The 227,149-nt window shown below is 69.9% G+C and carries 203 protein-coding genes and 13 pseudogenes (2 of these 216 only partly in view); 109 read left to right on the top strand and 107 right to left on the bottom strand.

Going from position 1 to position 227,149, the window contains the following annotated elements; translation table 11 throughout:
• Positions 1-797, bottom strand: a pseudogene (locus ACZ56E_RS05710) (LysR family transcriptional regulator) (it extends 122 nt beyond the left edge of the window).
• A 202-nt stretch (positions 798-999) separates the two neighbouring features.
• Here ACZ56E_RS05710 and ACZ56E_RS05705 point away from each other — a divergent pair.
• The 8 genes from ACZ56E_RS05705 to ACZ56E_RS05670 all read left to right on the top strand — a co-directional run bounded on the left by ACZ56E_RS05705 (position 1,000) and on the right by ACZ56E_RS05670 (position 8,519).
• Complete coding sequence (locus tag ACZ56E_RS05705; protein WP_471211375.1) at positions 1,000-1,995, top strand: fumarylacetoacetate hydrolase family protein; 996 nt, start codon at positions 1,000-1,002, stop codon at positions 1,993-1,995.
• Positions 1,992-2,957 carry a cyclase family protein gene (locus ACZ56E_RS05700; RefSeq protein ID WP_471211374.1) on the top strand — a complete coding sequence of 322 codons (966 nt, stop codon included), beginning with the start codon at positions 1,992-1,994 and terminating at the stop codon, positions 2,955-2,957. Before ACZ56E_RS05705 ends, ACZ56E_RS05700 begins: the two co-directional genes overlap by 4 nt.
• A 23-nt stretch (positions 2,958-2,980) precedes the next feature.
• Positions 2,981-4,108: an FAD-dependent oxidoreductase gene (locus ACZ56E_RS05695; protein ID WP_471211371.1), complete on the top strand. Its 1,128-nt coding sequence runs from the start codon at positions 2,981-2,983 to the stop codon at positions 4,106-4,108.
• On the top strand, positions 4,105-5,124 hold the full coding sequence (locus tag ACZ56E_RS05690) for an amidohydrolase family protein (protein WP_471211369.1): 1,020 nt from the start codon (positions 4,105-4,107) through the stop codon (positions 5,122-5,124). The genes ACZ56E_RS05695 and ACZ56E_RS05690 overlap by 4 nt, the downstream gene beginning before the upstream one ends.
• A 4-nt stretch (positions 5,125-5,128) precedes the next feature.
• Positions 5,129-6,061 carry a VOC family protein gene (locus ACZ56E_RS05685; protein WP_471211368.1) on the top strand — a complete coding sequence of 311 codons (933 nt, stop codon included), beginning with the start codon at positions 5,129-5,131 and terminating at the stop codon, positions 6,059-6,061.
• A gap of 52 nt (positions 6,062-6,113) precedes the next feature.
• A complete protein-coding gene (locus ACZ56E_RS05680; RefSeq protein WP_471211365.1) occupies positions 6,114-7,085 on the top strand; it encodes a fumarylacetoacetate hydrolase family protein in 972 nt (323 codons plus the stop codon).
• Between the two features lie 83 nt (positions 7,086-7,168).
• Positions 7,169-7,981: an SAM-dependent methyltransferase gene (locus ACZ56E_RS05675; RefSeq protein ID WP_471211363.1), complete on the top strand. Its 813-nt coding sequence runs from the start codon at positions 7,169-7,171 to the stop codon at positions 7,979-7,981.
• 4 nt (positions 7,982-7,985) lie between these two features.
• Complete coding sequence (locus tag ACZ56E_RS05670) at positions 7,986-8,519, top strand: isochorismatase family protein (protein WP_471211573.1); 534 nt, start codon at positions 7,986-7,988, stop codon at positions 8,517-8,519.
• Between the two features lie 63 nt (positions 8,520-8,582).
• Here ACZ56E_RS05670 and ACZ56E_RS05665 read toward each other — a convergent pair.
• Both ACZ56E_RS05665 and ACZ56E_RS05660 read right to left on the bottom strand, forming a co-directional pair.
• Positions 8,583-9,035, bottom strand: a pseudogene (locus ACZ56E_RS05665) (hemerythrin domain-containing protein); the annotation flags it as partial.
• Positions 9,036-9,256: 221 nt separating this feature from the next.
• Complete coding sequence (locus tag ACZ56E_RS05660; protein WP_471211361.1) at positions 9,257-10,357, bottom strand: glutamate--cysteine ligase 2; 1,101 nt, start codon at positions 10,355-10,357, stop codon at positions 9,257-9,259.
• Positions 10,358-10,450: 93 nt separating this feature from the next.
• On the opposite strand from ACZ56E_RS05660, the gene ACZ56E_RS05655 reads away from it, so the two are divergent.
• Positions 10,451-11,218 carry an IclR family transcriptional regulator gene (locus ACZ56E_RS05655; protein ID WP_471211358.1) on the top strand — a complete coding sequence of 256 codons (768 nt, stop codon included), beginning with the start codon at positions 10,451-10,453 and terminating at the stop codon, positions 11,216-11,218.
• Between the two features lie 104 nt (positions 11,219-11,322).
• A complete protein-coding gene (locus ACZ56E_RS05650; RefSeq protein ID WP_471211355.1) occupies positions 11,323-12,528 on the top strand; it encodes a 4-hydroxybenzoate 3-monooxygenase in 1,206 nt (401 codons plus the stop codon).
• On the opposite strand, the gene ACZ56E_RS05645 is transcribed toward ACZ56E_RS05650, so the two are convergent.
• Complete coding sequence (locus ACZ56E_RS05645; RefSeq protein ID WP_471211353.1) at positions 12,525-12,986, bottom strand: DUF3237 domain-containing protein; 462 nt, start codon at positions 12,984-12,986, stop codon at positions 12,525-12,527. The genes ACZ56E_RS05650 and ACZ56E_RS05645 overlap by 4 nt on opposite strands.
• Positions 12,987-13,252: 266 nt before the next feature.
• Between ACZ56E_RS05645 and ACZ56E_RS05640 the strand changes: the two genes are divergently transcribed.
• Together ACZ56E_RS05640 and ACZ56E_RS05635 are read left to right on the top strand one after the other, a co-directional pair.
• Positions 13,253-14,917, top strand: coding sequence for an ABC transporter substrate-binding protein (locus ACZ56E_RS05640; protein WP_471211350.1), 1,665 nt, complete (start codon positions 13,253-13,255; stop codon positions 14,915-14,917).
• 25 nt (positions 14,918-14,942) lie between these two features.
• Positions 14,943-16,373, top strand: coding sequence for an amidase (locus ACZ56E_RS05635; protein WP_471211348.1), 1,431 nt, complete (start codon positions 14,943-14,945; stop codon positions 16,371-16,373).
• A gap of 43 nt (positions 16,374-16,416) precedes the next feature.
• Here ACZ56E_RS05635 and ACZ56E_RS05630 read toward each other — a convergent pair whose 3' ends face one another.
• The 5 genes from ACZ56E_RS05630 to ACZ56E_RS05610 are packed head-to-tail and all read right to left on the bottom strand — an operon-like array spanning position 16,417 to position 21,688.
• A complete protein-coding gene (locus ACZ56E_RS05630; protein WP_471211346.1) occupies positions 16,417-17,205 on the bottom strand; it encodes an ABC transporter ATP-binding protein in 789 nt (262 codons plus the stop codon).
• A complete protein-coding gene (locus ACZ56E_RS05625; protein WP_471211343.1) occupies positions 17,198-18,190 on the bottom strand; it encodes an ABC transporter ATP-binding protein in 993 nt (330 codons plus the stop codon). Before ACZ56E_RS05625 ends, ACZ56E_RS05630 begins: the two co-directional genes overlap by 8 nt.
• The gene (locus ACZ56E_RS05620; protein WP_471211341.1) at positions 18,187-19,056 is read right to left on the bottom strand and encodes an ABC transporter permease; all 870 of its coding nucleotides are present in this window, start codon (positions 19,054-19,056) and stop codon (positions 18,187-18,189) included. The genes ACZ56E_RS05625 and ACZ56E_RS05620 overlap by 4 nt, the downstream gene beginning before the upstream one ends.
• Positions 19,053-20,003 carry an ABC transporter permease gene (locus tag ACZ56E_RS05615; protein WP_471211340.1) on the bottom strand — a complete coding sequence of 317 codons (951 nt, stop codon included), beginning with the start codon at positions 20,001-20,003 and terminating at the stop codon, positions 19,053-19,055. Before ACZ56E_RS05615 ends, ACZ56E_RS05620 begins: the two co-directional genes overlap by 4 nt.
• Positions 20,000-21,688, bottom strand: coding sequence for a CocE/NonD family hydrolase (locus ACZ56E_RS05610; protein ID WP_471211337.1), 1,689 nt, complete (start codon positions 21,686-21,688; stop codon positions 20,000-20,002). Before ACZ56E_RS05610 ends, ACZ56E_RS05615 begins: the two co-directional genes overlap by 4 nt.
• Positions 21,689-21,792: 104 nt before the next feature.
• Between ACZ56E_RS05610 and ACZ56E_RS05605 the strand changes: the two genes are divergently transcribed.
• The 7 genes from ACZ56E_RS05605 to ACZ56E_RS05575 all read left to right on the top strand — a co-directional run bounded on the left by ACZ56E_RS05605 (position 21,793) and on the right by ACZ56E_RS05575 (position 27,283).
• The gene (locus ACZ56E_RS05605; RefSeq protein WP_471211335.1) at positions 21,793-22,374 is read left to right on the top strand and encodes a TetR/AcrR family transcriptional regulator; all 582 of its coding nucleotides are present in this window, start codon (positions 21,793-21,795) and stop codon (positions 22,372-22,374) included.
• A 157-nt stretch (positions 22,375-22,531) separates the two neighbouring features.
• Positions 22,532-22,903, top strand: coding sequence for a cupin domain-containing protein (locus ACZ56E_RS05600; protein WP_471211333.1), 372 nt, complete (start codon positions 22,532-22,534; stop codon positions 22,901-22,903).
• A 255-nt stretch (positions 22,904-23,158) separates the two neighbouring features.
• The gene (locus ACZ56E_RS05595; protein WP_471211331.1) at positions 23,159-23,284 is read left to right on the top strand and encodes a hypothetical protein; all 126 of its coding nucleotides are present in this window, start codon (positions 23,159-23,161) and stop codon (positions 23,282-23,284) included.
• Complete coding sequence (locus ACZ56E_RS05590; RefSeq protein ID WP_471211328.1) at positions 23,281-24,222, top strand: type II secretion system protein GspG; 942 nt, start codon at positions 23,281-23,283, stop codon at positions 24,220-24,222. The genes ACZ56E_RS05595 and ACZ56E_RS05590 overlap by 4 nt, the downstream gene beginning before the upstream one ends.
• A gap of 281 nt (positions 24,223-24,503) precedes the next feature.
• The gene (locus ACZ56E_RS05585) at positions 24,504-24,818 is read left to right on the top strand and encodes a hypothetical protein (RefSeq protein ID WP_471211325.1); all 315 of its coding nucleotides are present in this window, start codon (positions 24,504-24,506) and stop codon (positions 24,816-24,818) included.
• A 45-nt stretch (positions 24,819-24,863) separates the two neighbouring features.
• Entirely contained in the window at positions 24,864-25,316 is a 453-nt protein-coding gene (locus ACZ56E_RS05580; protein WP_471211322.1) for a hypothetical protein, read from the top strand.
• A 95-nt stretch (positions 25,317-25,411) separates the two neighbouring features.
• Complete coding sequence (locus ACZ56E_RS05575) at positions 25,412-27,283, top strand: alkyl/aryl-sulfatase (protein WP_471211320.1); 1,872 nt, start codon at positions 25,412-25,414, stop codon at positions 27,281-27,283.
• On the opposite strand, the gene ACZ56E_RS05570 is transcribed toward ACZ56E_RS05575, so the two are convergent.
• Positions 27,273-28,502 (bottom strand): PucR family transcriptional regulator, encoded by a 1,230-nt coding sequence (locus tag ACZ56E_RS05570; protein WP_471211318.1) that lies wholly within the window; start codon positions 28,500-28,502, stop codon positions 27,273-27,275. The genes ACZ56E_RS05575 and ACZ56E_RS05570 overlap by 11 nt on opposite strands.
• A gap of 164 nt (positions 28,503-28,666) precedes the next feature.
• Here ACZ56E_RS05570 and ACZ56E_RS05565 point away from each other — a divergent pair, with 164 nt between their 5' ends.
• Together ACZ56E_RS05565 and ACZ56E_RS05560 are read left to right on the top strand one after the other, a co-directional pair.
• The gene (locus tag ACZ56E_RS05565) at positions 28,667-29,926 is read left to right on the top strand and encodes an MFS transporter (protein WP_471211316.1); all 1,260 of its coding nucleotides are present in this window, start codon (positions 28,667-28,669) and stop codon (positions 29,924-29,926) included.
• 38 nt (positions 29,927-29,964) lie between these two features.
• Positions 29,965-30,333, top strand: coding sequence for a hypothetical protein (locus ACZ56E_RS05560; protein WP_471211570.1), 369 nt, complete (start codon positions 29,965-29,967; stop codon positions 30,331-30,333).
• 13 nt (positions 30,334-30,346) lie between these two features.
• Here ACZ56E_RS05560 and ACZ56E_RS05555 read toward each other — a convergent pair whose 3' ends face one another.
• The 6 genes from ACZ56E_RS05555 to ACZ56E_RS05530 all read right to left on the bottom strand — a co-directional run bounded on the left by ACZ56E_RS05555 (position 30,347) and on the right by ACZ56E_RS05530 (position 37,392).
• Positions 30,347-31,186: a sulfotransferase family protein gene (locus ACZ56E_RS05555; protein ID WP_471211314.1), complete on the bottom strand. Its 840-nt coding sequence runs from the start codon at positions 31,184-31,186 to the stop codon at positions 30,347-30,349.
• Positions 31,187-31,216: 30 nt separating this feature from the next.
• Positions 31,217-33,103: an ATP-binding cassette domain-containing protein gene (locus ACZ56E_RS05550; protein ID WP_471211312.1), complete on the bottom strand. Its 1,887-nt coding sequence runs from the start codon at positions 33,101-33,103 to the stop codon at positions 31,217-31,219.
• Positions 33,104-33,192: 89 nt separating this feature from the next.
• Positions 33,193-34,605, bottom strand: a complete 1,413-nt coding sequence (locus ACZ56E_RS05545) for a sulfotransferase (RefSeq protein ID WP_471211310.1) — start codon at positions 34,603-34,605, stop codon at positions 33,193-33,195.
• Entirely contained in the window at positions 34,602-35,231 is a 630-nt protein-coding gene (locus ACZ56E_RS05540; RefSeq protein WP_471211308.1) for a sulfotransferase family protein, read from the bottom strand. The genes ACZ56E_RS05545 and ACZ56E_RS05540 overlap by 4 nt, the downstream gene beginning before the upstream one ends.
• The gene (locus ACZ56E_RS05535; protein WP_471211307.1) at positions 35,228-36,217 is read right to left on the bottom strand and encodes an NAD-dependent epimerase/dehydratase family protein; all 990 of its coding nucleotides are present in this window, start codon (positions 36,215-36,217) and stop codon (positions 35,228-35,230) included. The genes ACZ56E_RS05540 and ACZ56E_RS05535 overlap by 4 nt, the downstream gene beginning before the upstream one ends.
• The gene (locus tag ACZ56E_RS05530) at positions 36,217-37,392 is read right to left on the bottom strand and encodes a glycosyltransferase family 4 protein (protein WP_471211304.1); all 1,176 of its coding nucleotides are present in this window, start codon (positions 37,390-37,392) and stop codon (positions 36,217-36,219) included. Before ACZ56E_RS05530 ends, ACZ56E_RS05535 begins: the two co-directional genes overlap by 1 nt.
• Positions 37,393-38,203: 811 nt before the next feature.
• On the opposite strand from ACZ56E_RS05530, the gene ACZ56E_RS05525 reads away from it, so the two are divergent.
• From ACZ56E_RS05525 to ACZ56E_RS05505, 5 genes are read left to right on the top strand one after another with little or no spacing between them, the layout of a single operon-like run.
• Positions 38,204-38,938 carry an aKG-HExxH-type peptide beta-hydroxylase gene (locus ACZ56E_RS05525; RefSeq protein ID WP_471211302.1) on the top strand — a complete coding sequence of 245 codons (735 nt, stop codon included), beginning with the start codon at positions 38,204-38,206 and terminating at the stop codon, positions 38,936-38,938.
• A 23-nt stretch (positions 38,939-38,961) separates the two neighbouring features.
• Positions 38,962-40,191, top strand: coding sequence for a YcaO-like family protein (locus tag ACZ56E_RS05520; protein ID WP_471211300.1), 1,230 nt, complete (start codon positions 38,962-38,964; stop codon positions 40,189-40,191).
• Between the two features lie 20 nt (positions 40,192-40,211).
• Complete coding sequence (locus tag ACZ56E_RS05515) at positions 40,212-40,955, top strand: class I SAM-dependent DNA methyltransferase (RefSeq protein WP_471211296.1); 744 nt, start codon at positions 40,212-40,214, stop codon at positions 40,953-40,955.
• Positions 40,952-41,800, top strand: a complete 849-nt coding sequence (locus ACZ56E_RS05510) for a class I SAM-dependent methyltransferase (RefSeq protein WP_471211293.1) — start codon at positions 40,952-40,954, stop codon at positions 41,798-41,800. Before ACZ56E_RS05515 ends, ACZ56E_RS05510 begins: the two co-directional genes overlap by 4 nt.
• Before the next feature lie 37 nt (positions 41,801-41,837).
• The gene (locus tag ACZ56E_RS05505; protein ID WP_471211290.1) at positions 41,838-42,710 is read left to right on the top strand and encodes a phytanoyl-CoA dioxygenase family protein; all 873 of its coding nucleotides are present in this window, start codon (positions 41,838-41,840) and stop codon (positions 42,708-42,710) included.
• A gap of 43 nt (positions 42,711-42,753) precedes the next feature.
• Here ACZ56E_RS05505 and ACZ56E_RS05500 read toward each other — a convergent pair whose 3' ends face one another.
• From ACZ56E_RS05500 to ACZ56E_RS05485, 4 genes are all read right to left on the bottom strand, one after another.
• Entirely contained in the window at positions 42,754-48,417 is a 5,664-nt protein-coding gene (locus ACZ56E_RS05500; RefSeq protein WP_471211288.1) for a WD40 repeat domain-containing protein, read from the bottom strand.
• A gap of 127 nt (positions 48,418-48,544) precedes the next feature.
• A complete protein-coding gene (locus ACZ56E_RS05495; protein WP_471211285.1) occupies positions 48,545-49,453 on the bottom strand; it encodes a hypothetical protein in 909 nt (302 codons plus the stop codon).
• Positions 49,454-49,610: 157 nt separating this feature from the next.
• Positions 49,611-50,789 (bottom strand): S1 family peptidase, encoded by a 1,179-nt coding sequence (locus tag ACZ56E_RS05490; RefSeq protein ID WP_471211567.1) that lies wholly within the window; start codon positions 50,787-50,789, stop codon positions 49,611-49,613.
• 294 nt (positions 50,790-51,083) lie between these two features.
• On the bottom strand, positions 51,084-51,437 hold the full coding sequence (locus ACZ56E_RS05485) for a PRC-barrel domain-containing protein (RefSeq protein ID WP_471211283.1): 354 nt from the start codon (positions 51,435-51,437) through the stop codon (positions 51,084-51,086).
• 618 nt (positions 51,438-52,055) lie between these two features.
• Here ACZ56E_RS05485 and ACZ56E_RS05480 point away from each other — a divergent pair.
• The 4 genes from ACZ56E_RS05480 to ACZ56E_RS05465 all read left to right on the top strand — a co-directional run bounded on the left by ACZ56E_RS05480 (position 52,056) and on the right by ACZ56E_RS05465 (position 54,752).
• A complete protein-coding gene (locus tag ACZ56E_RS05480; protein WP_471211280.1) occupies positions 52,056-52,559 on the top strand; it encodes a nucleoside deaminase in 504 nt (167 codons plus the stop codon).
• Positions 52,560-52,591: 32 nt separating this feature from the next.
• Positions 52,592-53,209 (top strand): hypothetical protein, encoded by a 618-nt coding sequence (locus tag ACZ56E_RS05475; protein WP_471211278.1) that lies wholly within the window; start codon positions 52,592-52,594, stop codon positions 53,207-53,209.
• Between the two features lie 10 nt (positions 53,210-53,219).
• The gene (locus ACZ56E_RS05470; protein WP_471211276.1) at positions 53,220-54,161 is read left to right on the top strand and encodes a helix-turn-helix domain-containing protein; all 942 of its coding nucleotides are present in this window, start codon (positions 53,220-53,222) and stop codon (positions 54,159-54,161) included.
• A gap of 93 nt (positions 54,162-54,254) precedes the next feature.
• Entirely contained in the window at positions 54,255-54,752 is a 498-nt protein-coding gene (locus tag ACZ56E_RS05465) for an SRPBCC family protein (protein ID WP_471211273.1), read from the top strand.
• 58 nt (positions 54,753-54,810) lie between these two features.
• Here ACZ56E_RS05465 and ACZ56E_RS05460 read toward each other — a convergent pair whose 3' ends face one another.
• On the bottom strand, positions 54,811-56,073 hold the full coding sequence (locus ACZ56E_RS05460) for a serine hydrolase domain-containing protein (protein ID WP_471211272.1): 1,263 nt from the start codon (positions 56,071-56,073) through the stop codon (positions 54,811-54,813).
• Between the two features lie 158 nt (positions 56,074-56,231).
• Positions 56,232-56,972: a class I SAM-dependent methyltransferase gene (locus ACZ56E_RS05455; RefSeq protein ID WP_471211270.1), complete on the bottom strand. Its 741-nt coding sequence runs from the start codon at positions 56,970-56,972 to the stop codon at positions 56,232-56,234.
• A gap of 425 nt (positions 56,973-57,397) precedes the next feature.
• Between ACZ56E_RS05455 and ACZ56E_RS05450 the strand changes: the two genes are divergently transcribed.
• The 3 genes from ACZ56E_RS05450 (at position 57,398) to ACZ56E_RS05440 (ending at position 61,228) form a co-directional block, all read left to right on the top strand.
• Entirely contained in the window at positions 57,398-58,855 is a 1,458-nt protein-coding gene (locus ACZ56E_RS05450) for an MFS transporter (RefSeq protein WP_471211268.1), read from the top strand.
• 341 nt (positions 58,856-59,196) lie between these two features.
• Entirely contained in the window at positions 59,197-60,663 is a 1,467-nt protein-coding gene (locus ACZ56E_RS05445; protein ID WP_471211265.1) for an MFS transporter, read from the top strand.
• Positions 60,664-60,754: 91 nt separating this feature from the next.
• Positions 60,755-61,228 carry an ATP-binding protein gene (locus ACZ56E_RS05440; RefSeq protein ID WP_471211263.1) on the top strand — a complete coding sequence of 158 codons (474 nt, stop codon included), beginning with the start codon at positions 60,755-60,757 and terminating at the stop codon, positions 61,226-61,228.
• A gap of 136 nt (positions 61,229-61,364) precedes the next feature.
• On the opposite strand, the gene ACZ56E_RS05435 is transcribed toward ACZ56E_RS05440, so the two are convergent.
• On the bottom strand, positions 61,365-62,228 hold the full coding sequence (locus ACZ56E_RS05435; RefSeq protein ID WP_471211261.1) for a helix-turn-helix domain-containing protein: 864 nt from the start codon (positions 62,226-62,228) through the stop codon (positions 61,365-61,367).
• A gap of 146 nt (positions 62,229-62,374) precedes the next feature.
• Here ACZ56E_RS05435 and ACZ56E_RS05430 point away from each other — a divergent pair, with 146 nt between their 5' ends.
• Positions 62,375-63,262 (top strand): alpha/beta hydrolase, encoded by an 888-nt coding sequence (locus ACZ56E_RS05430; protein ID WP_471211258.1) that lies wholly within the window; start codon positions 62,375-62,377, stop codon positions 63,260-63,262.
• A gap of 134 nt (positions 63,263-63,396) precedes the next feature.
• On the opposite strand, the pseudogene ACZ56E_RS05425 reads toward ACZ56E_RS05430, so the two are convergent.
• Both ACZ56E_RS05425 and ACZ56E_RS05420 read right to left on the bottom strand, forming a co-directional pair.
• Positions 63,397-63,588: pseudogene (locus tag ACZ56E_RS05425) on the bottom strand (transposase); the annotation flags it as partial.
• Between the two features lie 150 nt (positions 63,589-63,738).
• Positions 63,739-64,596 (bottom strand): SigB/SigF/SigG family RNA polymerase sigma factor, encoded by an 858-nt coding sequence (locus tag ACZ56E_RS05420; protein ID WP_471211257.1) that lies wholly within the window; start codon positions 64,594-64,596, stop codon positions 63,739-63,741.
• 227 nt (positions 64,597-64,823) lie between these two features.
• Here ACZ56E_RS05420 and ACZ56E_RS05415 point away from each other — a divergent pair, with 227 nt between their 5' ends.
• Positions 64,824-66,308 (top strand): PP2C family protein-serine/threonine phosphatase, encoded by a 1,485-nt coding sequence (locus ACZ56E_RS05415; protein WP_471211254.1) that lies wholly within the window; start codon positions 64,824-64,826, stop codon positions 66,306-66,308.
• Between the two features lie 8 nt (positions 66,309-66,316).
• Positions 66,317-66,694 carry an STAS domain-containing protein gene (locus ACZ56E_RS05410; protein ID WP_471211252.1) on the top strand — a complete coding sequence of 126 codons (378 nt, stop codon included), beginning with the start codon at positions 66,317-66,319 and terminating at the stop codon, positions 66,692-66,694.
• 74 nt (positions 66,695-66,768) lie between these two features.
• On the opposite strand, the gene ACZ56E_RS05405 is transcribed toward ACZ56E_RS05410, so the two are convergent.
• The 5 genes from ACZ56E_RS05405 to ACZ56E_RS05385 form a co-directional block, all read right to left on the bottom strand.
• Entirely contained in the window at positions 66,769-67,419 is a 651-nt protein-coding gene (locus ACZ56E_RS05405; protein ID WP_468611174.1) for a fasciclin domain-containing protein, read from the bottom strand.
• Positions 67,420-67,564: 145 nt separating this feature from the next.
• Positions 67,565-69,259 carry a sulfite oxidase gene (locus ACZ56E_RS05400; protein ID WP_471211251.1) on the bottom strand — a complete coding sequence of 565 codons (1,695 nt, stop codon included), beginning with the start codon at positions 69,257-69,259 and terminating at the stop codon, positions 67,565-67,567.
• Between the two features lie 142 nt (positions 69,260-69,401).
• A complete protein-coding gene (locus ACZ56E_RS05395; RefSeq protein ID WP_471211249.1) occupies positions 69,402-69,983 on the bottom strand; it encodes a fasciclin domain-containing protein in 582 nt (193 codons plus the stop codon).
• Positions 69,984-70,231: 248 nt separating this feature from the next.
• On the bottom strand, positions 70,232-70,984 hold the full coding sequence (locus ACZ56E_RS05390; protein WP_471211246.1) for an anti-sigma factor: 753 nt from the start codon (positions 70,982-70,984) through the stop codon (positions 70,232-70,234).
• Complete coding sequence (locus ACZ56E_RS05385) at positions 70,981-71,565, bottom strand: sigma-70 family RNA polymerase sigma factor (protein ID WP_471211565.1); 585 nt, start codon at positions 71,563-71,565, stop codon at positions 70,981-70,983. Before ACZ56E_RS05385 ends, ACZ56E_RS05390 begins: the two co-directional genes overlap by 4 nt.
• A gap of 180 nt (positions 71,566-71,745) precedes the next feature.
• Here ACZ56E_RS05385 and ACZ56E_RS05380 point away from each other — a divergent pair, with 180 nt between their 5' ends.
• Positions 71,746-72,228 carry a MarR family winged helix-turn-helix transcriptional regulator gene (locus tag ACZ56E_RS05380; RefSeq protein WP_468611179.1) on the top strand — a complete coding sequence of 161 codons (483 nt, stop codon included), beginning with the start codon at positions 71,746-71,748 and terminating at the stop codon, positions 72,226-72,228.
• A 110-nt stretch (positions 72,229-72,338) separates the two neighbouring features.
• Complete coding sequence (locus tag ACZ56E_RS05375) at positions 72,339-74,441, top strand: MMPL family transporter (protein WP_471211244.1); 2,103 nt, start codon at positions 72,339-72,341, stop codon at positions 74,439-74,441.
• 37 nt (positions 74,442-74,478) lie between these two features.
• On the opposite strand, the gene ACZ56E_RS05370 is transcribed toward ACZ56E_RS05375, so the two are convergent.
• Genes ACZ56E_RS05370 through ACZ56E_RS05355 form a run of 4 tightly spaced genes read right to left on the bottom strand, consistent with a single transcriptional unit; the run spans position 74,479 to position 79,095 of the window.
• The gene (locus ACZ56E_RS05370; RefSeq protein ID WP_471211241.1) at positions 74,479-75,843 is read right to left on the bottom strand and encodes a GH1 family beta-glucosidase; all 1,365 of its coding nucleotides are present in this window, start codon (positions 75,841-75,843) and stop codon (positions 74,479-74,481) included.
• A gap of 57 nt (positions 75,844-75,900) precedes the next feature.
• Complete coding sequence (locus ACZ56E_RS05365) at positions 75,901-76,740, bottom strand: carbohydrate ABC transporter permease (protein ID WP_471211563.1); 840 nt, start codon at positions 76,738-76,740, stop codon at positions 75,901-75,903.
• Between the two features lie 28 nt (positions 76,741-76,768).
• The gene (locus tag ACZ56E_RS05360; protein WP_471211239.1) at positions 76,769-77,764 is read right to left on the bottom strand and encodes a carbohydrate ABC transporter permease; all 996 of its coding nucleotides are present in this window, start codon (positions 77,762-77,764) and stop codon (positions 76,769-76,771) included.
• A gap of 14 nt (positions 77,765-77,778) precedes the next feature.
• Positions 77,779-79,095: an ABC transporter substrate-binding protein gene (locus tag ACZ56E_RS05355; protein ID WP_471211237.1), complete on the bottom strand. Its 1,317-nt coding sequence runs from the start codon at positions 79,093-79,095 to the stop codon at positions 77,779-77,781.
• 183 nt (positions 79,096-79,278) lie between these two features.
• Here ACZ56E_RS05355 and ACZ56E_RS05350 point away from each other — a divergent pair, with 183 nt between their 5' ends.
• Positions 79,279-80,601: an ROK family protein gene (locus tag ACZ56E_RS05350; RefSeq protein ID WP_471211235.1), complete on the top strand. Its 1,323-nt coding sequence runs from the start codon at positions 79,279-79,281 to the stop codon at positions 80,599-80,601.
• A 54-nt stretch (positions 80,602-80,655) separates the two neighbouring features.
• Here ACZ56E_RS05350 and ACZ56E_RS05345 read toward each other — a convergent pair whose 3' ends face one another.
• The 3 genes from ACZ56E_RS05345 to ACZ56E_RS05335 all read right to left on the bottom strand — a co-directional run bounded on the left by ACZ56E_RS05345 (position 80,656) and on the right by ACZ56E_RS05335 (position 86,245).
• Positions 80,656-81,732: a DUF1996 domain-containing protein gene (locus ACZ56E_RS05345; RefSeq protein ID WP_471211232.1), complete on the bottom strand. Its 1,077-nt coding sequence runs from the start codon at positions 81,730-81,732 to the stop codon at positions 80,656-80,658.
• A gap of 64 nt (positions 81,733-81,796) precedes the next feature.
• Positions 81,797-83,965 carry a discoidin domain-containing protein gene (locus ACZ56E_RS05340; RefSeq protein ID WP_471211229.1) on the bottom strand — a complete coding sequence of 723 codons (2,169 nt, stop codon included), beginning with the start codon at positions 83,963-83,965 and terminating at the stop codon, positions 81,797-81,799.
• 78 nt (positions 83,966-84,043) lie between these two features.
• Entirely contained in the window at positions 84,044-86,245 is a 2,202-nt protein-coding gene (locus ACZ56E_RS05335) for a discoidin domain-containing protein (RefSeq protein WP_471211227.1), read from the bottom strand.
• A 331-nt stretch (positions 86,246-86,576) separates the two neighbouring features.
• On the opposite strand from ACZ56E_RS05335, the gene ACZ56E_RS05330 reads away from it, so the two are divergent.
• Complete coding sequence (locus ACZ56E_RS05330) at positions 86,577-88,568, top strand: ABC transporter ATP-binding protein (RefSeq protein WP_471211224.1); 1,992 nt, start codon at positions 86,577-86,579, stop codon at positions 88,566-88,568.
• The gene (locus tag ACZ56E_RS05325) at positions 88,565-89,698 is read left to right on the top strand and encodes an NUDIX hydrolase (protein ID WP_471211222.1); all 1,134 of its coding nucleotides are present in this window, start codon (positions 88,565-88,567) and stop codon (positions 89,696-89,698) included. Before ACZ56E_RS05330 ends, ACZ56E_RS05325 begins: the two co-directional genes overlap by 4 nt.
• A gap of 216 nt (positions 89,699-89,914) precedes the next feature.
• On the opposite strand, the gene ACZ56E_RS05320 is transcribed toward ACZ56E_RS05325, so the two are convergent.
• Both ACZ56E_RS05320 and ACZ56E_RS05315 read right to left on the bottom strand, forming a co-directional pair.
• Positions 89,915-90,205, bottom strand: coding sequence for a putative quinol monooxygenase (locus ACZ56E_RS05320; protein WP_471211219.1), 291 nt, complete (start codon positions 90,203-90,205; stop codon positions 89,915-89,917).
• A 139-nt stretch (positions 90,206-90,344) separates the two neighbouring features.
• Entirely contained in the window at positions 90,345-90,893 is a 549-nt protein-coding gene (locus tag ACZ56E_RS05315; RefSeq protein WP_471211217.1) for a hypothetical protein, read from the bottom strand.
• Positions 90,894-91,616: 723 nt separating this feature from the next.
• Between ACZ56E_RS05315 and ACZ56E_RS05310 the strand changes: the two genes are divergently transcribed.
• Positions 91,617-92,024, top strand: coding sequence for a hypothetical protein (locus ACZ56E_RS05310; protein ID WP_471211215.1), 408 nt, complete (start codon positions 91,617-91,619; stop codon positions 92,022-92,024).
• Between the two features lie 39 nt (positions 92,025-92,063).
• On the opposite strand, the gene ACZ56E_RS05305 is transcribed toward ACZ56E_RS05310, so the two are convergent.
• The 14 genes from ACZ56E_RS05305 to ACZ56E_RS05240 all read right to left on the bottom strand — a co-directional run bounded on the left by ACZ56E_RS05305 (position 92,064) and on the right by ACZ56E_RS05240 (position 105,426).
• Complete coding sequence (locus ACZ56E_RS05305; protein WP_471211213.1) at positions 92,064-92,915, bottom strand: helix-turn-helix domain-containing protein; 852 nt, start codon at positions 92,913-92,915, stop codon at positions 92,064-92,066.
• Between the two features lie 82 nt (positions 92,916-92,997).
• Positions 92,998-93,255: a hypothetical protein gene (locus ACZ56E_RS05300; protein ID WP_471211212.1), complete on the bottom strand. Its 258-nt coding sequence runs from the start codon at positions 93,253-93,255 to the stop codon at positions 92,998-93,000.
• Complete coding sequence (locus tag ACZ56E_RS05295; protein WP_471211210.1) at positions 93,252-94,811, bottom strand: acyl-CoA carboxylase subunit beta; 1,560 nt, start codon at positions 94,809-94,811, stop codon at positions 93,252-93,254. The genes ACZ56E_RS05300 and ACZ56E_RS05295 overlap by 4 nt, the downstream gene beginning before the upstream one ends.
• Before the next feature lie 48 nt (positions 94,812-94,859).
• Entirely contained in the window at positions 94,860-96,386 is a 1,527-nt protein-coding gene (locus ACZ56E_RS05290; RefSeq protein ID WP_471211207.1) for an FAD-binding oxidoreductase, read from the bottom strand.
• A gap of 62 nt (positions 96,387-96,448) precedes the next feature.
• Positions 96,449-97,153 (bottom strand): SDR family oxidoreductase, encoded by a 705-nt coding sequence (locus ACZ56E_RS05285; protein ID WP_471211205.1) that lies wholly within the window; start codon positions 97,151-97,153, stop codon positions 96,449-96,451.
• A 97-nt stretch (positions 97,154-97,250) separates the two neighbouring features.
• Complete coding sequence (locus tag ACZ56E_RS05280) at positions 97,251-97,961, bottom strand: HAD family hydrolase (protein WP_468611198.1); 711 nt, start codon at positions 97,959-97,961, stop codon at positions 97,251-97,253.
• Positions 97,962-98,043: 82 nt separating this feature from the next.
• On the bottom strand, positions 98,044-99,279 hold the full coding sequence (locus tag ACZ56E_RS05275) for a beta-ketoacyl-[acyl-carrier-protein] synthase family protein (RefSeq protein WP_471211203.1): 1,236 nt from the start codon (positions 99,277-99,279) through the stop codon (positions 98,044-98,046).
• Positions 99,279-99,518 carry an acyl carrier protein gene (locus tag ACZ56E_RS05270; protein ID WP_399534462.1) on the bottom strand — a complete coding sequence of 80 codons (240 nt, stop codon included), beginning with the start codon at positions 99,516-99,518 and terminating at the stop codon, positions 99,279-99,281. Before ACZ56E_RS05270 ends, ACZ56E_RS05275 begins: the two co-directional genes overlap by 1 nt.
• Positions 99,519-99,596: 78 nt before the next feature.
• Positions 99,597-100,598 (bottom strand): beta-ketoacyl-ACP synthase III, encoded by a 1,002-nt coding sequence (locus tag ACZ56E_RS05265; protein WP_471211201.1) that lies wholly within the window; start codon positions 100,596-100,598, stop codon positions 99,597-99,599.
• Positions 100,599-100,603: 5 nt separating this feature from the next.
• Entirely contained in the window at positions 100,604-101,602 is a 999-nt protein-coding gene (locus ACZ56E_RS05260) for an AfsA-related hotdog domain-containing protein (protein WP_471211199.1), read from the bottom strand.
• A gap of 607 nt (positions 101,603-102,209) precedes the next feature.
• The gene (locus tag ACZ56E_RS05255) at positions 102,210-103,184 is read right to left on the bottom strand and encodes a cyclase family protein (protein ID WP_471211197.1); all 975 of its coding nucleotides are present in this window, start codon (positions 103,182-103,184) and stop codon (positions 102,210-102,212) included.
• Positions 103,165-104,193 (bottom strand): dihydrodipicolinate synthase family protein, encoded by a 1,029-nt coding sequence (locus ACZ56E_RS05250; RefSeq protein ID WP_471211194.1) that lies wholly within the window; start codon positions 104,191-104,193, stop codon positions 103,165-103,167. Before ACZ56E_RS05250 ends, ACZ56E_RS05255 begins: the two co-directional genes overlap by 20 nt.
• 74 nt (positions 104,194-104,267) lie before the next feature.
• Positions 104,268-104,684 (bottom strand): GlcG/HbpS family heme-binding protein, encoded by a 417-nt coding sequence (locus ACZ56E_RS05245; protein ID WP_471211192.1) that lies wholly within the window; start codon positions 104,682-104,684, stop codon positions 104,268-104,270.
• Positions 104,685-104,808: 124 nt separating this feature from the next.
• Complete coding sequence (locus tag ACZ56E_RS05240; protein WP_471211189.1) at positions 104,809-105,426, bottom strand: TetR/AcrR family transcriptional regulator; 618 nt, start codon at positions 105,424-105,426, stop codon at positions 104,809-104,811.
• A gap of 84 nt (positions 105,427-105,510) precedes the next feature.
• Between ACZ56E_RS05240 and ACZ56E_RS05235 the strand changes: the two genes are divergently transcribed.
• Complete coding sequence (locus tag ACZ56E_RS05235; RefSeq protein ID WP_471211188.1) at positions 105,511-106,722, top strand: MFS transporter; 1,212 nt, start codon at positions 105,511-105,513, stop codon at positions 106,720-106,722.
• 113 nt (positions 106,723-106,835) lie between these two features.
• Positions 106,836-107,078 (top strand): tautomerase family protein, encoded by a 243-nt coding sequence (locus tag ACZ56E_RS05230; RefSeq protein ID WP_471211186.1) that lies wholly within the window; start codon positions 106,836-106,838, stop codon positions 107,076-107,078.
• Between the two features lie 74 nt (positions 107,079-107,152).
• On the opposite strand, the gene ACZ56E_RS05225 is transcribed toward ACZ56E_RS05230, so the two are convergent.
• Positions 107,153-107,374 carry a hypothetical protein gene (locus ACZ56E_RS05225; RefSeq protein ID WP_471211184.1) on the bottom strand — a complete coding sequence of 74 codons (222 nt, stop codon included), beginning with the start codon at positions 107,372-107,374 and terminating at the stop codon, positions 107,153-107,155.
• Positions 107,375-107,453: 79 nt separating this feature from the next.
• On the opposite strand from ACZ56E_RS05225, the gene ACZ56E_RS05220 reads away from it, so the two are divergent.
• Positions 107,454-108,080: a TetR/AcrR family transcriptional regulator gene (locus ACZ56E_RS05220; protein ID WP_471211180.1), complete on the top strand. Its 627-nt coding sequence runs from the start codon at positions 107,454-107,456 to the stop codon at positions 108,078-108,080.
• A gap of 148 nt (positions 108,081-108,228) precedes the next feature.
• On the opposite strand, the gene ACZ56E_RS05215 is transcribed toward ACZ56E_RS05220, so the two are convergent.
• Complete coding sequence (locus tag ACZ56E_RS05215) at positions 108,229-108,759, bottom strand: SMI1/KNR4 family protein (protein ID WP_471211178.1); 531 nt, start codon at positions 108,757-108,759, stop codon at positions 108,229-108,231.
• A gap of 373 nt (positions 108,760-109,132) precedes the next feature.
• Between ACZ56E_RS05215 and ACZ56E_RS05210 the strand changes: the two genes are divergently transcribed.
• Complete coding sequence (locus tag ACZ56E_RS05210) at positions 109,133-109,867, top strand: dienelactone hydrolase family protein (protein ID WP_471211175.1); 735 nt, start codon at positions 109,133-109,135, stop codon at positions 109,865-109,867.
• Positions 109,868-110,141: 274 nt separating this feature from the next.
• Here ACZ56E_RS05210 and ACZ56E_RS05205 read toward each other — a convergent pair whose 3' ends face one another.
• Positions 110,142-110,798, bottom strand: a complete 657-nt coding sequence (locus tag ACZ56E_RS05205; protein WP_471211174.1) for a LysE family translocator — start codon at positions 110,796-110,798, stop codon at positions 110,142-110,144.
• Positions 110,799-110,928: 130 nt separating this feature from the next.
• Here ACZ56E_RS05205 and ACZ56E_RS05200 point away from each other — a divergent pair, with 130 nt between their 5' ends.
• Positions 110,929-111,477: a CGNR zinc finger domain-containing protein gene (locus ACZ56E_RS05200; protein WP_471211171.1), complete on the top strand. Its 549-nt coding sequence runs from the start codon at positions 110,929-110,931 to the stop codon at positions 111,475-111,477.
• On the opposite strand, the gene ACZ56E_RS05195 is transcribed toward ACZ56E_RS05200, so the two are convergent.
• A complete protein-coding gene (locus ACZ56E_RS05195; protein ID WP_471211169.1) occupies positions 111,372-111,650 on the bottom strand; it encodes an acyl carrier protein in 279 nt (92 codons plus the stop codon). The genes ACZ56E_RS05200 and ACZ56E_RS05195 overlap by 106 nt on opposite strands.
• Before the next feature lie 218 nt (positions 111,651-111,868).
• Between ACZ56E_RS05195 and ACZ56E_RS05190 the strand changes: the two genes are divergently transcribed.
• Together ACZ56E_RS05190 and ACZ56E_RS05185 are read left to right on the top strand one after the other, a co-directional pair.
• On the top strand, positions 111,869-112,522 hold the full coding sequence (locus ACZ56E_RS05190) for a hypothetical protein (protein ID WP_471211166.1): 654 nt from the start codon (positions 111,869-111,871) through the stop codon (positions 112,520-112,522).
• A gap of 480 nt (positions 112,523-113,002) precedes the next feature.
• Positions 113,003-113,389, top strand: a complete 387-nt coding sequence (locus ACZ56E_RS05185; RefSeq protein WP_471211164.1) for a hypothetical protein — start codon at positions 113,003-113,005, stop codon at positions 113,387-113,389.
• 211 nt (positions 113,390-113,600) lie between these two features.
• On the opposite strand, the gene ACZ56E_RS05180 is transcribed toward ACZ56E_RS05185, so the two are convergent.
• The 3 genes and pseudogenes from ACZ56E_RS05180 to ACZ56E_RS05170 form a co-directional block, all read right to left on the bottom strand.
• On the bottom strand, positions 113,601-114,308 hold the full coding sequence (locus tag ACZ56E_RS05180) for a response regulator transcription factor (RefSeq protein ID WP_471211163.1): 708 nt from the start codon (positions 114,306-114,308) through the stop codon (positions 113,601-113,603).
• Entirely contained in the window at positions 114,305-115,321 is a 1,017-nt protein-coding gene (locus ACZ56E_RS05175) for a sensor histidine kinase (RefSeq protein WP_471211160.1), read from the bottom strand. The genes ACZ56E_RS05180 and ACZ56E_RS05175 overlap by 4 nt, the downstream gene beginning before the upstream one ends.
• 46 nt (positions 115,322-115,367) lie before the next feature.
• Positions 115,368-115,790, bottom strand: a pseudogene (locus ACZ56E_RS05170) (MMPL family transporter); the annotation flags it as partial.
• A gap of 87 nt (positions 115,791-115,877) precedes the next feature.
• Here ACZ56E_RS05170 and ACZ56E_RS05165 point away from each other — a divergent pair.
• Complete coding sequence (locus ACZ56E_RS05165) at positions 115,878-116,006, top strand: hypothetical protein (RefSeq protein WP_471211158.1); 129 nt, start codon at positions 115,878-115,880, stop codon at positions 116,004-116,006.
• Between the two features lie 91 nt (positions 116,007-116,097).
• On the opposite strand, the gene ACZ56E_RS05160 is transcribed toward ACZ56E_RS05165, so the two are convergent.
• Entirely contained in the window at positions 116,098-117,345 is a 1,248-nt protein-coding gene (locus tag ACZ56E_RS05160) for an FAD-dependent monooxygenase (RefSeq protein ID WP_471211156.1), read from the bottom strand.
• A gap of 80 nt (positions 117,346-117,425) precedes the next feature.
• On the opposite strand from ACZ56E_RS05160, the gene ACZ56E_RS05155 reads away from it, so the two are divergent.
• The 6 genes and pseudogenes from ACZ56E_RS05155 to ACZ56E_RS05130 all read left to right on the top strand — a co-directional run bounded on the left by ACZ56E_RS05155 (position 117,426) and on the right by ACZ56E_RS05130 (position 122,270).
• Positions 117,426-118,019, top strand: a complete 594-nt coding sequence (locus ACZ56E_RS05155; RefSeq protein ID WP_471211561.1) for a TetR/AcrR family transcriptional regulator C-terminal domain-containing protein — start codon at positions 117,426-117,428, stop codon at positions 118,017-118,019.
• A gap of 466 nt (positions 118,020-118,485) precedes the next feature.
• Positions 118,486-119,352, top strand: coding sequence for a hypothetical protein (locus ACZ56E_RS05150; protein ID WP_471211154.1), 867 nt, complete (start codon positions 118,486-118,488; stop codon positions 119,350-119,352).
• 23 nt (positions 119,353-119,375) lie between these two features.
• Positions 119,376-120,326, top strand: coding sequence for an RNA-binding protein (locus ACZ56E_RS05145; RefSeq protein ID WP_471211152.1), 951 nt, complete (start codon positions 119,376-119,378; stop codon positions 120,324-120,326).
• Positions 120,327-120,399: 73 nt separating this feature from the next.
• Positions 120,400-121,455, top strand: a complete 1,056-nt coding sequence (locus tag ACZ56E_RS05140; RefSeq protein ID WP_471211150.1) for a type II toxin-antitoxin system Phd/YefM family antitoxin — start codon at positions 120,400-120,402, stop codon at positions 121,453-121,455.
• Positions 121,456-121,503: 48 nt separating this feature from the next.
• Positions 121,504-121,818: pseudogene (locus tag ACZ56E_RS05135) on the top strand (gamma-butyrobetaine hydroxylase-like domain-containing protein); the annotation flags it as partial.
• Positions 121,794-122,270 carry an MFS transporter gene (locus ACZ56E_RS05130; protein ID WP_471211148.1) on the top strand — a complete coding sequence of 159 codons (477 nt, stop codon included), beginning with the start codon at positions 121,794-121,796 and terminating at the stop codon, positions 122,268-122,270. The pseudogene ACZ56E_RS05135 and the gene ACZ56E_RS05130, both read left to right, overlap by 25 nt.
• A gap of 69 nt (positions 122,271-122,339) precedes the next feature.
• Here ACZ56E_RS05130 and ACZ56E_RS05125 read toward each other — a convergent pair whose 3' ends face one another.
• The gene (locus ACZ56E_RS05125; protein WP_471211145.1) at positions 122,340-123,248 is read right to left on the bottom strand and encodes an SDR family oxidoreductase; all 909 of its coding nucleotides are present in this window, start codon (positions 123,246-123,248) and stop codon (positions 122,340-122,342) included.
• Positions 123,249-123,338: 90 nt separating this feature from the next.
• On the opposite strand from ACZ56E_RS05125, the gene ACZ56E_RS05120 reads away from it, so the two are divergent.
• Complete coding sequence (locus tag ACZ56E_RS05120) at positions 123,339-124,070, top strand: TetR/AcrR family transcriptional regulator (protein ID WP_471211143.1); 732 nt, start codon at positions 123,339-123,341, stop codon at positions 124,068-124,070.
• Positions 124,067-124,657: an RNA 2',3'-cyclic phosphodiesterase gene (gene thpR, locus ACZ56E_RS05115; protein WP_471211141.1), complete on the top strand. Its 591-nt coding sequence runs from the start codon at positions 124,067-124,069 to the stop codon at positions 124,655-124,657. The genes ACZ56E_RS05120 and thpR overlap by 4 nt, the downstream gene beginning before the upstream one ends.
• A gap of 217 nt (positions 124,658-124,874) precedes the next feature.
• On the opposite strand, the gene ACZ56E_RS05110 is transcribed toward thpR, so the two are convergent.
• On the bottom strand, positions 124,875-125,297 hold the full coding sequence (locus ACZ56E_RS05110) for an arsenate reductase ArsC (protein WP_471211138.1): 423 nt from the start codon (positions 125,295-125,297) through the stop codon (positions 124,875-124,877).
• 95 nt (positions 125,298-125,392) lie between these two features.
• Here ACZ56E_RS05110 and ACZ56E_RS05105 point away from each other — a divergent pair, with 95 nt between their 5' ends.
• From ACZ56E_RS05105 to ACZ56E_RS05095, 3 genes are read left to right on the top strand one after another with little or no spacing between them, the layout of a single operon-like run.
• Positions 125,393-125,701 carry an ArsR/SmtB family transcription factor gene (locus tag ACZ56E_RS05105; protein ID WP_471211136.1) on the top strand — a complete coding sequence of 103 codons (309 nt, stop codon included), beginning with the start codon at positions 125,393-125,395 and terminating at the stop codon, positions 125,699-125,701.
• Positions 125,698-126,816, top strand: a complete 1,119-nt coding sequence (gene arsB / locus ACZ56E_RS05100; RefSeq protein WP_471211133.1) for an ACR3 family arsenite efflux transporter — start codon at positions 125,698-125,700, stop codon at positions 126,814-126,816. Before ACZ56E_RS05105 ends, arsB begins: the two co-directional genes overlap by 4 nt.
• A 17-nt stretch (positions 126,817-126,833) precedes the next feature.
• Positions 126,834-127,898 (top strand): ArsO family NAD(P)H-dependent flavin-containing monooxygenase, encoded by a 1,065-nt coding sequence (locus ACZ56E_RS05095; protein ID WP_471211559.1) that lies wholly within the window; start codon positions 126,834-126,836, stop codon positions 127,896-127,898.
• 18 nt (positions 127,899-127,916) lie between these two features.
• Here ACZ56E_RS05095 and ACZ56E_RS05090 read toward each other — a convergent pair whose 3' ends face one another.
• Entirely contained in the window at positions 127,917-128,288 is a 372-nt protein-coding gene (locus tag ACZ56E_RS05090; protein ID WP_471211131.1) for an ArsR/SmtB family transcription factor, read from the bottom strand.
• 360 nt (positions 128,289-128,648) lie between these two features.
• Between ACZ56E_RS05090 and ACZ56E_RS05085 the strand changes: the two genes are divergently transcribed.
• Both ACZ56E_RS05085 and ACZ56E_RS05080 read left to right on the top strand, forming a co-directional pair.
• A complete protein-coding gene (locus ACZ56E_RS05085; RefSeq protein ID WP_471211130.1) occupies positions 128,649-130,052 on the top strand; it encodes an NAD(P)-binding domain-containing protein in 1,404 nt (467 codons plus the stop codon).
• A gap of 343 nt (positions 130,053-130,395) precedes the next feature.
• A complete protein-coding gene (locus ACZ56E_RS05080; protein WP_471211129.1) occupies positions 130,396-131,802 on the top strand; it encodes an erythromycin esterase family protein in 1,407 nt (468 codons plus the stop codon).
• A 145-nt stretch (positions 131,803-131,947) separates the two neighbouring features.
• Here the strand turns inward: ACZ56E_RS05080 and ACZ56E_RS05075 are convergent, their stop codons facing one another.
• The 7 genes from ACZ56E_RS05075 to ACZ56E_RS05045 form a co-directional block, all read right to left on the bottom strand.
• Positions 131,948-132,871 (bottom strand): acyl-ACP desaturase, encoded by a 924-nt coding sequence (locus tag ACZ56E_RS05075; RefSeq protein ID WP_471211127.1) that lies wholly within the window; start codon positions 132,869-132,871, stop codon positions 131,948-131,950.
• Between the two features lie 69 nt (positions 132,872-132,940).
• On the bottom strand, positions 132,941-134,062 hold the full coding sequence (locus ACZ56E_RS05070; RefSeq protein WP_471211125.1) for a type III polyketide synthase: 1,122 nt from the start codon (positions 134,060-134,062) through the stop codon (positions 132,941-132,943).
• Positions 134,062-136,176: an MMPL family transporter gene (locus ACZ56E_RS05065; protein ID WP_471211122.1), complete on the bottom strand. Its 2,115-nt coding sequence runs from the start codon at positions 136,174-136,176 to the stop codon at positions 134,062-134,064. The genes ACZ56E_RS05070 and ACZ56E_RS05065 overlap by 1 nt, the downstream gene beginning before the upstream one ends.
• The gene (locus tag ACZ56E_RS05060) at positions 136,177-137,400 is read right to left on the bottom strand and encodes a beta-ketoacyl-[acyl-carrier-protein] synthase family protein (protein ID WP_471211120.1); all 1,224 of its coding nucleotides are present in this window, start codon (positions 137,398-137,400) and stop codon (positions 136,177-136,179) included.
• Entirely contained in the window at positions 137,390-137,659 is a 270-nt protein-coding gene (locus ACZ56E_RS05055; RefSeq protein WP_468611246.1) for an acyl carrier protein, read from the bottom strand. Before ACZ56E_RS05055 ends, ACZ56E_RS05060 begins: the two co-directional genes overlap by 11 nt.
• Before the next feature lie 309 nt (positions 137,660-137,968).
• Positions 137,969-138,535, bottom strand: a complete 567-nt coding sequence (locus ACZ56E_RS05050; RefSeq protein WP_471211117.1) for a DoxX family protein — start codon at positions 138,533-138,535, stop codon at positions 137,969-137,971.
• A gap of 122 nt (positions 138,536-138,657) precedes the next feature.
• A complete protein-coding gene (locus tag ACZ56E_RS05045) occupies positions 138,658-139,095 on the bottom strand; it encodes a hypothetical protein (RefSeq protein WP_471211116.1) in 438 nt (145 codons plus the stop codon).
• 399 nt (positions 139,096-139,494) lie between these two features.
• Here ACZ56E_RS05045 and ACZ56E_RS05040 point away from each other — a divergent pair, with 399 nt between their 5' ends.
• The gene (locus tag ACZ56E_RS05040) at positions 139,495-140,109 is read left to right on the top strand and encodes a class I SAM-dependent methyltransferase (protein WP_471211114.1); all 615 of its coding nucleotides are present in this window, start codon (positions 139,495-139,497) and stop codon (positions 140,107-140,109) included.
• Positions 140,110-140,355: 246 nt separating this feature from the next.
• On the opposite strand, the gene ACZ56E_RS05035 is transcribed toward ACZ56E_RS05040, so the two are convergent.
• From ACZ56E_RS05035 to ACZ56E_RS05020, 4 genes are all read right to left on the bottom strand, one after another.
• Positions 140,356-140,607: a DUF6243 family protein gene (locus tag ACZ56E_RS05035; RefSeq protein ID WP_471211113.1), complete on the bottom strand. Its 252-nt coding sequence runs from the start codon at positions 140,605-140,607 to the stop codon at positions 140,356-140,358.
• 887 nt (positions 140,608-141,494) lie between these two features.
• A complete protein-coding gene (locus ACZ56E_RS05030; protein WP_471211112.1) occupies positions 141,495-141,752 on the bottom strand; it encodes a hypothetical protein in 258 nt (85 codons plus the stop codon).
• Positions 141,753-142,122: 370 nt separating this feature from the next.
• On the bottom strand, positions 142,123-142,377 hold the full coding sequence (locus tag ACZ56E_RS05025; protein WP_471211108.1) for a DUF7660 family protein: 255 nt from the start codon (positions 142,375-142,377) through the stop codon (positions 142,123-142,125).
• 227 nt (positions 142,378-142,604) lie between these two features.
• Positions 142,605-144,137, bottom strand: a complete 1,533-nt coding sequence (locus ACZ56E_RS05020) for a glycosyltransferase family 39 protein (protein WP_471211106.1) — start codon at positions 144,135-144,137, stop codon at positions 142,605-142,607.
• A gap of 342 nt (positions 144,138-144,479) precedes the next feature.
• Here ACZ56E_RS05020 and ACZ56E_RS05015 point away from each other — a divergent pair, with 342 nt between their 5' ends.
• A complete protein-coding gene (locus ACZ56E_RS05015) occupies positions 144,480-148,274 on the top strand; it encodes an nSTAND1 domain-containing NTPase (protein ID WP_471211105.1) in 3,795 nt (1,264 codons plus the stop codon).
• A gap of 542 nt (positions 148,275-148,816) precedes the next feature.
• On the opposite strand, the gene ACZ56E_RS05010 is transcribed toward ACZ56E_RS05015, so the two are convergent.
• On the bottom strand, positions 148,817-149,296 hold the full coding sequence (locus tag ACZ56E_RS05010; protein WP_471211102.1) for a MarR family winged helix-turn-helix transcriptional regulator: 480 nt from the start codon (positions 149,294-149,296) through the stop codon (positions 148,817-148,819).
• A gap of 79 nt (positions 149,297-149,375) precedes the next feature.
• On the opposite strand from ACZ56E_RS05010, the gene ACZ56E_RS05005 reads away from it, so the two are divergent.
• Positions 149,376-150,629 (top strand): multidrug effflux MFS transporter, encoded by a 1,254-nt coding sequence (locus ACZ56E_RS05005; protein ID WP_471211100.1) that lies wholly within the window; start codon positions 149,376-149,378, stop codon positions 150,627-150,629.
• A 26-nt stretch (positions 150,630-150,655) separates the two neighbouring features.
• Complete coding sequence (locus ACZ56E_RS05000) at positions 150,656-150,919, top strand: hypothetical protein (RefSeq protein ID WP_471211098.1); 264 nt, start codon at positions 150,656-150,658, stop codon at positions 150,917-150,919.
• A gap of 540 nt (positions 150,920-151,459) precedes the next feature.
• Here ACZ56E_RS05000 and ACZ56E_RS04995 read toward each other — a convergent pair.
• Positions 151,460-151,768 carry a hypothetical protein gene (locus ACZ56E_RS04995; RefSeq protein WP_471211096.1) on the bottom strand — a complete coding sequence of 103 codons (309 nt, stop codon included), beginning with the start codon at positions 151,766-151,768 and terminating at the stop codon, positions 151,460-151,462.
• A gap of 803 nt (positions 151,769-152,571) precedes the next feature.
• On the opposite strand from ACZ56E_RS04995, the gene ACZ56E_RS04990 reads away from it, so the two are divergent.
• On the top strand, positions 152,572-153,102 hold the full coding sequence (locus tag ACZ56E_RS04990) for a hypothetical protein (RefSeq protein ID WP_471211093.1): 531 nt from the start codon (positions 152,572-152,574) through the stop codon (positions 153,100-153,102).
• 83 nt (positions 153,103-153,185) lie between these two features.
• Here ACZ56E_RS04990 and ACZ56E_RS04985 read toward each other — a convergent pair whose 3' ends face one another.
• Both ACZ56E_RS04985 and ACZ56E_RS04980 read right to left on the bottom strand, forming a co-directional pair.
• On the bottom strand, positions 153,186-153,794 hold the full coding sequence (locus tag ACZ56E_RS04985) for a methyltransferase domain-containing protein (protein WP_471211091.1): 609 nt from the start codon (positions 153,792-153,794) through the stop codon (positions 153,186-153,188).
• Between the two features lie 366 nt (positions 153,795-154,160).
• Positions 154,161-154,889 carry a DUF4253 domain-containing protein gene (locus ACZ56E_RS04980; RefSeq protein ID WP_471211090.1) on the bottom strand — a complete coding sequence of 243 codons (729 nt, stop codon included), beginning with the start codon at positions 154,887-154,889 and terminating at the stop codon, positions 154,161-154,163.
• 215 nt (positions 154,890-155,104) lie between these two features.
• Between ACZ56E_RS04980 and ACZ56E_RS04975 the strand changes: the two genes are divergently transcribed.
• A complete protein-coding gene (locus tag ACZ56E_RS04975; RefSeq protein WP_471211086.1) occupies positions 155,105-156,196 on the top strand; it encodes a YihY/virulence factor BrkB family protein in 1,092 nt (363 codons plus the stop codon).
• A 616-nt stretch (positions 156,197-156,812) separates the two neighbouring features.
• A complete protein-coding gene (locus ACZ56E_RS04970; RefSeq protein ID WP_471211085.1) occupies positions 156,813-157,295 on the top strand; it encodes a hypothetical protein in 483 nt (160 codons plus the stop codon).
• Positions 157,296-157,513: 218 nt separating this feature from the next.
• On the opposite strand, the gene ACZ56E_RS04965 is transcribed toward ACZ56E_RS04970, so the two are convergent.
• The 5 genes from ACZ56E_RS04965 to ACZ56E_RS04945 form a co-directional block, all read right to left on the bottom strand.
• Positions 157,514-159,703, bottom strand: coding sequence for a WD40/YVTN/BNR-like repeat-containing protein (locus ACZ56E_RS04965; RefSeq protein ID WP_471211082.1), 2,190 nt, complete (start codon positions 159,701-159,703; stop codon positions 157,514-157,516).
• Between the two features lie 48 nt (positions 159,704-159,751).
• Complete coding sequence (locus ACZ56E_RS04960) at positions 159,752-162,133, bottom strand: non-reducing end alpha-L-arabinofuranosidase family hydrolase (protein ID WP_471211080.1); 2,382 nt, start codon at positions 162,131-162,133, stop codon at positions 159,752-159,754.
• A 180-nt stretch (positions 162,134-162,313) separates the two neighbouring features.
• Entirely contained in the window at positions 162,314-163,861 is a 1,548-nt protein-coding gene (locus tag ACZ56E_RS04955; RefSeq protein WP_471211078.1) for a sigma-70 family RNA polymerase sigma factor, read from the bottom strand.
• A 113-nt stretch (positions 163,862-163,974) separates the two neighbouring features.
• A complete protein-coding gene (locus ACZ56E_RS04950; RefSeq protein WP_471211076.1) occupies positions 163,975-164,652 on the bottom strand; it encodes a response regulator transcription factor in 678 nt (225 codons plus the stop codon).
• Positions 164,649-165,908, bottom strand: coding sequence for a sensor histidine kinase (locus tag ACZ56E_RS04945; protein WP_471211075.1), 1,260 nt, complete (start codon positions 165,906-165,908; stop codon positions 164,649-164,651). The genes ACZ56E_RS04950 and ACZ56E_RS04945 overlap by 4 nt, the downstream gene beginning before the upstream one ends.
• 132 nt (positions 165,909-166,040) lie before the next feature.
• On the opposite strand from ACZ56E_RS04945, the gene ACZ56E_RS04940 reads away from it, so the two are divergent.
• The 4 genes from ACZ56E_RS04940 (at position 166,041) to ACZ56E_RS04925 (ending at position 170,205) form a co-directional block, all read left to right on the top strand.
• Positions 166,041-166,988 carry an ABC transporter ATP-binding protein gene (locus tag ACZ56E_RS04940; RefSeq protein ID WP_471211074.1) on the top strand — a complete coding sequence of 316 codons (948 nt, stop codon included), beginning with the start codon at positions 166,041-166,043 and terminating at the stop codon, positions 166,986-166,988.
• Entirely contained in the window at positions 166,985-168,550 is a 1,566-nt protein-coding gene (locus tag ACZ56E_RS04935) for an ABC transporter permease subunit (protein WP_471211072.1), read from the top strand. The genes ACZ56E_RS04940 and ACZ56E_RS04935 overlap by 4 nt, the downstream gene beginning before the upstream one ends.
• Before the next feature lie 23 nt (positions 168,551-168,573).
• On the top strand, positions 168,574-169,383 hold the full coding sequence (locus ACZ56E_RS04930) for an ABC-2 transporter permease (RefSeq protein ID WP_471211069.1): 810 nt from the start codon (positions 168,574-168,576) through the stop codon (positions 169,381-169,383).
• A gap of 312 nt (positions 169,384-169,695) precedes the next feature.
• A complete protein-coding gene (locus tag ACZ56E_RS04925; RefSeq protein ID WP_471211068.1) occupies positions 169,696-170,205 on the top strand; it encodes a DinB family protein in 510 nt (169 codons plus the stop codon).
• A gap of 161 nt (positions 170,206-170,366) precedes the next feature.
• Here the strand turns inward: ACZ56E_RS04925 and ACZ56E_RS04920 are convergent.
• Positions 170,367-171,115 (bottom strand): annotated as a pseudogene (locus tag ACZ56E_RS04920) (dienelactone hydrolase family protein).
• 1,045 nt (positions 171,116-172,160) lie between these two features.
• Here ACZ56E_RS04920 and ACZ56E_RS04915 point away from each other — a divergent pair.
• The 4 genes from ACZ56E_RS04915 (at position 172,161) to ACZ56E_RS04900 (ending at position 173,884) form a co-directional block, all read left to right on the top strand.
• Complete coding sequence (locus ACZ56E_RS04915; RefSeq protein WP_471211065.1) at positions 172,161-172,757, top strand: hypothetical protein; 597 nt, start codon at positions 172,161-172,163, stop codon at positions 172,755-172,757.
• Positions 172,758-172,842: 85 nt separating this feature from the next.
• Positions 172,843-173,178, top strand: coding sequence for a hypothetical protein (locus tag ACZ56E_RS04910; RefSeq protein WP_471211064.1), 336 nt, complete (start codon positions 172,843-172,845; stop codon positions 173,176-173,178).
• A gap of 46 nt (positions 173,179-173,224) precedes the next feature.
• Positions 173,225-173,539, top strand: a complete 315-nt coding sequence (locus tag ACZ56E_RS04905) for a hypothetical protein (protein WP_471211062.1) — start codon at positions 173,225-173,227, stop codon at positions 173,537-173,539.
• 171 nt (positions 173,540-173,710) lie between these two features.
• A complete protein-coding gene (locus ACZ56E_RS04900) occupies positions 173,711-173,884 on the top strand; it encodes a hypothetical protein (RefSeq protein ID WP_471211060.1) in 174 nt (57 codons plus the stop codon).
• Between the two features lie 45 nt (positions 173,885-173,929).
• Here the strand turns inward: ACZ56E_RS04900 and ACZ56E_RS04895 are convergent, their stop codons facing one another.
• The 9 genes and pseudogenes from ACZ56E_RS04895 to ACZ56E_RS04855 all read right to left on the bottom strand — a co-directional run bounded on the left by ACZ56E_RS04895 (position 173,930) and on the right by ACZ56E_RS04855 (position 179,747).
• Positions 173,930-174,304, bottom strand: coding sequence for a hypothetical protein (locus ACZ56E_RS04895; protein ID WP_471211058.1), 375 nt, complete (start codon positions 174,302-174,304; stop codon positions 173,930-173,932).
• A gap of 371 nt (positions 174,305-174,675) precedes the next feature.
• Positions 174,676-174,852, bottom strand: coding sequence for a hypothetical protein (locus ACZ56E_RS04890; RefSeq protein WP_471211055.1), 177 nt, complete (start codon positions 174,850-174,852; stop codon positions 174,676-174,678).
• A 42-nt stretch (positions 174,853-174,894) separates the two neighbouring features.
• Entirely contained in the window at positions 174,895-175,209 is a 315-nt protein-coding gene (locus ACZ56E_RS04885) for a hypothetical protein (RefSeq protein ID WP_471211053.1), read from the bottom strand.
• Positions 175,210-175,576: 367 nt separating this feature from the next.
• Positions 175,577-175,747 carry a hypothetical protein gene (locus ACZ56E_RS04880; protein ID WP_471211052.1) on the bottom strand — a complete coding sequence of 57 codons (171 nt, stop codon included), beginning with the start codon at positions 175,745-175,747 and terminating at the stop codon, positions 175,577-175,579.
• Between the two features lie 262 nt (positions 175,748-176,009).
• Positions 176,010-176,723: a cation efflux transmembrane domain-containing protein gene (locus ACZ56E_RS04875; RefSeq protein WP_471211049.1), complete on the bottom strand. Its 714-nt coding sequence runs from the start codon at positions 176,721-176,723 to the stop codon at positions 176,010-176,012.
• Entirely contained in the window at positions 176,724-177,059 is a 336-nt protein-coding gene (locus ACZ56E_RS04870; RefSeq protein WP_471211047.1) for an ArsR/SmtB family transcription factor, read from the bottom strand. It abuts the gene before it with no gap.
• A gap of 145 nt (positions 177,060-177,204) precedes the next feature.
• A pseudogene (locus ACZ56E_RS04865) lies at positions 177,205-177,774 on the bottom strand (PDDEXK family nuclease); the annotation flags it as partial.
• A gap of 336 nt (positions 177,775-178,110) precedes the next feature.
• A complete protein-coding gene (locus ACZ56E_RS04860; RefSeq protein WP_471211045.1) occupies positions 178,111-178,851 on the bottom strand; it encodes a MerR family transcriptional regulator in 741 nt (246 codons plus the stop codon).
• A 284-nt stretch (positions 178,852-179,135) separates the two neighbouring features.
• Complete coding sequence (locus tag ACZ56E_RS04855) at positions 179,136-179,747, bottom strand: TetR/AcrR family transcriptional regulator (protein ID WP_471211042.1); 612 nt, start codon at positions 179,745-179,747, stop codon at positions 179,136-179,138.
• Positions 179,748-179,880: 133 nt separating this feature from the next.
• Here ACZ56E_RS04855 and ACZ56E_RS04850 point away from each other — a divergent pair, with 133 nt between their 5' ends.
• The 6 genes from ACZ56E_RS04850 to ACZ56E_RS04825 all read left to right on the top strand — a co-directional run bounded on the left by ACZ56E_RS04850 (position 179,881) and on the right by ACZ56E_RS04825 (position 187,000).
• Entirely contained in the window at positions 179,881-180,528 is a 648-nt protein-coding gene (locus ACZ56E_RS04850; RefSeq protein WP_471211040.1) for a hypothetical protein, read from the top strand.
• A gap of 113 nt (positions 180,529-180,641) precedes the next feature.
• Positions 180,642-182,261, top strand: a complete 1,620-nt coding sequence (locus ACZ56E_RS04845; RefSeq protein WP_471211037.1) for an alpha/beta hydrolase — start codon at positions 180,642-180,644, stop codon at positions 182,259-182,261.
• A gap of 332 nt (positions 182,262-182,593) precedes the next feature.
• Positions 182,594-183,244, top strand: coding sequence for a GOLPH3/VPS74 family protein (locus ACZ56E_RS04840; RefSeq protein WP_471211035.1), 651 nt, complete (start codon positions 182,594-182,596; stop codon positions 183,242-183,244).
• 91 nt (positions 183,245-183,335) lie between these two features.
• On the top strand, positions 183,336-184,070 hold the full coding sequence (locus ACZ56E_RS04835; RefSeq protein WP_471211033.1) for a DUF3159 domain-containing protein: 735 nt from the start codon (positions 183,336-183,338) through the stop codon (positions 184,068-184,070).
• A 72-nt stretch (positions 184,071-184,142) separates the two neighbouring features.
• On the top strand, positions 184,143-185,393 hold the full coding sequence (locus tag ACZ56E_RS04830) for a phthiocerol/phthiodiolone dimycocerosyl transferase family protein (RefSeq protein ID WP_471211031.1): 1,251 nt from the start codon (positions 184,143-184,145) through the stop codon (positions 185,391-185,393).
• Positions 185,394-185,563: 170 nt separating this feature from the next.
• Entirely contained in the window at positions 185,564-187,000 is a 1,437-nt protein-coding gene (locus tag ACZ56E_RS04825; RefSeq protein ID WP_471211029.1) for an FAD-binding oxidoreductase, read from the top strand.
• A 185-nt stretch (positions 187,001-187,185) separates the two neighbouring features.
• Here ACZ56E_RS04825 and ACZ56E_RS04820 read toward each other — a convergent pair whose 3' ends face one another.
• Entirely contained in the window at positions 187,186-188,190 is a 1,005-nt protein-coding gene (locus ACZ56E_RS04820) for an NADP-dependent oxidoreductase (RefSeq protein ID WP_471211027.1), read from the bottom strand.
• A 136-nt stretch (positions 188,191-188,326) separates the two neighbouring features.
• Positions 188,327-188,683 carry an aldo/keto reductase gene (locus tag ACZ56E_RS04815; RefSeq protein WP_471211026.1) on the bottom strand — a complete coding sequence of 119 codons (357 nt, stop codon included), beginning with the start codon at positions 188,681-188,683 and terminating at the stop codon, positions 188,327-188,329.
• Between the two features lie 157 nt (positions 188,684-188,840).
• Here ACZ56E_RS04815 and ACZ56E_RS04810 point away from each other — a divergent pair.
• Positions 188,841-189,032, top strand: a pseudogene (locus ACZ56E_RS04810) (aldo/keto reductase); the annotation flags it as partial.
• 39 nt (positions 189,033-189,071) lie between these two features.
• On the opposite strand, the gene ACZ56E_RS04805 reads toward ACZ56E_RS04810, so the two are convergent.
• The gene (locus tag ACZ56E_RS04805; protein ID WP_471211024.1) at positions 189,072-189,764 is read right to left on the bottom strand and encodes an SDR family oxidoreductase; all 693 of its coding nucleotides are present in this window, start codon (positions 189,762-189,764) and stop codon (positions 189,072-189,074) included.
• Positions 189,765-189,879: 115 nt separating this feature from the next.
• Here ACZ56E_RS04805 and ACZ56E_RS04800 point away from each other — a divergent pair, with 115 nt between their 5' ends.
• Positions 189,880-190,440 carry a TetR/AcrR family transcriptional regulator gene (locus ACZ56E_RS04800; RefSeq protein ID WP_471211022.1) on the top strand — a complete coding sequence of 187 codons (561 nt, stop codon included), beginning with the start codon at positions 189,880-189,882 and terminating at the stop codon, positions 190,438-190,440.
• A 921-nt stretch (positions 190,441-191,361) separates the two neighbouring features.
• On the opposite strand, the gene ACZ56E_RS04795 is transcribed toward ACZ56E_RS04800, so the two are convergent.
• Both ACZ56E_RS04795 and ACZ56E_RS04790 read right to left on the bottom strand, forming a co-directional pair.
• On the bottom strand, positions 191,362-191,967 hold the full coding sequence (locus ACZ56E_RS04795; protein WP_471211019.1) for an MBL fold metallo-hydrolase: 606 nt from the start codon (positions 191,965-191,967) through the stop codon (positions 191,362-191,364).
• Positions 191,968-192,110: 143 nt separating this feature from the next.
• A complete protein-coding gene (locus tag ACZ56E_RS04790; RefSeq protein ID WP_471211017.1) occupies positions 192,111-192,722 on the bottom strand; it encodes a CGNR zinc finger domain-containing protein in 612 nt (203 codons plus the stop codon).
• A gap of 85 nt (positions 192,723-192,807) precedes the next feature.
• Here ACZ56E_RS04790 and ACZ56E_RS04785 point away from each other — a divergent pair, with 85 nt between their 5' ends.
• The 4 genes from ACZ56E_RS04785 to ACZ56E_RS04770 all read left to right on the top strand — a co-directional run bounded on the left by ACZ56E_RS04785 (position 192,808) and on the right by ACZ56E_RS04770 (position 196,772).
• Positions 192,808-193,584, top strand: a complete 777-nt coding sequence (locus ACZ56E_RS04785) for an MBL fold metallo-hydrolase (protein ID WP_471211015.1) — start codon at positions 192,808-192,810, stop codon at positions 193,582-193,584.
• Positions 193,585-193,800: 216 nt separating this feature from the next.
• Complete coding sequence (locus ACZ56E_RS04780) at positions 193,801-194,886, top strand: LLM class flavin-dependent oxidoreductase (protein WP_471211014.1); 1,086 nt, start codon at positions 193,801-193,803, stop codon at positions 194,884-194,886.
• Positions 194,887-194,900: 14 nt separating this feature from the next.
• The gene (ssuE, locus tag ACZ56E_RS04775) at positions 194,901-195,449 is read left to right on the top strand and encodes an NADPH-dependent FMN reductase (protein ID WP_471211012.1); all 549 of its coding nucleotides are present in this window, start codon (positions 194,901-194,903) and stop codon (positions 195,447-195,449) included.
• A gap of 51 nt (positions 195,450-195,500) precedes the next feature.
• Positions 195,501-196,772, top strand: a complete 1,272-nt coding sequence (locus ACZ56E_RS04770; RefSeq protein ID WP_471211010.1) for an MFS transporter — start codon at positions 195,501-195,503, stop codon at positions 196,770-196,772.
• A 270-nt stretch (positions 196,773-197,042) separates the two neighbouring features.
• Here the strand turns inward: ACZ56E_RS04770 and ACZ56E_RS04765 are convergent, their stop codons facing one another.
• Positions 197,043-197,873 (bottom strand): pectate lyase, encoded by an 831-nt coding sequence (locus ACZ56E_RS04765; RefSeq protein WP_471211009.1) that lies wholly within the window; start codon positions 197,871-197,873, stop codon positions 197,043-197,045.
• A gap of 405 nt (positions 197,874-198,278) precedes the next feature.
• On the bottom strand, positions 198,279-199,217 hold the full coding sequence (gene bdeA / locus ACZ56E_RS04760) for a bis(hydroxyethyl) terephthalate hydrolase (protein WP_471211008.1): 939 nt from the start codon (positions 199,215-199,217) through the stop codon (positions 198,279-198,281).
• A gap of 446 nt (positions 199,218-199,663) precedes the next feature.
• Here bdeA and ACZ56E_RS04755 point away from each other — a divergent pair, with 446 nt between their 5' ends.
• Complete coding sequence (locus ACZ56E_RS04755; protein WP_471211005.1) at positions 199,664-201,277, top strand: LuxR C-terminal-related transcriptional regulator; 1,614 nt, start codon at positions 199,664-199,666, stop codon at positions 201,275-201,277.
• Between the two features lie 418 nt (positions 201,278-201,695).
• Here the strand turns inward: ACZ56E_RS04755 and ACZ56E_RS04750 are convergent, their stop codons facing one another.
• Positions 201,696-203,711, bottom strand: a complete 2,016-nt coding sequence (locus ACZ56E_RS04750; protein WP_471211003.1) for a serine/threonine-protein kinase — start codon at positions 203,709-203,711, stop codon at positions 201,696-201,698.
• A 79-nt stretch (positions 203,712-203,790) separates the two neighbouring features.
• On the bottom strand, positions 203,791-205,809 hold the full coding sequence (locus ACZ56E_RS04745) for a serine/threonine protein kinase (protein ID WP_471211001.1): 2,019 nt from the start codon (positions 205,807-205,809) through the stop codon (positions 203,791-203,793).
• A 398-nt stretch (positions 205,810-206,207) separates the two neighbouring features.
• Between ACZ56E_RS04745 and ACZ56E_RS04740 the strand changes: the two genes are divergently transcribed.
• From ACZ56E_RS04740 to ACZ56E_RS04680, 13 genes and pseudogenes are all read left to right on the top strand, one after another.
• Positions 206,208-206,534: an Lsr2 family DNA-binding protein gene (locus tag ACZ56E_RS04740; protein ID WP_471210998.1), complete on the top strand. Its 327-nt coding sequence runs from the start codon at positions 206,208-206,210 to the stop codon at positions 206,532-206,534.
• A gap of 480 nt (positions 206,535-207,014) precedes the next feature.
• Complete coding sequence (locus tag ACZ56E_RS04735) at positions 207,015-207,626, top strand: dihydrofolate reductase family protein (RefSeq protein ID WP_471210996.1); 612 nt, start codon at positions 207,015-207,017, stop codon at positions 207,624-207,626.
• 839 nt (positions 207,627-208,465) lie between these two features.
• Positions 208,466-208,924 carry a hypothetical protein gene (locus tag ACZ56E_RS04730; protein ID WP_471210994.1) on the top strand — a complete coding sequence of 153 codons (459 nt, stop codon included), beginning with the start codon at positions 208,466-208,468 and terminating at the stop codon, positions 208,922-208,924.
• Between the two features lie 307 nt (positions 208,925-209,231).
• Positions 209,232-209,624, top strand: a complete 393-nt coding sequence (locus ACZ56E_RS04725; protein WP_471210991.1) for a hypothetical protein — start codon at positions 209,232-209,234, stop codon at positions 209,622-209,624.
• A gap of 100 nt (positions 209,625-209,724) precedes the next feature.
• Entirely contained in the window at positions 209,725-210,090 is a 366-nt protein-coding gene (locus tag ACZ56E_RS04720; RefSeq protein ID WP_471210989.1) for a hypothetical protein, read from the top strand.
• A 2-nt stretch (positions 210,091-210,092) separates the two neighbouring features.
• Positions 210,093-210,296, top strand: coding sequence for a hypothetical protein (locus tag ACZ56E_RS04715; protein WP_471210987.1), 204 nt, complete (start codon positions 210,093-210,095; stop codon positions 210,294-210,296).
• A 616-nt stretch (positions 210,297-210,912) separates the two neighbouring features.
• A complete protein-coding gene (locus ACZ56E_RS04710) occupies positions 210,913-211,173 on the top strand; it encodes a hypothetical protein (RefSeq protein WP_471210985.1) in 261 nt (86 codons plus the stop codon).
• Between the two features lie 7 nt (positions 211,174-211,180).
• Positions 211,181-211,598: pseudogene (locus tag ACZ56E_RS04705) on the top strand (transposase family protein); the annotation flags it as partial.
• Positions 211,598-212,203, top strand: a pseudogene (locus ACZ56E_RS04700) (RHS repeat-associated core domain-containing protein); the annotation flags it as partial. The pseudogenes ACZ56E_RS04705 and ACZ56E_RS04700, both read left to right, overlap by 1 nt.
• A 1,283-nt stretch (positions 212,204-213,486) precedes the next feature.
• Positions 213,487-213,900, top strand: a complete 414-nt coding sequence (locus tag ACZ56E_RS04695) for a hypothetical protein (protein WP_471210983.1) — start codon at positions 213,487-213,489, stop codon at positions 213,898-213,900.
• A 7-nt stretch (positions 213,901-213,907) separates the two neighbouring features.
• Positions 213,908-216,412 carry an NACHT domain-containing protein gene (locus tag ACZ56E_RS04690; RefSeq protein ID WP_471210981.1) on the top strand — a complete coding sequence of 835 codons (2,505 nt, stop codon included), beginning with the start codon at positions 213,908-213,910 and terminating at the stop codon, positions 216,410-216,412.
• Positions 216,413-216,760: 348 nt separating this feature from the next.
• Positions 216,761-217,635, top strand: a protein-coding gene (locus tag ACZ56E_RS04685; protein WP_471210978.1) for an IS5 family transposase whose coding sequence is annotated in 2 segments (ribosomal slippage) — positions 216,761-217,220 and positions 217,220-217,635 — 876 coding nt in all. Because the reading frame shifts where the segments join, the coding sequence is not laid out codon by codon here.
• A gap of 153 nt (positions 217,636-217,788) precedes the next feature.
• Entirely contained in the window at positions 217,789-218,640 is an 852-nt protein-coding gene (locus tag ACZ56E_RS04680) for an NAD(P)H-binding protein (protein WP_359644636.1), read from the top strand.
• A gap of 255 nt (positions 218,641-218,895) precedes the next feature.
• Here the strand turns inward: ACZ56E_RS04680 and ACZ56E_RS04675 are convergent.
• The 4 genes and pseudogenes from ACZ56E_RS04675 to ACZ56E_RS04660 form a co-directional block, all read right to left on the bottom strand.
• A pseudogene (locus ACZ56E_RS04675) lies at positions 218,896-219,782 on the bottom strand (DUF5655 domain-containing protein).
• Between the two features lie 885 nt (positions 219,783-220,667).
• Positions 220,668-221,129 carry a hypothetical protein gene (locus ACZ56E_RS04670; protein ID WP_471210976.1) on the bottom strand — a complete coding sequence of 154 codons (462 nt, stop codon included), beginning with the start codon at positions 221,127-221,129 and terminating at the stop codon, positions 220,668-220,670.
• 132 nt (positions 221,130-221,261) lie between these two features.
• A complete protein-coding gene (locus tag ACZ56E_RS04665) occupies positions 221,262-222,545 on the bottom strand; it encodes an eCIS core domain-containing protein (protein WP_471210974.1) in 1,284 nt (427 codons plus the stop codon).
• 210 nt (positions 222,546-222,755) lie between these two features.
• Positions 222,756-223,112, bottom strand: a pseudogene (locus tag ACZ56E_RS04660) (hypothetical protein); the annotation flags it as partial.
• Positions 223,113-223,182: 70 nt separating this feature from the next.
• On the opposite strand from ACZ56E_RS04660, the gene ACZ56E_RS04655 reads away from it, so the two are divergent.
• From ACZ56E_RS04655 to ACZ56E_RS04635, 5 genes and pseudogenes are all read left to right on the top strand, one after another.
• A complete protein-coding gene (locus tag ACZ56E_RS04655; RefSeq protein WP_471210971.1) occupies positions 223,183-223,335 on the top strand; it encodes a hypothetical protein in 153 nt (50 codons plus the stop codon).
• On the top strand, positions 223,332-223,790 hold the full coding sequence (locus ACZ56E_RS04650; RefSeq protein ID WP_471210969.1) for a hypothetical protein: 459 nt from the start codon (positions 223,332-223,334) through the stop codon (positions 223,788-223,790). The genes ACZ56E_RS04655 and ACZ56E_RS04650 overlap by 4 nt, the downstream gene beginning before the upstream one ends.
• A 972-nt stretch (positions 223,791-224,762) precedes the next feature.
• Positions 224,763-225,305: a hypothetical protein gene (locus ACZ56E_RS04645; protein WP_471210967.1), complete on the top strand. Its 543-nt coding sequence runs from the start codon at positions 224,763-224,765 to the stop codon at positions 225,303-225,305.
• Between the two features lie 196 nt (positions 225,306-225,501).
• Complete coding sequence (locus ACZ56E_RS04640; protein ID WP_471210965.1) at positions 225,502-225,909, top strand: hypothetical protein; 408 nt, start codon at positions 225,502-225,504, stop codon at positions 225,907-225,909.
• A 233-nt stretch (positions 225,910-226,142) separates the two neighbouring features.
• Positions 226,143-227,149, top strand: a pseudogene (locus ACZ56E_RS04635) (zinc-ribbon domain-containing protein) (its annotated part continues 469 nt past the right edge of the window); the annotation flags it as partial.

Genomic DNA, 227,149 nt, shown 5'->3' with positions numbered 1-227,149 from the left:
CCTCGTACGGTGGCTCCACCACGCGCACGGCGGCGAGCGGCGCGAGGAGCCGGGCGAGGCGGGCCTGGATCAGGGCGATGCGCTGGGTGCCCGCGACCAGCAGCGGCATGATCTGGAAGCTCTCGACGGACACCTCGACCCGGGGTTCGATGCCCAGCATGCCGAGCTGCCGGACGGCCGGTGCGTCGTAGGTGCGTTGGTAGGTGACCCAGGGGCAGGCGGGCCAGGTCCTCGTGGGTCAGCCGGTCGTCGATGCTCGGGTGGTCGTCGGCGACCAGGAAGACCCACCGGTCCTGGTAGAGGTCGGTGGCCGGGAAGTCGCTGATGACGCCGTGCGGCATGAGCAGTCCGTCGATGGTGCTCAGGAGTGTGTCCGTGGCGTCCACCACGGTGGTCGGGGTCTGCGCGAAACGCAGCCGGATGCCGGGAGCCTCCTCGTGCACGACCCGGGCGAGTTCGGCGCCGAAGACGGCCACCGCGTAGTCGGACGCCACCAGTGTGAACTCTCGGCTCTCCCTGGCCGGATCGAAGGACGCCTGGCTGGCGAAGAGGCGCTCCAGCAGGTCGTACGCGGTGGACACGCGGGCCAGGAGCACCTGGCCGAGGGCGGTGAGTTCGTAGTGGCCGCCGACACGGGCCAGCAGGTCGTCGTCGAAGTGGCGGCGCAGGCGTGCCAGCGCCGCACTCATCGCCGGCTGGCTGAGGCCGACGCGCTGCCCGGCACGGGTGACGTTGCGCTCTTCCAGCAGAGCGCGCAGGGCGACGACGAGATTGAGATCCAGACGACTGAGATTCACGGGCGCATTCCTAGCTCTTTCCCTAGCTCTTTCCCTAGCTCTTTCCCGGCTGTTTCGCTGGCTGTTTCGTTGGCTGTTTCTCTAGCTGTACGGCGACGACCTGCGGAAATTCGCCGCGTGGATGCCGACCATCCACAGGATCTATTTCCTTGATCGCGGGTGGCGGGTCCAGATTAGAGCCATCGCAATCAGGAGGACATCCGTGAAACCTGAAGCCGCGTCCGCTCTCTTCGCCGGACCCTTCGCGCTGGCCACCCTTTCCGTCCCTGGGGAGCCGGCCTTCCCCACTCTCGTCACCCCCGACGCCCAGGTGGTCGATGTCCGATCCGCCCTCGGCGACGCCGAGTTGACCATGAGGAGGATTCTGGAGCGCTGGGACGCGGTGGCGCCGCGGCTGACGGCGCTGGCCGACGACAGGACCGTCCGGCGCGAGCCGCTCGCGGAGTTCCGGGTGCACGCGCCGGTCGAGCCGCGCCAGGTGTTCCAGTCCGGCGCGAACTACCGGCAGCACGTCATCGACCTGCATGTCGCGCACCGGGCGCCGGGCGACGACCGTTCGGAGGAGGAGCGGCGCGCCGAAGCCGCGGAGCTCATGGACCGGCGTGCGGCCGAGGACCTGCCGTACGTGTTCATCGGCCTGCCGAGTGCGATCACGGGCCCGTACGACGACGTGATACTGCCCACCTGGGCCGAGCAACCGGACTGGGAACTGGAGTTGGCGGCCGTGATCGGGCGCCCCGCCCACCGGGTCTCCGCGGAACAGGCGTTGGAGTACGTCGCCGGGTACACGATCGCCAACGACCTGACCGACCGCGCGGCCGTCTTCCGCCGGGACATGCCGCAGATCGGCACGGACTGGCTGCGGAGCAAGAACGCGCCCGGCTTCACCCCGCTCGGCCCGTGGCTCGTGCCCGCCGCATCGGTCGGCGACCCGGGCGACCTGCGCCTGACGCTCAAGCTCAACGGCGAGACCATGCAGGACGAGTCCACCAAGGACATGCTCTTCGACGTGGCCCGCATGGTCTCGTACGCTTCACAGACCGCCCGGCTCCTCCCCGGCGACCTGGTCCTGACGGGCTCCCCCGCCGGCAACGGCATGCACTGGGGGCGGTTCCTGCGCGACGGCGACGTCATGGACGGCGCCATCTCCGGCCTCGGCGCGCAGCGCACGCGCTGCGTCGCGGAGATGACGTCGTGACCCCGGACCGCACCGACCCGGAAGGCGCCATCGCCGCGGCGGCCAAGTCGTTCTCGAACTGGGGGCGTTGGGGCGCCGACGACCGCCTGGGCACCCTGAACTTCCTGGACGAGGCCAAGCGGCGCGAAGGCGCGGCGCTCGTGCGGCGCGGCGTCAGCTTCTCCCTGTCCCAGCGCTTCGACATGGACGGCCCGCAGCGGGGCTGGCGCCGCCGCACCAACCCCGTCCACACGATGCTCGACACCGGCACGGACGCCGCCCTGGCCAACCAGGGCTTCCCGCACGGTCACGGCGGCTCCGACGACGTGATCTCCATGCCGCTGCAGTGCTCCACCCAGTGGGACGGCCTCGGGCACATCTTCGACCACGGCATCGCCTGGAACGGCCGCGCCGCAGAGAAGGTCGTCACCTCCGCCGGGGACCAGGTCACCGGCATCGAACACATGGCGCCGCACATCGCAGGACGCGGCGTCCTGCTCGACGTCGGCCGCGTCCTCGGCGACGTCGACGGCGAGCTGCCCGACGCGTTCGCTATCACCGAGGAGCACCTGGAGCGGACGGCCGCGGCCCACGGCGTGCGGGTCGGGCGCGGCGACATCGTCACGGTGCGCACCGGGCGGCTCGCACGCGCCCGCCGCGAGGGCTGGGGCGAGTACGCGGGTGGGCCTGCGCCCGGCCTGTCCTTCACCTGTGCGGGCTGGCTGCACCGCACGGAGATCGCCGCGATCGCCACCGACACCTGGGGCTTCGAGGTGCGGCCCAATGAATTCGAGCACGCCTTCCAGCCTTTGCACCAGGTCGCCATCCCCCACATCGGGCTGCTCATCGGTGAGATGTGGGACCTGGACGGGCTCGCCGAGGACTGCGCGGCCGATGGCGCGTACGCGTTCTGGCTCACCGCCGCGCCGCTGCCCATCACCGGCGCCGTCGGCTCCCCCGTCAATCCGGTCGCCGTCAAGTAGGCCGTGGAACCAAGGAGTTCTCCATGAATGACCCCCGCACGGTCCTCGTCGTCGGCGGCGGCGCGGCTGGCAACGCCGTGACGATCCTGCTGCGCCGCGCCGGACTCGCGGTGGACCTGATCGAGGCCAAGGACGACTGGAACGCCACCGCCGGATCGGGCATCACCCTCCAGGGCAACGCCCTGCGCGTCCTGCGTGAACTCGGCGTCTGGGAGCAGGTGGCGGCATCCGGTTTCGGCTTCAGTTCGATCGGCATCGTCGCTCCCGACGGCACGGTCCTGCACGCGCAGGACGACCTGCGCACCGGCGGCGACGATCTGCCCGCCACCGTCGGCATGCAACGCCCCCGGCTCCAGCAGATCCTCAGCGAGGCGGTCCGCGCGAGCGGCGCGTCGGTCCGGCTCGGCACCACCGCCGAGATCCTGGGCCAGGACACCGACGGCGTCTCCGTCCGGCTCTCCGACGGCACCGAGGCCCGCTACGACCTGGTGATCGCCGCCGACGGCCTCGGTTCGGCGACCCGCGCCGCGATCGGCGTCACCGTCAAGCCCGAACCCACCGGCATGGCCATCTGGCGCGTCGCGGCCCCCCGCCCGCCCGGCGTCACCCGCGCCGACCTCACCTACGGCGGTCCCGCCCATATCGCCGGCTACTGCCCCACCAGCGACACCACCCTGTACGCCTTCGTCGTCGAGGCCCACCGCGACCGCGCCTCCATACCCCGCGAGACGTACGCGGACGAGATGCGCCGACTCGCGTCGGCCTACGGTGGCCGCTGGCCCGAGATCACCGAGCACATCACCGACCCGGCGAAGGTCAACTACACGTGGTTCGACCGGCTGTTGGTCGAAGGCTCCTGGCACCGCGGCCGTGTCGTCCTCGTCGGTGACGCCGCCCACTGCTGCCCGCCCACTCTGGCCCAGGGCGCCGCCCTGTCCCTGGAGGACGCCTGGGTCCTCGCCCAGACCCTGACCGGGTCCGACACCTGGGACGACGCGCTGTTCCAGGCGTACTACGAACGGCGGATCGCCCGCGTTCGGCCGGTCGTCGAGGCTTCCGTCCAGATCGGACAGTGGCAGCTCGACGGGGTGCGGGGTGACGTGCCGGGTCTCATGGCCCGCACCATGACCATGCTCAGGGAACTGCCGTGACGGCTCAGGGAACTGCCGCGTACGCAGCCACCGTTGACGTGCACGCCCACGTCCTGCTCCCCGAGGTCGACGCCCTTGTGGAGGGTCTGTCGGGGTTCGCCGAGGCACGCGCTCTGGACGCCCGCCGCAACGGCCCGGACGCCCTGGCGGTCAGCGGGTCCATGGTCCGTGAACGCCTCCCGCGACTGACCGACCCGGTCGTGCGGCTGGCCGCGATGGACGCCCAGGGCGTGGATGTCCAGCTGGTCAGCCCCTCCCCCTCGCACTACCACTACTGGGCCGACGAGGAGACCGCCGAGAAGGTGTACCGGCTGGCGAACGAGGCGGCGGCCGCGCACTGCTCGGCCGCCCCCGACCGGCTGCGCGGACTGGGTCTCGTACCGCTCCAGCACCCGGCGCTCGCCGTCGAGGCGCTCGACCACGCGCTCGCGCAGGGCCTGCTCGGCGTGGAGATCTCCAGCCACGCCCCCGGCCGCGAGCTCTCCGACCCCGCCTACGAACCCTTGTGGACCCGGGCCGAGGATTCTGGCGCCCTGCTCTTCCTGCACCCCTTCGGCTGCACGCTCGACGAGCGCCTGAACCGGTGGTACCTGGCCAACACGGTCGGCCAGCCCACCGAGAACGCCGTCGCGCTCTCGCATCTGATCTTCTCCGGGGTGCTGGACCGGCACCCCGCGCTGAAGCTGATCGCGGCGCACGGCGGCGGTTACCTGCCCACCCACATCGGCCGCTCCGACCACGCCTGGTCGGCCCGCCCCGACGCGGCCACCGGCTGCGCACACCCGCCCAGCAGCTATCTGAAACGGCTGTACTTCGACTCCCTGGTCCACGACCCGCACGTCCTGCGGGAGCTGGTCCGGGCCGCCGGGGCCGACCGGGTGCTGCTCGGCTCGGACTTCCCCTTCGACATGGGCACCGAGAACCCCGTCGGTGCCCTGCGTGCCGCGCGTCTCTCCGAAGCCGACTTCCACGCCGTACGGGGCGGCAACGCCTCCGCCCTCCTCCGGAAGGACTGACACCATGCGCCTGCTCACTCACCTGCGGCACGTCGACCTCGCCGTGCCCGACTACGACAAGCAACTCGACTTCTACGCCGGTGTATGGGGCCTGACCAAGGTCGCCGAGGACTCCGGCATCTCCTTCCTCGCCGCCGAGGGCTCCCCGGAGCAGTACGTCGTACGGCTGCGCAAGGCCGCGGAGAAGCGACTCGACCTGATCTCGTACGGTGCCGCGTCCGCCGCCGACGTCGACACCCTCGCCGAACAACTCCTCGCGGGCGGCGTGCGGTTGGTGTCCCGTCCCGGCAAGGTCGACACCCCCGGCGGCGGCTACGGTTTCCGCTTCTTCGACGTCGACGGGCGCACCATCGAGGTCTCCGCGGATGTCCAGGTCCGCCGGCACCGCAGGATCGAGGAGAAGGAGGCGATCCCGGTCAAGCTTTCCCACGTCGTCCTCAACTCCCCCGACCTGAACCGCACCCGCGAGTGGTACGAGCGCCACCTCGGCTTCGCGCTGTCCGACACGCTCAGCTCACCGCACATGGGCGAGGTCATGCACTTCATGCGGATCAGCAGCCAGCACCACTCCATGGCCCTGGCGAAAGGCCCGCACACGTCGCTGCACCACGTGTCCTTCGAGATGCGCGGCATCGACGAGTACATGCGCGGTTCCGGACGCGTCACGCGGGCGGGCTTCACCAAGATCTGGGGGCCGGGGCGGCACCTGGCCGGGGACAACACCTTCACGTACTTCCTCGACCCGCACGGCAACACCGTCGAGTACACCACCGAGCTGGAGTGCCTGGACGAGGACACCTGGCACCCCCACGTCTACGACTTCTCCCGGCCCGAGGTCACCGACCAGTGGGGCACCGCCAACCCCATGAACGAACTGGTCGCCAAGGAGTCCTTCAACGACCCCGACCCCGGCGTCTTCACCGCCCCACCGGTCTAGGCCGGCCCGCCACCCACCCCTCTTCGATCTCCCACGCCGCTGGAGCCGCACCATGCGTTTCGCCGCCTACGAACACCGACACCGCCGCCGGGTGGCGGTCGCCGAGGGGGACGGCACTCTCTTCCCGCTGCCGGGCGTCACCTCGCTCACCGACCTGCTCTGGGAGACCGGCGGGCTCCCGGAGCTGCTCGCCGCCGGCGCGGCGGCCCTCGACGTACCCCCTGGACCGCACGTCTCCGAGGTCCGGCTCCTGACTCCCCTCCAGCCCGCGTCGGTGCGGGACTTCGTCACCTTCGAGGAACACGTCGAAGGGGTACGCCGCTCGGTGGAGGGAACCGGCGGCGTCCCGGAACAGTGGTACGCGGCGCCGACCTTCTACTTCACCAACCCCCATGCGATCCACGGCCCGCACGACGGCATACCCGTGCCGCCCGGTTCCGCCGTCCTGGACTTCGAGCTGGAGGTGGGCGCCGTGATCGGCCGGGAGGGCCGCGATCTCACCCCGGAGCGGGCGCGCGACCACATCGTCGGCTACACCGTCTTCAACGACTGGTCCGCCCGCGACCTCCAGAGCGCGGAGATGAAGGTCGGCCTCGGCCCCTGCAAGGGCAAGGACACCGCCACCACCCTCGGCCCGTACCTCGTCACCGCCGACGAACTGGCACCCCACCGCGACGCCGACGGCTTTCTGCGGCTCGCCCTCACCGCCGCGATCAACGGCGAGACCGTGGGCAAGGACCTGCTGTCCAACATGAGCTGGACCTTCGAGGAGATGACCGCCTACGCCTCCCGCGGCACACGGGTCGTCCCCGGCGACGTACTCGGCTCCGGCACCTGCGGCAACGGCGGCTGCCTCGCCGAACTGTGGGGCCGCGGCGGCAAGCACACCGTGCCGCCGCTCGAGCCCGGCGACACCGTCACCCTCACCGTCGAAGGCATCGGCACCCTCACCAACACCGTCGTACCAGGCGTCGAACCCGTCCCGCTGCCGACCGGGAGACGCCGGTCCCGGGAACGGCCATGAGCGACAATGGCCCCACGGTTCTTTGTCGTCACAGTAGTTGCGCACCCAGGGCAGCACAGGCGTGCGCGCGGAGAGGGGAAGACGTGAGTGTGAGCCGGCACCCGTCAGACGTATCGAGCAGGCTGAACACCGGAGTCGCGCACAACGCGCGGGTGTGGAACTACTGGATCGGCGGGAAGGACCACTACGAGGTCGACCAGCAGGTCGGTGACCAGGTCGCCACGATGTTCCCGGTGATCCGCGACGTGGCTCGCGCGGACCGCGAGTTCCTCGGCCGCGCGGTGCGCTTCCTGACCGCCGAGCGCGGGGTGCGGCAGTTCCTGGACATCGGCACCGGGCTGCCGACCCTGGACAACACCCACGAGATCGCCCAGCGGATCGCGCCCGAGTCCCGGATCGTCTACGTCGACAACGACCCCATCGTGCTCGTCCACGCCCGCAGCCTGCTGGTCGGCACCCCGCAGGGCGCCACCGACTACATCGACGCCGACGCCCACCAGCCGGACAGCGTCATCGAGGGTGCCTCGGCGACTCTCGACCTCGACCGGCCCGTCGCGGTCATGATGCTGGGCATCCTCAACTTCGTCCTCGACACGGAACAGGCACGGGACATCGTGCGCCGGATCATGTCCTCGGTGCCGTCCGGCAGTTACCTCGCCATGACGCATCCGACCACCGACCCCGACCTCGGCGGCGAGGGCAACGTCGAGGCCATGAAGTTCTGGAACGAGAACGCCACGCCGCCGATCACCGCCCGCAGCCGTGCGGAGATCAGCGCGTTCTTCGACGGCCTCGACCTGCTCACGCCCGGCCTCGTGTCGTGCTCGCGGTGGCGCGCCGAGTCGGAATCGGCAACGGTACTCCCCCAGTTCGGAGCGGTAGCCGTGAAACCCTGAGAACATCGCACTCCTCGTCGTCGACGTGCAGGAGGGCGTCGTCGAAGCGGCTCACCAGCGTGACGCCGTCGTCGCGAACGTGGCCGGCCTCGTCGAGCGGGCTCGGCGGGAAGGGGTCCCGGTCGTCTGGGTCCAGCACTCCGACGAGGCGCTCACCAAGGGCAGCGACGGCTGGCGGATCGCCCAGGAGCTCACGCCGACGGACGCGGAACCTCTCGTCGAGAAGCACTACGGCGACTCCTTCGAGGACACCACTCTGGAGACCGTCCTGTCGGGGCTCGGTGCAGGGCGGCTCGTCGTGGCCGGCGCGGTTACCGACGCGTGCGTCCGCTCCACGCTCCACGGCGCGCTGGCCAGGGGATATGACGTGACCCTGGCCAGCGACGCCCACACGACGAGCGACAAGACGGCATGGGGTGCGCCGCCGCCGGACCAGGTCATCGCGCACACGAATCTGTACTGGAGCCACCAGGCGGCTCCGGGGCGGACGGCAGAAGCCGTCGAGGCCGAGAACGTCGCCTTCGGCAGCACAATCTGACGTCCTGCTCGCACCCCTGGCGGGCATGCCTCGGTGCGGCGCACGGTGGGGGGAAGCCGGGCGTCAGCCGTCCTTGCCCATGGCCTTGCGGACCGCGTCCTTGGTGCGGTCCATGAGCGCGGCCACCGGGCCGAGGGCCACGTTGGCCGTACCGGATTCCACGCCGGGGTGCGGCCGGGTGGGTGCCATGGCCTCGGCTGCCTTGACGGCCTTGGCCATGGCGGCGAGGTTCGCGGCGTCGGTGCCGCGCCGGATGTGGGGGAACTCGTACCGCTCCTCGGCGCGCGCGTGCTCCTGGACGTCCTGGCGCAGCTTCAGGAGCTGGGGCATGAACTTGGGGTCGTCGGTGTCGTAGTCGTCGAGCGCGGCGAGGGTCTCCTTGGCCGCCCTCTCCTCGGCGAGCCGGTCCGCCACGACCTGTTTGCCGCCCGTGAGCCCGCGCCGGGCGAAGGGGTGGACGACTTCCTCCTCGGCGGTCTCGTGCACGGCGAGCAGCCGCACCAACCTGCGGAAGGCGGGCAGTGGGTAGGCCCACCAGGTACCCCGCCATCCAGGGCGAGCACGGGCCCGTCCTCAGGTCCGGACGCGAACGACGGGTTCCGGTCACCGGTGGCGCGTCAAGACCCGCGGTTCCCCCTGCTGGTCAGCCGGGGCGCTTGGCCCATGACATAGGACATGACGCAAACCATGCTGCGCCGAAGCACGCCCCACACGCCTCTGGTGGCCCGGCAGCCGACTCAGGTCGCGCTGGTCTCGGTGATGATCAGGTCGATCACGGCCTGCAGGCCGCCCTCGGCCAGGGCACGGCGCTGGCGGTCGGCCGCGGTGCCCTCCCGGAGCAGGCGGTGGACGAGCGCGGTGACCTCGCGGGTGTCCCCGGCCTCTTCGAGCGCGGGCATGACGTGGTCCATCAGCTGGGACAGCACGTCGCCGGCGCTGCGCAGCCTGCCCTCCCGGTCCACCAGGGATCCGCTGAGCCCGTGCCGGGCGGCGTGCCAGTTCGCGGCCTGCAGCAGCTCCGGCGCGCAGGGCAGTACCGGAACGCCGGCCTTGACCTCCGCGATGGCGGTCGAGACGAGCGCGCGCACGATACCGGTGTACATCACCGCCTCGTCCGTACGGAGCTGCACGTCCGAGCAGCGCACCTCGATGGTGGGGTAGCGGCTGGAGAGGCGGGCCTGCCAGTAGATCTGGCCCAGGTCCATGAGCGCCCCGGAGGCCAGGAGCTGCCCCACCCGGTGCTCGTGGTCGGCGAGGCCGTCGAAGTGCGGCGGCGGGCCGCTGACCGGCCAGCGCCCGAACACGACCGTGCGCCAGCTGGCGAACCCGGTGTCATGGCCCGACCAGAGCGGGGAGTTCGCCGACATGGCCACCAGGACCGGCAGCCACAGCCGGACACGGTTGAGGACCGCCACACCGACCTCCGGGTCGGGCACGGCGGCGTGCACGTGCATGCCGCACACCAACTGCTCGGCGACGAGCTGCGGTGCCTGCGCCCGCAGGGCACGGTAGCGCGGCAGGCTCGTCACCGGCACCGGCGCCTCCTCCTTGAGCGGCGGCGTACCGCAGGCCGCGAGACGGCACCCATGGCTCTCCGCCGCACGGCTCAGCGCATGACGCAGGCGCAACAGGTGACCGCCCACTTCGTCGAGATCGGTGCACACCGGAGTGGCGACCTCGACCTGTGCCTCGATCAGCTCCGCCTGGATCTCCCGTTCCTCCACGATCGGCTCGAGCCCGGCGGCCGCACGGACCTGCTCGGCCAGCGGAACGGGAAAGCCGGAGGAGGGATCGAGCAGGAGATATTCCTCTTCGACACCCACCGTGATCAGACTCATCGTGCTCCGAGCCTATGCGACACCGTCGGTAACTTCCCGTCAGGCGACCACCGGTGAGCCGGGCGGCCGCACCCGGTCTGGGAGACTGGCCGCGTGAGCGAACCCCGGAGCACAGCGGCTGGCAAAGTCCTGGAGATCCTCTCGGTCTTCGACCGCGAACATCCTTCGCAGACGCTGTCGGAGATCGCCCGGCGCACCGGCCTGGCCCTGAGCACCGCCCACCGCGTGATCGCGGAGCTGGCCGAGTGGGGAGCGCTGGAGCGCGGGGAGGACGGGGCGTGGCACATCGGACTCCGGCTCTGGGAGATCGCCTCGGGCTGCCCTCGGACACAGATTCTGCGCGACGCGGCCCTGCCGTTCATGCAGGACCTCTACGAGGCGACCCACGAGAACATCCAGCTCGGGGTGCGTGAGGGCAGTGAGCTCGTGTTCGTCGAGAGGATCGCGGGACACCGGTCGGTGCAGTTGCTGACAATGGTCGGCAGCCGGTTCCCCATAGGCTCCACCGGGATGGGCCGGGTGCTGCTGGCGCACGCGCCGCGGGAGGTCCAGGAGGAGGTCCTCGAGTCGCCGCTGCGGGCCTGGACCCCGCACACCGTGACCGACCCGAAGACGCTGCGCGGGCAGCTGGACCGTATCCGCCGCGAGCAGGTCTTCATCAGCGATCGGCAGCTCTCGGAGGACACTCTCGCGGTGGCCGCGCCGGTGCGGATCGGCCGGGCCGGGCCCGTCGGCGCCGTGCTGGGGATCGTCGTCACGGCACGGGGCACGCGTCGTGCGCGAGGACTGCGCGAGCCGCTCCTCAGGGCCGCGCACGGCATCTCCGACGAGCTCGGCCGACGGGCGCGTACGGCGGTCTGACCCCGGGTCACGCTTCCGCCTGACGGAAACGCCCGCGACCGGCGGCCACCCCTGATGCCAACGTGCTCGGTGTTCCGAACGTCCGCAGTCGCTCAGGAGATGCCATGGCCGACGCCCCCGTCGACACCGTTGTCCCGGTTCCCGTAGCTGTCGTCGGGGCCGGGCCGGCCGGTCTGATGCTGGCTCACCTGCTCGGGCGCGCGGGCGTGGAGACGGTCGTGATCGACACGCGTTCGCGGTATGAGATCGAGACGACGCAGCGGGCCGGCATCCTGGAGGCCGACGCGGCCCGGGACTTGGTCGAGACGGGTGTCTCCGACCGGATCCTGCACGAGGGCCACGAGCACGAGGGCATCGAGCTCCGGTTCGGCGGCCGGCCGCACCGCATCCACTTCAAGGAGCTGGTGGGCGCCTCGGTGTGGCTCTATCCACAGACCGACGTGTTCATCGACCTGGCCGACGCCCGGGCCCGCGACGGCGGCACGGTCCACTTCGGCGTCAAGGACACGGAGGTCCTCGACATCACGACGGACGCTCCCCGCGTCCGCTACACCGCGTCCGACGGGGCCCGTCACGAGATCAGGGCGCGGTACGTGGTCGGTGCGGACGGGTCGCGCAGCATGTGCCGTGAGCTGGTGCCCGAGGAGCGCCGGGAGCGCTACGGCAGCGAATATCCCTTCGCTTGGTTCGGCATCCTGGCCGAGGCGCCGATGAGCGCGCCCGAACTGGTATACGCCCACTCCGAGCACGGGTTCGCGCTGATCAGCCAGCGTACCGAGACGGTGCAGCGGATGTACTTCCAGTGCGCCCCCGATGAGTCCGTCGACGCCTGGCCGGACGACCGTATCTGGGAGACGCTCCAGGCCCGGGTGGCCGGGCAGGACGGCTTCTGCCTAAAGGAGGGGCCGGTTCTGGAGAAGACGGTGCTGCGGTTCCGCTCGTTCGTTCAGGAGCCGATGCGCTGGGGCTCGATGGCGCTCGCGGGCGACGCCGCGCACACCGTGCCGCCGACCGGTGCCCGCGGGCTCAACCTCGCGCTGCACGACGTCAAGGTGCTCGCCGACGTCCTGCCGCGAGCCCTCGGCAGCGCGGGCGAAACGGCGCTGGACGACTACCAGCCGCGCGCCCTGCAACGGGTGTGGCGGGCACAGAACTTCTCGTACTGGATGACGCAGTTGCTGCACACCGCGCCCGACGGCACGCCGTTCGGCCTGCGCCGTCAGCTCGGCGAGCTCGACAACGTGGTGGGCACCCGCGCCGGCCGCACCTACCTCGCCGAGCAGTACACCGGCTGGCCTTCCTCCCCCTAACGGACCGCGTACATGCGGATGGCGACGACGTCGTCGCCCTCGGGGCGGGCGAGTCCGACGAAGACCGTCTCGGCGAGCCAGCGGTGCGCGGCCGCGTCGGTGCGGAACACCGGAGAGGTCCGGTAGTAGTGGCCGGCCTCCGAGACCTTCAGAGCGCCGTCGTGCTGGTCGGGCGCCTCGGGCTTGGGGCGGTAGAAGCCGCGGTTGACGATGTCGATGACGGCGCCGTCCGCCGCCCGGATCAGGTACCGGGCCTCGAGCTCGCACACTTCGCCCCGGGTGGCGCTCCAGTCGCCGCCGCCGGCCAGCACCTTCCCGCGCAGCTGGGGGCCGTCCACGCTGCCGCCGACGATGGGCGTGAACTCGGTGACCTCTCCATCGCCATGGCCGACGTGCAGCGTCTCGGCGACCTGGGCTCGGATCTCGAACGCGAAGTCCAGAGCAGGGGTGAAAGACATGCTGGAACCCTTTCGGTGGGGCGTACGGGGGCTTGTGGCTCGCCTCGCCGCGGAGGAGACATCGCAAGGTCTTGACTCATTCGCCGGTGCGGTGCGAGCGTGTCATGCAACAACGTTATATGACGTTCGTTTATCTCGTCTCCCGTTACTCGCTTCCGTTTTCTGGCTCCAGCTTTCTGGCTTCAGCTGTTTCGGCTTGTGCCGCTCGTACGCCCACTGCGACGAGCGCTTCTCTCACCCCTCTCCCCCGGCAAGGAGCCCCAGCCATGGCCGCAAGAAGACACCATCTGACGACGGTGCTCGCGAGCATGGGCCTGCTGGCCACGACGGCCACCACGGCCTGCACGTCCACGCCCGCTTCCCGCGGGGGCGACGGCACCTCTCGGGCGCCGCGGCTCACCACCACCACTCCGGCAGGTTCCGCAGAGGTGGACCGGGTCACCTGGGCGCTGCCCTACGGCGAGCCGACCACGCTGGACCCGGCGAAGGTCGGCGACTACTCGCCCCAGACCGTCGAAGCGAACCTGTGCGACACGCTCATGCGGATGAACGCCGACTTCTCCCTGCGGCCCGGCCTGGCCAGGAAGCTGTCCTGGCGCGACGACCGGACCCTGGTGCTCGACCTGCGGACCGACGTGAGGTTCTGGGACGGGTCCCGGATGACACCCGAGGACGTGGTGTACAGCCTCCGGCGGCAGACCGACCCGAAGACACAGGCGCTGTACGGGAATTACCTGGCCGGAGTCACGTCCATCAAGGCCACGGGCCCCTCCCGGGTGACCCTGCGCACGAAGTCGTACGACCGGACGCTGCCCAAGGCGCTGGCGACCTCCTTCGGCGCGGTGAACCAGAAGGCGTACACGCGAAAGGCCGGCGCGTCCTACGGCACCGCCAAGGGCGGGCTGATGTGCACCGGCCCCTTCGAGCCGGCCTCGTGGCAGTCCGGCGAAAGCATCGTCCTGAAGCGGAACCACGCCTACTGGGACCCGGATCTGAAGCCGAAGGCCCGCGAGATCGTGTTCAAGTTCATCACCAACAGCAACACGCTCACCAGCGCACTGCTGTCCGGCGAGGTGGACGGCACCTACGAACTGCCGCCCACCAGCGCGAGGGCGCTCGCCAAGACGCAGAACGGCGCGGTCCATCTCGGCCCGTCCACTCAGAACGTGCTGCTGATACCCGCCAACGCCAAGTCCCCGGCGGCGGACCGCCGGCTGCTGGACGCCTTGGCCCACACCCTGGACCGCGACGCCCTGATCAAGAACGTGTTCGGCGGTGACGCCACGACGCTGAAGTCGCTGGTCCCCCCGCTCACCTGGCGCGGCGACGCGGCCGCCGACCGGTTCGACACCGCCTACAAGGCCCTGCCTGCCGTGCCGAAGCCCGACCTCGATCGGGCCGAGAAGCTGATGGACGAGGTGGGCCGCCCCGAGCGGCCGCTGGTCGCCGCCATTCCGGCCGGTGATCAGCGGGGACTCCAGACCCTGACCTTCGTCCAGGCGGCAGCGAAGCAGATCGGCCTCGACATCGAGATCAGGCAGCTCCAGCCCACCGAGATGTCGTCGCTCTTCTACGACGCCTCCATCCGCAAGGACTTGGACCTCGTCCTCACCTTCGGCTACGTCGCCGTGCCCGACCCCGCCTCGTACGTGGCGGAAATGGTCACACCCCGCGGGCTCTTCAACTGGACGCGGTACGAGGACGCGCGCGTCACCAGGTTGCTGGACAAGGCGCGCACGTCGTCCGACGACGAGCAGTCGGCCACGGCATACGGCCGGGCACAGGCCCTGTTCACCCCCGCCGTGCCGGTCACCTACCTCGCCACCACGCACGAACGCATGTTCATGAACAAGCGCATCAGCGGCGCCCCCAGCTCCTTCGCCTACATGGGCATGCCCTGGGCCGCCCACCTCGGCGGCACCCGCAAGTGACCCGGCCTCACCACCAGGAGGAACCATGACCGAGACGCCTGACGACAAGCCCCTCTGGGACCGCTCGGCCGGGGAACTCGCCGCCGGAATCAGGGACAGGGATTTCTCCGCGGTCGACGTCGCCCAGGCCTTTCTGCGCCGCGTCCAGGACACCAACCCGGCCGTCAACGCCCTCGTCGACGTCCGCCCCGAAGAGGCACTCGCCCAGGCCGCCGCGGCCGACGAGCTCGTCTCCTCGGGCGGCACACCGGGCAGCCTGCACGGCGTACCGGTATCCACGAAGATCAACACCGCTCAGCGCGGATACGCCAGCACACACGGCGTCGTCGCATGGGCCGGCGCCGTCGCCTCCGAAGACGCCGTGTGCGTGGCAGCGCTGCGTGCCGCCGGCGCGAACCTCATGGGCCGCAGCAACAGCCCCGCCTTCGCCGTGCGCTGGTTCACCAGCAACGATCTGCACGGCAGGACGCTGAACCCGTGGCACGACGCCCACACCCCTGGCGGTTCATCGGGCGGTGCCGCCGCCGCGGTCGCCGCCGGCATGGTGCCGATCGCCCAGGGCAACGACATCGGCGGCTCCATCAGGTTCCCCGCCTACTGCTGCGGGGTCGTGGGCCTGCGGCCCACCGCGGGGCTCGTGTCCGCGATCGAACCGGGCGGGAAGGAGGAGTTCGACGCCCCCTTGTCGTTCCAGACCATGGCGGTCCACGGACCGCTGGGGTGGACGGTCGACGACGTCCGTCTCGCCCTGGACGCCATGATCACCCCGGACTTGCGGGACCCGGTCGGCCTGCCCGTCCGCCCTCCGCTCGGCGGGTCCCGCCCGATGAGGGTCGCGATCGTCCGCGACGTGGGCCTGGCCACGTCCCATCCGACGGTCGAATCCGCGATCGACCGCGCCGCCGGCTGGCTCGTCGAGGCCGGTTACGAGGTGGAAGAGGTGGAACTGCCGCTGCTGGCCGAAGCCGCTCGGCTCTGGTCGCTGCTGCTCTACGAGGAGTTGCGGACCATGCTCCCGGAGATCGAGCGCTTCGGCGACGACGCGGTACGCCTCTCGCTCGCGGCGTCGTTCGCCGCAGCGGGCGAGATATGGGGTGAACGGCCGTCGCTGGAGGCGTACATCAAGGGCTACGCCCGGCGCGGCACGCTCATCACGCGCCTCCAGCGCTACCTCGGCGACGAACGACTCCTGCTGACGCCCGTCTCGGCAGAGCCCCCGTTCGAGCAGGACGCCGACATGGCAGGCGCGGACCGCATCCGTGAGGTGCTGGCGGCACAGTGGCCGATGCAGGCCGTCCCGGTGCTCGGATTTCCCGCCGTGTCCGTCCCGACGGGCGTCCGGGACGGCCTTCCCACGGGGGTGCAGCTGATCGGCGGCCGGTTCCGCGAGAACCTGCTGCTCGACGCCGCGTCCGCGATCGAGGCCCGCGCGCCTCGTGTGCGGCCGGCACTCTGACGCAGTGTGGGGGCCCTTTCGGGCCCCCATGCCGCTCCACCGCTCAAGTGACGGGCTTCTGGGACATCCTGCGCGGTTTCCACCCGGGCTTGGGGATGGAGTCGATGAGGCGCCGCGTGTACGCGTCCTGCGGGTGGTCCAGGACGTCCGACACGGGTCCGTGCTCAACCACTCGGCCGGACCGCATGACCAGCACCTCGTCGCTGATGTGGCGGACGGCGCCGAGATCGTGCGTGATGAACAGCAGCGCCGTTCCGGTGTCCGCGCGGATCCGGGCGAGCAGGTTCAGGATCTGTGCCTGGATGGACACGTCGAGCGCGGCGATGGCCTCGTCGAGGATGAGCACCCGCGGTTCGGCGGCCAGAGCCCGCGCGATGGCGACGCGTTGGCGCTGTCCGCCCGACAGGGCCTTCGGCAGAGAGCCGGCCTGCCGGGCGCCCAGTCCCACCATGTCCAGGAGCTCCGACACCCGGCCGGTGAGGGCGTCACCGCGCAGAGGGCTGTGGAGTCGGACGGCCTCGGTGACGGCGTCCCGTACGCGCTGCCTTCGGTCGAGCGAGGAGTAGGGGTCCTGGAACACCATCTGGATCTGTCCGCCGCGGGCGCGCCGCTCGTGCCGTCGGGCTCGGCCGGGGCGGCGCTCGGCACCTTCGACGACGACATGGCCCGTGCTGGGCGCCTCCAGCCCGGCGATCATGCGTGCGGTCGTCGTCTTGCCGGAGCCCGACTCACCGACCACGGCCAGTGATCCCTGGGGCGGCAGGCGGAACGTGACGCCGTCGACGGCAACGAACTCTCCGTACGTCTTGCGCAGATCGCGCACCTCAAGCATCGCGGTCGGCCTCCTCGGCTGGCGGCGTGTGGGGAAAGTGGCAGGCCGCGGTGGAGCCGCCGACGGGACGCGGGTCCGGGAGATCGGTCCGGCACAGGGCCTGCTCGCGCGGACATCGCTCGCTGAAGGCGCACCCGTCGGGAACCTCGAAGCCGGACAGCGGCCGGCCGGCGATGGCGTGCAGTTCGGCGCCGGTGTCGCCGACCGCAGGGCGGGAGGCGAGGAGCGCCCGCGTATAAGGGTGGGCCGCGTCGTGGTGCAGCCGGGCGGAGGGGAGGTCCTCCACCGTGGAACCCGCGTATATGACGGCGACGCGGTCGCACACGGCCGCTGCCAGTTCCAGGTCATGGGTGATGAACAGCATGGCCAGGCCCCGGGCTCGACCGGCCTCGCCGATGATCGCCATGACCTCTTCCTGGGTGGTGACATCGAGGGCGGTGGTGGGCTCGTCGGCGAGCAGCAGCCGTGGTTCCGCGGCCAGCGCGGCGGCGATCATGACCCGCTGGAGCAGACCGCCGGAGAGCTCGTGGGGGCGCTGCCTCATGCGCCGTTCGGCATCGGCGATGCCGACCTCCCGCAGGATGCCGGTGACCTTGGCGACCGCGTCGGCGGTGCGGACATCGCGTGCGGTCGTCAGCCCCTCCACCAGGAAGTCACCGACGCTGCGTGCGGGGTTGATGTGCGCGCGGGGGTCCTGGAAGACCATGGCGACCTCGGAGGCGCGGAACCGGCGAAGCCGCTCGCGGCTCATGTCCGGTACGGATTCGCCCGCGAACAGCACCTCTCCGTGCGTCCGGGCTCCGTGCGGCAGCAGGCGGAGCACAGAGCGGGCGGTGAGGGACTTGCCGGATCCCGACTCGCCGACCAGTGCCAGGGCCTCCCCTTCAGCCAGGCGTACGTCGGCACGGTGCACCGCTGTCTTCATCGTTCCGTCGAGGGGCAGTTGGACGCGCAATCCGTTGATCTCGAGCAGTGGTGAGGTCATGCGTGATCTCCGAGCAGGCGTCGGGACAGCCCGGTTCCCAGCAGGTTGCACGCGACCACCACGACGAGGATGACGAGGCCCGCGTACAGCGACTGCTGCGGTTGTCCGGCGAGGATCGAGGGGGCGCCGTTGGCCACCATCAGGCCCCATTCGGGGCTCGGCGGCTGGCTGCCGAGCCCGAGGAAGGAGATGGCCGCCACGTCGAGCAGGGCGTAGCCGAAGCCGATGGCGGCCTGGACGAGGACGAGGGGCAGGAGGTTGGGCAGCAGGTGCCGGAGCCAGATGCGTGTGGTGGGGGCGCCGAGCAGCTGGAGTGCCAGGACGTAGGGCAGGTTGCGTTCCTTGATGGCCGCTGCTCGGACGACCCTGGTGATCAGAGGCAGATACGCGATCGACAGGGCCACTATCGGGGCGGTGAGCCCGGTGCCGAAGACAGCGGCGGCGAGGACGGCCATGATCAGGCCGGGGAAGCCGAAGACGACGTCCAGCGCGCCGGTGACGAGGCGGTCGAGCCAGCCTCCGGTCCAGGCCGCGGCCAGGGCGAGCAGGGTGCCGACGGTCGTGGAGACGAGGATGACGATCGCGGGGGCCGCGAGGCTGGCGCGGGCGCCGCAGATGAGACGGGACAGGATGTCGCGTCCGGTGTCGTCGGTGCCCAGCAAGTGGGCGGGGCTCGGCCCGGCGTTCACGTCGAGGGGGTCCACGGCGTTCGGGGCGTGGGGGGCGATCAGCGGTCCCAGGACGGCCAGCAGGACGAAGAAGGCGACGACGCAGCCCGCTGCCAGGGTGATTCCGTCGTACCGCCGCCCCGACCGGGCCGTGGTGGGCGTCGTCTTCGCGCCACGGCTCAGGAGAGTGCTGGTCATGAGGTCCCCTTCCGCACGGCCCGGGGATCGAGCGCGGCGCTGACCAGGTCGACAACGGTGTTGATGACGACGAAAGCGACGACGAAGATCAGGGACACCGCCTGCACGACGGCCATGTCCTGCTTGGACGCCGACTCGATCATGAGAGCTCCGAGGCCACCGGTTCCGAACGCCTGCTCGGCGATGGCCACGGTGGCGATGAGCCCCGCGATGCCGACGCCGGAGACCGCGAAGACGGGCCCGGAGGCGTTGTGCAGTACGTGCCGCCGGATCACGATCCTCTCGGGCACGCCGCGGCTGCGGGCGGTCTCCACGTGCTCCGAGCGCAGCTCCGCGCGGACGGCGGTCCGCGTGACCTGGGCGACGTATCCGATCCACGTCATGGCGAGCGCTATGGCCGGCAGTGTCAGGTGGGAGAGCATGCCGGTGAAGCCCTCACCGCTGCCGTACACGGGGAACCAGGGCAGTTGGACGCCGAACAGCCAGATGAGCAGGACCGACATGACGAAGGTGGGTATGGCCATGGCGCCGGCCGTCAGCGTGGTGGTCAGCGTCTCGACGCGTCCCCCGCGCAGGGCCGCCAGGGTCCCTGTGAAAGTACCGACGGCCAGCACGAGTACGGCGGCGTAGATCACCAGGGCGACGGTGTTGCCCACTCGGTCACCGATCAGCTGGGCGACCGCGTCGCGGTAGACCAGTGACTGCCCGAAGTCACCCTGGAGGCAGCCGCTGAGCCAGTGCCAATAACCCTGGAGGAACGGGTCGTCCAGGTGGTACTCGCGGTGGATCTGCGCCAGTACGGCCGGGTCGGGGTCACGGCTGCCGCCGACGAGCAGGGTGGCGGGGTCGCCGGGTGTCAGGAAGAGCGCCCCGTAGATGGCCAGGCTGGAGACGAGCACGGTCACGAGCAGGGCGGTCAGGCGTGTGGCCGCGAAGCGGAGTGTCATCGTGGGTCACCTGCCGGGCTCGGTGGCAGGACGGTGAGGTGCAGCCGCGCGCGGTGATCCGATCCGGTCGTCAGGGTCTGGAGGCTCGCCTTGGGGGCGGTGGTGAGCCAAGGGTCCTCGTGGGTCCCGGAATTCGGCAGGTGATGGGGGAAGTCACTGCCCGCGATCGTCAGCGCGAGGCGGTGGCCGGGGCGTACGCGATAGCCGGTGTGGCCCAGGGCGATGTCCAGCTCGCCGGGTGCGTCGGCCTGGGCGCAGCCGCGGACGATCAGACGTGCCGTGCCGTCCGGGGCGAGGTCGAGCAGCCGCACGAAGACGTCGAAGGTCGGCGCCGTGCTCTCGGCGTGCAGGATCACCCGGAGGGGGCCGGCGAGGTCGAGGGGCGTTTCAGTGGCGTCCGTGGTGAAGACGAGGACGTCGTCCCTGTCCGCCGTGTGCCGCTCGTCGGGGTGATCGCGCAGCAGCGTGAAGGTGTCCGTGGTCGCCGACGGCACGAGGTCGTCCGGGTCGTAACGCCAGGACACCGTCTCCTCTGTGACGGGCGGCGCGGTGGAGAGCCGGCCGCCGGGAACCGGGCCGAGGGCGCCGCCGCACTCGGTCAGGTGGAGCTCCATTCGTGTCGCCTGGGGTGGGGGCCAGCGCGTGGATGTCCGCCAGCCCGCGTGCGCGAGCTTCCAGCGGACCCGAGGGAGGGTTTCGGGCGGGGAGGCGCCTTTGAGGAAGACGTCGAAGAACTCCAGCGCCGGCCCGGTGTACGCCGCCAGCATGCGGTCCAAGGCCGCCTCATTGAGCAGGTGGTCGGTGTCCGCGGTGGTGGGGGCGTTCTCGAGGGAGTAGTTCTCGTGGTCGGTCGTGTCGGCGATCAGGTACTGCACCGCGGCCCAGCCCGGCCGTCGGGCCAGTTCGCCGTAGTCGCGCATGTGCGCGGTGCCGAGGTTGTCGAACCAGCCCACGCAGTGCAGCACCGGGACCGGCCGGGCGTCGTAGGGATGGGGGCCGTTGTACGCGGGCAGCCGGATGCCGCCCACGATGAGGTCGAAGCCCGCCGACCGTCTCCCTATGGCCTTGAACGCCTCTTCGTAGGCAGCGATCAGCGGGCGTTTGGTGAGGTCGGCGGCGAAGTCGTAGCTGTCGTTGTCGATCCAGACGTGGGCCTGGTAGTCGGCGCCCTCGAGCCACAGCGGTTGCCGGCCGGCTCCGGCGTCGTAGCTCGCGACGCCCGGGGCATTGGTCGTGCACGTCACCCGGGGCACGATCGCCCGCAGGGCGGGGTGCTGGCTGGAGACGGCGGACCACTGGGTGAATCCGTAGTACGAGTCGCCGAACATCCCGACCACGCCGTCGGACCAGGGTTGGCGCGTGACCCACTCGATGGTGTCGAAGCCGTCGTCCACCTCGCCGGTCCAGCCCAGGGTGTAGCCCTGCGAGCGGAACTTGCCCCGCACGTCCTGGACCACCATCACGTAACCGCGTGCGGTGAACCGCTCGGCGACCTTTTCGAAGAACACATACCGGCTGTTCTTGTCGTACGGAAGGCGGACGAGGACAGCGGGTGCCGGCTCGTCCACGGCGTCCGCGCCGTAGACATCCGTCGCCAGTAACACCCCGTCCCGCATGCGCACCATGTGCTGCTGGGCCTGAGGAGGGACCGGTTGTGGCGTGACACGCTCGAAGGCAAGGCTCATGAAGCCCTCCAGGCAGAGACAACCTTGAGAAAACGCCGTGATATAACAACGTTGCATTTAACTGCGAGAAACGTCAACCCCTCCCCCTCAGCTAGGTTGCCTCCATGCCGATCGACGTCGACGAAGTCCAGCGCCGCAAAGAGATCGCCAAGGCCACCCTCGCGGTCGCCGCCCGCGAGGGAGCGCGCGCGATCACCATCAGGGCGGTCGCGAAGGAGCTCGGCGGCTCCACCGCCATGGTCACCAACTACGTGCCGACGCGCACGGCCCTGATCACCAACGCCGTCCGCGCCGCCGAATCCCGCTGGCACTCCGAACTGGAGGACCGCATCGGGGAACTGGTCGGAGCCGAGCGGCTGCGCGCCATGGTCGAGTGGAACCTCAGCACCGACGCGGACGATCTCCTGCTGCGCTCCCTGTGGCTCGAGATGCTGGCGTCCGCGCGCACCGACCCCAGCGGAGTCGACGCCCGAGAGCCGCACGAGTCACGCCAGGAATTCACCGACGCCGCCGTCGCGGCCGGCCTCCCCGACCCCCAAGTCGCCGCCGACGTCCTCTTCCTGGTGACCCGGGGCTACTTCGCCTCCACCGTCGAGGAGCCCGCGTACTGGACCGAGGAACGCACCAGCCTCGTCGCCCGAGCCGTGGTCAAGGCTCTCACGCAGGACCGGCAGACCGGTCCTTGATCCGACGGATGCCAACCCGGCGAGACTCGAGTTGGCGTCCCCCGGTTGACAGGCAGACGATGGAAGTAAGGGGTCGGCCGGTGACGTCGACCGTGGACCCCGCGGCGGCGACGACTGACTCCACGGCACAGGCACGGCCCGGACGGAGGAAGTCGTCATGATGGAGGTCAAGACGGTCGAGAAGCCGGACGAGCGGCGAGATTTCCCCCACGGTCACCTCGAAGCCGTCCATCTCACAGGACTGGATTTCGCCGTGGGCACCTTCGAGCCCGGCTGGCGCTGGTCCGAGTCCGTGGCCCCGATCGCGGGGACCAACAGTTGCCAGGTCCACCACAACGGTTACGTCGTCCAGGGTCGCATGCGCATTCGGATGGACGATGGAGGCGAAAGCGAAGTCGGACCGGGCGATGTCTTCGTGTGCTCGCCCGGTCACGACGCCTGGGTCCTCGGCGAGGAACCGGTCGTCCTGTACGACTTCGCGGGAGGCATGGCAGACGAGTACGCGAAGGCACCGGGCCCGACGGGGTAACGCTCCTGATGTCCTCGGGGAGGCTCAGTCGCTTCTGGTCTCCCCGGTGCGCGCCCAGGGGGGAGGCGCGCCCCCTCGGCGGCCGGAAAGTGTCACTCGCCAGGGTGACGAAAGCAACTGGCCGGAGCTGCTAGCGTGCCGCATCGACGGCTTCTTCATCGCTTTCTCCTTCGCTTCCCGACGCGGCAGTTCGCGGGACAGCGGACCCTGTGACGCTCCAGCCAGGCGGTTCGTCATGCGCTGAACACCGCGGCGATGGCCGCCGAGCAGCAGTACTACACGCTCCAGCAGCGGGTGCGGGACCGCCGCGAACAACTCCTCGCGGAGCTGAATCGCGACGACACCCTCACACTGCGCCGCGCCGAGCGCGAGGAGCGATGAAGCGGTCCTTGCAGTGGCTCTTCGGCACCGACTTCGACACGGCGCCCGACGAGATCGACGCGGTGCTCGCGGCCCTCGGCACCAGCGGCACCCCCACCTGGACCGACGACATCGACCCCTCCACCCTTCCCGTCACCGCCGAGTCCTGGCTGAAGATCCGGAAGTTCGGCGAGTTCGTCAAGTTCCTGCACCAGGCAGTCGAATGGGAGAACGTCCTCTATTTCTTCTACCCGTACTTCTGGGGGTCGGAGAAACTGGCCAAGACGAAGCGGCTGCTGTGGCACCCCGACCCGCTGCGCCGCGAATTCCTGCGGGCGGGCGCCGCACGCGTGGTGCTGCCCGTCCGGCCGGGGTTCGAGCGCGCGTTCTCCCGGCTGATGTCCACGGGCCGCATCGACGGCGACGGTTCGCCGGACCCCCAGGACCCGCCGTACATGTCCATCGCCGAGGAGATCCAGGCGTACGCGCGGACGAACTACCCGGGCATTCCGCCCGCCAACCCCGACATCGCCGCCCGGGCCCGCCCCCTCCTGACGGTGAACCAGCAGCGGGCATGGCGCGACATCGAAGCCATCGTGGAGGCCCTGGAGAAGTACGCCGAGAAGGCGAAGCAGCGGGTCGACCCCGCGTGGCGCGGCGCGCCGATCGAGCCGGAGTACTACCCCACGACCCGGCAGGGTCTGCGCGTACTGCTCGACAGCCGCCCGAATCTGGTCCTCACCGACCCGTGGGGTCGGCCGTATCTCTACCAGAACCCTGGGCGCACCGCGCCGTTCGTGGTCACCAGCCAGGGCGCGGACTCGTCGGCGGGCGGCACGGACGAAGGGCTGGACATCTCCACCGACGCGGAGGGGAATCTCGTCGGCACCTGGTTCGAGTACACGCCGTGCAGCGGCCTCGACATCGAGGTCGGCTCCGACTTCGCCGAGAACGGATAGCGGAGCACCATGGCGGACATCCCGCTCCTGGACTCCTACTGCTCGTTGCCGACCCGGAAGGTCGGTGCGGACGGCAACGGAAACACCGACGCCATGCGCCGGTATCTGGAGGCGCTCACCGCGGAGTCAGCGAGATCAGCTACCTCAACACCAAGCGTTTCCGCGGTGCGACGGAGATCCTCGCCAAGTGGATCCTCGCGGAGTACCGCAACGTATTCGGCCGCGCCGCCCTGAAGCGCGACATCCGGACACAGACCTCCGGCCGGCAGCTGCGTTCGGACATGCTCGGCGCCCGGACCGAGGGGACGACCATGCTCCTCGAACTCGTCGAGGTGACCACGGTCGACGAGGCCGACGCCGCCGAGGTCGAGGACCTCCAGCACAAGATGAACACCCTGAGACGCTACGTCATCGACCCGGCCCTGAAAGAGATGCTCACCCTGCAGCGCGCCGGGCGGGTGAGCATCGGCGCCCCGACGCGGATCGAGGTGCGCCGCTCGACCTGGCGGCCGTACTGGAACGAGCTGTACTACCCGCTCGTCCCCACCCAGTCCCCCACCGGGGCGCCCGGGAACGTCAAGTACGAGTGGATCTGATACAAACCCACGTTCCGTCCCGACGGCGTCGGCAAGGACGGCCTGGTGCTGTACGAGATCCACACCACGCCCCTGCCGCAGGGCGCTCCCCTCGAGGTACTCAAAAGGGTCGCCCGCCGCCTGCGCGAACTGGAGAACCAGCATCAGCTCGTGCTGCTGCCCGCGATGCAGCAGTACTGGGACGTCAACACCGCCGACAGCAGGGAGCTGAAGAAGTGGCTCGCCATCGGCCTCGGCGCGGCCCTGCTCGTCACGTTCGTGGTGCTGGCCTGGCCCACGGCGGTGCCGCTCGCGGCGGCGGCCGCCGAGACCACAGGGGCCGCGGGAGCCGCAGGGGCCGCCGAGGCCGCGGCCGCGGCGGAGGCCGCGCAGTTGGCGAACGCCGTCCGGTACGCCCAGAGCGCGGCGAAGGTCCCCGGCTACTTCGAACGGGCGCAGGCGGCCCTGCGGCCGCTGCTGTCCGGCGGCCTCGGCCGGGGACTCGCGGGAAGCCACTGACGAAGCGGCGGCGCGATCCCGGTGTGACGGGTCACCTGTTCGTCTGTGATGCCTCATCAGGCGCTCCCGGCGCTGGTTTGTGAGGATCGGTGGCCATGAGCGACAGCGTGCGAGAGCCCACGGGCAGCGGCCTGGCCTGGGACGACGATCAAGACTTCGCCGATGCGGACCGCGGTCTCCTCGGCCGGCTCGAGCCCGGTACGGTGACGGACACGGACGGGACCGTGGTGTGGGACGCGGATGCGTACGGCTTCCTGGACGGTGACTGTCCGGCCACGGCAGACCCGTCACTGTGGCGGCAGAGCCGGCTGGTGGCGCGGCAGGGGCTGTACGAGGTGGTGCCCGGCATCTATCAGGTGCGCGGCCTCGATCTGTCGAACATCTCCTTCGTGGAGGGCGAGCGCGGCGTCATCGTCGTGGACCCGCTGATCAGCTCGGAAGTCGCGGCCGTCGCGCTCGCGCTGTACCGCGAGCATCGCGGTGAGCGGCCGGTGACCGCGGTGATCTACACGCATTCGCACGTCGACCACTTCGGCGGGGTACGCGGCGTCGTCGACGCGGCCGAGGTGGCGGCCGGGCGGGTGCCGGTCATCGCGCCCTCCGGGTTCCTGGAACACGCGGCGAGCGAGAACGTCTTCACGGGTACGGCGATGGCGCGTCGTGCGAGCTACATGTACGGGGCGTCGCTGCCGAAGGGGCCCGCGGGGCAGATCGGTTGCGGGCTCGGGCAGACCACGTCGACCGGCAGCGTCGGTCTGCTCGCGCCGACCCTGGACGTGACGCGCACGGGGCAGGAGGAGACGGTCGACGGCGTACGGATCATCTTCCAGCTCACGCCCGGCACCGAGGCGCCGTCGGAGATGAACTTCCACTTCCCGGAGCTGCGGGTCCTCTGTGCCGCCGAGAACGCCTGCCACACCCTGCACAACGTCCTCACCCTGCGCGGGGCCCTGGTCCGTGATCCGAGCGCGTGGGCCCGGTATCTGACCGAGACGATACGGCTGTTCTCCGACGGCACCGATGTCGTCTTCGGCTCCCATCACTGGCCGACCTGGGGCCAGGACCGCGCCATCCGGTTCCTGGAGGAACAGCGCGACGCCTACGCCTTCCTGCACGACCAGTCCGTGCGGCTGATCAACGCCGGGTACACCGGTGCGGAGATCGCCGAGGTGCTGCGCTTCCCGCCCGGGCTCGAACGGGCCTGGCACGCGCGCGGCTACTACGGTTCGCTCAGCCACAACGCCAAGGGGGTCTACCAGCGGTACATGGGGTGGTTCGACGGCAATCCGGCCCATCTCTGGCAGCATCCACCGGCCGAGGCCGCCCGCAGGTACCTGGAGTTCATGGGCGGCGCCGACGCGGTGGTCGCCAAGGCCCGCGCGTCGTACGACGCGGGTGATCTGCGGTGGGTCGCGGAGGTGCTCGGCCACGTCCTGTTCGCCGAGCCCGGCCATGTCGAGGCGCGTGCTCTGCAGATCCGGACGTTCGAGCGGCTCGGCCAAGGCTCCGAGTGCGGCCCGTGGCGCAACTTCTACCTCATGGGCGCCGCCGAGCTGCGCGACGGTGTCCACGGCACCCCGACCCGGTCGGCGCCGGACATCCTGGCCGCGCTCACCGCCGAGCAGATCTTCCAGTCGATGGCCGTACGGCTCAACGGTCCGCGCGCCGCCGAGGCCGGGCGGCTGGTGCTGCGCTGGGAGTTCACCGACACCGGCGAGCACTGGACACTATTGCTGTCCAACGGGGCGCTGACCCCGATGCGCGGTGACGCTCCGCTCGGTGAACGGCCCGTCGCCACCCTCCGGTTGGCGCGCACCACCCTCGACGCGATCCTGGGAGGACGTGCGACGTTCGCCGACGAGATCGCGGGCGGCGGGGTCGCGCTCGACGGTGACGCCCGGGCGCTGGTGACGTTCAGCGGGCTCCTCGACGCGCCGGATCCCGATTTCGCCATCGTCACCCCGTAGCGGTGTCCGCCGCGGCGTCGACGGCTCGTACCGACAGGGCGGCGAGGGCCAGCGCCGCGTCCCGTGGTGAGCCGAGGTCGAGGCCGGTCAGTTCCTGGATCCGCGTGAGCCGGTTGTCCACGGAGTTGGGGTGGAGGCTCAGGACACGGGCGGTGGCCCGGCGGTCCTGGCGCTGTCGCAGGTGGATGCGGAGGGTCTGGACGAGTTCGGGCCGGCCGTCCAGCGGGGCGAGGAGTGCGGCGATCCGGTCGCTCGCGTCACTCGGGCGTGACAGGTGGTACTCCAGCAGGACGTCGTCGAGGCGATGCAGACCGGGCGGGTGGCCGCAGGCCCTGGCCACCCGGACCACCTCGGCGACCTGCCGGCCGATCTCCGGAATGTGCTCCGCCGACCGCGCCCTCGCGCAGGCCAGCCGCGTCTCCGAGCCCGCCGCCTCGCGCAGCGCCTCCAAGAGCCTGGCGGGCACTTCACTGCAGCCGCGGATGACGACATGGCCGCCACCGCCGTCCAGCAAGGCGAGGGTTTCGGTGCCGAACGCACGGTCGAGTGCGGTCTGCACGCGGCGCAGCAGGCGCCGAGCGGCCACCGGCGACCGCTCGCCCGGTGGGGCCGGGTCCGTGAACCCCACGTACAGCACGAGGGTGGGCCCATCCGCCGAGGGTCCCCTCGGGTCCACGCCGCCCTCCAGCAGGGCACGGGCCCGGGAGCGGCGCTGCTCCTGGCGTTCCGCGACGAGGGCGGCCTGCTCGTCGAGGTAGCTCTCGGTCACCGCGCCCACGATCCGGTCCTCCGCGGTGAACAGCGCCTCGGCCAACTCGGCGAGGGCGTCCCGCTCTTCGGCGGCCGCGGTTTCCCGCAGCACCCGCCACAGCTCCCGTACGCCCAGGCCATAGGTGCGCAGCAGCAGGTGCAGCGGCATGCCTTCCTCGGCGCGCTGGGCGGCACGCTCCTGGAAGTACTCCAGCGGGTCCGCAGCCGCTCCCCCGGTGGCGCCGCGCAGGAACAAACGCATCGCGTGCCGGGCCGTCGCCGCGATCTCCACGTCTTTGACGTCGGCGGGCAGATCGGCGTATCCGTGCAGCTGCTCGAAGACTCCGCGAGCCATGCGCCGGGCCAGTTCATTGACTCGGGGTTCACAGCGGGCGGCGAGCGCCAGGGCGGCCGGTGAAAGACCGGCCGTCCCCGTCCGGTCGTCCGCCGGGTCCTCTTGCTGTGTCATGGTCCACCTCGCCGACGATTGTGATCCGTCACAGTACCTGGCACGCACGATTGTGATCCCGATGGGTGTCACCACCTCTCCCCTGCCTGCAAGATCGGCGCCACACCGGAGAAGCGAACCCCTGAAGGAGCCGCATGCCCCCGCTCACCCGACACAGCTCCGGTATGACACAGCACAGCTCCGGTTGGCGGACCACATGGGCGCTCCTGGTCTTCATGCTGGTCAACTTCGCCGACAAGACCGTGCTGGGGCTGGCCGCGAACCCGATCATGGACGACCTCGGCCTGACCCGGGAGGAGTTCGGCACCGCCTCGGCGGCGTTCTTCGCGCTGTTCAGCGTCTCCGCCCTTGCGGTGTCGTACTTGACCCGCACGGTCCGGACGACGGTGTTGCTGCTGGCGATGGCGCTGCTGTGGTCGGCCGCTCAGCTGCCGATGCTGTGGACGGCCGCCGGCTTCGGCACCCTGGTGGCCACGCGGGTGCTGCTCGGCGCGGCCGAAGGCCCTGCCATGCCGGTCGCGACCCATCATCTGCACGGCTGGTTCGAGCAGCGGGAGCGCACCCTGCCGACCGCGGTGCTGCTGACCGGCGCCGCGGCCGGAGTCGCCGTCGCGGCCCCCACGCTCACGCTCGTGATCGACCACTTCGGCTGGCGTTGGGCGTTCGGCGCGGTCGGCCTTGTGGGTCTGGCGTGGGCGGCCTACTGGGCGCTGCGCGGGGCCGAGGGCCCGTACGCCCGCCGGGCCGAGGAGGGCGGGGCTGCTGAGGAGTCGGTGCCCTACCGCCGCATCCTGCTCTCGGGCACCTGGCTCAGCGCCGCGCTCGGCGCGTTCGCCGCCTACTGGATGCTCAGTGCCAATCTGACGTGGATGCCGGACTACCTGGAGTCGGTCACCGGACTGAGTCTGCACCAGGCCGGCATCCTGGTGACCGGCGCCGCGCTCGCCAACGGTGTGGTGCTCGTGGGGCACGGGCTGCTGGCCCGGCGCCGGCCGAATCCGCCGAGCGGGGCGGGTACGGGCGCCCTGATGTGCCTGGCGGCGGTCGCCGTGGGCGTGTTCGCCCTGACCGACGCCGTATGGCTCAAGGTGTTGTTGATGCTCGGCCCGATGGCGCTGGCCAACGTCATCATGACGGTGTCCCAGACCGCGTGCGCCCGCATCGCCCCGGCGTCCCGGCGCGGAGTGGTGCTCGGTGCGCTCGCCTTCGTCTACGCCCTCGCCGGAGCCCTGTCCCCCTGGGCGGTCGGGCGGGTCGTCGACACCGCGGACTCGGTCGCCGCCGGCTACCGCGCCGCCTTCCTGCTCACTTCCGCCCTGCTCGGCCTCACCGGGCTGCTGGCGCTGTGGCTCCTGCGCCCCGAACGCGATGCCCGGCGCATGGCGGACACCGCGCGCGACAGGTCCCGCAGTACCACGGGGTGAGCCGCTCCGGAACGCCGCCGGGGCATGATGCCCACGTGATGGCAGAAAAGGTTGAACACACCGAAGACGGCCACTTCATCATCGTCAAAGGGCGACGCTGGCGGGCCACCGACCCCGACCTGGCCGAGAACGTGAAGGAGCGGCTGGTCCATCACCTGATGGCGGCCCGCCGGGCAGTCGCCCACGCTCGCGACGACGAAGCCGCGCGCAAGGCGGCCCGGGCGCGCGTGCAGCTCGCGAAGACGGGCCTTGGGGAACGCGGCACGGCGTGGTGGGAGCTGGCCCTCGCCGAACGAAGGGAGCGGGCGGACGACTGCCTGCGCAGGCTGGAAGAAGGCGGGTTGGAAGACAGCAGGCCGGACGCGGAAGAAAGCAGGGCGGAAGAAAGCAGGGCAGAAGAAGCCTGAGGCCCGACAGGGGTCACCGCGCATAGGGCGCGTTGGTCTCGCCCGCGATGGCGTCGAAGGCGCGCAGGGCGCGCTCGGACATCTCCTCGCGCCAGCGCAGGTCCAGCACGATCGCGGGTGGGTGGTCGAGGTAGTAGGCGCGTTTGGTGCGGTCCACGGCGACGGCCCCTCCCGTGGTACGCGCGGCGCGTTCCCGCGCCACGATGTGCTGAGTCCCTTCGTTGCCGCCCAACGGATGCTGGACGCTGCCCCAAGGGTCGAGCATCGCGGGAAGGAAGGAGAGGCCCAGCGTCGCGCTCAGGTGCGGCAGGGCGTCTTCGGGGCGGGCGGCGATGTCCTCGTAGTGCAACCGGCTGACGGTGCCGGGCCAGCGGGCCGCGAGATCCTCTGTCCGGCGGATCTGTGCGACCCACTCCGAGGCCAGTTCCGCGGGATGGGCGTCTGGGTACTTGCGCAGGAGCGAGTTGACCACCGCCCGGCCGTCACGGGCCAGCACCACCAGATGACGGTCGACGGTACCGGGCAGCAGTGCCACCTGCTGATCGATCCAGCCGACCGCTTTCGTGGAGTCCACGACGACGGGCCGGCCGCACCGCCTGGCCAGCACCTCATAGAGGTCGGGGCCGGTGCTCGGCAGCGGGCTGCCCCACACGGGGCACCTGTCGGCGCAGAAGTTGCAACCCACGGTCCGCCCGTGTGCGTCGATGGTGCCGAGGCGGGTGCTGTTCCACGCCTCGCCGGCAAAGCAGACCGCCGGATGCACACCCAGCATCAGCCCGAGCAGCGTGGTGCCGGAGTGCCCGGCCCCGCAGATGAAGGCCACCGTCTGGTTGCGCCGCTCACCGTTCGTCACTTCACAGCACCTCCGTGGTCGGGCAACCGGTCACCGATCCTGTGACAGCTTGTGCAGTTCCGCGAACAGCTCGCCCCGGGCGAGAAGTTCGTCGAACGTCCCCTCCTCCGCGATGCGGCCCCCGGCCAGCACCACGATCCGGTCGGCGACGCGGGTGTTGGTGAGGTTGTGCGTGACGAACACCGCGGCCCGGCCTTTGGCCAGCGCCTTGAACCGGCTGATCACCCGGTGCTCGGCGCGCGGATCCATCGCGGAAGTGGGCTCGTCGAGGACCAGGAGGCCGGCCTCCCGGTAGCAGGCGCGGGCGACGGCGAGGCGCTGCCACTGGCCGCCCGACAGATCGTGCCCGCCCCAGAACGACTTGGCGAGCAGCGTGTCGAGACCGTTCGGCAGTCCGGCCAGCACGCTGTCCGCGCCGGCCTCGCGGGCGGCGGCGTGCACGAGGCCGTCCCCGCCGCGGGCCTGGCCGAGCGTGATGTTCTCCCTCGCGGCCATCGGCCACTTGGTGTAGTCCTGGGGCACCAGGCCGACGCGCGACCAGACCGAGTGCGGGTCCGCCTCGGCCAGATCGATGCCGTCCCAGCTGACCGTGCCGTGCGTGGGCAGGTAGAGGCCGGTGAGGAGGTGGGCGAGAGTCGTCTTGCCGGAACCGTTCTCACCCACCAGGGCTACGACTTCACCGCTGCGCAGGGTGAGGCTGACGTCGCGTACGGCGAAGTCGTCCGCACGGCTGCCGGGGTGGCGGTAGGACACCCGGTGGGCGCGGATCTCCCGGGGCCCTGCCGAGTCGATCGCCAGCGGGCCGCGCGTGGCGCGCAGGGTGTCGGCGAGAGCCAGGAAGTCCCGCCAGTCCTGGAGGTGGAGCGAGGTGCGGAACAGCCGGGCGCCCGCCACCACCATCGAGTTGAGCGCGCCGGTGGAGGAGCGGACCGCGACCACGGCCGTGACGGCGACCGCGAGGGCGATCGTACCGTTCATCGCCAGCATCCCGACGGTGAGCCAGGTGAGGGTGAGCATGACGCCGGTCCCGGCCGCTCCGCCGAGTGTCACCAGCAGCACCCTGGGCGCGGCCGCCCGGTGCCTGGTTCTGATCCGCGTGGCGACTTGGCCGTACCACTGGCGCAGGAACGCGGCCATGGTGCCGGCCCTGACTTCGGCGGCCGTCCGGCGGTCCGTGCTGTGCTGGCGCAGGATGTAGCGCAGCCGGTTGTCGGCGAGGGTGGTGTGGGCGGTGCGGTGGGCGATACGGGCTGCGCCCAGAGCGGCGGCCCCCTTGGGAAGCATCGCGAGGACCAGCAGCGGCAGCAACAGGGGGTTCAGCAGGGTGAGGACGGTCGCCGCGGCCGTCAACTGCGCCACAGCGGAGATCAATTGCTGCGCGTCGGCGATCAGATCCTGCGTGGCCATCGCCCCCAGCCCGGCGGCCTGGAGCGAGTCGTTGAACTCCGGTTGGTCGTACGCGGTCAGCTCGACCTCAGGGGTCTTGGCGAGGATGCGTTCCTCGGCGAGGGCGGTCACCTCCGGCCCCAGTTTCACCGCCGCGTACTGGGAGACCGCGTCCGACGCCGCCCGGGTCGCGGCCGCCCCCGCCGCGAGGAGCAGCGCCGGCACCGCGGCGTGCAGCCGCTCGGTGGCCTGGCCCTGCCCGACCAGGGCTCCGATCACCTGGGCGGTCGCGGCCAGGACCACCGCGGCGGCGACGGCCGCGAGGAGCTGGGCCACCAGCAGTTGGAGGACCGCCCACCGGTCGGCGGCCCAGCTCAACCGGGCGGCGGCGGCGATCGTGGCGGGCAGCCGAGCCGCCATCTGCGCCAGGCCCGCCGCCGCGACGTGGTCGTGGTGCGGGTCGTCCCAGCCCAGGCGCAGTTCGGGCGGGTGAGCGGAGGTCGAGGGAGCATGGGTCGGCACCCGGGTCATCCTGCCCTCACTTCCGGTGCCGCAGAGGGACATCCCACCTCTCCGGGCAGAGAAACCCCACGTGCGGATGACCGGCACCGTGGAAGGTTTCACCCTCTCGGGAACGGCCCCGGTGGAATCGGCCGGCCGAGAAAAGGGGCCAGCTTCTCCCAGCCCTCCCCCGCGCAGATGTCCAGCATCAGCAGATCCGAGGGGCGCCCAGCGAAATGACGCTGTACGCGGGCGAGTTGCTCCTGATACACCCGAGCCAGTCGCACCCGGTCGAAGGTCTCCCCGCCACAGATCCGCGTACGGAACAGATACACCGCCTCCTTGTGGGCGGCCCGCTCGGCCGCGGGCGCCCCCGCCGGCCAGCCGGTGTCCCAGAGCCGCTCCACCGCGCGCAGCCAGCTCTCCGTCTCCCGTACGGTGACGACGAATCGCGCCCCCGGATGCCGCACGTCCAAGGCCGGCAGGGACGCGAGGGCGAAGACGCTCGTGAGGCCGTCGTAGTGCCGCAGCGCCGGGAAGTCGCCGTCGCGGCGGCGCAGGGCCGCCAGGTCCCCCGCGCCCAGCGGGTGGTGGGCGAGGTCGAAACCGATCCGGTGGAGGGCCTCGACCAGGCTCCGGGTCGCCGTACCGGGCAGGCCGAGGGAGAACACCTTGGGCCGGTCGGCGGCGGGGCCAAGGGTTTGCGGGGCGCGGGCTACGGTCTTCCTGACCTCGGCCATGGTCAGCCGGGGCCGGTCGGGCAGGCGCAGCTCCCCGACCACGCGGGACGCCAGTTCGGGCAGGCCGTCGAGGTACCGGCCCAGCGCGTGCGGGGTGACATCGGCGGGTACCACCGAGCGGCTGTGCCGTATCGCCTTTCTGGCGACCATGAAGTCCGGATCGTCGTCCCAGCGCAGCAGGGCCGACTCCAGCACCGCGCGTCCGCTTTCGGTGCGGCTGCGCACCTCGCGCAGGGCGTACTTGGCGAAGAGGTCGTGATAGTGCTGGAAGTGGTCGTGCAGGATGTGGAAGCCCTTCAGCTGCACGTCGGGCTGGAGATCACGCCGGGCGAGGTGCCGCCGGAAGGCCTCGGGCCGCAGCGTCGGCCCGCGCCCCGCCGCTTGTGCCTCCGTTTCGACGTCCACGTCCCGCATGGCCCGGACCAGGTCGGTCCGGGTGATGTGCACGCCGCAGTGGACCCGGCCGCGGAACCGGTCGTGCACGAAGGAGTCGACGTATGCCAGGTCGTTGGCGTCGAGGAAGGGCCTCATGTCCTCGAGGATCAGACAGTCGGCGTCGACGTGGACGACGTGCGAGGCGCCCTCGTGGTCGATGTGTACCTGGCGGTCCACGGCACGGGCGAGCGGCCGGATGTTCTCGGCGATGTGCACCCGGCGTGGGCGGATGTGCCGGATCGCGAGGCCGAGAGCGAGGTGGGTGGTGCGCTCGCCGACCGTGCGGAGTACCAGGTCGACCGGACGGCCGGCGGGCGGTGACCAGTCGCCGGGGAGGGTGTGGATCGCGCCGGTCATGGCCGGTCCTGAGCGGGTGAGGGCCGGTTGACGTTCGGGAAGGGGCGGTCGGGGACCTCCATGCCCAGGAAGGGCGCCAGCCGTTCATAGCCCTCGCCCCCGGCGATGTCCAGGACGAGCAGGTCGTCGTCCCGGCCCGCGAAGTGGCGCAGCACCTGTTCGACGTGGTGGCGGTGGACGCGGGCGAAGCGCTCCGGGTTGAATGCGTGACATCCGTAGACGGCCGCGCGCAGGAAGCGCTGCATCTCCGGATAGCCTTCGCCGCGGTCGGTCTTGCTGTCCACCGGCCGGGCCCAGTGCGTCGCGCACGAGCGCAGCCAGTCCTGCTCCTCCCGGACCGTCAGGATGAACTTGGCTCCGGGCCAGTGCAGATCGAGTTCCTCGTAGTACGGAACCACGCTGATGTCGGTGATTCCGTCATGGTCCGCCAGCAGCGGAAAGCGCCCAGTGCCGGCGAGCAGGGTCCGGTAGGTGGCGAGGTCGGAGGGGTAGTGCACGATGTCGAAACCCAGCGTGCGCAGCGCGGCGGTCAGCGAGCGGGTGCCGGTGCGCGACAGGCCGATGCCGAAGACCTTGGGCCGTGGACGGGAGCGGTTCGGCGCTGCACCGGGGATGCCGCCGGTCACGTGACGCCTGTCCGCGGGGCTCGCGGGCCGGCGGTTCCGGGCTCGGGCCGGTGCGCCAGATCACGGACGGTCTGATCGGCCATCGCCGTCAGGCCGTCGTCCAGCTCCGTGCGGGGCCGGTACCCGAACGCCCGTGCCGCCAGGGTGATGTCGGCCGCGGTGTGCCGGGCCTCGCCGCGACCGCTGGGCCGTGGGTCCAGGTGCACCGGGCCGACGAGGCGCTCGACGGCCGCGATGGTGTGCTTCATGGACACCGGGGCGTCCCCGCCCAGGTTGGCCACGCCGGTGAAGGAGGAGCCGGCCGCCTCCCGCATCGCGGTGACGACGTCGTGCACGTAGGTGAAGTCGCGGATCTGCTCGCCGTTGCCGTAGAGCGGGAAGGATCCTCCGGTCAGGGCTGCTTCGATCAGCCGGGACAGGGCCATGTCGGGCCTCTGCCGTGGGCCGTACACGCTGAACAGGCGCAGTGACACCGCGGGCAGGCCATAGGTGATCCGATAGATCTCACACAGATGTTCCGCCGACAGTTTGGTCACGCCGTACGGTGTGAGCGGCCGGGGGCACACCGACTCGCCCGTGGGAAAGACCGGGGCGTCGCCGTACACGGAGGAGCTGGAGGCGTAGACGAACTTGCGCAGAGGCCGGCCCCTCACTGCTTCCAGGAGCCGCTGCGAGGCCAGTACGTTGCGACGGACGTACAGCTCGAAGTCCTTTCCCCACGACGGCCGTACGCCTGGTTGCCCCGCCAGGTGGTAGACGACGTCCGCTCCGTCGACGAGGGTTTCGAGAGGGGCTTCCAGCAGGTCCGCGCGGTGGAAGGCGAAGGACGGGTGCGGGGTCAGTTCGCGCAGGTTCCGTTCCTTGAGGGCCGGGTCGTAGTAGTCGGTGAGCGAGTCGATGCCGAGGACGCCGTCGCCGGCCGCGAGCAGGTGGGCGCAGAGGTGGGAGCCGATGAAGCCGGCGGCGCCGGTCACCACGGCCCGCATCAGCGCCGGGACCCGGTGGTGTCGCCGAGCCCGGTCAGCACCCGGTCGGCCCGGATCCGCCAGGTGTGCCGCTCGTGGAGCTGCCGCCGCGACTCGCCGCCCAGGGTGGCGCGCAGGTCCGCGTCACCGATGAGCCTCTTGACCGCGGCCGCCCAGGCCTCGGTGGAGTCCGGCGGGCAGAGCAGGCAGTTGACTCCGTCGGTCAGGATCTCCCGGAGTACGGGCAGGTCCGAGGCGATGACAGCATTGCCGTAGGACATGTACTCGAACAGCTTCATCGGCGACACCCACCGGCTGATCTCGCCCACGCCTCCGGCGCAGTACGTCCTGCGCTGGTAGGGCGCGAGGACGATGTCGAACGCCCTTTGGTAGGGGGCCAGTTCGGCGGGCGGGAGGTGCCCGTGGAAGTGGACGTTGGAGCGTGTGCAGCGGCTCTGCCAGTGCGCGCGGTCGGCCGGGGTGCCGCCGACCAGGTGGAAGTCGGCCTCGGGTACACGTGCGGCGAGTTCGAGAATGACGTCGGTGCCGCGCCCCGGGTACAGATGACCGACGTAGCCGATCTTCGGCGCGTCCGGGCGGCCCGGCAGGTCTGCCACCGGTCCGTCGGCCGGGGCGGGGTCGGCACAGTCATGAGCCGTCACCAGATCCGTCCACCGCGACGAGTCGAGCTCCGGAAAGACGCGGCGGTAGTCGTCGGCGAGCGCCTGGGACACGAAAACCACGCGTCGCAGGTCCCTTCTGCGGAACAGGGCGCCTTCGATCCTCCGGACGGTCCGCCGCGGCCACAGGAGATGTGTCTCGTACACCAGAGGGGCCAGGCCCGACGAGACGAGCAGGGCGCGCAGGTCTCGTCCGTACAGCAGGTCCGGAGTGCCTCGTCGGCGCAGGTCGGCGCGGATCCGCCGGGCACGGAGCCATACGCCGAGGCCCGGCAGCGCGGGCTGAGCGATGTTCCGCACCTCGAAGCGGTTGCGGGTGCCGTAGTAGCGGTGCACGTCACCGGCGGGCAAGGTTCCCGGCAGCGCGTAGAGGACGACCTCGTGCCCCGCGTCGGTAAAGGCGTCGCACATCCGCATGACGTGGACGCCGTTCGCGTAGAGCGAGGGGATGCTGCCGGAGTGCAGATAGGCGATCCGCATGACTGGGTGGGCCTCCGGGATGCTGGTGAGGGACACCCATGCTCCGCAGCCGGGCCGCGGGGCACAATGCCGCCCGCCGGGCGGCCGTGGCACGCAGGGGCGCACAGCAGCGCACGGGCCGGCCCGGCCTCACTCTTGCCAGCCAGATTTACCGGGCCGAGAGGGTGCCTGGCGCCCCATGCGTCACATGCGCATCGACAAGGGCCGGTCACCGGACGGTCGTTCGCCTGTTCCATGCCGTGGTGGGCGGGCCGGAGCACGGAAACCCGAGGGTGTCCGGTTCCCGCACCGGCCGTGCCTGCGTCGATGGTGTGCCGTCCTGCCGTGCGGTACTTCTGATCAGGGCGTCACCCGACGCCTCCACCGGGCCCGCGAGCAGTCATGGAGGACATCGTGGAGAACGAGGACATCGAGCAGGTCACCGAGGAGCTCCCCGAGTACGCGCTCATGATCGACATTCCGGACCAGGACTGAGCGGTCCTGACAGGTCGCACCCGCCCGTTGCGCCGGTGCTCCTGCCGGCGAGGTCCGTTCCGTCGGAGCCCGCAGTCCGCCGAAGGACGGGCCTCGCCGGCCACGGCCCTTGCCCCGGGGAGTCCTCACCCCGGAGAACCGGAGAGCCCTTGCCCCGGAGAGAGAGTGAACGCGTGGAGGTGAGCAGGTGCTGCGCGTAGCACCCGACACGCGCGAGGCGGTGCGAGACGAGGGAGCGGTCCACCGAGTGGTCTGCTCCGTCCTGACGGCGGCCGGACTCCCCGCGCCGCCGGAGGCGCATCCCGCCGTGGTGACGGCAGCGTTCACCCTTCAGAAGGATGCAGGAGTCGCGCCTTCGACGATCTTGCGCGACATGCCTGACGTGCGTGACCTGCGTGCCCCCAAGCCTCGCGAGAGCCTGGCGCCCGCGGAGCCGTCCCCCCACCTCGTCCGTTCCGTGACCCGCGCACTGTCCGCCCTGCCCCCCGCAGCCGACGCCGCCGGGGGCTCCCGCGTGGTGTCCTGGCAGCCACCGGAGCGGGCCGTGCTCGACGAGAGCGTCGCTCGGCTTGCGGCCGCCTGGCCGCGGATGCTGGGCGAACTGCGTATCGGTGTTGCCCAAGTGGCCCTCTTGGAGGGACCGGCGATCGACGGCTTCACCGACTTCGCCACCCATGGTGCGATCTATGTCAACCGGTCACGGCTGCGCACCAGTCCACGCGGGCTGCCCGGTCCGGTGCGGTGCGCGGAGGCACTGGTGCACGAAGGCACCCACACCCGCTGCAACGCCGCCCAGCTGAGCACTCCTTTCCTCACCCCGGCCGCGGGCTCCGCGCAGCACGTCCGCACTCCCCTGCGCGCCGATTCCCGGCCCGTGGCGGGGCTGTTCCAGCAAATGGTCGTCCTGGCCCGGAGCAGCGTGCTCTACGCGCTGCTTCTCGGCACCGACACCACGGCCGCGGACGCGCTGGAGGCCCGTCGGGCCCTGTTGGCGGAGAGGGCACGGCAGGCGATCGGCACCCTGCGGGACCGCGCACCACTGCTCACCGGACCCGGGCTGACCGTGCTGGAGGAGTGTGCCGCCCTGCTGAGGACCACCGCCGTCTGACCCGACACCCCGGAGCCACGCCGATGCCTCAGCCCACAGCTCCCTTCGCGCCCACCAGGTGGGAACCTCAGGTCTTCGCGCCGTTCCCCGTCGAACCCGCGGTGCTCTTCGGGCGGGTGGCCGCGCGCAGCGCGCTGTTCGCCGCCACGGACAGCGCCGGCGGTGACCACGTCCTGATCGGCAGCGCTTCGGGGGCCCACCCTGACGACGTCGCCGTACGGGCCCGCGGCGAGCTGCTAGAACGTATGGGCAACGTATTGGCGGCCCGCGCCGCCGAGGATGACTGCGCGCTTCTCACCGATCACGCCGAGCTGGTCCGGCGGGGCGCTCCCGCCCTGGACCCGGCGCCCTGGTCCGGGCCGGCCACCCGGTCCGTGCGCCGGCTCTGGGTCACCGGGCGCTCTCTGCTCTCCGGTTCGGAAGTACTGGTTCCGGCCGGGCTGGCTTTTCTGCAGCACCGTCCGCCTCCGGGTTGCGCGGCGCCGGACCGGGCCGGCTCCACGGGCCTCGCGGCCCACCCCGACCGGAGCACGGCGATCGAGCACGCCGCGTGGGAGACACTCGAACGCGATCTGCTCCGCCTGAGCTGGCAGGACCCGGCGCGGCATCCGCCCCGCCACCGCCCCGTACACGACGAACTCCCCCTCCCCCTGCGCCGCGTGTGCGAGCACCTCGGACTGCGGGCGACCGCCTTCACCCTGCCCGCGCCCGGCTCCCACGCCGTCGCGGTCTGTCTGCACACGCCCGAGCACCGTGAGCAGACTTTCGGTGCTCGGTGCGGACCTGCCGGGCAGGACGCGCAGCTCATCGCCCGCGCGGCCCACGAGGCGCTCATGGTGCGCTGGAGCATGAGCACGCCGGCGGCCCGGCGGGTCCGTGGGCGGTCCCTGCCCGGCGATGCGCCGGTCTCCGCGGTCGAGCACGCGGTGTGGGCGTATCTCGGCCGCCAGGACGCGATGGCGCGTTGGCTGCCGCTCGCCACGGCGGACCGGCGCCCGGCGGGGCAGGGACTGGTGGACCGGCACCCGACAGGGCAAGGACCCGTGGACCAGCGCCCGACAGGGCAAGGACCCGTGGACCCTGTGCGCCTGCTCGCCGAGCACACCGGTCAGGACGTCATCGCGGTCGACACGACCCCCACCGCGTTCGCCGCCTCCGGCACGGCCGTCGTCCGGCTGATCGCCCCCGGCGCCCTGCCGCTGCCGTCCGCCTCCCCCACCGGCTCGCGCGTTCCGCCGCACCCCTTCGGCTGAACCACTCACAGAGGAGCAGCATGCCACCGAGTCCCGATTACGCCGTGGACCTGGCCGACCACTACGACGACTGGTTCACGCCGCCGACGGCCACCACCGACGCCACAGTGGCCCTGCTCGACCGGCTGGCGGCGACCGCGCCGGAAGGGCCCTTGCTCGAACTGGGCATCGGCACGGGGCGGATAGCACTTCCACTCGCCGCACTCGGGCACGAACTCCACGGTGTCGACGCCGCGAAGGCCATGGTCGAACAGCTCCGCGCCAAGCCCGGAGGCAGAGACATCGCCATCAGCATCGGCGACTTCTCCGATGTGGCACACGAGGGCCGGTTCGGGGTGATCTACGTGGTCAACGGCACGTTCTTCGAGCTGACCTCCCAGGAAGCGCAGACGCACTGCCTGACACGGGCCGCGGCGCGGCTGCTCCCCGGCGGGCTCTTCGTGCTGGACGCCCACCTTCCGGAAGTCCTGGCCGCCGGAGCCGGGGCCGGTGCCCAGCCCGTCCAAACCGCCAGCGGTGACCCGGTCACCCGGACCCGCCGGATCCACCCGTCGACCCAGCGCTACACCTCCGACTACGAGGTCGTCCACAACGGCGTCGTCCGACACATCCGGGTGGCCTTCCGCTACGCCTCCCCCGGCGAACTCGACCTGATGGCCGCCGCGGCCGGCCTGCGACTGCGCGAACGGTTCGGCGGCTGGTCCGGCGTCCCGTTCACCGATAGCAGCAACTATCACGTCAGCGTGTACGAGCTGCCCGCGTGAGCGCGGTGGAGCCGCCCAGCGGGGCGCGCGATCCAGAGGCGTACCTGCGCGACAATCGTGAACTGTGGCGCCTGTGGACGCCGTTGAAGGCCGCATCGGCGCAGTACGACCTGGCAGGTTTCCGGGCCGGCGGTTCACGCATGCGCGCACTCGAGCGTGCCGAGGTCGGCGAGGTGCGCGGCCGCTCGCTGCTGCACCTGCAGTGCCATGTCGGCGTCGACACACTCTCCTGGGCGCGGCTGGGTGCCCGGGTGACCGGTGTCGACTTCGCCGCCGAGGGCGTGGCGACGGCGCGTTCCCTGGCCGCCGACATCGACCCGTCGGCGGTCTTCGTGGAGGCGGACGTCCTGGCGCTGCCCGCCCATCTGGACGGCCGTTTCGACATCGTGTACACCTCGCACGGCGTGCTGGGCTGGCTGCCCGATCTGCGCCGCTGGGCCGAGGTCGTCGCCCACTTCCTCGCACCGGGCGGTTTCGTCTACGTCTTCGAGTCCCACCCCGCGGCGTGGATGCTCGACAACCGGCTCGACACTCCTGAATTGCGGCTCCGCTACTCGTATTTCGGTGAGCCGGAGCCTCTTGCCTTCGAGTACCGCAGTCCGAAAGCGGTGCCGGGACATGAGGTGCCGGGAGTCGAATACGCCTGGGGACACTCACTCGGTGAGATCGTCAGCGCCCTGGCGGCCGCGGGACTGACCATCGAGTTCCTTCACGAATGGCCCTTCGTGGGCTGGCGGCTGCTTCCCTGCATGGTGGAGCACGACGACTACTGGTGGCGGCTGCCGGACGGGCTGCCGTCCATGCCGCTGTCCTTCTCTCTCCGCGCTGCCAAGCCACCCGCCTGAAACAGCTCTGAGACAGGGGAGAAGCAGCTTGCCCGCAGTGACCTCACACCGCTTCCTCGACCAGCTCGATCTCCGCCACGTCCTCGACGGCCGGTTGGTGGTCGTCCGGGGCGGTCTCGCCCGGCTCACCTCCGCGGACTCATGGACCCGAGCGGCCCTGGCGGCCATCGCCTCCGCCGTCTCGCCGGATGCCGCCGAGCAGGTGTCGGAGCGAGGGCTTGAACACATCCACACCGTCGCCGGGATCGATCAGTTGCGCGACGTCCGCGACGACCTGGACCGTCGCCTCAGGCCCGCCGCACGCCACCTGCTGCTGCGCTTCGCCGACCTGCTCCCGCCGCAGAGCCGCAAGGTGTACGTCAGCGACCACCTGGGGGTGCGGATCATGCCCCCGAGGACCGCTGTCCACGGCCGGGAAGAAGAACTGGACAGGTACACCGGCTTCATGATCCCGACCGGCGCCCACGTGGACTCGTGGTTCAACACGGCCGTCAACTCCGTCAACCTCTGGATGGCCCTCAGCCGGATCCGCCGTGACAACGGCCTGCTCATCTGGCCCACGGCATATCGGCGCTCCCTGCACCACGACGGCGTACGACTGCTCCCCGGCCAGGCGATCGGCGAACCGGTGGAGATCGAGCTCGACCCAGGTGACCTGCTGCTCTTCGCGGGCGACCATCTCCATGCCACTCGTCCCAACAGCGGGCCGGAGACCCGGTGGGTGGTCACCAAGCGCATCTGCCTCGGCCCGCCCCGCTACCACCCGCGCGCCACCGGCTGGGTTCCGTACCTCGACCCGCGCCTGCTCGGCACGCCGCTGCGCCCCCTGGCCCCCCTGCGGTCGGTGCTGACCGCGGGACGCGCCCGCCAACTCGTCCGCCAGACCCGCCACCGTCTCAACTCACGTTAAGAGGGCATCTTGGTCACCCGATCGATGGCCGGGCCCGCAGCCGTCACGCCGACCGGGGCAGCGGCAGGTCCGGCAGCTGTTCCTCGGTGCGGGCGAGGACGATCTGGTCGAACAGGGCGCCGTCGCCGTTGCTGCGCAGGGCGAGTTGGTCGATGACCTTGACCGCTCCGGCGGTGAACTTCCACAGGTCGATCCGTACGAGCTCCCAGTCGACGGGGACGCGGCCCTCGAACCGCTTCTCGACCAGGGACGTCTGCGGTGGCCAGCGCGAGTCGCCGATGGATGCCGAGAAGACGGGGGCGGACTTCGCGGGTCCGAGCCGGACGCTGATCCCCGAGGTGCGGAGGCTGAGGGCCTTCCAGACGAACTGGAGGTAGCGGTACCGGCCCGGGGCGCTCGGGTTCTCCACGATCCTGAAGTCCCAGTCGTGCATGGCGTGTCCGTAGGGGCCCCGCGCCGTGGGGTACCGCTCCACCGCCTTCTTCAGCCGCAGGCACCCGGTCCCGACGGCGGCGTCGCCGCGCTGGATGTCGGCGGCCGCGCTGTCCTCCACGATGTCGCGCACGTCGTCCTCCCGGTCGTCGAAGAGGACGGCGAGCGGGTGGTCGTCCAGCACGTCCCGGTGCGAGTTGCCCACCACGGTGCCGTGGAAGACGAGTTCGCCGAGGCGGATGTTGCCCACGGGCCAGCCGCCGCCCCCGGTGGTGCGCAGCCGGAAGCGGGAGGAGGACAGGGGCTCGAAGGTGTGGGTGTGCACGGGGCCCGTGTCGGAGAGGAGTTTCGGGCCGTCCTTCCAGAGCCCGGCCCTGGTGTCCCACCACTGGAGTTGGACGTCACGCAACCAGGAATCGGGGTGGGCCGGGTCCTCGGCGAAGGTCACTCCCGTGAGTCGGACCTGCGTGCGGAAGGTGTCGACGGTGAACAGGAGCTCCTGCCCGTCCTGGATGCGGATGGCGCCGATGGCCGACCAGGGCACCCAGGGGTTGGCCGGCGGGTCGGCGCGGCCGTCGGTGAGCAGGGTGATCGCGTTCTGCTTGTTGAGGTCGACGTACCGGGTCGGGTTGACGAGGCGTACGTCCAGGGTGGCGGAGGTGGTGGTGATGAGGTTGGGTGTCAGGTCCTTGGGTGCCGTGGTGTTGCCCCAGCCCGCGCGGCGGACCACCGGGACGGGGTCGGGCGTGAGGAGTTCGGGTCGGATGTCGGTCTCGGACGGGGTCAGCCGGGTCCGCCAGCGTTCGTCGAGGCCGGCGGTGTAGCGCAGCACGGTGCCCGCCCAGGTCGCGACGAGGAGGCCGCCGTCGGGCAGCCAGGCCGGGACGGGCAGCGCCTTGAGGTCCTTGGTGATCAGCGGGGTGCCGTCGCGACGCAGCACGGCGAGGGTGCCGAGCTCGCTGCCGACGGCGACGCGGCCGCCGTCCGCGGAGACCCGGGGGCGGCGCAGCAGATCGTCCCCGGTGTACGTCCACAGCAGTCCGCGCCCGGCGTCGTACGCCTTGAGCTGGTTGCGGAAGGTGACCGCGAGGAAGGAGCCGTCGGCGCTGACGGAGACCTCGCCGGCGGCGGTGGGGATGGTGTTGACGAGGGTGCCGTCACGGATCACGTACACGCGGCCGCCGTCCGCGTCCGACCAGATCACCGCCGTACGCCGGTCGGCGCTGACGACGCCGCCGCCGAAGCTTCCCCGGGCGGTCGGGATCGACCACAGGGTGGCGCCGTTCGCCGCGGACAGTCCGGTGATCGTGTTCGCGGCGAAGGTGATGAGGGTGGCGTCGTCGAGGGCGAGCAGGCGCAGCGGGGTCCGCTCGCCGGTCTTCCACCACTCGTGCGCCCACCTCTCGCGCGCCTCGGTGCCTTCGTTGTCCCAGAGGGCGAGGCCCAGGTCGCCGGAGGTGGCGATCCAGGAACCGCCGGGCGCGGCCGCGAAGTTGTTCAGGCCGTAGTCGTGGCCCCACTCGCCCTTGATCCAGTCGGTGGCCTTCTTGGGCAGGCCGAAGAGGGCGAAACGGCGCCGGGGCGTGCCGTCCGTGTTCAGCACGTACAGGTGGTATCCCTCGGCGCTGTGCACGTCGAAGCCCTGTGCGGCGAAGCCGCCGCCGGGGGCGCTGGGGGCGTAGGCGAAGTGGTGGCCGAGGCGGCGGCGCCAGCGTGTGGTGCCGGTGGCGAGGTCGATGCCGTAGAGGTTCTGGTCCCAGTTGAAGGCGGTGAGCGCGGCGGTGCGGCCGTCGGCGGCGACCGCGATGTCGCGCACGTGCGGGCCGAAGGCGTAGTCGGCCGGGGGCGGCAGCGGGTCGTGCGTCAGCGGTACGACGGCGTAGAGCCGGGCGGGGGCGGTGCGCAGATCCGCGGTGAACTCCCCGCCGAGCAGGCTGATCCGCTCGCCGGTGAGGACGTCGACGACCTGGTGCAGCGCGGGCAGCGCCACCTTCAGCTTCGCCTGCACGGGAACCCGGTGGCCGCACCGCAGGCCCACGCGCCAGACCAGGCCCGGCTCCCAGTCGAGCAGCGTGTTGTTGACCGCCCAGATGTACGTGGTGCTTCCGGCCTTCCGCTCGCTGAGCAGCACCTCGGGGTTGTCGCACTCGGCGACCGGAGGGACGACGTCTTTGAGGGCGGCGGTGACCTTGGCCGCCTGGTCGAGGTGGATCCGGCGGAAGCGGCGGTAGGAATCGTCGTCGCTCTGTGGCGTCTCGTCGTTCTCGACGCGGGTGAAGGCGGTGCCGAGGGCGCGGTGGGCGTCCCGGTGGCGCTGGACGCAGCTGTCGTCGGCGTAGACGGGCACGGCGTCCGGTCCTTGGCTCACCTCGGTCAGCGCGGTGGCGAGGCGCGGGTCCGGGTCGACGCGCTGGCCGATCAGCAGGACGGCGTCGTAACCGCGCAGGACATCGGCGCTGACGTCCTCGGTGAAGACGAAGGTGGCCGGGCGGTGGGCGTACAGGCAGGCGGTGTACGCCTCGAAGAGCCGCATGAAGTACTTGCTTGTCAAGCCCTGCCAGGTCTCCAGGCGCTGCATGCGGGCGCAGACGACGATCGCGACACGGTCGGCGTTGCGGGCGCCCGCGGTCGTGGGCCCGAGGCGGGCGCACAGGTCGAACGCGGCGCGCAGCATCGACGTGCGGCCCGCGCCGCCGGAGCGGGGGTCGCCCGGCCTGCCGCCGCTGCCTGCGCCGCGTTCGTCGAGGGCCGCGAGGCCCTCATGGTGGTAGGCGCCCTGGTCGCCGGTCATGCCGGTGCCGTTGGCGCCCCGCATCACCTGTTGCAGCAGCGTCGGCAGGATCATGCCGCCGGTGCCGTCGTCGTTGAACAGTTCCGGGTGGCCCCAGGCGGGCTTTCCGGGGCGCCGGTAGTAGTCGACCATGTGGGCGGTGGCGCCCATGAGTTGGAGCTGCTCGCCCTGGTAGTGCAGGTCGATCTCGTCGGTGGGCGCGAAGGTGACAGGGGGCAGGGTCTGTGGCGCCCGGTAGGGGCCGGTCATCGCGGTGACCAGGCCCGGGAAGCCCCTGTTCAGGACGGAGCGGAACCGGGCCGCGTCCGCGGGCCTGAGGGCGATCGTGCGGTCGGTGACGGTGTCGAGGATCGGTGCCCAGCCTCCGGGCTCCTCGACGAGTTTCAGCGCGTCGGTGTACTTCTTGCGCTCTTCCTCGTTCTCCGTGGCGGCCGCGCCGAGGTCCGGTACCCACCAGTTCGCGCCCCAGGTCCAGCCGCGGAATGCCGCGTAGGTGTGCAGGCTGTCGGTGGCGCTCAGCAGGTCGCTGTCCAACGCCGGTTGCTTGCGGGGTTCGTGGTTGACCGGCCGGCTGAGGGGCAGATAGGTGTCGTTTGCGTAGAGGACCGCCTGTTCCTCCATGCCGCGGGCACCGTACTTGGCGATGGTGCGGCGGGCGGGATCCTCGAACGTCGCCTTGTCCCAGTGGACGGCGGTCTTCGAGAGCTTCAGCCGGGCCACGACGGTGGCATCGGCTGCATCCTTGAACGACGCGGGCCACTGGAGGCCGAGGCGGTCGACGAAGAGGTTGAGGCCGAGCTTCTCGGCTCTGGCGACGTGGTCGTCGACGGTGTCCGGGAGGTCCGCGAAGATCGGCAGGCGCTGCGTCGAATGGTTCCTGACGACGTCCCGGGGGTCGGAGGGGATGCTCGCGTGGTTGTTGGCGTAGATGTCGCTGTACCACGTGATGTGGAAGTCCGGCCGCCGCACGAGACCGGGGCCGAGGTCCAGATACTGCGGGGCGACGGTGAAGCCGGGCAGTTGCGCGGCGTCGACGACGTACCGTCCGGGCGCCAGAGTGGCGGTGTACTCCGCGGTGTACTTCAGGCGGCACACGCCGTCCGTCAGGGTGACATCGTCGGCGCGGACCTCCGTCCCGTCCCGCAGCAGCCGCAGGCGCGCGCCGCCCGGCAGCGGCGTGCCGTCGGCCACCCGGGCCACGACGCGCACGGTGATGGGTTCGCCCCGGCCGTAGGAGAGGCGGTTCAGGGCGGTGAACGTCTCGACGCCGTCCTTGCCGGTGACGACGCGGCAGGTCATCACCGACAGGGAGCCCTTGGTGCTGTCGGGTGTCCGGATCTCGACGACGCCGTCCACGACGTACTCGCTGAGCCGTCCGGCGACGTCGGGCGACACCCGCAGGTGGTACAGGCCGCGGGCGTCGGCGGGCGGAGTGACCGCGCCCGCGGTGAGCGGGAGCTCCGTGAACTCCGGTACGCCGAGCGGCCGCAGCCACACCCGGAAGCGCGGGTCGTCGGACCACCGGCCCCGTTCATGGGCGATCGTGAGCGGCACCTTCCGGCCGGCGGTCCACTCGTCCGCCTCGTACGACACGGAGAGCCGCTCGATGTCGGCACCGACGCGTCGCACGAGCTTTCCGTCGCGGTCATACACCTCGAAGAGGTACTTGGGGTCGTTGCGCTTCACGTAATAGTGCGTGCCGCGCACCCTGAGGTCCTGCACCCTGTACGGGTCGTCGGGCAGGGCCAGGGTGACCGTGCACTTGGGCTGACCCTGCGTGTCGTAGACGGTCACCTGGCGCCGCTCCGGGTCCTTCGGCGGCCCGGTGGAGACGTGGAGCCGGCCGTCGTCGCCCACGTCGTACCCCCCGAAGGCGGCACCCGCGGGCCGGACCTTGATGGTCCGCACGTGCGTCCCGTCGAGTTTCGAGACACAGACGAGTCCGGTCCCGGCCGGCGCGGGCCAGGCGGTGCAGAGCAGCCCGAGGCCCTCGGCCACCCGCAGCCCGACCGGTCCCCCCTTGGACGTGGCGTCCTCGTCGAGCCCGGTGAGGGTGATGCGCTGGTCCACCGTGCCGGGCTTCAGCCGGACGACCTGCCTGCGGTGCTGGTCGATGGCGTAGAACCAGCCGGACTGGGCGGCCTCGACGGCCGAAGGGGCGAAGTAGCCGTCCGTGGTGTTGCCGGTGAAGTCATCGATGCTGCCGAGCCGGTTGAACTCCTCGTCCCAGAAGTCGATCCGGTGCGGGTAGTGGGTCTCGGCGGTCGCGATCACACCCTCGGCGTCGGCCGTGATCGCCAACGCCGCGTAACCGACGCTCCCGGACCGCTGTGCCGAGCCGTCCGGCGCGAGCCGTAGCGCCCGGCCGTCCGGCGAGCCGCCGATCACCAGATAGACGTTGTCGTCCCGGCCGAGCCCCAGATGGACGTCCGGGACCACGAACCTGGGGTGGTGCCTGGACACGATGTGCTCGATGGTCCCCACGGTGCCTCTCCCTCAGGAAGCCGAGCGCCGCCCCAGGTGCCGTTGGCGATGCCACCGATCAGCTTCTCGTCATGACCACAAGGAGGGAACCACCCCGAAGAGCGAACGAGTGAACGTTTGTACGATCTCAATCCGGCCACTTCCACTCGATTCCATAGACACCCGGCGAGCAGTGCGCCGGCAGCAGGTGGGCCGTGTGGAAGGCGTCGAGAGTCGAGCGGTGGCGGTGCCGGGGCTCGGCGCCGATCTGTTCGCGGTAGTAGCTCCAGCAGCTGGCGGGCACCGCCCGGGGATGGAAGCGGACGTGCAGCAGATATGTGCGCAGCGGTGTGGTGACGCGGCGCTCGTGCTGGTGGGAGACGTCCGACGCGGACCGGAGCGTATAGGCGACCACCGCTGTCTCGGTGCGGGCCAGCTGGCGTCCGAGGGGGATGTCGGCCGCCACACAGCCCAGCTCCGGCATGAAACGGATGCGCGGCGGCGTACCGCCGGGAACGGTGAGGTCGACCGTTCCCGCCTTCGGGGAGTCGAGGAAGTGGACGACGGTCAGATGCCGGACGCCGCCCCGGACGGCCTGCACCGCGGTGACGAGCGACGTCTCGTGGATGGAGCGGTGCTCGTCCAGGTTCACGGTCTCGTGGATGGTCAGGGCCCGCAGCCCCTCGTTGAAGTGCGGGAACGCGTCACCGAGGGCCTGTTCCACGTCTGAGTTCTCGCCGAGGACCTTGCGGGCGGCGGCCGGGTCGTGGGGCGGGGGGCCGCCGCGCGGCCGGTGCGGTCCCAGGAGCGAACGCAGGGTGCCGGTGGGCAGGTTGAGCAGCGGCTCCAGCGCGTCGACGGCGAGCAGGGACTGGGCTCTCTCCGGCTGGCTGCGCCCGCGCTGCCAGTGGCTGAGGGTGGCGAGGCTGACGGTGATCTGCTGGGCCCGCAGGTGGTCGCGTATGCGTTCCAGCGGCAGGCCGCGCTGTCGCAGGGCCTGCCGGAACACGGTCGCGAACGTCGTGTCGGGCCCTTCGGCGTGGGGGGTGTTCGGCATGGCGTCTTTCAGCGGGCGGGAGGCACCATCGGTTCTTGGGTCGGTGGTCCCTCGCTCCGATGAAGGCGTGGCTCAACGGCGGTTTCAGGCCACATAGGCGACCAGGGGCCGCCCACCTTATCCGGTGGTCGGCCCCTGGTCTGCCCTGGAAGGCCGGTCAGTTGGTGTTGAGGGTCAGCCCGTAGTACGAGAGGGCGTCGTCGAGTGGCTGAAAGTAGGAGGAACCACGCGAGTTGACGCCGCCGGTGCACTCCTGGCGGAGCGGACCGCCGGAGGTCATGCCCTGGGCCTGGTTGCCGGAGATGTACGCGCCGCCGCTGTCGCCGCCCTCGGTGCAGACACTGGAGGTGGCGAGACCCGTGACGACCGTGTCGGGGCCGCCGTTCTGGTCGACGTAGGTGACGGAGACGTTGTAGGAACCGATCGCGCCGCACGTCCATCCGGTGGTCGCGCCGGACTTGCAGATCGTGGCGCCGGACGCGGCACGGCGACTGCCGCTGACGGCCACGTCGGAGGCTTGGCCCCAGGTGCCGACCCTGGTCGTGATGGAGTGGCCGGAATTGATGGAGGCGACGCCCATGTCGACGCTGCGGGTGCCGACCGCGAAGCGGGTGGCGGTGCCCTTGGCGAAGGCGACGCCGCCGTAGCGCAGGGTGGGCAGGTCGGCCACGCAGTGCCCGGCGGTGACGAGGTACTGCTTGCCGGACCGGTCGCGGGCGCCGTAGCCGACGGAGCACCAGCCGGACGTGTCGTTGATCGTCATCTTGCTGCCGGGGGCGATCGCGGCCTGCGGCGCGAGCCGCTCCCCGCCCCGCACGATCCGGACGGCGGAGCCGTACATCGCGGCCTTGGCCAGGAACGCCTTGGCGGGGGCTCCACGGTCGCTGTTGACCTTGACGGTGACCTTGTCGGCGGCCAGGTCCACGGACCAGTCGGTGATTCCGGCGGGGGTGTGCCGAACGGCCGCGGCGTCCAGCCGAGCCTTGATCTCGTCGAGCTTCTCCTGCCCGCGGACGGGCACCCGTGCGTCGAGACCGGCCTTCTCGATGGCGGCGACACCGGCGCGGTCGTCGGCGTTGACGGTCAGATTGCCGGAGGCGTCGAAGAAAGCGCCGTCCTCGGATATCCCGTTCTTCTTCAGCTTGGCGAGTTTGTCCTGCTGTATTCGCTGCCGGTCGAGCCGGTCTGTCGCGGCTGCCTCGCTCACACCGAGTGAGGCGGCCAGTGCCCGCACCATCTCCGGCTGATAGTGGGCGGTGGGTGCGTTGTGCGGTGCCTGAGGCTTTGCCTGTGCCTGTGCTTGCACCTGCGCCTCTGCCGTGACCTGGGTCGCCATGACCACGGACGCCGAGAGCAGAGCGGCCACGGCAGTGAATCTGTATCTACGAGATGTACGGGATGCGGGCACACCGATTCCTTCCGGATGGCAGGCAGGAACTCTCGGGAAATACCGGAAGACAGTGGGGGTGTATTCACCGATGGATGAGTTCCTGCCCGGCGCCGGGCGTGGGGCCCGCCGCGGCATGAACTCTCGTGCCGACACCCGGGATTCTGCAAGGTCCGGAACAGCGTGAGCTTTTAACAGAACATCAACGGAACTGTCAAAAAGGCGTACTTCGGCGGCCGTCGCTCAGTCCACGGACTCGTCCAGATAGTGCTCGTCGATGTGGGCCCGGTAGCTGGGATCGGTGACGCGGAGGTCTCTGTCGAAGCGCGGGGCGTCCTTCACGTGATCCTTCGTGCGGGGCACATGCACGGTGCGGCTCACTTCGTCGACGTCCGCTATGACCCAGAGGGGCAGCAGGACCTTCTTGCTCAGCAGCGTCCCGCCGGTGTCGATGACGAGATGATCCGGCGCCACTTCCTCGGAGGCGGGGTCGACTTGCCCGATCGACCCGTCACTCGCCTCCACCGTGCAGCCGATGAGGCCGACGGAGGAAATCCGCCTGTTCTGGTTTCCGGAGACCTGGAATTCGTCGGACATTCGCTCTGATCCTCTCCCGCGTCGATGGAGTGGAGACCTGATGTCCGCGCCGACGCGGACGAAACCTGGGAGGGCCGGGCGGTGAGGCGGCTTAGCGGTGGTGCGGCGTTGCGGGACCTTCACATCTTCGGATCCGTGACGGCGTTCGAGTGGGGCAGGCGAGAAGGGACGCCGCGGGGAGGTCGCCGCAGATGCTAGTTGTCGCTCTCTTGTTGTTGCCGGTCATGGGGCTTCTATTGATCGGCATGGACCGGGTCGAGGACCGGTTGAACGGACGTGCCGCATCGCCGGCCGGCCGCCATCGAGGTCACCTACGGCTCATTCACGGACAGAAACGTACGGGGCGCCGCGACACGGCACCGCAGAAGCGCCGCAGCTCCGAGCAGCGCCCCGAAAAGCGCCACGCGGCCTGAGGGGTCGGCCGAAGTGCGCACGTCTCCGTGGGTGGCACCTGTGCGTACGCATCCATAGGTGCCACCTATGGCGGGCATGGTGAGCGCGTCTTGGACGCTATGCGCCCAGGTCACGCAGACTCAGTACTGAGTACGTCGGCACGCTGCGCCGGAACCGGCCGCGCACCGACGAACACCGCCCACCGAGACCCACCGGAGGCACGACGTGGACTACGTACAACGCACCATCGACCTGGCCCGTCGCAACGTTCAGGACGGCGGCCGTCCCTTCGCCACCGTCATCGTGAAGAACGGCGAGATCATCGCCGAACGCGCCAATCAGGTGGCCCAGACCCACGACCCGACGGCCCACGCGGAGGTGCTGGCCGTCCGTGACGCCTGCACCCGGCTCGGCACCGAGCATCTGACGGGCACCACGATCTACGTCCTGGCGCAGCCGTGCCCGATGTGCCTCGGAGCGCTCTACTACTGCTCTCCGGACGAGGTCGTCTTCATCACGACCAGGGACGCCTACGAGCCGCACTACGTCGACGACCGCAAATACTTCGAACTGAGCACGTTCTACGACGAGTTCGCCAAGCCGTGGCAGGAGCGCCGCCTCCCGATGCGCCATGAGCCGCGCGACGGCGCCGTGGACGTCTACCGCCTGTGGCAGGACCACAACGGCGGGGACCGGCGGGTGCCGGGGGCGCCCACCGCCGCCCGGTGACACCGGCGAAATCCATGGGCACGGCACGCCGCATGCGCTTCGACGGATGGATCGCGGGAGTGGGCACGACCGCCGGCGTACGCATCGTCGTCGGATACTGGCCGCTGTCCCCGCTGGGGCCCTTCGCCGATGTCATGGTGGAGCGGGCCGACGGTCACCGGCTGCTGCTGGCGCCCTCGGAGGAAGTGGCGGAGTTCGTCACCGCCACGTACCGGTTCGACGAAGTCGTCATCTGCCCCGTCACCGTCGCCCCCGCGCGTGACCGATGGGAGGTGACGGCGGGCCCGCTGCTGCTCACCTTCACGCCCGGCCGGTCCACCACGCTGGGGCGCCTGCTGCGGCTGGCCCCAAGCCGGCTGGCGGGCAGCCCGAGGTGGGCCGCGCTGTGCGACATGCCGGCCCGCGTGCTGATGCGCGGTGTGCGGACACGTGGCAGCGCGGGGGCGGGGCGCCGTGAGTGGTACGCCGCCAGGGACCTGCGCTCGATCACCGCGGCGGAAGCGTCCTGGGACGGGCAGGGGTTGGGCGCGCTATGCGACGTGCGCCCTCCGGTCCGCTTCGGCTTCGGCTCCGTACCCCGCCGCCCTTCCCTGACCCGCGTCGTCACCACGGTGGAGATCTCCGCGCCCGGTCGGCGCGCTCGGCCGTAACCTCGATGCCATGGTGTTCGACTCCGCCCGTTTCGATCTCCGGCCGTACGTCGGTTTCGACATGGCCCGTTACGTCCGGCGGACGTACTGCAGCTGGGAGACCGCGGGCTGGCAGTCCCTGCTCGTCCAGCGGTTCGAGCACGTTCCCGTGGCCGAGGACATGGAGCTGCCGGGTGCGGCGGACCTGCACCTGGTGCTGCCGGTCGCGGGGCGGGCGGCGATGGAGACGCGGCGTGACGGCCGGACGACGCGCCACACGTGGGCGCCGGGACGGCTGGAGATGGGGGTCCCGGGCCGGCCCGTCCTCCGCCGCTATCGGGCTACCGAGGCCATGCGGAGCGTACAAGTACACATTCCGCGTGACACGGTCGAGACGACCGCAGCACAGCTGGGCGGCCGCGCGGTGGACTACGAGGCCCTGGCCGCGTCCTTGGCGGCAGGAGACCCGCTGATCGAGGAGACGGTCCGCGCACTCGGCTCGCTCGACGAGGGCGAGGGGGCCGGTGAACTGTACGCCGAATCCGCGGCGGCCTTCCTGACCGTGCACCTGCTCACGCGCCATGCGCGGAATCCGGGCTCACCCCCGCATTCACCTTCACCTTCATCTTCGCGTTCGCGTTCGCGGGAAGACGTGCGTGTAGGTGCCGCGATCGCGTTGATGCGCGACCGGCTGGCCGAGCCGGTCACCTTGGCCGAGATCGCCGGTGAAGTGCATCTGAGCGTGTACCACTTCGTCCGGGTCTTCAAGGCGGCCACGGGAGCGACGCCGTACAGATACCTCACCCGGCTGCGCGTGGAGGAGGCGAAACGCCTGTTGCGCGGCACCGACCTGCCGATCGCCCGGATCGCGTCGCGGTGTGGCTTCGCCGGCCCCGGCGCCCTGTCGGCCACCTTCCTCCGGCAGACCGGAGCGCGCCCCTCGGACTACCGCTCCGTTCACCGCAATTCCTGACCGCTCCCCCGCAATCTCACGTATGGGCCCGGCACCGCGCCGTGCCTAGGCTCCCCACATGATCAATCTTGAGACATCGTGAGGAGCGTCGACATGCACTCGTACGACGTCACGGCCGAATCGACGGCGCCGCCGGAGGCGATCTGGGTGCTGCTGCGCAACCCGCGGAGCTGGCCCGAGTGGTCACGCATCGACGCACTGGACACCGGCCGGTCGCAGGACCTCTCACCCGACGGCCAGGACGGAGTCGGAGCCGTCCGCGCCTTCCGTACGGGGAAGGTCGTCACCCGGGAACGCATCACGCGCCTCGCACTCGAGCCCGGACACCGCTTCTCGTACGAGGGCGTGGACATCCCGCAGATGGCCGACTACGAAGCCACGATCGAACTGCATGAACTGCCCGGCGGCGGGACGAGAATCCACTGGCACGGCACATACGTGGCTCGCGGCAGGATGCGCTGGGCCTTCCAGTGGTACCTCCGCCGCTTCATGCAGGCGATGGCGACGGGCCTCGCCGAACACGCCGCAGGCCTGCAAACCCCACCGTCGTCGGGTGCCACCGGGGCAGGCACCGCGCCGGAACCCGACTGAGGCGGCCTGTCCGGAGGGCGCATCGAGCCCCGGACGCCGCCTCAGCCGCGCATCCGCCTCAGCCGAGGACGGCCCGCATCTCCTGCTCGATGATCTCCGGAAACGGTATGCCGTCCTGATTGCCGAGGACGACGCCGACCCCGCCGGTGTCCGGGTAGATGTTCCAGCTGGCGACAGTGCCGGGGTTGACGCCTGCGCGACCGTTCACCCAGTGACCGCCCACGAGGCTGACCGGCATCATGTAGGCCGTGAACGCCGCGTCGGCCGGGGCCGTCCGGCGGGCCAGGCCGCCTCCCTGCGGGGGCAGGGGTGCCTTGGCGCCGGTGAGCAGCTCGGCGTAGGGGCGGTCCAGTACGGTCCCGTCGCTCAGCGCGTGCGCGAACCGGACGAGGTCCGGCGCGGTCGCGAAGCCGCCGTCCCCCGGCGGGTCGATGAAGTTGCGGCCCGGGTTCTTGCCGAGTTGGTACGGGTCCGGGCTGCCTTTGTCCAGGTTGCGGACGGCGTCCACCCGGCTGCCGTCGGCCTGCCGCATGTACGAGTGCGCGATGTGCTGGTCGGTGAGCCATTGCGGCCGGGTGTAGAACGCGGTGCCGGTCATGCCGCAGCGCCGGAAGACGTGCTCCTCGACGTAGTCCCAGTAGGTCGTGCCGGTCACGGCCTCCACGATCAGCGCGGGGATGGCGACCTCGGCCCCGGCGTGGTCGGTGGGCGTACCGGGGGCGCTCACCGGTTTCGCCTGCCTCGCCCACCGCTCGTAGAACTGCCGCACCTCCTCCCGGCTCCGGAAGACGCGCTGCAGGTCCTCCTCCGGGGTGTTCAACCCGGAGGTGCCGGACAGGAGATGATGGATCGTCACCTTTTCGGCGATCTCCTCGGCGAAACCCGACAGATGAGTGCCCACCGTGTCCGAAAGTCTCAGCTTGCCGCGCTGCGCCAGCTGCAGGATGGCCACGGCGCCGAACGGCTTGCCCGCGGAGGAGAGGTTGAACGCGACGCCCTCGTGGTTGCGGATCCCCTTCTCCTTGTCGGCCATGCCGTAACTGCGCGACAGCACGGTCCGGCCCCGGTGCGACAGCAGCACCACGCCGGAGAACCGGTCCTCGGCGGCCAGCTTCGCCACGTATCGGTCGTAGGCCCCGCCGGGCCGAGTGTCCGGCGGGACGGCGGCGCTATCGACGGCGTGCGGGGCACCGGGCGGGGCGGCGAGCCCGGCCCGGGCACTCGCCGGCCCGGCACCCGCCGCCACCACACCGACGGCCGACAACCCACCCCACCCGAGCAGTCGCCGCCGATCAACACCTTGTACGGAATCCGATCCCATCCCCACGTTCCTTTCCCGGCCGACGGGTCGACGGACCGACGGACCAGTCGGCGACAGGCGTCGACCCGTGCGGCCACTGAACACGGAGGGAGGTTGCGGGGACGTATGCGCTTTTCGATACGTCCGCGATATGCGCTCACGTCTCGGCGTGGGGGGACTTACGGTTTGTGGGTTACCCAGAGCAGTTCCGCGGGCCAGCGATGTGCCCAGTCGGGTGGGTCGGTTTCGTTGTAGCCGTTGGGTGTTCGGCGTTCGGGACGCGGCTCGATGAGGTCGTCGATGATGAGTCCCGCGCCGCGCAGGATCCTGACCCACTCACCGTAGGTGAGCTGATAGCTGGTCGCGCCGTCGCCTTCGGCGATGGTGTTCAGCCCGAAGTAGTCCTGCCGCAGCGTCGTGGTCACGCGGCTGGCGGCCTCGTCGTAGCACGCTTCGAACCATGGGCTGGCGACGTTGAACACCAGGCGCCCGCCTGGGACCAGGACGCGTGCGGCCTGCGGGACGGCCAGGTGCGGGGGCGCCCAGCTGAGCCCGCCGAAGTCGCAGAACACCAGGTCGAAGCTGTCGGCGACGAAGGGCAGTTGCTCGGCGGCGCCTTGCACCAGCGGGTAGCGGGCCGGTCCCATCGCGCGGGCCGCTGCGGCGAGTTGGGCCTCGGACAGGTCGAAACCGACCACGCTGGCACCCTCGGCGGCGAGCGCCCTGGACCACTGCCCTGCGCCGCAGCCGAGTTCGAGGACGCGCTTGCCGGTCACGTCGCCCAGGGCGTTCAGGTGCGCGTCAGGGATGGAGTACATGCCCCACAGCCGGGGTGCGGCGCCGATGTGCGGGTCGTGCTTGTGCTGGTAGGCGCTGCTGATCTGGTTCCAGAGCCGCCGGTTGGCGGGGATGCTGTCCACGCGCCCGACTCCAGCACTGCGTGCCGGGGCCGGTCAACACGATTAGGGCACTGGCCGGCCCTCGCCCCGGTCGCCCCTGGCTCGGCCTGTGACCTGCAGCACCAGCCCTGGGACGAGATATTGCGTTGCACGGGCGTCCGGCGGGCTTTTAGCCTGTGCAGGTCCGTCGGTGCCCATTCCGGGGCCCGGCGCTGTGTTTCGAGGTGATGACCTATCTCCCAGGCCAAGTAAGCAGCCGCTCGTTCCGAGGCTCTTTCCGGTTGTCCGCGATGGCGGGCTTCCGACGCATGCCTCGACGGCGGTGCTCCCTGATGGCCTGGGCTCGTTGCACCCTGCTTCCCCCTGTCGCGCTGTAGGCGTGCCGGGGCATGCTCAGGCCTGCCCCCGCCCCCTACACCTTCTTTACGCGAACAGGAACCTTCCTCGTGTCAACCGACACCCATACCCACGGCCATCCACGCCCCGCGGGGGCCGGCCGTGCCGCCACGATCATCCTGGTCGTGGTGCTGATCGCCGAGCTGATGAACGCGCTCGACGGTTCGATCGTCCACACCGCCCTCCCCTCCATCCAGGAGGACACCGGCGCGTCCAGCGCAGCGGTGCAGTGGATCCCCGCCGCCTACACCCTCACCTTCGCCCTCGCCCTGATCACCGGCGGGCGCCTGGGTGACCTCTTCGGGCGCAAGCGGGTCTTCCTCGCAGGCACCGTGCTGTTCACGCTGGCTTCGCTGCTGTGCGGGCTCGCGACCGGCCCGGAGTTCCTGGTCGTCGCGCGGGCGCTGCAAGGTGCCGGAGCGGCGGCGATGGTGCCGCAGGTCATGGCCACCATCGCGGTCACCTTCCAGGGCGAGTCGCAGGCCAAGGCGTTCGGCATGTACGGCATGATCATGTCGCTCGGCGGTGTCCTCGGCCCGGTCCTGGGCGCCGTCCTGACCTCTGCCGACATCGCAGGTCTCGGCTGGCGGGCGATCTTCCTGATCAATCTGCCCATCGGCCTGGCCACCGTGCTCTTCGCTCTCCGGTTCATCCCGGAGTCCCGTGACCGGCAGGCCAGGCGCCTGGACCCGCTGGGCATGCTGCTCTCCGCCGTGGGGCTCCTGCTGATCGCCTACCCGCTCACCGTGGGCGTCACCGTGGGCGGTGAGAAGCACTGGCCGACGTGGAGCTTCGTCATGCTCGTCTCGGGCGCTCTGGTGCTGGCGGCATTCGTGGCTCAGCAGCAGGCGAAGACCCGCAAGGACGGCTCCGCCCTGGTGGCACTCTCACTGTTCAACAGCAAGGCGTTCGCCGGCGGGCTCGCCGCGCAGCTGGTCTTCGGTCTGGTCTCCGGTGTGTTCCTGCTGACGTGGGTGCTGTTCATGCAGTCCGGCCTCGGCCTTTCGCCCGGGCAGTTCGCTCCGGCCTCTGTCGCCATCTCCATCGGCGGCATGGGCGGTGCGATGCTCGCCTCCAAGTGGGCGGGAGCGCACATGCGGCGCGTACCGCAGGCCGGGGCGGTACTCATCGCGCTCACCCTGGTCGGCTACCAGCTGCTGGTCGCCGCCCAGGGGACCGAGACGCCCTTCGTGGCCGCCGTCGCCCCGATGATCCTCGTCGGCGCCGGGTTCGGCATGGTCGGCGCGGGTCTCGCCGGTCTCACCCTCGGCCAGGTCGGCCACGAGGACGCAGGCTCCGCGGCGGGACTGTTCAACACCGCCATGCAGCTCGGCACGGCGCTCGGTATCGCGACGGCGTCGCTGGTGTTCTTCAACCACGCCCCCGCGGGCAGCCACGGCACGACCGTGACCGATGCCTTCGCGGGCAGCGTCTGGTACGTCGTCGCAGCGCTCGCGGTGATGTGGGCGCTGATGTTCCGGCTCCCCAAGCCGGTCAAGACCGCCTGAACCACGGTCGGTGGCCCTGCCTGCCTGTCTTGTCCTGTCCTGTCCCGGGCCAGGCTCAGGGCCGCCGACCTCCACAGGGCTTGAGTATGTCTCAGGCCCGAATCCCTCCTGCTCCATCCATCGCTCCATCGATGTGAGGTGATGACGTATCGCCCAGGCCGCCCGATAGCCGTCCCCCTCTCCGGCACGCACAGCACCCGCGCGGTGCCGTATCGGCGTGCCCGGAACGGACGGCGCCCCCGGCCTGGGCCCGCCCCTCCCTCCTGTGCGCAGTCGGCGTACGCGGCAGGCCCAGGCCTGCCCGTATCCCCGACCACGCAACAGAAGCAGGAGCCTCTCCCGTGTCCCACGACACCGACCAGACCACCACCGGCAACCCACCGCCGTGCGCCGGAGCCCCCTCCCCCGGCCGGGCCCGTGCCGTCACCCTCGCCGTCGTCCTGACCGCGGAGCTGATGAACGCCCTCGACGGCTCCGTCGTCTACACCGCCCTGCCCTCCATCGCCGCGGACACCGGCGCCGGCACGGCGGCTCTCCAATGGATCCACGCCGCCTACGCCCTGACCTTCGCCCTCGGCCTGATCACCGGTGGCCGCCTCGGTGACCTCTACGGCCGCAGAAGAATCTTCCTGGCTGGGACGGCCGTGTTCACTCTCGCTTCCCTGCTGTGCGGTATCGCGGCGGGCCCGGGTCTGCTGATCGCCGCCCGCGTCCTCCAGGGCGCCGCGGCCGCGGCGATGGTCCCGCAGGTCCTGGCCACCCTGCACGTCACCTTCGACGAAGGCTCCCGTGCGAAGGCGTTCGGCCTGTACGGCACCGTCATGTCGCTCGGCAGTGTCACCGGCCCGGTCCTGGGCGGTGTCCTGACCCAGGCCGACCTTTTCGGCCTGAGCTGGCGCCCCATCTTCCTGATCAACCTGCCCATCGGCATCGCCGCCGTCGTCCTCGGCCTGCGCTGCCTTCCCGAGTCCCACGACCGCACCGCACACCGCCGCCTGGACCCGCTCGGCATGTTCCTCTCCGCACTCGGCCTGCTGCTGATCACCCTCCCGCTCACCGTCGGCGGCGAACACGGCTGGCCCGCCTGGTCCCTCGCGGCCCTCGGTACCGGCCTGCTCGTGCTGGCGGGGTTCGTGGTCCAGCAACGGGCCAAGATGCGCAGGGACGGCTCGCCCCTGGTCGTCCTCTCCCTCTTCACCGGCCGTGCCTTCAGCGCCGGGCTCGCCACACAGCTGGCCTTCGGCCTGCTGTCCGGAGCCTTCTTCCTCTCCTGGGCCCTGTTCATGCAGGACGGCCTCGGCCTCACCCCGGGCCAGGCAGCTGCCGGTTTCGTCGCGGCCTCCCTAGGCGAGATGGGCGGCGCCTGGCTCGCCATGAGCCTCGTCGCACGCTACGGACGGGCCGTGCCACAGGCCGGCGCCCTGCTCGCCGCCGCCACCCTGGCCGGCTACCACCACCTCATCACCACCGAGGGCACCGGCATGGGAACCGTGCTTGCCGCCGCCCCGATGCTCGCCGTCGGCTTCGGCCTCGGCATGATCGGCGCCCCGCTCGCCGACCTCACCCTCGGCAAGGTCGCCCACCGCCACGCCGGCTCGGCCTCCGGCCTCTTCAACACCGGAACACAGCTCGGCATTGCTCTGGGCACCGCACTGACCACGCTGGTCCTCTTCACCCGGATCAGCACCGACACCCACGGCCCGGCGATGAACACCGCCTTCGCCGACAGCCTCTGGTACGTCATCGGCACACTGCTCACGATGTGGGCGCTGATGCTGCTGCTTCCCAGGCGGACCCGCACCATCTGACGGTGAGAGGAGAGGGGTCCGGTTCGGGTAAGTTGCGGATTTCGGGGTATGCGCTTGGCCTGATGGCAACGAGTAGGAAGCGGGCGGACGGATGAATGGGGCTGCCCAAGGTGTGGCTCGGATGCTGAGCGATGGGCCGGTCAAGGCGTCGCAGGCGTATGAAGGCAACAGTGGCGATATCGCCGAGGGGCGCGAGCTGGCACGCGCCTTCCTGGCCGATGTGCAGTCGGTTCACGGGTTCCCGGTGTCCGAGCGTGCGATGGGCATGGTCCAGTTGGTGGTCAGCGAGCTACTGACCAATGCCTGCAAGTACGCCCCCGGCCCGTGCATGCTCGATCTCGAGCTGGTCGGGGGCCGGGTCGCGGTGTCGGTCTGGGACAGCGTGCCGGTTCTGCCGGTGGCCCGGGCCACCGATCCGGGCCGGATCGGGCAGCACGGCCTGGAAATCGTGATGGCGGTGTGCCACAGCTTCGAGGTGCACCGCGAGGTGGTCGGCAAGCGCACGACCGCCACGGTGATGCTCGCCGATGACCCCGGGGGTGACATCGCCGGGCGTCGGTCCTGAGATCGCCGACGACGTGGGTCACCGGGTGAGCGACTGGGCCACGAGCGGCCGACCTGGTGCCCCATAGGGCCTGTTTCGTAAGTGGTCACGGTCCGCTGCTCCTCGAGCATTTCGGTCGCAGTGGCGCTCAGGAAGGTCACAGGCTCTGGGCCACACCGCGGGCCAGAGCGGCCAGTCGTTCCGCGTCTGAGGTGCCGGGTTCGGCCGACCAGAGCACGAGTTGCTGTTCTGGGGCACCGGCGTAGCGGAAGGTGTCCCAGTCGAGGGTGAGTTCGCCGACGGTGGAGTGAGTAATGCGTTTGCTGCCGAAGTCCTGGTGCGCGACGCGGTGCTCGGCCCACCAGGCCCGGAATTGCTGATCGGCGACGGCCAGCTCGCCCACGAGAGCTGTGAGGGCCGGATCCGTCGGATTCGTTCCGGCTTCCATCCGCAGGACCTCGACGCAGGTGCGGGCCACGTCCTCCCAATCCGGGTAGACGTCGCGCATCACCGGGTCGGTGAAGACCATGCGGATGTAGTTGCGCTCGGACTCGGGCGCGGCCGCGAAGTCGCACAGCAGCTCCGCTGCCAGTGGGTTCCACGCGAGGATGTCGAGCCGTGGGCCGAAGACGATGGCTGGTGTGCTGGTGAGCTGGCCGAGCAGCCGGGTCAGGTGGGGGTGCACATGGGGGCGAGGGGGCCGACGCGGCGTCTTGCGGTGTCCGGCCCGTGCGGCCTGGGTGACCAGACCTTCCACGTACGCTCTCTGGTCGTGGCCCAGCCGTAGTTCGCGTGCGAGGGATTCGAGCACCGGCGGTGACGGTGCCAGTCGGCCCTGCTCGATGCGTACGTAGTAGTCGGTGCTGATCGCGGCGAGCTCGGCCACCTCCTCGCGGCGCAGCCCCCGCACCCGCCGCTGGGTGTGCGCGTGCTCGGGGAGCCCCACCTGCGCGGGTGTGAGCTCGCCACGGCGGTGCCTGAGGAACTCACCGAGCTCACGGAGATGCGCGGAACCAGTCATTCCTCCAGCATGGCACCGGGGAAAAGGCTCTGCCTGGGAAAGATCCTTCCTAGGAAACAACACGACCTTCCTGCGCCCGGCTGTCGACCGGAAAGTGGATACAGGCCCGCAGATCGCCGGCCCTCACGATCCCGCAGGAGCGAAAAATGAGGACTGACGTCCGCTTCCCGACCAACGGCCTGCAGCTCGCCGGCCACCTCTACCTCCCCGATGGCGTCGACGGACCGCTCGCTGCCATCGTCGTCGGCCACCCCACGACCGGAGTCAAGGAGCAGGCACCGGCGGCGTACGCGACACGCCTGGTCAAGGAGGGATTCGCCGTCCTGACCTTCGATGCCGCCTTCCAAGGCGAATCCGAGGGCTTGCCCCGGGGCCTGGAGAACCCCTTCCAGCGCGCCGAGGACTTCCGCGCGGCGGTCTCCTACCTCACCAGCCGCCCCGAGATCGATTCCGACCGCATCGGCGTGATGGGCGTGTGCGGCTCCGGCGCCTACGTGCCCTACGCCGCCCAGACCGACCACCGGATGAAGGCCGTGGCCGGCGTTTCCGGGACCGACGTCCCCAGCTTCTTCCGCGGCGCCGACCCCGAGGGCTGGCAGCAGATGGTGGCAGACTCCGGGAACCTCCGCAGCGCCGAAGCCGCCGGCGAGCCCGCGGCGACCTTCGCCGTGCTGCCGGAGACGGCCGATGCCGACACCCCCGCCCCGACGGCCGAGTTCGTCGACTACTACAAGACGCCCCGCGGCAGGCACCCGCGCTCCACGGGTGACATGGTCGTGCGCAGTGCGGACCTCCTCGACCAGTTCGACTCCTTCGCCGACGTCGCCAAGATCGCGCCTCGCCCGCTGCTCATGATCGCCGGCACCGAAGCGGTGACCCGCGGATTCTCCGAGAAGGCCGTCGCCGACAGCCCCGGCAACGCCGAGCTGTTCCTCGTCAAGGGCGCCACCCACGTCGACCTGTACGACCGCGACCAGTACGTAACCCCTGCCGCGGCCAAGCTGGTCGAGTTCTTCGGCAAGCACCTCGCCTGAGTCGGCAAGCCCGGGTGGTCAAGGGACGGGAGGGTGCTGGTCGCAGGCACTCTCCGATGGCCGCGACCAGCACGACCGCCTCGGCCAGGTGGAGCTTGGTGGTGAACCCGCCACGCGAGCATCCCAGGTTTACCGAGCCGGGTGAGGATCCGATGCCAGGTCCCGTTCCGCTGCCACCGGCGGAACAGGTCGTAGACCCGGCCCCACGGCCCGTACTCGACGGGCACGTCCCGCCACGGCACACCAGTCCGGAGCCGGAACCGTATGCCGTCGATCAGCTGCCGCCGGGGCCAGACGGGCGGCCGGCCCGCCTTCGTGCCCTTCGGCTCAGTGCCCGGTGACCGGACGACGCCGGACCTGAGCCGTCCCCGGGGAAGGTGCTGTGAGGTCGCCGCCACACGCGCGCCGAGCAGCTCCGCGAGAGCGCTCGCCGGAAGCTCCCGTCGGCTCCACCGGCGGGGCGTGGACCCAGCCCATCAGTTCGCGTTCAGGCCCGTGCGGAGCTTCGCGACGATCCGGGTGATGAGGCGGGAGACGTGCATCTGCGAGCAGCCCAGCACCTCACCGATCTGGGTCTGCGTCTGCTCCTCGACGAAACGCAGATGAATGATCTGACGCTCGCGGTCGTCGAGTTCCGCGATCAGCGGGGCCAAGGTGTGGAAGTTGTCGATCAGGTCGAAGCGGTCCTCGTCGATACCGATGAAGTCGGTCAGGGCCGACTCGGTGTCGCTGTCCTCCCCGCCGATGGCGGCGTCCAGCGAGACGGACGCGTAGCCGTTCGACGCCTTCTGCGCCTCGCTGACCTCGGCCGGGTCCAGCTGCATCAGTTCGGCGAGTTCGGCGGTGGTGGGCGTGCGGCCCAGGCGCGTGCGCAGTTCCTCGGTCGCCTTGGACAGTTCGAGGCGCGCTTCCTGCAGACGGCGCGGTACGTGCACCGCCCAGCTGGTGTCACGGAAGAAGCGCTTGATCTCACCGGTGATGTAGGGGACGGCGAAGGTGGCGAACTCCACCTCACGGGTCAGTTCGAAACGGTCGATCGCCTTGATCAGCCCGATGGTGCCGACCTGGACGATGTCCTCCATCTCCTGCACGCCCCGGTGCTTGAAGCGTGACGCCGCGTACTTCACCAGGGACAGGTTGATCTCGATCAGGCAGTTCCGCACGTACTGGTACTCGTGCGTGCCCTCCTCCAGCTCGCCGAGCCGGTCGAAGAAGCGCTTGGAGATGGCCCTCGCGTCCCGCGGCGCCACCGACGCCGGGTCCAGGTACGAACGCTCCATCAAGTCCTGCTCGGTCTGCGTCGTCGTCTGTTCCGCGGCCGTCACGGTATTCATGCGCCCCACCCTCACCTGGTCTCCGACTGCTTCGCCTCTCGCGCCTGCCCCGCCGTCGGCTGTCCAAACAGGGCGCACGCGCCTGTCACCTGGGTGTCTGTCCTGCGGCGCCGTCAGTGACCCGTAGCCGACCCGGCGGCTCCCGGAAATTGGCATTCGAGCTTCCGTTCGGTCTAGGGTGCGTCGGTCCTGCCGCTCGCGGCGGCTATCGACGGAGAGGAAAGCCGATGACCTCACAGGCTTCGGCGGCCGACCCGGCATTTGGGCGGAGCCCCAAGCTGGTCCTCGACCCGGATGTGGAGGCGGCCCGTCTCTCGGCGGTACGCCGCTACGACATCCTCGACACCCCGCCCGACGGCGCGTTCGACCGGATCGCGGCACTGGCCGGCCGCCTCTTCGACGTCCCTGTGGCCACCGTCACGATCGTCGACAGCGACCGCATCTGGTTCAAGGCGACCCACGGCCTCGAAGGCGTCGCGGAGATCGGTCGCGACCCGGGCCTGTGCGGCTCAGCGGTTCTGCGCGACGATGCACTGGTGATACCCGACACCCTCCTCGACCCGGTGGCGGCGGACAATCCGCTGGTCGCCGGAGAGATGGGTGTCCGCTTCTACGCCGCCGCACCGATCACCACTCCGGACGGCCACCGGCTGGGCACGGTCAACATCCTCGACACCAGACCCCGCTCCATCACCCAGGACGACATCGCCACCCTGTCCGACCTGGCCGCGATCGTCATGGACGAGATGGAACTGCGGCTGTCGGCGCTGCGCGCCCTCCGCGACGAGCAGGAGCGGCGGGCGGCCGAGAGTCGGCACGCCGAGATGGAACGAGCGCGTGCCGAGGCGGAACGCGCGGCGCGTGAGCAGGCCGAGAAGGACAAGGCCGCCATCGCGGCGTTCGCCTCCACGCTGCAGCGCACTCTGCTGCCTCCGGCGCTTCCCGTGGTCCCCGGGCTGGAACTCGCCTGCCACTACCGCACCGCCTCCGTCCACGATGTCGGCGGAGACTTCTACGACGTCTTCCCCGTCGACGAGGGCCGGTGGGCGTTCTTCCTCGGCGACGTGTGCGGCAAAGGCCCCGAAGCGGCCACCGTCACCGCACTGGCCCGGCACACCCTGCGCGCCGCCGCGCAGATCGACCCGGATCCGGTCACCGTTCTGAGCACGCTCAACACGGTGCTGCTCAGCGATGTCGCCGCCGGGAGCCGCTTCTGCACCGCGCTCGTCGGCCTGCTGACACCACAGGAGAACGGCGGCTTCACCGTGACCGTCGCCAGCGGCGGCCACCCCTCGGCCTACCACGTACGCCCCGACGAGAGCGACTCCGTATGGGTCAAGGCGGTACGTCCCAAGGGAGGCATGCTCGTCGGTGCGTTCCCCGAGGCCCACTTCGCCCAGAGCACCTTCCCGCTGGCTCCCGGGGAGGGCCTGTTCCTCTACACCGACGGGCTGACCGAAGCCCGTACCGCCAAGGGCGCCATGCTCGGTGAGGACGGCCTGACCGGCTTCCTCCACCAGCGCACCGGCCCCCTGACCGCCACCGCCCTGGTCGACGACACCGTCACGCTGCTGGACGCGCTGCCCGAGGGAGTCGGTGACGATGTGGCCCTGCTGACCCTGTCCGTTCCCGACTCCGCATCGGCGCCCGAGGCCGGTGTCGCCACCACCGCCCACACCACCGCCACACCCGAACACTTCGGCCAGGAGTGACGACCGACGTGACCCACTCGCTTCACCTGACTGCCCAGCACCCCCATGCGCACCTCGTCATCGTGACGGTCATCGGCAACATCGATATGCAGACCGCCGCCGCAATGCGCACCCAGACCCTGGAGATCATGCAGGAAGGTCCGCCTCACGTGGTCCTGGACCTGGCGCAGGTCGGCTTCTGCGACTCCTCCGGCCTCAGCGCGCTCATCGGAATCTGGCACGCAGCGAGGGCAGCGGGCGGCTCGCTCGGCCTCGCCGACGTCCCCGACCGCCTGATGCGCATGCTCGCCATCACCGGCGTCGACTCTCTCCTGACCATCCATGCGACAGCCGCCGACGCGGTCACCGCCATGACAGACAGTGAGGCAGCCCCGTCGGGCAGTTGACCAGGCGTTCGAGGGGCACGCTGCTCTGTCGAACATGCCCCTCGCTCCGGTCGGCGGGCCTTGCGGCGGTCGGGTCAGCTCTTGGGCATCAACACCGTGTCGACGATGTAGACGTTGGCGTTGGCGGTTTTCACGTTGCCGCAGACCACGTTGCTGCTGTCGTTGACCTTGTACGACTCGGCGGAGCCGGATGTGGTGAGGCTGGACTTCTCCAGCGTCTCGAAGGAGCCGTTCTCCAGGTCCTTGGGGGCGAGCTTCTTGCCGACCACGTGGTACGTGAGGACCTTGCTGAGCTGGGCCTTGTCGCTGAGGACCTTGTCCAGGTCCGCCTTCGGGATCTTGTCGAAGGCGTCGTTGGTGGGGGCGAACACGGTGATGTTCTTCGCGTTGTTCAGTGTGTCGACGAGACCGGCCTTCTTCACGGCGGTCACGAGAGTGGACAGGGCGGGGTTGTTCGACGCCGCCGTGGCGACGGGGTCCTTCGCCATCCCGTCGAAGCTGCCCTCCCCGTCCTTGGGCACGGAAGAGCAGGCGGAGCCGAACGGTTCGTCCGTGCCGGCCATGTCGTCGGACGGTTCGGTGGCGGCCTTCTCCTTGGCGGAGGCGGACGAGGAGTTGTCGGACGCCGTGTCCTTGGAGTCGCTGTCGGAGCAGGCGGTCAGGGCCAGCGGCAGCATCGCGGCGGTGGCGACGGCAACGGCAACACGGCGGACTCGGGTTTGCATGTCGGATCCTCAATCATCGATTCCGAAAGGCCGATCGGCCTTCGTCACAGGGAATCCGGAACTGCGCGACGCGCGGCTTGGTCGCTTCCACGAATGAGTGAAATCGGCGTACAGGAGTTCTGCGCGCGAGGGGCCCGACGGCCGCTCAGTCGACGGTGACGACCACCGAGTGCCGGCCCGAGGCGCCGTCGGGGATGGTGCGGGTCCGCTCCGCGGTCTGGGTATCACCGGCGCGGTCGGTGGCCCGGACGGTCAGTGTGTGATTGCCCTTGGTGGCCTGCCAGGCGTACGACCACTGCCGCCAGGTGTCGCGCGTGTCCTCGGCGGCGAGGCGCGCCTTGACCCACGGCCCGTCGTCGACGCGGACCTCGACCTTGTCGATACCGCGGTGCTGCGCCCAGGCGACCCCGGCGACCATGACCGTGCCGGCCTTCGGACGGCCGAAGGGCTTGGGCGTGTCGATGCGGGACTGGGTCTTGATGGGCGCACGTCGGGCCCAGTCGCGTTCGACCCAGTAGGTGTCGTAGGAGTCGAACGTGGTGAGCTCGATGTCCTGGATCCACTTGCAGGCGGAGACGTACCCGTACAGCCCGGGAACCAGCATGCGGACGGGGAACCCGTGCTCGAAGGGAAGGGGTTCGCCGTTCATGCCGAGGGCCAGCATCGCGTCGCGGCCGTCCATGACGTCCTCGACCGGGGTGCCGATGGTCATGCCGTCCACGGAACGGGCGACCAACTGGTCGGCGGGGCCGCCTTTCGAAGGGGGCCTGACCCCGCACTGCTCGAGCAGGTCGGCGAGGCGGACGCCGATCCAGCGGGCGTTTCCGACGTAGGGGCCGCCGACTTCGTTGGATACACAGGTCAGCGTGATGCGCCGCTCGACGAGCGGCATCTTCAGCAAGTCGTCGAAGGACAGCGTCAGTTCGCGGGTCACGCCCTTGCCGTGGATGCGCAGTTTCCACGCTGTGGCGTCGACCTTCGGTACGACCAGGGCGGTGTCCACGCGGTAGAACTCGTCGTTCGGCGTCACGAACGGGCTGATCCCGTCCATCCGCAAGGCCGCACCACGCGGAACGGAGCCGGCTTTCGACGAGGCCGGGGGAAGCGCGATCTCGGCGCGGGACGCGACGGCGTTCTTCCCCTGGGAGCCGTTCAGGGCCCGGCCCACGAGCCCCACGCCGGTCGAGGCGGCTGCCGCCGCGGTGGCCGCGATGATGAAACCGCGCCGGTCCCAGCCTGGCTGCGTCGATACGTCGACCGGATGACGCCCGTCGGCCGACTCGACGTCCCCGCCGGTCGACTCGACGTCCCCGCCGGCCGGTTCGAGATCCCCGTCGGCTTTCGGGGCCTGCCCGACACCTCGTGACGCTGTGGCCCGGGTTGTGTTGAGGCGTCCGGCGAGCCAGTAGAGGAGGCCGGAGCCGACGAGGGCACCGACGGCCGAGGGCAGGGCGTCGACGAGGCTCGTGGAATCGGGCCGGCCGACCGCTGCCGCGGCGCCGACGATTCCGAAGGCCAGCACGCCGAGTGAACCGGTCAGTCGGCGGCGCGTGGCCACCATGCCGAGCGCGAGAGCGAGCACGCTCAGCACAGCGAGGATCCCGAGTTGGAGGATCAACTTGTCGTTGGTCCCGAACTCCCGGATCGCCCAGTCCTTCACCCCCGGCGGCGTGCGGTCGATCGCCGCGCCGCCCACCGCGATCACCGGACCGGCCTCGGGCCGGACCGCCGCGGAGACCAGTTCGGCGACCGCGATCGCCGCGTACCCCGCCAGCAGGCCGCTCAGCGCACTCAGTGACAGTCGTGTGATGCCGCGAGGCGGCCGCGTTGCGTTGTCCATACTCAGGAATACGTCCCCGGCCTGCCGCCGGATTGGTCCTTCACTCCTTCGGCCCTGCGGTGCAGTGCGGGTGCCGGTGCGGTTGCGGGTACGGACACGGGTACGGGCCCGGCGACGGTCCGCCGGACCCATACCGAACGGCTCACATCTTCGGCATCAGCACGGAGTCGATGATGTACACCGTGGCGTTGGACGTCTTGACGTTGCCGCACACGACCTTCGCGGAGTCGTTCACCTCGTACGACTCGCCCGACCCCATGGTGCTGAGGGTGCCGCCCTCCAGAGTCTTGAACGAGCCCTTGTCGAGCTGGTCGGGAGCGACCTTCTCCCCCACCACGTGATAGGTGAGGATCTTGGTGAGCTGATCCTTGTCGGCGAGCACCTTGTCGAGGTCCGCCTTGGGTATCTTGGCGAATGCGTCGTTCGTGGGCGCGAAGACCGTCACGTCCTTGGCGTTGTTGAGGGTGTCGACGAGTCCGGCCTTCTTGACGGCCGTCACCAGAGTGGACAGGGCCGGATTGTGGGACGCCGCGGTGGCGACAGGGTCCATCGCCATGCCGTCGAAGCTGCCCGCGCCGTCCTTGGGGACACTGTCACAGGCAGGCCCAAAGGGTTCCGTCATGCTGTCGGCGTGAGCCATCGGGGCGAGCAGCCCCAAGGAGACAGGCAGAGCGAGAGCGGCGACGGCCGCCACAGCGGCTCGGCGGATGTGTGTGGTCTGCATGGTCTTCTCCTCCTGGATGGAGGTCCCGAGACCTGTTTGCAGGTCTCGGGACCAGGTCCGGGAACTGCGCTGCTGCCGGACGGCGGCAGGACGGCGGGGATGCGATCGGCGCGCCGGGGTGGCTGCGCCTGTGTCGTGCCCGTCGTATGAGTAATCCGGAGCCACCGGAGAGACGAATTGCCCCTTTTGTTCGATTTCTTGGAGTCACCCGCGCTACGGCTCAGTGACCGACGTCCGCAGTCACGCAGTCACGCAGGAAAGTCCATGACCGCCACCGGAGCCGTCGTGGGCTTGGAGGAGCCGCCTGCCGGCTCCACGGTGATCCCCATGCCCGCCGCTCCGTCCAGCCTGCCTTCCATCAACACGGTCTGGGTGCTCCGCGCGGGGTCCATGAGACCCGCGGGGCGCATGACCCCGTCGTCGGAGAACCACAGTTGGTAGACCTTGCCCGCGGGGGGCTTCGCCATGCCGGTGGCCACGAAGGCGGCCCGGTCGCGGCTCCTGGCCACGATGACCGCACCCTCGGCACCATCGGACAGCTTGGCCGTACGAGTCGTGGCGTCCGGGGCGGCGAGCAGAGCCGCCAACTCCTGTGACTGCTCCTCCGCCTGCCGCGCCTGGTCACGAGCTTCCTGCACCTCGCCGTACTGCCAGACGGCGGTGCCGCCCAGCGCGGCCGCCGCGGCGACACAGGCGGCCAGCGCCCATTGGGCCAGGCGACGGGGCCTGCGCTTCGGCGTACGGCTGTCGGAGCTCCGCTCGGACGGCGCCACCTGCCGGACCGTGGTGATCCGGTGGAGCACCTCGTCCTTCATCGCGCGTCGGGGCACCGCCGCGGCGGCGAGGCCCAGGCGTGCGGTGGTGGCCTGCAGTTCCCGAACCTCCTGCGTACACGACGCACAGGCCGACAGGTGCCGCTCGAAGGACTCGCGCTCCTCGTCCTCCAGCGCGTGGGCCGCGTAGGCCCCGGTCAGAGTGTGCAGGTCCGCGGCGCTGTTCATGCGCTCACCCCCAGACAGTCGCGCAGCCGGATGAGCCCGTCGCGCAGCCGCGTCTTGACCGTGCCGAGCGGCAAGGCCAGCAGCTCGGCAACCTGCCGATAGGTCAGCCCGCGATAGTAGGCGAGCGTCACGGACTGCCGTTGGACCTCCGTGAGGGCCCGCAGGCAGCGCCTCACCTGCTCGCGCTCCAAGCGTGACTCGACCTGTTCACTCACCTCGTCGAACTCCGGCATCCGTTCGAGCAGGGCGGCCTTCTGCTCGCGGGCGGTCGAGGCCTCCACCGAGCGCACCCGGTCCACGGCGCGCCGATGGGCGAGGGTGAGCACCCAGTTCATGGCCGTCCCACGGTCCGGCCGATAGCGGGGAGCCGTGCGCCACACCTCGACCAGAACCTCCTGGGCCACCTCCTCGGACTGGGCGTGATCGCGCAGCACAGCGCGCACCACACCGAAAACCGGGCTGATCACCGCGTCATAGACGCCGGAAAACGCCTCTTCGTCACCACACGCGACACGGGCGATCAGCTCTTGGAGGTCAGGACGGGGTGCTGCACGGGATCCGATGCGCACGGCATCGCTCATGTCGGTCATCTTTTCAGCAAGAGGGGCAACGTGTACTGATGATCCGGAGCCCGGACCCTCGCGGATTGGTCCGACCCACGAAGAAGGGGCGCTTCACCCTGTTACCCCGGAACCGGCGCCGGCCCGGCCCGGCAGGCACTCAGCGCCAAACCCGAGGTAGCGGATATATAGGCTGCTCACGTGAGACCTACCGAAGATCCGGCACCCGAGAGCGGCGCCTCGACGGACCTGCAGGCGTTCGCGGTGCAACTGCGCCGTATGAACGGTGAGATCAATCGCGTGGTGCACGCCTTCGCGGCCGGCCAGAACCTGCATGCCACCGACGTCCAGGCCCTGAGCGCCATCCTGGACGCGGACGAGCCGATGACCCCGGGGCGGCTGCGCGCGCACCTGGGGCTCACCTCGGGCGCGGTCACCGCGTGCCTGGACAGGCTGGAGCGGGCCGGGCACATCCGGCGCTCGCGCGAGAGCCAGGACCGCCGCGTCGTCCACCTGCACTACCAGGACAGCGCCCGGTCGGCGGCCCGCGCGTTCTTCCAGCCGCTCGCCGTCGCCACGGAGAGCGCCAGGACCCGTTTCGATGCCGGGGAACTGGAAGTCGCCATACGGTTCCTCACGGCCCTCAACGAAGAGCTCTCGGACGTACGCCCTCCCTCCCCCTGACGCACGCCGCCCCGGCCGGGAGCAACCCACCCGCAACCCACCGAGGCATTTGATTCAATCATTGAGATTGTTTATAACTGAGTTATCTGCCGCCTCGGTCCAGGAGAAACATGTCCACCGGTGCACGCCTCGCCCGCTGGCTCGTCCCCGTCGTCCTGCTCGTCGCCTGGCTGGGCATCGGCGGGACGCTGGGTCCCTACGCAGGGAAGCTGGGTGAGGTCGCCACCAACGACCAGGCCGCCTTCCTCCCGCAGAACGCCGAATCGACGCAGGTCATCGACGCACAACGCGCCTTCGACCAGGAGGAGACCCTCCCCGCCGTTGTTGTGTGGACCGCCGAGGGGCGACCCGGCGAGCGGAAAGGGCGACTTACGGACACTCAGCGGCAGGCGGCCACGCGCGCTCTGCGCTCGTTGGACGGCTCCGCCGGCACCGTCGGCCGCGCCTCGCCCGCCCTGGCGGCCGAAGACGGCCGCGCACTGCAAGGCATCGTGCAGCTACGGCCCGACCTGGGAGACGAACTGCCCAAGGTCCTGGAGCGGATCGAGAAGGCGGCGGCGAACGTACCAGGGACCACTGCCCAACTGGCGGGGCCCGCTGCCAGCCAGGCTGACCTCTCCGACGCCTTCGCCGGGATCGACGGCATCCTCCTGGGCGTCGCCCTGGTCACCGTCCTGCTGATCCTGCTGCTCGTCTACCGAAGCGTGCTGCTGCCCTTCGTCATCATCGTCGGCGCGGTGTTCGCCCTCGGCCTCGCCTGCGCGATCGTCTACGCGCTGGCCGACCACGACGTCGTCCGCGTCGACGGGCAGGTGCAAGGCATTCTGTCCATCCTCGTCATCGGCGCCGCGACCGACTACGCGCTGTTGCTCACCGCCCGTTTCCGCGAGGAACTGGCGCGTAACGGCGACCGGGTGGCCGCCATGCGCTCCGCGCTGCGCCGCTCGACCGGACCGATCGTCGCCAGCGGCGCCACGGTGGCCCTCGGCCTGCTCGCCCTGCTGCTCAGCGACCTGACCAACAACCGGGCGCTGGGCCCCGTCGGCGCCATCGGGATCGCCTGCGCCGTCCTGAGCGCACTGACCTTCCTGCCCGCTGCGCTGCTCCTGCTCGGGCGGGCCGCGTACTGGCCCGCCAAGCCCCGTGCCACGCAGGACGGTTCGGCCGGGCACGGCGTGTGGCGCAAGGTGTCCCGGCTGGTGGACCGGGCGCCGCGCAAGGTGTGGGCATGGACGCTGGCCGCGCTGTGCGTGTGTGCCGTGTTCGCGCCGTCCCTGAACTCCAAGGGCGTCCCGCTGGACGAGATCTTCGTCAACGACGCCCCCTCCGTGGCGGCCCAGAAGACCCTGGGCGAGCACTTCCCCGGCGGCTCGGGCAACCCCGCCGTCGTCATCGTCGACGCCTCGCGGCTCGACCGGGTCACCGCAGCGGTGCAGCGCACCGAGGGCGTGGCCGACGTCTCGGCGGTGACCTCGTCCGGCCGCCCCGGAGCCGGTGAACCCCTCGTGGTCGAAGACCGCGTACGCCTCGACGCCACGCTGCAGGACCCCACCGACAGCGACGCCGCCAAGGAGACCGTGGTGCGGCTGCGCGACGCGGTCCACGCGGTGGACGGCGCCCACGGCCTGGTCGGCGGCTACACCGCCCAGCAGTACGACACCGAGCAGACGGCGGAGCACGACCGCCTGCTGATCATGCCGGTGGTCCTGGCGATCATCCTGGCGATCCTGGTCGGCCTGCTGCGCTCCCTCCTGATGCCCCTGGTCCTGGTAGCCACGGTGGCCCTGAACTTCGTCGCCACCCTGGGCGTCGCCTCACTGGTCTTCCAGCACGTGTTCGGCTTCACCGGCACCGACGCGTCCGTGCCGCTCTACGGCTTCGTCTTCCTCGTGGCCCTCGGCGTGGACTACAACATCTTCCTCATGTCGCGGGTCCGTGAGGAATCCGTGCGTCACGGCACTCGTGAGGGCGTCCTGCGCGGACTGACGGCGACCGGCGGCGTCATCACCTCGGCCGGTGTCGTCCTGGCCGCGACGTTCGCCGCCCTGGGCGTGATCCCCCTGGCGTTCCTGCTCCAGATCGCCTTCATCGTCGCCTTCGGTGTCCTGCTCGACACGTTGGTCGTACGGTCGCTGCTCGTGCCGGCCCTGGTCCGCGACCTCGGCGACACCGCATGGTGGCCCGGCCGTCCTGCCGGCCGGCGGGGTGACTGACGGGCCGGACACCGGCAGCGACCCCGCCGCCGCGCTGTCAGTGCGGCCAGGCCCGGCTTTCCCGCTGGGCGCGGATGATCTCCGCGTACCGTAGGCCGCTGGTCTTGAGCGTCCGGGCCTGGGTCGCGTAGTCGACGTGGACGAGGCCGAAGCGCTTGTCGTAGCCGTAGGCCCATTCGAAGTTGTCGAGCAGGGACCAGGCGTAATATCCGGCCAGCGGCGCGCCCTTGCGCACCGCCCGGGCGCACGCGTTCACGTGGTCCTCCAGGTAGCGGGCCCGGTCGGGGTCGTGGACGGCGCCGTCGGGTGACACGGCGTCGGGGAAAGCGGAACCGTTCTCGGTGACGTACAGCTTGCGCACCCCGTAGTCGTCGGTCAGCCGCAGCAGCAGGGCTTCCAGTCCGTCGGCGTCGACCTGCCAGTCCATCCCGGTGCGCGGCACCTCGGGCAACCGGACCTCGCGGGCGTACGGGACCGGCCCCTCGGGGTCGTCGGTGACCGTCGCCGGGAAGTAGTAGTTGAGGCCGTGCCAGTCGAGCGGTACGGCGATCGTCTCCAGGTCCCCGGAGCGCTCCGGCAGCTCCACGCCGTACAGGTCGCGCATATCGGCGGGGAAGCCGCGGCCGTGGACGGGGTCGAGCCACCAGCGGTTGATGTGGCCGTCCATGCGGGTGGCCGCCGCGATGTCCTCGGGGCGGGTGGATGCGGCCTCGACGGTGGAGTGGTTGGTGACGAGGCCGACCTGCGCACCGGGCACTGCCGCGCGGATCGCCCGGGTGGTCAGGCCGTGGGCGAGCAGCAGGTGGTACGAGGCGTGCACGGCGGCGGTCAGGTCGGCGAGGCCGGGTGCCATCCGGCCTTCCAGGTGCCCGATCCAGCCGGAGCACAGGGGTTCGTTCAGGGTGGCCCACTGGGTGACGCGGTCACCGAGCCGGTCCGCTACGACGGACGCGTAGTCGGCGAGGTGTTCCGCGGTGTCGCGCACGGTCCAGCCGCCGCGGTCCTGGAGGGCTTGCGGCAGGTCCCAGTGGTAGAGGGTGACGTTGGGGGTGATTCCCGCGTCGAGGAGGCCGTCGACGAGCCGGTCGTAGAAGTCGAGGCCGGCCGCGTTGACCGGCCCGTCGCCGCCGGGCCGCACCCGTGGCCAGGCGATGGACATGCGGTAGCCGTCGGTGCCGAGCCGCTTCATCAGGGCGATGTCCTCGGGCCAGCGGTGATAGTGGTCGCAGGCCACGTCGCCGTGGTCGTCGTTGTCGACCTTGCCCGGGGTGTGGGAGAACGTGTCCCAGATAGACGGTGCCCGCCCGTCCTCGGCGACGGCGCCCTCGATCTGATAGGCGGAAGTGGCCGTGCCCCAGGTGAATTCGGCGGGGAAGGCGGCGAGGTCGAGCGAGTCGGACACGGAGAGCCTCTCTGGGATGGGCGGGCGAAGCCAGCGGCAGTTGCGCGGCGCAGGCGGTTACTTGACGGCGCCCGCGGTGAGACCGGCGACGAGGTAGCGCTGGAGGAGGAGGAAGCCCGCGACGACGGGCAGACTGACGACGAGTGAGGCCGCCATGACCTGGTTCCAGTACACGTCGTTCTGGGTGGAGTAGCCCTGGAGGCCGACGGCGAGGGTGCGGGTGGTGTCGTTGGTCATGACCGAGGCGAAGAGCACCTCTCCCCACGCGGTCATGAAGGCGTAGACGGCGACGGCGACGATGCCGGGGATCGCTGCGGGCACGACGACCCGGAACAGCGCGCCGAGCGCTCCGCAGCCGTCCACCTTGGCCGCCTCGTCGAGGTCTCTGGGCACCGAGTCGAAGTACCCGATCAGCATCCAGATGGAGAAGGGCAGCGAGAAGGTGAGGTAGGTGAGGATCAGGCCGCCGCGGGAGCCGAACAGCGCGATACCGGTGGCGTCGCCGATGTTGACGTAGATGAGGAACAGCGGCAGCAGGAACAGGATGCCGGGGAACATCTGGGTCGACAGCACGGTCACCGTGAAGACGCGTTTGCCGCGGAAGGAGTAGCGGCTGACCGCGTAGGCCGCGAACACGGCGATGGTCACGGAGCAGACGGTGGCGGCGCCCGCCACGATCAGCGAGTTCATGAAGTAGTCGGCCAGCGGGACCGTTTTCCAGATGTCGAAGTACGGGCGGACGGTGAGGGTCGAGGGGAGCCACTCGAACTTCCCCGAGACGTCCTCCAGTGGCTTCAGTGAACTGGAGACCATCACGTACACCGGCAGCAGGACGAAGGCGGTGAGGAGGGTCAGGAAGATCCGGCGGCTCCACAGGAAGGACCGCGGGGCGGCCATCGGGGAGCGCGGGTGCCGGACGGCGGGGTCAGGCATCGGTGGCCTTCCTTCCGCGGGAGGTGAACCAGAGGTAGAGGCCCGTCACGACGAGCAGGAACAGCAGCAGGAGGACCGACATCGCCGAACCCGTGCCGAAGTTCCAGGTCTGGAACGACGACTGGTAGATGTGGATGGAGATCAGGTCCGCGGCCTCGGGCGCCGCCTTGCCGAACAGGACGAAGGGAGTGTTGAAGTCGTTGAACGTCCACAGGAACAGCACCAGGACGAGGACCTGGTTGACGGGGCGCAGCGCCGGCAGGGTGATCCGGCGGACCTGCTGCCAGACGCCGGCGCCGTCGAGCGCGGCGGCCTCGTAGAGGTCCTTCGGGATGTTCTGCAGTCCGGCCATGACGATGAGGAAGGCGAACGGCCAACCCTTCCACACCGAGACGACGAGCAGCGCGACGAAGCTGTTGTCGCCGATCAGCCAGAACGGGACGCTGTCGGTGAGGCCGAGCTGGTCGTGCAGCACATGGTTCACCAGCCCGTTGTCCCGCTGGAACATGAACGCCCAGGTGATGACGGCGGCGTAGACGGGCAGCGCGTACGGCACGAGGAAGATCGTGCGCAGCAGGCCCCGGCCGCGGAACGACTCCTGCATGAAGATCGCCGCGGCCACCCCGAGCAGCCAGCACAGGCCGACCGACAGGACGGTGAACAGGCAGGTGGTGAGGAAGGACTTGAGGAGCGCCTCGCCGACGGGGGCGTCGAAGTCGACGGTCAGGGCGTAGTTGTCGAGGCCAGCCCAGGGCGCGGTGGCCCAGTCGCGGATGTAGAACTGGGTCAGTTCCTTGAAGCTGACGGCGATGCCGATCGCCATGGGCACCAGGTGGACCAGCAGTTCGAGGAGCAGTGCGGGCAGGAGCAGCAGGTAGGGCAGTGCGTTGCGGCGCAGCCGTCCGGGGCGACGGCTGCGCGGCGCTGTGCCCGGGTCGCTCTTCCGTGCCGTCCGCTCGCCTGTGTCCAGGGCAGCGGTGGTGGTCATGGTGGTGTCCCCGCTCACTTCTCGGGCATCTGCTGCTGCGCCTTTTCGAGCTTCGTCCGCACGGACTCCGTCGTGACCGGGCGGCCGGCGGCGGCGTCGGCGAACAGCTCCTTCACGGCGGTGCCGACGACGGTCTCGAACTGTGACTCCTCGGGGACCTGCGGCAGCGCGGCGGCGCTGGTGGCGAGGGTCTCCCGGAGCACGACGAGGGCGGGGGTGCTGAAGGCCGGGTTCTGCTGGGCGGCCTTGACCGGCGGGATGGAGCCGTACGCCTTGTTGAGGATGACCTGTTCCTCGTCGCTGGTCATGAACTTCACGAACTTCTTGGCGCCGTCGATGTTCTTGGTGTTCTTGAAGACGGCCATGTTGATGCCGGCCACCATCGAGTTGGTGGCTCTGCCCGGGCCGGGCTTGCCGGAGCGCACCGGGGCGGGGGCGACGCCCCACTCGTCGTCGGTCATGCCCTGTGCCTTGAAAGTGGCCGACGCGGTCTGCCACAGCACCATGGCGGTCTTGTCCTTGGCGAAGTCGCTCAGGGACTGGTTCTTCGCGTACTCGGCGTTGCCCGGGGCGATGACCTTGTCCTTGGCCATCAGGTCGACGTACTGCTTGACCGCCGCCACGGCGCCGTCGGAGGTGAAGTCGGCCTTGCCGTCCGGGGTGAAGAAGTCGGCGCCGTGCTGCTTGCCGAGCACGAAGACCTGGTGGATGTTGTTGGACAGGTTGGATCCCTCGGCGCCGAGCCCCCATTTGCCGTTCCTGGAGAGCTTCTTGCCGACCTCGGCCATCTCCTTCCAGGTGGCCGGCGGCTTCTTGATCCCGGCGTCGGCGAACATCTTCTTGTTGTAGTAGAGCGCGTAGGCCATGGAGTAGAGCGGCACGGCGGCCGGGTCCTTGCCCTGGACGCCGGTGGAGCCGAGCGCGGACTCGACGAAGCGGTCCTTGCCGCCGATCGCCTTGAAGTTCTTCGCGTCCCAGGGCAGCAGGGCGCCGCTGGACTGCAGCGAGGCGCTCCAGGTGTTGCCGATGTTGAGGACGTCGGGGCCCTGGCCGGAGGTGGTGGCGGTCAGGATGCGGTTGAGGAGGTCGCCCCAGGGGATGACCTCCAGCTTCACCTCGATTCCCGTCCGCTTCTCGAACTTGTCGAGTTCCGGCCGGAGGACCTTCTTGTCGACCTCGAGGTTCGCGCCCTGGTTGGAGGCCCAGTAAGTGAGGGTCTCCGGTTCCTCGTTGGTGCCTCCCGTGCTGGCTGACCCTCCGCCGCAGGCCACCGCGGTGAGGGCGAACGAGAGGGTGAGGGCGCCGACGGCTGCGGCTCTGATTCTGCGCATGACTCCAGAGGCCTTCCGGGAAGTGACGGGGTCGCCCGTAGCAGGGGCCGGGGCATCTCGCCCCACGTTCCCGAAGCCCCCCACGGCTTAATTTAGGATGTGAGTTAAACCTCAAGTGAAGGTCGCGTCAAGGGCTCGCCCACATGTAAGTTGCGGTGAGGGACTTCGGATTGAGGGGGCAGGATGAAGGTGCGCAGTGGCCGTACGGTGCGTGACCTGCGGCGGGAGAACCGCACCGCGGTGTTGCAGCGGTTGTATTTCGACGGGCCGCTCAGCCGGTTCTCGCTGGGGCCGGCCACCGGCCTGAGCTCGGGCTCGGTGAGCAACGTGGTCTCCGAGCTGGTCACCGAAGGGCTGGTGGAGGAGGCGGGCAGCGTCGACTCGGCCGGCGGCCGTCCCCGCACACTGCTGCGCGTCAGCGCGCGCAGCGGTCACATGATCGGCGTCGACATCGGCGAGACCCGCGTGCGGATCGAGCTGTTCGACCTCACCCTCACCGAGTTGGCCCGGGTCGAGAAGCCACTGGAGACCGACGGCACGCGCCGCCTCGACCGTTACGACGTCGGCGTCGTCGTCACCCATCTACGCGAGGGCATCTCCCAGGTGCTGGAGGAGGCGGACGTCCCGGCCCAGCAGCTGCTCGGCGTCGGGATCGGTGTGCCCGGCATCGTCGCGAGGACTCCGGAGGACGGCGCCGTCGTGCACGGCCAGACGATCGGCTGGGACGCCGTCCCCCTGGAGCGGCTGTTGCGCGAGTCCGGGGTCCTGCCCGAGACCGTGCCGTACTACATCGACAACGGCGCCAAGACCCTGGGCCAGGCGGAGATGTGGTTCGGCGCCGGCCGCGGCGCCCAGAGCGCGGCGGTGGTGCTTTTCGGCTCCGGCGTCGGCGCCTGTGTCGTCGGCGACGACATGGGGCCGGGCCGGGCCGTCGAATGGGGGCATCTGACGGTGCGGGTGCGCGGGCGCCGGTGCCGCTGCGGCGCACGGGGCTGTCTGGAGGCGTACGCGGGTGCGGAGGCCCTGCTGGAGCGCTGGGTGGAGGCGGGCGGGCAGCCGCCCGCGGGCGCGGACGAGGAGACCGCCCTGACCGCGATGCTCGCCGCCGCCTACCCGGAGGCCGGCGCCTCGGCGGACGCCCCGGAACCGGACGCCACGGCCCTGGCCGTCCTGGAGGAGACCGCCGAGTACCTCGGCGCCGGGTTCTCCGACCTGATCAACCTCTTCCAGCCCGAACGCATCCTGGTCGGGGGCTGGGCGGGACTGCAGCTCGGCCGGCGCTTCCTGGACTCGGTGACGGCGTACGCCACTTCGTACGCGCTGACCTATCCGGCCGCCCGCGTCCGCATCGACCTCGGCACCCTGGGACCGGACGCCGTCACGGTGGGCGCCGCGATCCTGCCGCTCGCCGACTTCTTCGCACGTGGCGGCCGGCCCGAGGAGGCCGAACAGGTGGAACAGGACCCGGCGTGGCGGACGGCCCTGCGGGAGCGCTCGGCACAGTGAACGGCGTGCCCTTTGCGGTCCCCGCAGACCCGTCCTCCTCCGTGAGCGTGCGGATCAGGGCAGCCGGTGGTCGGCGTTCAGCGCCGCGCCGCGCTCCGGGTGCTCCTGGTCGTAGCCGCGCGAGTCGCACTGGAGGCCGCCCACGACGCAGTGCCCGACCAGGGCCTTGAGGGTCCGCTCCTCCCAGGCGTTGAAGAAGTCGTAGTGGAAGGAGTACCCGCGGCCGCTGGCGAGCCGCACCTGCGACATGTCACCGTCGGCCGGCCACGCCATCTTGAACTCGATCATGGGTAGCGCCACGGGGTGGCTCGCCGGGCACACGTTGTCGTTCGTGCCGGGCTTCACCAGCGGGTACGCCATGTGGCTCTTGTGGTCGGGGGTGTCCAGATGCAAGCCGTTCCAGCAACTGGGTGCCTGCATACGGAGGTTGAGCTGGGAGCCCGACGGGCAGTGCTGCGGGATGTCGACGTTCTTGAAGCTGTCGCCGCACTCCCAGCCCTCGACCCAGCCCTTGTGGTCGCGGAACTGCTGAGCGCTCTGCAGGGGGTCGCCGACGACGAACCGCAGCCCCTTGGGGAAGGGCCGCACGCTCGTGTAGTCCGTGACCCCGGCCTTGTAGTAGATGACCTGGGGGCCTGCGGGCAGGATCTTCTTGTCGCCCTTGTACAGGGACGGCATCCAGTAGGCGGAGGCGTCGGCCGGTGCCTTGCAGGTGGTGTCTCCCCCGTACAGGCTCGCCGTGGTGCTGCCCGCGTTCGTCGTCCTGTTGCCCATGAAGGTGTGGTCGTGGGACTTGCCGGGCTGCCCCGGGTACACGATCGGGTCGTCCGGGGCGGTGTGCGTGACGGCGCAGTTGGCCTGGAACTCGTGGAAGTAGCGCGGCGGCGGGTTGGCCTCGGACGGGGTCACGCCGGTGACCTGGGGCACGGCCGGTATGTATCCGTCGCCGTCCGGATCGTCGCCGAAGGCCCGGGGCGACGCCGGGGTGATGTGCCCGGAGTGGCCGTCGGCCGAGGCGGTCGGCGCGCCGCGGGGGTCGGCGGCCGTGGCGACCGTGCCGATGCCGAGCACGCTTGCGAGGAGTGCGCTGCCGATCAGGAGCGCGGGGAGTCTTGAACGTCGTCGTCTCATGGGGCCTCCTGCCCGCTGAGGTACTGGGTGGGGGACGGTGCGAGGGGCGCCGCCGGACGCCCTGTCACTTGTAGATGCCGAGCTCGTGCAGCGAGTAGCCCCAGCCGGTGCCACGCGCCGTCAGGCGTAGACGTACGTGCCGTGCGGTCGCCGAGACGTCGATGGTGTCCACGTCACCGTCACCGGTGGTCGTGGTGTGGACCGTGCGCCAGGTGGTGCCGTCGTCCGAGGCCTGGACCTCGTAGGACTTGGCGTAGGCGGGGTCCCAGACGAGCTGGAGCCTGCGGACGGCGGTGGGGGCGCCCAGGTCGACCTGGATCCACTGCGGATCGCTCCAGTCGCTGGCCCAGCGCGTGTCGTTCTTGCCGTCCGTGGCCTTGGCCGGCTCGCAGGGGCAGTCGCCGTGCGAGGGCTGGAAGGAGGAGGCGGTGGTGGGCCTGTTCAGCGCCGCGTTCGTGCCGGGGACCGGCGGGGCGACCACCTTGACCGACTTGGTCTCGATGCCCGCGTTGCCGCGTCCGTCCTCGGCCTGGATGTACACCTTCCACACACCGAGCTTCTCCGGGGCCTGCACGGCGAACGTCCCGTTGCCCGTGGCCCGCCACTCGGCCTCGACCAGGCGCTTGTCGCCGTTGGCGTAGTTGCCGCTCAGGAAGATCTTGTACGTGAGCGGGTCGCCGTCGGGGTCGCGCACGTCGGCGCGGACGGTGAACTCTCCGCCCGCCGGGGCCGATGCCGCCGGGCTGACCGCCATGTTCGTGATGACGGGCGGGGTGTTGTCGCCGGTGGTCGAGCCGGTGTACGCCCGCTTGACGGCGTAGTAGGACAGCCGTTTCAGCCCGTCGGGGACGAGGTTGAACCAGACTCCGCCGAAGTCGTGTTCGACGCCGTAGTGGAAGAGGGTGGCGCCGAGTGCGACGCCCCGGTGGCCGGTGACGCAGTCCCAGGCTTTCGTGTAGCCCTCGGCTTTCCGCACGTCGGTGGGCTCGTCGGGGACACCGTTGGCGTCGTCGGGCACCTCCCACTCACCGGCCGGGCCGCCCTCGGTGATGATGTACGGCTTGGTGTAGCCGCCCTCCTCCCAGTCCTCCTGGACGCCGCAGATGTCGCCGTACGAGTTCATCGAGTACAGGTCGAGGTCCGGGGCGTTGCGCTTGTAGTACGGCCACGCGCCGGTCCATGCGTCGGTCGAGGTGACGGGGTGGTCGGGGTCGATGTCGTGGATCTTCTTGGCGACGTCGTTGACGAAGCTGGTGTAGGCGTTGCGCTGCGCCTCCAGCTCCGACCCGCTGTAGCAGTTCTGCAGGCCGAGGACCGACTCGTTGCCGACGTTCCACATGAGGGTCGCCGGGTGGTTCTTGTAGGCCTCCACCCACTTGGCGAACTCGGTGAGCATGGTGTTCTTGTACGTGGTGTCGGTGACGTAGTTGACGCAGCCGCCGGAGCCCGGGCCGCCGCCGGGTTGCAGCCAGAAGCCGTTGACGACACGGATACCGTGCGCGGCGGCGCTGTCGAGCAGCGGCTTGGTGCCGCCGTCGGTGCCCCAGGTGCGGATGGTGTTGACGCCCATGGACTTCACGTCGGGCAGGTACTTCGGGGCGTCGGCGATGGCGGGGCCCCAGGTCAGGCCCTTGACGGTGTACGGCTTGCCGCCGACGGTCAGCTGCCAGTCCCCCTGGGAGCCCTCGACCTCGACCGCTCCCCCGGTGGGCGGCGTGCCGTCCGTGGTGCCGTACACCTGGAACTCCCACAGGGAGTAGCCGTAACCGCCTGGCCGTTCGGTTCCCAGCATGCGCACGTACCGGCCCGAGCCGGAGACGGCGACCTCGTCCGTGCCGCCGTCACCGCCGGACACCGTCTTCAGGGTCCGCCATTCCGTGCCGTCGTCGGACGCCTGGATCTGGTAGCTCTTGCCGTACGCGCCGCCCTCCCAGGTCAGCACGGCACGGCTCAGATCGGCCCGCTGCCCGAGGTCGACGCGCAACCACTGCGGGTCGCTCCACTGGCTGGCCCAGCGGGTGCCGGTGAGGTTGCCGTCGACGGCCGCCGAGGCGGCGTATCCGGCACCCTCCTGGGACGAGGCGGTCGCGGGTCTGCCCTGCGAAAGCAGGGTTTCCGCGGCCTGGGCGGGCGGGGCGGCGAGGAGTGAGGCCGCCGCCCATAAGCCGAGGGCGAGCAGGGGGACGCCGGCGCGGCGGCCGACCGGTCTGCGATGCGAGAGGGCTCTGGACACGTCTGCTCCTGGCGAGTCGGGTGTGGCCCAGGGGGTCAGGTCAGCGGGTCGGGGCGGGGTTCGGATCAGAAGGTCGGATCAGGGGAAGGAGACGACGGTGGACGGCACGGTCGAGGTGCCGCCTGGCACCGTGGAGGCGCCGGTGTCGTTGATGACGTGGTTGTAGTGGCCCATGCCGCCGAGGGAGACCACGAGGAGGCTGTGGAACTTCACTCCTGGCTTGACGGGCGTCTTGAACCCGTGGTCCTGACGGATGCTCGGGTCGACGTTGTAGTTGCAGTAACTGCCCAGCCCCCACGCCTCATGCGTGTTCACCGAGTCGTCGACGCGGTAGGCGGCGTAGCCCTTCGTCGAACCGTTCTGGATGGCGGCCTGGTTCGGGGCGTCGTACGCCTTCTCGTTCTGGTAGAAGATCGTCCGGCCGCGCTCGCCGTACCACTCGACGTCGTACTTGTTGAAGTGCTCGACGAAGAGCCCGGTGGCCAGGACGTCGTCGCCGTTGACGCGGACTCCGTAGTCGGCCCGGTTGGTCTCCCAGCCGACGCCCTCGCCGTGGTCGGCGCGCCACACCCAGGTGTGGTCGATGATCGTGTCGTCGCTGTTGACGACCATGCTGGTGGTCGCCTTGCCCGCGCCCGCGCCGCCGATGCGGATGTAGACGTCCTGCACGGTGGTGGGGTCGGCCGCGTGGTCGGCGGACGCGCCCTGCGGGCCTATCTCCAGCAGGGTCGGGGAGTTGACGGGTCCGGCGTCGATGAGGAAGCCGGCGAGCTTCACGCCGTCGACGTCGGCGACCTTCATGGCGGTCACTCCGTTGTCCGGGATGATGGTGGCGAGGCCGAGGCCCAGGACGATGGTGTCGGGCCGGTTGATGTTGATCGTCTCGTCGACGTGGTAGACGCCCGGGGTGAAGAGCAGGTGCAGGCCCTGGGCGAGGGCGGCGTTGATGGTGGCGGCCGTGGCGCCGGGCTTGACGACGTAGAACTGGCTCAGCGGGATCGACTCGCCCTGCGGGGTGCCGTTCGCCCAGGTGGTGCCGCGCGCGTTGGTGCGCTTGGCGGGGGCGAAGACCTTGTAGTCGCTGCCGTCCAGATAGAGGAAGGGCTTCTCGCGGGAGATCGGCGTCGTGTCGAGCGTGGTGTAGCGGGGCTCCGGGAAGCTGGTGGCCGGCGCGCCCTCGACGCCGGAGAACACCTGGTTCCAGACGGAGTTGGACCAGCCGCCGATGGAGCTGTCCCGGGTGTACCACTGCTGCTGCGAGTAGTTGCCCACCTGGCCGTCGATCTTGCTGTCGGCGATGTAGCCGCCGCTGGCCCAGCCGTAGCCGTTGGGCGCGAGGTTGAGGCCGCCCTTGACGTGCATACGGCGGAAGGACGCGGCCTGTGAGACCGCCCACCGGTTGGTGCCGTTGACCGGTTTCACGGCGAGGTTCTCCGCGGCACGCCAGAAGTTCTGGGTGGCGTTGCCGTTGAACCAGCCCGCGTCGACGGTGATGTCACCGTTGATCGTGGTGTCGTCGGGGCGCAGGCCGAGGCCGGCGATCTGGGTGTAGAAGCCGATCTGGGCGTTGAGGCCGTTGTAGGTGCCCGGCTTGAAGAGGAAGGCGTGCCGGCCGGAACCGAACTGCGCCGACTCCTGCTCCTTGAAGACCTGGTCCAGCTTGGTCTGGATGCCGGGCGTGGCGGGGTCGAAGACGTGCACGTTCGGGCCGAGGTCGCCGCCGCCGGGAATGACCGGCCCGGGGTCGTCGCCGATGGTGCCGTACACCTTGAACTCCCAGAGGGAGTAACCGTATTGGGTGGCACGGGCGGTGCCGTGCACGCGGACGTAGCGGGCGGTGCCGGAGACGTCCACGGTGTCCGTACCGCCGTCGCCGGTGGTGGTGGAGTGGGCCGTCGACCAGTCCGTGCCGTTCTGCGACGTCTCGATCCGGTAGGACTTGGCGTACGCGACCTCCCAGCGGAGTTCGACCCGGGTGAGGGAGGCGCGGGCACCGAGGTCGACACGGATCCACTGCGGGTCGGAGGCCGCGCTGGACCAGCGGGTGCCGTCGTCCCCGTCGACCGCGGCGGTCGCCGGAGTGCTGTGGTTCTCCTGACTGGAGGCGGTGACCGGCTTTCCCTGGGACAGCAGGGTGGGCGCGGCCTGGGCCTCCTTGGTGGGGACGAAGGCGAGCAAGGTGGCGAGCAGGGCGGTGACCACCACGCCGACGATGCGGCGGTGACGGCGGTCGGGTCTGCGGGGTATCGGTGTCACGGGAGGTATGCCGACTGCGGACATGCGAGAGCTCCTCGGAATGGGCCGAATGGGAGAGCGCTCTCCGGAACCTTGCCCGTCCCGTGAGTGACGGTCAAGCTTCGTCACACGCCTTTTCTTTCATCTTTCATTAAGCAGGAATCGTTGTGCCGGGCACCGGGAGAGCCCGGCACCGGGCGCCGGGAGAACCCGGCCGGGACGGTCGCCGGTCATTGGGCCGCGAAGGGCTCTACCGGCCGGGTACCGGTGGAAAAGCCCTCCCCCGGACTGTCGCCCCCTATACCGTGACGATCCACCACATGCTCACCCATGGCCCGACCTACAGGGCCACCAACTGGCCTGCGGGAGGCGCTCGGTGAAGAGGTTTTTCGGGCCGGTCACGATGGCCGACCCTCAGGTGTCCGACGCCGAGCAGGAACTGTTCGGCGGGCCGTTGCGCTACGACATGGGCTGGTCCCGGCACGAACACGCGGCCTTGGACCTGACCATGATGTCGGCGCTGCGCTCCATGCCCGCGCTCGTCGGCACCACGTTGCGCATGGCGTGGCAGGCCGACCGGCGTGCCCTGCTTTCGGTCGGGATCAGCGAAATCGGCCAAGGCATCGCCGCTGCCGGTGGCCTGCTCGCCGTCAACGCCGTGATGCACGCTCTGCTCGCCGGCAGCGGCAGCACCGCCGAGCGGCTGCACGCCCTGTTACCCGGCCTCCTGGTCGCCGCCGCCATCGCCGTCGTCAACTCCGTCCTGTCCGCCTGGTCCACCTCCCGCGCCGGGCGGCTGGAGCCCAAGGTGGAGCGGATCGCAACCACTCAGTACCTGGCCGCCGCCGCCCGCGTCGAACTGGAAGCCATCGACGACCCCGACTTCCGGCGTCTCGTGGACATCGCTCAGCACGGCCCCGATTCCGCCCGCCGCATGATCAGTTCCTGCGTCGCCGCGCTGAACGGCCTCATCTCCCTGATCACCACCGCCGGCGTCCTCGCCGTACTGCACCCCGCGCTGCTGCCCATGCTGATCCTCATCGCCGCTCCGCGCGGCTGGGGTGCCATGCGCGTGGCCCAGGAACGCTACGTGTCGGTGATGAGCTGGATTGAGCACGTACGGGCCAGCCGCCTGATCGGCAACCTGCTCACCGAACGCACCGCCGCGCAGGAGGTCCGCCTCCACGCCGTCGGCCCATTCCTCCTCAGCCGCTACGAGCGCATGGCTGAAAGCGCCGAAGCCGAGCAGGAACGCCTCGCCTCCAGCAAGGCCCTCACCGAATGGGTGGCCTCCGCGCTGTCCGGCTTGGCGATGGCCGCGACCTACGGCGCCATGGTCTGGCTGATCATGGCCGGGCACATGAGCCTCGCCGTTGCCGGGACCGCCGTGATCGCCGTACGTACCGGCTCGGCGAGCCTGGGCGCGCTGGTCATGAACATCAACCAGCTCCACGAGGAGAGTCTCTATGTGCGCGACCACGGCCGCTTCCTGACGGAGGCCGGTCGGCGGACGCTGCCTTCCGGCGGGGCGCCCGTACCGGAACGCGTCGAGGAGATCGTTCTGGACCAGGTCACCTACCGCTACCCCGACCGGGACACCGCGGCCCTGGACGGAGTGTCCCTGACGCTGCCGATGGGGTCGGTGACCGCGGTGGTGGGCGAGAACGGCTCCGGCAAGAGCACCCTGATGAAGATCCTCTCCGGCATGCTGCTGCCCGAGAGCGGCACGCTGCGCTGGGGCGAGGCGGACCTCACCGGCCTCGACCGCGCCCAGGTCTTCGATCGCGTCTCCCTGCTCACCCAGGACTTTCAGCGTTGGCCCGTGACCGCCGCGATGAACATCCGCCTCGGCCGCCCCGACCACCCGGCGACGGACGACGACCTGCGGCCCTCGGTCGACTACGCCGTAGCCGGCCCCGTCATCGCCAAACTGCCCGATGGCCTACGCAGCCTGCTGGCCCGCATGTTCCGCGGCGCCATCGAACTCTCCGGCGGCGAATGGCAGAAGGTCGGCCTGGCCCGCACCCACTGGCGCAGCTCGACCTCGCAAGCGGACGGCGTCCTCATCGTGGACGAGCCGACCTCGGCCCTCGACCCGGAAGCCGAGATCGAAGCCTTCGACCGCATCCGTCGCCTCGCCGCACCCAACCGAGCAGTCGTCCTCGTCACCCACCGCATGTCCGGCGTCCGCCACGCCGATCGCATCTACGTCCTCAACAACGGGCACCTCGCCGAGCAAGGCACCCACGACGAACTTATCGCCGCCCGCGGCCGATACGCCACCATGTTCGACGCCCAAGCCGCCCAATACGCCCCAAGCACGGCCGTCCCCCACCCTGCCGCACCCGTCGTCCCGGACCAGGTATGACCCGCACGACCGAAGGGCCCACCGTGACCGCACCCCCCACCAAGACGGACCTCGACGAAGCCACATCCCGGCACGCGGCGTGGCTCGGCGCCGCCGCGATCGTCACCGACGAGGTCGGCCGGGTCCTGCTGGTCCACCCCACCTACCGCAAGGACGACTCGTGGCTGCTGCCCGGAGGCGTGGTCGAACCAGGCGAACACCCGCACATCACCTGCCAGCGCGAGATGACCGAGGAACTGGGCCTGGATCTGCCCCTGTCGGACGTGCTCGCCGTCCACTCCTTCTCCCCGAACCACCCCGACCTTCACCCCGGCACGCCCTGCCCCGGCGAGATCCGGTTCGTCTTCGACGGGGGAACCCTCACCCCTGGCCAGATCGAGGCGATCCGCCTGCCGCACGACGAACTGTCCGCGTACGCCTTCCTGGAGACCCGGGACGCGGTGCGGCGGCTGCGGCCCGCGGACGGACGGATCATGCTCGCGGCGTACCGTGCCCGGCTCGGGAACACCGCCACCGCGCACCTCGCCGACGGCCGTCACATCCTCGGCGTCCCGGCGCTGGACCGGCACGACATCCACGTCCGCTACCGGCCCTTGTGGAACAGCCCCCTCCACCGTGGCCCCGTCCCCGACCAGCTGCCCGTGCAGCAAGCCTGGGCGTGGTGCTTCGTCCCCGACGGCCGGGTCGTCGTCGTGGCCGACCCCGGCCCGCAGGGCGCCCTGCCGATGCTTCCCGGCGGCACCGTGGAGGTGACCGACGCGACGCCCGAGGACACCCTGCATCGCGAAGCCGCCGAGGAAGCCCAGCTCACCCTCGCTGATCCGGTGCGGCTCGGCTGGGTCCTGGACGAGACCGGCGAGGTCTACGGCGGGGTGGGGCCCAACGCCCGGCTCCGCCTGGCCGCCCGGGTCACCGTCATCGGGCCGGCGGCCGTCGACCCCGCCACCGGCCGCCCCTTCGCCCGCCTGCTCGCCACCCCCGCCCAGGCAGCAGCGTTGCTGGGCTGGGGCCCGCCCGGCGCGCGGCAAGCCCAGGTCGCGACGGAGACGGCACGCGAGCGGTGGGGCCTGCCCACCGCTCGTACCGCCGCCATCGAGGAGATCCCGGCGGAGGGGATGCGGCTGAGCTGACCCGCACGACCGCACTTCCTCGATTCGTCCCACGCCACGCCACGCTGAGATAGCCCAATGCCGTATTTCCCGTCACGGGGCACCCGAGCGGAACTTCCAGACGATGCCCGCGAACTACTCCCGCGTCCACGTGCCATGCCATGCCTCTACCGGTCATGGAATGATCAACGGAAGGGTCGTCCCACATCTTCATCGCGACGCAAGGAGAACCTGGCTTCAGAGCCGTACCGGAGCGCTCGGGTGCACCTCACGCTCGATGCGCGGCATGATCTCGGGCAGATAGATCTTCTGGATGGCTTCGCCGGCATCGTGGGTCTCCCAGTGGCCCCGAGTCGCCCAGCGCTCGACCAGGACGAACCGGGCCGGATCCTCGTGCGAGTGGTACGCCTCCCAACTGACACAGCCGTCCTCGGCAAGGCACAGCGGGCGCATGCGGGCCAGGGCGTCAGCGACCGGAGTGATGTCTTCGGCCTTGGAAACGTGCACGATGACGATGAGGTTGAACATCACCACTCCTTGATACGTACGTGTGTGCCAGCCAACGGCAGACAGGCTACAGCCGAGGGCTCCGCCCAGGTCCTGCCTTGATCACAACTCAAGACACGACCTAATACTCCGGCTGTAGATCACTCTTGGCTGGTGGCGGCTACGGTTTCCGCGGTTTGCGTAGCCTGCCCCAGCTGCCGTGCGGCCGGTTGCGTTCCCGGGCCAGCGTGGCGGCGTCGAACTGGGCCTTGGTGGTCACTGCTCGTCGTTCAGGTACGAGCGTGGTCGCAGCCGAGCGCCACGGGACAGCCGAGGCCCAGCCGACCAAAGGCATGGTCTCGTCGTAGTGCGGGGCGAACTGCGCGGCGATGATGGTGGGCATCTGGTAGCTCAGGCTGCGGACGTGTGCGATGAACGCGCCGGGCAGCGAAACATGGTGCGTCTCCACGTAGTGCGGGAAGTCCTGGCGCCACAACCAGGAACCGTCGGTCACTAGGGAAGAGCATCCCGCAGAGTGCCGGTGGGCGCTCCCAGTGATGACGTCACGTCCGCCTTCCATGACATCGATGAGAACGTGGCCGGCGTCCAGGTAGGCCACCAGGCCCATCTCATCCGGCTCACCGACGGTCTGGACGGCATCGCGTATCGATCCGTTCGGCTGGTCGGAGCCGTTGTCCAGTTCGTCGTAGAAGCCCAGCAATCCCAGCACGGCGTCTCCTTCGACGAGCCTTTCCATCCCCTGGCATTCGCAAGCGCGGCCACCATTGATCATCGGTGTGCAAAGACAAGCGATCACGTGTTTGCCGCAAGGCACAGCGTAGAACCTGACCAACGCGGCATGCGCGGTTCGGGTGGATCGTCGAACGTGACGCGGTAGTCGGTCCCAGTGTCCGACTGACGGGCGGTCGGTGGACCGCGATCCGTTCGGTTTCAGGCGGCGCAATGGGTGGGCGTGGCGGCCGCCTTCGAGGCGGGCGTGAGAGGGGAGGTCACCGCTGCCGGTCAGCGATCACGAGCAATGTGCCCGGCCGGCTTCAGCGCAGCGGCGGCAGCCGGCAGCAGTGCGCGCGGATCAGTGAACTCGACGGCCCCGAAGACGCTGTACAGCACGTCGTAGACACTCTTCATCCCCTGGAGGTGGGGTACGGCGTCGGACGAGGCGATACGCAGGCGCGGGGCGAGATGGGCGAACAGGCAGCCGCACCGTCCCGTGCCCGCTCTCGGTGGCGAGCCAGGTGCCCTCCGGCTGTGCCTCAGCAGACCCGCCTCAGTAGTCCCGTCGACCCAGGTGATCACCGCCAAGTGCTGCCCGGCGAAGCGCGTGATCTGAACGCGCGGCTGCCAGACGCGATCACGCGCCTCTCTGGTGAGGGGACCACCCGGTCCCTGCCATCCATCGCACACCATCACCACCACACACCAGGGAGCACCCATGGGTACCAGCACCCTCACCAACCGTCGCCGCGGCGTCGTCGCCGCTCTCACCGCCCTCACTCTCGCGGGCACCATCGCCTCCGCGGGCACCGCCCACGCCGAAACCCACCGGCTCGACTGTCTGGTCGACACCCTGGCCTACAAGGTCTGCTCGGGAAAGCTGACGATTCAGGTGGGCCAGCGCCTCGAAGTGGACCTGGTTTCGTCGGGCGGCCACCAGTTGCGGTTCTGTGCCGAACCGTACGGCGGCGGCCGCGACCTCGACTGCACACTCTGGGTCGACCCGGGCTCCAATACGAAGCTCGTCTGGCACAACGGGACGGCCGGCCCGAAGGACGTCCAGCTCATCGTCGGCCGTAAGTTCCCCACGACGGTCCTCGCACGCGGCCAATACCACGTGCGCTGAACCATCAGCAAGCCCGGCCCGGGCGTCTGGCCGGTGACGCTACCTCTGCGCGTCCCGGCGGCCGGCCAGCCGCTCGAAGCCCCGCCAGGTGTCGGAGTCGCGGGGCGCCATGTGGACCACGATGGTCTGCGCCGGTGCCGAGGCGATCTGCAGGGCCTGCCAGTCGAGGGTGAGTTCGCCGACGACGGGGTGCTTGAGGCGCTTGCGGCCGGAGGTCACGCCCTGGACGTCCTGACGGTCCCACCAGCGGCGGAAGTCGGCGTCCGCGGCGGAGAGTTCCCGTACCAGGGCGTCGAGGCGTGGCGATCCCACGTACCGGATGGCGTCCATGCGCAGGCGCGCCACGAAGCTGCTCGCCACGTCTTCCCAGTCCATGTACAGCGTCCTGACACGGGGGTCGAGGAAGACCATCCGGGCGAGGTTGCGGTGCTCCGGCGCTTCCCGCGCGAAGTCCACGAACAGGGCCGCGCCCAGCGCGTTCCAGCCGACCACGTCCATGCAGCGGCCGAGGACGATGGCAGGGATGTGGTCCATACTGTCCAGCAGCAGCTGCGTCTCCGGGGAGACGGAGCGCTCCTCGGCCTGGTCGGTGTCCGGCTCCGACGTCTTCACGATCGAGTGCAGATATTCGTGTTCGGTCATGTCGAGCATCAGCGCGCGGCTGATCCCTGCCAGCACGCTGTCCGAGGCATTCCGCACCCGGCCTTGTTCCAGGCGCGTGTAGTAGTCCACGCTCACCCCGGCGAGCTGCGCCACCTCCTCCCGCCGCAGCCCCGGCACACGGCGGAAGCGGCCCGCGCTCACCAGGCCCGCGGCCTCGGGTGAGATCGCTGCGCGTTTGGCTTTCAGGAAGTCGCTGAGTTTCAGATGCTCCGTTGCAGTAGCCCCCATGAGACCGAGTATGCGAGATCGGCCGCGCTTTGAGGAACGTTTACCGCAGAGGCGGGTGAAACCAGCCACGAGTGTTGGGGCCTCAGGGCAGGTCCGTCCGCCAGGCCCGGGGATCCCGGCTCGCCCAGGCCGCGGCCGAGGCGGGTGCCGGGCGCGGGCGGCACCAGGCCGCGGGACGGGCCGGGCCTCCGTCGGCCCCGGGCGTGGCCTGCGCTCGGGTGCACGCGACGACGATCGCCGCGACCACGGCGGCCGTCTCCTCCGCGTCCGGCTCGCCGCCGGCAATGGTGATCCGGGCCGCGTGGCCCGCGGGCTCCGCTCCCGCTTCTCCGGCGCTCACTGCGGCTGGTTCCCGTGCTTGCGGCTGGGCAGTCGGACGTGTTTGCGGCGGAGCATCGCCAGGCCGCCGATCAGCCGGGCCCTGGTCTCGGCCGGGTCGATCACGTCGTCGACGAGGCCACGTTCCGCCGCGTAGTAGGGGTGCATCAGGGTGGCCTTGTATTCCTTGACCAGTTGGTCGCGCGCCGCCACCGGGTCCTCGGCGGCGGCGATCTCACGGCGGAAGATGACCCCGGCCGCGGCCTCGGCTCCCATCACCGCGATCTCATTGGCCGGCCAGGCGAGCGAGAGATCGGTGCCGATGGCGTGCGAGTCCATCACGATGTAGGCGCCGCCGTACGCCTTGCGCAGGATCAGTTGGACCCGGGGGACGGTGGCGTTGCAGTACGCGTACAGCAACTTGGCGCCGTGCCGGATGATGCCGCCGTGCTCCTGTTCGACGCCGGGCAGGAAGCCCGGCACGTCGACGAGGGTGACCAGGGGGATGTTGAAGGCGTCACAGGTCTGCACGAAGCGGGCGGCCTTGCCCGAGGCGTCGATGTCCAGCACCCCGGCGAGCGAGGCGGGCTGGTTGGCGACGAGTCCGACGACCTGCCCGTCGAGCCGGGCCAGGGCGCAGACGATATTGGTCGCCCAGTACTCGTGGATCTCGAAGAACTCCCCGTCGTCCACGATCTCCTCGATGACCGCCCGCATGTCGTACGTCTGCTGCGGGTCGGTCGGCACGAGGTCGAGCAGGCGCTCGGCACGCCGTCCGGGCGGATCCGCGGTGGGCACCTCGGGCGGCGATTCGCGGTTGTTCGACGGGAGATGGGAGAGCAGGTGACGGACGTCCTCCAGGCAGCTCTCTTCGTCCTCGTAGGCGAAGGCGGCCACACCCGACAGACGGGAGTGGGTCTCCGCACCGCCCAGCGCCTCCTGGCTGATGTCCTCGCCGGTGACCGCGCGCACCACATCGGGCCCGGTGATGAACATCTGCGAGGTGCCGCGCACCATGAAGACGAAGTCGGTGAGCGCCGGGCTGTAGGCCGCGCCCCCGGCACACGGCCCCAGTACCACGCTGATCTGCGGAATCACCCCGGAGTTGCGGACGTTGCGGGTGAAGATGCCGCCGTACCCGGCGAGCGCTGTCACGCCTTCCTGGATACGGGCACCGGCGCCGTCGCAGAGCCCCACCAGAGGTGCGCCCGCCCGCTCGGCCAGGTCCATCAGCTTGTGGATCTTCACGGCGTGAGCCTCCCCCAGGGCTCCTCCGAAGATCCGGAAGTCGTGGGCGTAGGCGAAGACCTGGCGACCCTCGACGAGGCCCCAGCCGGTGACGACGCCGTCGGTGTGCGGCCGCTTGTCCTCCAGCCCGAATCCGGTCTCCCGGTGCCGCCGCAGGGGCTCGGTCTCCGTGAAGGTGCCCTCGTCGAAGAGGAGTCCGAGCCGCTCCCTGGCGGTCAGCTTTCCCTTGGCGTGCTGCCTGGCCGTCGCGTCCGGATCGCCTTCGGCGACCCGTTCCTTGAGCATGCGCAGTTCGTTCGCGCGCGTGCGCAACGCCGTTGCTGCTTCCATGTCCCCCGTCCTCGCCTTCTGCTCGTCTGCCGCCGCCGCGCCCCGCCGTCAGCCGGGCAGTTCCACGGACTGCGCGTGGTGGAAGACATCGAGCGGGTCCCAGGCCGCCTTGACCCGCCGCAGACGTGCGTAGTTGTCCTTGTAGTAGAGCGCGCTCCACGGCACCCCGGAGGTGTTGAACTCGGGGTCGCCGATATCCGTGTCCGGGTAGTTCACATAGCACCCGTCGGTGCGGTCGTCGGGGACGGGCACGCCACCGGTGGAGGCGAACAGCTCCCCGTAGATCCCCCGGGTCCAGGCGAGGTTGCGCGCGTCCTGGGCGGAGTCCGTCCAGAAGGTCTGGATCAGCAGCTTGAAGACCGTCTCCCGGTGGGAGCTGGCTGTCGCCGCGTTGTCGACGGCCGCGACGCGTCCGCCGTACGGGTGCAGTACCGCCTGGGCGTTGCGGTTGGTGTAGCCGGTGGTGGTGAGGTGCTTGTAGAGCGTCGCCACCTGGTCGTCGGTGAAGCGTCGTCGCAGGCAGGCGGACTTGTGGTCCCCGCGCAGCGTGGTGTCGGTCAGCATGGAGACGCTGGTGCCGAGCATGCGTGTCGCCCTGAGCCAGGACAGCCGGCGCGGCTCGGGCAGCGGCCGCGGGGCCGCCTTCACTCCGTCGGTGAGGGCGGCGAGGTAGTCGGCGTGCATCCGGGCGGCGTTCGGGACGGTCGCGTCGGACTGGGTGATCAGTACGACGCTGCCGGCCTGCCGGTGGTTGAGGATCAGGTAGCCGGCGAGCGCGGTGTACGGGGAGTCGGGGGCGCTGTTGGCCTCGTACCAGGCTCCGTGGTTGCCGACGAGGCGGGCGAAGTCCTCCTCGGTGAGGTCGCTCCACGGCACCGCGACGGAGCTGAGCAGCACCTCGGCCGGGGGCGTGGGCAGTGCGTCACCCGGGTCGCTGCCCCTGGCCTGGGGGGAGCGGAACCAGTAGCGGGTGACGATCCCGAAGTTGCCGCCACCGCCCCCGGTGTGGGCCCACCACAACTCCCGGCGCGGGTCGTGGCGTTCGCGGGTGGCGGTGACCAGCCGGGCTCGGCCGCGCTTGTCGACGGTGACGACCTCGACGGCGTAGAGGTGGTCGACCGTCAACCCGTCGCGGCGGCTCAGCAGACCGAAGCCGCCGCCGACGACGTGCCCGCCGACGCCGACCGAGTAGCAGAATCCGGCCGGGAGGGCCACGCCGTGGCGCAGGTACAGCTCTTCGTACACGTCGAGCAGCGTGGCACCCGCCTCGACCGCGAACGCGTCGTGTGCGGGGTCCCAGTAGACCCGGTTCATCTTCTGCAGGTCGATGATGACCTTGACGTCCGCGTTAGAAACGAAGTTCTCGTAACAATGCCCGCCGCTCCGGACCGTGACGCGCTTCTTGGCGCGGACGGCCTCCTGCACGGCGTCCCGGGTCTCCTCGGGAGTGGTGACGAGCCTGACGTAGTCGGGGCTCGCGACCCATCGCTGGTTCATGCCGGAGACGAGTTCGCGGTAGTGCGGGTCCGAGGGACGGACCGTGAGGGCAGCGGACGGTGGCTTGCTGTGGTTCATGGCTGTTCCCCCTGCGGGTGTGGTGATCTGTCGCTGGTGTCCGGGTGAGGCGGTGGGGCCGGTCACAGGCCCATGCCGAGGCCGCCGCTGACCGGCACGATCGCGCCGGTGACGTAGCCGGCCTCATCGGCCGCGAGGAAACGCACGGCTGCGACGACTTCCTCGGTGGTGCCGGGCCGGCCGAGCGGGGTCATGCGCATCAGGTCGTCCATGCGCTTTTCGGAGAGCCCCCGGGTCATGTCGGTGTCGATGATTCCGGGTGCCACGAGGTTCACGGTGATGTCGCGGTGGCCCAGCTCCCACACCAGGGAGCGGGCCAGTCCGAGCAGACCGGCCTTGGAGGCCGCGTAGTTGGTCTGTCCGGGTGCGCCGAGGAAGCCGAGGGCCGAGGAGACGAGGACGATCCGTCCCTTGCGGGCCGGGATCATGCTGCGCGCCGCGGCGCGCGCGGTCGCGTGGGCGCCGATGAGGTTGGTGCGGAGCACCTCGTCGAACTGCACATCGCTCATCCGGAGCATGGGGGTGTCCCGGGTGATCCCCGCGTTGGCGACCACCACCTCGACCGGCCCATGGGCCTTCTCCGCCTCGCGCAGGGCGCGTTCGACGTCACCCGGTACCGTCACATCGGCCCGTATGCCGAGCAGGCCGGCCTCCGGCTCGCCCGTCCGGTGGGTGACGGCCACCCGGTCGCCGTCCTTCGCGAAGGACCGCGCCACAGCCAGGCCGATCCCTCTGTTGCCTCCGGTGACAAAGACTGATCGGTTCATCTCTCCCCCGTTTTCCGGGACCGGCTCCACCGCCGTCCCGGTGTGGTGCGCGCGGGCGTGGGCTCCGCGCGGTCGCTCCGGTGTCCGTCCGGACCCGTCAGCCGCGGCCCGCCCAGAGGGTGCCCGCGGCCAGTTCCTGGTCGATCTTCCGCAGCAGCTCCAGGTCGATCTCCCGGATGTCGTCGACCGTGTAGCGCACGCCGGTCGCCTCCATCTCGGCCCGCTGGAAGTTGTGCGGCATGCTCGCGGGCACCCCGAGGAAGCCCGCGCCGAGCACCTTGGTGACCTCGGCGACACGGTTGATGTCGTCGACGAAGAGCACCTCGTCGAAGTCGTAGCCGAAGATGTCCCGGACTATTTCCTTGGTACCGGGGCGGAAGTCGTTGACGTCGACGTAAGGGATCTCCGCGTCGAAGTACTCGGCGAGGTGGCCGAGATAGGTGTCGAAGGTGTACTCGCGGTTGCGCCCGCCGTAGCAGACGGTCCGGACCCCTGCGTCGCGCAGCGTGGCGAGGAGCTGCCCGGCGCCCTCGGTCATCCGTACCGGGTGCTCCTTGAGGTACTCCTCGCGCTCCTCGAAGAAGGCAGCGATGGTCTCCTTCGCCGACCACGGCAACTTGCAGGCCAGCGCCATGTTCTGGCCGGCCGCCAGCTGCGGTGATCCCCACACGCCGCGCTCTACGGCGGCTGTGTACTGGCCGCCGTGCCGGGTCACGAAGCGTTCGATCACCGGGCTGTAGGTGTCGTTGAGCAGTACGCCGTCGCTGTCGAGGGCGACGAGGCGTATCTTCTGGAGGCTGCTTCCCATGGCTGGGTCTCCTGTCGGTGGTGTGTCATGGGGCTGGTGTCGTGTCATAGAGCTGGTGGCGTGCCATAGGGCTGGCGTGGCGTCAGGCCGCGGTCAGGACGAGGGCCGCGTTGTGCCCGCCGAAGCCGAGCGAGGTGCTGACCGCGACGTCGACCGGCATCTTCCGCGGTGCGCCGCTCACCACGTCGATGTCCAGCTCGGGATCGAGCCGGCGCAGATTGGCCGTCGGCGGCACGCTGCCGTGCTCGATCGTCAGCGCGGTGAACGCCGCCTCCACGGCTCCGGCGGCGGCCAGGGTGTGCCCGGTGACGCCCTTGGTCGAGGTCACGGCGGGCCGCGCACCGAGCACCCGGCGGAGCATGCGGCCCTCCGTCACGTCGTTCATCGGCGTGGACGTGCCGTGCGCGTTGACGTGGTCGACGTCCGAGGGGCCCACCCTCGCGTCCGCGAGGGCGGCCCGCAGCGCCTGTTCGATGCCTCGGCCGCCGGGCTCGGGCGCCGTCGCGTGATGGGCGTCCGTGGCTGCCCCGTACCCCCGGACCACGGCGTGCACCTGGGCGCCGCGGGCCCGGGCGTCCGCGATGCGTTCGAGGACGAGGACACCGGCACCCTCGGCCGCGACGAAGCCGTCCCGGTCGGCGTCGAAGGGGCGGCAGGCGTGCTCCGGAGCCGTCGTGTTCCTGGACAGGGCACCCATCTTCGTGAGCCCGGCCATCACCGCCGGGGTCAGCGCGGACTCGGTACCGCCCGCGAGGACGATGTCGCAGGCCCCCGACCGCAGCAGTTCGCGCGCCATGCCCACCGCCATGGTGCCCGAGGCACAGGCGGTCGCCGTGACCAGACTGGGTCCCTTCGCCCCGACGTCGATCGCGACGTACCCGGCGACCATGTTGACCATGTACATCGGGATCGTCAGGGGCGACACCCGGTGGGGGCCGCTCTCCTGCAGAGTGGTGTGCTGCTGCTCCAACGCGCGGGCGCCGCCGAGCGAGTTGCCGAGGACGACGCCGACGCGGGCGCCGTCCCAGCCGGCGGGGTCCAAGCCCGCGTCGTCCAGTGCCTGGCGGGCAGCGACGACCGCCAGTTGTACGAAGCGCTCCAGCTGCCTGGCCTCGAAGCCGCCGAGCAGGGCTGCGGCGTCGAACTCCGGTACGCGGCAGTCGAAGTCGACCGGCAGGCCCTGGAGGGCCACGTCCGTGGTGGCGCTGGAGAGGCCGGAGCCGAGCCGGTCCCAATTCTCCTCGACGCCGATCCCGGCGGGTGTGACGAGGCCGATCCCGGTGATGGCGGTGCCGAAGGAACCTCCGTCGGCGTCCATCAGAGCACGGCCCCCTTGGCCGCCACGAGGTCGGCGGCGTCCCGGATCGTCATCGCCTCGGCGAGTTCCCCGTCCTCCAGGGCGATGTCGAACTCCTTGTCCAGGATCAGCCCCAGTTCGATCAGGACCAGGGAGTCGAACTTGAGGCTGCCGAAGGTCACATCGGCGGCGATCGCCTCCCGCCCGATCTTGAACTGTTCCGTCAGGACCGTCGCTATTCGCTCTTCTATGGCGTTCATGGTTTCCCCCTGTATGACTGCATGTGTGATGTGCGTGCGCAGGCGGTGTGCCTGCCGTGCCGGGCCCCGTGGCGGCGGTCAGGCCACCGTCAGTTCCGGCCAGGTGAGCGCGACCGACCCCCAAGTGAGGCCGCCTCCGAAGCCCGTCAGCAGCACCCGGTCGCCTGCCCGGAGCCGGCCGGACGCGGCGTCGTCGGCCAGTGCCAGCGGAATCGAAGCGGCCACGGTGTTGCCGACCCGGTCGATGTTCGAGGCGAAGGTGTCGACCGGAACGTCCAGCCGCTCGGCGAGGGCGGCCGTGATGCGGGCGTTGGCCTGGTGCGGCACGAACCGGTCGATGTCCGCCAGCCGCCAGCCGATCCGCTCGGCGCTCTCCCGCACGGAGGCCGCCATGCGCCGCACCGCCTCCGAGAAGACCATCCGCCCCTGCATCGTGAAGTAGAGGTCCTCGTCGGTGACGGGACGCCCCGTGGAACGCTGCCGCGAACCGCCGCCCGGAATCTCGATCAGCTCACTGCGGCTGCCGTCGCTGCCCAGCGTCAGCCCCCGCAGTGCGCCCGCCTCCCCGGAGGCTCCGGACTTCAGCAGCACCGCTCCCGCGCCGTCCCCGAAGACCGCTCGTGTGGTGCGGTCCCGGGGATCGAGGATGGTGGAGAAGGTGTCGGCGCCGATCACCAGTACGGACCCGGCGATGTCGGCCGCGAGGAGCCCGGCGGCGGTGGCGAGCGCATAGACGAAACCGGTGCAGACCGCGCCGACGTCGAAGGCCGCGACGTTGCGCAGACCCAGCCTGCTCGCCACCTCGGGTGCGGTGGCGGGGCAGGGGCGGTCGGGCGTGCTCGTGGCGACGATCACCGCGTCCACGTGCTCCTGGCCCGCCGACTTCATCGCCCGCACGCCTGCCTGGACGGCGAGATCGCTGGTGGCCGCGCCGGGTGCGACGATGTGCCGTTGCCGGATGCCGGTGCGGGTGCGGATCCACTCGTCGTCGGTGTCGAGCACCGCGGCGAGGTCGGCGTTGGTCACCACGTCCGGCGGGAGCCACGCCCCGAGCCCGGCGAGGACAGCTGCCCCTCCCATCCCGGTCACCGTCCTCGCGCCGGCGCGGTGGCGACCGCCCCGGCGACGTCGGTGCGCTCGTCGGACTCCCCGTCCCCGGGGAGTGGGACGAGCTGGACCTCGACCTGGGAGATGGCCGCGCCGTTCTGCTCGAACGTCACCTCGACACCACGCTCGCGCTGTCGTGCTGCGGTCATGGTGACCAGCGCATCGAGCTCCGCGTAAGCGGAGAAGGCGGCGCGCATCCCCACCATGACGGTCCTGTCCGGGCTCGGTCCGTCCCACTCCGCCACCGCGAACGCGGCAAGCTGGCGGGCCGCCTCCACCAGCACCATCCCGGGCACGTGGTCCTGGGGGTGGTCGAAGAGGCTGGGGTTGTCCGCCGCGACCCGCAGGGTGGCGGTGCAGGCGGCGGGACCGGCCACGGCGTCGAGCAGCAGTGTGTCCTTCGTGTGCAGCCGTCCCACCAGGGTGGGGTCGACGGCCGCGCCGCGGGCCCCGGGCAGTCGGCTGTCCGAAGACGGCGGCGGGCCGGTGCGTCCGCGGCGCCGCATGACTCGGTAGGCGGCCCCGGCGACGTACCCGACATCCATCCGGACCTCGCCGAGCCGGACACCGGACGCCCAGAGCGTGAAGGTGTAGCCGAGCCCGCTGAGCCGCCCGGCGCGGTGCCGGGTGTCGTGCGTGACGGCGGTCATCACCAACTCCGTGGAGAGCGGAGCCGGTTGGGAGAAACTGCCCGGGACCTTGCCCGTCAGCTCCATGGACCAGTGGCGCAGAACAAAGCTGGTGTCCCGGTCGACGCCGTGGTACAGATGCGCGGCGGCCGTCTCGGCCTGGCGGCAGCACTCGAGCAGGAGCATCGGATCCAGGTGCCGCAACGACGCCTGCGCCGTCTGGCTGGTGTAGTGCGAGTGGACGGCCGGCAGCAGCGCCGCCGCGGTGAAGGTGTCCTCGCCGGTCCGCTCGATGTCCGTCAGGAAGACTTCGGTGAGGTGGTGCCGGTGGATCAGCGTACGGTCCACGGTGCGGTGATAACTCAGCCCGGCAACCGATTCAGGTAACCGGGAATCACGATCCGAGACTGACATTTCCCTTACCTTCTTTTCTATGCTTCTTACTCTCGATCCGCTGTTCCCGACTCCCACTCGACGCACGCACACAGCAGTGCGCACGCATCGATGAGATTCATTACGTGAAAGCGGTATCCGGCGGACAAAAAGTCCGCGGTGCACGCATGGCATTCGAGCCCGTGCCGCATATGCGTATCGCACATACGGGCGGCAACCGTGTTGCGGTCCCGCAACTCCGGTGAGGGCGCCCCGCAGTACCGGGACGCGATGCCGCGTCATGATGTGATGTGATGGCTCGGCCAGAGAAGCGTCCCGTCGAACGGCACGCACAGAGACCCTGTTCCCCCGTCAACCCCCCGTCGCAGCAAATGACTTCGCCTCAGCGATCCCCCGTAACTGTCATCAGCGCAATCACGAGCCTAACAAACCGCTCTCGGGAGCGGTAGCATTTCCCTTTTCACGTACGGTCCAACCTCCGAAGAATTCGGAGTGCGAATCTCCGAATCCCGCCCTGGTCTCGCGGAATAGGGGAGGGCGGAAAGATGGCCTGTGACGCACATCACTTCACCGTGATCGGATTCATCGGTCCGCCGACGGCCCCGGTGAAGGGTAGCGGGGACGCACTGAGGAAGAATTCGTACACTCCGTCGCCCGCGCAGTCCTCGGCCAGAAGTTCCAAGTCGAACATCTCACCCAGCGGTATCCCCGCGTTGACCAGCAGAACCAGGTGCAGCGGCTGGAAGAGGTCCGGGGTCTCGTTGGGGCGCACCTCCAGTCCCCAGGTGTCGCCGGCCACGGCAGCCACCTCCCGCCCGCACAGGAAGTGCGCGCTGGACAGTGCGAGGCCAGGGGCGTCGCCGCCCGCGTAGTCCCCCCAGCCGTCGAGCCGGGCGGCGGCCAGGTGCCCGGTACGGATCAGCACGATGTCGCCGCGGCCGACCGTGACCCCCTGAGCCTGTGCGCAAGACGCCAGTTCGACATCGGAGACCGACTCCCCCGGCGCGAGCGCGGCCACCCCGCGGAACCGGGCGATGTCCAGCAGCACCCCGCGGCCGGTGAGGCTCGCGCTCATGCCCTCGACTCCGCAGCGGGCGGCGCCCGCGCTGGTCACCTCCGCAAGGCCGTAACCGTTGTACATGCGGCCCTCGTAGAAGATGTGGCTGAAGGCGTCCCAGTGGGTGGCGCACTGCAGCGGCATCGACACCCCGTCGTCCGTGTAGCGCAGCCCGGCGAGGTGTTCCTGCGCCCCCAGGGCGATGTCGCCGCCGTCCTGCACCATGTAGTGCAGCGGGTTGTTCCGCCCGTAGGCGCCCTTCTGCGGGCCGGCCGCGTCGAGCGGCATCGCGAGCGAGATGACCCGCCCGTGCCGGACGAGGGAGGCGGCGCGGATGACGGCCTTGGCGTCGATGAAGTTCAGCGCGCCCAGTTCGTCGCCCGGCCCCCACTGTCCCCAGCGCCGGTAGCGCTCGGCGAGCGCCACCACGCTCTCCTTGTCCCACGCGGGTGTTGCCGTCTCAGGTGGCGTGTCCGTCATGGGAATCCCCTCCCCCTGGCTCCGCTTCGGGTCGCGCCGTGCCGACGAGGGCGCGGCTCCCCGGCGCGGGGTTGCTGTACGGGTCCCAACCGAACGGTTCGGTCGCGGTCACCCCTGCCTCGTCGAGCGCTGTGGCGAGACGGCCCTTCTCCTCCACGGTGAGCGACGGAACGGGCAGCCGTACGCCGCCCATCGGCCGTCCCATGATCTCGGCGGCGGCCTTCACACCTGCCGGATAGCGCGGCACCAGCAGGGACAGCAGCCGCGTCATCCGCGCCTGGAGCACCCGGGCCCGCTCCTGGTCAGCGCCCAGCGCCGCCTCCCACAGCCCCATCACGAGGCGCGGCGCGACGAGGGCGCAGATCGAGAAGGAACCCGCCCCGCCCAGGGCCCGCTGCGGCAGCGTGTACTCGATGCCGCCCAGCACGGAGAAGTCCGGCCGGACCGCCTCGGTGGTGCGGACGAACTCGCCGAAGACGCCCATGTGGTTGCCGGCGTCCTTCAGACCGAGGAAGTGCCCGTGGCGCCGGGCGAGTCCGGCGACGAACCCCGGCGTCAGCGGCGTACCGGCCGAGGGCGGTGGCGCATAGGCGAGGAGGGGGATGTCGACGGCTTCGGCGACGGCGTCGAAGTGCCGCGCCAACCCCTCCTCCCCCGGGTGCCAGTGATACGGACTGGTGACGATCACCGCGTCGGCCCCCACCGACTGCGCGTGCCGGGCCAGCCGGACCGTGTGGTCCGTGCCCGGGCAACTCACGTGCACCATCACCGGCACTCGGTGCCCTGTGGCCCGCACGGTGAGCGAGGCCACCAACTCCCGTTCCGTGTACGAGAGATTGAGTGACTCCCCCACGTGCATCAGCGCGCACAGCGCCGGAACGCCGGACGAGAGCAGGAACTCCACCTGCTGTCCGTACCGTTCGGTGTCGATGTCCCCCGCATCGGCGTACGGCGTCAGAGGGCAGGCGACAATCCCCTCCCACCTGCCCGCGTGTCCGAACAACCCCATCGCTGTGCCCCCGTTCGTGCTTCCCTCTGCCGTGCCTGCCCCCGCGTCAGGTGCCCCCGCACCCCCTCGGACCGTCAGTCGGCGGCGGGTACGACGGCCTTGACGACCGCCTCGGCAACGGAGCAGTCCTGGTCGACATTGCCCCCCGAGACGCCCACAGCGCCGATGACCTGCCCCGAGTCGTCGGTGATCGGCAGGCCGCCGCCGAAGGTGACCAGACCGGAATTGCTGTGCTCGATGCCGTAGACGGGGCCGCCGGGCTGGGAGATCGCTCCCAGCCCGCCGGTGTCCATCCGGAAGTAGACGGCCGTCTTGGCCTTCTTCAGCGCGATGTCGATCGAGCCGAGCCAGGCGTCGTCCATACGGGAGAACTGCACGAGGTGCCCCGCCTCGTCGACGATCGCGATGTTCATGTCGACACCGATCTGCTCGGCCTTGTCGACTCCCGCCTCCACGCGGGCGACGGCCTCGGCCTGCTTGATGGAACTCATGGGCAATCCTCCAGATGTCCGGTCAGGTACGTCATCCAGCGGCCTCCAATGGCCGCCGGCTGGTCCCACCGTGCCCTGTGCCAACAGGGCCTTCCAGAGTGAGTTCTTCCTGGGTGCGGCGTTCCTAGGACTGCGAGTCCCAGGAACCCTGCGCACCGCCCTGCCCGGCCGGGGGCAGTGCCTGCCTCGCGAACCGCACCAGGAAGTCGCGGATCTCGTCCCCGTCCGCCGCATCCTGACCAGCGTCGGGCACCACCGTCCGCGTCAACTGCGGTACGGCGAGCGGCCAGGCGGCCAGCCCGATCGCGGCCAGCAGGACGAGGGCCACCTGACGCCCGGCGGGCACGCCGAGCACACCGGCCAGCGCCTCCGTCTTGCGCGCGTAATGCCCGGCCCGCTGCTCTTCGTCGGGCAGTTGCGCGTCGCCGTAGTAGAGCGCCTCCCACAACAGCAGTCGCAGCAGCTGCGGATTCTCGCTGTGCATGTCGAAGAGCCGCCCCACGTACTCCCCGATGTCGCCGGAAGGAAGGCCGAGTGCGGCGGTGTGCTCCTCCAGCGCCTCGGCGACGGCTGCCTCGAAGAGCCCCTCCTTGCTGCCGAAGTGGCCGTAGATGCGTTCTTTGCTGACCTGGGCCTCGCGGGCTATGCGGTCCACCCGGGCTCCGTCGATGCCGCGCCGGGCGAACTCCACGCGGGCAGCCGCGATCAATTTCGCCCTGGTGGCGGCTCTGTCCCTACTCATGCGTGCACGCTACAGCGCCCCAGGCGCCGGATCGATGCCCGAACACCCTTGCAGTACCAACTAGTTGGTCGCTACGTTCGTGCCATGTCGCCCGAATCTTCCGCGGGCCCGGCGCCCGCCACCGCCGACTTAGCGGCCCCGCCCCGGTGGAGCCCACCGGGGCGTACCACGGCCCTGCTGACAGTCACCGGCATCCTGGTCGTGGGGCAGATGTACATCGTGCTGCCGCTGCTCGATCCGATGGCCCGGTCCTTCTCCGCGTCTCCGGGCAGCGTGACGTGGATGGCGACGGGATTCGGTCTCGCGTACGCCACCGGCTTCCTGCTCGCCGGGCCCCTCTCCGACCGGTACGGACCACGCCAGGTCATCGTCCTCGGGCTGCTCGCGACGACGGTCACCACCCTGGCGGTCCCGCTCGCCCCGAACCTGGCGGTGGGCTGCTCGCTGCGCGCGGTGCAGGGTTTCGTCGCCGCCTCCTTCGCCCCGGCCGCCTTCTCCGCCATCGCGACCAGGGTGGCCCCGGAGCGGCGCACCCTCGCCCTGACCTGCGTGACGAGCGGGTTCCTCGCGGCCGCCGTGCTGGTGCAGGTCGCCTCCCAGACACTGGAGTCGCTGGCGGGCTGGCGGGCGGCGTTCCTCGTCTTCGCCCCGCTGATGGCGGCGGCCGCGCTGGCCGCACGATGGATCCTCGCTGCTGACACGGGTGATCGGGCGGCCACGGTGCGGTCGGCGTTCGCCGCGATGCCCCGGCTGCTGGCCACCCCGCGGCTCCTGCTGCTCTACGGCGCGACCTCCACCTTGCTCGGCGGTTTCGTCGCCCTCTACACCGCGGTGAGCCTGGCCGGCCCGTCCAGTGTGGCCGGGGACGACGGGGCGCTGCTGTGGCTGCGGGCCAGCGCGCTGCCCGCCATGGTGGCGGTGCCGATGCTCACCGGCGTGCTGGGGCGGATTCCCGGCCGGGTACGCCTGCCCGCGGCCCTCTGCCTCGCCGCGCTCGCGGCTCTGGCGGCCTCCGTGCTCGGCGGCTCGGCTTTCGCGCTGGGCGCCGTACTCCTGCTGCTGGTCGCGGGAATCGCGATCGGCGCGCCGGCCTTGGTGGAGGCCATCGGGGCGGTGGGCGGCGGGGCGCGCGGCACCGCCGTCGCGCTCTATGCCTGCGCCATGTTCATCGGCGCCAGCCTGGGACCGCAGCTGGCGAACTCGCTGGCCGACCTGGGATTCGCGAGTACCGTGCGGGCGGTCGCGGCTGTTTTCGCGGCGGGCGCGCTGCTGAGCGTCGCTGCCTTCCGCCGCTGAAGTCCCGTACGCCGTACGCCTTATCCCTTACGCCCTACGTCTCCGCACGCACCCGACAGCCGTCCGGAGCACACCGACCGCATGACGAAACACCGCAGAGAAGGAGTGCGCAGATGCCCGTCGTCACCGTCGACTGGTGGAGTGGTTTCGGCCCCGAGGAACGCCGCGACCTCTCCCGTAGGCTCACCGCGTCGGTGGTGGCCGTCACCGGCTGCCGTCCGGACTCCGTGACCGTGATCATCCGGGACGTCGAGCGCGACCACTGGGCCCGAGGCGGGGTTCTGGCCAGCGAGCGCGCGCCACGGGCCGACAGCGAGGTCGGGAGCACTGCGGTGCCGCCCACTGTTGGGCATTGATCGAACCGATCCTCTGCGGGATAGCAGGTGGTCGTGCCCGGCGTGCCACTCCCCGCACCTGTCAACGCACCGAGTCAGTTATCAGTCGCAGTCGTCTTACGAGCATCGTGGGCCCGCCCTGCGATGACCGCGCCGATCACGACGGCCAGTACGTACACGGTGATGCTCGCGGCGAAGCCTCCAGCCAGCCAGCCCAGCAGGCCGGCGTTGTCGTGGTCGACGAGCTGGCGGATTGCGCCCTGAGCTCCGATGACGAGCAGTGCCATGCCGAGCGCCTGGTAGAGGCCGTATTTCAAGGGTCCCCCTCGGTCTGATCGCGGTTTACCATGCGCTTGCACTGTAAACCGATGGCACCCGGTTTTACAATGCGATCGCATGGTGAAGGTGCCCGAGGAAGGCGGCGGTACCGTGCCGAAGGTCGTGGATCACGAAGCGCGCAGGACGCGCCTCGTCGAGGCTGTCTGGTCATTGGCCGTGCACGGTGGCATCGAGCAGGTGTCGCTACGCAAGGTGGCCGAGGAAGCGGGCGTCTCCATGGGCCAGGTCCAGCACTACTACTCCTCGATGCAGGCCCTGATCCGCGACGCCCTCGACCGGGCCGTACAGGCCGTGAACGCCACCATCGAGAACGCGGTCACCGCCGCCGACACGACCAGCCCAGAGGCTGTCCTCCGCGCCTGCCTGTACGCGCTGATCAGCCCCGCTGAGGAGAGCACCCGGCTGATGCGCTTCGCGCTGGCGGCCGCGGGCCGGGCAGTCTCCGATCCGACGATGGCCAAGGTTCTGGCGCCGGGCGACGACGAGCTGCTCACCTTCACCGCCGGCCTCATCACGGCAGCCCGGGAGGAGCGGGGCAGCAAGCCGCGCTGCGAGGAACGGACCGACGCCGATATCTGCTGGTCCCTCGCCACCAGCCTCGGCGTGGACGTCGCCCTGGGCTACCGCACCCCAGAAGCCGCCGAGCATCTCCTCAACCACCACATCGAGCAGGTCCTTCGCTAGGGCCTGCGCAGCGGACCTTGCCGGGTCCCACGCCCCCGGGCTGCACGCCGTAACGAACTCGGCAAGCACTTTGACTTGTTGGCAGCGCACTGCCGCAGCCTCAAGTTCGTGCGCCAGTACGCCGTGACCAGCCGTTACGGGACAGCCTTCAGAGGAATCCAGGATCACCCGTATCGACGAACCGGGCCAGGGACTGCTCCAGCAGTTCCAGGAAGTGGCGCAGATCGTCCGCCACCGTGTCGAGCTCCGGCTCCTCCAGCGACGCTGACCGCGTCCGGTGGACCGCGCCTTCGGGTCCCACCACATATGACCGGCCGCCCCCGTCCGATCCGATCACCAACCCGCATGGCCCCTGGCCCTCGTATACGCAGACGGCCCCGTACTCCGAGAGGTGCTGAAGGACATCACGCGCGGCATGGACGAAGTAGCCGTTACCGACGTCCTCCCAGATAACGTCGCCGATGCTGCGGTAGAAGGTGACCAGGTCTTCGACCGCGCGAGGATCGCGGGCAAGCGCACGCATCCCTTCCTGATCGGCGTCATTGGCCAGGCGGACCTGGTTGGTACCCGGCGGAAACCCGTGCCGACCCTCGAACTCCCGCGTCATCCCATCCAGCCGTGCTGAAACCGCACTCACCCACGAAGACAGCCAGGCCGCCGACAACGCACGCTCATTCACGAGCCCAGATCCTGCCATGAGCGGCAGACCCGTCCTTGTGCGTCGTTGCGCTGTCGCTCATGACTATCCGCGACGCTGGAAGGCCGGTTCGGTGGCGACGGCGTGTACGCGTGCCGCGAGGGCACCGTCGCTACCCGCCTCAACCACCTGGAAGGAGACGGCATCACCCTCTACGGTGGGCTACGCTGTACAGCTATGTATACCGGGACGGCCATGCGCCACACACGGATCGGTGACCCGGTCCTCTTCTGAGCGCTGTACGGGCCGGTTCGGGCCCGCTGTTCAATAGAGGCTCTTGCGTTGCTGCACGGGCTCCGCCGCGTCGTGTTGATGACAGGTTCTGCACATCAACCCGACCACGACAGGAGCTTTCATGCCCACCAAGACGCTGCGGATTCCCACCGCGGACGGCCAGGCTGACGCCTTCGCCGCCTTCCCCGACGACAGTGAGCAGCATCCAGGGGTGCTGATGTACGCGGACGGCTTCGGCATCCGCCCCGTGCTGCGGGAGATGGCCCGCGACCTGGCCGGGCACGGTTACTACGTGCTCGTCCCCAACTCCTTCTACCGGCACGGCCCGGCACCGCTGATCGAGCTTCCCGAGCACATCGGAGCAGAGGCCCGCCCCGCGGTCTTCGCCCAGTTGATGCCCCTCATCGAGGCGCACACCGCCGAACGTGTCCTGAGCGACGCCGACGCCTACCTCAGGTTCCTCACCACTCAGCCCGAGGTCAGCGCCGGACCGGTCGCGGTGACCGGCTACTGCATAGGCGGCCTCTACGCGATGCGCACCGCCACGGCCCACCCCGACCGTGTGGCTGCCGTCGCCGCGTTCCACGCCCCCGTGGGTGTCGACGGTGCCCAGGGCTTCTCCAAGCTCACCGCCCAGGTCCACTTCGGCCACGCCGAAGGCGACATGACGCCTGAGGCCCTGGGCGACCTCAACCAGTCCTTGGACGCGGCAGGTGTCGACTACACCTCCGAGATCTACCCCGGCACCACCCACGGCTTCACCATGTCCGACACCGACGCTTTCAACGCCTCCGCGCTGAAGCACCACTGGGATCGCCTGCTCCCCCTCCTGGAGCGCACCCTGACCAACAGCTGAAGCTCCAGCCCGGAATCCAAGAAGCCTGACCGCGACCCGCAGACGGCACGGCGGGCACACCGATGCCTCCACGGCTGTGGCCCGCCTCTCTCACATACGAAAGTTCCATAGGAGCCAGGTCGCTTGAGAAAACCGAGCCTCCGCGGTTCAAGCGACCTGGCCAGCTGGAGGCGTTCGCTCTCGCATAGGACGAGCGCAGACACAGCAATCGCTGACCGGCCGCGGGGAGGTCTTCCCTCCCCCGAGAAGATCAGAGGCATGAACTCGCCGAGCCTCAGGGGCTGTTCCGGAGGGCAGCCATGGCCGCGGTCAGCGCGTCCTGCAGCAGGAATGCCGCCAGCGTGGCAAAGGTGACTCCGGCGACGGCGTTCACCGTCACGGCCGTGCGGTGGCCCCGCCCCAGCCCCTGGCCCAGCCGGCCGGCGCACAGGCCGATCGTGCTGTCCCATATGAAGCCCACCACCAGGAAGATCAGGCCGAGCGCCAGCAGTTGGAGCCACAGCGGGCCGTGTCCGGGGCTGGTGAACCGCGGCAGGAACGCGGCGAAGAACAGCACGGTCTTCGGGTTCAGCAGATTGGTGAGGGCGGCCTGGCGCAGGACCTGACGCTCGGGCGGCGCTTCGGGAGCCTCCGTCGGCGACTTCCTGGCCGAGCGGACCGTGGACACCGCGAGCCATCCCAGGTAGAGGCCGCCGACCAGTTCCACCCCGATCAGCGCGGCGGGCGTCGAGCGCAGCAGAACGGCCAGACCGAGCGCGGCGGCCGTCACGTGCACGACCATGCCCAGCGCCATTCCCGTGGCGGAGACCAGACCGGCCCGCGGGCCCCGTTCCAGTGCCACGGCCATGACGTACGCGGCGTCGGGCCCTGGGGCGACGGTGATGATCGCGACCGCCGCCAGATAGGCCGGCAGCAGTGTGAGGTCCAGCATGACATCCTCCCGCGCCAGGACGAGGTGAAGCCTGACAGCTCAGTAACGCGTAACAGCCATCCATTACGTTACACACCCGGTACGGCCGCGGCAACGCGTAAAAGGCCGACAACGCGTTACACTGGAACGTATGGCGGTCACCTTCACGGAAATCCCCCTCCAGGCGCTGACGGACCTCGTCAACGGCTGGGGCACGCTGCCACGCGAGGGAGACGGCCCGGGGGACGCTCCGCACCGGCCCGTCTCCGACATCACGGCACACCTCGGCCTGCCCGCGCGGGTGAGCGCAAGGCTGACCCCGGAGGCGCTCGCCCACGCGGCGGACCGCCTGCACCCGGTCTTCTCCGCCCAGGACGCCAAGGCATGCGCACGGCACCTGACGCGTCTGCTGGCGGACAGCGGCGTCCACCCCGTCGTGGGGACCGGGGACGGCGGCGCGCTGCGGGCCACATGGAGCGTCGACGACGCCGATCACGCCCTGGTCGCGACAGCCGCGATCGCTCTACGTCAGTACCTCGCCGCTCACGGCTTCACCCGCATCGGCGTCTGCACCGCCGGGAACTGCGCCGACGTCTACCTCGACCAGTCCCCCGGCGGCCGGCGCCGGTTCTGCTCGGTGACCTGCCAGAACCGGACCCGCGTCGCTGCCTTCCGCAGCCGCAAGGCAGCCACCGGCTGAGCGTCCGCCTCTACGCCGTGATCGCGAGCCAGCCGCAGGCGGATCTTGCTGGCCATCAGGGAGTCGAGACCGTAGTCGCACAGGGGCCGCCGGTCGTCCAACTCGGCCGCATCCGTCCCCAAGGTGGCGGCCGCGACGTCGCGGATCGGGCGGGCGGGACGGGTGGTCCTCACCTTCCGCGGTGAGGCTGTTCTCCCCGGCCAGACTGAACTAGCAACACCGCTGCACAGTCATGTCGCGGCGTCTGGCAGGACCTCGGCCCCTGCTGATCCCGCGCACACAACACCCGCTCCCGGCCGGGTAGTTCGAACCCCCGCCTGAGTGAGTACCGCCGTCCGCGTGAGTACGCGTACTCACGCGGACGGCGGCCTATTGATCAGAGACTGCCCCCATGAGACGAAACCTTTCCTCGGCCAACGTGTCCGCCCGACGCTCCTCGCACCGCCCGTGGCTCGCCTGTGCGGCGACCGGCGTCGCCCTGCTGGCACTCGGCGCGTGCGGCACCGAGAACACCGCGACGAAGCACGACGGTGGGGAGAGGGCCGGGCGCGCGGACACGGCCGGGAGCCGGTCCGAAGCCGCATTCCCGGCGATGCTGGAGAGGATCGCGCGCTCGTGCCCCCGGAGCGCACCGCCCAAGGCGCCGCCCGCCGAACCGGTGAAGCCGGCGTCGCCCGCCCCGGGAGAGATGCCGTCGGACCGTCCCGCCGAGCCCGTCACCCCCACGTCGGGGCCGGAGGTGGAGCTGAACGCCCGCGACTGGTGCGCGGCCGCCCACCACGAGGAGCGCGTCACCCGGGCACTGTGGGATCTCGCCGACCCCACCCCCGCGAAGGTCAGAACGATCCTGAACGACCTCGGCTATATCGACGAGCGCATCCACGGCCTCAAGCGGTCCGGGGGGACCACGCGGTTCACCCTCGACCTGCGCGAGAAGGGCGGACGGCTCTGCGTCGAGGGCTCCGCGGCCGGCAAGAGGACGATCGTCGAAGCGTGCGTGGCCCCCAAGAGCGGCCCGTTCGAGTCCACGGGGCACAAGGCGTGAGGGGGCGGTAAGTGGGGGCGGTTCAGGGACGCGGCCCGAACAGTTCGTCCCGGGCCGCGCCCATGGTGGCGAGCAGCGCACCGCGCGAAACCCCGCCGAGCCAAGCTCCTCCGCGTGCATCGCGCGTATTCCTGCCAACCCGACAGCCAACTGCACTGCGGCAAGCGGGCCGAGGTACAGGCCCGCCCGCTTCCACCTGCCGAAGTCACCGGCCGAAGCGCACCCCGACCAGTGGATCCTGGACCGCCTTGACGCTCACCGAGGGATTCGCCGTCGCCAAGCGGAGGGCCCGTCATCCTCGATCTCGCACTCGATCTCCGTACCGGCCATGGCACCTTCCTGGAGACCACCGGCCGGCTGGGACTTAAACGAATACTCGGCCACAACTCCGTCCGGGCCCGCACAGCCGCGGCGCCCCTGTCCTGTAGGCGCTACGGCCTTGCCTCCGTTCAGGAGTTGGGTAGGTGCGACGATCAGCAGGTGGACGTACCTGATTTCACGGTTCTCCGGCGCCTTCTGATCGACTCCCTGTCGGTGCTGGCGGCCGATGCTTCGAGCCAGACGGCTTGGCTCGATGAGCACGAGGTTGGGGTGGATGAGATCGCGCTGGACTTCGATCACGCCTTCCGCATGGCCAACAGGTTGGTCGAGCACCACCAGATCAGCGAGAACACCGCTGCTGGGCTCCGGAAGATCGACGTACTGCTTGCCGGTATGAGCGGTCGCGAGCAGGCCGCCCGATGGACACGGGATGCGCTGGCCAACGACACCGGGTGGAGCGAGGCCCGGCAGCTCGCGCGCCGGGTCCTCATCGACCTGACCGGCGGATGGGAGCACCCGCTGCCGAGCATCCAAGCGATCCACTGACGCCAGTGGTCATCGACTCTGCTTCACTGCAGTTGTCGTTCCGGTTGGATGTGACGGCATGTCCGGTCGACGCGGGGAGGCAGGGCGGCGCCAGCCAGTTCGGGTACGAGGGCTGACCGAGCACGAGGGGCAGAAGCTGCAGCGGACCGGTCTGTGGCGGGCGGGAACATCGTCCCCGAGGCCGCCACCAGCAACAGCCCTGCCCCCTGCTTCAGCAACCGCGTTCGGCGAGGGGGCGAGCGGGGGGCGGCTGGGGCATGCGGGCGAAGCCGGTTCGGTAGGCGAGGGCGACTAGTTGGGCGCGGTGGTGAGCGCCGAGTTTGTGCATGATGCGTTGGACGAAGGTGCGTACGGTGAACAGGCTGACGTGCAGGCGATCGGCGATCTCGTCATTGGTGAGCCCCTCTGCCGCGCAGAGCAGGACCTCCTGTTCGCGGGGGGTGAGGTGGTCCATGTCGCGCGGGGTGGCGTGGGGGCGTTCAGGGCTGGAAGCCGCGAGGTAGCGGGTGACCACGGTGTGGGTGGCCAGCGGGGAGAGCACCATGTCGCCGGCCGCCACGGTGCGGATGGCGGCGAGGAATTCGGCGGGGCCGACTCCTTTGCCGAGGAAGCCGCTGACGCCCGCGCGCAGGGCGCGGGTGATGTAGTCGTCGGTTTCGAAAGTGGTCAGGATCAGGACGCGAGTGCCGGACAGGCGGGGGTCGGCGGTGATGTGCGCGGCGGCGGACAGCCCGTCCTGGTGGGGCATGCGGATGTCCATGACCACGACGTCCGGTGCAGTGGTGCGGGTCAGGCGTAAGGCCTGGTCGCCGTCGGCCGCGGTGGCGACGACTTCGAGGTCGTCCGTGGCGTCGATGAGGACCTGGAAGGTTGCGGCGAGGAGTGCTTGGTCGTCAGCCAGCAGCACGCGGATGGTCATGGGGTGTCCTTGTCATGGGCGGGCGGGTGACCTGGCGACGTGAGGGTGGGCAGCTCGGCCCGCACCTCGAATCCGGTGTTGTCGCGGGGGTGGGCTTGCAGGTGTCCGCCGAGGGCATGGGCCCGTTCACGCATGCCGATGAGGCCGTAGCCGGCGGTGCCGCGGACCTGTACGGGCGGGCCGTCGTCGGTGACCGTCAGGACCAGCAGGCTGTCGCTGTAGTGCACGTGTACGGCGGCCGTGGTGGTCAGGGCGTGTTTGGAGACGTTGGTGAGCGCTTCTTGCGCGATGCGGTAAGCGGTGAGGTCGGCGCCGGGTGACAGCGGCTGCGCGGCACCGTCCTGGGTGAGGGTGACGGTGAGGCCGATCAGGCCGAACGAGGCGACCAGATCCGGCAGTTGCGCCAAGCCGGGGGCGGGCTCGCTCGACGGGCCGGAGGGTTCGTCGCGTTCGCGCAGGAGGCCCACGGTCGATCGCAGTTCGCCCAGTGCCGCGTTGAGGGTGTCGGTGAGGTTGTGCATGACCTGCTGCGCCGTGGCGGGTCGGCTGGCCAGCAGGTAGTCGGCCGTGGCGGCTCGGGCGTGGGCGAGCGTGATGTGGTGGGCCACGACGTCGTGCAGTTCGCGGGCGATGCGCATCCGTTCGTCGCCCACGCGTCGGCGGGCTTCTTCCTCGCGGGTGCGTACGGCCATCTCCGCGCGTGCCTCCACGGCGGTGACGTAGTCGCGGCGGCTGCGCAGGGAGTCGGCCACTGCCGGGGCGACGAGGGTGAAGGCGGCCAGTCCCACCTGTTCGGGCTCCAACTGGGGGCCGTGCGGCGGCCACAGGGCGGAGGCGGCCAGCAGGGTCAGGGCGCAGCCGGCGGTGTAGCGGGCGGCGGTGCGGCTGTCGGTGTGCCAGGCCAGTGAGGCGAGTGCCGCCATGACGGGGCCGGTGAGGGCCGAGCCGAACTCGTATCCGTAGGCGGGCCCCATGGCACCGAGGACGGCGGTGCACGCGGTAGTGATGATCACGGTCAGGCGCGGGCGCCCGCGGCGGGCCAGCAGCGCGGCCGTCCTGGACGGCGTCCATGAGCGCGGCGGACGTGGCCTCGCTCAGGTCGTCGCTGGAGACGGAGTAGGTGACGGTCGCGAACGCGGTGGTGGCGTCCTTGCTGACGGCTTGTGAAGTGAAGGGGTTCGAGGTGTCCTTCACCTGGGGGCCGCGCGCCACGGTGTCCACGACTCGCTCGACAACCGCCCGGTTCTCACGGGCGGTCACTTTCTGCCCGTCGGGTGCGGCGAAGACGATACGTGCGTCCGCACCCTCTGCGTTGTCGCCGGGGAAGCGCTCGTCGAGGAGGTCGAACGCCTTCTGCGACTCGGTGCCCGGAATGGAGAACCCGTCCTCCTCGGCGGCCGGGGCGCTGAGCGCGGCTAAGGAGCAGGCCGCCAGGATCGCCACCCATAGGAGCGCGAAGTAGCGGCGCTGCCGGAAGGACATTCGGCCGAGCCGGTAGAGCAGGGAAGCCATGACGAGGCACTCCAGTCGTAGAGGAGGAAAGAGTGGAGGAGGACAGAGGGGGGTGCCGTGGCCGTGCCGCGCCCGTCGTCGGCGCTGAGGGTCCGCGGACTCGGCTCCATCGTCGGCAACGTCGGCGGCCACGTCGTCCCGCTCCTGCAGACACCCGCCCGTACTGCAGGAGCAGTACCTGCGTGACACGGCGCCTGCACCGAGGGACAAGGCCTCCGGCCGCTACTGCCCACTCACCGGCCCACGTTCGCGCACCCGAGCGCGCCGCAGGGACGGCTCAGGCCGCGTGGACGTCGGCGTAGGCAGGCAGCCGCCAAGGGCCGCCGCGGTCCTCCCTGGAGAACCGCGCGACCAGGTCGGGGATGCGGAAGAAGCAGGCCAGCGCGGCGGCGTTCTGGAAGGCGCTGACGGCGTGTTTGTTCCTGGGCATCCCCACACGCAGGAGGCGGGGGTCGACCTCGCCCTGGATCTCGTCGACGAAGGGCCGCAGCACGCGGTCGTAGTTCGCCAGCGCGGTCGACAGGTCGCCCTTGTGCCCATTGATCTCCCCGGCCAGGACGTACGCGCCGACGAGTCCGCCGGAGATGCCCATGCCGCTGTAGGGGGAGGCGCAGTGCGCGGCGTCACCGGCCAGGACTACCCGGCCCTTGGACCAGTTGTCGATCCGCACCTGGGCGACCTCCTGCGAGTAGAAGAACGGGCTGTCCCGCATGCCCTCGATGAAGCGGTCGGTCTGCCACCCGGCGTCCCGGAACCGCTCGGCCCAGAACTGCTGCTGCTCCTCGACGGGTGCACGGTGGACCGCGGACGCCTGCGCCGATTCCTCGCGCATCACGAAATACACCTGCGTCTCGGTCGCGTTGTGGCTGCGCCGCATGATCTGTCGGCCGCCCGGGACGATGCAGGTGTCACGGAAGTTGCTGTCGGCGGCGGTGCGCGGCACGAACCAGTAGGCCATGTGGATGCCCATGCGCCAGTACGGGTCGACGCCTTCCGGCAGCAGCGCCCGGCGGATGCGCGACCCTTGCCCGTCGGCGCCGATCAGCAGGTCGAACTCGCCGCGGGTGCCGTCCGAGAAGTGGGCCTTGACCCGCTCTGCGTCCTGGTCGAAGCCGTCGACGCTCTTGCCGAAGACGTACTCGGTGTCGTCCTTGGTCGCCTCGTGCAGGATGCGCACGAGGTCGCCGCGCATGATCTCGTACTCCGAGGTCAGGGTCTGGCGGCCCTTTCCAGAGGTGTTCGCCATGATCGTCGCTCTCGGCCTGCCGCGGGAGTCGACGAAGACGACGCCCGGCTCGTCCACGAGTTGACTGCGCACCGTCGCCAGCAGCCCCATGCGCTCGACTGCCTCGATGCCCTGCCCCCGCAGGTCGACCTGCGCGCCCGTCGCGCGCGGTGCCGGATAGCGCTCGACGACCGTCACGCGGTGACCGCCGCGGGTGAGCCAGAAGGCCAGCGCCTGCCCGGCGACGCCTCCCCCGGCGACGAGGATCCGCATCGAACGCTTGGCGATCTTGCCCGTCATGTCCGACCACCCCAGAATCTATCAGTGATTGATTCTGCTCGACAGTCGCCTATCACCGATAGAATGTCAACGTGACCAAGATGAACCGTGAGACCGTCGTCGTAGAGGCACTGGATCTGCTGGACGAGGTGGGCCTGGAATCCGTGAGCACCCGGCGGCTCGCCGGGCGTCTCGGTGTCGAACAGCCGTCGCTCTACTACCACTTCAAGACCAAGAGGGACCTCCTTGCCGCCATGGCCGAGGCGGCCATGGCCCCGCACGCCGCCGCCCCACTGCCCTCCTCCGAGGACGACTGGCGCGCGTGGTTCCTGGAGAACTCGCGCAGCTTCCGCCGCACGCTGCTGATGCGCCGCGACGGCGCACGACTGCACGCCGGCAGCTCTCCGACCGGAGACCTCGACCGCATCCGCCACAAGATGGCGTTCCTGGTCACCTCCGGCGTGCCCGAGCGTGACGCGCAGATGGCGATGCTGGCCGCCGGCCGCTTCACCGTCGGCTGCGTACTGGAGGAACAGGCGGACGCGGGCTCACCCGGCGACGAAGACCTGCCGGACGACGTCCCCGTACTCGATCACGAAGAGGCTTTCGAGGAGGGCCTCGCGCTCATCCTCGGCGGCCTCGAACAGCGCGCGGCAGCCTCCGGCACGACCTCCGCCGCACCGCCCCCGGCCTGACCTGGAGCGGACGGACACGGGTCAGGCACACCCCGGTGCATGGAGGAGGTCAGGAAGCCGGGCTGATCGGGGGTGGGCGAGCGAACCCTGGGTCGGACGGCGGCGGACTGCCGCGAGTTGGGGCCGGCCGGGCTGGTCGACGGCCGCCGGGCCGGAGCGCCTCGGGCCGACGATCGGTGGGCCCAGAGGTGGAGGAGGCGATTCGTGCGGTGCGCGAGCAGTACCTGCGCCGCTCGCGGATCAGCAGAGCCTCTCGGGAGCGGCTTTCGCAGTACTCGATCAATGGTGGCGGTGCGCTGAAAAGGGTTTGTCATGAGGTCGGACGTCGACGATGATCACCGCATGACGACCAGAAAGGGCCATGCCCTCTAGGCGCCCCGATCCGCTCTCCGCCGCTCGCGCGCCTCCGCCCACCGCTCACCGCAGCGCCCGATGGCCGTGACCGCCCACCCAGGAGAGCCCTCCCGTGCAGAAGACCGCCCTCGTCCCGTACGCCCACCTCCCCCGATCGCACCACGACCGCCACGGCCTGACCAGTACCGTCGACGTCTTCGGCGCCGCCCACTGGCTGCTTACCGAACGCGCTCCGCAGCCCGGCGGCGATGTTCTGCCCTTCGACGCGCTGGTCGTCTCCGTTCATCCGAGCGGTGACGTCGAACTCACCGAGCTGAGCGCCGTGCGAGCCCGCTGGCCGCACCTGGACCGCCTGCCGGACGGCGGGTTCGTCGTCGCCGCGTCGCGCGCCCAGCGGTACGAGGACGCGAACCAGGTCCAGATCTTCGACGCGCTCGGGCGCGAGACCACGTCCTTCTCCGTCGGGGACGCCATCGAGCACCTGCTCGTCGACGAGGCCGGCCATATCTGGGTCGGGCACTTCGACGAGAACCCGGTCGGCATCCGCCGCTGGAGCGCCACGGGCCGGCTCGCCTGGACGTCGGACGGTGCCCGCATCCCCGGCCTCTTCGACTGCTACGCCCTGAACGTGTCGGGGACCGCCGCCTGGGCGTGCCCCTACACGGACTTCCCGCTCGTCGAGATACGCCCCGACCGCCTCGACAGGCCCGTGAGGGTGTGGGCGAACCGCGTACGAGGCGCACATGCGGTGGCCGTCCATGGCGAGCGGGTCGCCTTCCACGGCGGCTACGGCCAGGAGCGGGACCGACTCGCCCACGGAAAGCTCACCGAGATGTCCGTCGAGCCAAAGGAGGTCGGCCTGCTCACCCTGCCCGATGGGTCTGCCCCCGGCCGCCGACGGGTCGTCGGCCGAGGAAGCAGAATCTACGTCCAGGCCGAGCCGTTCACCGCATGGGGGGTGTTCGACCTCAGCAACTGATACCCAGTACTGGAGGGAACACCGTGCCGCCGTCCTTTGTCCACCGCATCACCAAGTACGACCCTGCCGACCGCGACGAGCGTGGGCACTACACCGGGGTCGAGGAGACGGTCAGCGACCACGGTCCGGTAGAAGCGGCGTACCTGGCGGCGGTCGCGGCCTTCGCCGAGGCCTCGGGCATCGACCGGCTGGAGATCCGTGAGCCCTCGGTGACCGGCTTCGTCCACTTCGGCGTGGAGCCGCCCGTAGAAGGACACGGTCTGAGCGGGCTCTTCCCGCCCGACCTCACCGGTTACCACGACGGGGCCGAGGTCTCCCTTCCCGTGGCTCTGGAACTGGTGCGGGCGATGCTCCGCGATCAAGGCGCCTGGTGTCGGCTGGAGGCGGGGGACGTGTTCACCGTGCACGTCGGATGGGACCAGTACGTGTACGTAGGAAGCGACCGGCGCTGCACGGATGCCGTGGCCCGTACACGGAAGCTCGGCCTCTTCCCGGAACCACTGACCGCCTCGCCCTACGCGGCGGAACTTGAGGAACGGGAAGTGACGGAGGCCGCCGACGAGGACTTCTGGGCGCGCGTGCGCGCGCAGCTGGCCTCACGGCAGACGCTGCTCCTGGAGGAGACCTACGTCCGCAACGCCGCACGCTGGCACCGTCTCACGCCGGAGAACCTCGCCACCGTGCGCGCCGGTCTCGGGCCACGAGCTCTCCTGACCGTCTGGCCCGACCTGACCTCCGACGTCGACGCGGTCCTCGCCGCGCTGCCCGAGGAGGACTCCGTGGAGTTCGTCTGGGAGGCGCAGGACGGGACGATCAGACACGCGATCGTCGACGATACCGAGTTCCAGCAGCTCGCCGCCCTGGTGGCCGACGCGCGGGCGGCCTGCGCCCTGCCCCTGTACCTCGACGAACGCCACCCGCTGCTCTGCGCCGTCCTGCCGGACAGCGACGGCGTGCTGCGAGCCCGGTGGTGACCCGGTTTGAGCGATGGAAGGGGGTGGGGGCACTGGCCTCGCCGCCGCATCGCGGCCAGTAAGGTCCCCTCGTATGGATAACGTTGAACTCAACGACGCCATAGCGGACTTGGCGGGTCTCGTCACTCGTGTCGAGGAGACCGGGGAGCGGGTGTGTGTCATCGACGGCGGCGAGCCGACGAGTGTGCTCCTGCCCGCGGCGGATCTCGCCGAGCTGGAACACTTCGCCCAACGGGCCCCCGGTGACGGGCGGCACCGGCCCCGATCCGGTTCGGGGCAGGGGCACCCGTTCGGCCCGGACCCGCAGGGCCCCTACATCCGGTACGTGCACGCTGACGGGGGACGCATGACCTTCGTACGGGACCGGGTGGTCGTGGCCGAACTGAGGTCCGTGGCGGAGCTCGACTGGCTGGAGGACAGGGCGCGCACGGCCCGCCAGGGTTACATGCCCCCTAAGCAGGTGGCCGCGTTCGAGGAGTTCCTCGCCCGCCAGGGCCCGGTGGGCGACGGCGTGGCGTGGATCGCCGGCAGTTGGCGCGACCAACATCCCTTCACGGAACTCGTGTTCATCAGGGGACTGCCCGCCGAGGAGGTCGCCCTGGCCTACGGGGCCGACGCGCAGGACATCGCCGACGGGCTGCTGCTCCACCAGGTCCAGGAGCGGGACGCACGGGAGGGCACCGACGACCTCACCCGCGTGCTGGCCTTCGGGGAGGAGAACGGCTGGACGTGGCTGGGCTACCACGACTTCGACCATGCCTTCTCGCGCTCCCTCGACCCGCCTCCCGAGCAGCAGATCACGCTCCGCGCGACCATGGCCAAGGCCATCTACACCTTCGACTACGTCAAGGACGGGGTGTACCAGAACCCCTTGCCGATCGAGGACGGCGCCGAAGACCAGCGGGACATGTACGAGCTCATCTGGTACACCCCGGGCGAGGCACCATTCGCCCCGGAAGCACCGCTGTCTTTCCTCAACCTCCACCTACGCATCGCGGAAAAGGCGGCCAACTGGACAGACAACATCGCCCTGTTCTTCGAAGGCCTGGAACGGGCCTTCGGCCTCAACCTGCCCCAAGACGCGATCACCTCCGGCAACGTACGCTGCGCCCGCCCGGCCCGCCGCTGAACCAGAAGCGGGCCCGGACAGCACAGCGCGTCCTTCGACGCAGCGGCCGTCCGCATCACGTGGAGCGACGGCCACCGCACCACCCTGCACAGCATGCGGCTGCGCGACAACTGCGCCTGCGACGCCTGCGGGCCGCACGCCACCGGCAGCAGGCTCCAGCGGCTGATGGACATCCCCGACGACATCGCACCGGCCGCCGTGACCGCCGAAGCCGACCTGCTCTCACCTGGGGCAACGACCGGCACGAGTCGGTGTACACGGCGCACTGGCGCGTCATGTACGGCCAGTTCTTCTCCGCCTAAGCCATCCACGTCACGCATGTCACCGACTCCCCCACGGTGCGCGGCGCCTACTACACGGTGAACGCCATCGTCATCGTCGCCGGGCAGGTGCTGGTCACCCGGCTGACCAACCGTGCGCTCGGTCGGGGGCGCGCGCCGTGGGCCGTCCTGTGCGCGAGCATCGGCGTCTTCGCCCTGCCCTTCCTCCTCCTCGCGGTCCCGGGAGCGTCGGTTGCTCTCACGTTCCTCGCCGTGGGGGGGGTCGCCACCGCCGAGATGATGTTCTCGCCCATGGTGAGCACCGCTTACGCACAGCTCGGCGGCGACCGGCCGATGGTGGAGGTCTTCAACTTCCGTCAGGTCAGCGCGACCGTCGGTGAGTCCCTGGGTGGTTTCGCGGGAGGGGCGCTCTTCACCACGATGTTCCAGCACCACATGGGGGCGGGGTACTGGACGGGCGCGGCGTTCGTGGGGCTCGCGACAGCAACTCTCGTGGCGCGTCGCCATCGCCGCGCGGGCCCGTCGGTCAGGTGACGCCTACCTTTTTCGTGGCTCCGCAATGGGGCCTCCGGCCTTCGGGTCCGGCATGAGTGCACGGAACGGTTATGCGGGAGTGAATGCCCCGGTGAGGCGTTCCGCCTCGGTCCACAGGCGTGCGGCGATGGTCTTGTCCTGGGCACTGCGTGGCAGGGCGATGGGCTTGGTCGGACCGACCATCGCCCAGCGCGGGCCGTAGTAGCCTCCCGCGCTGGCGCCGGGGCTGGTGGCCGCGTACAGCAGGGGTTCTGCACCCTGCTCCGGCCCCTGAGACGGAACGATCTTGTACAGAAGCGATTCCAGCAGGCCGGGCCGGCCGCCGTTCAGGGTGGGGCCGGAGGTCATCAAGTTGGTGCGGGTGTAGCCGGGGTGGGCGCCCGCCGACAGCAGAGGCCACTCGTGCTGCGTGGCGAGCTCGGCGAGATGGATCGTCATCAGCAAGTCGGCGAGCTTGGACTGAGCGTAGGCCCGGGTGGGGCTGTAGTCGCGGCTGGACTGCAGATCGTCGAAGTCGATGCGGGCCCTGTGGGCGGTGCCGCTGCTCATCGTGGCCACCCGCGGGGCGGGCGCGGCCAGGAGCAGGGGCAGGAGCTGGACGGTGAGAGCGAAGGGGCCGAGGAAGTTGCTGCCCAGTTGCAGCTCGAAGCCGTCGGCGGTCTCCGTGCGCCGGGGCACGTTCATGACGCCGGCGTTGTTCAGCAGCAGGTCCACTGGCCTGCCGTCGGCGGCCAAGACGTCGGTGAACTCGCGCACCGACGTCAGGTCGGCCAGGTCCAGGCGGCGGACCTCGACCCGGGCGCCGGGGTGCGCGGCGAGGATTTCGTTGCGGGCCTGCTCGCCCTTGGCCGGTGTGCGCACCGCGAGCAGGACGTGGGCTCCGGCGCCGGCCAGCCGCTTGGCGGCCTCCTTGCCGGTGCCACTGTTCGCGCCGGTCACCACGACGAGCTTTCCGTGCTGGTCAGGAACCTGATACATGAGGGAACTCCATTAAGGACTGCCGGTATCTTGTCTCGCCCTACGGTAACGGACCGCCGGTCTCTAATCAACGTACCGCCGGTTTGTAACATGAGGACTGTGACCTTCCAACGAGCCCGCACCGACGAACAGCGCAACCAGCGGCGGCGCCAGATCCTGGCCACCGCGGCCGCGATGCTGACCGAGATGCCGGTCGCGAAGCTGAGCCTCAACGAACTGAGCCGCCGCGTTGGCCTGGCCAAGGCGAACGTCCTCCGCTACTTCGAATCACGCGAAGCAGTGCTGCTCGACCTGCTCGACACCGAAATCCAGGACTGGATCACCGAGCTGGACCGAGCGCAGGCGGGCGGCCAGGGCACAACGCGAGAACGCGGAGACGCTCTCGCCGACCTGCTCGCCACCTCGATGACGCAGCGGCCCATCCTGTGCGACCTGCTCAGCGCGCAAGGCGCGGTGCTGGAGCACAACATCTCCACCGAGGCCGGCATCCGCCACAAACATGCCGCCCGTGAATCACTGCAGAGCCTGGTCCACCTCACCCTGCGCCACCTGCCCGAACTCGGCCCCGAGGGTGCCGCCGCACTGGCGGAAACGACCCTGTTGATGGCCATGAGCGCCTGGCAGTGCAGCCGCCCCACGGACGCGATGCTCGCGGTCTACGCCTCCGACCCCGAACTGGCAGCCATGCGCGTGGACTTCACCGACCTGGTCCGCCGTACGACGGCGGTGACCGCTACCGGCCTGCTGGCTCGACACCAAGCACAGACCGGGGCACCCCCGCAGCACCGCCAGGCTTCGGCCCCGCGGACGCATGAGGTATGAAGACGTCCGTGACCGAGCCACCCCAGACCGCCACCCAGCACGCGTTCATCGCCCTCGCGCCGCCCGACGATGCGAAGAAGGAGCTGGCGCACGCGCTGAGCCCGGCCTATGCCACCTACCCCGACTTGCGCTGGAACCGCATCGAGGACTGGCACATCACCCTGGCTTTCCTGGGCGAGCTGCCGGTGCGGGACGTTCAGCGGCTTCGTTCACCCCTCGCCGACCTGGCGGCTACCCGCCCCTCCGTCGAACTGGCGTTGCTCGGCGGTGGACACTTCGACGAGCGAGTGCTGTGGAGTGGCATCGAGGGCGATCTCGACCAACTGCACGAGCTGGCCGAAGCGGTACGGGCGCGGGTCAGGGACTGCGACGTCGACTTCGCCGAACGTCCGCTGCGCCCCCACCTCACGCTGGCCCGCGCTCGCCGCTACGACAACGCGTCCGTAACGGCTGCGGCCGCCTGTCTCGACGGCTTCGCCGGCCGCCCTTGGCGCACCGAACGCCTCCACCTGGTCGGCAGCACGGTAAGAGGCCACTCAGGCCCGCGGCGCTATCGGGACATCGACGCGTGGACCCTGGTCACCTAACACGGTCATCCGGACCCGAAAACCGCCACAGACCGCTGCGCATGAGCACGGCGTCCGGCTCCGGCGTCCGCTCGGGCTATGCCGATTGCCGCGCAGTCAAGTAGCACTCAGCATTCAGTGCCGCGGCCGCGCCGGTGCGGTGTCGCCGCCTCCGGCCACGACGATGCCCCGGTCGCGGCTCACGTCGTCGCCCCAGGCTTCGCGTGGCGTATCTCGCTCAGCCCGTCGCCTCCGGCTCCGCCGGGGCGATCTCGGCGATCAGTCCCTCGACCAACGTCTTGATCTCGTCGCGGATCGGGCGGACGGCCTCGACGCCCTGGCCGGCCGGGTCCTCGAGCTGCCAGTCCAGGTAACGCTTGCCGGGGAAGACGGGGCAGGTGTCACCGCAGCCCATGGTGATGCACACGTCGGACTCCTTCACCGCGTCGAGCGTGAGGATCTTCGGCGTCTCGTTGGAGATGTCGATGCCGACCTCGCCCATGGCCTCGACGGCGGCCGGGTTGACCTGGTCGCCGGGGGCGGAGCCGGCGGAGCGGACCTCGACGCGGTCTCCGGCCAGGTGGGTCAGCCACGCGGCGGCCATCTGGGAGCGGCCGGCGTTGTGGACGCAGACGAAAAGGACGGACGGCTTGTCGGCCATGGTGAATGTTCTCTCTCGTCGCATGGCGGAACCCAGCCGCCAATGACTTCAGCCCTCGCTGGTATCAGCGGGTGGTGATGTGAGAGTATCAGCGCATGCTGACTTCAGTCGATCCTGACGTGATCCGGGTACTGGGCGATCCGCTCCGCCTGAAGATCGTGACCCTGCTGGCGCGCGAGACGCTCTGCACGACGCACCTGGTCGAGGAGACCGGAGCCAAGCAGACCAACCTGTCCAACCACCTGAAGGTGCTGCGCGAAGCCGGGCTGGTGGAGACCGAGCCGTGCGGCCGCTTCACGTACTACAAGCTCAAGCCCGAGGTTCTGGCCGGCTTGTCCGAGCAGTTCGCCGCCCTGGCCGCCTCCGCGCGCAGTGCCGCCGAGAACAAGAGGGCCTGCCCGTGACCTCCACCGAGCCCACCACCGCCTCCCCTCAGGGCACCGGCCCGGCCGGGGACGACTCGATCGTCAGGAAGCTCTCCACCCTCGACCGCTACCTCGCGGTGTGGATCCTGCTCGCCATGGCCCTCGGTCTCGGCCTGGGCCGCCTCGTCCCGGGCATGAACGACGCGCTCGCGAAGATCGAGATCGGCGGGATCTCCCTGCCGATCGCGCTCGGCCTGCTGGTCATGATGTACCCGGTCCTGGCCAAGGTCCGCTACGACAAGCTCGACCGGGTCACCAGCGACCGCAAGCTGCTGGTCTCGTCGCTGGTCATCAACTGGATCGTCGGCCCCGCGGTCATGTTCGCCCTCGCGTGGATCTTCCTGCCGGACCTTCCCGAGTACCGCACCGGCCTGATCATCGTCGGCCTTGCCCGCTGCATCGCCATGGTCATCATCTGGAACGACCTCGCCTGCGGCGACCGCGAGGCCGCAGCCGTACTCGTCGCGCTCAACAGCGTCTTCCAGGTACTCGCGTTCGGCCTGCTCGGCTGGTTCTACCTCGACCTGCTGCCGCGCTGGATGAACCTCGGCGACGGCCAGGGGCTGGACGTGTCCGTCTGGCACATCGCGCTGAACGTCGTCATCTTCCTCGGCATCCCGCTGCTGGCCGGCTTCCTCACCCGCCGCCTCGGCGAACAGAGGATGGGCCACGAGAACTACGAGGCGAAGTTCCTGCCGAAGATCGGCCCGTGGGCGCTCTACGGGCTGCTGTTCACGATCGTCATCCTCTTCGCCCTGCAGGGCAAGACCATCACCTCGCAGCCGCTGGACGTGGCCCGCATCGCGCTGCCGCTGCTGGTCTACTTCGCGATCATGTTCTTCGGCACCTTCCTCCTCGGCAAGGGCCTCGGGCTGGCCTACGACCGCACCACGACGCTGGCGTTCACCGCAGCGGGCAACAACTTCGAACTGGCCATCGCGGTAGCCATCGCGACCTTCGGCGTCACCTCCGGGCAGGCGCTGTCCGGAGTCGTCGGACCGCTCATCGAAGTACCCGTCCTGATCGGCCTGGTGTACGTCGCACTCGCCTGGCGCAGGAAGTTCGCAGCCGACGCGGTGACGACGGCACGGTGACCCAGTACACGGACGTGATGCACACGGATGTGATGGTGGTCGGCGGCGGTCAGGCAGGGCTCGCCGCCGGCTACCACCTGCGCCGCCAGGGTCTCGACTTCGTCATCCTGGACGCCGATCCGGCGCCGGGCGGGGCCTGGCAGCACATGTGGGACTCCCTGCACCTGTTCTCCCCAGCGGAGCACTCCTCGCTGCCCGGCCGCCTCATGCCCGCCCAGCGCGGCGAGACGTACCCGGACGCCGGGCATGTGGTCGACTACCTCACCGACTACGAGAAGCGCTACGACCTGCCCGTCCAGCACGGGACCCGCGTGAAGGCCGTACGCCGTGACGGCAACCGGCTCCTGATCGAAGGGGATACCGGCAGCTGGCGGGCCCGGGCAGCCATCGGCGCGACGGGCAGCTGGTCGCGGCCCTTCGTCCCCGCCGTCCCCGCCGCCTCCGGCCGCGGCCTCTTCGCCGGGCGGCAGCTGCACACGGTGAACTACCGCTCGCCGACCGACTTCGCCGGGCAGCGTGTCGTCGTGGTCGGCGGCGGCAACTCCGGCGCTCAGATCGCCGCCGACCTCGCCCTGGACAGCCACGTCGAGGTGACCTGGGTGACCCAGCGCCCGCCCCGCTTCCTCGCCGATGACATCGACGGCCGCGCCCTGTTCGATGTCGCCACCGCCCGCCGCCGCGCGCTTGAGGAGGGCCGCATCGACAGCGGAGGGGTGGCCTCGCTCGGCGACATCGTCGCCGTCCCGCCCGTCCGCGCCGCCCGCGACGCCGGGCTCCTCAACGCGAAGCCGATGTTCTCCAACCTCACCACGGACGGCGTCCGGTGGTCCGACGGCAGCCACACCGACGCTGATGCGGTGATCTGGTGTACCGGCTTCCGACCCGCTCTGGCTCATCTCGCCCCGCTGAACCTACGCGGCACACGCGGGCACATCGCCACTGACGGCACGCGTGCTCTCGGCGAGCCCCGGTTGCACCTGCTCGGCTATGGCGACTGGACCGGTCCCGCCTCCGCGACCCTCATCGGCGTCGGGCGCCCGGCGCGGGAGGCGGCACGGCGGATCGCAGATCTTCTGCACTGACAACAGCCCTGCTGACTGTCAGGCCGTGGCTGGCGTGGTGGTCAGCAGCTTGCTCATCGCGGCCAGCACAGACGGTTCAACCCGGTAGTAGACCCATGTGCCGCGCCGCTCGGAGGTGAGCAGCCCCGCCTCCTTCAGCTTCTTCAGGTGGTGGGACACCGTGGGCTGGGATACGCCGACATCAGAGATGTCGCACACACACGCCTCGCCGCCCTCGTGCGAGGCGACAGCGGAGAACAGCCGCAGCCGCACGGGGTCACCGAGCGCCTTGAACATCCGCGCGGCGCGCTCGGCCTCTTCGGCATTCATCGGGCGTTCGGTCAGCGGCGGGCAGCATGGCACGACGCCCTGACCGTCGGGTTCGAGCAGCAGCGCCTTGGCATTCGACATGCATCTATGTTGACACATGTCGAAGCAGAGAGGGAGGGGCGTCCGGCAGCCGGGCCCCCTCCGGGGATGTTCAGAGTCCGGCGGCGGCCGGGGATGTTCAGAGTCCGGCGGCGGCCGGCGCCTTGCGGACGTAGCTCCGACAGGGCGCGGAACCCGGCAGGCGAGAACAGCGTAGGGCCGCCGCAGGCCGGGCGGCCACGAGCCGCCCGGCCCATCCGACGCCCCCGATCACCACTGCGTCGACGCGCTGCACGAACAGCCCCCTAGCATCGACATCTGTCTATGTTGACGTGTGTCGAATCAGGTGCCACCCTGACTGCACAAGCCATCGACAGATGTCGAAACACGCAAGGAGTCGCCGTGACCGCGCCCGCCACCACCGAGCTGCCCGTCGTCGTGATCGGAGCCGGACCCATCGGCCTCGCCGCCGCAGCCCACCTCATCGACCAGGGCATCGAGCCCCTCGTCCTGGAGGCCGGGCCCACCGCCGGCACCGCGGTGCGCGAGTGGTCGCACGTCCGGTTGTTCTCCACCTGGGGCGAGGTGGTCGACCCGGCCGCCGAAAAGCTCCTCTCCCCCACCGGCTGGATGCGACCCGACCCGGCCACCTACCCCTCCGGCGGCGACTGGGCCGACCTCTACCTCCAGCCGCTCGCCGAAGCCCTCGGCGACCACGTCCGCCTCAACGCCACCGTCACCGGCGTCTCGCGCAAGGGCCGGGACCGCAGCGTGGGCGCCGACCGTGAGCAGCAGCCGTTCGTCGTACACGTCACCGGCGCCGACGGCCGCGAGGAGCGCCTCTTCGCCCGCGCGATCATCGACGCCTCCGGCACCTGGGCCACGCCAGGAACGGCCGGCGGCAACGGACTTCCCGCCCTCGGCGAGAAGACGGCGAGCGACCGCATCACCTACCGCGTCCCCGACCTCAAGGACCCCACCGTCCGCGCCCGCTACGCCGGCAAGCGCACCGCCGTCATCGGCTCCGGCGCCTCCGCCTTCACCGCCCTTGCCTACCTCGCCGACCTCGCCACGTCCGACGACGGCGCGGGAACGAAGGGAGTGTGGGTACTCCGCCGGGGCATCTCCGGCTCCACCTTCGGCGGCGGAGAAGCCGACCAGCTCCCGGCACGCGGCGCCCTCGGCCTCACCGCCGAGGCCGCCGTCGACGAAGGCCACGCGGACGCGGTCACCGGCTTCCGCACCGAGGCGATCGAGCCCGACGCCTACGGCCGCCTCATCCTGATCGGCGACGACGGGCGCCGCCTGGACCCGGTCGACGAGGTCATCGTCCTGACCGGCTTCCGCCCGAACCTGTCCTTCCTCTCCGAGCTGCGCCTGGACCTCGACGAGCGCCTCCAGGCACCGGTCGACCTGGCGCCCCTCATCGACCCCAACCAGCACTCCTGCGGCACCGTCTACCCCCACGGCCACCGCGAGCTCTCCCACCCCGAACAGGGCGTGTACCTGGTCGGCATGAAGTCCTACGGCCGCGCCCCCACGTTCCTGGCCATGACCGGTTACGAGCAGGTCCGCTCCGTCGCAGCCGCCATCGCCGGCGACCTCGACTCGGCCGACCGCGTCGAACTCACCCTGCCCGAGACCGGAGTGTGCGGCGGCGCCGGCCTCTTCGACACCCCCGACACCGCTCAGGCCGAGGACGGCGGCTGCTGCGCGCCCGTGCCGCAGCCCGTCCAGCTCGGCGCCCCCGCCCCGGCCGGAGCCCCTGCCGAACAGGCCCCGGCGGGCGGCTGCTGCGGCTCGTGACCGACCTGGGCACCGCCTCTACCGGCTGGTCGGCCGGAACGACGACAGCCGCGTTCTCGGCCACCCTGCTCGTCTCGGCGATCGCCGGGCTTGCTGACTGTCGTCACTCTGGCGGGTGGCCTGCCCTCCACCGTCTACGCACCCCTCACGGCGGCGCTGGGCCACCCATCCTGGAGGACCAGGACCAGGACCGGGACCGGGACCAGGACCAGGACCAGGACCAGGACCAAGAGCAGGACCAGGGTCCTGGTTTCCGTCTCTGAATGGGTGGAGCTAACTCCCGGGTGGTTTGGGGGGCGCACTGGATGGTCCAAGGCATGCCCGCCCGGCAAGAGTTGGGCGCATGAGAACACACAAGGCCCTGCTCGCCGCCCTCCTCGTCCCGCTCGGTGCCGCCCTGGCCGTCGTCCCGGCCGCCTCCGCTGCCACTCCGCCCGCCTCCGCCGCCGCATCGGTCTCCGCCGACGCCGCCGCGCCCGCCAGCCCGCATAAAGCCGTGCCCGCCGCCTTCCGCTCCCCGGAGGCGGCCCTTGACCGGGTGGCCCACCCACTGCGCACCACCGAGCCGCGCGGTGGCCTGGCCGACCTCGGCCCGTTCGGCCGGATGGTTGGCGACGCCCGGGTGGTGGGCCTGGGCGAGGCCACCCACGGCTCGCACGAGTTCTTCACCCTCAAGCACCGAGTCTTGCGGTACCTGGTCGAGAAGAAGGGCTTCCGGGCCTTCGCCCTCGAAGCCCCCTGGAGCACCGGACTGCGGCTCGACGCCTACCTCACCCGCGGCGAGGGCGACTTGAAGCAGATCATGGACGAGGAGTTCCAGGGCACCTACCAGTTCTGGAACAACGCCGAGTACCGCGATCTGCTCCAGTGGATGCGCGCGTACAACGTCAAGCACCCCAAGGACCCCCTCCGCTTCGTCGGCGACGACAACGGGTTCGCCGGAGCCGAGTTGTACGACAAGGTGAACGCCTACGCGGCCGCGGCCCGGCCCGAACTCGGCCCGCGGCTCACCGAGCTGTACCGGGGCCTGCGACCCACCACCGACGCCGAAACGTACGTCAATGACTACCTGTCGAAGCCGCTGGCCGAACGCAAGGAGCTCGCCAAACGGACCGGCCGCGCACTGGACCTGCTCAAAGAGCGGCCCGGCAAGGACGCCGACGGACACGCCTGGGCCGTCCAGCACGCCACCGCGATCCACCAGATGACCACCATGTACGCCTTTGACTGGGACAACCCGCAGGACACCCTTGACGCCATGCGCTACCGCGACCAGGTCATGGCACAGAACGTCACCTGGTGGCAGCGGAAGACCGGCGACAAGATCCTGCTCTCCGCCCACAACAGCCACATCGCCCTCAAAACGTACGTCCCCAATACACATCCGAAGGTCCAGGGCGACTTCCTTCGCGAACAGTTGGGCCGCCACTACCTGAGTGTCGGCCTCACCTTCGACCAGGGCTCGTTCAACGCCTTGGGCCAGGACGGCGGCGTCCACCGCTTCACCGTCGGCCCGTCCGCACCCGGCACCTCCGAGCACACCCTGGACCGGGTACGCCACCGCGACTTCATGGTGGACCTGCGCAACACCCCCGCCCCGGCCCGCACCTGGCTCACCGAGTCACGCACCGTCAAGAACATCGGCGCCAGCTACCCCTGGAACGGCAACGCCGCACAGATCCGGCTCGCGAAGACCCACGACGTGGTGATGCACCTTCACCGGGTGGAGGCGGCCGACATGCTCAAGTAGCGTCGGACCCGCACACCATTACACGACCATCATCACGCTGCCGGACGGCATCAAACGCCGCCTATAGCCCGCCTATATGGGTCCGGCTACGCCCCAGGGCCATGTCGGATCGTCCTTCTCACTCGCGGACAGCGGAATCTGCGTCTTACGCGTTCGCGAGCCGGTTGAGGCGTTCGGCCAGGGCGCGGTATCTGCCGGCACGGTCCTCTGATTCGTCCATGTGCGCGGCGATCTCCTCTTGGGCGTGCTGTCCGACCGGGGTGAGTCCGGAGGTGTCGAGAGCGCCGAGCATGCGGACGAAGGGAAGGGCGATGTCCTTGTAGTAGGTCTCCGGTGAGAGGATGCCCGACCTGGCCAGGGAGCTGACCAGTCGGCCGAAGCCGGGTGCGGCGTGGCCGGGTGGACGGAATGTCTTGAGGACTGTGGCCACAGCCTGAAGCGTTCGGTCGGGGTGCATGCGCATACATGCCTGGAGGACGGTCCGGTAGAAGAGCATGTGCCGGTTCTCGTCGTGGGCGATGCGCTGCATCAGAGCCCCGCACACCGGCTCGTCGCACAGTCGGCGAATGCCCTGGTAGCTGACGCGGGTGCCGAGTTCCTGGATGGTGACGTAGACCAGAGAGGCGATGAGGTCGCCGCGGTAGTCGATCTCGTAGCCGTGCTGCACATGCGCGGCGCGGGCGTCCTCCAGAAGCACCGGATCGGCGCTGCGGGTGACCACGAGGTAGTCACGGATGGCGGTGCCGTGCCTGGCCTCTTCCATGGTCCATCGATTGACCCAGACACCCCAAGGGCCGTCGAGCGACAGCATTTCCCCGATCACCCGGTGGTAACTGGGCAGGTTTTCTTCGGTGAGCAGCATGTAGACAAGGCCGTCCCGAGCGGTCGCCTTCAGTTTCTGCTGGGAGGAGTCCCACGGCTCTCCTTCGAGGAGACCGTCGTAGTCACGGCCCTGGCCCCACGGGACGTACTGGTGCGGGTACCAGTCGACGGTGGTCCGGAAATGTGTGTCGAGAGCGTCGGCGACCACCGGTTCGAGGTCGATCAGGATGCGTACGTCTGCGGGCATGGCGGGCACCGTCCGTGGCACCTTTCTTGTCAGGGCGGTCGGCAGGTTTTCGGTGGCGGCGGGCGGCCCCTACCAGCGGAGGAGGACCAGTTCGATGGCGAACCCCGGCCCCATGGCGGCGACCAGGCCAGGGGCGTCCGCGGGGGGCGGTGTTTCCATGGCCGCGTGCAGGATGTCCAGTACGGAGACGGACGAGAGATTGCCCCGCTCGGCCACGGACCGCCGGGTGAGGTCCAAGGCGCCGGGCTGCAGGCCCAGGGCCCGCTGCACACCGGTGAAGACCTTCGGTCCGCCACCGTGGATGATCCAGCTCGTGATCTGGTCCGGCGCCAGTGCGTGCCGCGCGAGGAGCCCTTGGACGGCCGTGGGCAAGTGCTTCTCGGTGAGCGTCGGAACCTCGGGCGACAACAGGATCCTGAAGCCGTGGGAGCCGATGTCCCAGCCGAGGACGTCCTCGGTGCCGGGGACCAGCAGGCTGTGGGTATCCACCAGTTCAGGCCCGGCGGCGGGGCAGCCGCCCCGCCGGGCTCCGAAGGCCACGACGGCGGCCGCACCGTCCCCGAAGAGGCTGCCGGCGACGATGTTCGCCACGGAGCCGTCCGTGCGCTGGTGCGCCAGTGTGCACAGTTCCACGGCGAGCAGGACGGCCACTTGGCCGGGATGGGCCAGTAGATAGTCGTGGAGCCGGGCCAGACCTGCGGCGCCTCCGGCACAGCCGTTGCCGAACAGCGGGATGCGTTTGACGTCCGGCCGTAGCCCGACCCGGTGGGCGAGCCGAGCCTCCAGCGACGGCACGGCAAGGCCGGTGACGGTGGTGCTGATCACCGCGTCGACCTCCTCGGGCTGGACGCCTGCGGTGCGGAGCGCGCCGATCAGTGCCTGTTCCCCGAGATCCATGGCGGTGTCGAGCCAGATGCGGTTCTGCTCGGTGAAGTCCTCCCGGTGGGCGAGATCGACGAGCTTGTCCAACGGCAGGGACAGCGAGCGGGTCTCCACACCCGAGTTGGCGTGGATCTTTCGGAGTACCAGAGCGCCCGTCTCGGACGCCAGCAGCGTCGTGCGGGCCAGGGCGGCCAGAATCTCCTCCTGCCGGTATTGATACGGCGGGAAAGCCGTCTGGATCGCCACCACCCGTGGGCCGGCGGCCTCCGACTGCCGGGTGCGGTCATGCGTCGCCTGACGCTTCGGCATCAGCTTCCGCCTTTCTTCACGGGTGAAGTGATCAACAACGGGGACCTGATGCGGGCCGGAGCCCACCAGTTCGCGGGACCGAGGGCCGCCATGACGGCGGGCACCAGGACTCCGCGCACCAAGACGGCGTCCACGAGCGCGCCGAGTGCGACGCCGATGCCGATGAACTTGAGCAGGGCGACGTGGGAGGTGGCCATGGCCGCGGTCGAAATCGCCACGGCTGCCGCAGCGGACGTCATGAGCCGGCCGGTGCGGGCGACGCCCTCGATGATCGAGGTGCGGTTGTCTCCGCAGCGGTCGTACTCCTCCCGGATACGGCCGAGCAGGAAGACCTCGTAGTCCACCGACAGGGCGAGCGTGATGAACAGGACGAACAGCAGGATCGAGGCGTCCAGCGTTCCCGTCGCCGTGAAGTGGCCGAGTACTGCGCTGCCGTGGCCGTCCTGGAAGAGAACGACGAGCGCGCCGAGGCTCGCCCCGAGGCTCGCGGCGGCCACGATCAGGGCTTTCAGGGGGGCGACCAGGGTGCGGGTGAAGGCACCGAGGAGGGCCAGGAGCCCCACCGTCAGCAGAAACAGGCACCACGGGAGGGCGCCGAGGACGGCGTCCGACGTGTCGACGACCTCGGCGGCTCGCCCGCCCACCGCCACCCTTCCGGGGGCGGAGGTTTGTCGTACCGTGCGCACCACTGTGTTCGCCTCCGGCGTGCCGGGGGCGGCGGACGTGGCCGCCAGCAGCACGAGGGCCTCACCGGACGGAGCCTCACGCACCACGCGGACGCCAGTGATGCCCGGGACACGGGTGAGTCGGTCGCCGTAAGCCGGGCCGCCGTCCGCCGCCCGCGGGCCGGTGACGACCACGGTGAGGAGCCGCTCCGGTGGCGCGGTGAATTCGGCACGTACGCGCTCGGCCGCGGCGGCGGCCGGAGCCGTCGGAGGCAACGTGCGTTCATCCACAACGCCGAGCTGTGCGTGGGTGAAGGGCAGGGCCAGCAGGGCAAGGAGCAGCACCGCCAGGCCGCCCGCCAGGAGGGGCCGTGCGGTCACCGTGGACGTCGTGCGATGCCAGAAGCGACTCACGTCCCCGGTGCGGGCACGCCGCCACCGCACCAGCGGGTCCCACGCCTGGGCCCGGGGGCCGAGCAGGCGCAGACAGGCGGGCAGCACGGTCAGGGCGACCAGCGCTGCCAGTACGGTGACGATCATGCCCGCCAGGGACAGTGCGCGCAGCATGGGCACCGGCACCACCAAGGCGGTGGCGAGGCATACGGTGACGGCTGCGGCAGAGAATGCGATCGAACGGCCGCTGGCGCGGCGGGCGGCCGCCAACGCCGTGTGGAGGTCCGCGCCCCGCCCGGTCTCCTCCCGTACGCGGGCCAGCAGGAAGAGGCTGTAGTCGACGGCCAGGCCGAAACCGATCGCCGAGGCGGCGTTCACCGCGACCCGTGACACGTCGGCCACCTGAGCCAGTAGGCCCAGGACCGGGATGGTGCAGCCGATGGCCAGCGCGGCCACGACGACGGGCAGCAGCGCGGACACCACGGACCCGTAGGCGAAGACCAGGACGATGAAGAGTACCGGCGCGGCCAGCAGTTCGGCCCGGCCCAGATCGCGCTCGATGGTCTCGTCGATCTCCCGGTTGGCCCACACCTCACCGCTGGGCTCCACCCGCATCCCCGGGGCTGCCGAGCGGGCCGCCGCCACCACACCGGGCGCCACCTGTCTGCGTTCCTTCTCCGTGCCCTTCAGCCGCACGGCGACCAGCTGGGTCCGTCCGTCCTTGGAGCGCAGCCATGTGTCACCGGTGGTCTGTGCCGACCACACGGTCTTGACGTCGCGCTGCCCGGCCAGCGTTTCCGTGATCGCCGCAGTGCCTTCCCGGACGGCGGCTCCGCGTTCACCGCCGGTGCGCTGTGAGACGGCCAGCAGCAGATCGGGCGAGGGCACGCCGAGCCGTTCCGCCTGCCGTCCGGCACGCGTCGCCTCCGTGTCCGTCGCGACCGCGCCGCCCGTGCTCAGCGCCGAGAAGGCAACCGGGGCCAGGGTCCCCGCGCACACCGCCGCCAGCAGGGCGCTCACCACCACCAGCCAGGCCCGGCGCCGCACCGCGTCCATCTAGGAACCCGTGAACAACAGAACGGCGTTCTGGCCGCCGAAGCCGAAGGAGCAACTGACCCCCGCCTCGCCGCGCGTGGAGCGGGGATGTCCGGCAACGATGTCCAGCTTGTGGTCTCCGTCCTGGCCCTCGAAGTTCGCCACCGGAGGGACAGCCGCATGGCGCAACGCGAGAACCGTGTACGCCGCCTGAATCGCCCCGGACGCCCCAAGGGCGTGCCCGATCACGCCCTTGGACGCGGTGACCGGCGGCCCGTCGTCACCGAAGACGCGGGTGAGGGCTCGTGCCTCGGCCGCGTCGTTCAGCGGGGTGGACGTACCGTGCGCGTTGACGTGGCCGACGTCCCCCGGCCCGCACCCGGCGTCCGCGAGAGCGGTGCGGATGGCGTGAACCGCGCCGTCGCCCTGCGGGTGCGGGGCTACGGGATGGTGTGCGTCGGCGCCGGCACCGTAACCTCGCAGCAGTGCCAGGACGCGAGCCCGGCGGGCCCTAGCCGCGCAGGCGCGTTCGAGGACGAGGATGCCGGCGCCCTCACCCAGGACGAAGCCGTCACGTTGCGCGTCGAACGGCCGGCTGGCCAGGGCCGGTTCCGCCCTGCGCCGGGACAGTGCCCGCATCCGCGTGAAGCACGTGGCCGTCATGCGCGAGCGAGCCGACTCGCTGCCGCCCGCCAGCACGATGTCGCAGGAACCGGATCGCAGCAGGTCCCTGGCGACTCCGATCGCGGTAGCGCCCGACGCGCAGGCGCTGGCAGTGGTGAAGTTGGGGCCGCGCACGCCCAGGTCAATGGCGACCTCGCCCGCGGCCATGCTCGGCACGCTGCGCGGCAGCGCGAGCGGCGAGACCCGCTCCGGCACCCCGGCGCCGAGGTGCCCGAACTCAGTGACGTAGGAGCTCAAACTGTTCGACCCCACGCCCAGTACGACACCGACCCGCTCCGCTTCCCAGGTACGACGGTCGAGACCCGCGTCGGCGACGGCCCGCCGGGCGGCGACGAGGGCGAACTGGATGAAGCGGTCCAGGCGCCGCGCCGACGCCCGGCCCAGCTCCTTCTCGGCGTCGAAGTCCGTCACCCGGCAGGAGAAGTCGACCGGCAGCCCCGCCAGGTCAGGGTCCGTCGCGGTCAGCGAGCGCCCCCGGCACAGGGCCGCCCAGTTCGCCTCCGCCGTGTGCCCGGCCGGAGTCACCAGCCCCAGTCCGGTGACCGCGATCTCAGCGTGCATGCTCGAACGCCCGAGCCGCCTCGCCCAGGGTCGCGGACGGGCGCAGGTCCAGAGTGTTCTCGGGGAGGACGATCCCGTACTCCTCCTCCGCCGCCACCACCAACTCGAACAGCGACAGCGAGTCCAGGCCGAGACTCTCGAACGTCGTCCTGCCGGAGAGCTCACCGGCATCCGCCTGCACATCAAGGTGGCCGGTCAGCAGGGCCACCAACTCCTCGGGAAGGTCCGACTCCGTCGCGTTCTCCGCCGCCTGCGTCATGCCTGGGTCTCCTGTTCCCTCGCTGCGAGAGGCCATGCGGCGCAGCCTGGCGCCCGGCCGCACCCAGCTTGAGCTGTGCGCCGCTGTGTAAACACCAACGACGGGTGGAGGGAACGATCTGTCACTCGTTAGGCCCCGTAAGGCCGTTCCAGCCATGGCCATGGGCAGCGGGGGCCCAGGCAGCTTGACCAAAGGGATAGGGACAGGCGTTGCGGAGGACGCACGCGGACGACCCACGCGGCGGACCTTCGGGGGTCTTCCGGCGCCGATCCGCGCTGCGCCAGAAGACCCCTTACCCCTTAGGGGATCTCAGGCGCGAAGGGTCGCCAAAACGATGCCGGCCGTCACGGCGCCGAGTGCCACGGCGGCGACACCGTGGGAAAGCCGGTGTGCGCGCAGTACGGGGAGGAGCCGGTCGGCCGCGAACCTACCGGGTCCGGTCAGTGCCAGGCTCACGGCGGCGGCGAGGAGCAGCAGTTCGAACTCGATGCCGGCGGGGCTGAAGAATCCGCCGCCCCACTTGACGGCGACGACGTTGAGCATGACGCCCACGACGCCCGCCGCGGCGAGCGGGGTGAGCAGGCCCATGACGAGTCCGAGGCCGCACAGGGTCTCGGTGAGCCCGGCGATCACGGCCATGGTGTGTGCGGCCTCGTAACCGTTGCCCGCGAAGAATCCCGCGGCGCCGTCCAGGCCGCCGCCGTCGAACCAGCCGAAGAGCTTCTGGGTTCCGTGGGCGGCCATGGTCAGGCCGACCGTCCAGCGCAGCAGCAGGAGCCCGAGGTCACTGCCGGACCGGGAAGGCGCGGGAAGGGCGGTGGCGTCGTTCGGGGACGTGGCGTTGGTGTGTGTGCTGTTACTGGTGAAAACGGACATGGGTGTCTCTCCTGTAGGGAAGGCCGTACGTGAGGCTGCTGCTCCCGAAGGCGCAGCGAAGCAACGCCGACCAGCGCTCGGGCACTGTCGGGAGCTGTCGGCTTGCGGGTGGAGAGACCCGTCTACGTTCTGATGATCTGGATTCCGTACAGGTCGACCGACGTGACGTCCTGATGCGAGGTTCCGGCGAGGGCCGGGACGACGTGCGGAGGAGCCGGCGGCGTGGACGTCGCCCTGGGGATGTGCGACCCCGGCGGGTCGGGACACGGCACCACCTCGCCCCTCGGATCCGTCGGCTGCCCGTCGTGGCAGCCGCGGTCCTCGGCCGGGGAATCGGCCCGAGGCACGACGGAGACGGCGGTGGCGGTCGCGGTCGCGCGGCGTTCGGTTTCCGTTCCGACAGAAGCGGAACCTGTCGCCCCGTCGATCCCGAACAGGGGAGCCAGGAAGACGAAGATCAGGGCGAGCAGCGCCATGCGGACGGCGCGCCCCCGGGGTCGTACCGTCCGCGTCGTCATGCCCCGGCCGGTGCGGGGACGGCGCGGGCCGCTCTGGCTCATGGCGGACACCCTACTGGCCTTGAACTTTCAAGTAAAGGCCATGAGGGTTTGCGGGGCCTTCGCGGTGCCCCAGGCGGGGGCTCGATGCTCGGCAGTTAGGAGTGGCTGTGACTTGATGCGGCTGAGGGGCAGCGACGGCGGTGGTTGCAGCCAGGGCTCCCCCGACGGGGTCACCTTGCTTGCCGTCCATGCGGCGCCGGCAATGCCCGGGACAGTGGCTGCCGTAGATACGGGCTTGCCGGAGCGTCGGGGCAGCCCTTTCCCCTTGAGCGGCTGGGCGAGTGCAGGGCTCCGCTCAATCGTCTGAGCCACGAGGCCCTTGGGCAGCGACAGCGCGACACCGTTGCTCGGAGCCGGGCCGGGAGCGAGCACTCTTGCTGCTCGCCTACGCTGTCGGTCATGAGCCGTTGGGAAGAGTTGACCGGTGGGACGTCCGGAGAGGACTACGCCGCCCGGTTTGCCGCCCTGGCCGGCAGCGGCAGGGATATGCACGGTGAGGCCCAGCTGTGCGCCACGCTGGTGCCCGCCGGAGCAAGGGTGCTGGATGCCGGGTGCGGTACCGGCCGGGTCATGATCCGGCTGGCGGAGCTCGGGTATGACTGCGTCGGAGTCGACCTCGACGCTTCCATGCTGGCCGTGGCGCGCAAACAGGCACCCCACCTGCCCTGGATCCAGGCCGACCTGGCCACGTTCGACCCGGCTGAACTTCCCGGTGGCGCGGACTTCGACCTCGTGGTGGCCGCCGGCAACATCTTCCCGCTCCTCGCCGCGGGCACGGAGGCCGCGGTGGTCAGCCGCCTGGCCCGGAGCCTGCGCCCGGGCGGCATCATGGTCGCCGGATTCGGCCTGGACGAAGCGCACCTGCCGGTGTCCCCCACCCTGACCCTGCCGGAGTACGACGCCCACTGCGCCACGGCCGGCCTCACCTTCGTCGACCGCTTCGCCACATGGGACGCCCACCCCTACGAGGGCGGCGGCTATGCCGTCAGCGTCCATCAGGCGCATCGCGGCTGAAGGGGTCGCCCTGAGCGTCGTAACTGTGGGAGACGAGGACTGTTCCTCGACTTTCGGGGTGCGCCGGGTCGAGCAGACGTAGGGCGGTGGGCGACTTCCTCCGGAACTCCGGAATGCAGCCCACCGCCCTGCGCGTGTTCCGTCGAACTGAACGGGACCAGCCGGCCCGGTAGGCCAGCAGGGCCCGGACCGCGCGTCGCGATCCGGGCCCTCCCCCGTGCGGTGCCGCCTCGCGGCGGCGGTGCGTCAGTTCTGTACGGTGCCGTCGCTCGCCTGCCCGGCGTCGCCCTCGGCCGCGCCGACCTTCTCCCGCATCTTGCGCACCAGCTCCGCCTTCTGATCGGCGGCACCCTGGCGGTCGAGGTTCCGGTGCGGACCGTTGTTCTGCCGCTCGGCGCGGGACAGCCTCTTGCGCTTGCCGCCGCCCATGCCCACAGGGTTGTTGATGTTCTTGCTCACGGGTTCTCCCGAAATGGTGTGAAATGCCAAAGGATTCATCGGTGGGGACGGGCGCGGCCTCGACGAAGGACGTCAGCAGGAGCCCGTCACGCTCTCACTCGTAAATCGGCGTCGGGAGGAACATGACCAAGACGTTACCCGGTTCCGTCGGCCCCGCACACCAAGTTGTTCGGGCTTCTCCAGCGCCACTCCTGTCAAAACCTGTGGGTCCCGGCCGATCCGGCGCGCGGCTCAGGCCGGGCAGCGGCGGACGGTAACCGCCCGGTGGATGCTCAACACGCCGCACGCCGCCCCTCACGTCGACCGGCTCGCCCAAGGTGACCCCGACGTGCCGGTCGAAGAGGACAACCTCGACGACGAGGGGGCCGCCGTGTTCGCCTCGCTCCTTCACCTGGCCGGACAGCACCCGGAACCCGCACAGTTCCGGTGGCAGCTGGCCGCAGGCACCGGCCACCGCATACTGCCTCCACCTTCACCACACCTCTCTGACCGAGCAGCGCGAAGCCGCTCACCGGCGGTTTGGAGATGAAAGTAGACCGCCTCGCCGACGACGGCGCCCCCTGCATGATCGCGCCCCGGCCGCGCGCTCGCCCGCTCCGGCCGCCGCCTCCGCGGCTGGGCTCGCGCCTGCCGCCGTACCGCACTCAGCCAGCTGCTGCGCGGTATCTGCTTCGGCAGCGGCAGCGGCCTGATCACCCTCATCGTCTTCTGGCTCACCCACCGCTGACACACCCGGACCCCACTGGCTCGTGAGCCTGTCGTATCGAGCGCGTGTGGCTGCGCTTCTGGGTGACTCTCCGCTGACCTTGGACGCTGTCATCACGGATGTGCGCGACCTGCTCTCGCATGGCGAGGGGGCCTTGGCGTTCGAGACGATGTGTTCGTGCTGCTGGCGGCGCCAAGCACACGGTGCCCACTCACATGGTTCACGAGGCGTCCTTCTTCTTGGTGCGGCGATTGATGACGGCCAGTCGTACGCAGTACGCCAAGGAGACGACGGCCAGGGTGGGGAGGGCCGCCAGGGTGGGGTTCACCCAGGCCGGGACCAGGTCGTAACCCGCGTGGCATTTTTCGTGCAGCGGGTACCACTGTCCGAATTCGCGGAAGTGTTCCCCGCGGTACGCCGAGTCGTAGGCCTGGCCTGCGCTGTGGCATTCCTCTGCCGTGTCCAGCCCACCGGCCAAGGCGCCGATGAGGTATGTGATCCCAGTCCCCAGCAGAAGGAACACGGCAGTCACGGCGAACCAGACGGGACTGCGCCACCATCTTCCGGCGAACAGTGGGTAACACCAGAGCCCAACTAGGACAGGCACAAGGATCAAGATGATGCTCATGGAGTGACCCTGCCCATCTTCCCCCTCCTACCTGGCCCCGCCGCCCGCGCTCTCCCACAACCAACCCTCGCTCACCCTCAGGTCAGTCGTCGATGAAGTCCCCCTCGCCATCCTGCAGCCAGAGCAAGTACCGCTCAACCAGGACCGCGGACTGCTCGCGATGGGCCAACGCCACGCTGTCTTCCCCTACTTGCGTCACTGCTCTGGCGGCGAGGCCATGTCACTCGTAGATGCGGCCCGCCATGACCATCTGGGCCACCAAGTTCCAGCTTGGGCTGTCCGGTACGGGCTCACCCCGGTTGGCGCACCACTGAGGCACGGCTTGCAACCAGGCGCCCCAGGCCTCCAGGAAGTCTGCCAGTGTCACGTTCTCCCAGGCCGCCTCATTTTCAGACAGGTCTGCAACAGCTTCCTGGAGAAACCTGGCCAGGGCCTCTCGACTGTCCACATCCTGCGCCCTCTCGAAGAGGTCCAACTGTCTTCCCCTAACCGTGGGACACACGCGATCTGTGCCATGAGAGGACGCAAGCGCATTGCTCTCTGGAAGCACCGGCTCGCCTCTTCCCTTACCTTCGCACCCCCACCCTCGTGGCAGGGGCCTGGGCGCCACGTCTATCCACCCGCAGCCTCTGTGGCAAACCGTTTTCTGGTGGGCGTGCCGGGCCGCACCGCATCAAGGGCCGCACAGCGCAGAGTTGAGCGTCAACATCTGCCGGGGCGTGCGTACAAGGTGATGCGCGGTCCGCGGTTCGGCACCGTCCGGCACTTCTCGAACCGGCTCTGGATGACGCCGAGTTTCACGGCCTCCCGGTCGTTCGCCCCGGCGGTCCCTCCGGACGGGTCGGTGACGAAGACGATCCGCGGCTCCGCGGCCATGCGGTCGCGGATGACACGGGCGGACGCCTCGACTCCGTACAAGGTGTGGGAGGCATCCGGGCCGCTGTCCAAGGCGATGTCACGCAGCCCCGCCACGGTGCCCGGAGTAGGCAGTACCCACCCGCGGTGGTGCCTCGGCAGGTACACCACCGCGTCCCCGGGCCGGCCTGCCTCCCGGATGGCCCGTGCCGTGGCGGTGGCGTCGGCGTTGCCGCTGCGGTGCGCGGGTTCCCGCAGGTGCTGCGCCTGGGGGAACAGCGCGGCGACAGCGGCCGCGGCGGCCACCAGGGCGACGGCGCCGTGCCATGGGCGACCCCGCAGCAACCGGTCGATGAGACCTCCGACGAGCAGGGCGAGCCCGCACCAGCAGTACAGGACGTAGCGTTCCACGAAGAGCGGCTTGAGCGGAGTGAGGAGCATCAGCAGCGCGATCGGCGCGACCAGCAGCGGCAACGCCACGCGGACGAGCCCGGTCGGAGGCTCCGCCCACCCGTGGGCACGCCTGCCGAGGAGCACGGCACAAACCGCTCCCAGCAGGCAGACGACGAGCGTCTGCGCGTACATGCCGGAATCGAATCGGAGCCAGGCCACCTGTGCCTGCTGCCTCTGACTCACCACCACGAGCGGAGCGAGTGCCGTGCACACGGCCACCGCGGCGACGATCCACCGCCGCCGTGCGGCACGCGGCACCATCAGAGCGTGCCCGGCCAGCGCGAACACGGCGAACTCGTGCAGCAGACACGCGGCCAGCATCAACACCCCGTACCGGAACCACGCGCGCCGCGCTCGGCGTGCCGACCTAGGAAGGGCGTCCACCTGTGATGCCCGGCCCTTGGGCGTCGTCACGGCGTCCACGTGTGACGCCCGGCTCCCGGGCGCGGTCACGCCAGCCACCTGGGCCGCCCGACCTCCCGACGCGGTCACACCATCCACCAGCGCGCAGGTCGCCCAGACGACGAGAGCGCAGACCACAGCGTACGAGCGGCCCTCCTGGGCGAAACGCTGGACCGGCGGGATCAAGGCGAACACGACACCGGCGAGTGCTCCCGCCCGCGCTCCCGCGAGCCTCCTGCCCAGCAGCGCCACCCCTGCGGCGGCGGCCCCCATGACCAGGACGGACGGGATGCGCAGGACCAGCAGCGGATCAGCGTCGCCGGTGAGCGCGAACAGTACGTGCATCAGCAGGTAGTAGAGCCCGTGCACGGCGTCGACGTTGCCGAGTGTGAGCCACAGCTCCCCGATGCCGCGCCGCGAGGCCTCGTAGGTCGCCATCTCGTCCAGCCACAGGGTGCCGTCCCGCCGGATCCCCCACAGGCCGAGACCGAGCGTCAGGACGAGCCCGGGAAGAGCGGCGGACACCGCTCTCCCGCGGACCTTCGGCGAGCGGAAGTCCGTGCCGCAGCCCCGCGGCGCTCGCAGTGCGGGTAACGGACGGGAGGGCCGGGAGGTGGTGGTGATGGCGTACTCCTGTGGGCGTGCGACGGACAGGACCGGAAGGGCCCGGGAGCGGGCTCCGACGGTCGAGTCCAGCGGCGCACGAATTGATGGGCAGCCCTGTTCCGCCGCATCAATCAATTGCTAGCGTGGTTCACGATCTTGGCCGCGGCCCCGGTGCGCCTCGGTGAGCACCGAGGCGCACCGGCGAGTACCGAAGGAGTGCCGCCCGGGGTGCCGGCCGGGCGGTCGGGAGGGGCGTGTCGGGTGGGACGTCGCGAGAAACCGCTGGAGCCGACGGCGGGCCCAATCCCGCGCCTGGCACACGGGCTCCGCAAGCTCCGGGCCGAGGCCGGCAGCCCCACGTACCGCACGATGGCGCAGCGTGTCCCCTACTCGGCGCCCACCCTCTCCGCGGCCGCCGCGGGCGAGCGGCTGCCGACGCTGCCGGTGCTGCGCGCCTACGTCACCGCGTGCGGCGGGGACCCGGAGGAGTGGGAGCGCCGCTGGTACGAGACGGTGGCCGAGGACGCCGAACACGGGACGGACGAAGGCGAGTCGCCCTACCCGGGCCTCGCCCGGTTCGGCACCGGCGACGAGGACCGCTTCTACGGCCGCGACGACCTCGTGGCCTCCCTCGTGGACCTCACGGCCCGGCGGCGCGTGACAGCGGTGGTCGGTGCGTCGGGCTGCGGCAAGTCGTCCCTGCTGCGGGCCGGACTCATCCCTGCGTTACGGCAGTCGACCGGGCTCGCGCGCCCCGCGGCGATCCGCATCCTGACCCCTGGGGAACGTCCGAACCGCGCCCACCGGCAGCTGCTGACTCCGGCCGCCGGCGAGGGCGACACCCTGCTCGTGGTGGATCAGTTCGAGGAGATCTTCTCGCTCTGCCGCGACCCGGCCGAACGCGACGCCTTCCTCGACGGACTGCTCGCCGCACGGGACCCGGCCGCCCGGCTCCGCGTACTCCTCGCGGTGCGCGCCGACTTCTACGGCCGCTGCGCCGAACACGGCCCGCTCGCCGCCGCGTTGAGCGAGGCCCATGTACTGGTCGGGCCGATGTCGCCGACCGGTCTGCGCGAGGCCGTCGTCGGACCGGCCGTGGCCGGCCGCCTGGTCGTCGAACGCGCCCTGACCGCCAGAATCGTCGCCGATGTGGTCGACGAACCAGGCGGCTTGCCGCTGATGGCCCACGCGCTGCGCGAAGTCTGGCGGAGGCGCAGCGGCAGAATGCTGACCGAGGCGGCGTACGAGGCGATCGGAGGCGTGCGCGGCGCCGTCGCGCACACCGCCGAGGACGTCTACGGGAGCCTGAGCGAGACGGATACCGCCCGTGCGCGCACGCTGCTGCTGCGGATGGTGGCACCGGGCGACGGCACGGCGGACACGCGGCGCCCCGTCGACCGCGCCGACCTGCCGCCGGGCTGTGCCGACGTCCTGGAACGGCTGGTCGCAGCACGCCTCCTGACCGTCGACGGCACCTCCGTGGAGCTCGCACACGAGGCACTGATCGGCGCCTGGCCACGCCTGCGGGCCTGGATCGAGGAGGACAGAGAGCGGCTGCGCCTGCACCGGTCGCTGACCGAAGCCACCCGCGTCTGGGTGGAGTTGGACCGGGACCCCGGATCTTTGTACCGGGGGGCGAGGCTCAGGGCGGCCAGGGAGGCGTTCGGGGGCAGCGGGGGTAGCGAAGGTGAACTCACCGATCGGGAGGCCGAGTTCCTGCGCGCCGGGATCGCCGCACTGGAGCAGGGCGCACGCGCGCGTACGCGGGCCGCCCGCCGTACCCGCGTCCCCCTCGGCGCGCTCGCCCTGCTGGTCTGTCTCGCGACGGTCGCGGGCGCACTGGCCTGGCAGCAGAGCAGGAACGGCCATCGGCAGCACGCCGAGGCAGAGGCACGCCGGATCGCCGGTGTCGCGAAGACGCTGCGCACCTCCGACCCGGTCACCTCGATGCGGCTGAGCGTGGCCGCCTGGCGGATCGCGGACCTCCCGGAGACCAGAGAGGCGGTGCGCAGCGCCGCCGCACAGCGGGAACGGGACGCGTTCTTCGGGGACGGTGCGGCGGCTGCGCCTGCGACGGCAAGGCTCCTGAGTGCGGACGGACGCACCCTGACCAGTTCCACCGGACGCCGGGTGACGCGCTGGGCACTGGACGGCGGGCGGCGGATCGGTACGTACAACAGGCCGGGCACCTTCGACGACCCCTCCGGCTATGACGCGGACGTCAGCGCGGACGGGCGCCTGATCGCACGGGCGACCCGGCACGGGTTCCGGATCTGGGATCTGCGGGGCGAACGCGCCCTGGGCCGGCCACTGGGAGGCGGCACGGGCTCGGGGACGGACGGCAGGTTCGCGCCCAGCGGGCGGCTGTTCATCGTCCAGCACGAGGCGCGGGGCGAGGTCCAGGTGTGGGACGTACGGCGGCACACAGTCGTCACACGGATCCGGGGTGTGGAGGCCGGTGCGCCGTTCTCCGCCATGAGCCAGGACGACCGGCTCCTCGCGACGTGCAGGGCTGAGTCGGGCCCGCTCCTCGTCCGCGACGTGCGGACGGGCCAGGACCTGCCCAGAACCTGGCCTCGCGCTCTCGACCGGTCCTTCTGCGCGGCTGAGGAGGCTGCCTTCGCACCGGACGGGCGGTCGCTGGTCGTCCCCGTGGAAGGGGGCGTGCGGACCTGGGATGTACGGACGGGGCAGGAGCGACGCCGGCTCAAGCTGCCCGGTGCGTACGAACCGGACGTGGACCTCAGCGCGGACGGCACCCTGGGGGTCGCCCTCGGGGACAAGGAGGTGGTCCTGTGGCGCACCGCCGACCCGGGGGCTCCGCTGCTGCGGCACCCGGCGAGCGAGCTCACGGCGAGCGGGGTGCGCCTGGACGAGAGGGCCGAAGCGGTCCGCGTACAGGTGAGCACCCGAGTGGTCCGCACCCTCGACGTCCGCGACGCCCTGGCGGGGCCGCGCGGAACGCGGCGGCCGCCCGGCATCGAGGAAGCCCGTTTCAGCCCGGACGGGCGCACGCTGATCACCCTCGAACGCCGTTCCGGCGCAGGGGAGTTCCGGCTGCGCGACGGTCGCGACGGCACGGTTCTGCGTACGCTGCCGGGGCGGGTGTGCGCGGACTGCGGTGGTCCGGCCCTGGCCTTCTCCCCCGACAGCGCCGCTCTCGCCTACGGCGTCGCGGAACTCATGGGCACGAGGATCCGCCGATGGGACCTGCGGCACGGCAAGGAGAAGGCGCCACCGACGGACCTGGCGTCGCAGGTGGGCAGCCTCGTCCTGCCCGGGGCCGGCGAACCGCCCGTGACGGCGGGCTCGCCGACCGGGATGCAGGACGCCGACGACATGAAGGTCGACGTCTGGCGGCTGGGCACGCGGGGCGCTGGGGGGAACGGCGGGTCGGGCGGCGGGCAGGGCGGTATGGGGCGCGCTGGGGGGAACGGTGGATCGGGCGGCGGTGGTCAGGGTGGTACGCGGTTGCTTCACACCGCGCGTCCCGGCACCGGCAGCCTCGTCCTCGCACCCGGCGGCCGTGAACTCCTCTCCCTGGACGGCCGGATGACCGATGTCGGGACCGGACGTTCGCGACCCGTGCTGCGCGGCGAGGACTCGCTGGTGTCCGGCACGTTCAGCCCCGACGGCCGCTTCCTCGCCGTCGCCGATGAGAACGGCAGGCTCACTTTGTGGGACGGCCGGGCCCGCCGCGCCCTCGCCGTCCTGGCGGAGGACGGGCCGAGAGAGGGCGAGTCGCAGCGGGTCGTGGCCTTCTCCGCGGACAGCCGCTATGTCGCCGCGAGTGACACCGAAGGCTCCGTCCAGGTCTGGGAGACGGACACGCCGCGGCTCGACGGCGCCCGGTACGCGGGGACGGGCGGCCCCGTTCTCGCCCTCGGCTTCAACGGCGATGAGTTGCGCGTCATGACCTCGCGCGGCGCGGTCCGTGGCATCTCCGTCACGGCGGGGCGCGCCGCGGACAGCGCGTGCGCGCGGGCGCGCGGCGGACTGACCCGGCAGGAATGGCGGACGTACCTGCCGGACTTCCCGTACCGGCGGACGTGTTGACGACGTGCGAGGGGGTCGACGAGGAGGGAAGAAGACGAACTCGCTGCCGCCGTGCCGGGACAGTCGGGAGGTCACGGCCCACGGCTTGCCCGGCTGTATGGCGGGATGGGAAGGATTGCACGCGCAAGGAGTCGCCCGGACGGTGATCCCCCGCTTGTCGAGCTCTCACGTGCCGGGTTCCCGTGACGGCAGCCCCGGGACACGGTGCAGGATGTGGCGGCGTTCATGCAGGAGGCCGGGCTCCAGGAGTACGGCGAGATGGACGTCGTGCGCTCACGGCTGATCGAGTGGCAGGGCGGCGGGCCGGACAGCTGGACGGTGTGATCGACCGGAGCAGTCCGCCGCGCGTGCCTTGGTGAGGGGACGGACGCTGGCGGGATGGAGTACCCCGTCACTGTTGCCCTCGCCGAGAATGTGCCCCGCTTACCAATCGGGCTGGGCTGAAGGTGCCTCACCGCGCAGCAGTAGCGGTACTTCTGTGGCGAAGTTCCGGCCCCGGGTCGGAGTTTCGGCAGTTCTCCTCGCTGCCGGAGCACTGTCAGTCAGTCCCGGCGGAGGGCTCGCATAGTGGAGCCGAGTGCTCGCAGCGCGGGAATCGCGGCGGCGAGTGCGGCACGGTCGTCGGCGGGCAGCGCGGCCAGGGCATCGGCGAACAAGGCGGCCCAGGCATTCTCGATCCGAGCCATGCCGTGCTGGGCATCCAGTGTCGGATACAGCTGAACGGCTCGACGGTCGCGAGGATCGGTCTCGCGCCGGATCAACCCCTGGGCGACCAGGCCCCGCACGGTGGTGCTGGCGTTGCTCCCATGCAGCCCGAGTTCGCGCGCGAGTTCACCCGTTCCTGTACCCGGGGATTCCAGCACATAGCGCAGAACCTCCAGGTCCGACGGCGGTAGAGGAAGCAGCCCCGCCTCGTCGACCCCCCGCAGCCGCAGGACACGGGCGAGGGCATAGACCGCGGGGGTCAGCTGCCTCGCTTCGCTCAACAGAGCATGGTCATGGAGTTCGTTGCCCTTGGTCACTCTCTCACTCTACCTTTCCCTATAACTATATAACTATAGTCACCATGCCTGCTGTCCCCTTCCTCCCTCTGGAGCGGCCGTGAACTCCCCTGCCCCCACCCAAACCGGCCCGTCGGCGCCGAACCCGGCGCCCGCGTCCCCTCCAGGCCGCCTGACCGCGACCCTGGCGTTGCTGTCCTTCGTGATCCCGCTGTCTACGGACATGTACCTCCCGGGCTTTCCGGCCATGGCCCTGGACCTGTCCACGGACGCCGCCGGCATCCAACTCACCCTCACCGCGTTCCTCTTCGGGCTCGCCGCCGGCCAATTGGTACTCGGCCCCCTCTCCGACCGGTACGGACGCCGGAAGCCGATCCTCCTGGGAACCGGCATCTGCACCTTGGCCACGGCGCTGTGCGCCGTCGCCCCCTCGCTCGAGCCCCTGACCGTCCTGCGATTCCTCATGGGATTCAGCGGGGCTGCAGCCGTAGTCGTCGGCCGGGCCGTGGTCTCAGACGTCACGTCCGGCACGACCGCCACGAGGATCTTCGGGCTGCTGATGGCCCTGGGCGGCATCGCCCCCATCGTGGCGCCGCTGGCCGGCGGGGCAATAGTGAACGGCTCCGGCGGTTGGCGCGCGGTCTTCTGGGTGCTGGCCGGCGCGACCGCGCTCATGTTCCTGGCCGCGCTGCTCCTCGTTCCGGAGAGCCTGCCCGCCGAACACCGACACGCCGACGGCATCCGGACCACGCTCAAGGCCGCCGTCTCGGTACTGACCGACCGCCCCTATCTCGGCCACACATTTGCTTTCTGCTTCGCCAGTGCCACCCTGTTCTGTTACATCGCCGCGTCCCCCTTTCTGCTGCAGAACGTTCTGGGCTTCAGCGTCGGCGAGGCCTCCATGGCCTTCTCCGCCGGCGCCCTCACCGCCACCGTCTCCAGTGCCGCCGCGGCCCGGCTCGTCACCCGCTACGGCTCTCGGCTCCTGCTGAACACCGGACTGGCCGTGCTCCTGATGTCGAGCGCCGTCGCCCTGCTCGTCACCGCCACCGGAAACCTCAACCGGGTGTGGGCCCTTGGCCTGGTCGGCATCGGCTTCCTCGGCCTCGGGCAGGTCTTCACCACCGCCCCCGCACTTGCCCTGGCACGCGTACCGCACGCGGCCGGTACCGGTTCGGCAGTGCTCGGCACACTGCAAAGCGCCCTCGGCGCGGCCGTCGCCCCCCTGATGGGCATCGCTGGCGGACACACCGTCATGCCGCTCTTCCTCGGCATGACCGGCTGCGCACTGATTGCCACGCTCGCACTGTGGTTGACCAGACAAGACCCGGCTCTGGCACGGCAGAAGCGATAGCTGCACAAGATGGCCGGCAGCCGATCATGTCTCATGAGACACCCTGCAGTCTGGAGTACGACGGGGTCCCCGCCGTACTGCGGCGCCGCGATACCGGCCGCGGCCAGACCCGCGCCGGCTGGGACGCCACCGAGCAATGGCTGGACCTTGCCAGCGCCGCCATGAACCTCCCCGTCGACACCGCCCTCAACGGCAAGGCGGTCATCTGGCGCGAGGGCCGGATCGGCTTGGGCGCCGTGCGCTCGTACGCCTCCCGTCGCAGCCGCCGCCTGACCGACCTGCGCCACTGATGCCCCACCGGCTTCGTCGCCTTCGATTGCCTCACACTCGACGGCCAGGACCTGCGCGCCCGGCCGTAAGTAGAGCGGCGGGCGGCCCTGCTCGACGTCCTTCACGGAGTGCAGCCGCCGCTGCAGGCCGTGCCCGCGAGATCACGCTCGTGTGGTTCGAGCAGCTGCCCGCGTAGGGCATCGAGGGCCTGGTAGCCAAGTGTGCGACCAGCTCGCACCGGGCGGCGCAGCAGTGCTCCTTCCCAACGGACGTCGCGTGCTGCCCAGGCGCTGACGGCCCCGCTCGCAGCCACGGTGGCGCGCCTGGACGCCCAGTCCGGGCCCGGGCATCGGGCTAGTGGAGGTCGAGGCCGCCCTCGTGGTGGTGGTCGTCATGCAGGCATCGCCAACGTGCTGTCCGGGCGATCATGTGGCTGCACCGTGCCGGACTCGTTGACGGAGATGTGGGGCGGGTGATCTGAGTGATGCCGAGTGGAAACGGCTACGGCCGTTCCTGCCGGCCAGCGACAGGCGTTGTGGCAAGTGCGGGTCTTTGATGCATCAAGGTGTGGGGTTGGGCTCTGCGAACACGGCGCGGTCGTAGAGCCGGTGGTGCCACTCGTTGGCGTCCAGGGCCGGCTTGGTCGTGAGGACCGGGTGGGGGCCCGTCTCGATGAGGTGTAGGAGTGTCCAGGCGACCCCATAGCAGTCGTCGGGGCCGAAGCAGGTGACGAGGGCAGCCGCTTCCTGTTCTGTCACCGGCTTGCCGATCGCTTCGAGCTGGGCGGCACGCCGATCTATCTCTTCCTCCTCGGCGTCCCAGTCAGGCAGCGGGCCGTCGGCGACGAAGGTCACGACTTCTGGTCTCATGCTCTGATCATCGGCGCTGCCGCCCCGCCCGAACAAGGCGTCCTGTCAGCTCAGATGGCGTTCTCCATAAGTGCTGGCCCGACGGGAAAGGCCTCCTGCTCGTCGAACAGCCTGCGGTGCTGGAGGGGCGTTCGGTGGTGACGGCGACGGGTGAGAGATGGTGCCGCCCTGTCGTGCCAGTCAGGTGCGCCTCATCTGGGTGAGGGAGTACAGGCCCGCGGCGCATCACTGAGCCGTGGCGGGCCCGCTACGAACGCTCTTCCCTCTCCTCCCCTTTTTCCGAACGGAGCGTCGTGCGTCCTCGGTCCCGCCCCTCTGCCAGCGTTCGCCCTCGACCAGGCAGTGCTGCCCGTCCTGTGCACGACGTAGGGCATCTTCGACGCAGGCCGGGCGTCGTGCTGCTGATGGCGACGCTGCTTGCTCTATCCGTGGTCACTGTGCCTTCCGCATCGGCCCGGGCGGCAGCCGCAGCGCAGTGCATGAACGGCCAGCGGGATTCACGGGCCGCGCCTCTGTGGACAGCGGAGAGATCGCGTGGGAAGACGAGTCCGTGTTCGACGATGCACGCGCTCACGCCAACAGAGTGTGGTCGCGGCGCGGCCTCGATCGGGTGCAGTTCCCCGCTGATGACGCCGGCAGGATCGCTGCGCACGAGTTGGGGCCGCCCTGGGGTTCTGCCACAAGAACCCGGCCCTCTACCGCTCGTTGATGGCTCCGAACACTTTCGACATGCCCTCCCACGGCGCCCCCACCGCACGGGACCGCAAGAACTACCGTGCCCTGTGGGGCTGAAAGGCAGTCTCATGAGCTCGTTTCGCCGCCGACTGGCGCTCGCTGTGGCCGGATCGGCGGTCGTTGCCGGAGCCATGCTGGGGGTTTACCGCCTCACCGATGCGGCAGATGCGACCAGCGCGGGCGAGGCGGTGACCCTGTACGACGCGCAAGATGCCAGGCAGGTCGCCGGGACCGCGGACGACGTCTTTGCCGGTGAAGTCGTGAACCGTGCCGGGCAGCGCGACATTGACGGCATCCTCTCCGACCTCTACCAGGTGCGGGTCGAGCGAAGCTTCAAGGGCGGCCTGCACGGCACGGTCACCGTCAGCAACGAGCAGGGAGCGACGTCGCTGTCGCCCGGTACCTCCTACGTCTTCGCCACAGGCCGAGTACCCGGCCAACGCACTCACGCCATCCTCCTGGAGACCACACCGGCTTCCTACCCGAGTCTCACCGCTCCGGTCGGGCCGCGAGCCGCCGGTGAGGAAGCAGTGAATCGGACGGTGGCCGAGTACTGGAGGTGGGCCGTTGCCCACGAACGTGACGTCGCCTCTGGCTGATCCCCACGCAGGGTTCACCACCGCGGTCCTCACGGTGGGCGGCTCGGGCACAGCCTGCGGTGGGCTCCGGTGTGACAGTTCCGTCAGGGGGCGGGAATGGGTGGGCGTGGCGCCCGCCTCCGAGGCGGGCGGGAGAGGGGAGGCCGCCTCTGCCGGTCAGCGATCACGAGCAACGTCCCCGCCGCCCGCGGCCCGTCGGACTTCGGCGGAAGCACCTCCACGGCGACGCTGGTGAATCCGGCCTCCTCGAGGACCTTCACCCATACCTGCTCCTGGAGAACCCACCGGCGCAGCGAGGTCCTTTCGCCCTCGGGGGTCTTCGCGGGGATGTCGGCTGCCACCAGGTCCGGCTGGGCAGGAGCGCCATTCAGGTAGTCGGCCAGGGGGGAGAAGGCCAGTCGCCCGCCCGGCCTCAGCGCAGCGGCGGCAGCCGGCAGCAGTGCTCGCGGATCAGTGAACTCGACGGCCCCGAACACGCTGTACAGCACGTCGTAGACACTCTTCGCCGCTTGGAGGTGGGGCACGGCGTCGGACGAGGCGATACGCAGGCGCGGGGCGAGGTGGGCGAACAGGCCGGTCGCCATCTCGTACTGCGCCGGGGAGGCATCGATGGCGACGATCTCCGCCGGCTCGTGGTGAACGGCCAGATGCGCGGCATGCCGGGCAGCTCCGGCGCCGAGGTCACCGACCACTCGCCCCCCCCGACATCACCCAGCACTTCGCAGCCTGGGCCACCATCCTGGCTCCAGATCCAGCGGAAGGCATCGAGAACGGTGCGGTCACGCTCGGCACGGCTTCGGCCGTAGTGGTGCCAGAGGTCTGCCGTGCTTGTCATCCGCACCATCTTGGCGGGTGCGGCCTGGCACCGGGGGTGGTTCCGGTCAACCGCACCGGCCAGTGCTGTCCCCCGGTCTGCGAGGGTCCGGGTACGGCTGTGTCGCTGGTCGGTGTGAGTCGTTGCCCGGGTGGCGTGGGCCGCACGGGGCGGCGTCCGTCCGCAGCAGCAGCAGCAGCAGGTCGACGTTCCACCCGTCGGCGCGGTCACTTGTGTCGTTCGATCAGTCCCACCAGAAGTCCCAGCTGTTCATGCCGACGATGCGTTCGGCGTAGGCGGCCAGGGTGTAGGGAGGGAAGCTCTGCCAGACGTTGTCCGGGCAGAATGCGAAGTGCTCGGCGGCGACCAGGAGGGCGTCCTTGGTGTCTATGGGTGGTGCCGCGACGCTGAGGTGGAGGGTGTCGAAGCCGACGGCTACGACGCGTGCACCGAAGCGGTGCTCCCAGTCGCGTACGACCGCGGAGAACTTGGCGGTGTCGTTGTCGTAATTGGCGGGCCCTGCCCAGCCGAGAGTGGTGAGGGCGTGCGCACCGCAGGCAGCAGCGACGAGCCCGAGACGTGCCTGGGGATGTTGTTCGGTGAAGACCCGTGCGTATTGAGCGGCCATCTCATCAGGGCCGATCACGGGCTCGTGGCGGAGGTCTGGACTTGGCCAGGTCTGCCCGAATGGTGCGGTGACAGCGGAACGTTGGTCCGGCGTGAGCAGGTCGTCGTCCTCGTCGGTCTTCGTGTACTCGCTCCACCATTGCGCCAGGAGACCGGCCGGGTCGTGCGCGTGGGGTGACGACATGCCCTCGGGAAACAGCTCGCCGGACGCCCAGGGCCTGGACTCGTTGCCTTGGTCGTGAGCGTCGAGAAGGAGTGGCCACAGGCCCGAGGTGCCGTGTTCGGCCAGCAGACGGGCCCACAGCTCGGCGGAGGCCGGGGTGTCGCTCAGCCATAGCGGCTGCACAGCGCCATCGCCTTCGTCGGATGTGATCATCCGGCCTTGCCGGAGCGGGACAGCCAGTGAGGCAAGGAGTTCAGGGGTCACAAGCGGATGCTAGGTCGAGGGTCTGACAGCCGGAGGTCCGATCGGTGTGCTGGTCCACACACAGGACGAAGCATCGAAAGTCCAAGCAAACGGAATCCTGTTTTCGTCCCGCCGGGTCCGGTTACCCATCTGGCATGGCACCGACCCCTGAACCACATCAGCGTCGAAACGAACCCGGCAGCGACGGCGGCACCAACCGCCATGGCGACCACACGAGCGGTAAACCCGAGGCCCCGCGCGGATCGGAGAACATCGGTCCGGACCCGGAAGTGGAACGCAACGCGCCCGATGAGCCGACTGCCATGCCCAAGAAGTCGTGGTGGGTGCTGCTCAAGCGCACGGCGAAGGAGTTCCAGGATGACGAGCTCGCCGACCGGGCCGCGAGCCTGACCTACTACGGCGTCCTCTCCCTCTTCCCCGCCCTGCTGGTGCTGGTGTCGCTGCTCGGCATCGCGGGCAAGTCCGCCACGCAGCAGGTCATGGACAACCTGCAGAAGCTCGCACCCGGGCCGGCCCGCGACATAATCTCCAATGCCGTTCAGCAACTGCAGGGCAACGGCGGGACCGGCTCGCTCATGGCGATCGTCGGTCTGGTGCTGGCGGTGTGGTCGGCCTCCGGCTACATCGCGGCGTTCATCCGCACCTCCAATGCCGTCTACGACATGCCCGAGGGCCGCCCTGCCTGGAAGGTGCTGCCCCTGCGCCTGGTGCTGACGGTCGTCCTGATGGTGCTGGCGGTCGTCAGTGCGCTGATTGTGGTGTTCACCGGCCCCCTCGCGCAGCGGGCGGGCTCCGCGCTGGGGATCGGGGACGGCGCCATGACGGCGTGGTCCATCGCCAAGTGGCCGGTCCTGGTCCTGCTCGTGATCATCATGATCGCGATCCTGTACTGGGCCGCGCCCAACGCCCGGGGCCGCGGCTTCAAATGGGTGACCCCCGGCAGTTTCCTCGCCCTGCTGATCTGGATGATCGCATCGGCCGGCTTCGCGCTGTACGTGGCCAACTTCGCCTCGTACAACAAGACCTACGGCACCCTGGCCGGCGTCATCATCTTCCTGGTGTGGCTGTGGATCACCAACCTGGCGATTCTGCTGGGCCTGGAGTTCGACGCGGAAATGGCTCGTCAGCGGGCCATAGAGGGCGGCCATCCCGAGAACGAGGAGCCCTACGTCGAACCCCGCGACACCACCAAGTGGACCGATGAAGACCGCCGGCGCCTGGACTGAACCCATCAGCACCGCGAGGGGGCGTCCGTTCCTAGCTGAGCTCCGGAGACGTAGGCCGGTCATTCCGCCACCGCGGGCAAAGTCACCAACTGCCAGGCCGACGTCTCGCTGCACCTGGTATCCAACGGCACCTCGGATGACCTCGGCTGCGGTGAACTGGCGGGAGAGCTTGCGGCTGGCCGCCGCCGGGTTCTCCGGCGACCTGGACCGCGAGGCGCTGAGCCGATACGGGGACTGACGCCGCCATACCCGCGCCCTCAGCCGCGCAGGCATCGCTGATGCTCCGGTCAGGAGCTGGCTGCTGTCCCGGCGCATGCGTTCGGCGGTACGGCCCGCTTTGCGTGCGCGGGCAGCGAGCCGCCGACCGGGCCCCGCGTTCCTACCACACGTTCCAACCACGCGTTCCAAGCCGTCCGCATACCCCCAGCTCAGGGGACGTTTTGCCATTCCGGCATCCCGACTTCGCCCGAGTTCCTGGCCTGTGGAACAGGTCGGTCCGCAAGCTCTGATCGTCAAGGCCGCGCCCTTGGTCCGCCTCGTTCCTGCCGGTGAGTGCAGCTGCCGGGCCCGGATCGCCCCTGTGGCGCCGGCCATCCGATGAAGGAGAGAGATACACATGCTCAAGGACACCCAACGCCGACGCGCGAGGCGCTCGGTCAGTACCACGGCCGTTCTCCTCACGACGGGCGTCCTGGCGATCGGGGCGCTCGGCGCGACCGCGGCCTCCGCGGCTCCCGCTCCCTCGGCGCCCGCGCAGACGACCGCGACGGCGAAGGCGATGCAGCAGATATCGAGCTACGGAGTCTTCATAGACGGCGCCTACGCGGAGGACATCGCCGGGGTCGACGGGATGACCGATCACCAGGTCACGCTGGCGCGGAGTGACTTCACCAGCCACCTCTTCAACCGGTGGATCGACGAGTGCCTCCGCAACGGCGGCCAGGGCCCCGCCAAGCGGGTCCAGCTCGACGGGCGCAACTGGAACGGAGATCTCTCGAGGCAGTGGATCATGGAGGGAGCCAGGATTATTCGCGTGGATGAGGGCGGCGGCCAGGAACGCGTCACCCTCTACTTCGACCGGATGATCATCGGGGCCTGAGCCACTGAGGTCGCGGCATCTGTACTTTCCGTACCGGGTCCGTACGGATTCCGTGACCGGTACGCCGGTCCGTGCCGAAGCCCTTTCCACACATGCGAGCCATCTCCGCCCGTCCACCCTCGCGGCGCAACGGGTCCGTTGCACCGCAAGCCGCCCTCCCGACCGTGATGTCACCTCGGCCAGGAGGGCGGCCCGCTGTCACGGGTGACGTACGGGGATCAGGACGGGTCGCCGTACTGGAGGCCGCGGCCGTTGGTGCCGACGTAGACGCGGCCGTAGGTGTCGGGGTCGCCGGTCACGACGCCCTGGCTGCCGATGGCGCCCCACTGGTGGGCCTTGTCGTTGACGCGGGTCCAGGTGGCGCCCTTGTCGGTGGAGCGGAAGACGCCGGTGACGTCCTTGACCGTGCCGATCAGGTACAGCGTTTCGTACGAGGTGCGCGGCGCGGCCTTGCCGAAGCCGACCGCCGAGGCGGACGTCACCGAGGTGAGCCGGGTGAACGTGCCGCCACCGTCCGTGGAGTGGAGCAGGCCCTTGCCGCCACCCGTGATCCACAGGTCGCCGGCCCCGCCCGGCAGGGCCTTGAGGCGGCCGTCGGTGGGCAGGCCGGTCGCGCGGGCGGTGAAGGTCGCGCCGCCGTCAGTGCTGGCGTAGAGGGTGCCGCCGGTCAGGGAGTAGAAGGTGCGGGCGGAGGAGCGGTCGGCGACGACCTCTGCCCCCGTGCCGAGCCCCCGCACCTTCGACCAGGTCGCTCCCTTGTCCGTCGAGCGGTACGGGGACTGCCCGGCCTGCGTCCATACCAGCGTGGAGCCGTCCGCCGCGAGGGCGATACGGCCGCTGTGGGCATCGGCCACCGGTTCGGCGGCGAAGCCCTGCCAGGTGGCGCCGCCGTCGGTGGAGTAGGCGCCGTCCTGCTTGCCGCCCGTACCGACCCGCGCCATCACCGACGGCTTCGACGCGGCGTAGTCGATGTCGGTGCTGTTGGTCATCAGCGGGTTCTGCATCCGGCCGGACGGCACCCGCGTCAGGTCGGTGTGGCGGAATCCGCCCTGGTCACCCATGGCGGTCAGGACGGTGGCGCCGCCGGGCGGGGCGACGGCGTCGAGGATCGCCGTCTCCTCAAGTCCCTTGGCCCCTACGGTCCAGTGGCTCGTCCCGGCGTCGGCGTCCTCGCTCCGCCAGATCCCGTTGCCGGTGCCGTACAGCACGTGACCGGAGTCGAATGGGTCGATCGCGAGGGCCGTCATCCAGTGGCCGGTGTGGATGCCCACGTACGGCGCGCCGGAGGCGTCCCGTACGGACTTGTCCGCGAGGGCCTTCCAGGTCGAACCGCCGTCCGTGGTGCGGTAGATCTCGTCCTCGGGGTACCAGCGGCCCAGCGTCGTGACCATCACCGTGGACGGCTTGCGCGGGTCGACCGCGAGTCCCGAGAAGCCGTACGAGCCCTGCGAGGGGGATATGTCCTTCCAGCCCCCTCCGCTCGGTGTGTACTTCCGGACCGAGCCGCCGGTGACGCCGTTGGGTCCGAGGTTGTCGGTGTACGTCACATACAGCGTGCCGTCGCCCGTGACGACACCGTGCTGTGGCAGCTGGCCGGTCGGCTGTCCCGCGACCGCCTGCCAGGTGGCACCGCCGTCGGTCGACCGGTAGAGGGATCGGGACTTGTCGGCGACACCGGCGTACACGGTGTCGCTCCCCTTCGGCCCGTACGTCACGAACGAGATGCCGGCACCGCTGCCCGCCCCGTCCTTGACCGGGAAGGACTCGACCCGACGCCAGCTCGCACCGTAGTCGGTGGACCGCCACAGGCCGTTCTTGCGGGAGCCGAGGAGCAGGTTCGAGTGGTTCGACGGGTCGACGACGAGGCGTTCTCCGGCGCCGCGGCCGTCCTCGTTGCCGCCGAGTTTGAAGGGCAGCTCGGTGCGCTGGAAGGTGCGGCCGCGGTCGGTGGAGCGGAGGATCGCGCCGTTACCCGCCCAGTCGTTGGTGTAGGTGCCCGCGCCGAGGTAGAGCCGGTCGGGGTCGACGGGGTCGGTGGCGAGGGAGTCGATGCCGAGCAGATTCCAGTCCTTCTCGCCGAGCCAGTCGGTGAGCGGGATCCACTTCTCGGCGCGGGCGTTCCAGCGGTAGGCGCCGCCCATGTCGGTGCGCGCGTACAACAGACCCTGCTCACGTTGGTTGAAGACGAGGCCGGAGACGTAACCGCCGCCGACGACCTGCGCGTTCTTCCATACGTACGGCGCTGACGCGGACGTCCGGGCCTTCGCGGCCTGCGAGTCGTCCTGCGTGAGGACCAGGTACGGCACGGCCGCGGCGGGCACCGCGAGCAGCAGGGCGATGGCGCCCCGGCGGCGACGGTGCAGACCGCGCCGCCGGGAGTTCGTGCGGGTGGGGGGTGAGGTGTTCATGGAGGGGACTTGTACTCCTTGTACGTGATGGACTGTCAGCGGAACGGCTCAGCGCTGCAGGGTCAGCACGCCCGGCCGGTACGGCAGCGCGTCGTAGGGGGCGTCCGACTTCGGGTCCTTGCCCTGGTAGAGCAGCTGGAGGCCGCACGGGTCGACGGTCATGGTCTGGTCCGGGTTGGACCGGATCAGGTCACCGTGGCTGATGTCGTCGGTCCAGGTCGCACCGCTGTTGGCCTTGCCCGCGAAGGGGTTGGACTCGGTGGCGGCCTGCGGGGTCCACGTACCGTTCAGGCTGGTCGCCGTGAAGGAGCGGAAGTAGCGCTTCTCGTCGGCACCCCGCGCCTCGACGATCATCAGGTACTGGTTCTGGCCCTGGACCTTGTAGACCTGCGGTGCCTCGAAGAGGTTCTTGACCGTGTCGCTCATGACCGTCGTGTACGACGAGCCGAAGTTGCCGGGGAAGTTCCCGATCGGCATGGACGCCCGGTAGATCTTGCCGTTGTCCCCGGCGAAGAAGAGGTACATGTTCTGGTCGTCGTCGATCAGCGTCTGGTCGATCGGACCGGTCCGGGAGTCGGGCAGGCTGCCGGTGAACAGGGGCTGCGGCGCGGACCAGCCGTTGGGGTTGGCCGGGTCGGCCGAGGTGCGGTAGCTGAAGGGCGAAGCCCCCCACTGGTACGTGAGCACCCAGATCTTCTTCGGCGCGAAGTAGAAGAGGGTGGGCGCGACCGCGTTCTGGTTCATCTTCGTCTGGGTGGCGGTCCCCATCCCGGACCAGTCGGTGAACGGGGCGAACGCCATCGAGCCGTACGAGGTCCCCGTCGACATCGACCCGTAGACGAGATGCTTGCCGTTGTACGGGACGTGGGTGAAGTCCTTCAGCGAGGCCCAGCCGTGGGCGGGCTGCGCGAGGGCGCCGGTCGAGCTCCACTTGTACGTGGACGGCAGCGCGCACGTGCCACCGGCCGACCCGGAGGGAGCGGTCCACTTCTGGTTGCCGACGTCGGCGCAGGTGTACAGCTGGATCTTGGTGCCATTGGACGTGCCCGCGCCGATCGCGTCCACGCACTTGCCGGACTGGACGCCGGAGATCGAACCATTGGTGTTGATGTTCCACTGCTGGTTCGTGCCGCCGTTGCAGTCCCAGATGACCACTTCGGTGCCGTTCGTCGTGCCCTTCGCCTTCGCGTCCAGGCACTTGTCGCCGAACACCTTCAGCTGCTTGGCGGCGGTGTGCGTCCAGCTCTGGTTCGACTGCCCGTCGCAGTCCCTCAGCTGTACTTGAGTGCCGTTGGCGGTCGACGAGTCGGGGACGTCGATGCAGCGGCCGGAGGCCACGCCCTTGATCTCGCCGGTGCCGTCGCCCGTGTCGGCCGGGGTTGTGCCCGACCCGGCGTCGAACGCTTCCTTGACGGCGTCGTACGCGGGCTTCGGCTTCCCGGCCGCGTCGAAGAGCAGCGGCTTCTCGTCCGCGCGCCACGAGTCGCTGTCGCGGACGCCCCACACCGTGATTCCGGTGCAACGCTTCACGCCGAGGCAGGCGTTGACCGCGGTCGCGTAATGCCTGGGGGACGCCTGGGCGATGTCCAGTTCAGTGATCTGCACGTCGACGTCGAGGGCCGCGAAGCTGTCGAGGGTCTTCTTGAAACTGGCCGGCGGGCCGCCCGCCCCGAAGTGGCTCTGGAAGCCGACGCAGTCGATGGGGACACCCCGCGCCTTGAAGTCCTTGACCAGGCGGTACACGCCCTGGGTCTTGGCGGCCGACCAGTCCTCGATGTTGTAGTCGTTGTAGCAGAGCTTCGCGGCCGGGTCGGCCGCGCGGGCGGTGCGGAACGCCTCCTCGATGAAGCCGCTGCCGAGCACCTTCTTGAACACCGAATCGCGCAGCGCACCGCTGCCGCCGTCCTGGAAGGCCTCGTTGACGACGTCCCAGGCGTAGATCTTGCCCTTGTAACGGCCCATCGTGGTCTTGATGTGGTTGTTCGTGACGCTGCGCAGCGTGCCCGGATCGTTGATCGCCTTCACCCAGTCCGGCAGCTGCGAGTGCCACACCGTGGTGTGGCCGCGCAGCCGCTGGCCACGCTCCAGGGACCGGTCGACGATCTTGTCGGCGGCCGCGAACCGGAAGGTGCCGCGGGACGGCTCGATCGCGTCCCACTTCATCTCGTTCTCCGGGGTGATCATGTTGAACTCCCGGTCGGCGATCGACGTGTACGTCGCGTCGCCGAGCCGCCCCGCGGCTATCGCGGTGCCGAAGTACCGGCCCGACGAGGATGCCTCGGCCTCCAGGCTCGCGGCCCCGGCGGAGTTGGGGAGCAACGTCACGACACCGGCCACGAGCGCCGAGGCTGTCAGGCCGATCGTCAGCGTCCGGCGGGGCCGGCGGAGGCGGTGCAGGCCTTTCCGGGATTCGTCGGTGTGTCTGGTCATGGAAGTGGCCTTCTTCAGGGGACAGGTCAGCGGGGAACGCCTGTTTGGGGGCGCCCCTGAAGAGGAGGCTGGGGAAGGTGGGACGGCGTAACGAAAAATGTGCGCGCCCGCGCAGTGAGGGATCTCGCAGCAGAAAAACGTAATGCGGGGCGCGCTTCTGAAGTCAGCGGGTCCCTGCGCTCACGTCCGCGGCGCGCGGACGACGAAAGAGGCCTGGCCGGTGAAGGTACGCGTGCCGTTGGAGCCGTCGAGGCGGATCGATCCGTCGCGGGGCCGCAGGGCGGAGCCCGGGTAGTTGTGCGCGTGCAGAGTCACCGATCCGTCGACCGTCCCGGGGCGCGGGCAGAAGGTGGCGTCCTCCCGGAACAACCGACTGCCGTCGTCGGCGCTCAGGCGCAGCCGCAGGTAGTGGTGGCGCAGATACCGGCCGTCGGCCGCCCGGAACGTGACACACCGGCTGTCGGCGAGCCCCTTGCTGACGGTGAAGGTGGCAGCACCGCTGCTGAGCGTCGCGAAGTCGCCGTCGTACGTGAGGAACTGGCCGGGCCGGTCCACGGACTCGAGGGACCGCACGCCCAGCGGAACCACGGCCGGACCCGACGGTGACGGCGACGGCGTGGCCGACGGAGCCGAGGTGGTCGAGGGAGCCGGGCTGGCCGACGGCGCCCGGCTGACCGAAGGAGCCCGGGTGGTCGTACCGGCCGTCGGCGCGGCGGTGACACCGGGCGCCCGGTGCTCCGGTTCGGGCCAGGCGACGTACGTGGCGGTCCCGGTGACGAGCACCGCACCGGTGGCGAGGGTCGCGATCGGATGGGCGGTCACCGCGTGGAGCTTGCCGAGCAGGGCGCCGCCCCCTGCCGTCGCACCCGTGGCGCTCGCGGTCGCCGCCGTCGTCAGCGTCGTCACCGTCGTACTGGACAGCAAGCCCTTCGCGACCAGCGCCCCGAGGAGCGCCGCCGGCACGGCCAGCGGAGTGAGGCCGGACAAGAGCAACTCGGCCGGTACCCGCTCGGCCGCCGTCGCCGTACATGTCGCGCAGTCGCGCGTGTGCCGTGCGATCCGCTTGCGCCACACGGACGTTCGCGCACCGCCCCAGCCGGAGATGGTCGCACTCAGGCCCGGACAGCGCGGCTCGGCCGCGAGCGCGGCGACGATCGTCCGGCTCAGTTCCAGCTGCTCGCGCATGCGCTGCAGGCGAACCCCTGTGTGGGAGACGCCGAGGCCTGTCGCGTCGGCGATGTCCTGGCGGCTGAGCAGCCCGGCGCACTCCTGCCACCACAGCGAAAGGAGCACCCGGTGTTCCGGGTCGAGCCAACGGCTGGCTTCGACCGTCTGTCCGCGCTCGTCCGACATGCGCAACCGCAGGATCGTCGTTTCCTCCAGAGGGGCGGCGGTGTCCGGCACCGGGAGCGCCTCGTCGAGGAGCGTGGTCCGGTCGGCGAGTGTGCGCTGCCGCTGCCAGTACGTGTTGACCTGCCGAAGCGTGATGGACACCAGCCACGAACGGAAGCTCTCAGGGGCCCGCAGGGCGGGCAGGTCGCGTACCGCGCGCAGCAACGTCTCCTGGACCACGTCGTCCACGTCGGCGTGGCCGCTCAGCGCCCGTCCGACGATGTTGTACAACAACGGCAGATACGCGGAAACGAGTTCCTCGCGCGCCCGCTCGTCACCGCGCTGCGCCGCGACGACCAGCCTCACGTGATCCGCGTCCATGAGCACCGGTCCCATCTCTTCAGGGGAGTGATCCGCCGAGTACGGCGCCACACCTTAACCGTGTGGACCACGACGTCGTCCCCCAGGGTGACAAAAATGATCATGAGGCGGACTCCCCGGCGCCCCGCTCAGTCGGGTGGAGCGCCGGCGTCGATGATCCGATACCCCACGCCGGGTGTGGTGGCGATGACCGGAGGGGTGCCGAGTTTGCGGCGCAGGCGGCTGATGGTCACCGTGACGGTGTTGGTGAACGGGTCGGCGTGCTCGTCCCACACCTGTTCGAGGAGGTCCTCCGCGCTGAGGAAGGCGGGGCTCGCATCCAGGAGGGCTTCGAGTACCGCGAACTCCTTTACGGACAGGTCGAGTTGGCGGCCTTCGCGGCTGGCGGTGCGGCGCATCGGGTCGAGTTCGATGCCCGCCGTGCGCAGGGTGCGGGACCGGGCGGCAGGGCGGCGTCGGGCCAGGGCGCGGATGCGCAGGACGAGTTCGGGGAAGTGGAAGGGCTTGGTCAGGTAGTCGTCGGCGCCCAGGGTCAGGCCACTGACCCGGTCTCCAGGTGAGACGGCGGCGGTCAGCATGAGGACCATCACGGGCCTGTCCCGTTCGGTGATCATCTGGCAGAGGGTGTCGCCGTGGATGCCCGGCAGGTCGCGGTCGAGCACGACGACGTCGTACGTGTTGACGTCCAGCTTGGCCGCGGCGTCGAGCCCGTCGTGGGCCATGTCCACGGCCATGCCCTGGTCGCGCAGTCCCTCGGCGATGACTTCGGCGAGGGGGCGGGCGTCCTCGACCACCAGGACTCTCAACGCGCCGCGCCCGTCTGGGTGTCGGGGGCTGCCGCCGTCACCCTGCCGTCCGTGCGGGGCAGGGTGACGGTGACTCGCAGGCCGCCATCGGGGCGGGCGCGCAGGTCAAGGGTGCCGTGGTGGGCCTGGGTGATGGCCGCGACGATGGAGAGGCCGAGGCCGCTGCCCCGGCCGGTGCCGGTCCGGTCTGCGCCGAGGCGGCGGAAGGGCCGTGCGAGGTCCGCCACCCGCCGCTGGTCGAGGACCGGTCCACTGGACTCGACGACGAGGGACACTGCGCCCGCGTCGCCTCCTTCGGCCCGTACCGCGACACTGATCCAGCCCCCGGGGTCGTTGTGCGCGATCGCGTTGTCGACCACGTTGTCGGCCACGCGGCGCAGCAGCGTCCGACTGCCCCACACCCACGCGGAGTCGTCGATCTGGTCTTCGCGCACGGTCAGGTCCTTGGCCGCGATGTCTTGTGCCCGTCCGGTCAGGGCGGTCAGCGCGAGTTGCCCGAGGGCGAGGCGCGCCGAGTCGGTGAACTCGCCGTGCTGAGTGCGAGCCAGGATGAGGAGGCTCTCCAACAGCCGGTCCATCCGGTCGAGTTCGGCGCGCATCCGGGCGGCAAGTGTGGCCGTGGTCTCGGGTATGGGGCCCGGCTTGGCGAGGGCCACGTCCAGGGAGGCCCGCATCGTGGTGAGTGGGGTGCGGAGCTCGTGGGAGGCGTTGGCGACGAAGAGGCGCTGGGCGTCGAACGAGCTCTCCAGGCGGCCGAGGAGGTCGTCGATGGTGTCGGCGAGGTCCTTCACCTCATCCCCGGGGCCGCCGACGGCCAGGCGTTCGTGCAGGCTGTCGGCGGTGATCCGGCGGGTTGCCGCTGTCATCACGCGCAGCGGGCGCAGCACGCGGCCGGCGACGAACCAGCCGAGGCCGACCGAGATCACCGCCATGACACCGAGGGCGATGGCGGAGCCGATCAGGATCTGCTGGGACTGGGTGTCGTGCGCCTGGGCCAGCTGCTGCTCCAGCTCCTCGATGCGGCTTTGGGCCTGTGCCGCCGTCGCGGGCTGATCGGTGCCGCTATCGGGGACGGCCCGGCTGGAGCGCGATCCGCCGGATGCCACGACGGCCGCGATGGCGAGCAGCGCCGTACCCGACAGCAGGAACAGAGTCACGTACAAGGCAGTGAAGCGGGTGCGGGCCGTGCCACGGCGCAGGCCGAGCCGGGCGGTCAGGCCCGCGAGCCATCGGGGCGGACCCCATTCCATCCGCATGCTCCCCCCTCTCGCCACCACACCAGGGCCCGTACCGGGACACCTACAGGCCAGGCTAAGCCGAGGTGCCTAACAGCGAGATGACAGCGGCCGTTCGGCTCCTGTAACCCGCTCCGCCACAGGGTGGGCGCCATGAGCGATGAGAGTACGAAGGCGACGATCGAGGTCACCGGTCTGCGTAAACGCTTCGGGCCACGGCTGGCTCTCGACGGGATGACGTTCACCGTGCGGCCCGGGCGGGTGACCGGCTTCGTCGGCCCGAACGGCGCGGGCAAGTCCACCACCATGCGCGTGATCCTGGGCCTTGACGCGGCTGAGGAGGGAAAGGCCCTGGTCGAAGGGGTGCCGTACCGCACCCTGCGCCGCCCCCTTCGGCATCTGGGGGCGCTCCTCGACGCCTCCGCGCTGCAGCCGAGCCGCACCGCCCGTAACCACCTGCTGTGGCTGGCCCATTCACAAGGGGTGCCGGCCCGGCGGGTCGATGAGGTCATGGAGCAGGCCGGCCTGGGCACGGCGGCCCGGCGCAGGGCCGGCGGCTTCTCGCTGGGCATGCGCCAGCGCCTGGGGATCGCGGCGGCGCTGCTCGGTGACCCGCCGGTCGTCATGCTGGACGAGCCGTTCAACGGCCTCGACCCCGACGGCATCGTGTGGATGCGCGGCTTGCTGTCGTCGCTGGCCCGGCAGGGCCGCGCCGTTCTGGTCTCCAGTCACCTGATGAGTGAACTCGAAGACACCGCGGACCATCTCGTGGTGATCGGCCGCGGCCGGGTGGTCGCGGACACCAGCGTGTCCGAACTGCTCGCCGCGGCGGGCGGCGGCCGCGTCACCCTGCGTACCTCCGCGCCTGTGCGTGCCACCCAGGTCCTGCAAGACGCGGACGCCACCGTTCTCACCACCGGCCCCGACACCCTCGGCGTCACGGGCCTGCCCGACGAGGAGATCGTGGCCCTGCTCGCCCGGAACGGGGTGCCGTTCTCCCAGGTGTCCGCGCATCGGGCGACGCTCAAGGAGGCGTACATGGAACTCACCCGGGACGCGGTGGAGTACCGGGGCATCCCAACGCGGGAGGCCACGCGATGACCATCACCCTCACCCCGCGCTCCCCGGCCAAGAGGCACGCTGAGCGCGGCGGGTTCCTCAGGACGCTGCACGCCGAGTGGACGAAGTTCCGTACGGTACGCGGCTGGATCCTCGCCATGGTGGGGGCGCTCCTGGCGACGATCGCGGTCGGCCTGCTCGGCACGGCCGCCCCCGCCCCCGGCGATGGCGGCGCCGACTCCGCCTCGTATCCGAAGGGTCCCGGCGGGGAGGCCGTCAACGACAGCTTCTACTTCGTCCGCAAGACGCTCACCGGCGACGGCACTCTCACCGTTCCCCTGCGGTCGCTGACCGGCGTGGTCGACAACGGGACCGGCGAGACGGCGCGGGGCGTCCAGCCCTGGGCGAAGGCCGGGATCATCGTGAAGGAGAACCTCACCCAGGGATCGCCGTACGCGGCGGTCATGGCCACCGGCGGCCACGGCGTGCGCATGCAGTACGACTACACGCACGACACGGCGGGCCCCTCCCCCGGCAAGGTCTCCCAGGAGTCCCCGCGCTGGCTGCGCCTGGTCCGCTCCGGTGACAGTCTCACCGGTTCCACCTCCACCGACGGCTCCCACTGGACCGAGATCGGCCGTGCGAAGCTGCCTGGGCCTGCGCGCACTGTGCAGGCAGGGCTGTTCACGACGTCACCGGAGGCGAAGCAGGGCACCGGGGCGGGCGCGGGCTTCAGCCCCGCCGTGGCCACCGGCGCCTTCGGCCGCCCCGCCCTCACCGGCGACTGGTCCCGGGGTGCGTGGCGGGGCACACAGGTGGGCGGTGACGCGGGCACCTCCGGCAGCTATACGAACACCGTCAAGGGCGGCTTCACCCGGACCGACGGCGGCGGGTTCACCGTGACCGGGGCCGGTGACATCGCACCGGTCGTCGGCGGGCCCGTCATGGGCGTCGGCTTCTCCGTCGAGAACTTCCTCGTCGGCACCTTCGTCGGTCTGATCGTGGTGATCACCGTGGGCACGGTGTTCATCACCGGCGAATACCGGCGCGGTCTGCTGCGTACGACCATGGCGGCGACTCCCCTGCGGGGCCGGGTGCTTGGCGCCAAGGCGCTGGTGACCGGGGTCGTGGCGTTCGCCATGGGCCTGGCGGCCGCCGCGATCACCATCCCCCTCGGGGGACACAGTGCGCGTGGCAGGGGCTTCCATGTCTTCCCCGTCGCGTCGGCGACCGAAGTGCGCGTCACGGTCGGCACCGGCTTGCTCTGTGCGGCCGTCGCCGTGTTCGCCCTCGGCGCCGGTGCCCTGCTGCGGCGCAGCGGGACGGCGGTCGTCCTGGTCGTCACATCGATTGTGCTGCCCTTCCTGCTTGCCACCTCCGGCGTACTGCCCCCGGGCGTCTCGGAGTGGCTGCTGCGGGTGACCCCGGCTGCGGGCTTCGCCATCCAGCAGACCCTGCCGCGGTACGCGCAGGTACTCAGCGTGTACGAGCCGTCGACCGGCTACTACCCGCTGGCGCCATGGGCCGGCCTCGCCGTGCTGTGCGGATACGCCACGATCGCCTTCGGTCTGGCCGTGGCGCGGCTGCGCGGGAGGGACATATGAGTCTCCTGAGCGGTGCACGACTCATGAGCACGGCGGACGGCGCGTGGCGAGGAGGCTTCGGCCGCGCCGTGCACGCCGAGTGGACGAAGTTGCGCACCGCAGGAGACATGGGCGGGCTGCTCCTGCTCGCCGTCGCGCTGACCGTGGCCGTCGGCTGCGGCACCGCCAAGACCGTGAAGTGCCCGGACACGGGGTGCGGCCAGGACGCCGTCGAGCTCGCCCTGACCGGTGTCACCGTCGGGCAGGCGGTCATCGCCGTTTTCGCAGTGCTGGTTGTCAGCGGCGAGTACGGCACCGGGATGATCCGCACCACGTTCACGGCGGTGCCGAACCGGCTCACCGTCCTCACGGCCAAGGCGACGGTCCTCACCACGGTCGTCCTGGCCTCCGGGACGGTTGCCGTCCTGGCCTCCCTCCACGCCGGCCGCTACATCCTCCCGGGCAACGGATTCACCGAGGCGCACGGCTACGCCCCGCTGTCCCTGACCGACGGCCCGACCCTGCGCGCGGCCGCGGGCTCGGTTCTCTACCTCGTCCTGATCGCCCTGATCGGCCTCGGTGTGGCGACGGCGGTACGACAGGCGGCACCCGCCATCGGAATCGTGCTCGGCCTTCTCTACCTCTTCCCGATTCTCACCCAGGTGGTCAACGACCCAGAGTGGCAGCGCCACCTCCAGCAGATCTCACCCATGACCGCCGGACTCGCCATCCAAGCCACCATCCATCTGCACGAGATGCCCATCGCCCCATGGGCCGGCCTGAGCGTGCTCGCCATGTGGGCCGCAGCCGCGCTGCTGGTCGGCGGCGTGCTGCTGCACAGGCGCGACGCGTAGCCGAATCGGGCCGGCCGCGAGCACGGTGGGTTCGGGCCCCTCCCCCGTCCCGGTGCTTAGCCCGGTCGCCGCAGTGGGCTGCGCCGAACCGCTGTTCTTGGCGGAGCTGGGCGAACGGCTCCTGGCCGAGAGGGAGCTGAGCAAGGGCTACGTGCCCAAGCCCGAGCGTACTCAGCACAACGACGACGTCACGGTGATCGGGTGCCCCGCCCTCCTGGTGACAGTCAAGTCCGGTTGTCCACCCTCGTATCGGGACAGCCGACGCGAGTAGATACTGGCCCTGAATGCAGGCACGGATGAGGAGCGCGGCCAGTGACCAGCGACAATCGCATAGGACCGCCCAGCATCGGAAGCGAACGCGACACACTGCGGGCTTTCCTCGACTACCACCGCGCGACCCTCGCCATGAAGTGCGAAGGGCTCAGTGACGAGGAGTTGCGGCAGCAGCCGATGCCACCGTCCACGCTTTCCCTGCTCGGCCTGGTGCGGCACATGGCGGAGGTGGAGCGTGCTTGGTTCCGTCGAGTGTTCCAGGATCACGACGCGCCGATGGTCTGGTCCGACGAGATTGACTTCCAGGCGGCGTACGACGCGAGCGCGTCGACGAGGGACGAGGCGTTCGTAGCGTGGGAGGCCGAGGTGGTGAACTCGCGCCGTATCGAGCGGGAGGCTGATTCCCTCGACCAGGTCGGGTATCAGCCAAGATGGGGTGAGGAGGTATCGCTGCGGATGGTGATGGTGCACGTGCTTCTGGAGTACGGCCGCCACAACGGCCACGCGGATTTTCTGCGTGAGGGTATCGACGGGACCGTGGGCGCCTGAGCCTGCAGGAACCACCGAGCTCCAATCGCTGATTCATTCCGTCGTCCCGACAGATACGCCGTGAACTGCGCGAGCGTTCCCAGTTGGCTTTGTTCACGAGAACCGACAGCACAGGTAGACGAGTCAGGGCAGCACCCGAAGCTCGGCAGCTGTCGAGCAGTTCATGGCTTCAGGCAGAGATGTCGGGTGAAGAACTGGGCCGCGGCGTCTCCCGCGAACTGTGGGACGCCTGTGTGCCCGCCCATGTTGGCGTGCAGCGTCTTCTCCCTGGAGCCGAAGGCGTCGAACAGGTCCAGGGCCGCCTGCCGGTCGTTGCCTTCGTCGTCCCACTGCAGCAGGACGTGCAGAGGAATGGTGACCTGGCGGGCCTCCTCGAGAATGGCGCGAGGGATGAAACTCCCGGCGAACAGAACAGCGGCCGAGATGCGTGGCTCGACCACCGCCAGCCGGGTCGCGATGGAGATCACTCCCCCGAATAGCCGACCGGGCCGTCGATCTCGGGCAGCGACAGGAGAGCGTCCAGGGCGGCCTGCCATTCCGGGACGGCCTTGTCGACCAGCGGGAGGATGAGGGCGTCGATGGTCTCGTCGCCGACTGGTTCGCCGGCCTGCAGCGCGCGGCGCAGGTCGGTGAGGGCCTGCTCGGCGCCGGGCAGGCGGGGCCGGTCGCCGTTGCCGGGGAGCTCGATGGTGGCCGTGGCGAAGCCTTCCGCCGCGGCGTGCCGGGCTCGGCCCACCAGTCGGGGGTACGCCCTGGGCAGCCCGACAGGAGGGGGGCTGAGCAGGATCAGCGGCGCCGGTGCGGCAGCGGATGTGGATCCGGGCGTCCACAGAATGCCGGTGATCTCACCGAGGGTGAATTCGCGTTCGAGGGCGCCGTCGTCGAGGCGCTGCTCGGAAATGAAATGCATGGTCGTGCCTTTCGGAAGTGCACTGGAACGGCGCTCCCAGACGACCTATCGTCCGACCGTGACCCCGAAGGGGAGCACCCACGTCGATACTGCGTTCACGGGTACCACCTCCTCGATCTCTCGCACGGCCTCCGGAAACGTAACAGTGGTCGCCCTCGGCCGCCAACGGGATTTCGCGGAGCCTCCGTGGCACCGCCTCAGATCCACCACTCGGGGAGGCCCATGGCCAGTTCCTGCGTTGGCATTTCACGTCTCGCGTTGGCGACTCCGACCGCGCCCGCACGGCAAAAGCCCGTTGGCCAGGCCTCGCCGCCGGGGTGTTGCGGCGTGGTGGGGATGAGCCATGCGCGGGTGCAACTCTGCCACAGGGTGTGCGCGGTGTTGACCCAACGGACTGTCGACCCGAGAACGCCGTCGTTCGGAGAAATCTCTGTCCGAACTACGCGCCCCTGCCCTGGCTCACAGTGCCGCAATGACGGGGCAACGCCACCCGAGTCCATCGGACGAGGCGGTCGAGAACCTCCAACACGATCTTCTGGCGCCCAGGCGGCAGAAATGGCCAGGTCAACCACGCGGGCGCGGATAACAACACCCCTGGACCTTGACGGTAAGGACGAAATCGAGCACCTGCTGCCGGTGGCGAGAGCACGAAACCCGGCGAGCCGACATCCAGGGCCTTCGTCCAGAATCTGCTCGGCCTGCCCGCCGCTGTGCGCGGGGCTATCCGTGTCGGGCTGGACGACTGCTACGGCACCGTCATGGCACTGCGGTAGAACACAATCGCCTCGGAGTTCCATGGCGGCGGGAAAGACGAGGCCCGGATCCTGGCGCTGGAAGTGCTCCTCGGCTTGTGGAACGAGGACTTGACCAGCTCGAGAAGGAGCTCTCAGGCGAGCTGGGTCACAGAGCAGACAAGCGTCGGCGCACGACCACACCCACCGCTTTCGGAGACCGAGTCATCCAGGCCGTCCCCGATCTTGAACGCGCGACGGGGGCGCTGAGGCCCTGGGCGACGCAGCCTGACAACGTCGTCGACAATCACCCCATGGATGTCACCGAGCTGCTCGAATCGGCTTCCCTTCTGGTCCCGGAAGAGATCGCTACCGAAAACGACGTCACAGTGCGAGACGTCTGGGACTACCTCGCCCACGACGAATGGAAGATCGCCCTGAGCCTGCTGGAGGAGCTCGGGGACGGGCCTCCACTGCCCTTGTCGTTTTGGGAGCAGCTGGCTGAGGCAGCTGAGCAACTCCGCCTTGAGCGGAGCGCAGCCTGGTGCCACTGGCGGTGTTCTGAGATTCGAAACGGGATGGTCCGGGCGGATCTGACACTTCGTCCAGCCGCAGAAGCTCGACGCAGGACACCGATCGTCGGCCACGGGGTTTTGCGGCCCATGTGGGACATCGGGAACCTCTCACCCGCTGGGGGTGCTTCGGTGAGCATCGCCGGGCTCTGGGTCGAGGACATGCCCTTTCTGGAGCCCGGCGGCCGGGCCATTGTTCGCCTCGTGCCTCTCACGCCGTCTCACTGGAAGCACGTCGAAACCGGCCAAGAGATCAGCATGCATGAGGACCGGGCCGTGGCCGGCACCGCAGTCGTGCTGGAGGTTGATCTTCCCGCCACCGCCATGCCCACGAGCTGACGTCGACCGTCCCAGACCTCTCACTGGCGCAGATAATCACCGTAGCTCGTGGAGCACACACAGGACTGAACCGACAGGGGGGAAGATGGCGCTGAACAAGAAAGGCTCGCGGCGTATAACCGTCGACGGGATCGAGTACTGCTGGCGGATCCGCAGGAAGCCCTCCTACATGCAGGGACTCTGCTGGACACCCATGACCTACGCGGTCGAAGCGGCCGGCGGCAACCAGCCGGGCACGACCTTGGTCGTCACCAGCGGCCAGGCCCATTCCGGTAACTGGATGGACATCGAGACGGAGCCCATTCGCCCAGCTCATGTTGCTGCCAGCATTCGAGCAGCACGGAATCAAGGCTGGGAACCTACCCGGGGCGGCTCTCCGTTCCAGCTCGACCGATCCGCAGGATTCAATGCCCACCCATGAGACAGAGCGGAGTGGCGCGACGCATCTGGCCCGGCATCATGGCCTGGTGACCACATGGATTCGCTGCTACTGGGACGAGGACGATACCTGGTTCTACTTCGAGGTCGACGCCGAAGGCTGGGTGATCCGGCAGGTCGAACTCGAAGGGCCTGAACTGATCCCGATCGCAGCAGCCTCCCTCGCCGAGTGGCAGGGAGCCCGCGACGCAGGGCGCCTCGATGAGTACGACAGCAGGTTCGGGATCACGGCCGAGCTGCCCGTCTCGGAATGGGAAGGCCACGACCCCGAACAACTCACCTTCGAGGAGTTCGAGGAAGTCTGGGGGGCTGCCCGGCGCCAGATTGCGGCCCGGCCCAGTTGACGAGTCCAGGTTCGAGTGGTGCGTGTGGAGGGCTGGGACCGGGTGATCGGGACGACCCTGGTCGTCGATCCCAAGCGTGGGGCCCTTCGTCCGGTAACGGACTACGAGGACTTTTCCCATTTGGAGCGAGCTGATTAGGTCGTGGCCGCGGTGCCGGGTGGAGGGTGGCTGGTGCACTCGAAGGATGAGAGGCCAGGGGGCACGCCGCTGACGGAGCAGGTCCTGGCCTGGCTCATCACCTCGCAGGGGCGGGCGACAGCCGTCACGGTCGATGCCCAGGGGCATGTTGAGGATGCCGATGGCGCCGACGCCTTCATCCCGCCGGGCGAGGGCCCGGTGTCCTGACCGGAGCTGGCCAGGCCACGTCGCTTCCGCCGGCCGGGCACTCGATCAGTCGTTGATCACGCGCTGAAAGATCTCGGAGAACTCGCCGTTCCCCATCAGTCCGGCGATCACGGCGGTCATGTTGTCGATGCCGGGATCCCTGACGATCAGACCGTCCGAGACCCAGAAGTACCGGCCCCCGAGGGCCTCGTCGGTCCCTGCCCAGAGCTTCATCAGGCGCTCGACTTCCGCGACGGTGAACACGGTCGCAGTCCAACGAGATCCATCTTTCAGAGTCACGCAGACATCGACGTTGCAGACCTCGTCCAAGTCCTCGCCGTTGCTGGGCAGGAACGACGCCTGAAAGTCCTCCGTGCGGACCCGATACCAGGGCTCGTCCCACCCTCGCTCGATCGCTTCGGACGATGTGCTGTGGCTCATCGCGCGAGTGTCCCTGGTCGGAGCGTTCATCTCAACCGAGATCCTCTGCCGCACTGCTGTCCGCGGTCAGAGCTGGGGACATTCGTCCGTACGCAACTGGGGAGGAAATTTCGTATGCCGACATCGCGAAGGCTTCTTGACATCATCGCGGCATGACGCCGCCCCTGTCGGTGGCCGCGTCGCCCGAGGAGCGCGCCGAGTTGAGCGGCTGCCCCCACATACTGCGGCCCCGCTCCCGGTGAGAAGCCGCAGAAGACACAGACGGAAAGGGAGGCGCTCATCGGTTCTCCTCACGCAGCGGCTCGATTCCGTACGCGAGTCAAACAGCGGCCGGACGCCCCTTCCGGCAGTTTCGCGGGCAGCATGTGCGGTCAGCTGCCCCCTCGTGGGTCCGCCCGGGTCTTGTCCCGCGTGCGCAGCGCGCTGCTCGTATGACGGTCGCTTCTGAACTCGTACGTACGGCCTCCGGGCAGCAGCTTGAAGGCGAGGACTCCGGCCAGCAGGATCAGCACGGCCTGGATGTTCAGGGCGGGGAGGGTACCGGTCAACCCAGCCTCCCGTAAGGGGTGTCGCACGGCTTCCGTGGCCGGTCACTCGCTGCGCCCCCTCGCATCCAGCCTCGGAAAGAGGCGCACCCCTGTATAGGTCAGCACGGCCCCCTCCGGCGGGTCGTCCCTCACGGTGGCCAGGTAGGGCCGCAACAGCGCGTCGATCTTCTCGGCAAGCTCCCGGGCTTCCTGCGGGGTGGCCCGCAGCATGTAGTTGTCCAGCCGAGCGGCCGCGAGCCACTGGGGGTCGAGGGTGTCACGTCGGGCCAGGAAGCGGCGGGTCAGCTCGTCCTCGTCCGCGAGGCCGGCCGCGATCATCGCGTCCTGCTCGGCCATGGTGGCGTCGTCCGCGCTCATCTCGCCGAAGTCCAGCCCGACCTGCGCGGCGCGCCAGGGGCGCTCACGCTGGTCTGTCGCGTCGGCCGCCTCGACCAGGCCGTACCGTGCCAGCTGCCGGATACCAGCTGATGTTCGAGGCGCTCGATCCGACCTCGGCCGCGCACTCGCTGGCCGTACGCGGCCCGACAGCCATCAGGTACTGGAGCAGTGCCAGCCGCAGTGGGTGTGTCAGCGCCGCAGCTGCCGGGGATCCTTTACCTGCCGCCCCGGAGGTGGAGCCTGCCCGTCCTTCATCTGAAAGATTACTTTCGAAAGCTTTCTTTCCTTCTTGCTCGCGACACACGGGCTGTCCAGTGACGGACCGGAGCGGCCAGAGGGGCGTCTGTTACGAGTCGAAAAGTCCGGCGCCCTGCTCCAGGACATCGGCGGATCCGGCATCGCGGAAGACCTGCGCGGCGTGGACGGCGGGCACGGAGGGCTTCTCGCCGTACATGCCGGGGTGGGCCGTGTAGGTGTCCTGCCAGTGCTGCCGCTGCTTCGGCCAGGTCCTTGGCATCGTCGCGCATGTCTGCTCGTTCCCCTTGCCGGATCTGCCGGATCTGCCGGACAACCCAGAGGACCCTGGGCAGGGCCTGGCGTACTTGGGCAGCGGTGGGTACGCCGGCCAGGCCCTAGCCTGGAACGTCAAGTCGCTCAGGCCTAGTTCGTCCGGTGCCTGGCGGAGTCGGCCGGCTGCGGGCTCGGTGTTCGGGCGGCCGGGAACTGACGAGCAGTTCGATGCTCAGGACGTCCCTGTGCATGTCGCGTCCGGGGGTGGTTCAGCCGCAGCAGTCACAGCCGGGACGGCACCCGCAAGGGTCTGCCTGTGCGGCAACGGTCGGTGCCACGGTGGTCTTGGCGGGCGCGCAGCAGCCTCTGCCCTGCCAGGCGTCACGGCCTTCCTTTACGGCGATGGCGGCGATGACGAGGGCGGCGATCGGGTCGGCCCAGGACCATCCGAGCAGCAGGTTGGCCAGCAGGCCGACCAGGAGCACGGCGGAGAGGTAGGTGCACAGCAGGGTCTGCTTGGAGTCGGCGACGGCGGAGGCGGAGCCAAGTTCGCGGCCAGCCTTGCGCTGGGCGGCGGAGAGGAACGGCATGATCGCCAGGGAGAGGGTGGCGAGGACGATGCCTGGGATCGAGTGGTCGGCCTCGCCGGTGCCGGTCAGTGCCCGGATCGAGTCGACGGAGACGTAGGCCGCGAGGGCGAAGAAGGAGACGGCGATGATGCGCAGGGTGCGCTGCTCGCGGGCTTCGCGGATGGCGTGGTCGCGGGCGGAGAACTGCCAGGCGACCGCGGTGGCGGAGGAGACCTCGATGACGGAGTCGAGTCCGAAGCCGATCAGTGCGGTCGACGAGGCGAGGGCGCCGGCCGTGAGCGCGGCGACGGCCTCGATGACGTTGTACGCGATGGTTGCGGCGACGAGCAGGCGTATTCGCCGGGTGAGGGTGTCGCGGCGAGCGGGGCTGGGGCCGAGGGATACCGCAGTCATTCAGCAGCATCCCTTCTCGTCGGCGTCCGGGCAGGTGCGGTCGGCCTCGACGGCCACGACGGCAGTTCGCAGGTCGTCGAGAGCGTGACCGAGGCGCTCGTCCGCGAGTTCGTAGCGGGTACGCCGGCCGTCGGGCACCGTGATGACCAGGCCGCAGTCGCGCAGGCACGCCAGGTGGTTCGACAGGCGCGTGCGGGAGATCTGGAGGGCGTCGGCGAGCTCGGCCGGGTAGGCCGGGGCTCGGCGCAGGGCGAGCAGGATGCGGCAGCGGATGGGGTCGGCGAGCGCGCGCCCGAACCGGGCCAGTACGTCGATGTCCATGGCGAGTGTCTGCACAGTCCGACAGTACAGGAATCTCTGAATTCAGGGAAACATGGATTATCAGTTGGCGGCAGTCGTCTCAAGCCCAGTTCAGCGCACCCTCCCCCGCGGCTTAAGCGGCACGTTCGGCGGTTCCGAGGCGGGTTGCGGGCCCCGTCGTACCGTCCTGGTTCCCGACCAGCACCCCGGCCGCTCGTTGGCGTACCCGCTTGACCAGAGACGAGTGCCCCGTGACGGAGGCTACGGTCTCAAGGGCGAAGTGGCCGCTGCCGAAGTACCGGTAGCGGACCAAGTCGATCCAGCGCCGGTGCTCGCGCACGGCGTGCGCGTCGTAGCGAGTGAAGTCGCCGGCCACGCAGATCAGCCGAGGTGCGCTCCACAGGATCTGAGACGCGGCCGTCACCCCGAGCCGGTCGCGGACCAGGTTCCGGAAGGCGTCCTTGTGGTTCGTCAACCAGGCCATGTAGTAGAGACCCTGGTTGATCACGCCTGCATCGGTGCCGCGCTTGTACTCGACAATCGCCGGCGCCCCGTTCTCGTCGAGGCCCAGCGAATCGATCCGCCCGCCGTCGGCACAGTCGATGACGTACTCGCTCGCGAGGAAGGTGACGCCCAGCATCGTCTCCATGTGTGCCTCGACGAGATCCTGGACATTCGCCTCGGCCTCAGCAAGATGCGCGCTGACTTCCTGGACACCACGTGCTGTCTTGAACAGCTTCAGGACCGTCACTCCCCCTTCCCGCATGAGGGGCTCTCAGCCAGAGATATCGCGAGGGCAACGTGCAACTGGACGACGCTCTCGCGTTGAACGTGGGAGACGTGAGCCCCACCAGGCGTGAATCCCTGTCAGCGAGCAGACGCTCCAGCTGCTGCAAGAGGCCATCGGCGACCGTGAGCAAGGCTCCTGTTCGCCACAACGGTCCGCGCTGAAGCTCTCGCTACCTCAGGTCAGCGTCCCGTCTCGGCGGGCTCGAGGATCGCGACCTACTCGACTACCTCGTCGAGGGCGGGATGATGCCGGCGAAGGACACGTTCTGCCGCGCGGACCGACCTTCCCCGGAAGCCGTCACCGTTGGTCGCCCGTATCGGAGAGAAGCGTGTGGAGACGCCGCATCACGTCGGCCTGGGCCGGATTGTAGAGATCGGTAATGGCCTTGCCGATGGTGCGAGCAGTGTGCTGCCGGCCGCACGGGGCGTCCGAGGCGAGGTCGCTCAGCCCGGGATGCTGGGCCCGGAGGCCTCGGACGTAAGGCACGAGACGCTCAGCGAGACTCTGGCGTGCCTGCTCGTCCGCATCGGCGGGAAGCTCGTCGAGTTCGCGTGCCACCGGCTGCGGCTTCTCACGGAGCAAGTCCGCGTAGGTGTCCATACCACTGGGGCCGAGGACCGTACCGAGGACGGTGACGAAAGAGCGGTCGGGATCGGGGAGCTCTGCTGTCTCGTCCACGGAGGCGAGGCGGAGGGGAAGATCGGCCGCGGCCTTTCGGCGCATCAGGGCGCCGACCTCGGCGCGGGCGTGTTGCAGACGTTCGATGGTGGCGGCCAACTCCTCGTCGAGAGCCCGCAGATCACGCGGGTCCGGGTCGGAATCCGGGCCGTCGCACATGCCCGCGATCTGAGAGAGGGAGAAACCCAGAGCGGCGAGACGCTTGATCCGGAGGAGTCGGACGAGATGGCTGACGCCGTACTGCTTGTATCCGTTGGAGCGGCGCTCCGGCTCGTCGAGCAGGCCGATGTCGTGGTAATGCCGTACGGCCCTGAGACTGGTGCCGGCCAGCTCTGCCATCTCCCGCGTGCTCCACGCCATGATCGATGTCTCCCTCACCGTCGGGGGCCGGCGGCGCGGTCGCGCCGTGGGCCCATTGAAAACCATGCCGCAACGGCAGGCCGACGCCGGGGAGAGCGTGCTCCCGCAGGCAGGCTGCTGAGCCCGGGGAAGGCCCGGCGGGCGGCGTACTACCTCTGGGGTGCCCGGCACGCGTCGTCTGGACCGCAGCCACCGGGCCGGTGCGCCGGCAGTGGAGGTCTTCACGCCCTGCTCGCGCCCCTGACCGTCGGGTGGAACCGGTGCAGAGGAGTGGCTGGTTCGGTTCACGGCCGAGTCGGCTCGGCGAGTGGTGCGGAGCCGGTGGACAGGACGTGATCGACGGCCGCGTTGAGGGTCTCGGTCTCGGCGTTGAGGACGGATTCGCGAGCGGGCAGGGCGCGTTCGACCGAGAGCCCGTTGAGGACGGTGAGAAGGAACCTGACGTTGCGGGTGTGGTCTCCCGGGGGCAGTGCGCCTTCCTCGGCGAGCACGGTCAGCCAGTGTTCGACCCGGCGCTCCGCCTCCCGCTCATGGCCGAGATATGCGGCGCGTACCTGTTCGGTCGGCTCGGGTTCGATGAAGGCCCGATACGTCGTGCCCCATGCGGTTCGCGCGTCCTCGTTGGTGCCGAGCGGTGCGAGAACCTGCCGCAGGCAGTTCAGCAGCCGTTCGCGGGGCGGCAGTGTCCGGTCCCGGATCGGGTCGCCGGGCAGGAGGTGTTCGTAGATCCGCGCGAGCAGGCTGTCCTGCAGGGCGCGCTGGGTGGGGAAGTGGAACCTCAGCGAGCCTGTGCTCACTCCCGCACGCGCGGCGACCGCGCGCACGCTCAGCTTCGCCGTCATGTCCTCGGCGATCATCTCCGCGGCGGCCTGGAGGATCTTCTCGCGTGTTTCCATGCTCCGCTCCGCTCTCCCTCGCTTTCTCAGCCCTCTCACTGTACTAGCACGCCGTACTAGTACAGCGTGCTAGCGTTCTTCTAACACACTGTACTAGTGGGGTTGTGACTGACATGCGTAGAAGGGGCGGAGCATGACCTGGAGGCAGTGGGCGGCATCGAGGCGCCTCAAGCCGGGAGACGGCAGAGAACTGCAGCGGTTCCGCTGGTGGCAGCTCCCCTTTCGCTCCCTGTTATGGCTACGGCTCCCCGGCGCCGGTGGGCACGCCCGCCTGCACGCCGTCGACGTACGGCACTGGGCGCGGTTGGACAGCAGCAGGATCCGGGCGCATCTGTTCCTGGACGGCAGGCATGTGGCCGAGTCGAAACTGCCCGCGGTCTTCCCTGTCGACGGGGGCGTCATCGAGGTGGCGATGAGCAACTACGGCATCAGGCGCTGCCACTACCGCCCCTTGGGCGGACAGCCGCGTCAGCTCACGCCCGACCCGGCCTCGGCGGAGGGACGGCGGGCGCGCTTCGGTGCCCGCCATCCGGGGCTGAGCCAGGCGATCGGCGTCGGATCGGTGCTGCTGCTTGTCATCGGTGTGGGTCTGAACCTGTTGCAGCTCGCCGAACCCGTCTCTCACATTCCTCCCGTCACGCAGCGGGTCGGAACGTTCGAATCACCGGTACACCTGCCGATCTGGCTGAACCTCGCCCTGGGGGTCGGGGCCGTTCTGGCCAGCATGGAGCGCGCGCTCCGCCTGCGCTACTCCCCTCTGCTCGACACGGCCGGTCACTGACCCCTCGAAGCGAGGAGGGCACGGCCACGTCAGCCCTCCTCGGCCGGCTCCTTGCGCGTCCGGCACGGCCCGGCCGCACGGAATGCCACGCGTACGGCGAAAGGAAGATCAACATGATCCAGTCCAGGCTACGGCCCGCCACCCGGTACGGGGCGGCGTTCGCCACAGCTCTCCTGGTCCTGACCGGGTGTTCGTCCGGCGCCTCGGGGTCGCGCGGCACGTCCGCGACGGGTACGCCGGCCTCCGCCCCGTCCCCGGACCCGCTCACTTGGAGCGCGTGTGGAAAGAACCTCGAATGCGCCACGATCAAGGTGCCGCAGGAGTACACCGAGCCTGATGGCGCGCAGATCCCGCTCGCGGTCATGCGGCACCGGGCCACTGATCCCGACCACCGCATCGGCAGCCTGGTCTTCAACCCGGGCGGGCCCGGGGTTCCCGCCACCGAGACACTGCGTAATCTGCCCAAAGCAGCCGGTACTCCTGGTGCTTTTTCGCCCACGGTGCTCGCCAGATTCGACGTCATCGCGATGGACCCGCGCGGCGTGGGCGGATCGCAGGCCGTTCGCTGCCTGACCGAGAAGCAGCGTGCCGACGCCGCCGGCACTGCCTTCGACCCGGCCGTCCCCGGGGGCAAACCCCTGCCGCGGCTGCTGACCGATGCCTCCGCGTTCGCCGACGGCTGCGTCACACAGCAGAGCAAAGAGTTCCTGGCCAGCCTCTCCACCGACAACGTGGCCCGCGACATCGACCAGGTCCGCTCCGCGCTCGGCGAGGACGAGATCACGTACTACGGCTTGTCCTACGGCACCGTGGTCGGCCCGATGTACGCCACTCTGTTCCCTCACCGCGTCCGCCAGATGGTGCTCGACGCGCCCGTCGACACCAACCTGTGGTTCGGCAACTCCCTCACCTTCCTCAACGACGTCGCCGTCGCAAGCGAACGGACGCTCAACGCCTGGTTCAAGACCTGTCGCTCCGAAGGGGCCGCAGTGTGCCCGTTCGGAGCAGGAGACCCGCAGCGGGCGTTCGACAGACTGATCGACAGGCTGGAAGCGAAACCACTGAAGATCACACCCGCCAAACCCGCCAAGGGCGCCACCTCGGACGACGAACTCGACGGCGCCATGGCCCTGGAGGCCACCCGAGCCCTGGCCGGCGACCAGAGCACCTGGCCGTTGCTGACCTCGGCGCTGCTGGCCGCACAAGACGGCAACGGCGCACCCCTGTACGCCCTGTGGAGCAGCGTCACGGTATCCCCCTTCCCCGTCCCTACCGCGATGTTCGAAGCCCACACCGCGGTGCGCTGCGCCGACTGGCAGACCCCGGCCGGCATCGCCGCGCACAAGACCGCAGCCACCAAGGCCCTTGCCGAGGCCAAGCGGATCGGGACCCGGGCCGCCTACTCCGCCCTGAACTGCGCTCGGTGGCCCGCACCGAACACGGACCGCGTCACCAAGCCGCTCACAGGCGCCGGTGCGCCGCCGGCACTGGTGGTCGCAGGCCGACTGGACCCCGTCACTCCCCACCACTGGGCCGAGAACATGACCCGAACCCTGGACTCCGCGGTCCTGCTCACGCGTGAAGGAGTCGGACACGGCTCCTACGGCACCAACTCATGTACTGACAAGGCAGTTGACGCCGCACTCATCCACGGCACCCACCCCGCCGACGGCACCGTGTGCAAGACGGACACGCCCGCCACCACTCGCCCCCTCGTCCTCGCGAAGCGTTGAGTCACAGCCGGTCTTCCAGCCCTCCGGGTGCCAGCGCGGGCGCCGGTCCGCTCGCTGGGGTGCGCAGAAGTGTGCCGTAACGTCACCAGTTTCACGGCTCGGACCGAAGGTAGTAGTCACACAGGAAGGCAAAAGCAGCAGCAGGGAATTCACTCACTGGCACACCTGACAGTGAGTGAAAACCTAGCCTTCCGCGTCACTTCTTTCCGTGAATGCGATGGGGGGCAAATGCGGCAGAGGACGTGACGGGGAAATCCTCCTGCTGCACGGACTGCCTTTTCCGGCGGTAGAAATTCCCCGCCTGGCAACGACTGACCTGTAGGGAAACCACCGTGCCCACGACTCTCGCCCAGAAGCTGTATCTGCTCTGCTACACCGTCAAGAAGGGGAAGTTCCAGCTCGACAACATCCAGGGGCGTGGCCAACTGCTACGGGCCGGAGCGATGACCGAGCTGGCCCGCGACGGTCTGCTGGACGCCACCGGAGGAAAGGTTCGGCGACTCCCGGGCAACCCGCCCGAAGACCCGTTCACCACCGCGGTCTGGTACGACCTGCCTGAGGGCAAGCCGAAGGGCTGGCTCACGTTCCTGCACGACAAGGCCCACACCGCCGAAACCCCGGTTCGCGACCAACTCCTCGCCTCCGGAGATGTCGTCATCACGCGGGAGAAGAGGCTGGGGGTCGTCTCCACCGACCGGGTCACCGTGGTGCAGCCGGACTCGGTGCACGCTCTCCAGGACCGGGTGCGCGCGACCGTCTTCGACGGCGCCCCCACTGAGGACCTGACGGACGAACTGGCCATGGCCGTCCTGGCCGTGGAGCTGGAACTGACCTCGGTGTGGAGCAAGGAAGACCGCCGCACCTACAAGTCCGACCTCAAGGCGCACGCGGCGCGGTTCGACGCCTTCGTCCCCGGACTGCGCAAGGCGCTGCGCGACTCCTACCTCGCGAGCCGGGCCGTGGGGGGCGGCTGGAGCGCCTGAACCGCAGTGCCACCGCACTGCCACCGCACTGCCACCGCACAGAGAAATGGCCCAGGAACGCTGAAGCGCAACACATGACCAGGAGTGATCGATGTCCCATCCCGAAGGGGAGTACGGCCCCTCCCCGATCAACGGCAGGATCCCCAGGAACACGCCTCCTCCAGCCCCGCGGCCGCCCATGCTCGAGTCCTTGGGCGGCACGGCGGGATTCGTCTACTCGACCGTGCCGGTCGTCGTATTCGTGATCGCTCTCGCCCTGCTGTCCATAAAGGCGGCCATGATCGCGGCCGTCGCCACCGGCGCGGTGCTCACCGTGGGCCGATTGGTGCGCGGTGAACGTCTCCTCGCGGCCTCCGGCAGCCTGACCGGCGTTCTGGTCGCGGCGGGCATCGTCGCACTCACCGGTTCCGCCAAGGACTTCTTCCTGCTGGGCATCTGGGTGGCCTTCGCCGGTTTCCTCGCCACATCCGGTTCAGTCCTCTTGCGCCGCCCCCTGACCGGCGTGTCGTGGAACCTCCTGCACGGGGGCACGCACGCTTGGCGCGAGAACCGTCAGGTTCTACGGGCACACGACATCGCCACCCTCGCCGCGGCACTCGTCCTCGGGTCGCGGTTCGTGGTGAAGCAGTGGCTCTACGTTCACGACGCCACCGGCTGGCTCGCCGTCGCGAAGATCACCATGGGCACCCCCCTGACCGTGGTGGCCGCGCTGGTCGTCGCCTGGGCCTTCCGCGAAACCTCCAAGCACCTGGTGAACAGCCGGCCGGCCGAGGCGATCGCTCCGCACGGGGCCGAACTCCCGCCACGCCAGGGCGCATGGGAGTAACGAAAGCCGTCACACCACATCACCTCACATCACATCACATCACATCACATCAGCAAGGAAGGAGTCCCCTGGATGTCGATCAGCCATACGCTCGCGGAGACGGTGAGGGAACTCGGAGCGTTCGAGCGGACCATCGACCTCTACATGCACCGAAACCCGGTCCAGTTCTCCCTGGTCGCCGAGATCGACCGGAAGGTCTCCGAGCAGACCCTGGCGCGAGCACTGCGGGATGTGCAGGCACGACACCCGTTACTTCGCGTCTCTGTCGACCGCCGAGCTCCTCGGGCTCGTTACCGCTGGGCAGATGGCCCGGTCAGGGTCGAAACCGTCGCCGAGGGAACTCCCTGGCAGACGGTTGTCGCCGGTGAGCAGACGCGCCCCATCGCTCCGGAGCCCGGCCCGCTGATGCGCACCGTACTCATTCCCACGGAGGCCGGCAGCTTCATCGTGCTGACCTTCGCCCACCAGATCACCGACGGGACCGGCGGCATGCGGGTGGTGGCGGACCTCGTCGCCGCTCTCGACGGCGACGAGGAGGGCGGCGAGCCGGCCTCGGAGGGGGATGTGCCGCCTTCCCAGGAGGCTCTCCTGCGAGCTCTCGACGCTGCGACGCCCACCGCGGGCCCGCCCGAAGGGGAGCCGATGAACGCTCCCGGCGAGCTGACACCGTTCTCGGGACGCACCCCGCACGTCTCCGCCTTGGCCTTGCAACGCGGTCTGACCGCACGGCTCGTGGACCGTTGCCGTGCGGAGGGCGTGTCCGTGCACGCCGCGCTGTGCGCTGCCGCCTGCACGGTCTTCCACCGCGCGGGCCGCACCCGGGTGAGGGTGCTGAGCCCGATCGACCTGCGCCGTGCCGCAGGTCTGCCCGACGCCGTCGCCAACCGGTTCGCGGGAGCGAAGACGGCGAGCGAGACGTCCCAGGCCGAGGACTTCTGGGGACTGGCCCGCCACCATCACAAGGACCTGGAACGCCAGCGCGCGCCGCGGGTACTCAAGACCGACTCGGAGGCGCTGGCCCAGCAGCCGCCGACCACCCCCGAAGAGGCCGAGGCGATGATGACCGTTGCCACCGCCGCCGACATCCAGATCACCAATCTCGGGGTGGTGGAGACGCCGGCACACGGCCGCAGCTGTCTCACCGCTCTGTGGGGACCCGCACAGACCACCCAACTGCGCGGTGAACACGTCCTCGGTGTCGCCACCTTCGAGGGACGCCTGCGCATGACGGAACTGACCCACGACCCCGTGGCCGTTCTGCTGCCCGACATGGCCACCGTCCTCGCTCAGCAGTGCGTCGAGCACGACTCGCCGTCCTCCTGATCCGTTCAGGACGCCGAACTCCGCCCTGGATGTATCGCCGACCGTCCGGCGGTCCGTAGGCCCTCGCCGACCGGGGCGGCCCGCCACCGCACTTCACTGACCACCCTGTTTCCGGAACCACGCTGCGCCCTCGATGGCCGCAGCCGATGAAGCACCCCAGAGGAGCGACCATGCGGTCCCATACCGATGCCCACGACGCGGTCAGCACTGCCCTGCTGGCTGAGCTGCGGTCCCATGTTCCAGCGAGCCGTGTGCTCACCGAAGGACCGGAGTACGCACGAGCCGTGACGCTGTTCAACGCGGCGGTGGATGTCCGTCCTTGTGTCGTCGTGCGGTGCGCGAGCACCGCTGACGTGCAGGCCGGAGTACGCGCGTCCCGCAACCACGGAGTGCCGCTCTCCGTGCGTGGCGGGGGTCACGATTTCTGGGGCCGGGCGTTCCGCCCCGGTGGACTGGTTCTCGATCTGACCGACATGCGAGAAGTGCAGATCGACGCCGACCGCCGTTTCGCCACGGTGGGTGGCGGGGCGCTCTCGTCCGACGTCGTATCGGCCGCCGAGCGGGTGGGCCTGACCGCCGTCACCGGAACAGCGGGCTCCGTCGGAATGGTCGGCCTCACGCTCGGCGGCGGGTACGGTCCCCTGACCGGACAGTTCGGGCTCGCAGCCGACAACCTGCTCGGCGCCGAAGTCGTCCTGGCCGACGGTTCACGGGTGGACACCGACGCGAACCATCATCCCGACCTCTTCTGGGCGTTGCGCGGCGGCGGCGGCAACTTCGGCGTCGTGACCTCGGCGCGGATCCGTCTGCACCCCGTACCGACAGTGGTGTCGGGAACCATCTTGTACCCGATCGCCCGGAGCGCCGGCATCCTGGCCGACCTCGGTGAGATCCTTCAGGACAGTCCGGACGAGCTGACGGTAGACGTGGGGTTCATTCCCGGTCCGGACGGCAAGCCGACGGTGTACGTCGCGCCGACCTGGTCGGGGGATCTCGACGTCGGGAACGCCGAGAACGGGCCGGTGCGTGCGCTGGCCAGGCTCGGTACGCCCGTGCTCGCCCAGGTCGGACCGGTCGCCCGTTCCGCGACGCTGGCCGCGACGGACGCCATGTTCCCACCCGGGCGGATGGGCGCGATCCGCACGCGAACCGTCCAGAGCATATCCACCCCCGTCGCGGCCATCCTTGACCGAGCCGCCCAGGAGTTCACCTCACCGTTCTCCGCGATCGTGTGGCACCAGGTCCATGGCGCCGCCACGCGTCCTCCTGTCGGTTCGACCGCATTCGGCCGACGCGAACCGCACCTGATGGTCGAGCTGATCTCCATGTGGGAGGGCAGCGGCGGCAAGGACAACGCAGGCAATGGCGACGGCAGGTCACCGCACCTGCGCTGGCTGGAAGAGCTTCACGCGGCACTCGAACCCTTCTCGTTGCCGGGCGGCTACGTGAACTTCCTGGGACCGGAGACTCCCGACCAGGTCGCGAACTGCTACGGGCCGAACACCCGACGCTTGCTCGCCGTGAAGTCGGCGGTCGACCCGGACGCCGTCTTCGCCGCCACACCGCTCCCCATAGCGACCGCCGACACCGGCTCCACGCCCGTGTGAGGCGAAGGCGACGTCGCCACTCCGACCGTCAAGAATCAACCAGCGGCGGCCGGGACGGCCTCGGCCATCCCGCCGAGGCCAGCCTCGGTCGTCGCTGGGCCGAAGTCGAACACCGTGTGGCGGGGCGAGGTGTGCAAGGTCTTCTGTTGTCAGGGGCGCCTGGCGCCCTGGGCTCGTTCCCGCTCTCACGTCATCGTGACGACGATTTTGCCGGCCTTCGCCCGTCCCTTTTCGACGTATTCCATGGCCTTGATGGTTTCGCCGAACGGGAAGACGCGGTCGACGACGGGGCGGATCTTCCCGGTGTCGATGAGGGGGGTAAGTTTGCGCAGTTGGTCGCCGCTGGCCTTCATGAACAAGAACGAGTACGTCACGCCGTGGCGCTTGGCGTTGCGCCGGGTTTTGAAGCTGAGGGCGGTCATGGCCAGGCGGAGGATCGGGTTCGCGCCCAGTTCGCGGGCGAAGGCCGGGTCGGGCGGGCCCGCGACGCTGATGGCCATGCCGCCGGGCTTGAGCACCCCCAGGGATTTGATGAGGTTCTCGCCGCCGAGGCTGTCGAGGACGACGTCGTAACCGTCGAGGATCTCTTCGAAGTCCTGGGTGCGGTAGTCGACGACGACGTCCGCGCCGAGGTCCTTGGCCAAGTCGGCCTTGGCGATGCTCACGGTGGTGGCCACGTGCGCGCCCAGCGCCTTGGCCAGCTGGACAGCGATGGAGCCGAGGCCGCCGGCGCCCGCGTGGATGAGGACCTTCTGACCCGGTTGCACGTGTGCCCGCTCGACCAGGGCCTGCCATGCGGTCAGGGCGACCAGAGGGAGGGAGGCGGCCTCGGCCATGGTGAGCGTGGCGGGTTTGGGGGCGAGGTCGTCCTGGTGAACGGCGATGAGTTCGGCGAAGGTGCCGATGCGGTCCTTGTCGGGCCGGGCGTAGACCTCGTCACCCACCGTGAAGCGGGTGACGGACGGGCCGACCCGGACGACCGTCCCGGCGAGGTCGTTGCCCAGAATGAGCGGAAGACGGTAGGGCAGGAACGCTTTGAATTCTCCGTTGCGGATCCTGAGGTCCAGCGGGTTGACGCCCGCCGCGTGGATCTTGACCAGGACGTCGTCGGCGCCCACCTGGGGGGCGGGCAGCTCGTCGGCGCGCATCCCGGCTTGATTGCCGTACTTCTCGACCATGAAAGCCCTCATCGTCGTCTCCCTTCCGTGTCCCGTCCGTGAAAGGGCGGGGTCTCCGCTCGCCCCGGGCTTATCCCAGTACGAGATAGCTTGTGTCGTTCTTCTGGCTGCGGCGCGGGTGCACCGCGTATTCAGCCGCGTTCACCCATCAGGCCACTGGCACGACCGGGGTGATGACGCGGTCCGCGGCGCCTCCCTGGAGGCGGTCCAGTGAGGCGGCGATCCCCTCGTGGGGTGCTCCGAGCGGCACCGCGCCGACCTCGGTCAGGCGGGTGTACTGCGCTTCGGTCAGCTGGACGTCGAGGACGCCGAGGTGACTGTCGAGCTGGGAGAGGTTGCGCGGACCGATGATCGGGACGAGCGTGACCACGGAACGGGCGGCGCGCTCGCACACCCAGGCCACCGCGACCTGGGCGGGTGCCACGCCGGTCTCCTCGGTGCCGGTGAGCAATCCGCCGCCGAGCGGGGCCCCCAGGGCGGCGCCGAGTCCGAGGCTCTCGGCCATGGGCAGGAGTTCGCGTCGGCGGCGCGTTCGATGAGGCTGTACTCATGCTGGATGCCCACGATCGGGGCCCAGTTCTTCCGGTCCGCGACGGTGACTGCGCGCGAGACGCGCCAGGCGGGGAAGTTGGACAGCGCGGCATAGTGGATCTCGCCGGCGCCAGCGCCTGGGCACCGACTACATCGACCTGCTGTGGGTGCACTTACCCGACGAGCTCAATCCGATGGAGGAGCTCCTGCGCGGACTCGACGACCTGGTGTCCGAGTACGCGCTCGGCACCGCGAACTTCGGCACCGGTTGGGGCGCAGGCGCCGAGCCGGACGAGGTACGCCGTATCTTCGACCGGTTCGCGGGGTGAGAAGGCGATCGCGCGGGGTTGGAGAGGTGAGCGTCACCCAGCGTTCGGCTGGGGTGCCGCGGACAGGCTCTGCTTGACGTACCGGCTGGTCTCGTCGGCGAGAATCTCGGGCAGGCCGGTCTCGATGCCATCCAAGGCCTGGGTCGCGACGTCGACGGCGGCGACCTTCTGATCGGCGGGCACGCCGGCGGCCATGTCGGTGTCCATGTAGCCGACGTGCAGCGCCGAGACGGTGATACCGCGCGGTGCCAGCTCCTCACGGGTCGCGTCGCTCAGCGCCCAGGCGGCGGCCTTGGAAGCCGCGTAGGAGCCGAGCTCGGCCGGGTGGAACCAGGACAGGGCGGACAGGACGTTGAGTACGGCGCCGCCGCCGTTGCCCTCGATGACCGGGGCGAAGAAGCGGGTCGCGGCGAGCGGGCCGAAGAAGTTGGTCTCCATCTCCTGGCGCACCTCGGCCACGTCGCCTCCGATCAGCGTCGCGCCGGTCGAGATGCCCGCGTTATTGATCAGCAGTGTCGCGTCGGACGCCACGCGGGCGGCCTCCCGTACCGACGCCTCATCCGTGACGTCCAGCCGCAACGGGATGACACCCGGTACGTCGACCGTCTCAGGGCGACGGGCCGCGCCGTACACCTTCGCGCCGCGCTCAACGAGCTGGGCGGCCAGGTGTCGCCCGAGCCCCCGGTTGGCGCCGGTGACGACCGCAACCATGTTCTTCAGTTCCATGCTCGCTCCTGTCCTGGCGGGCGACCGTCGGCCACCCGCAACGAATTAGATTATGACTCCAATCTAAACATGGGTCTAGGATAGATGCCAGTCGACATCCAAGTGGGAGGTGGCCATGGGCCGCGTATCGCAAGCGCAGGCGGAGGAGAATCGCAGGCGAGTGCTGGACACCGCATCTCGGCTGTTTCGGGAGCAGGGCACGCAGGTCAGCGTCGCCGACCTGATGAAGGCGGCCGGTCTGACCCACGGCGCCTTCTACAAGCAGTTCGCCTCCAAGGAGGCGCTCGTCGATGAGGCCACCGCCCACGCCTTCACTGAGCTCACCCAGCGCTACAGCGCCGGCCTCGAGCGGCACGACGGGCAGCGCGAGGCCGCCCAGCGGGCGCTGATCGACACCTACCTCTCCGTCGAGCACCGCGACGGCCCGGCGGACGGCTGCCCGGTCGCCGCACTCGCCACCGACATCGCACGCGAGGGCGGGGGGCGCGAGGCCCGTCGCGTCTACGCCGAGGGGGTGGTCGACTTCGCCGACTTCCTCGCCGATGACGACCAGGACGGCATCGCCCGCCTCTGCACCCTGTTCGGCGCGCTGGTCCTCTCCCGGGCCACCAAGGGCTTTCCGCTTTCCGAGGAGATCCTCGCCGCCGCGCACGCAGCCTTGACGGAAGGAGACTGATCAGGCGCGCGGTGCGGGTGCACGTCGACCGCGCTCGTGGGCGACGAGGCATCCGCGGCCAGGCGGAGGCGGTGGGAGAAGGCCGCCGGCGCCTGGCGCATCGGCCCCACCGTGCGCGAGTCAATTCCGGGCCGCATACCCCCTGAAGGGTCAACTGCGCAGCCGACGTCAGCGTGTGGGCAGGGCTGCGATCTGCTCCCGGATGTCGCACACGATCTCGTCGACGCTCGTAGCGGCGGCAGAAGACTTCACAGCAGTCGCACCAGACCGACCTGCCGGTTCACACAGGTCAGCGAGGCGGACGCGGCGCCCCGCTGCGCTGCCCTGCGTCGAGCAGAACCGATAGGGCGTCCGTCAGCCGTGGGAGTCAGCGCTCGGCGTCACCTGTCCTCGGCCCACCGCCGATCCTCGCCACCTCGGCAGGAGCCGACCTACCCACACGCCACCTGACACCCCATCAGAATGAGCGTCACACGAACGTCACGAGCGTCATTTCAACGTCGGGGCCCACACCCCACATGATGCACACCAGGTACTTCAAGCGGCAATGGCTGCAAGCCGACGCCGGCGCACGCAGCCTCTTGCCGTAAGAGGTCAGCGCGTACGCAACGCGCGGCGGGATCTCCGCGTGTGGCTACCGACATGAGTCGTGCGGACGGGCGGCGCAGCGACCGCCCGCCACTCTTTCGACCCCGGGGGCCAGGAGTGCGCTGAGCGCGATCGCATCTGCGTCGACGCCCCCGTAACGGGCAGCACGCCGACGATGGCCGTGCTCGCAGCCGAGGCCCGGCAGCCCACATCCGGGACCGCCCGACCTGGGGTGATCGTCCGGTGGCGGGTCCGGTTCCGGCAGGCATACCGCGAGCAGACACCGGGACGATGACGCGTATCGAAGCCGGCCTCCGGGTTCACCCCTGTGGTTCAAACGGGGGTGTTCTCGTCGGGGACGAAGGGGTCGCCGTGGCCGGGGACGATCAGAGCGGGCTTAAGGGCGAGGATCTTGCGGCGGGAGGCGCGCAGGCCCTCGTGGTCGTCGGAGGTGGGGTCTTCGGCGGGGCCGTGGACGCTCCACCAGGCGTGGGTGAGGACGACGGTCCCTTCGGCGGTTTCCGCGACGGTGGAGATGTCCTGGGGGGTGTGGCCGGGCGTTTCGATCAGGTGGATCGAGGGGGAGAGCTGGTATCCGTCGGCGGGCCGGTCGTACCAGAGGTGGTTGTGGTAGGCGGCCCAGACATCGTGGGCGCGCGCGTGGGGGAAGAGGGCGGCGTTGAGGGTGTGGTCGGGGTGGTGGTGGCTGAAGACCACGTCGGTCACCTGCTCGGGGCTGATTCCGACGGCGGCGAGCGGGTCGAGGATGAGTTTGCGGTCCTCGACCATGCCGGGGTCGACGACGACGATCGTGTCGCCGTCGCGGAGGAGGCAGACGGTCGAGGCGACGTGCCACGGCTTCTCGCGGCCGTCGCGGTCCGCGTTGCGTGCGTCGAGGCTGTCGTAGCCGGTGGTCAGCAGGGTGAATGTGGCCGTCATGAGAGGTGCTGGTCCTTCGTCGATCGTGGGGAATGACCGGATGGAGAGCGAGGTGTGCCGTCCATGCCGGGGGCTTGAGGGCGTGCGAAACCGCGCCCCGGCGCGGGTCCGGTGAACCGGCGGCGGGGCGAGGCGGGTCGAACTCAGGTGGCGGGGGCCCGGGCGCGGCGGGCGTAGGCGCGGGCGGCGCGGGCTCGGTCGCCGCAGCGGATCGAGCACCAGTGGCGGCGCCCGGCGCGGAGCAGGTAGCGGTTGCAGGGGGTGGAGGGGCAGGCCGTCAGCCGTTCGGCGTCGGGTCCGGTGAGCAGGTCGGCGGCGTCGGCGGCGAGGATACCCAGGGCCTGGTCGACGATCTGGTCGATGGGGTGCGGGGCGGTGCGGTGCATGCCGCGGACGGAGTCCCAGCCGAGCGGGGAGGCGGTGGGGACCCGGGTGAGGGCGTCGTTGACGGCGGCCAGTGTGGTGGCGGGGGCGGGATGGCCGCCGACTTGGGCGGCGAGCAGGGCGCGTACCTGTTCGCGCAGGGAGCGCAGGCGTGCCGCGCAGATCTCCTGCACACCGGCGTCCGCGGGGGCGAGATTGTGGCCCGCCAGCCACTGGTTGGCGCCGGAGGGCGTGCCCAACGCATCGAGGAACTGGCCGCCCGGCAGGGCGATGGCGCTGTTGGCGAGGTCGAGCGCGGGGTAGTGCTCGGCGCCCGGTGCCGGCGACAGCCCGGGGTCGACAGCTTCTTCGACGGTATCGGTCTCACTCACACATCTCACGTTACAGCTTGCTTTCATCCGTGACAAAAGCCTATGGTCACGGATGAACGTCAACCTATCCGTGAGGTGATCCGTCATGACAGCATCCGGCGCGTCCAGCGAGCAGGTCCCCGTCCGTGTCTTCGGTGGTCCCACCGCACTCATCGAGTACGGCGGGCTGCGGTTCCTGACCGACCCGACCTTCGACGCCCCTGGCAGCTACCCCTCGGGCCTTGCCAAGACCGCGTCCGCCTCCGCCGCGCCCGCCGATCTGGGCCGTATCGATGTGGTGCTGCTGTCGCACGACGAGCACGACGACAACCTCGATGCCTCGGGCCGGGCCCTGCTCGCCGATGTCCCCCTGACCCTGACCACGCCCAGTGGCGCTGGCAGGCTGGGCGGCACCGCACGCCCCCTGAAGGACTGGGAGACCATCGCGCTCGACCGCCCCGGTGGGGGCACGATCACCGTCACCGGCGTCCCGGCCCTGCACGGCCCCGGCGCGCGCGAAGACCTCGAACCGGTCGTCGGCGAGGTCGTCGGCTTCGTCCTGAGCGGTGACGGCCTGCCCACCGTCTACGTCAGCGGCGACAACGCCCAGCTCTCCCTGGTCCGCGAGATCGCCGACCGCTTGGGCCCGGTGGACACCGCCGTCTTGTTCGCCGGCGCGGTCCGCACTCCCGTCCTGGACCGCGCGCTGCTCACGCTCGACAGCGCTCAGGCCGCCGAGGCCGCCCGCATCCTGGGCGCGCGCCGGATCGTGCCGGTCCACTACGACAGCTGGGCCCACTTCACCGAGGGCCGCGACGAGCTGGTCGCCGCCTTCGCCGCCGCCGGTCTCGCCGACCGCGTCGACTTCGGCGTCCGCGGCTGACCCTACGTACGCCGCACGCGTGCGTCGGAGCTGTGCCTCGGACCCGCACGTCGGGCCCGTTTGCCGGACCGGGCCGTACGCCGGACGCGGCCGGGTGCCCGCCGAACAGAGGCCCGCCGCGGCTGTCGGCCGGCGCCCGGCCCCCGCTCTCGCCTCCCGTACCACCCAAGGGCCGCACCACCCAAGGACCGCACGACATCGAAGGACCGCACCACCATGACCGACCCCATCCGCGGCACCCGCCACGGCTCCGCCCCCGCCGCCCTGTCCGTACTGGACTCCGCCATGACCGGCACCGGCCAGACAGCTACGGAGGCACTGACCGGCAGCATCGAACTCGCCCGGCTCGCCGACCGGCGCGGCTTCACCCGCTACTGGATGAACGAGCACCACGCCATGCCCGGCGTCTCCACCTCAAGCCCGCCCATCCTGCTGGCCCGGCTCACCGCGGAGACCCGCAGACTGCGGCTCGGCGCGGGCGGAATCATGCTGCCCAACCATCCTCCACTGGTCGTCGCCGAACAGTTCGGCATGCTGGACGCCCTCGCCCCCGGCCGCATCGACCTGGGCCTGGGCCGCGCCCCAGGCACCGACCACACCACGGCCGCCGCCCTGCGCCGCGGCGCGAGCGACGCCGAGGACTTCCCCCAACAGGTCGCCGAACTGCTGCACTTCCTCGGCGACGACTTCCCCGCCGAACACCCCTACACCGACCGCGTCTACGCCGTACCCGGCCCCGCCCAGGACCGGCTCAACGGCATTGCCCCGCCCACCGGCCGCCTGCCGGTATGGCTGCTCGGCTCCTCCGGCTACTCCGCGCAACTCGCCGCCCGGCTCGGCCTGCCGTTCGCCTTCGCCGCGCACTTCAACCCGCGCGACGTCGTGGCCGCCCTGCGCCTGTACCGCGAGCGGTTCACTCCGTCCGAGGCCCTGGCCGAGCCGTACGCGCTGGTCAGCTTCACCGTGGCGGTGTCCGACGACGAGCGTGCGGCCCGCCGCCAGGCCGGCACCCTCGCACACGCCATGCTCCGCATGTTCCAGCGCAAGTCCTACCTGCTGCCCTCCCCCGAGGAAGTGGCCGCCTACCCCTACGACGCCCAGGAACGCCAAGCCGTCGACAGCTGGCTGAACCACGTCCCCCACGGCACCCCCGAGCACGTCACCGCCCACCTGAACCAGGTCCAGCGGGACTCCGGCGCCGACGAGCTCATGATCGGCGGCGTCGGCCACTCCGTCCAGGCCCGGCTGCGCTCCATCGAACTGATCGCCGACGCCTACGGCATGCCCGACAACCCGCACTGACGGGGGAGTTCTCCATGGCCACCGTCCTCGCCCTGTCCGGCAGCCCCTCCCCTACGTCCCGCACCGCCCTGCTGGCCGAGCACACCGCCGCGAGCCTGCGGGCCCGCGGCCACCACACCCACGTACTCGCCCTGCGCGACCTGCCCGCCGCACCGCTGCTCACCGCGGACACCCACCACGCGTCGATCGCCCGCGCCGTGCGCCTGGTCGACGAGGCCGACGCCCTCGTCGTGGCCACCCCCATCTACAAGGCCGCCTACTCCGGCCTGCTCAAGGCCTTCCTCGACCTGCTGCCCCAGCACGCGTTCACCGGGAAACCGGTGCTCCCCCTGGCCACCGGCGGCAGCCCGGCCCACGTCCTCGCCCTCGACTACGCCCTGCGCCCCGTCCTCACCGCGCTCGGCGCCCAGGTCGCCCAGGGCCGGTTCGTCCTGGACCGGCACATCACCGCCGCCCCGGGCGGCGCGGTGACCCTCGACCATGACGACGAGCTCCAACTGGCCCGCGTCACCGACGAGTTCGCCCGCGCCCTCTCATCCCGCGCACAACCGACCGCCGCCTGACGACCACCGACCGACCCGACCGGTGACCGCCACCCCGAAAGCACGGACCACATGCCCCACCTCACCCGCACCCGTACCGCGCCCACCACCGCACCCGCCGCCGACATACCCGCGGTTCAGAAGCGCACTCTGACCGTGCTGCTCGTCTCCCAGGTCCTCAGCGGTGTCGGCCTCGCCGCCGGTGTCACCGTCGCCGGTCTCCTTGCCGGGCAGCTGCTCCACAGCACCTCGCTGTCCGGCCTGCCCATCGCCCTGCTCACCGCGGGCTCCGCCGGCGCCGCCGTCGTCATCGGACGCGTCTCCCAACGCCTCGGCCGCCGCCCCGGCCTCGCCGCCGGATACCTCACGGGCGCCCTCGGCGGTGCCGGTGTCGTCACCGCGGCCGCGCTCGGCAGCCCCGCGCTGCTGTTCGTCTCCCTGTTCCTCTACGGCGCCGGCACCACGTCCAACCTCCAGGCCCGATACGCGGGAGCCGACCTCGCCGCGCCCCGGCAGCGCGCCCGCGCCACCTCCACCGTCATCGTCGCCACCACCGTCGGCGGCATCGCGGGGCCCCTGCTCACCACCCCCGCCGGGCACCTCGCGACCGCGCTCCACCTGCCCGAACTCACCGGCCTGTTCCTGCTCTCCACAGTGGCGTTCGCCCTGGCCGCACTCACCCTCCTCATATGGCTGCGCCCCGACCCGCTGCTGCTCGCCCGCACCCTGCCCGCGGCCTCGGCCTCGGACGAGGGAGCGGCCGCGGACTCCCCCGCCCGGTCGGGGCCCGGCCTGCTCGTCGGCGTCGTGGTCCTCGTCCTCAGCCAGCTCGTCATGGTCGCCGTGATGACCATGACCCCCATCCACATGCACGCCCACGGCTTCGGCACCGCCGCGTCCGGCCTGGTCATCGCCCTGCACACCGGTTCCATGTATCTGCCGTCACCGCTGGCCGGCCGCCTCGTCGACCGGCTCGGCGCCACCACGATGAGCGTGGTGACGGCCGGTACGCTGCTCGCCGCGGGAGTGACCGCCGCCCTGGCGCCCGGCCACTCCTTCCCGCTGATCACCCTCGCCCTCGTCCTGCTCGGCGTCGGCTGGAACTTCGGCCTGGTCACCGGCACCGCGATCGTCACCGACAGCACGCCCCTGGCCACCCGCGCCAAGGTCCAGGGACTGGTCGACGTCGCCATCGCCGTGGCGGGCGCCGTCGGCGGCCTGGCCTCCGGCATCGTCGCCGCCGCCACCAGCTACCCGATCCTCGCCGTCCTGAGCGGCGCCCTCGCCTTCGCGGCCGCACCCGCGGCCATCGTCGCGGCCCGCAAGAGCTCCGCGCGCGCCTGACCTGCGAATGCTGGCCGAGGTCGTCGACCCCATCGGCTCGAGGGGGATGACCGGCTCGTCCCGCAAGCTGGACGGACAACCGGGCCTGGGCGCTCAGACCGGCGGTCGGGTGGTGACACCACCGCACCGCATGTTCAAGAAGAATGCCCCCGAACTGGCCCACCGAGGGTCTCGAGACCACCGAGGTTCTCCACGCCTCACCGCTTGTCGTGCACGAGCTCGTCAGACGCCGGGGCCCCGCCGGCCGCCGCCGGCGGGGCCCCGGACCCGTCAGTCGTACGAGAGGTCGGAGCCCGTGTAACGGCAGGTCACGCCGTCAGGGCCGGTGCTGATCTCGGTCGGCTCCTTGCCCGTGTTGTTTCCGGTGAACCGGGTGCACGGCTTGATCTTCTTCTTGGTGTCGCCGTGGACACGGACCTCTCGCAGGGTGGCGGTGTCGCCGAAGTTGGCGTTGACACCGACGATCGACTTGCCGGGTGCGGTGATGTCCACGTCGTCGATGACGATCGTGCGCTTGTGCTGCTTCTTGCAGTTGCCGCAGGACCGGACCAGCTTGCCGAACTCCGAGACCTGGAACTTGGTCACGACCAGCGTGCCCGCGCCGTTGAACTGGAAGACCTTGTCCGATGCCTTCCGGGCACCACCGCCGTGGACGGTGTACGTCGAGCTCGCCGAGGTGCCCTTGAAGGTGGCGGCGTCCTCGCCGACGTCCTCCCACCAGACGTTCTCCAAGGTGCAGCTGCCCAGGCAGTGGATGCCGTCGGCGGCCGGTGAGCCGAGAATCACGTTCTTGAGGACGGCGCCGTCCTTGAGCTCGAAGAGTGGGTCCTGGCCTTCGCCCTGGCCGCCGGAGCCGAGTTCGCCCGTGCCGTAGAACCGCTTGAGGCCGCCGTCGTAGGGGCCCGAGACCTCGATGGTCGCGGAGACCGGCTTGCTGCCCTTCGCCTCGGGCCAGGCCGTCGCCGCGCCGGCCGGGGACAGGAGGCCGCTGGCGACGACGGCGGTACCCGTGACGCCCAGGGCGGCCAGAGCACCGATCAGCGCCCGACGGCGGCCGACCCGTCGGCGGTGTCGTATGCGGTGTTCAGCTCGTGGAGTCATGACACTTCTTCCTTCTGAGGGTGAGATCTTTCAGGTCTTATGGACTGGTGGACCACGCGGCAGCGGCGTGCTGTCCGCGCCCGCTCCCGGCGCTTCGCCGACGGAGACGCCACCCGGACCTGCCGAGGCACACGGCCAAGAGGTGCGGAAGGACGTACGGGAGTGGGAGGACCGTTCGGCCCTGAGAGGTGCCCGGGAGACGGTGAGCCGCGCCTGGGCGGCCCAGCATGCGCAGACAACAAGGCATCGGCAGGTCCGAGCACCCTAGGGCGTCGCTGTGGGTGCGGGACGAGGCGATCCGGGGCGTCCGTTCTGAGCGGTCGCGCTGGGCCGGCCCACATGGCACGCGGCGCCGCCCGTCGGCCCCGGCCCCGACAGGTCGGGCCGAAGGGGCGGCAACCGGGGTCAGACGGTGTGCGGGCAGTTGCCCCGGTACTCCGCGATCGACCAGCTCGGCTGCGGCAACGGGCACAGGAACCGCTCGTAGCGGGTGTCGTTGTCGATGAACCGCTTCAGCCAGCTGATGCTGTACTTCGCGATCGTCGTGTTCGACATGTTCGGCGTGAGGTGGTGGGCGTTGTTCAGCTCCAGGTACGCCCGGTCCAGCGAGGACGGCAGGCTCTCGTAGAACGGTTCGGAGTGCGAGCGGACCGGGGCGACGGTGTCGCCGTCCGCTCCGACGACGAGGGTGGGCGTCTGGATCTCCGGCCAGTTCTTGTCCAGGTTCCACGCGGTGAGCGGAATGGCGGCCTTGAGCGAGGGCCGGTCCTTGGCCGCCTCCAGCGCGCCGCCGCCGCCCATCGAGTGCCCCATGACCCCGAGCCGCGTGTTGTCCACCCGGTCGCGGACGCTGCTGGTCCTCGTGAGGTAGTCGAGCGCGGCCAGCAACTGGTCACCGCGGGAGGCCGGCTGGTCCGAGGTGGTGTGGGTGTCGATGGTGAACACCACGAAGCCCTGGGAGGCGAGCCGCGGCCCCAGCCAGGCGATCGAGGACTGGCGCGCGGTGTACCCCGGGGAGATCGCCACGGCGCCGAACGTGCCCTCGCCGGTGCTGGTCGGGTAGTAGATCGTGCCACCACCGAACCCGGACACGCTGAACGGGGAGACCCTGGTCTCGGAAACGGCGTACGCACCACGCGTGGCCGTCACACTGGCCTCGGTGGGGGCCGGACCACGCTCGTAGGGGTTCTCGGCGGCGTCCGCGCCGCCGGTGAGCATGGTCGCCAGTCCGGCCATCGCCGCCGCGGAGGCGAGGAGACCCAGGATCGGGCCGCGGGGCCGACGGCGGTGCCGCGCCTGGCCGTTCTCCGGGGCGGGTCCGGACGACTGGGGAGTTGCCTGCATGAACGATTTTCCTCTCGCCTCGTCCCCCGACGGCGGGTGCGCGGGCGGTCCCGGCAGCCGGGCGCCCCACGGCTGTTGACACGTGTCGTGTGGGGGTCGAGGAGGACGGTGGTACGTGGATCGGGCAGGCATCCGGGCCGTATGGAGACGGCAGGAGCGCGGGGCACTCCTGATCGGACACCTGCGGCCGGTTCCCGAGGCCACCCCGGGACGATCGGCCGGGCCCAGCGTAAGAGCCGGGAGACTCATGCGCATCGGTGAAATCACCGGTCTCACAGCTCACACTCAGCAAGCTCACAGCCGCAGCACTCTCGGCCGCCCTCCCCTACTTGTCTGAGAATCGGCTGCCCGGGCTGCGTACGTCTGCGCTGTTCAACCATCTGGTTCTCGCCGGGAGGTCCTCAAACCGTCTGTTACTCTCCGGAAACGTAAGACAGAAAGCGGCAATGAACATGTACGACCAGATAGCCGACACGGGCGGCGACCGGGCTTCCCAGTTGTTCAAGGCCGCCGAGCGTGCCCGCCGTGGCGGGCGTACCCGCCGCGCTCTGGCCCTGCTCGTGGCCGCCCACAACACGGCCGGTGACAACGCACCGCTGCGCGCCCAGGTCGAACTGCAGCGGGGGCTGCTCCTGTTGAGCGACGCCCCCGTGGCCGATGCCCACCAGACTCTGCTGCTCGCGGCCGAGTCGCTGGGGTCGCACGACATGGAAGGCGCCGAGCAGGCCCTTGCGGCAGCGGCGGAAGCAGCCTGGTCCGCCGGTGACTTCACGGCCTACCTTCAGACACTGGAACGCCCCGCCGGATGCCCCGAGGGTCCCGGCGCCGCGGCGGCACCGTCGGGCGTCTTCCGGGCGGGCATGCGTCACGTCGTGCTGGTCGACTTCGCCCGGGCAGCGCAGGAGCTGCAACCGCTGTTCGCCACCGCGGCACGCACACAGCGGCCGGACGACCTGCTGTACGCGGGCCGCGCGGCGCTGGTGCTTGGCGACATCGCCGCCACGCGGCGCCTGCTCGGCCGGGCCCTGGCGGCCGCCGGCGCCCAAGGCGTGTCCGAGCCGACCGCCCGCATCCTGGAGTTCCTGGCCTACGCCGAACTGCGCGCCGGCTTCCACCAGCAGGCTCGTGCCCACGCCGAGGAAGGTCTCCGTGCCGCCCGCCGGCTCGGTCAGCGCAACATTGCCGCGCAACACCACGCCCTGCTGGCACTGGTCTTCTCTCTGGTGGGCGCCGACTCCGCCACCGAACACCACGCCGAGGCCGCCCTGTCGGTCGCCCGGCCGCATGGGCTGCTCCAGGTGAGCACCATGGCGGAGTGGGCACGCGCCCGCGCCGACCTGGGCCACGGCCGGGCCGAACAGGCCGCGATCCGTCTCGCGCCGCTGCTCCGGCCGGGCCCCCGGCGCGGGCACTTCGCCCTGTGGATGCTCGCGGTGCCGTGCCTCGTGGAGGCGACGGTCCTGGCGGGACTGGACGAGGACGTCACCGACATGGTCGACCTGTACGCCGAGTGGGCCGCCCTGGGCGCCGATTCACAGGCCACAGCCCAACTGACCCGCCTCCGAGCCCTGACGGCACGGGAAGAGGACTGCGACGCTCTGTATCAGCGGGCGCTGGCGGAGCACGAGGCCGTCGGCGGCCAGTTCGAGCACGCCCGCACACTCCTGTCCTACGGCATGTGGCTGCGCCGCCGGCGCAGGCCCCTGGAGTCCCGGCAGCAACTGCGGGCCGCCCTGGTCGGCTTCGAACGCTGCGGCGCCCTGCTGTGGGAGAAACGAACACGGTCCGAGCTGCGGGCCACCGGGGACAGCGCGACCGGCGACAGAGTCAGTGCTCTCGGGCAGCTGACTCCGCAACAACAGCGCGTGGCGGGCCTGGTGGCGTCGGGCGCCACGAACCGCGAAGTGGCCGCGCGACTGTCGCTGAGCCCTCGCACCGTGGACCACCACCTGCGCAACACCTTCAGCCAGCTGGGCATCCGCTCACGGGTCGAGCTGGCACTACTGATGAACGGCGACCGAGCAGAACGGAGCAGCGACAGCGGGGGCGAGAACGCCTGACCCGGGGCAGCGGCCGGGACATCTGACCCGCAACCGCTCGGCGGACGTGATCACCTCCCCGAGCGCCTTCGGAAGCAGCCTCCAACGCCGCCACAGCAGTGCATACGTAATCGCCCCGCTATCCTGCGGGCTGGTGCCTGAGCTACAACACTCCTGATCCAACTGGGGTGTACGTCAGCCGAGTTCACAGTAATCGGCAAGCCGTCTTACGAAGCGGGCGGTCTGCCGAAGGTTCAATTCTTGTCGGCCGTCTGCGCCAGGACCCGCCCCGGCTTCGCTGCACTTGACAGGGGACAGTCCTGCTGTGACTACACCGCCACCGCACTCCGCGCAGGGGCCGTGGAGTGGGCCAGGGTCCGTTAGCAATTCGCCGCAACGCCATGGCGAACGACAGTTTGGCGCTGGGTGGACAGGGTGGTCAGTCGGTGCGGTCCAACCTGACATCCGTCTCCAGTGTCTCCCCTTCGGGCGAGTTGTACACGTCCGCGCTGACGTACTTGCCATCGACACCGGGGAGATGGGTGATCTCCAGGACCGGACCGTCCTTGCGGCAGCCGGGATCGGACCCGGCGTCGTCCGCCCGTAGTCTCGACGGGGCGGTGAACAGCGTGGTCTCGAGGAGTCTCTCGGTCTTGTCACCGCCGACGTACTTCTCCACGAGGGAGAACGCTTCGGTGACGTAGTGGCAGGTCTTGCCGTACTCCTTGGTGCGGATGGCTATGCCGTCTTTTCCGGGGCCGGAGAGGTTCATGTCGAACGCTTGGTAATGGGTGATCTGGGCGGGCTTGGGGCTCCGTTGGCCCCCGAAGGGATCTATCAGCCTGCTGTCCGGATCGGACAGCGGATCCTTCTTGAAGGCCACGTCGCCCGCCTCGCCCGATGTCATCTCGATGGCGTCGCTGCGGCTCACGAGGGTCATTCCGGGCTGCCGCTTGGCGCAGTCCGCGGCGGCGGCCTTCGGCTCGGTGCGCTCCAGGGTGCCTGCGGCCATCTCGATCGACGCGGCCGTATCGGACACGGAGGTGAGGCGGCTGCTGTAGACGCACACGTGGCCATCGAGCAACTGGGAGTACTCGACGACTCTGTCACCGCGTCCGCCCTTGGTGATTTTCAGGCGGACATGGGGCGGCGCGTTCGAGGCGTCGCCGGCGAACGGGCCGGTCCAGGTACCGAGGAGCTCGGCGGGCACGATGTTGGACTTCTTCTCGCCTCCGCCATCGCCGCTGTTCGAGGTTCCGGTGTCCCAGGGGCGGACCACGAAGAGCACGCCCGCGAGTACGGCGAGGGCGGTGGCGGCCGATGCGGCCACGACAACGCGGCGTCGGTGCCACCCAGTTGGCGCCGAGGGGGCGTGGGCCGGGCTGGTGGGTGCGTCGTGCAGGGCGGGCGGGCTCGGCGGCGGCGCCTGTGTGGGTGTCTGCCAGGCGGGTTGAGGAGGTGGGCCCGCAGGGCTCCGGTACGTGGGCGTGGCAGTCGGCGTGGGGTACGGAGCCGGGGGAGCAATGGGGCCGGGGGCGACTGCGGGCTCCGGTACCTGGCCTGGCGCGAAGTCCAGCAACTGGGCGGATTGGCGGCCCAATTGACTGAGCACCCTCCCCGGCAGCCACGGCTCGTCGGGGTCCGTGGTGGTGCGGGCGGCGATGTCCTGGGGGGTGGGCCGGAGGGCCGGATCCTTCTGCAGGCACTGCTGTACGAGTCCGAGCAGGGACTCCGGTACGCCGCTGAGGTCGGGTTCTTCCTCCGCGACCCGGAACATCAGCGCGTGCAGCCCACTGTCCACGGTCCCGAAGGGAGAGCGTCCGGTGGCGGCGTAGGCGAGGACCGAGCCGAGGCAGAAGATGTCGGAGGCGGAGGTGAGGCGCTGCCCCCGTACCTGTTCCGGGGACATGAAGCCGGGCGATCCGATGACCGCGCCGGTGCGCGTCATCGCCCCCTCGGCGATGGTTTCCAGGGCCCGTGCGATGCCGAAGTCGATGACGCGGGGCCCGTCGATGGTGATCAGGACGTTGCCCGGTTTGAGGTCGCGGTGGATCAGCCCCGCCGCATGGATGTCGGTCAGCGCCCGTGCCAGTCCGCCCGCGAGGGCCCGTACCGAAGGCTCCGGAAGCGGGCCGAAGTCCCGTGCCACCACGTCCTGGAGGGACGGCCCGGCGACGTACTGCGTGGCCACCCACGGCACCTGGGCGTCGGTGTCGGCGTCGAGCACGGCCGCCGTCCAGGCCCCGCCGACCCGCCGTGCGGCGGCCACCTCGTGGGTGAACCGGCGCCGGAATTCGGGGTCCTTGGCGTACTCGGTCTGCACGACCTTGACCGCGACGGTCCGGCCGACATCCGAACGGCCCAGGTAGACCAGTCCCATGCCGCCCGCGCCGAGGCGGGCGATGAGGCGGTACGGGCCTATGTGACTCGGGTCTTCGGTGATCAGTGGGTCCACGGCAGGACCCTAGTCGATGGGCTCTGAACGGAGATGAGGAATGGGCGATCGCCAGCGGCACATTGGCGGGTTCGGCGGATCAGTCGGTTGGCTTGAACAGCGAGCCAGAGCGCGTCCCTGAGTCCCCGTAGAGCGGGCGGAGCATGTCCACGTAGATGCTGTCGATCTCTACGCCGACGTTGTTGAGTTGGAGGTCCAGGAGCGGGCCGCCATCGGGGCAGCCTTTCTCGGACTTGGCGTCCTCACTGAGTGTCGCTGGGGTGGTGTGCAGCGTGTGTACCCCGTCGTCGTCCGTGAGGGAGAACGGCTCGGTGACGTAGTGGCAGGTCTTGCCTTCCTCCTTGCTGCGGAAGACCACGCCTTGCTCCCCCGGCCCGACGATCGTCACGTCGAGGTCCAACTCGTACTCGGCCCCCGAGTCGAATTGCATGCCGAGGTCACCGCTCCAGGTGCCACGGAAGGGCTCGAGCACCTTGGTGCCCGGATCGCTCAACAGGTCCTTCGTGACGATCATGGAGGACGCCTCGCCCGTCACCAGCTCGAAGGTGTCGTCAAGCGGGTTTTTGAGGGTCATCGCGGGCCGCTCCTCGTCGCACAACTCGTCGGCGGCCTTCGGCTCGACGCGCTTCAGCGTGCCCTTGCCCACTTTGACCGTCGCGCTGCCCGACACGGAGGTGAGGCGGCTGCTGTAGACGCACACGTGGCCACCGAACCGCTGGGAGTACTCGGCGACCTTGTCGCCGCGCCCGCCCTTGGTGACTTTGAGGCGGACGAGATGGGCCGGGACGGACGTGTCGCCCTTGAACGCGCCCTGCCAGGTACCGGCGAACTTTGCGGGCAGGGTGCTGGTCTTGCTCTTCTCGCCACCGCCACCGCCGCTCTTCGAGGTTCCGGGGTCCCAGGGGCGGATCACAAAGAGCCCGCCCACGAGTACGACGAAGGCGGTGGCGGCCGATGCGGCCACGACAATGCGGCGCCGACGCGACCCGGTGGGGGCCGGAGTGTTGTGGGCCGCGCTGGTGGGTGCGTTGTGCGGGGCGGGTGCAGCCGGCGGTGGGGGCGCATGCGTGGCCGCTTGTGTGGGGGCCTGCCAGGCGGGTTGAGGACTCGGATACGTGGGCGTGGCAGCCGGTGCCTCGGCCGGTGCGGGGGGCGGAACCGGAGCAGCCGGGCCGGAGACGGCTGTCGGCTCGTGGGCCTGGCCGGGAGCGTAGTCCAGCAACTGTGCGGAGTGGCGGCCCAGTTGACTGAGCACCCTCTCCGGGAGCCACAGCTCGTCAGGATCCGTGGCGGTGCGAGCCATGACGTCCTGGGGGGTGGGCCGCACGCCGGGGTCCTTCTGCAGGCACTCCCGTACGAGCCCGAGGACGGGCTCCGGTATGCCGTCGAGGTCTGGTTCTTCTGTCGCCACCCGGAACATCAGCGCGTGCAGGCCGCTGTCCACCGTCCCGAAGGGAGAGCGGCCGGTGGCGGCGTACGCGAGGACGGAGCCCAGGCAGAAGATGTCGGAGGCCGGAGTGAGCCGCAGCCCTCGCACCTGCTCCGGCGACATGAAGCCGGGCGATCCGATCACTGCGCCGGTCCTGGTCATGGCGCCCTCGGCCAGGGTCTCCAGCGCCCGCGCGATGCCGAAGTCGATGACCCGCGGCCCGTCCACCGTGACCAGGACGTTGCCCGGCTTGAGGTCGCGGTGAATCAGCCCCGCCGCATGGATGTCGGTCAGCGCCCGTGCCAGTCCACCCGCGAGGGCGCGGACCGACGCCCCCGGCAGCGGGCCGAAGTCCTCGGCCACCACGGCCTGCAGCGACGGCCCGGCGACGTACTGCGTCGCCACCCACGGCACCTGCGCCTCGGTGTCGGCGTCGAGCACGGCCGCCGTCCAGGCCCCGCCGACCCGCCGTGCGGCCGCGACCTCGTGGGCGAACCGGCGCCGGAATTCGGGGTCCTTCGCGTACTCGGTCTGGACGACCTTCACTGCGACGGTCCGGCCGACATCCGAGCGCCCCAGGTAGACCAGTCCCATGCCGCCCGCGCCGAGGCGGGCGATCAGGCGGTACGGGCCTATATGAGACGGGTCTTCGGTGATCAATGGGTCCACGGCAGGACCGTAGCGGATGGGGCGGGGCCTGTCCGGTGGATCAGGGCCTGGGGCGGTGAGGGCCGAGGAGTATGCGGCAAGCCAGACGCCGATGAGCCGCACCCGGTCGCCGCACAGCCGGGCAGCAGGACCTCCGTTCAGATGAGGTGGGCTTGCCGCGAGTGTTGTTGCCCGCCCGGGAGTTGGACCCGGCCGCGATCCGACGCTGACGGAACCTGGGCGTTCACGGACGTGGACTGGACGGTCGGGCGGACTGGCGGTGGCTGGACCGCAACGACCAGCGTGATACCGCCTTCGTAGACGGTCTCTACGGCACGGGCCCGCGGCTTTCGTCGTGGTCGAGCGTGGTGCTGCCGGAGCCACCGCGCATCACGCCGGGCCACAGATACTTCACCTGCTTGCCGGCCGATCAGCGCGCCAAGGGCGGTTACGGCTACACCTACTGGACGCCCAGGACGGTGGCCGCCGCGGTGCACGGCTACCGCGAGGGTGCTCGGGCCCGGACGGTGCGGCGGGCCCAGGAATCCGGGTTCTACGAGATGTGGACGAGACCGCGAACTCACCGACCATTGCTCATCAAGCCCAGCGTGGCGGAAGTACGGGCCTGGGCCCACGAACAGGACGTGAACGTACCACCGCGTGGCAGGCTCCTCGGCGAGATTTGGGACACCTGGTACGCCGTCCACCCGACCACGAACGGCCAGGACGCTACGCTCAGCACGTAACGCATCGACACACCCGGCCTGCCGAGCCCCGCCAGGGCGGCCTCACCCCGCTTCACAGCACGCCCGGACCGCGGCCGGATTCGGCCAGGCCGCCTGGCTGAGAAGTGGATACGCATTCCGCCCCCGAACTGAGCAACTGGTGCGGATGGCTGGACCATACGGGTCTCAAGCATCCGTGGCGCGCTGCCCTCTGTAGGCCGGTGACCGCCGAACATCAAAATCGACGTTCGCGGCCACCACCATTGACCTACCAGCCCGCTCCCGAGCCCCCTTCGAGAGGGCGAACTCACCATGCCCACTGCCGCATGGGCCGCGAGGCCCCACTCGAAGGACTGCACGCCCGCAGCCCCGTGCTTCCGGGGGCTCTCGCGGCGTGGTCGCGCGGCAGCGGCGGGCCTGGCTACGCTCACCGGCCCGATGAGTTCCGGGGGCGGCAGGAGTCCTGTTTGATGCCAACAATCGGAGCGGAAAGGGTTCACCATGTCTGTGCACACCGGACAGCACCGCAAGGTCATCGCTGACGCCGTCGTCTCGATGGACGGATTCACCAGCACAGGGCCCGGCGACGACATGGGCTGGGCCATGGAGCACATCACCAGCGAGCAGAGCGAGATCATGTACGAGGGGATCTGGCGCGGGGTGAGCACAGCGGTCGTCGGCCGCGTCAACTGGGAAGGCTTCACCTCCGTATGGCCCGGCCTGGTCAGCGACCCGACCAGCTCCGACCGGACTCGTGATCTGGGAAATTGGCTCGCCACCGTTGACAAGGTGGTCATCTCCACGACTCTGCAGCAATCCGACCTCGAAAAATCGCCGTGGACCAACGCCCGGGTCTCCCGCGACCTCGAAGCAGAGGTGCGCTCCCTCAAGGCCGGGCCCGGCCGCGACATCCTCGTCCTGAACAGCGCCAGCATCATCAAAACGCTCCTGAAGGCCGACTTGATCGACGAACTCTGTATGACCATGCTGCCGACGACCCTCGGTCACGGAGTCCGCCTGCTGCCCGACGGTCTCTCGTCGGCATGGCGGCTCTCCCACGCCACCACCATCCCCGCCACAGGCGCCGTCGCTCTGCGCTACCACCGCCCGTGATGCCTTTGTGCTGCGCGGCGATGGACGTGAAGGAGGGGGACGAGCCAGGCCGTCAAGGGTCCCCTCAAGGCCGCCAGACCGCACAGACCGCACAACCGACAACGGGACTTTCCCTGACGAGCGACCGCATCGCAGGCAATGATGGCCGGTTTGGGTAACCGGTGCTCGCAGGGACCATTGCACCTCACTCCATTCACGAGCTTCCAGTGGAGAACGCTGACATCCCTTCTCGCGGCCCGGGAATCAAGCCAGCTGCCTGCAGTGACTACCGCCCAGAGCCCGGCGAGGACTCTGCTCATGATCACCGAGCACAGGCACTGCTCTCGTCAAGCGGCGAGGGCAGGAGCTGGTGTCCTGATGGCCTCCGGCGTCACTCAGGCCACCCTGGACTACCTCGGCCGGCGTCTCAATGACGCCGCCGCCCACCTTCCCACCTCGCATGCGGAGGTGGACCCGGCGGCGCTCACCGACGCCATCGCCCTGCTCGCACACCACCTCACCCACGCCAGCGAACGCGCGCAGGAACGCTTCGCCGCCTCCGAGAGGGTCTACCTTCCCGAGCGCCACACTCTGATGCGGCTCGCCAAGGCGATGACCGCCGTCACTGATGCGATGGGCCACCTGACCGAGGCTCTGGATTGTGTGTCCACCTGCTTCTACCGCGAGGCCATCTCGGGGGTGGAGACCTCGCACCTGCGAGGCTGCACAGCTGCACACCGAAAGCGGCGGCAGGGGCGAGCGGCCCCGGCTCGCCGCTGCCCCGAGGACACCTCCGCCCACTCATCGCCCCGCCCCCGCGGTCCCCATGCCGCGGACTGCGCGCTGACCACCAGGACCACATGTCGCCCACACCTCGCACGCAGATCATCCTCAGCACCAGCCGCGCCAACGGGCTGGTCGCCTTCCCGTACGGCGAGGAGCACCTCCGGGCCGCCCGTGCCTTGGAGGCAGCCGGGTTCCAGCGGATCCCTGGCGGCGCTTTCGCCGCGCCGCTGACCGACCCAGCGGCCACCCGCCAGATGGCCAGTTCCCTGGTGCACCGCGCCCACGAGTGCGGCGCGAGCATCACGACCAGCCCCCGGCCCTACCTCGGGGACTTCGGCGAGGACCTCGCCGCCCGGCTGCCCGGCTGCCCGGCGCCTGGAGCGCGCGGCTGGAGCTCTACTACAACCCTGTGGTGCAGGAGGACCTCATCGGCTCATTGTGGGACAGGGGAGATCTTCTCCAGGCTGTGCTCCACGACGCCGTTCCCGGCGCGGTCGTCCTCACGAACGGGGCGGGCACGGAACTGCTGCTGATCGAACGTCCCGGGCACCGTGCCGGTTACCTCCTGGGCGCCTTCGCCGCCGAGGAGTTCGAGGACAACTGGGAGGAGCCGAACTCGCCGCGCAGCATGGTGCTGCCCGGCGAACCGGACCTCGCCGCCCGCGCCGTCACCACTACGTTCCTGCCCGCCTACAACCGGGCCCTGCACCAGCGTCGGCTCGATACGGCGCTGAGCGCGCTGGAGCGCATCCGGGCCGAGTACGAGACTTGCAGGCCATCAAGGCGTCCGGCCGCTGCAGCGACGGCGTCCCGCTCGCTGACTCCCGCACGCTTCTTGAGATGGAGCGCTCGTTCGCCGACTACGCCTGGCTCTCCTTCCGCGACGTACTTGAGCACGCTCCCGTCCTGCCCAGCCGGTGCCGCCCCGCCACGACTGCCTGGCCCCAGGACGCCGCCGCACTGGAGCGCCTGCGCTCGGCACTGGCCGACAGCCAGGAAACCCGGGACGAGGACCAGGAACTGCGCGGCGTCCTGTTCTCCGTCGGCGGGTGGAAACAGGCGCGCAGCCGCTTCGGTCTCGCCGCCCTGCCCGCGATCGAGACCTGGCTCGCCGACCGCGAGGCGTTCGAGCGCCAGGCCCGTGCCGCTGTCCCGGGCGGACCGGTGGCGCTGTCGGCCCCGAGTCCGCGCCTGCTCACCGCCGTGCGCCGGCCTTCGGCGGCACACCGCTGACCCAGCAGAAAGGATCCGACTTCTGTCCGATCACTTCCACTTCGCCGTTCACCCCGAGTACGGCTTCGTCGCCGCTCCCACGGCCGCGGCTCCCCCACACTTGGCCGAGTGGTTCCTCACCCGCGAGCAGTTCGAGCCCGTCCCCGAGCTGGCGGGCGTGTACCGGATCGCGCATCCGGAACAGGACGGCCGGCGCCGCGCCCGCCAGGCCGTCCAGGACCTGCGTGCCCACGGATTGCGGGTGCAGGCCGATTACTCGCTCGACCCCGCGATCACCCCCCAGCCCGCTCGCCCGTACCTCCTCAACGGACCGCTGGAGCGCCGCCGGCACATCGCCCAGGCCGCCGCAGCCACCTCTCCGCAGCACACGCCGGCACGGCCCACCACCCCGGCAGCACGGCCCTCGGCTCAACCGACCGCCGTCGCCGGACGCGCTCCGGGCCCGGGCCCGGCACGAGGGCGATGAGCATGAGCACCGATCTCATCCGCATCGCCCGCAAACGCGGCGGCGAGGTGGACGTCGAGGGCCCCGTCGACGAGTTCGCCGCCCAGATCCTGGACCGCGCGGGGTTCATCTTCCGCCCGATTCTGGGCGCGTCTGGATCCGGCTGCACTTCGACACCGGCCAGGCGCACGAGAACCAGCGGGCCACCTATGCCGCCCAGATGCTGATCGCCGCGGGCTACCAGGTCGATCTCGATCCGAGCCTGCTCCCCGCCGCCGGGCACCGCGCGCCGGTGAACGGGTGGCCACCGCGAACCCCGGCGCCGGTGAACGGGTAGCCACCGCGAACCCCCACCTGGCCGTCTCATCCCGCGCCCCACTCCAAGCAACGGCGCCGGCACTGACCTCTCCCGCACACAAGGCACCATGACCCCCTCCGCCAAGATCACGCTCTACCTCAGCATCCACAACAAGATCATCGGCCTGCCGAGCGGGACCGGCCGCAGATGGGCCCAGACCGCACTGGACCTGTCCGACTTCACCAAAAGCCACGACCCGACCCACACCCTGGCGCTGGATGACCAGGCCCGAGCGCGTCAGGCGCTCACCCATCTCCACCAAGCCGCCCGCGACTGCCAGGTGACCATCGCCACCCACCCCCCGCCCCTATCTAAGGGCTGCCCCGCAAAGACTGGCTGGCGCCCGCGCCAGGTGCTGAGCGGGATACTCGCGAGACTCCGACGCGTGGCTGTGGCAGCCTGCCGACACGCCAGAGCTGCGCGTTCGTGCGGGCCGTCACTACGCCATCCAGTTCCACTACGCCTTGCCGGACGACGCATGGTGTGTGGAGCTGAGCGAGGCCGTCCCGGCGCCGGCCGCGTGGGCTGAGATGCCCAGCGCCGAAACGCATTCGCCTAGAGTGGCCTTCCTGGTGGCGGTGATACCCGACGAGGATCCGGACCTGGAACCGACCGTCCACATCCACAGCCACGACGAGCACGTCATCCCCTACGAGATCATGCGCTGGTTCATGGAGCACGTGGCCGAGCAGGTTGAACGCTGCCGCATCGCCTTCGTGCAGGGAGAACCTGAAGCAGTGGAATGATCACGCCGTGCCTGGTGTGATCACGGCGTCGGATTCTTCCTGGATAGCCCCGTTCAGCGGACTGAGCCCGCGTCAGTTCGGCAAGCTGATCACCGCGCTTCGGCGCGAGGGTGCAGATCCGGTGCCAAGGGCCGGCCGTGGAGTCTGCCGCTGGAGGACCGCGTGCTGCTGGTTGCCGCGTACTGGCGGACGAACCGGCCATGCGCCAACTGGCACCGTTGTTCGGGGTGACCAAGTCCGCAGCCGACCGCATCATTGACCACCTCGCATCCGCACTCGCCCTCCAGCAACGTAAGCGGTTCCGCAGGGACAGCGTGCTGATCGTGGACGTCACCCTGGTCCCCACCCGCGACCACAGCGTCGCCGGGCAGTCGAAGAACTACCGATACTCGACCAACCACCAGGTCATCATCGACGCAGACACACTGCCGGTGTGGACACGGGCTTCAACCGCGAGGCCGAGGGCACTCTCAACTCCATGACCCGGGACGGGCAGACGTACTTCTACCTCACCGACGCGCTCGGCTCCGTCGTCGCGGTGGCGGACGAATCCGGTACAAAGATCAACGAGTACTCCTACAGTCCCCGAGGCGTCACCCGGGCGACGAGCGCCGAGAAGACCACCCAGCCCTACCGGTTCGCCGGTGGCTACCAGGACCCCACCGGCCTCTACCACTATGCGGCCCGCTACTACGACCCCAACATCGGCCGCTTCAACAGCCCCGACCCCTCCGGCCAAGAACAGAACCCCTACCTCTACGCCGCGGGCGACCCCGTCAACCGCATCGACCCCAGCGGCCTGCCCTGGAAGCCGCCAGTTCCGGACTGGGCAAAGAAGGCAGGTAAAGAAGTTATCGGCGAGGGCAAGGAGATAATCAAAAAGGTGAAGCCCACGCGGTTCGGTCTTTACTGCTATGCCTATAAGTCAGTGGTCGGAGATGAACCGAATGATGGAGAGCTGAAGCACGAGTTGAACCAGCTGCACACCTGCTTCAACCCGTACAAATACACACTGGACCCGGGGAAGTAACCTCTAGTGCTGCCCTAGTGGCGCCACCCCCGAGGGTGGCGCCACACCCTCACTTTGGGACGGTAAAAAGTATGACACATGACAGTTCAACGGTGAAGATCGCTCGGCATGCGGCACTGGTTGGCGTTGGCGTGTGCGTACTCGTAGTAGTTCTGTGCCTGATTCTCGGCAAGTCGGCTTCCTATATCGCTTACTCCGCAATTTCCACCTTCGCAGCTTGGTTCGCTATACAGTTCATTTTCGATTATGCGAAGTTCAAGATTGCACGCAGCGGCCGATAGGCTGATTGCAGCGCTGGTTGGCGCGGTGCAGCCCCAGGTTTCGAACATTCCTGGAGCCGCATCCTGTTACGGTGTTCCCCTCCACGGTTCCTCAAGCGGGCCTGTGAAGGAGGAGATAGTGCCAAATCGAATAGTTCGAGATAAGACAGACCTGGTGGCCTTAACCGCACTTCTGCCTCTCGGTGTTATGACTGGTGCTGGCTCGTGGAAGTTATCTGATCGAGCACGAAGGTACTGCGGTGCGTACAACACAGAATACGGCGGGAATCTAGCAAGGTTCCTTGAATCGCGAGCATCCTTGGTTGTCGGGATCTTGCTTGCTATGGGCGTATACCTGATGAATGTTCTGTTGACAAAACATATTTCCAACCTTGCGGCGAGGCTTCTGCCTGCGGCACTCGCGCTAACGCTCGTTCTTGCTCTGATGACCTGGGGGCAATTTGCTTGGCTCGGGACTCCCGCCAACGACGTGAGTGACAGCGGGCACTGTCCAACAGACAGCAATATTCCAGGCTGGTGGCCTCAATGGATTCCCGCGTGACTGCCACGCAGTACACGCCCTTCGTCCTCAGAAACGCTAACAAGGGCGTTGGGCGTGGCGTTCCACACACGTCCAGGCTCTGGATTTCCAGTTCTGACACGGACGAATTCCGAGCCTGCTATAAAACAATCCTGAGCCGAAGCACAATAGTTGTCACAAAGGCAGCTTGTTGTCACCGGAACCGCCGGACTACGTGCGCGGGGCTGGCCGCCGGTGCTGCGGAGCAGGTCAGGCGGATACAGGACGCCGCAACCGGTGACAACCGCGATGCGTCGCGCGTTGCTGGTGACAGGTAGCCCGCCTCGTTGGTGACAACTACCGTGCTTCACCCGGCTGAAGCCGCAGCTCAGCGGAAGCCGTTGGTGACAGCTATCGTGCTTCGGCTCAAATCCGGCGGGCCGTCGTACAGTGCTCTGGCGGCGGCCCGCGTTCGAATCCGCATCACAAATACGAGGCCGAAGTTGACCACACGCTGGCCGCCCCGGCGCGCCGCCCTCCGACCGCCTGCCCCGCGGGTCACCGTGCCCCGCGAGCCGGTCGACCCCGCCCGGATCGGCCGCCGCGTCGTCCGGCGTCGCGTGAAGGGCATGGATGCCGGCTCCGTCGGGGCGGCCCTCGAGGAAGCGCGGTTCGACGCGCGGCAGAACTCGCGGTACGAGGACCTGGCCGACGACGTCCGCGGCCGCGTGGAGCTCGCGGAGTGGCAACGCATCGACCAGCTGCTCGCCAGCGCAGTCCTGGGCACCGTCGGTCACAGCTCCAGCCCCGCAGCATCACGCTGTCCACCCGACGTCGAGCACCTCGACGAGGCCGGCTCTGACCGCACAAGTGACCCAACTCGACACGGTTCCATGCGCGTCTCTCCTCATCCATGATGACCAGGTGCGTGATCGGATGCTGAAGTGGTCAGGGGCAGCTCTTTTCCTCGCGCTCATGCTCGGGGCGATCATCTATCTCTGGACTGGCCCGCTCGAAAGGGCGGACCAGGCTGCAAGCGTGGTCAGTTCGTTGGTCGCGCTCCTGGGAGTTCCTCCCGCCGTTGTGGTTTTGTGGCAGTTGTGGCACAGGCGTCCGGCGACCAGCCGGTCGGTGTTGGAGGAGGCTTCCGGGCAACTGGCGGTGGCGCTGCGCAACCAATGGGATGCCGAGGCCGCGGTACGGCGAATCAACGACCCTTACCCGCTTCCGGTGGCTTGGCAGCCCGCGGACAGTGAACTGCAAGAACCCTGGACGCATTTGGGAGAGCTGGCTCGATCATGGCCGGGTGGGCCACCTGGCGACCCGGCCCGCTGGCCGCGGGGCGCCGCAGGGCTGGCCAGCCAGGACGGTGCGATCGGCGAGATATTCACCGATCGGGTCCCCACCCGCCGACTGGTGATCCTGGGCGAGCCGGGATCGGGCAAGAGCGTGCTGCTGATCCGACTGCTACTGGACCTGCTGGCCCGCCGCACCGACGGCGAGCCTGTGCCGGTGCTGTTCTCTCTCGCTTCCTGGGATCCGCATCAGCCACTGCAACGATGGCTGGCCGATCAATTACGCCACTCGCACCCCGGCCTGCGCGAAGCCGCCACAGCCACCACCGACCGCAGCAGGCCCGGTGACCTCGCCGAGGCACTGCTGGAGACCGGACGCATCCTGCCCTTGCTGGACGGTTTCGACGAACTCCCGCTCCACCTGCACCCATTCGGCCTGGACGCCCTCAACCAGGCTCTCTCCGCCCGCCGGCCGCTGGTCCTGACCACCCGGTCCGACGCCTACCGGGCCGCCCTTACCGGTCCGGGCACCGCACTCCGTCTCAACGGCGCCGCCGCCATCCGTCTACTGCCCCTGGATGTCGCGCAGGCCGCAGCTTACCTTCGCCGCGACTCGGGCGGTCCGCACACTCCCGGCGCAGCCCGATGGAACGCGGTGATCGACCAATTGAGCGCTGCCAGCCCGGTCAGCCAGGCGCTCAGCACCCCTCTGGGCCTCTTCCTGGCCCGCACCATCTACAACCCCCGCCCCAGCACGGAACTCCACCACACCGCGCCGCACCCGGACGAACTCTGCGACACCGCGGCGTTCCCCGACCGTGCCGCCGTCGACCGGCACCTCTTCCACGCCTTTATCCCCGCCGCCTACACCCCGCACGGCCCGCGCCCACCCCGTTGGAGCCCCGAGCAGGCCCTCCGCGCCTTCGCCTTTCTTGCCCGCTTCCAGGAAAGCCACTGTCACAGCAGCCCCGACCTGGCTTGGTGGGAATTGAGACGGGCCGTCCCGTCAACCATCCGGTGCCTCATCGGCGGACTCGTTTTCGGCCTCATGGGTGCTTTCGCAGGCGCGGTGGGGGGATGGAGTACGGTCAAGGCACTGGCCGTGGTCACGGGCGGAACCGCAGGAGCGATCATGGGCAGGCGCATTTACGGCTCTGCCGGCGCTGTGCCGCTCGGGCTTATCGGCGTGACCGTTGGTGGTCTCGTGCTGATGCTCGCAGAAATGCTGACGTGGAACATGCCAATGCTGATTGACGCCTATCAGCCGGCGGTCTCGGACAGCGGGACCGGCCTTCTCACCGGCATCATGCTGGGATGCCTAATGTTCCATCCGGCCAAACGTCCCAGTTCCCCGCGTGTCGGAATGCGGCAGTTGCGTGACGCGCTTGTGGGCGGGCTTTGGGTACTCGTGCTCTTTCTGACTTTGGCCGTGGTCTGGCTTCGGGTCGATTATGACATCGTGGGTGTACTCGTGGGTGGACTGGCAGGTGGGTTGGCAGGTGAAATCACGGGTCGGCGTGTCCGCCGGCAAGCGGGTGGGCTGACGCCCGGGTTCTTGGGGGGAATGGCGGGTGTCTTGCCGCTGAATTTCTACAGCGCAATATTTGCGCTGTCCCAAACCGCTCAGAGCGTCGCTTTATATCTGATCCCGCTGGGGGGAGCACTTGCGGGAGGAGCACTGGCTACCGGCATGCGCGGACCTACGCCAAGAACCCCTGATTTGACCTCCAACGTCGGGCCGACGAGGCTCTTCGACTCGGACCGGCGCGCCATCCTCGTGCTCAGTGCTGTCTTCGCACCGATGGCTGGAGTTGTCTTCGGATTCATATTCGGAACCGACTTCGGAGGAGAATTCGGGTTCCCGGGTGAAGTACCGTGGATCGATCTCTCGGTTCGGATCAAGGTTGGATTCGTGGTAGCCGCTGAAGTCGCTTTCGTGTTCGGAACGGTGGTGACGGCCTGGCCCCACTTCCTGGTGGCCCAAACGTATCTGGCGATGCACCGCCAGACACCACGGGATTTGATGGCCTTCCTGCAAGATGCCCACGAGCACCGTGGCATCCTGCGGCAGGTCGGGCCTGTCTACCAGTTCAGGCACATTGACCTGCAACGTCACCTCGCTCAACAACACTGACCGGCGCCCGTCTTCAGCGGGTTGAGGCCAGCCGTTCCGACTGTCCGACACCTGTCCGTCGGGCAGCTGAGACACTTGTCGAGTGTCTGGAGAACCATCGACCTTCTGCTGCCAGATCGCATCGCGAACCTGCCCTGCCGTCGGCAGAGACTCGCTGACCCGAGCCAGCATCGGCTCGATCGGAGGCGTCAGCACACTCACCACCCTGCCGCAGACCCGTGCTTTCCGCCTGGCAGGGCGGCCCTCTCACAAGTCTCGTGACCTGCGCGGGGAGCCAAATACACAGGAAGGGTCCCCGCCTAGGCCGTGTGTCGAAAGTGGATCTTGAGTGATGAATGATCATGGTTCATGGCACGGGGAGATCTCACGGACGAACAGTGGGCGGTGCTGGAGCCGCTGTTGCCGAAGGGGACGAAGGCGGGACGGCCGCCGGTCTGGTCGCGGCGGCAGCTGATCAACGGCATACGGTTTCGGGTGCGGACCGGTGTTCCGTGGCGGGACATGCCTGTCGAGTACGGGCCGTGGGGCCGGATCTACGATCTGTTCCGCCGATGGCAGCGGGACGGCACCTGGCACCGGATCCTCAGCCACCTCCAGTGCCTGGCCGATGTGGAAGGTGCGATCGTGTGGGACCTGAGCATTGACTCCACGGTGTGCCGCGCCCATCAGCGTGCGGCCGGGGCCCGGAAGCAGGGTGAACTGCAGAAAGAGCCGCCGGGCGGTGTGTTCGCTGAACCCAGTGATCATGGGCTGGGACGTTCGCGCGGCGGGTTCACCACCAACCTGCATCTGGCGTCGAGCAGCGCCAAAAGCCCATGTCGATCGTGGTGACCGCTGGGCAGCGCGGGGACTCGCCGCAGTTCGAGCCTGTGCTGGAGAAGGTCCGCGTGCCCCGGATCGGGCCGGTCCGGCCGCGCGTCCGTCCTGATCGCGTGCGCGCTGACAAGGCGTACGCCTCCCGCAGGAATCGCGCCTATCTGCGCCGCCGCGGGATCCGTTGCACCATCCCCGACAAGGCCGACCAGGTGCGCAACCGCCAGAAGCTTGGCTCCCGCGGCGGCCGGCCGCCGCGTTTCGACCCGTTCGACTACCAGGAGCGTCATGCGGGCGAGTGCGGGATCAACCGCCTCAAGAGGCATCGTGCCGTCGCCACGCGATACGACAAGCTCGCGGTCCGCTACGAGGCGACCGTGCTCATCGCAGCCATCAACGAGTGGCTGTGACGCTTGGCCGTCACACGGGGGATCCACGTTCCACCACCGCGGGCAGATGGCTGGCTGGAACAGCACCTGATGGCCACTCCGGCCGCTGCTTGACCTGAACCTTGGTTGATGTACGAGAGTCTTGTCATCGAACGGCGAGACGAGGAGATTCCGATGACACAGCCCAGGATCCTGGTGACCGGCGCGACTGGAAAGGTCGGCGGCGCGGTGGTGACCCAACTGCACGCGGCGGGCGTGCCCGTGCGGGCGCTGGTGCGAGGGGAGGCGGACTTCCCGGAGGGTGTGCAGGCGGTGCGCGGCGATCTCGGTGATCCCGCGTCGCTGGGCACGGCCCTGGAGGGCGTCGATTCGGTCTTCCTGGTGTGGCCGTTCCTGAGCGCTGAGGGCGCGTCGGACGTGATCGACGCGATCGGGAAGCACGCTCGACGGGTGGTGTACCTGTCATCCGCCGGGGTCGGGAGCGAGCAGGAGAAGCCCGGCGAGGCGATCACCATGTTCCACACGGAGCTGGAGCGGCTGATCGAGGCATCGGGCCTGGAGTGGACGGCGCTGCGGCCCACCGGGTTCGCGAGCAACACGCTGGGCTGGGCGGAGGAGGTCCGCACCACCGGTGCGGTACGGGCGCCGCTGGCAAGGCTGGCCCGCCCGCTGATCCACGAGGCGGACATGGCTGCGGTCGCCGTTCAGGCGCTGACGACCAACGCCCTGCTCGGCGCCCGCCCCCTGATCACCGGCCCCGAACTGATCACCCAGGAACGGCAGGTGGCCCTGATCAGCGAGGCGATCGGGCGACCGGTGCGGTTCGAGGAGGTCGCGCTGGACGAGGCCATCGAGCAGATGAAGGCCGCAGGCTACCCGGCAGAGCTGGTGGAGGCCGTGTTGCCGGCCCAGGCGGAGATGCTCGACAATCCGGAGCCGGTCAACGATGAAGTGGAGCGCATCACGGGCACCCCGGCCCGATCCTTCCAGGAGTGGGCGGTGGACCACGCGGCGGACTTCCACTGAGAGGGACGTCAATACACGTTGACATAGGCGACCGAAGCACCGGATCTCGACTCCGTCGCCCACACGCTTGACGCCGCAGTCGGGCCCCTGCTCAGGGAAGCCCCGAGCGGTCGAACCGTGCAGGTCGGGAGGCCATCTCGTTCCGCACCATTAGTGGTCCACCTCTGTTCCCTGCCCATCACGTGGAAAGGCAGCAGTACGACGACAGTCCGCAACTCCACACACTGCTTGGGCCGATGCCGTAGCGGGAGAGCTCTATGCCGCGGCGTAGCTGAGGCGCAGAAGGTCTCCAGCGCGGTCCAGGTCGCGCTCCGTACGGAGCTGCAGTTCCAAGTCGCCCGTGCCGTGGTGGCCGACCTCGGTCACGTCCCGGGTGAAGCCGGGAACGAGGTCGACCTCCTTTGGGTCGGCCTTGAGGTAGACGAGGATCTTTGCCTGCTGGGGCGGGCAGACGCTGGCGAAGTTTCGCAGGCGGCGGTAGGCGCGGTACTGCCTGCGCTGCACCCGGGTGACGCCGTCCTCGAGTCCGACCAGGACCTCGTCGACCGCCTGGGCCAGCTCGGCCATCGCACGGTCCTGGTTATGGGCCGGCGCCCCGGCCGCTCCTCGGCGTACTCGCTTGGTCAGAGCCGAGTGCCCGGTGACGGAGGCTACGGTCTCAAGGCCGAAGTGGTCGCTGCCGAAGTAGCGGTAGCGGACCAGGTCGATCGAGCGCCGGTGCTCGCGTACGGCGTGCGCGTCGTAGCGAGTGAAGTCGCCGGCCACGCAGATCAGCCGGGGCGCGCTCCACAGGATCTGAGACGCGGCCGTCACCCCGAGCCGGTCGCGGACCAGGTTCCGGAAGGCGTCCTTGTGGTTGGTCAGCCAGGCCATGTAGTAGAGACCCTGGTTGATCACGCCTGCGTCGGTGCCGCGCTTGTACTCGACGATCGCCGAGGCCCGTTCTCACCGAGGCCCAGCGAATCGATCCGCCCGCCATCGACACAGTCGATGACGTACTCACTCGCCAGGAAGGTGACGCCCAGCATCGTCTCCATGTGCGCCTCGACGAGTTCCTGCACATCCGCCTCAACCTCAGCAAGACGCGGCGTAACCTCGGTCACGCCGCTACTGGTCGTGTGAAACAGCTTCAGTCCCGACACCTTCCCCTCCTCGGCTCGGAGATCACCAACGCCGATATGGGGCAGGATTGTTTCCGCGAGGGGCTTCGGGGGCGTGAAGATAGTGTGAGACCCTGCATACGGCCTGGCTGGAGGCAACTCGCGTCCCCCAGTCACCAGGGATCTACGAGTCCCCCGCACCCCGGGGGACAGCGCTGGGAAGCTGCGTTTTCGCAGGTCAGCCCCTGTAGCTCAGTGGATAGAGCACGTGCCTTCTAAGCACCTGGCGCCTTCGGCACGGCGCGATACATCTGCGCGATCGTTCGGACGTCCGGAAGTTGGCCGATGCGGGCGGCACCGCGTCGTTCGTACCACTACCCGGCCGTCCCTCAGCTATATGCCTGTAAGGACTTACGAACTCGTTCCATCGAACTCGCTGCCCGTCAACGAATTCGCGACGCTGCAAACGAGGGCGGGGGTGATCCGTCGGGACGGGTGGTGGGTTCCGCGCGACCAACGCCTATACGAAGGCTGGGCGAGAGCGCTACGGACTGACCTCGCGCACCCGGGCCGACCTTGCTTCCTGCCTGCGCGAGGTGACCGACCCGGACCTCCCGTCAGCGACACGCGCGGCCCGCGCGTACCTCGACGTAGCGTTCTTCCCCCCTTCACCGACGGCAACGCCCGTGCGGCCTTGTTGACCTTGGTGCACATCCTGGCCCGAGGACCCCCGGCAACGGATCAGGGGCGTTTGCGCGGGCCGCCTGTCGCCGCGCGGCGCAACGGGCTCGTCGTACGGTTGCGCAAGCGTCGGCGGCGCCACAGCGGCAGGGCCAGCCGTGAGGAAGCGCTGAGCAAGCCGGACGCCGCTGAGCCCCTGGCACCGCCGGCGGGCGGTACCAGGGGCTCAGTCGTGACGGTGACCGTTCAGAGGACTCCGCGCGTGGCGCGGGTCAGGGGGCCCTGGCCACGCCTCACGTTGGCGCCTCCCAGTGCGTAGGCACCGGCCAGCATGGCGACGGCGCCGCTGCCGACGCCCATCGCGATCGCCTTGCGGTTCTTGAGCACCGTCCACGTCGTCGTCGCCGCTTGGAGCGTCTTCCCCGGTACGGCGGACAGCAGTTCGCCCCCCGCCTTCGCCTTTGCACCGAGCGTGGCGCTCAGCGCCGCCGCGCCTTCTCCGGCCTCGGCGGCCGATGACTTGACGCCACGGGCCGCGGAGCCGGTCTTGGCGGCGGCTCCGGAGGTGGCCTTGGAAGCGGAACGGGCCGCGCTTCCCGTAGCCTTGGCCGTCGTGGCCTTGGCGCTCTCCGCCTTGGACCGGTCGGCCTTGCCGTCCGTCGTGGCGTCACCTACAGGGCTGCTTCCGTTCTTCGCCGATTCACTCATACCCTCCGTCTGACCTCGTCTCGTTGTTCGAAACAAGCTCGTATTCGCTTGGCGCTCATCGGCCCCATTCGGCCGCAGACCCCATGTGTCCGGGGCTTCGCGCACCAGCGGTCGGACACCTGGCCCGGGCCGTCAGGTGATCACGGGAGGGAAGCCCGCAGGTGCCGCTACCGGGCTGACCGCCTGAGTCACCCTGTCCATCTGTACGTAACTGGCGGTGTATTCGACACCTTCGGGTACGAGGTACTCCAGTTCGGCCGGGTTGTTCGACATCTGACCATAGGTGCGGACGGTGAAGGTCACGCCGTACCAGAAGGGTGCTCCCGCGTTGTTCTGCGCGTGGCGTGTGCAGGCGAGCAGCATCGCTTTCAGAGGCTCCTCGAACCTGCGGTTGAAGTTCTGGTTCGTACTGTTCGTCATGGGCGTCAGGTTGATCGAGACCCCGTGGCCACCCAAGTTGTCGTTCCACAGGTGGCCTTTGATCCAGCCGTCGCCGTCCCGCTGGTTGAGCTCGTTGACGAGCGTGCATTCGGCGGCCCCCGGACGAGAACCCCCGTAGGTGTTCCCGGGCGCGTTGACACTCGGCCCCAAGGTGACCGCGACACTGGATCCGCCTGTGCGAGCCAGCGGCCCACCGTACGGGTTCACGGGGCCGAAAGCAGGGGTGCCCCACACCGGCGGGTGCCTGTCCCAAGCGAGGAGCGGCAGATTCCCGGTGGCACCCCGGGTGGCGACGCGCTGCACCCGGACCTCCGCGGCAGCAGGTGCTCCGGTGGACCGGTCCTCCCCCACCGGCGACTTCCGCTGCACGGGCCTGCTCATCGCACGGGTGGCGTTGGCCTCGGCCTCACGCTCGAACCTGTCACCCGGATCGGAGACGCGAAGCCCCGCGCCGTTGTCAGTGCCGGCCACGGGCCCTTGACGTTGCTGGATGACGTGGGTGAGTTCGTGGGCGAGGGTGTGCTTGTCGCCGCCGCCGTCGCCGATGACGACGTGGTTGCCGGAGGTGTAGGCGCGGGCGCCGACCTCGGCGGCCGACGCTTTCGCGGCACTGCCGGTGTACAGCCGGACGTCGGAGAAGTCCGCGCCGAGGCGGGCTTCCATGTCGGCGCGGGTGGACTCGTCGAGAGGCCGGCCGCCACTGCGGAGGACATCGTGGACGGCGGACCTCTGTACCTCCGGTACCGCCTGCTGGTGTCCGCAGCCCGCGCCGTGCTGGTGTTGTTCCTGCGCCCCGAGGTGGCCGGCCTGACGGAGCATCTGGACGACCGCGGCGTTCCCGGCCGTGCCCTGTAGTGCCACGAGCTCCTGGGGAGAGGTGCCCCCGGCGGCCGCGCCTTCGGGCGCCGGGGTGCGGGCCGGTGCCCGGCTGGACTTCTTCTCGTCGGCGGGGCTGGGGTTCTCGCGGGTGCGCATGGGGCCTTCCGGGGAGACGGACTCGGGGTCCCCCCTGGATACGTGACGCGTGCCCCTCCGTGCCAGGTACTGATGGGCAGTGTTCGGTGTCTGAACAGGCAACGTGAGCGCCGCTCGCCCACCGCTTTCCCTGCTTGCCCCGCTGATGGCCGGCGGCCCGGGGCCGTCGTCCGGCGGGCGTGGCACCGGTCGCTCCGGGCAGCGGGAGGTTCAGGTCTCCACGGCTGACCGGCGCTCCGTGCCGCTCTCCCCGCGCAGTCGGCGGCGCAGTGCCGCGAACCGCGGGTGGCGCTCGCTGAGCTCCGCCGAGCGGCGGTCCAGCTCCTGCATCAGGCGCTCGGTGCGCTTGTCGAGGTCCTGCTCGTCCAGGATCCGGTCGACCTCGGCGAGCAGCGCGCCGTGCAACTGCCACTGCCTGGGGTGCTCCTGCACGTCCTCCAGCAGCATGTCGGCGACCCGGTCGCGGGTGGCCCGGCTCGCAGTCAGGGCGGCGGTCAGGCGCTCCTCGGCCTGCTCCGCGCTGGCGGCCACCTGAGTGGTGACCAGCCGGGCGAAGCTCACCGTGGCCAAAGCCTACGCCTCGTCAAGCCCCCATCAGAGCTGGACCCGTTGTCACGCTCGATGCTGGAGCACCGCGATGGACCTGCAGCGGCGGGAGACCGAAGCCGAAGGCATGCGCTACTGGCACGACAGCAGCCCCGACCAGTGGCACGCCGACGAACTGCCCTACCGCGAACCGTCAGCGGCCCCGCTGCCCGGCCAGCATCCTCACAGAACCCCTGATGCGTGATCGGGCAGCGGACTACTGCGGCGCGCCCCCTCCTGCGGACCATTGGCGTTCCACTCAGCACCACGGCGTGGACCAACCCCTCGCCGGACAGGGGTCAAACCTGGATCATCGACTACATCCACGAACCGCAAGTTCCCGCCCCCCTGCCTCACCAGGGGTACATCGATCTGCTCACCGCCCCGGAGTGCGGCCTGGCCATCACCGGTACCAGCCTGCACTGCTCCTGCGCCCGCTTCCCCGAATACACCACGGAATGCCGATTCAACGCCCGCGGCAGCACAGGACAGTTGGGCGCTCTCCAGGTGCGGTTCTCCCGCCCTACCGGCGACAATCTGGAGCTCTACCAGGAAGAACCGGACGACTACGAGGCCCGGCGCAAGCTCTATCGCCCGATTCCCTCGCACCTGCTACGCGGTTCCGCCGAGACATTGGGGCTGCCGGACCTCATCCCGTAGATCGTGGATACCGGTACCGGTCGGACCGCTGGTACCGCCGATGGACGGTGGCAAAGTGCCAGCCGTCGGCGGTCACCACGGGGCGACAAGTTGCGGGTTGGGTCGGGTCGGGTGGAGAGATTCACGGGCTTGCGGATCGATCGGTTGGCGAAGCTGGTGAACGTGGTGCGGGAGCGGGGTGGGAACGGCCCGGTGGTGGCCGTCCCTGGTGTCTGCCGTTGGCTGAGCGGGCGCTGCTGGCGGCGTACCGGGGCAAGTGCGGGGCTGGGGTACGACCATGCGGGGCGCCCGCTCGCTTCTATCCCGCCGAATGGCTCTGCGACGACCACCGGCCGTAGCCCACAGCGCGGACTACCCGTGGGACAGCCCTACCTGCTCCCGATCGCTCCCACGACTGCTCACTATGCAACCGACCCATGCCGCCGATGCCGTGGCCGCCAAAATCCGGACCATTTCCGGACCAACCCCGCGCGAAAGACTTGCAAAGCGCCGTTTTCCCTGGTCAGTCGGGGTGCAGCTGCTGTACCACCAGCAGACGAAGAGCATTCTTTGCTCCTATAGCCCAAAGAAACTTGGGTTCTTCTAGAGCTTCAAGTGAGCTGCCTGGAGGCGCCGTTACGCTCCAGCCAGCCCGAAACCGGAGTCGCTCTGGGTAATCAACAGACTGTCTCAGGTCGATGATCGGCCTGCACGAGGACTGCCCCCGGACCAATCACGGACCAGACTCCCGCTCGGGGTGAGGCAGGTGAGAACCCTCTGACACGTGTAGTGGCACGACCTAGCAAGACCGCTCAGGCGCTCCAGCGAGCTCCGCAGGCGTGGGCACACACTTCGTCCCCGACCGCTTTCATCACATGTGCCCATGACCATCGTGCCGACGGCCGTGTGTCTGGCCAGGTTCGTCAGCTCACTCCAGAGTCGTGAGGGCCGATTACCCGGCGGACTGTCAGTACCTGCGCGTAGCCTGCCGACATGTCCTCGACTACCGGTGAGCTCCGCCACGTCATGCTCGGCTCGATCTTCAGGCCTGAGGTTTCCCTGGGCCCGACCTGGGGCACCCCCCCCATCACCTGCCATGCCTCGGCAACGGGCAAGGGCAAGCTCCACGGAAGCGCCGAGTGCCGCACACTGCGGTCAGCCTCTTCTGTGAACCAGTTCGACATCCCCTTCGGCGAAGCCGTCGAGCGACTCTGTACGAACTGCCGATGGGCCCTGCTCACGGACAGCCCCATCCTGCCGCTCGGCGCAGCGGTGAACGACGTGGACTCTCTCACCATCTGGCTCGACAGAGACCCCGAGGACGAGGAGGACATCAAGGCCGAGCGTGACGCGGCCATCGCCCTCTCCACCGACGACTACCCGCACCACAGCAATGACGTCGGCGACGCGGATGAGGAAGACAACGAGGCTGAGCACGACGAAGAGCGGGAGCGCTATGACCGCGCCCGCGATTTCCGCTACGGACACCACTCACACTGGCGCCGACTGCACTCCTGCCTGATACGGAGCAACTAGGCAGTAGCCGATTACCCGTTCCTAGCCCCGTGGGCCGACGGGCTGCAGAGTCGGCTCACCGCCGTCCTCGACGCCGAGCGTCGGGCTTTCGCGGCCCTCGTCCAACCGGCCCATCTGCTGGAGTCTCGTCCCGAACGACGAGCGCTCCGAACGGACCTGGAGTCAGAAGATATGGTTTCGGGTACCGGCCTGGTGGGTGCTGGGGCCTCAAGGGCGCACAAAAGCCGCGCTGCTCGCCCGGCTGGAGAAGCTGACGTGGGACGAAGTCCTCACCCTGCGCCGCTCCTCCAACAAGGCGTGGCCGACCGATCGCGAAGACCCCGCCTGGTGTGAGGCGCAGGACCTCGCCAGAACCGCCGACCGAGCCACGCTGAAGAACGCACTGATCGAGCACACCGAAGCAGCATTGGACCGAGCAGCCCGCATCCACAGCAAGCGCGTACGGAACTTCTCAGACGAACAAAAAGCCGCGTGCTTCGCCGCCACGGCCCTCGCCATCGAAGACCTCTCCCCCAACCTCGCCCACCGTCTCCTCGGCCCCCTCCACCTCGCATTCGGCGACGTCCACACCTACCCCGTCCCCTCGTGGGTCGACAGCCTGTAGCTCGAGGCGAACTTACGGACGCGCATCCCGGTCCGGCTCCCAGCCGGGTCAGCACCGTGCACCAGCCAGCGTCCTATGTCATACCTCTGGTCTACAGTCTTTGCCGGTAGCCGTGCAGCTCGTTCGTGATTGCCGGTCGGCAACGCGCGCTGCCTGAGAGTCGCCACCGATCGTTTCATGGAGTGCACTTGCGCAGACCCGGTTCTCCGAAGGCGGCAGAGGAACCAGAGCTGATGAATGCGTGGCTGGCTGAGCTCAACGAGGGACTGGACCCAACTCGCCTGACCATCGGCAGCGCGAAGTACGCACACCTTCGCTGCCAGGGCTGCGGAGTGCCGTACCGGGTGCAGATCCGGCACTTCATGGCGGGGCACACCTGCCAGAAATGCGGCATTGCCCGACAGGTGCTTTCCTCCCGGCGGCCCGCCAGGGGGCGGTCGATTGCCGAGCTGAGGCCGGACTTGGCTGCGGAATGGGACAGTGAGCGCAATGAGGTCTCGGCGGCCGAGGTCGCCGCCCAGTCCAATGCGCCGGCTCGCTGGTGGCGCTGCCCTGCGGATGACCGTCATCGCTATGACATGCCGCCGAGCGAGCGCTGGCGCGGCAGTGGATGTCCGTACTGTTCGGGACACCGGGCCGGGTGTGGCAACGACCTGGCTACTGTTCATCCGGCGTTGGCAGCCGAATGGGTCACCGCCCCCGGTCGGCCAGGCCTCACACCCTCAGATGTCACTCCGTTCTCCAAAACCCGGGTCTCCTGGCGCTGCCTCCATGACGATCGACATCAATGGACGGAGATGGTCTCCCAGCGGACAAGCCGCCCCTCTTGTCCCTTTTGTGGTGGCTCGCGGATTGATGTCACGAACAACCTCGCCGTGCGGCGCCCCGATTTGGCGGCAGAGTGGCATCCAGAACTCAATGGCTCGTTGCGCCCGGAAGTTGTCGGCCCGACCTCCCGCCGCAAGGCCCACTGGAGGTGCGGCACGTGTGGTCACGTGTGGGCGGCCGTCATAGTGGAGCGCACCGGAAGCGGCAGCCGGGCCGGGACGGGGTGCCCCCCGTGCTCGTTGGGTCGGCGCGGTCAAACCCGGCGTCGGCCGCCTGCGGGGCAGTCACTCGCCGACCTCGCTCCCGATCTCGCAAGGGAATGGCACCCCACCCGCAACGCCCCTCTCACACCCGTCGACGTCCGGGCCGGTACTCCAAGGCCGAAGCGCTGGTGGATGTGTGCTGCCGGGCA

Source organism: Streptomyces sp. NPDC039480 (assembly GCF_055597165.1).
Note: the sequence above shows the minus strand (reverse complement) of the source record. Positions and strands in the feature narration are given on the sequence as shown.

Excerpts from the sequence above, each read along its gene's own strand:
- ACZ56E_RS05695 (WP_471211371.1), top strand. The coding sequence starts at position 2,981 with ATGAATGACCCCCGCACGGTCCTCGTCGTCGGCGGCGGCGCGGCTGGC.
- ACZ56E_RS05685 (WP_471211368.1), top strand. The coding sequence starts at position 5,129 with ATGCGCCTGCTCACTCACCTGCGGCACGTCGACCTCGCCGTGCCCGAC.
- ACZ56E_RS05680 (WP_471211365.1), top strand. The coding sequence starts at position 6,114 with ATGCGTTTCGCCGCCTACGAACACCGACACCGCCGCCGGGTGGCGGTC.
- ACZ56E_RS05660 (WP_471211361.1), bottom strand. The coding sequence starts at position 10,357 with ATGAGTCTGATCACGGTGGGTGTCGAAGAGGAATATCTCCTGCTCGAT.
- ACZ56E_RS05650 (WP_471211355.1), top strand. The coding sequence starts at position 11,323 with ATGGCCGACGCCCCCGTCGACACCGTTGTCCCGGTTCCCGTAGCTGTC.
- ACZ56E_RS05645 (WP_471211353.1), bottom strand. The coding sequence starts at position 12,986 with ATGTCTTTCACCCCTGCTCTGGACTTCGCGTTCGAGATCCGAGCCCAG.
- ACZ56E_RS05640 (WP_471211350.1), top strand. The coding sequence starts at position 13,253 with ATGGCCGCAAGAAGACACCATCTGACGACGGTGCTCGCGAGCATGGGC.
- ACZ56E_RS05635 (WP_471211348.1), top strand. The coding sequence starts at position 14,943 with ATGACCGAGACGCCTGACGACAAGCCCCTCTGGGACCGCTCGGCCGGG.
- ACZ56E_RS05630 (WP_471211346.1), bottom strand. The coding sequence starts at position 17,205 with ATGCTTGAGGTGCGCGATCTGCGCAAGACGTACGGAGAGTTCGTTGCC.
- ACZ56E_RS05625 (WP_471211343.1), bottom strand. The coding sequence starts at position 18,190 with ATGACCTCACCACTGCTCGAGATCAACGGATTGCGCGTCCAACTGCCC.
- ACZ56E_RS05620 (WP_471211341.1), bottom strand. The coding sequence starts at position 19,056 with ATGACCAGCACTCTCCTGAGCCGTGGCGCGAAGACGACGCCCACCACG.
- ACZ56E_RS05615 (WP_471211340.1), bottom strand. The coding sequence starts at position 20,003 with ATGACACTCCGCTTCGCGGCCACACGCCTGACCGCCCTGCTCGTGACC.
- ACZ56E_RS05610 (WP_471211337.1), bottom strand. The coding sequence starts at position 21,688 with ATGAGCCTTGCCTTCGAGCGTGTCACGCCACAACCGGTCCCTCCTCAG.
- ACZ56E_RS05605 (WP_471211335.1), top strand. The coding sequence starts at position 21,793 with ATGCCGATCGACGTCGACGAAGTCCAGCGCCGCAAAGAGATCGCCAAG.
- ACZ56E_RS05600 (WP_471211333.1), top strand. The coding sequence starts at position 22,532 with ATGATGGAGGTCAAGACGGTCGAGAAGCCGGACGAGCGGCGAGATTTC.
- ACZ56E_RS05595 (WP_471211331.1), top strand. The coding sequence starts at position 23,159 with ATGGCCGCCGAGCAGCAGTACTACACGCTCCAGCAGCGGGTGCGGGAC.
- ACZ56E_RS05590 (WP_471211328.1), top strand. The coding sequence starts at position 23,281 with ATGAAGCGGTCCTTGCAGTGGCTCTTCGGCACCGACTTCGACACGGCG.
- ACZ56E_RS05585 (WP_471211325.1), top strand. The coding sequence starts at position 24,504 with ATGCTCGGCGCCCGGACCGAGGGGACGACCATGCTCCTCGAACTCGTC.
- ACZ56E_RS05575 (WP_471211320.1), top strand. The coding sequence starts at position 25,412 with ATGAGCGACAGCGTGCGAGAGCCCACGGGCAGCGGCCTGGCCTGGGAC.
- ACZ56E_RS05570 (WP_471211318.1), bottom strand. The coding sequence starts at position 28,502 with ATGACACAGCAAGAGGACCCGGCGGACGACCGGACGGGGACGGCCGGT.
- ACZ56E_RS05565 (WP_471211316.1), top strand. The coding sequence starts at position 28,667 with ATGACACAGCACAGCTCCGGTTGGCGGACCACATGGGCGCTCCTGGTC.
- ACZ56E_RS05560 (WP_471211570.1), top strand. The coding sequence starts at position 29,965 with ATGGCAGAAAAGGTTGAACACACCGAAGACGGCCACTTCATCATCGTC.
- ACZ56E_RS05550 (WP_471211312.1), bottom strand. The coding sequence starts at position 33,103 with ATGACCCGGGTGCCGACCCATGCTCCCTCGACCTCCGCTCACCCGCCC.
- ACZ56E_RS05545 (WP_471211310.1), bottom strand. The coding sequence starts at position 34,605 with ATGACCGGCGCGATCCACACCCTCCCCGGCGACTGGTCACCGCCCGCC.
- ACZ56E_RS05535 (WP_471211307.1), bottom strand. The coding sequence starts at position 36,217 with ATGCGGGCCGTGGTGACCGGCGCCGCCGGCTTCATCGGCTCCCACCTC.
- ACZ56E_RS05525 (WP_471211302.1), top strand. The coding sequence starts at position 38,204 with ATGCCTGACGTGCGTGACCTGCGTGCCCCCAAGCCTCGCGAGAGCCTG.
- ACZ56E_RS05520 (WP_471211300.1), top strand. The coding sequence starts at position 38,962 with ATGCCTCAGCCCACAGCTCCCTTCGCGCCCACCAGGTGGGAACCTCAG.
- ACZ56E_RS05515 (WP_471211296.1), top strand. The coding sequence starts at position 40,212 with ATGCCACCGAGTCCCGATTACGCCGTGGACCTGGCCGACCACTACGAC.
- ACZ56E_RS05495 (WP_471211285.1), bottom strand. The coding sequence starts at position 49,453 with ATGCCGAACACCCCCCACGCCGAAGGGCCCGACACGACGTTCGCGACC.
- ACZ56E_RS05490 (WP_471211567.1), bottom strand. The coding sequence starts at position 50,789 with ATGGCGACCCAGGTCACGGCAGAGGCGCAGGTGCAAGCACAGGCACAG.
- ACZ56E_RS05485 (WP_471211283.1), bottom strand. The coding sequence starts at position 51,437 with ATGTCCGACGAATTCCAGGTCTCCGGAAACCAGAACAGGCGGATTTCC.
- ACZ56E_RS05475 (WP_471211278.1), top strand. The coding sequence starts at position 52,592 with ATGCGCTTCGACGGATGGATCGCGGGAGTGGGCACGACCGCCGGCGTA.
- ACZ56E_RS05470 (WP_471211276.1), top strand. The coding sequence starts at position 53,220 with ATGGTGTTCGACTCCGCCCGTTTCGATCTCCGGCCGTACGTCGGTTTC.
- ACZ56E_RS05465 (WP_471211273.1), top strand. The coding sequence starts at position 54,255 with ATGCACTCGTACGACGTCACGGCCGAATCGACGGCGCCGCCGGAGGCG.
- ACZ56E_RS05460 (WP_471211272.1), bottom strand. The coding sequence starts at position 56,073 with ATGGGATCGGATTCCGTACAAGGTGTTGATCGGCGGCGACTGCTCGGG.
- ACZ56E_RS05440 (WP_471211263.1), top strand. The coding sequence starts at position 60,755 with ATGAATGGGGCTGCCCAAGGTGTGGCTCGGATGCTGAGCGATGGGCCG.
- ACZ56E_RS05435 (WP_471211261.1), bottom strand. The coding sequence starts at position 62,228 with ATGACTGGTTCCGCGCATCTCCGTGAGCTCGGTGAGTTCCTCAGGCAC.
- ACZ56E_RS05430 (WP_471211258.1), top strand. The coding sequence starts at position 62,375 with ATGAGGACTGACGTCCGCTTCCCGACCAACGGCCTGCAGCTCGCCGGC.
- ACZ56E_RS05420 (WP_471211257.1), bottom strand. The coding sequence starts at position 64,596 with ATGAATACCGTGACGGCCGCGGAACAGACGACGACGCAGACCGAGCAG.
- ACZ56E_RS05415 (WP_471211254.1), top strand. The coding sequence starts at position 64,824 with ATGACCTCACAGGCTTCGGCGGCCGACCCGGCATTTGGGCGGAGCCCC.
- ACZ56E_RS05405 (WP_468611174.1), bottom strand. The coding sequence starts at position 67,419 with ATGCAAACCCGAGTCCGCCGTGTTGCCGTTGCCGTCGCCACCGCCGCG.
- ACZ56E_RS05400 (WP_471211251.1), bottom strand. The coding sequence starts at position 69,259 with ATGGACAACGCAACGCGGCCGCCTCGCGGCATCACACGACTGTCACTG.
- ACZ56E_RS05395 (WP_471211249.1), bottom strand. The coding sequence starts at position 69,983 with ATGCAGACCACACACATCCGCCGAGCCGCTGTGGCGGCCGTCGCCGCT.
- ACZ56E_RS05390 (WP_471211246.1), bottom strand. The coding sequence starts at position 70,984 with ATGAACAGCGCCGCGGACCTGCACACTCTGACCGGGGCCTACGCGGCC.
- ACZ56E_RS05385 (WP_471211565.1), bottom strand. The coding sequence starts at position 71,565 with ATGAGCGATGCCGTGCGCATCGGATCCCGTGCAGCACCCCGTCCTGAC.
- ACZ56E_RS05375 (WP_471211244.1), top strand. The coding sequence starts at position 72,339 with ATGTCCACCGGTGCACGCCTCGCCCGCTGGCTCGTCCCCGTCGTCCTG.
- ACZ56E_RS05365 (WP_471211563.1), bottom strand. The coding sequence starts at position 76,740 with ATGGCCGCCCCGCGGTCCTTCCTGTGGAGCCGCCGGATCTTCCTGACC.
- ACZ56E_RS05360 (WP_471211239.1), bottom strand. The coding sequence starts at position 77,764 with ATGACCACCACCGCTGCCCTGGACACAGGCGAGCGGACGGCACGGAAG.
- ACZ56E_RS05355 (WP_471211237.1), bottom strand. The coding sequence starts at position 79,095 with ATGCGCAGAATCAGAGCCGCAGCCGTCGGCGCCCTCACCCTCTCGTTC.
- ACZ56E_RS05350 (WP_471211235.1), top strand. The coding sequence starts at position 79,279 with ATGAAGGTGCGCAGTGGCCGTACGGTGCGTGACCTGCGGCGGGAGAAC.
- ACZ56E_RS05345 (WP_471211232.1), bottom strand. The coding sequence starts at position 81,732 with ATGAGACGACGACGTTCAAGACTCCCCGCGCTCCTGATCGGCAGCGCA.
- ACZ56E_RS05335 (WP_471211227.1), bottom strand. The coding sequence starts at position 86,245 with ATGTCCGCAGTCGGCATACCTCCCGTGACACCGATACCCCGCAGACCC.
- ACZ56E_RS05325 (WP_471211222.1), top strand. The coding sequence starts at position 88,565 with ATGACCCGCACGACCGAAGGGCCCACCGTGACCGCACCCCCCACCAAG.
- ACZ56E_RS05320 (WP_471211219.1), bottom strand. The coding sequence starts at position 90,205 with ATGTTCAACCTCATCGTCATCGTGCACGTTTCCAAGGCCGAAGACATC.
- ACZ56E_RS05310 (WP_471211215.1), top strand. The coding sequence starts at position 91,617 with ATGGGTACCAGCACCCTCACCAACCGTCGCCGCGGCGTCGTCGCCGCT.
- ACZ56E_RS05305 (WP_471211213.1), bottom strand. The coding sequence starts at position 92,915 with ATGGGGGCTACTGCAACGGAGCATCTGAAACTCAGCGACTTCCTGAAA.
- ACZ56E_RS05295 (WP_471211210.1), bottom strand. The coding sequence starts at position 94,811 with ATGGAAGCAGCAACGGCGTTGCGCACGCGCGCGAACGAACTGCGCATG.
- ACZ56E_RS05290 (WP_471211207.1), bottom strand. The coding sequence starts at position 96,386 with ATGAACCACAGCAAGCCACCGTCCGCTGCCCTCACGGTCCGTCCCTCG.
- ACZ56E_RS05285 (WP_471211205.1), bottom strand. The coding sequence starts at position 97,153 with ATGAACCGATCAGTCTTTGTCACCGGAGGCAACAGAGGGATCGGCCTG.
- ACZ56E_RS05280 (WP_468611198.1), bottom strand. The coding sequence starts at position 97,961 with ATGGGAAGCAGCCTCCAGAAGATACGCCTCGTCGCCCTCGACAGCGAC.
- ACZ56E_RS05275 (WP_471211203.1), bottom strand. The coding sequence starts at position 99,279 with ATGGACGCCGACGGAGGTTCCTTCGGCACCGCCATCACCGGGATCGGC.
- ACZ56E_RS05270 (WP_399534462.1), bottom strand. The coding sequence starts at position 99,518 with ATGAACGCCATAGAAGAGCGAATAGCGACGGTCCTGACGGAACAGTTC.
- ACZ56E_RS05265 (WP_471211201.1), bottom strand. The coding sequence starts at position 100,598 with ATGGGAGGGGCAGCTGTCCTCGCCGGGCTCGGGGCGTGGCTCCCGCCG.
- ACZ56E_RS05255 (WP_471211197.1), bottom strand. The coding sequence starts at position 103,184 with ATGACGGACACGCCACCTGAGACGGCAACACCCGCGTGGGACAAGGAG.
- ACZ56E_RS05250 (WP_471211194.1), bottom strand. The coding sequence starts at position 104,193 with ATGGGGTTGTTCGGACACGCGGGCAGGTGGGAGGGGATTGTCGCCTGC.
- ACZ56E_RS05245 (WP_471211192.1), bottom strand. The coding sequence starts at position 104,684 with ATGAGTTCCATCAAGCAGGCCGAGGCCGTCGCCCGCGTGGAGGCGGGA.
- ACZ56E_RS05240 (WP_471211189.1), bottom strand. The coding sequence starts at position 105,426 with ATGAGTAGGGACAGAGCCGCCACCAGGGCGAAATTGATCGCGGCTGCC.
- ACZ56E_RS05235 (WP_471211188.1), top strand. The coding sequence starts at position 105,511 with ATGTCGCCCGAATCTTCCGCGGGCCCGGCGCCCGCCACCGCCGACTTA.
- ACZ56E_RS05230 (WP_471211186.1), top strand. The coding sequence starts at position 106,836 with ATGCCCGTCGTCACCGTCGACTGGTGGAGTGGTTTCGGCCCCGAGGAA.
- ACZ56E_RS05220 (WP_471211180.1), top strand. The coding sequence starts at position 107,454 with ATGGTGAAGGTGCCCGAGGAAGGCGGCGGTACCGTGCCGAAGGTCGTG.
- ACZ56E_RS05210 (WP_471211175.1), top strand. The coding sequence starts at position 109,133 with ATGCCCACCAAGACGCTGCGGATTCCCACCGCGGACGGCCAGGCTGAC.
- ACZ56E_RS05205 (WP_471211174.1), bottom strand. The coding sequence starts at position 110,798 with ATGCTGGACCTCACACTGCTGCCGGCCTATCTGGCGGCGGTCGCGATC.
- ACZ56E_RS05200 (WP_471211171.1), top strand. The coding sequence starts at position 110,929 with ATGGCGGTCACCTTCACGGAAATCCCCCTCCAGGCGCTGACGGACCTC.
- ACZ56E_RS05190 (WP_471211166.1), top strand. The coding sequence starts at position 111,869 with ATGAGACGAAACCTTTCCTCGGCCAACGTGTCCGCCCGACGCTCCTCG.
- ACZ56E_RS05180 (WP_471211163.1), bottom strand. The coding sequence starts at position 114,308 with ATGACCATCCGCGTGCTGCTGGCTGACGACCAAGCACTCCTCGCCGCA.
- ACZ56E_RS05160 (WP_471211156.1), bottom strand. The coding sequence starts at position 117,345 with ATGACGGGCAAGATCGCCAAGCGTTCGATGCGGATCCTCGTCGCCGGG.
- ACZ56E_RS05155 (WP_471211561.1), top strand. The coding sequence starts at position 117,426 with ATGAACCGTGAGACCGTCGTCGTAGAGGCACTGGATCTGCTGGACGAG.
- ACZ56E_RS05140 (WP_471211150.1), top strand. The coding sequence starts at position 120,400 with ATGGATAACGTTGAACTCAACGACGCCATAGCGGACTTGGCGGGTCTC.
- ACZ56E_RS05125 (WP_471211145.1), bottom strand. The coding sequence starts at position 123,248 with ATGTATCAGGTTCCTGACCAGCACGGAAAGCTCGTCGTGGTGACCGGC.
- ACZ56E_RS05120 (WP_471211143.1), top strand. The coding sequence starts at position 123,339 with ATGAGGACTGTGACCTTCCAACGAGCCCGCACCGACGAACAGCGCAAC.
- thpR (WP_471211141.1), top strand. The coding sequence starts at position 124,067 with ATGAAGACGTCCGTGACCGAGCCACCCCAGACCGCCACCCAGCACGCG.
- ACZ56E_RS05110 (WP_471211138.1), bottom strand. The coding sequence starts at position 125,297 with ATGGCCGACAAGCCGTCCGTCCTTTTCGTCTGCGTCCACAACGCCGGC.
- ACZ56E_RS05105 (WP_471211136.1), top strand. The coding sequence starts at position 125,393 with ATGCTGACTTCAGTCGATCCTGACGTGATCCGGGTACTGGGCGATCCG.
- ACZ56E_RS05095 (WP_471211559.1), top strand. The coding sequence starts at position 126,834 with ATGCACACGGATGTGATGGTGGTCGGCGGCGGTCAGGCAGGGCTCGCC.
- ACZ56E_RS05090 (WP_471211131.1), bottom strand. The coding sequence starts at position 128,288 with ATGTCGAATGCCAAGGCGCTGCTGCTCGAACCCGACGGTCAGGGCGTC.
- ACZ56E_RS05080 (WP_471211129.1), top strand. The coding sequence starts at position 130,396 with ATGAGAACACACAAGGCCCTGCTCGCCGCCCTCCTCGTCCCGCTCGGT.
- ACZ56E_RS05075 (WP_471211127.1), bottom strand. The coding sequence starts at position 132,871 with ATGCCCGCAGACGTACGCATCCTGATCGACCTCGAACCGGTGGTCGCC.
- ACZ56E_RS05070 (WP_471211125.1), bottom strand. The coding sequence starts at position 134,062 with ATGCCGAAGCGTCAGGCGACGCATGACCGCACCCGGCAGTCGGAGGCC.
- ACZ56E_RS05065 (WP_471211122.1), bottom strand. The coding sequence starts at position 136,176 with ATGGACGCGGTGCGGCGCCGGGCCTGGCTGGTGGTGGTGAGCGCCCTG.
- ACZ56E_RS05060 (WP_471211120.1), bottom strand. The coding sequence starts at position 137,400 with ATGCACGCTGAGATCGCGGTCACCGGACTGGGGCTGGTGACTCCGGCC.
- ACZ56E_RS05055 (WP_468611246.1), bottom strand. The coding sequence starts at position 137,659 with ATGACGCAGGCGGCGGAGAACGCGACGGAGTCGGACCTTCCCGAGGAG.
- ACZ56E_RS05050 (WP_471211117.1), bottom strand. The coding sequence starts at position 138,535 with ATGTCCGTTTTCACCAGTAACAGCACACACACCAACGCCACGTCCCCG.
- ACZ56E_RS05045 (WP_471211116.1), bottom strand. The coding sequence starts at position 139,095 with ATGAGCCAGAGCGGCCCGCGCCGTCCCCGCACCGGCCGGGGCATGACG.
- ACZ56E_RS05040 (WP_471211114.1), top strand. The coding sequence starts at position 139,495 with ATGAGCCGTTGGGAAGAGTTGACCGGTGGGACGTCCGGAGAGGACTAC.
- ACZ56E_RS05035 (WP_471211113.1), bottom strand. The coding sequence starts at position 140,607 with ATGAATCCTTTGGCATTTCACACCATTTCGGGAGAACCCGTGAGCAAG.
- ACZ56E_RS05000 (WP_471211098.1), top strand. The coding sequence starts at position 150,656 with ATGTCTCATGAGACACCCTGCAGTCTGGAGTACGACGGGGTCCCCGCC.
- ACZ56E_RS04995 (WP_471211096.1), bottom strand. The coding sequence starts at position 151,768 with ATGAGACCAGAAGTCGTGACCTTCGTCGCCGACGGCCCGCTGCCTGAC.
- ACZ56E_RS04990 (WP_471211093.1), top strand. The coding sequence starts at position 152,572 with ATGAGCTCGTTTCGCCGCCGACTGGCGCTCGCTGTGGCCGGATCGGCG.
- ACZ56E_RS04975 (WP_471211086.1), top strand. The coding sequence starts at position 155,105 with ATGGCACCGACCCCTGAACCACATCAGCGTCGAAACGAACCCGGCAGC.
- ACZ56E_RS04970 (WP_471211085.1), top strand. The coding sequence starts at position 156,813 with ATGCTCAAGGACACCCAACGCCGACGCGCGAGGCGCTCGGTCAGTACC.
- ACZ56E_RS04965 (WP_471211082.1), bottom strand. The coding sequence starts at position 159,703 with ATGAACACCTCACCCCCCACCCGCACGAACTCCCGGCGGCGCGGTCTG.
- ACZ56E_RS04960 (WP_471211080.1), bottom strand. The coding sequence starts at position 162,133 with ATGACCAGACACACCGACGAATCCCGGAAAGGCCTGCACCGCCTCCGC.
- ACZ56E_RS04955 (WP_471211078.1), bottom strand. The coding sequence starts at position 163,861 with ATGGGACCGGTGCTCATGGACGCGGATCACGTGAGGCTGGTCGTCGCG.
- ACZ56E_RS04945 (WP_471211075.1), bottom strand. The coding sequence starts at position 165,908 with ATGCGGATGGAATGGGGTCCGCCCCGATGGCTCGCGGGCCTGACCGCC.
- ACZ56E_RS04940 (WP_471211074.1), top strand. The coding sequence starts at position 166,041 with ATGAGCGATGAGAGTACGAAGGCGACGATCGAGGTCACCGGTCTGCGT.
- ACZ56E_RS04935 (WP_471211072.1), top strand. The coding sequence starts at position 166,985 with ATGACCATCACCCTCACCCCGCGCTCCCCGGCCAAGAGGCACGCTGAG.
- ACZ56E_RS04930 (WP_471211069.1), top strand. The coding sequence starts at position 168,574 with ATGAGCACGGCGGACGGCGCGTGGCGAGGAGGCTTCGGCCGCGCCGTG.
- ACZ56E_RS04915 (WP_471211065.1), top strand. The coding sequence starts at position 172,161 with ATGGATGTCACCGAGCTGCTCGAATCGGCTTCCCTTCTGGTCCCGGAA.
- ACZ56E_RS04910 (WP_471211064.1), top strand. The coding sequence starts at position 172,843 with ATGGCGCTGAACAAGAAAGGCTCGCGGCGTATAACCGTCGACGGGATC.
- ACZ56E_RS04895 (WP_471211058.1), bottom strand. The coding sequence starts at position 174,304 with ATGAGCCACAGCACATCGTCCGAAGCGATCGAGCGAGGGTGGGACGAG.
- ACZ56E_RS04885 (WP_471211053.1), bottom strand. The coding sequence starts at position 175,209 with ATGAGCGCGGACGACGCCACCATGGCCGAGCAGGACGCGATGATCGCG.
- ACZ56E_RS04880 (WP_471211052.1), bottom strand. The coding sequence starts at position 175,747 with ATGCCAAGGACCTGGCCGAAGCAGCGGCAGCACTGGCAGGACACCTAC.
- ACZ56E_RS04875 (WP_471211049.1), bottom strand. The coding sequence starts at position 176,723 with ATGACTGCGGTATCCCTCGGCCCCAGCCCCGCTCGCCGCGACACCCTC.
- ACZ56E_RS04860 (WP_471211045.1), bottom strand. The coding sequence starts at position 178,851 with ATGGCGTGGAGCACGCGGGAGATGGCAGAGCTGGCCGGCACCAGTCTC.
- ACZ56E_RS04855 (WP_471211042.1), bottom strand. The coding sequence starts at position 179,747 with ATGGAAACACGCGAGAAGATCCTCCAGGCCGCCGCGGAGATGATCGCC.
- ACZ56E_RS04850 (WP_471211040.1), top strand. The coding sequence starts at position 179,881 with ATGACCTGGAGGCAGTGGGCGGCATCGAGGCGCCTCAAGCCGGGAGAC.
- ACZ56E_RS04845 (WP_471211037.1), top strand. The coding sequence starts at position 180,642 with ATGATCCAGTCCAGGCTACGGCCCGCCACCCGGTACGGGGCGGCGTTC.
- ACZ56E_RS04835 (WP_471211033.1), top strand. The coding sequence starts at position 183,336 with ATGTCCCATCCCGAAGGGGAGTACGGCCCCTCCCCGATCAACGGCAGG.
- ACZ56E_RS04830 (WP_471211031.1), top strand. The coding sequence starts at position 184,143 with ATGTCGATCAGCCATACGCTCGCGGAGACGGTGAGGGAACTCGGAGCG.
- ACZ56E_RS04825 (WP_471211029.1), top strand. The coding sequence starts at position 185,564 with ATGCGGTCCCATACCGATGCCCACGACGCGGTCAGCACTGCCCTGCTG.
- ACZ56E_RS04820 (WP_471211027.1), bottom strand. The coding sequence starts at position 188,190 with ATGAGGGCTTTCATGGTCGAGAAGTACGGCAATCAAGCCGGGATGCGC.
- ACZ56E_RS04815 (WP_471211026.1), bottom strand. The coding sequence starts at position 188,683 with ATGGCCGAGAGCCTCGGACTCGGCGCCGCCCTGGGGGCCCCGCTCGGC.
- ACZ56E_RS04805 (WP_471211024.1), bottom strand. The coding sequence starts at position 189,764 with ATGGAACTGAAGAACATGGTTGCGGTCGTCACCGGCGCCAACCGGGGG.
- ACZ56E_RS04800 (WP_471211022.1), top strand. The coding sequence starts at position 189,880 with ATGGGCCGCGTATCGCAAGCGCAGGCGGAGGAGAATCGCAGGCGAGTG.
- ACZ56E_RS04795 (WP_471211019.1), bottom strand. The coding sequence starts at position 191,967 with ATGACGGCCACATTCACCCTGCTGACCACCGGCTACGACAGCCTCGAC.
- ACZ56E_RS04785 (WP_471211015.1), top strand. The coding sequence starts at position 192,808 with ATGACAGCATCCGGCGCGTCCAGCGAGCAGGTCCCCGTCCGTGTCTTC.
- ACZ56E_RS04780 (WP_471211014.1), top strand. The coding sequence starts at position 193,801 with ATGACCGACCCCATCCGCGGCACCCGCCACGGCTCCGCCCCCGCCGCC.
- ssuE (WP_471211012.1), top strand. The coding sequence starts at position 194,901 with ATGGCCACCGTCCTCGCCCTGTCCGGCAGCCCCTCCCCTACGTCCCGC.
- ACZ56E_RS04770 (WP_471211010.1), top strand. The coding sequence starts at position 195,501 with ATGCCCCACCTCACCCGCACCCGTACCGCGCCCACCACCGCACCCGCC.
- ACZ56E_RS04765 (WP_471211009.1), bottom strand. The coding sequence starts at position 197,873 with ATGACTCCACGAGCTGAACACCGCATACGACACCGCCGACGGGTCGGC.
- bdeA (WP_471211008.1), bottom strand. The coding sequence starts at position 199,217 with ATGCAGGCAACTCCCCAGTCGTCCGGACCCGCCCCGGAGAACGGCCAG.
- ACZ56E_RS04755 (WP_471211005.1), top strand. The coding sequence starts at position 199,664 with ATGAACATGTACGACCAGATAGCCGACACGGGCGGCGACCGGGCTTCC.
- ACZ56E_RS04735 (WP_471210996.1), top strand. The coding sequence starts at position 207,015 with ATGTCTGTGCACACCGGACAGCACCGCAAGGTCATCGCTGACGCCGTC.
- ACZ56E_RS04730 (WP_471210994.1), top strand. The coding sequence starts at position 208,466 with ATGTCGCCCACACCTCGCACGCAGATCATCCTCAGCACCAGCCGCGCC.
- ACZ56E_RS04725 (WP_471210991.1), top strand. The coding sequence starts at position 209,232 with ATGGAGCGCTCGTTCGCCGACTACGCCTGGCTCTCCTTCCGCGACGTA.
- ACZ56E_RS04715 (WP_471210987.1), top strand. The coding sequence starts at position 210,093 with ATGAGCACCGATCTCATCCGCATCGCCCGCAAACGCGGCGGCGAGGTG.
- ACZ56E_RS04680 (WP_359644636.1), top strand. The coding sequence starts at position 217,789 with ATGACACAGCCCAGGATCCTGGTGACCGGCGCGACTGGAAAGGTCGGC.
- ACZ56E_RS04670 (WP_471210976.1), bottom strand. The coding sequence starts at position 221,129 with ATGAGTGAATCGGCGAAGAACGGAAGCAGCCCTGTAGGTGACGCCACG.
- ACZ56E_RS04665 (WP_471210974.1), bottom strand. The coding sequence starts at position 222,545 with ATGCGCACCCGCGAGAACCCCAGCCCCGCCGACGAGAAGAAGTCCAGC.
- ACZ56E_RS04655 (WP_471210971.1), top strand. The coding sequence starts at position 223,183 with ATGGACCTGCAGCGGCGGGAGACCGAAGCCGAAGGCATGCGCTACTGG.
- ACZ56E_RS04645 (WP_471210967.1), top strand. The coding sequence starts at position 224,763 with ATGTCCTCGACTACCGGTGAGCTCCGCCACGTCATGCTCGGCTCGATC.